We start from the raw sequence: 223561 nt of genomic DNA, 5'->3' as shown, positions 1-223561 counted from the left end.
ATTGGCGACAAGATGCGTTGCGATCCTGCAACACTGTCGTTGAATCAACTCGGCCACCTGAAGCTGCTGGGCATCAGGCCATCAGACCCTCCAGGGAAGGCAGGATCAGCGCGGGCGCAAGGTCGAGATATTCGTCCGGCTGGCCAGCCCGGTTGATCCACACCGTTCTGAACCCGAATTTGTGCGCGCCGGCAATGTCCCACCTGTTCGAAGACTGGAAGGAAACCGAGTCGGGATAGAGCCGCCAGGCCGTGACGACCATGTCGTAAACCTGCGGATCGGTCTTGAAGCGGCCAACGGTGTCGACCGAAAAAATCTCGTCGATGACGGCATCGAGCGCTGCGGAGCGTACGGCGGATTCGAGCATCGCGGGCGAACCGTTGGAGAGGATGGCGATGCGAGCGCCATTGGCCTTCAGCGCCTTGAGGACGCCGGGCACCTCCGGATAACAGTCGAGCTGCCAATACGCTTCCAACAGCTTGCCGCGCATGGCTGGGTCGGCAGAGGGCACCCGCGCGAGCGCAAAATCGAGAGCGTCCTCGGTCAGCTGCCAGAAGTCTCGATAGCTGCCCATCAGGGTCCGTACCCAGGAATATTCGAGCTGTTTGGCGCGCCAGATATCCGAAAGGAGTTGCCCCTCGGGCCCGATTTCGCGGGCATGACGGCGCACAGCGGCATGGACGTCGAACAACGTGCCGTAGGCATCGAATACATATGCGGAATGAGTCATGGGTGCAGAGGGCCTTTCACGATGACTTGACCCCAACCGTTGATTGCGGTCAAGCAACGCCGCACGGGCCGATGGGACGAACTGGCCCACCGATCGTCTCGGGCTGCCGATTGACGGGTTGGGCCAAAGCCGGTTCGATGGCGCACGAACGAGAAAGGGTTTCGATATGAGCTTGGCATCCCCGGCGCAGACCGCCACCTGGACGTTTGTCGACGGCGACTGGCACGAAGGCAATGTGGCGATCGTCGGGCCGCGGAGCCATGTGATGTGGCTTGGATCGAGCGTGTTCGACGGCGGCCGCTGGTTCGAGGATGTTGCGCCCGATCTCGACCTGCACTGTGCCCGCGTCAACGCATCGGCTATCGCGCTGGGTCTCAAGCCGACCATGGCGGTCGACGAGATGGTGGCTTTGGCCTGGGACGGCGTGAAGAAGTTCGACGGGAAGACCGCGATTTATATCCGTCCGATGTACTGGGCCGAGCACGGCGGTTACATGGGCGTGCCGGCCGATCCGGCCTCGACGCGCTTTTGCCTTTGTCTGTACGAGGCGCCAATGATGGCGCCGTCGGGGTTCTCGATATCCGTTTCGCCTTTCCGGCGGCCGACATTCGAGACGGCGCCGACGAACGCCAAGGCGGGGTGCCTGTATCCGAACAATGGGCGAGCGATCCTCGAGGCCAAGTCTCGTGGCTTCGACAACGCGCTCGTGCTCGACATGCTGGGCAATGTCGCGGAGACCGGCTCCTCGAACATTTTCATGGTCAAGGACGGCCACGTCTTCACGCCGGCTGCCAATGGAACCTTCCTTTCGGGGATCACGCGCGCTCGGACTGTCGGTCTCCTGGCGGAGGCGGGCTACAAGGTGACCGAAAAGGCACTGAGCGTACGCGACTTCCTCGAAGCCGACGAGATTTTCTCGACCGGCAACCATTCCAAGGTCGTGCCGGTCACGCGCATCGAGACGCGCGATCTGCAGCCAGGCCCGGTGGCGAAGAAGGCCCGAGAACTCTATTGGGAATGGGCCCACGCCGGAGCTGTGGACTAAGCGACTCAAATTTAGCGCTGCAAACCATGCGGCGCAGTGTTGCGCGCGCGTCATCGGCGCCTATGTAGGTTACTGAAACACCAAACCATTCATTTGAGCGAAGGAGATTTTCCATGGCCTTTGAACTGCCCGAACTGCCGTACGGCTACGAAGCGCTTCAGCCCTACATGTCCAAGGAGACGCTGGAGTATCACCACGACAAGCATCACAAGGCCTATGTCGACAACGGCAACAAGCTGGCCGCTGAAGCCGGCATGGACGGCCTGTCGCTCGAAGAGATCGTGAAGCAGTCCTATGGCAAGAACCAGGGCCTCTTCAACAATGCCGGCCAGCACTACAACCACATCCACTTCTGGAAGTGGATGAAGAAGGATGGCGGCGGCAAGAGCCTGCCGGGAGCATTGCAGAAGGCCGTCGAGAGCGACCTTGGCGGCTACGACAAGTTCCGCACCGATTTCATCAATGCCGGCACGACGCAGTTCGGTTCGGGCTGGGCATGGCTGGCTGTGAAGAACGGCAAGCTGGAGATCATGAAGACGCCGAACGGCGAAAACCCGCTGGTGCACGGCGCGTCGCCGATCCTGGGTGTCGATGTATGGGAACACTCCTACTATATCGACTATCGCAACGCGCGTCCGAAATACCTCGAGGCATTCGTCGACAGCCTGATCAACTGGGACTACGTGCTCGAGATGTACGAGGCAGCGGCCAAGTAGGCCACGCCGTCGACCAGTCAATGCAAAGCCCCGTTTCGACGGGGCTTTTTCTTGTGATGATGAAGTCCATCCTCACGCAAGCGTGACTCGTTTTGGGGGAGTTTTGACTTCCTCAGCCGCTGCAATCAGCCAAGATCGCACCTGTTCGCACTGCCAGCCATTGCCAGCCATGGAGTTCTTTGATGCGCTTTCTCGTTTGTGTCGCAACCGCAATTTCGCTTTCAGCGGTTGCAGCATCCGCCGATCCCATCGAGGATCGCCAAGCTCTCATGAAGGAACGCGGTGCGGTGATGCGCATCCTCGGGCCGATCGCGCAGGGCCGGGAGCCTTTCGAGGCAGACAAGGTGCTGGAGGCTCTCGAGGAACTCAACGCCAATGCGCAGGCGACGACGGACGTCGACGCCCTTTGGCCCGAAGGAAGCGACAGCGGCGGGGATAACGATTCTGCTCCTGCGGTCTGGGAAGATCGTGAAGGGTTCGTCGCTGCCACGAACAAGTATGCCGCGGACGCTGCCGCCGCCGCAGAGGCCGCGCCACAGGATCTCGAAGCGTTCCGCGCCGTCTTCGGACCGGTCGCAAGCAATTGCGGGTCATGCCACGAAGCCTACCGCCTCTAGCTGGAGCGGTGCCGGCGGAAAAATGACTTCCAGGTCCTCATACCTATTGCTCGCAGGCGCGGCGCTGGTTGCGGCGGCTGCGGGCGCATTGTGGTTTGCGAGTGCACCGCAAAGGCTGGACGCCGCGTTGGTCGAGGACATGCCGACAGGCGACGCGGCCCGGGGCGAGATGGTATTCTGGGCAGCCGGTTGCGCGTCCTGCCATGCGGAATCAGGCGCTACCGGTGATGATCGTCTGGTGCTTGCTGGTGGGACGCGGTTCGAGACGCCGTTCGGCACATTCGTCGCTCCCAATATCTCCCAGCATTCCGACGATGGAATAGGGGCATGGTCGGCCGAAGATCTCGCCAATGCCATGATGCGCGGCGTTTCCCCAGAGGGAAGACATTACTATCCGGCGTTTCCATACGCGTCTTATGCAAGGATGCAGGTGGAGGACGTGGCTGACCTGTACGCGTTCATGCAGTCCTTGCCCGCGGTCGAGGGGATTGCCGCGCCTGGTGATGTCGGATTTCCGTTCAATGTTCGCCGGGGCATCGGCCTTTGGAAACGGCTTTTCCTCGACGATCAGCCGGCGGTTGCTCTTGATGACGCCTCGCAACAGGTGCTGCGGGGCCAGTATCTCGTTGAGGCCATGGGCCATTGCGGCGAATGCCACACGCCGCGGAATGCGCTGGGTGCGCTCGATGCCTCACAATGGCTGGCAGGGGCCGCGCCGCTCGAGGTCGAGGGACGGCCGGTTCCAAACATCTCGCCCGGCGAAGACGGCATCGGCGGCTGGAGCGAGGATGAGATCGTCGCGCTGCTGGAAAGCGGCTTCACGCCAGAGTTCGATTCCGTTGGCGGAACCATGGCTGCGGTGGTCCGCAACCTCGCCGAACTTCCCGCTGACGATCGGGAGGCGATCGCCGCCTATCTGAAGGCGATCCCCGCCCATCCCAACGGTTACTAGGCCTTTCCGACGACCTTGAGAGCGAAGGCGTACCCGAAGGCGATTTCCTCCAGTCGCGAGAATCGCCCCGAAGCGCCCGCGTGACCCGCATCCATGTTGATCTTGAACAACACGGGATTGTCGCCGGTCTTGCGTTCCCGCAGCCGGGCAACCCATTTCGCCGGTTCCCAATAGGTAACGCGCGGGTCGGTGAGGCCGGCGACCGCAAGTATGGGAGGGTAGGCCAGCGCCTCGACATTGTCGTAGGGCGAGTATGCGGCAATGGCGCGGTAGTCGGTTTCCGACTCGATCGGGTTGCCCCATTCGGGCCATTCCGGCGGCGTGAGAGGCAGGCTTGCGTCGAGCATTGTGTTGAGAACGTCGACAAACGGCACTTCGGCGATGATGCCGGCGTAGTCGGCGGGCGCCATGTTGGCGATGGCGCCCATCAGCATGCCGCCTGCCGAGCCGCCCTGCGCGACGATCCGGTCGTGCGATGTGAAGCCCTGCGCGACCAGGTGGCGTCCTGCGGCGATGAAATCGGCAAAGGTGTTGCTCTTGCGATCACGCTTTCCGGCCTCGTACCACGCGTAGCCCTTGTCCTTGCCGCCGCGTACATGGGCGATTGCATACACGAAGCCGCGATCGACCAGCGACAGGCAGTTCGTGTTGAACGACGCGGGAATGCTGATCCCATAGGAGCCATAGCCGTAGAGCAGGCACGGCGCTGAGCCGTCGAGAGGCGTATCCTTGCGGTAAAGAACGGAGATCGGGACAAGTTCGCCGTCGGCCGCGGGCGCCATAAGGCGACGAGTAACGTAGTCGTCGGCCTGATGCCCGGACGGTACCTCCTGCGTCTTGAGAAGAACGCGCTCGCGGCTTCGCATGTCGTAGTCGAAGACCTGGGCAGGGGTCGTCATCGAGGAATAGGAAAACCGTATGATGTCGGTGTCGTATTCGTACGAGCCGGCGAGGCCGAGCGAATAGGCTTCCTCCTCGAAGCCAACCACATGTTCTTCCCCGCTGGCCCGGTCGCGGACCACGATGCGGGGCAAGCCGTCCTTCCGCTCGAGCCTGACGAGGTAGTCGCGGAAACCGATGATCGACAGGATGAGACGGCCCGGTTCATGAGGCACGAGTTCGCGCCAGTTCTCCTCGCGGGGATCCGAAACCGGGGCGGTCATGACCCGGAAATCCTTTGCGCCACCGGAATTGGTGAGGATGAAGAAGATATCGCCTCCTTCCTCGAGATCGTACTGGACGCCTGTTTCCCTCGCCTTGACCAGCACCGGTTCGCTCAGCGGCTGCCCGGCGGGGATGAGCCGGTATTCGGAGGTTTCGTGGTCGCTGATCGAGACCATCACCCAGTCGTTGAGGCGCGTGCCGCCCACACTCATGAAGAAGCCCGGATCAGCCTCTTCGTAGACCAGCCTGTCGGAGGCATCGCTGCCGGAGAGAGGGTGATAGAGGATCTGCGAGGGCCGGTGGTTCTCGTCGAGCCGCGTGTAGAAAAAGCCTGTGTTGTCCTGATCCCATTGACCGGAGCCGCCGGTATCGGTGATCGTGGTGCCCAGATCCTTGCCGTCGGCGGTGTTGCGCACCCGAAGCGTGTAGAATTCCGAGCCCTTGTCGTCATAGCCCCAGAGCAGGAGCCGGTGATCGGCCGAATGGTCGACGCCGCCGATGTGGAAGTAGGGCTTGCCCTCGGCTTCGCTGTCGCCGTCGATGAGGATCTGTTCCTCTCCACCATCCCGGGGCGTGCGGAAAAAGCGCGGATGCTGACCGCCGAGACGGTAGGAGGTGCCGTATGCGAAGGGGCCGTCCTTCATCGGTACGGATGAATCGTCTTCCTTGATGCGCCCCTTCATCTCCGCAAAAAGCGTCTTCTGAAATTCGCTCGTGTCCGTCATCAGGGCTGCCTGATAGGCGTTCTCTGCTTCGAGGTGGGACCGGATCGCGGGATCGAGCGTGTTCGGGTCCTTGAACACTTCCTGCCAGTTTCCGGCGCGCAGCCAGGCATAGTCGTCGCTTCGCTCGATGCCGTGGCGGATGTCCGAGTGGGCGCGGCGCTCGGCAACCGGCGCGGGCCGGGTGGGGAAGATAGACGTGCGTGACATGAAAGACAGTTCCTGCTCTTTGCGTGTAGTGGCCGGGCGTCACAATTGCGCGCCAGATCGGCGGGAGGTGCCCATCAGATAGACATATCGACGGGCGAATGCCACCGTGGACGAGCGGGTTGTACGCGCGCTCCGCGATGCTCTCATCAGTTGCCTGAAACGATTAGATTTTTTGCGTTTTGCAAGAACAAAGTTTGGCTATACTGGTTATTCACTTCGTTTTTCGTGAAATTGATGTTGTTGAATTGACTTATGTTGTTGACAGTTCCATGTATGCGGTGCGGCACGAATCGAAAGGCGCGGATCATAAGCGCCCAGCGTGTTGTTTCCTTGCGCTGATCGCGCCCGGAATCTGGCAATTTTCCAACTTACTGGGGCCGAATAATGGATATCACCGATACTCCGTCCAAAAATGACGATATGCTGATTGAACTGACCGCCGATGTTGTGGCGGCTTATGTGAGCAACAATCCGGTTCCGGTCGGGGAATTGCCAAATCTTATTGCTGACGTTCACGCCGCGCTGGGTCGCGTCGGTGGCGCGCCGGAACAAGCGCCGGTCGACAAGCAGAAGCCTGCCGTCAACCCGAAGAAGTCGGTTCACGACGACTACATTATCTGTCTCGAGGACGGCAAGAAATTCAAGTCGCTGAAGCGCCACCTGATGACGCACTACGGACTGACGCCAGACCAGTATCGCGAGAAATGGGGCCTCGATGCCGGCTATCCCATGGTCGCGCCGAACTATGCGGCCGCGCGCTCGCAGCTGGCGAAGAAGATGGGCCTGGGCCGCAAGCGTTCCGGCAAATAGGACGTCTTCAGTCTCGAATAAACGGAAGGCGGTGTTTCACGACACCGCCTTTTTGCTGTGCGCCGAGCACACTCCGTCTGAGCTCAGCCTGTCCAAGGCCTGCTTCAAGGCGATGTGCCGGTTGAGATCGTAGCTCCAATGCCGGCGGATGCCGCGCTGTCTTTCGCGCTCGATCAGCCGTCTCAAACGGGCGATCAGTCGATGCTGCCCGCTCGCTGATCCACTGGCCAGATCCGACAACTCGATGCCCGCCAGGATGAAGAGCGCTGCCCGTTGCCTCGCATCGGACAGGTCCGCTGCGCGTGAGCGACGAAATGCGCCAATCTCTTCGTGAAGTCCCATGCCTTTGTCCCGTTTTTGTGAGCGATGCCTGATCGTGCGCGGAATCCGGGGCAGGTGGACGAATTTTCAGATGTCGGAGCGAGCCAAGAAAAAGCGCTTACAAAACAGTCCAGTGTACGAATCCCGGGCGATTCAGTTCCTGATTTGTTCACGCCGTGATTGGATACGGGTATAAGAACTTATTCCTAGTCATTGGGGGTAAGGACTTGCGATCTTCACTGCTCCAACAAGAACCTGAAGCGCCTCACGCGGACACGCTTCCTGAAACGCCCCGGACCGATCTTTCAAAGCTACCGAGGGCCGACCGGATTGCGGCCGCCTGCGACGGCGTCATCGACATCGTGGCGGCCATGTTCAACGTGAGCAGCAAGGAGCTGCGCGAGCCCGGGCGATCGGTACTCAGTGTCAGCCGCGTGCGGCAGATCGCCATGTATGTCACGCATGTCGAGCTGGGGATCAGCATGCGCGACGTGGGCGAAGGCTTCCGTCGCGACCGGACGACGGTTCTCCATGCCTGTCACCAGATCGAGGATTTGCGCGACGACGACGAATTCGACGGCATCGTCGCGCGTGTCGAACGCATGGTGGGCGCTGCCTTAGGCGACGGAGGCCGCGAATGACGACGAGAGGCGGCGGCGACGCTCTTCGTGCGCAGAGGCGGTTGTTGAGATTGCTGGAAAAGGGCGCGGCACGATTGCAACCCGCAGCGGATGCGGACCAAGTGCTCGTGGACGCCGGGGAACGAGGCACGATCGGTCTGCCCAAGACGATTATGCGCGGGCTCGAAAGGCGCGGAGCGGTGGTGATAAGCGATGGTCGGGTCACACTCGGAAAAGCCGGAGACTTCGCGGACGAGCAAAATTGTCATGCCACCGATCCGTTCGAGCCGCCAAAGCCACAGATCGAAGAAGCGGTCATCGCTTCCGAGGCAGGTCTCGAATCCGTCTCGATCAACGTAGCGGAATCGCCCTTGGCACTGCTCTGGCGATTGAAGGCAAAGAGCGGCCAGCGGTTCATCTCGCCGGCCGAGTTTCGCGCCGGCGAGCGGCTGCGGACGGACTATTCTCGCGGCCAGATCATGCCCCGCATGGGCGTGAACTGGGTGGCGGCCGGTGGGTCAGGCCGCAAGCGAGGCGATGCCAACGGCATCGCGGACCTGACGGATGCAGCGCTTTCGGCACGGCGGCGGGTGGAACGTGCCGTGGACGCAGTCGGGCCGGAAATGGCCGGTGTTCTGGTTGACGTGTGCTGCTTTCTGAAAGGACTGGAACGCGTCGAGACAGAACGAGGCTGGCCTGCCCGGTCCGCCAAGGTTGTGCTGAAGTCGGCGCTGTCAGCGCTTGCGCGACACTACGAACCGCAGGCCAGGCAAGCCGAACGCCAAGTGCTGCATTGGGGAGCGGACGACTATCGACCGTCTTTGCGCTGACGTCAGGCGGAGGCGGGTGCGGAAAGCGCGGTCTCGGCTTCGCGCCGAATACGCTTGATCATGGACCGAAGGCCATTCGCACGCTGGGGCGACAGATGCTCGTCAAGGCCAAGGTCGCGCAGCGTCTGCTCGGCATCGATGCCAAGCACCTCGGACGCCTTGTGCCCGGAATAAAGCGCCAGCAGGATGGCGACGAGGCCGCGAACGATGTGTGCGTCCGAATCGCCCATGAAGGTCAGTTCCGGATCCTTGCCGTCGCCACGTGCCGTTTGCAGCCAGACCTGGCTGACGCAGCCGGGCACCTTGTGGGCGTCGTCCCGCTTGTCTTCCGGGTAGGGGGGCAGGCCGCCGCCCAGTTCAATGATGTAGCGGTAGCGTTCTTCCCAATCATCCAGGAAAGCGAAATCGTCGCGTATGGTCTCAATGGCCGTCGTCATCACTGCCCGCATATAGTGCGGCGAGGCGCAACAGTCACCACGAAATCGAGGCGCTGCGGTCAGATCTATCGCGCGGGAGGAACGGGATACTCGGTCAGGGATGCTGGAGCGGGCGCCGCGATGCCATCGGCCGCCGCAATCGATCCGGTGTGGATCGGCTGCGCGACCTGCTCTTCGCCGAAATGCTCGTCCAGCATTCCATAGGCTATCCGGGCGCCTTCCTTGGCGCGCACGCCAATCGTATGCAGTGCCGATTTGCCGATCTCGCAGGCATCCGGCCGGCGTTCGCAAAGGCCGGCCACGTCTCCAATGACCGCCTGCGCGGCGATGAACGTTTCGACCGCACCAATGCTGGCTTCATCATCGCTGCCTTCGCCGCCAAAAGGAATCAGCAGAAGCACCAGCGAAAGCCAGAATGCGGACTTGATCAGGAATCCCATGTCACACCCTCGATTGTCGCGAACCCTTGCCCCGGTTCGCCGTCCCAGAGCACAATGCGCGACATCCGCAAAAGACGCCTTGAGAGCTTCGATGGGATTCGCTTCAAATTCGATCTACCGGCTTTCGATTCAAATTTTACACGAACTTGATTAAATCGAGCGCGTCGCGGTATTTTTGCTAAATATCTGAAAGACAAAGGGAATATCGTAGATTCGTTGGGTTGGTCGACCCATAGGATCGCGCGATTCAAGCGTCGAATCGCCCTTACGGTCTGTTTACCATCCTGCGAATTGCCGGTGCCACGGAGGCGTATTTCACGTGGATTAGCTCTTCCGGAGGGGTTGGAAAGCGCCGCGTTTATTCATTCCTTAAACCGGTAATGCGAGGTTCGATTCAAAGAGTTCGATCCGCCCGGCGGACGTTTTGTGAGTGCGTTGAGTTGAGTTCAATTGCGACCAGAGCGGCAGACTGGTTGGCCGGTATGGCAGCAGGCTGCGACCGCCTGCTGCATCCCACGGCCAAAGGTCAAGAGCGTGCGCGCCAGCGCCGGCTCATTGGCGTGTGCCTGGCTGCTCCCTTCGTTGCGACCCCCGCCATCGTCCAGGCCGTGCTGCCGTCCTACGGCATCACCGGAGCCCTCGCGCTTCTCTGCGGCGTGTTTGCCTTAAGTTGGCTGATGGCGCTTCAGGTGGCCACGCGCGCTCGCTCAAAATACGTCGAGGCGACCGCCGTCGCCGGCACGGCGGTTCTTTCCGCTTGGCTCGTCTCACTGGCCGGCGGCATCGGCACGCCGATCGCCGCGCTGCTGATCGCCGTGCCGATCGAGGTATGGTGGGTCAGCCGCTCGAAAAGGGCCGCAGTCGCGGGAGGCGCGGCCGCGCTGTTGGCTGCCATGGTACCGGTCTTCGGGTCCGGCCCCTTACCGATTGCCGCACATTGGCTGTGGCTGTCGCCGGCGCTTTATGCAGCGACACTGATGCTGCGCAATCATCTGCCGACGATGAGCAAGCATCGCTCCACCGGCGAAGAAGACAATCTTCTTGATGGCAATGCATTCGATGCCGCGCTCGCGCAGGTCCAGGCGAATGGCGAGGTCGATTCGATCTCTGCTCCGGCGCGCGATCTGCTCGGCGTCGAGCCGGATCTGCTGCTTGGCAGCGGCCTTTTCGAGCGAATTCACGTGGCCGACCGTGTGGCATTCCTTTGCGCCGTAGCCGATGCGCGCGATGGAGGCCGTGCGCGCCGCTTGCCCGTACGCATGCGCATGCCGGTTCAGTCCTGCGGATCGGCAGGTGGCTACAAGACGTTCGAAGTCGAACTTCTGCGCGGCAGGGCAGGAGGCGAGACCGTGGTTGCGCTGATCCGCGACGGGAGCGAACTCGCTGCCCTTCGCGAGGAACTGACACAGGCGCAGGACGCAGCCGGAGCCATGGAAATCGCCAAGAGCCGCTTCCTGGCCGCCGTCAGCCACGAGCTGAGGACGCCGCTGAACGCGATCATCGGCTTTTCCGACATGCTTCTTCATCCTGAAATTTCCGGGAAGCTGGCCGCAAAGCAGGCCGATCACGTGACCGTCATCCGTGATGCGGGAAACCATCTCCTGTCGGTGGTGAATGCGATCCTCGACGTATCCAAGATCGAATCGGGCTCCTACCAGATAAGCGTCGAGCCGTTCGAGCTGGCGCCTGCGGTGGAACTGTGCCGTGCGATGCTGCAGCCTCAAGCAGCCGAGAAACACATCACCCTGACGGTGAATGTGCCGAGCGACATCGGCGAGGTTTCCGGCGACCAGCGCGCCGTCCAGCAGATTCTGCTGAACCTGCTTTCGAACGCAATCAAGTTTACCCCGGATGGCGGCAGCGTCAGCGTGACGGCCTCGCGCGTGGACGGAATGGTCAGGGTCTTCGTCAACGACACGGGGATCGGCATCGCGGCCGACGATCTGAACAAGTTGGGCAGGCCCTTCATGCAGATCCAAAACGACTATACGCGCCAGTATCAGGGAACCGGCCTGGGACTTTCGCTGGTCAAGGGACTCGTCGCACTGCACGGCGGCTCGATGAGCATCGAGAGCGCGCCGGGTATGGGGACGACGGTTGCCGTTGGCCTGCCGACGGTTCATATCGCGCTGAATGACGACACGGCCGACTCGGGAGCAGAGCCGGACGTGCAGATCGAGACAGGGGAAAGACATGGCATCGCGCTCCGCAAGATCGCCTAGGGCCGCCCGCCCGATCGAGGACCTCGACGAAGAGGGTGGCCTGGGCAGTTTCCTGGCCGAACACCGTTTCGCCGTCGGTGGCGTGACGGCGTTCGCGGTCGCGTTCTCCTACGTGGCGGCAAACGCGATCTGGTATCAGCCGCACGCCCATGGCAGCGCGTTCTTCGCGACGCGTCCCCTCGTTTCGGCAGAGGCTGCACAGCCAAGCCCGCCGGCTGCAACCGGCGCCGACGATGTCGAGACCGTGATACGGCTTGAAAGGGACAACACCGACAACAACATCGCCGCCGTGGATACGACGCCAACGCCGGCGGCGGCACCGGTCAAGCTTCCGGAGGTCGCACCGGCCTCGATTCCCGCGCCGCCTGCGCCCGCTGCAGCGGATGGTGATCCTATCGTCGCCGACGTGCAGCGCATACTTGCCGAACTGAACCTCTACGAAGGCGCGGTGGACGGCCTCACGGGCCCACAGACGCGAGCGGCGATCGAAGACTATCGCAAGACGGTGGGACTGAGCGTATCGGCGGAGATTGACGATCAGCTCCTGGCGCAGCTTGGCGCGACACCACGCTCGCAGAGCAGTGCGGCGCCACTGCCCGAGGGCTCCCCGGGTACCGACCTCATCGAGACGTCCTCCGCGGGAGCGCCGGAAAGCGATCCGATGGTTCTGCGTATTCAGGCAGGGCTCAAGGCATTCGGCAATGACGCCATTGAGGTGGATGGGGTGGTGGGACCACGGACGACTTCCGCCATCCTTGAGTTCCAGTCGCTGTTCGGACTGCCGGAGACCGGCGAACCCAACCAGGCGCTGCTGACGAAAATGCGTGACATCGGCCTGACGGACTGACCTGGATGCGGGTCACCACCGATTTCTGGGTGTCTTCAATCGTTCGGCGCGCCTTTTCGGAAGGCGGCTTCGCCGCGATCATGCGACGCGGAGCGAGCGAGGCAGGCGCCGTCATCCTGCTGGCGAGAGGGCGTACCGGGGAAAGCCGACTGTTCATGCCGGCACCTCAAAGCAATTACGAAGAATCCCGACCAGTCGACCGGGTGTTCGTCGAAGTGCTGCATTCCGCCGACGAGGAAGAAATTTCGAAGAAAATCGAACGCGAGCAGAAATTCGATCCCGATCTCTGGGTCGTGGAGCTCGAAGTCGGCGAAGCGACGTTCGAGAAGCTCGTGACGGTCATGACGCCCTGAGATTGTCGGGGCGACCCGCTTGGTTCGCAGAATGCGGCACACGCAACGGTTCGCGCCAGTTCGCCACGATCGTTTCGGCCTGTTCCTTCGAAACGGCCTGCCATGCATCGATAAACCCGCGAACCGAGCGTGCGTCGCCGGTGCGCGAAGGCCATACGCACTGGAAAACCAGGAAAGCCTGTTCCTCGGTCAGATCCAGCGCCCGCAGCGCAACGATGAGGACGGAGACGTCGCTGCCGTCTGCAATGGCGCGAGCGCGATCCATGGGGACGTCGAGACTGTCGGCAAGCGCTGTGTGAAAGAGCGCGGGCACACCGGCGAGCGCAGTCGAGCGGAGCTTGAGGTAGGCGTCGGGTGTTCCCTGCCAATGCAGTGTGACGCGGGGTTCCGCCTGCGGCTGGCGGAGTTCCTCGCCGGGAAGCATCATGGCGCGCAACCTGTCGCGCACCTGCTCGACCTTGACCGGTGCGGGTTCGTTTTCGAAGGCGCCGATCGAGGCGATCAGCCTGACGATGCGCGGATCGAGCTGCGCACGGGCGGCTATCGCGCGCGCGTGCGGCAGACCATGGCGGCCGATCAGGGCGAGAAGGTCGATGTTAGTGAGGACCGGCGAGCGCATCAGGATCGGCGCGCAGATGTCGATGGATTGGTCGCAGAGCCGCCGAATGAGTATGGGTGGTGCGAAGGGTGAATCCGACAGCGCGGCGGCGGTGAAGCGCAGCGTGTCGTCGCTCACACGCTCGAGCAACGGCACGGCAAGATCGTCGAGTTGCGACGTCTCTCGGCGGCTGGGGCGCGGAATGGAGCAGAATGTGGTGACAGCAGCGCGGAGAAGCCTCTCCGGCTTGCCTGCTGCACGATGGGAACTGAGCTTGAGGAGGCTCGAAGAAGACACGATGAAACGCCTGACACGCGACTGAAAATTTGAACTCCTGCAGTGCCGGGACGACACGGGCAGGGGAGATGATCAATCTAGAACGAATTTGTTAGCGTCGTGTTAACTCTAACCTGCGCGTAGTGATCACGGAGGCGTAGCGTCTTGCTCCATCACGTCCAAAAGTGAGCGAAGTCATGGCTACCACGATACTTCCTTTTGTCATTCGCCCGAAGGCGCGAGGGTCGTCGCGTCCCCGTGCAGACAGCGCAAAAATCATCATTTTTCCCGGCGTTCGCTATGAGACCGGTCGCGCTGACGAGGAGCTCGAAAAGCCCAAGCGCAAGGATGGACCGTCACGCGGGCGCAAGACCAAGGCGCGCTAGCCGCAACGCCTGGTTGCCACAGCATTCAGTGCAGCGTGCACGCGAGCCCGTCAAGGTAGCGCGCAACCGTCTCATCCCAGCTTTCGTCGGGTGCAAATGCACGAATGACGACGATTCCCTCGCCGATATCTGCCTCGATGAAGACCGAGCGATCAAATTCTGCCGGCAGCGCGTTGCGCAACTCAATCATCTGAACCGAGGTTGCCACAACGAAATCCAGCATACGGTCGGATGTAGAGTTGTCGTTGAAGCTGAAGACGTTCTGTCCTGCGCGATTGTAGACGGAGACCGACCAGTACGGCACTTCGCCGGAACCGTTGACCCGAACGATGCCGTCGCGCAGGTCGAAGCGGCAGGCGACGGCGTTGAAAAGTGGATCGATCGACGCGACGAGCGGTTCTGCGCCACTCGGATCCAGCCGTGTCATCCTGTAGTAGTTGCTTTGTTCCGACAGGACCGACCAGGCATCGCGTTGCGAATAGGTCGGCACGAGCAACAGCACCACGATGTGCACGAGGCCGGCGCCGAGAAGACCAAGCAGGATGGCATGCAGAAGTTTAGCCATCGCAGCCAACGCGGGTGACCTGCGGCAGCTCGATCTCGGCGATGCGGGCTGCCAGAGCCGTTCCGGTATCGTAGAGGGTCAGCACGAGATTGAACCGTCCGGTACCCGCGGTCGCCAGCCAGTTGCCCGGCGCAGGACGGCGCGACACCGTCGTGATCACCGTGTTGTCGTCCTGACGAAGCAACGCCAGGGAGTGGAGCGCAGGCGTGCGCGTGTCGTCGCCGACCACGATGCCGCCTTGCGCATCTCGTGCATACAGGGTCCAGAAACGGGCGGGCGGGACGCCGCCCTCGACGCGGTAATCGCATTCGATGCGCAGCGGCAGCCCCTCATGGTCGCGGCGGGCGACGAAGACGAGCCCTTCGCCGCCACCCAGGGCCAGGTCGGCCTCGCGTGAAAAGCGAGCCTTTGAATATGGGTCGGCCTCGGGAGTGCCGCGTGCAGGAAAGGCGGTCCAGCTTCCAACGGTCACGGTATCGAACTCGAAGTCGCGATCGAGTGCGAGCCATACGCTGCCTGCGCCACCGCCAATGGCGATGGCAAGCGTTATGGCTGTCAGGACGGCGGTTTTAAGCATCAGGCCGTCTTGAACCCTAGAGCGAGGACAGCGTTTCCGGCGTACCGGGTGCCTGAATGGCTGGGGCATCCTGGAATGCGCGGGACAGGTCGAGCAGCAGGCGCGTGGTGCGCGCCGACAAGACCGTGGGGAGCTCTTCAGCGCCGTCCGCGCCGTCCTCGGACTGCTCGGCGCTGGCGACGGCATCTTCCGAAGGGGCGTCCGGGAAGGGGTTTTCGATGCCGGGGATGGGCTTCAGCTCGACGTTGCTGTGGGCATTCGTCATCAGCCGCTGCCAGACCATGGCCGGCACGGAGCCGCCGGTCATGTTGCGGGTGGAGGTGTAGTCGTCATTGCCGAGCCAGACGGCCGCCGTGTAGTTGCCGGTGAAGCCGACAAACCACGCATCGCGATAGGCCTGCGTCGTGCCCGTCTTGCCGGCGGCGCGGATGCCTTCGAGAGCGGCACGTCGCGCGGTTCCGGTTTCCGGCACTTGGACCAATATGGAGTTCATCGACCGCATGGCCTGCTCGGAAACGGTCCGGCGGGGTTCCGGCGCGTCGCGCGTGAAATCATAGACGACGTTGCCGGAGTGGGTCAGCAACTGGGTGATACCGTGGCGCATGCCAACGAAACCGCCGCTCGACAGCGTAAGATATCCGGTCGCCTGATCCATTACGGTCATGCCCGAAGTGCCAAGCACCATCGTCTTGTGGCCGTTAAGCTCCGACTCGACGCCCATTGCCTTGGTTTCCTCGACGATCGCGGGGATGCCGAGGTGATCCTTTGCCAAACGAACCGGAACGGTGTTGAGCGACCGGATGAGCGCGCTGGACAGCGTCACCCGGCCGGCATAGCCGCGTCCGTAATTGCGCGGTGACCAGCCGCCCCAGTTGATGGGGGCATCGGATATGACGGATTCCGGTGTGAAACCGGCCTCCATGGCGGCGGTATAGACATAGGTCTTGAACGATGATCCGGTCTGGCGCTGCGCCTTCGTCGCGCGGTTGAACTGGCTCTTGCCGTAATCGCTGCCGCCGACGATGGCGCGGACCGCGCCATTGTTCTCGAGCAAAACGAGGGCCCCTTCGCTGACCCGATATGCCTGGCCATGCTGGCGCAGGTTGAACTCGAGCGCTTCCTCCGCCGCTTCCTGCAGGTTCAGGTCGATCGTTGTACGCGCGACGAGTGCGTGGGGACCGTCTCGGGGGGCGATCTTCTTGACCTCCTCGAAGGCCCAGTCGAGGAAATAGTCCGGGCTGTCGCGGCTGCCGCGATCCACTGACGTGGCAGGGTGGAGGCGCGCCGACAAGACCTGGCCTTCGGTCATGAAACCGGACTCGACCATGTTGGTGAGTACGACATTGGCGCGGCCGCGCGCGGCCGGCAGGTTGATGTGCGGCGCATAGTTGCCCGGCGCCTTGAACAGGCCGGCCAGCATGGCCGCCTCGGCCAGATTGACCTCCTTGACGCCCTTGTCGAAATAGAAATCGGCCGCGGCCGCGATCCCGAACGTTCCGCCGCCCATATAGGCCCGGTCCAGATAAAGTTGCAGGATCTCCTTCTTGGACAGGTTCCACTCAAGCCATAGCGCCAGATAGGCTTCCTTGATCTTGCGCTCCATCGAGCGCTCGTTGGTCAGGAACAGGTTCTTGGCGAGCTGCTGGGTGATGGTCGAGCCGCCTTGGACGACGGAGTTGGCGCGGACGTTCTCGCTCATGGCGCGGGCCAGGCCGATGAAGTCGATGCCGAAATGCTCGAAGAAGCGCCGGTCCTCGGTCGCCAGGACCGCCTTGATCACGTGGTCGGGCAACTCGTCGACGGGGACGGAGTCACGCTGGATGATACCGCGCTGGCCGATCTCGTTGCCGTAGCGGTCGAGGAAGGTGACGGCGTAGTCGCCCTGGCTTCGCCAATCCTTGGAGGTTTCCTCGAAGGCGGGCATGGCGAGCGCGACCATGATGATCGCGCCGACCGTCCCAAGGGTGAAACCCTCGCTTCCCAGTTCCACCAGCCCGCGCCGCCATCCCGAAACGCGGAAACGGCGAAAGAAGATGGTGATGCTTTCCCAGGTTTCGCGCGCCTTGAAGCCTGACTCATAGAGAGTGGAATCGATCCACGCGTCCACGGCCAGCCATCGCGTGGCCCGCGGAGCCTTGGGTTTCCTCTGCTCTTGCGGCTTGTCCATCCCACCACTACCCACGCCTTCCCCTCAAGCCTATCGTGATTGCGCGGCGGCGCAAACTCACGAAGGGCGGAGGAGGCAAAACAAGACGTTGTTCTTGCCGATTTTGGCCAAGCCCACAAGGACAGACAGGTGGAAACCTCAAGCGCCGGACATTCTTTGCCGCGCATGAGATATTTTCTCCACACCGTACGGTGCTCTGGTATTGTTTCCATACAGTCGGAGAATTGCGCTTGAGGCGGCGCGCTCCGCGGTTTCAACAAAAAGAGAATGCGATGAACAGCGACCGGACAATCGTGCGGCGGGAGGCCTTGCGCGCCCTCGCCGAAGGTGCACCGCCGACCTTTGACATCCTTGCCGACGCGACGGGCCGCTCGGTGGAAGCCATCGAACGGCTGGCGGAACGCGAGGGGTGGAAGTCCTGCTCCCGACATGCGGGCGACGACTTCCGTCAGCGGATCCGGCCCATCGTCGCAAAGCTGCTCGACAAGGTGGAGTCGATCAGCAGCAAGGCAACGGAAGAGGGCGGAACGATCGACCGTACCGAGATCGACGGCGTGCTGGCGATGATCCGCGCCATTGAAAAGATTGCGGATTTCGACGGGGGCGATGAAGGACCGGTGAGGAACCAGACGATAGCAGATGAAGACATGGCCACCGTGCTTACACGCCTCAATGGACGAATTGTCGACCTTGCAAGTGAGCTCGCAGCACGAATGGCTGCGGAACGGACTGGGATACCGGAACGCCCGGCTCGTATCTGAAACTTGGATACGCGACGCGCGGCTTGCGCAATATCCGTTGCTCGAGATCAGCGATACCTGGCTGGTCGTCGGTGGACGCGGCTCCGGAAAAACGCGGCTTGGCGCGGAGTGGGTCAACGCGCTGGTACGCGGTGCCGGTCCGTTTTGCGACGACCGCTACAAGCAACTGGCGCTGGTGGGCGAGACGCTGGGCGATGTGCGCGAAGTGATGATCGAGGGGCCGTCGGGCATCCTGTCGATCACGGCGCAGGACCGCCCTCGCTACGAGGCCACCCGACGGCGCCTGGTGTGGAGCAGCGGCGCCGTGGCGCAGGCATTCTCCTCGGAGGATCCGGATAGCTTACGCGGGCCGCAATTCGCAGCCGCGTGGTGCGACGAGGCCGCCAAATGGAAGAATGCCGAACACTGCTACGACATGCTGCAGTTCGGGCTTCGCCTGGGACCGCGGCCGAAACAGATCATCACGACGACGCCGCGCGCAAACCCGCTGATGAGGCGGCTGCTCGCTGACCCTAACCTGACGATTACACGCATGCGCACGGACGAGAACGCCGACAATCTGGCAAGCGGGTTCATCCAGGCGATGAACGAGCGCTATGGCGGTTCGAGGCTGGGAAGGCAGGAACTCGACGGCGAGCTGATCGACGATCGTCCGGACGCCCTGTGGACGCGCGCGATGCTCGAAAACGTCACCGCCGAGTACGGCGCGCTGTCGCGCATCGTCGTGGCAGTCGATCCGCCGGCGACTTCCCGACGCAGTTCGGACGCATGCGGGATCGTGGTGGCGGGCCTGGACGGCATGGAGCGCGCGGTGGTTCTTGCTGACGAAACGGTTTCGGCTGCCAAGCCCCGGGAATGGGCGGCGAAAGCGGTTGCGCTCTACGAACGCCATCAAGCCGATTGCATCGTCGCCGAGGTAAACCAGGGCGGGGACATGGTCGCTGCCGTCCTGCGAACCGTCGACCCCACTGTCCCGGTACGCGAGGTCCGGGCGACGCGGGGTAAATGGCTGCGCGCCGAGCCGGTCGCCGCCCTCTATGCCAATGGACGCGTGGCGCATGCCAAGCGCTTTCCGGCGCTCGAGGACGAGATGTGCGACTTCGGCGCCGATGGACTTTCCGGCGGGCGCTCGCCCGATCGGGTCGACGCGCTGGTCTGGGCGATCACCGAACTTCTGCTTGGCCGCAATAATCGGCCGCGCATCCGCAATCTAAGCTGATTGGAACCGATGATGGGATGGAACTGGCCATGGGCGCGCGCCCGGGGCGATGCCGCCGCGCGCGTGGAACATAAATCGGGCGTCGGCTACGGCTTCGTGGCGCTGCATTCGCACGGGGAAGCCCTGTGGACGCGTGGCGACTACGGGGCTCTGTCGCGCGAAGGCTTCATGCGCAACCCGGTCGTGCATCGCGCGGTAAGGATGATTGCCGAGGCTGCAGCGGCAGTGCCCTGGCTGCTTTATGACGACCGCACGGAACTGACCGAGCATCCGCTGCTCGATCTGTTGGCGTGTCCCAACCGCCGCAATTCCGGAGCAGGCTTCCTGGAGGCGCTCTATGGGCATCTTCTGATGTCCGGCAACGCCTATGTCGAACTGGTAGAGGCGGCGGATGCACGCGAGTTGCACGTGCTGCGGCCGGATCGGGTGACCATCGCGGCCGATGCATCCGGATGGCCGGTGGCGATCGAGCATCGCGAGGGATCTGCGAAGCGCCGGCTGCCGCTGGGGTCTGGCGGAGCCGCCCTGCATTTGCGGCTCTTTCATCCGCTCGACGACCATTACGGCTTTCCGCCCTTGCAGGCCGCACTGATGGCGCTCGACACCCACAACGCCGCCGGGCGCTGGAACAAGGCGCTGCTCGACAATTCAGCGCGACCCTCCGGTGCGCTGGTCTACGCGCCGAAAGAGGGCGGCAACCTTTCCGAAGAGCAGTACGAGCGGCTGAAGGGCGAACTGGAGGAAGGGTATACGGGCGCCTCGCGGGCTGGAAGGCCGATGCTGCTGGAGGGCGGTCTCGACTGGAAGGCGATGGGCCTGACGCCCAAGGACATGGATTTCATCGAAGCCAAGAACGCCGCCAGTCGCGATATCGCGCTGGCATTCGGCGTTCCGCCAATGATCCTCGGCATTCCCGGAGACAACACCTATTCGAACTATCAGGAGGCCAATCGGGCCTTCTATCGCGCCACGGTCCTTCCATTGGCAATGCGAACGGCTGGCGAGCTTTCCGGCTGGCTGGCGCCGCAGTTCGGATCGAGCCTGGCATTGGTTTGCGATGCGGACCGCGTCGACGGTCTGGCAATCGAGCGCGAGGCGCTTTGGGCACGAATTGGCGCAGCCGACTTCCTGACGGATGACGAAAAGCGGGAGGCGGTCGGCTATGGCCCGCGCAACTGAGACATGGAAGCGGCGGGAGGCGACGCTGATGAGCGATCCGCTCTGGTTGTGGACGGCAAAGGCGACCGGCGCGGTGGCAGGGTCGGCGATCTCGCTGGCCTACGTGTTGCCGGCGGAACGGCGCGAAGCCGGTATCCGCTTCGGCATCGGCGTTGCGAGCGGACTGGTTTTCGGCGGTACGGCCGGTACCAAGATCGCGGTGGAACTGGGCATCGAGAAGAGCCTGGGCGCCTCGGAACTGATGCTGATGGGATCGGCAGCCGCGAGCCTTTGCGCGTGGTGGGCATTGGGCCTGCTGATGCGGGCTTTCAGGTTGAACGGTCAAAGGCGGAGCAGCCGTGATGAAGAGTGATTTCGCAACCGACATCATCGAGCGAAAATTCGTCGACGCGACGATCGAAGCCGTCGCCACCGATGGAACGTTCTCGGGCTATGCCAGCCTGTTCGGGAAGGCCGATCTTGCCAGAGACATCGTGGAGCCAGGCGCTTTCGCGCGCGCCATAAGAACGCGCGGCGCCGCAGGCGTGCGCATGTTGTTCCAGCACGACCCGGCAGAGCCGATCGGAACCTGGCTCGACCTCCGCGAGGACGGAAAAGGGCTGCTGGTACGAGGTCGGCTGACACCCGGAGTGGCGCGGGCGCGTGAAGTGCTGGAACTGATGCGCGGCGGCGCGCTCGACGGTCTCTCCATCGGCTTCCGCACCGTGAAGGCGAGGAAGGAGGCGGGATCCGGCCTTCGGCGCATCATCGAGGCAGATCTTTGGGAAATCTCCGTCGTGACTTTCCCGATGATGCCCGGCGCGCGTGTTCACAGCGTCAAGAGCGGCCCGAGGGAACTGCCGACGACAAGAGAATTCGAACGCTGGCTGACGCGGGACGCGAAGCTGACGCGGGGGGAGGCGCGCACGGTGATCGCGCGCGGCTTCTCCACCCTGTTGCGCGAGCGGGACGCCGCGCCGGACACGCCACATGGCCTGGCGGATCGTATCCGACGGGCTGCTCGCATGATCGAACGTAGAGGATAATCATCCATGACGACTGCAACACCCGCACCCGAAACGAAATCCGACACGGGCGGCTACGCCGCTTTGTCAGACGCGTTCGACGAGTTCATGTCGACCTTCTCACAGTTTCGCGAGGACAATGACCGCAGGCTTGCCGACATCGAGACACGCAAGGGTGCCGACGTGATCACCACCGAGAAGGTGGATCGCATCTCCGACGCCCTGGATCGGCAGAAGAGGGTCATCGACGATCTCGCACTGCGCCGCGCGCGGCCGCCACTCGGCCGTGATCGCGAATTGTCCGCAGCAGCGTTGGAGCGCAAGCAGGCATTCGAGGCCTATATGCGCTCCGGCGACGAGCGCGTACTTCGCACGCTGGAGGCCAAGGACATGTCCTACGGCTCAGGTCCCGACGGCGGCTACCTGGTTCCGGAGGAAATCGAGGCTGAAATCGGACGCCGCCTCGCGGCGATCTCTCCGATCCGCTCGATCGCGACTGTGCGTCAGGTCTCGACCGCGACCCTGAAGAAGCCCTTCATGACGGATGGTCCGGTGGTCGGCTGGGTTGGCGAGACGGCTGCGCGCATCAAGACGGCGTCGCCTACGATCGACGCCCTGCAGTTCCCGACCGCAGAGCTCTATGCAATGCCCGCCGCCACGGCGGCTCTTTTGGAGGACTCGGTGGTCGATCTCGACCAGTGGATTGCCTCGGAAGTGGAAGCGGCATTCGCCGAGCAGGAGGGCACCGCCTTCGTCGTCGGCGACGGCAGCGACAAGCCGCGCGGTTTCCTCGACTACGACATCGAGCCTGAAGCCGACTGGGAATGGGGGACCCTGGGCTACGTGGCGACCGGCGAGGACGGCGCGTTTCCAGCCAGCCATCCCTCAGACACGCTCATCGACACCGTCTACGCGCTGAAGGCAGGATATCGCCAGAATGCCAACTGGGTGATGAACCGCAAGACGCAGGCCTCGATCCGCAAGATGAAGGATGCCGACGGCAACTATCTGTGGCAGCCGCCCGCCACACCGGGCGCGCGCGCGACGCTGATGGGTTTCCCTTTGGTGGAAGCGGAGGACATGCCGGACGTCGGCACCGACGCCACCGCCATTGCCTTCGGCGATTTCCGGCGCGGCTACCTGGTGGTCGACCGCGCAGGGGTCAGGGTCCTGCGCGATCCGTATTCCGCCAAGCCCTACGTGCTGTTCTACACCACCAAACGCGTCGGCGGTGGGGTCCAGGACTTCAACGCCATCAAGCTGCTCAAATTCGGCACGGCCTGAGCCGAGGCGGGCGTCCCTCCCGCCCATAGCCGTGCCGTGGCGGTCCCGGTCTCCCTCCCGGGACCGCCTCTTTGAAATGACCAGCGAGGCGCCAATGACCCTCTTCCGAACCGTGGACCCGGAATCCGAACCGGTTTCGCTCAGCGAAGCCAAGCAGAATCTGCGAATAGATCACGACAGTGAAGACGACTTGCTCAGCGCGTTGATCGTCGCGGCGCGTGAGGAGGTCGAGGTGTCGTGCGGGCTGGCGCTGCTCAGCCAGCATTGGCGTGTGACCCTGGATGCATTGCCGGCCTCGGGCAGAGTTCTGCTGCGCCGGTATCCGGTTCGCGAAGTCACGGCGGTGACGCTTTATGGCAGCAATGGCGAGGCGTCTATCGTCGACGACGCAGCCTATCGGCTTGATGTGCATGGACGACCCGCCAGGCTCCATTTCCGGAACGCTATCGAGCCGGGCGCAGACATCAACGGGATCGAGATCGACTTCGAGGCCGGCTACGGAGAAACCGCTGCTGCGGTCCCGGAACTGCTCAAGCGTGCAGTGCTGGTGCTGGTCGCCCACTGGTACGAATTTCGCGCGACCTATTCCGCGCAACAGCAACCAGTCTCCTATCCACCGGTGTATGACCGCCTGATCGCGCCATGGCGCACGCGGAGATTGTAGATGCGCGCCGAATTCATAGATCCCGGCGCGTTTCGCCACGAGGTAGCGCTGGAGGCCGTGGAACTTGCTCCGGACGGTGCCGGCGGCCACTTCGAGACATGGTCGGAAATCGCGACGCTGTTCGCGCGCATCGAGCCGATTTCCGCGACCAACCGGTTCGGTGCCGACCAGAGGCTGGAAGGCGTGACGCATCGAGTGACCATGCGATGGCGCGCCGATGTCGCAAGCGGCATGCGGCTTCGCCGGCTGACCAGGAGTCTCGCGGTGGTCAACGTTCACGACCCCGATGAGTCGGGCCGCTATATCGTTTGCCAAGCGCGGGAGATCGGCCGATGAAGGTTTCAATGAAGATCACGCGGGATGGCCTTCTGCGCGCACTGCGAACCAGGGCGCACCAGATCGCCGACGAAGTCGAAGCCGGATATCGTGGCGGAAGCGTCGTCGACAGCGAGCGACGGGAACGGGGCAGCACAGGAGCGCGCGATGACGTCAGCAGCCGTTGAACTGCAGAAGGCCGTCTACGCCACCCTGAGCGCCGATGCCGGATTGATCGCCTTGATCGGCGCGGATCGCATCCACGACCACGCGCCGGCGCATCTCGCCTTTCCGTACGTGACCTTCGGACGATCCACCGTCTCGGACTGGGCGACGAGCACGGAGGATGGCAGCGAACACATCTTCACCGTTCATGTCTGGTCGAATGCACGGGGAAAATCTCAGGCGCTGGAGATCATGGCGATCATAGGCGGGCTATTGCACGACGCGGAACTGTCGGTGGCGGAACACAACCTCATCAACCTGCGCCAGGAATTCGAAGAGCTTCGATACGACGCCGACAACGACGTCTACCACGGCACGTTGCGGTACCGCGCGGTGACCGAACCGGCGGCCTGACGCTTCAACTCGAAGCCGATTTCATCCTTAAGACATGACGGAAAAGGAGGCTCCTGTGGCAGCACAGAAGGGCAAGGATCTTCTGTTGAAGATCGACGGCGGCAGCGGCTTCGTGACCGTCGCCGGTCTGAGAACGAAGCGCCTGGCATTCAACAGCGCGACCGTCGACATCACCGATGCGGACTCGGCCGGGCGATGGCGTGAGCTGCTCGGCGGCAGCGGGGTGCAAAGGGCCTCATTGAGTGGCGCGGGCATTTTCAAGGATGCTCAGTCGGACGCGCTCATTCGCGCGGCATTCTTCTCCAGCCAGATCATCGACTGGCAGCTTGTCGTGCCAGATTTCGGCACCATCGAGGGCGCTTTCCAGGTCACCGCCCTCGAATATACCGGCAACCACGACGGCGAAGTGACGTTCGATATTGCGCTGGAATCGGCCGGCGCGATCAGCTTCGAGGCGGCATGATGGCGGCAAACAGCCGACGCGGCGAAATCAGCGCCAAGATCGACGGCCGAGAGCACATTTTGTGCCTGACGCTCGGGGCCCTTGCCGAACTCGAAAGCGCGTTTTCGGTGGACGATCTGTCGGCGCTTGCCGAACGCTTCTCAACCGGGCGCCTGTCGGCCCGCGACCTGATGCGCATCATCGGAGCAGGGCTGCGGGGCGGTGGAACCGTCGTCAGCGACGACGAGGTGGCCGCGCTGCGCTTCGATGGCGGCGCGGCCGGATGCGCGAGCCTTGCCGGCGCCTTGCTGGCGTTGACGTTCGGCTCGGCAGAGCAGGGCACAGAGGCGCCGTCGCGCCCTCGAACGCCGTAGCAGACAAGACGCGCCGGTTTCCATGGGACGAGACGATCGCCGTGGGGCTGGGCCTGCTGCGGCTGTCGCCGCGTGACTTCTGGGCGATGACGCCGCGCGAGCTCGGCCACGCGATGCGCATCCTGCTTCCCTCTGATGCGCCGAAGCGCCAGGCGCTGGAAACATTGATGGCGATGTTTCCCGACGCTCGGCGAGGAGAACAAAAATGACGGACGACCCAACGCGCCTTGAAGTGCGCATCGATGCCGACACGCGACCTTTCGCAGACGCCATGGCAGACTTGACGCGGTTGTCCGACAGTTTCGGGCGTCAGCTCAGCGGGGCGATGCGTGAGGCGGTGGTTGGCGGCAAGTCGCTGGAAGACGTGCTGCGGCGTGTCGGCATGAACCTGGCCGGCATGGCGCTCAGCCAAGGGCTCCAGCCGCTGACCGGCCTTTTCTCGCGCTTCAGTGCCGGCCTGTTCGGGGGGATCGGTAACGTTCTTCCTTTTGCCAAGGGAGGCGTCACCGGCCCTATCACTCCGTTCGCAAGCGGCGGTGTGATCGCCGCTCCGACCTATTTTCCGATGTCCGGTGGGGCGACGGGCCTGATGGGAGAGGCAGGCGCTGAAGCGATCCTGCCACTCAGGCGGGGATCTGACGGAAGGCTGGGGGTGGCAGGGGCGGGCGGTGGCAGCGGCGTCAACGTCGTCTTCAACGTCAGTACCCAGGACGCTGCTTCCTTCCGCAAGTCGGAGGCGCAGATCACCGGAATGCTGGCGCGCGCCGTCTCCCGCGGCTCTCGAACGATCTGAGGTTCGAAATGGACGCATTTCACGAAATACGGTTCCCCGTGGACGTTTCCTTCGGGGCGACCGGCGGCCCGGAGCGACGCAACGAGATCGTCTCGCTGACGTCCGGGCGCGAACACCGCAACCTGCGCTTCGCCCGCTCCCGTCGACATTTCGATGCTGGAACCGGTGTGCGATCCCTTTCCGATCTTTACGAGATCATCGCGTTCTTCGAGGCGCGCCGCGGCTCGTTTCATGGATTCCGCTTTCGCGATCCGTTCGACATGAAGTCGTGTCCTCCTGACCAGCAGGTGCAGGCGGCCGACCAGCACATCGGCACAGGCGATGGTGTGCGTGCGGAATTTCAACTGGTCAAACGGTACGGCGAAACGGAGGACGCGTATGACCGGGCGATCCGCAAGCCAGTCGCCGGCACCGTACGGATTGCCGTCGCCGGCACGGAACTGGACAGTCCGGCGGACTTCAGCGTCGACACCGCGACCGGCATCGTCACTTTCGAGCCGGGGTCGATCCCGGTTGCGGGACAGGAGATTACGGCCGGTTTCGAGTTCGACGTGCCCGCGCGCTTCGACGCCGAGCGGATCGCGATCAGCCTGAGCGCGTTCAACGCCGGGCAAATCCCGTCAATACCCATCGTCGAGATCGAGCCATGACGGAAATTAATCCTGACTTCCTGGCGCATCTGGAGCAGCGCTGCACCATGTTGTGCCATTGCTGGCGCGTCGTGCGACGTGACGGGCAGAGCTTCGGATTCACGGACCATGATCGCCCACTTGTCGTTGATGGCGTGGCTTACAACCCGCAGAGCGGCTTTTCGCAAAGCGAGGCACGCGCGTCGCTCGGCATGGCGATCGACACCGTCGATGTCGAAGGCGCGCTTTCGTCGGAGGTGCTCGACGAGGCCGAACTCGAGGCCGGGCTGTTCGATGGCGCGGTGGTGGAAACGCGGCTCGTCAACTGGAACGCGCCGAGCGAATTCGCACTGATCAGGCGTTCGTCGATCGGCAGGATCACGCGTTCGGACAGCCGCTTCATCGCTGAACTGGAGAGCATGGCCGCGAGCCTCGATCAGCCGAACGGGCGTTATCTTCGGAGGCTTTGCGACGCGCGCCTCGGCGACGCACGGTGTGGCGTGTCGCTCGCCGGCAGCGAATTCAACGGCAGCGGCGTGGTCACGTCCCAGACGGCGCCTGCAACGGTATCCGTGAGTGGCCTTGATGGTTTCACCGTCGGCTGGTTCTCGTTCGGGCATGTCACCTGGGCAAGCGGTGTGCTGGTGGGCAGGACGGCGACGCTGCTGGACCACAAGCGGACCCCTGAAGGCGTCCTGCTGGTCCTGCCTCCAACAGAGCAGGTGCCGCCGCCCGGCACGGCATTCTCGGTGGTGGCAGGGTGCGACAAGCGGTTTTCGACCTGCAAGACGAAGTTTGGCAATCCCTTGAATTTCAGAGGATTTCCGCATCTTCCCGGGAATGATGCAGCGTACGGCTACGTAACCGATGGCGGCATCTTCGATGGCGGACCGATCGTCGAATGACGCATCATCGCGACGAGGCATCCGCTGCTCTTGCCGAGGCGACGCGATGGCTGGGCACGCCCTACCGGCATCAGGGATCGACGCGAGGCGTCGGCTGCGACTGCCTGGGGCTGGTGCGCGGGATCTGGCGGGCGCTTTACGGCTGTGAACCGGCAACTCCCGGTCCGTATGCGCCTGACTGGGCCGAGGCCGGGGGCCGGGACCTGCTGTTCGATGCCGCCCGTACCCATTGCCGGCAAAAGCCGCAGGACGAGGCACGGCCTGGCGACGTGCTGCTGTTTCGCTGGCGACCGCACTATCCCGCCAAGCATCTCGGCATCCTGGCGTCCTCAGACAGCTTCATTCACGCCTATGAAGGGCACGCGGTGATGGTCTCAACGCTTGTCCCGCAATGGCGGCGGCGCATCGCCGGCGTCTTCGCCTTCCCACCCGTGACTTAGAATTGCTGAGAGGAGCCGCCGGACATGGCGACAATCGTGCTTCAGGCTGCCGGGTCGTTTCTCGGCGGGATGATCGGCCCTATCGGCAGCGCAATCGGCTCGGCCGCCGGCGCCATGGCCGGCTTCATGCTGGACCGGAGCCTCATCGAGAGCACACGGCGGCTCGAAGGTCCTCGCCTTGGCGGAATGCAGCCGTTTCTCGCGGAGGAAGGCGTTCCGATCGCGCGAGTTTACGGGACGATGCGGATCGGTGGAAACATCATCTGGGCGACGCGGTTCGAGGAGGAGCAAACCACCGAACGCCAAGGCGGTAAGGGGCGCGGCCCGAAGGTTACGACCTACAGCTATTTCTGCAATGCGGCGTTCGCGCTGTGCGAGGGGCCGATCGCCGGCGTGCGGCGCATCTGGGCGGACGGGCGTGAAGTCGATCTCGACCAGGTGACGATCCGCATTCATGACGGCAGCGAGACCCAGGCAGTCGACCCGCTGATTGCCGCGAAACAGGGCGACGGCAACGCACCGTCCTATCGCGGCCTGGCATATGCGGTGCTCGAGCGGTTTCCCCTGAACGACTACGGCAACCGTATCCCACAGTTGCAATTCGAGGTCATGCGCCCGCTCGGCGCGGTCAACGAACGTATCAAATCCGTTGTTCTGCTTCCCGGAGCGACGGAATATGGCCTGATGCCGCGACCGGTGGTGCGCACTCCTGTCCCGGGGGAGACGATCCAGGTCAACAGGCATGTTCTGCATGGCGCCGCCGACATCGTCGCATCGCTCGATGAACTCCAGATGCTGTGCCCAAACCTGGAAGAAGTGGCGGTTGTCGTCACCTGGTTCGGAGATGACCTGCGGGCTGGCGCCTGCAAGGTGCGCCCGGCGGTCATCGACAACAACGCCACGGACTACTCCGAGCCGTGGAAAGTCTGCGGCGTGGAGCGCGTCGATGCGGCGACCGTGAGCTTGGTCGACGGCGCAGCGGCTTATGGCGGGACGCCATCGGACCAGTCGGTCATCGAGTGCATCGCCGAAATCCGAAGCAGGGGCCTGCGGGTGGCGCTTTACCCTTTCATGATGATGGATGTGCCGGCCGATAACAGCCTGCCCAATCCGTATGGCGGCGACAGCCAGCCGCCGTTTCCATGGCGTGGGCGGATCACCTGCGATCCCGCGCCGCTGCAACTCGACAGTGCCGACAAGACGAATTCTGCGCGCAGCCAAGTCGCGACATTCTGCGGCGGCGTTTCGCCGGAAGATCTCGCCTTCGAGGACGGCGAAATCGTGTTTTCAGGCAATGAAGAGGACTGGGGCTATCGACGGCTGATCCTGCACTACGCTCGACTGGGCGCCGCCGCCGGTGGGGTCGACACGTTCCTGCTCGGCTCGGAAATGCGAGGGCTCTCGACGCTGCGCGACGAGGCAAATGCCTTTCCTTTCGTCGAAGTGCTGTGCGAACTCGCCGACGACGCACGATCGATATTGGGACCAGGCACGGCAATCACCTACGGGGCCGACTGGACCGAATATTTCGGATACCAGCCCGCCGACGGCTCGGGTGACGTCTTCTTCCACCTCGATGCGCTGTGGTCGCATTCCGCCATCACTGCGGTGGGGATCGACAACTACATGCCGCTGTCGGATTGGCGCGACGCCGATTATGCCGGGGGCAATCCGGATGGGTTCAACGAACCGTATGATCGGGACGGGCTGCGCAGTCAGGTGGGGCGCGGCGAGGGCTACAACTGGTACTATGCCGATATGGCGGCAAGGGTGACACGCAGCCGCACGCCGATCACCGACGGCGCTTATGGAAAGCCATGGGTCTACCGGTACAAGGACCTGCGTTCTTGGTGGGAAAACCAGCACTACGATCGCGTTGACGGCGTCGAGGCTGGATCGCCCACGGCCTGGGTGCCGCAATCCAAGCCGATCTGGTTCACGGAACTCGGGTGTCCGGCGGTCGACAAGGGACCGAACCAGCCGAACGTCTTTCCCGACGCGAAATCGTCGGAGAATGCGATGCCCTATTTCTCATCGGGCGGGCGTTCCGACGTGGCCCAGCAACGCTTCCTGTCGGCTCATTTCGAGTATTGGCGCCCCGACAGCATTGATTTCGAGCCGGGGTCCAATCCGATCTCCGATCTCTATGGAGGGAGAATGGTGGATGCGGACAGATTCTATCTGTGGGCATGGGATGCCCGGCCGTTTCCGGCCTTCCCGCTGCGCCGCGACGTGTGGAAAGACGACGAGAACTGGCATCGCGGCCATTGGCTGAACGGCCGGATTTCCAGCATCGCGACCAGCGACCTGATCACGGCCATCCTCAACGATCACGGATTGCCGCCTGCCGACGTGTCTCGCGTGGGCGGAAGCCTGATGGGTTACCTCGTGGCGAGCCCGGGCACGGCGCGCTCCGCGCTGGAGCCGCTCGCTGAACTTCACGGCATCGCCGTGCACAGTGACGACGGGACGCTGGTATTTCGCGACGAGGGCGCGACAGTCGGCGCCGCAACCCCGATCGGAGACATCGTCGTCCCCGAGACGGGCTCCACCATGGAGCGCATGCGTTCGGCGGACCATGAGCTGCCCGAGGAGGTCGAGCTCAACTTCGTCGAGCCTTTTCGGGAATATCAGACATCGGTGGCGCGCATTGCCTTGCCTGACGGCGGCGGTGGCGGAAGTCGTACTCTCAGCATTCAGGGAGGCCTGGAGGAAGGCGCGGCAGCGGCGCTCGTGGAAGACTGGATGTATCGCAAGCGGGTTGCGCGCAACGGCCTCGCCTTCGCCCTGCCGGCGTCGTCGGTGGCGCTCGTGCCGGGCACCCTCGTGAGTTTGGAAGGCGCGGACGGCATCTATCTCGTCTCGGACGTGGAAGCAGGGCTCAGCCGCAAGATTACGGCACGGCGGCTGGAGCGTGTGACACCAACGCCCTGGCGGCCGAGCCGCATCACACGTCTGGCGTCCTTGCCGGCTATCGCCGGGACGCCGCACGTGGTGATGATGGACCTGCCCGCCATGCCGGGCGGAGCGGCTACGCAGGACCAGTTGCGGATCGCTGCCTACGCCAAGCCGTGGCGCAGCCAGATCGTCTACGCTTCGCCGGAAGATACCGGATTTGCCCATAGCGCAAGCATCGTCAGTCCGGCGACGCTTGGCGCGCTTTCGGAGCCGCTGGGCGCGGGACCATGGTCCCGGCTGGATCGAAGCAATGCCATCACCGTGGCACTCTACAATGGCGAGGTGGCGAGCATCTCCATGCTGCAATTGCTGAACGGATCCAACATGGCAGCTGTCCTTTCGGCGGGCGGAGCCTGGGAGGTTGTGCAGTTCCGGACGGCGGAAGAGATCGGCCCCGCGCTATGGAGGTTGAGCGAGCTGCTGCGCGGGCAGTTCGGTACCGAGGACGCGATGCAGGCTGGCGCCGAGAGCGGCGCATCGTTCGTTCTGCTCGACAGTTCGGTGGTGAAGGCAGGAATTTCACCCGAACAGACCGGCATTCCGCTCAACTGGAGGGTCGGTCCGTCGGGCCACAGCTTCGGTGATCCGGTTTTTGCCGCGTTGACGCAGGCGGGCGGAAGCCGCGCAAGACTAGCGCTTTCGCCTGTCCACCTGCGCCTCGAAAGGCAGGCGGATGGAGATGCGCTCCTGCGTTGGACACGGCGCGGCAGGGTGGATGCGGATAGCTGGATCGGGGAGGACATACCGCTCGGAGAAGAATTCGAGCGATACCGTGTCGATGTCTCCACTGTGAGTGGAGCCCCAATCAGGACTGTCGAAACGACGGACTCGGAATGGACCTATCCAGTCGACCTCCTTGAAGAGGACTTCTCGTCGCTGCCTGCGACGATCCTGGTCACCGTCCGGCAACTCAGCGCCACCGCAGGGGCGGGGCTTCCTGCCAGCCGGAGCTTTGTTCTGAGTTGATGCAAGAGCGCTTAAAACATTCCAAAAAAAGGAGAAATCGATGGAAGCCGCCAAACCCTGGTATCTCTCACGCACGATCTGGGCGTCCATTATCGTTGTCGCCTCAGCCGGCGCCGGCATACTCGGCTTCCCGCTCGACGATGCCGAGACCGCGTCGCTGACGGATGCCGTGCTCCAGTCGGTGACGGCGATCGCCGGTGTTGTGGCCATTGCCGGACGTGTCGCCGCACGCAATCTGATCCGGTGACCGTAAGAAACAAATGACAGGAAAAATGCGGGCCCATTGTTCATTTCACGTTCAGCCCGTTTGGGTTAAAAGCGGGATATGACGATGATCCTGAACATTCTGCGCAAGACGCTCGCCACGGCCTCGATGGTCGGGTTGCTGGCGACGTCGGCAGTTTCGATGCCGCTCGCCATTCCGCAGGCGGCACCTTCGGTCGGAGCGGTTATCCCCGTCGCGGGCGACTGCCATGCCATCGGGATGCAGCAGGCCGCGCAAATGGGCGGTCAGCTCGCGCGCGCCACGCCGGAAGTTCGCGGCGGACAGCAGGTCTGCGTCATCGTGGTACTCATGCCAGCCCGCGACGGCCAGCGCCCGCGCCGAAGCGAAATTGTCGTGCCACTGGGTTGAGCGGACCATCATCGCGACGAACCAGCACCTTCCGGTCAACCTGACCCCCGTTAGACAGGAGCCCCAATGCGCATACTCGTGGTCGAGGACGACAAGGACCTGAACCGCCAGATAGCCGATGCGCTGTCTGACGGAGGCTATGTCGTCGACCGGGCCTATGACGGGGAAGAGGGGCACTTTCTTGGCGATACCGAGCCGTACGACGCGGTGATCCTCGATATCGGGCTGCCTCAAATGGATGGCATCAGTGTCGTCGAGCGGTGGCGCCGTGACGGACGCAAGATGCCGGTCCTGATGCTGACCGCCCGCGACCGCTGGAGCGACAAGGTGGCCGGTATCGACGCGGGCGCCGACGACTATGTCGCCAAGCCGTTTCATATCGAGGAAGTTCTGGCGCGACTGCGCGCGCTGATCCGGCGCGCGGCGGGACATGCTTCGTCTGAATTGACATGTGGACCGCTGCGCCTCGACACCAAGGCATCGAAGGCGGACGTGGACGGCGTCCCGCTCAAGCTGACGTCGCACGAATTCAGGCTGCTCGCCTACCTGATGCATCACATGAACGAGGTCGTGTCGCGGACCGAACTCGTGGAGCATCTCTACGATCAGGATTTCGACCGCGATTCCAACACGATCGAAGTCTTTGTCGGACGCCTGCGCAGAAAGATGGGCATCGACCTAATCGAGACCGTGCGCGGCATGGGTTATCGCATGCGGGCACCGCAGGCGTGAGGGGCGCTTGGCGATGCCGTCCCTGAGAGGTCGGCTCAATTCCCTGACGTTTCGCGTCGTCGCTTTCTCGACGCTCTGGGCAGTCGTGGCCCTACTGGTCATTGCCACGATCATATCGACGTTGTTCCGCCAGGCGAGCGAGCGTGGGTTCGAAAGCCTGCTGACCGCGCATCTGTTCAACCTCATCAGTTCTGTCGGTGTCGCCGACGATGGCACGCTGCAGGGTGCGCCAAATCTCGGCGACCTTCGCTTCACCGTGCCTGAATCCGGCTGGTACTGGACGGTCGAGCCGGTCTCCGATGTCGAGGGTCGGCTCGAATCGCTCTCCCTCACACGGCCGGTCGCCTCTCCCCCAACCGAGCAAGTTCCGTTCGACCGTGAGTTCCAGCGCAGCTACCGGGCGGAGGGATTGGCCGGCGAGGATATCGAGGTCATCGAAAGCGAGTTCGTTCTGGACGCAGACAACCGCATCGCGCGATTCCGCGTGATGGGCAATCGCACCGAGCTGGAGGCCGACATCGATGCATTCGAACGGCAAGTCTGGCTGTATCTCATCCTGTTCGGCGTTGGCATGATCGCCATCAACGCGCTCGCCATCCTGGTCGGTCTGCAGCCGCTGCGTCGGGTTCGTGGCGCGCTTGCGGATATCAGGGCAGGTGCGGCGCAGCGGCTCGACGGCAACTTCCCCGCCGAAATCGCGCCGCTGGCGGACGAGACGAACGAACTCATCGAGAGCAATCGACGCATCGTCGAACGCTCGCGCACACAGGTCGGCAATCTTGCTCACTCGCTCAAGACTCCGTTGGCCGTGCTTATCAATGAAGCTCATGCCATCGGGGGCAAGAAGGGCAGCCTGATCGCCGAACAGGCCGGAGCGATGCGGCAACAGGTCGACCATTATCTGCAGCGCGCACGCATGGCGGCCCAGCGCGACACGATCGTGTTCCGTACACCTGTCAGGGAAACGCTGAACCGCATGGGCAGGGTGATCGCCAAGCTCAACCCGCAGGCGCGGCTGATACTGGACATGCCCGACGAGGAGATCGTTTTTTCGGGCGAGCGCGAAGACTTCGAAGAGATCGTCGGCAATCTGCTCGAAAATGCAATGAAGTGGGGGCGGTCGACCGTTTCACTGAAGGTGGTTGCTGACCGGGGAGAGTCACCGCACCGGCTGTTCCGCCTGATCGTCGAAGATGATGGGCCGGGCATCCCCGAGGAGAAGACGCGCGATGCGCTCATGCGGGGCAGGCGGTTGGACGAAACAAAGCCCGGTACCGGACTGGGGCTCGCGATCGTGGCCGACCTCGTGAAGGAGTACGGTGGTACACTCCAACTTGAACGAGCCGACCTTGGTGGCCTCAAAGCCACAGTCGTGTTGCGAAGAGCGCAAGAGTCGTGAGGTATTTGCAACAGATGCCATTTCTGCGCCCAACTTTGCGCGCAGCACTTGAAGCAAGGTGCAATGCAACCAAATGTGTGAAGGCGCGGGCTAACGCGGTTCGAAAGGCGTTCGGAAAATGAACTTGAAGTTTGCGGCAGCCGGGTTTGCGGTAGTCTTGTCGGCGTGCTCGACCGTCGGCGGCGGATCCGGCACGGCCGTCCAAGCATTTGCCGGCAGCACGCAAAGTGCGCAAACGCCCGTCGCAGCGGCAATTGTCGAGGCAATGGCGGGCGGTCTGGTTGGCGGGACGGTCGGAAGCGAGCTGAACAGGAGAGACCGACGCAGTGCGCTCGAAGCCGAGTACCGGGCGCTTGAATATACGCCAGCCGGTCAATCGGTTTCATGGGGTGACACGGCAGACAGCGGCGGTGAAGTCGTCGCAGGGTCACCGTATCGTGTCGGGTCCCAGAACTGTCGCCAATACAGCCACACGGTCCATAATGGCGGACGAAGCCAGACCGCGCGCGGTTCGGCGTGTCGTAATCCCGATGGAAGCTGGACGCCCCTCGTTTAAAGGGGCTCATTTCGAGTTGCCTGCACAACCGAGATAGCCGCCAAAAGGCCGCATCCCGCCGCCATTGGCAGCCAGCGATGCACCGGCTATTGAGGTCCGCATGCTGTTCTGGATCATCGCCGCTGTTATGACACTAGGCGCCTGCCTGGCGATTTTGCTGCCTGCAATGCGCGAACGGGTCGGGCTGGCGGACGACAGCCGTTACGATCTCGAGGTCTACCAGGATCAATTGGCGGAACTTGACCGGGACCTTTCCCGTGGCGTGATCGATAAGTCGGATGCGGAGCAGGCGCGCGCTGAAATCGGCCGCAGGATACTCAGGCTTGACGACCAGCGCCGAGCGTCAGGACCGGATGCCGGCTCGAACGTTGGCAGGTCCATCGCGACGATCGCGGTGCTCGCGGTGCCTTTGGTCAGTTGGGGGCTCTACGCAGCGACGGGCTCTCCCGAACTGCCCGGACAACCGCTTGCCGCGCGCATCAATACGGCGCCGGAAGACAGCTCGATGGATGTGCTGGTCGTGCGTGCAGAGGCGCATCTATCGTCGAACCCCGAAGACGGCCGCGGCTGGGACGTTCTTGCACCGATTTATTATCGGATGGGCCGGTTCAACGACTCCTCGATCGCCTATCGCAACGCGATCCGGTTGCTCGGCGCGACAGCCGCGCGCGAGGCCGGGCTTGGCGAAGCGATTGCAGCCAACGCCGGCGGCATGATCACCGCCGAAGCACATCAGGCCCTGGAACGTGCGTTGGCAATCGAGCCGGCGCATCCGAAGGCACAATATCTCATTGCAACGGGACTGGCCCAGGAAGGCAAGACGGAGGCTGCCGCGCGCGCCTTGCGCGAAATGGAAGCGCAACTTCCGGATGAATCGCCCTGGCGACAGGTGGTCTCCAGGGCGCTGGCGGATATCGAGGGGCAGACTGACCTGCCGCAGCAGGCAGCCGACGATCAGGCCCGCATGATCGAGGAGATGGTCGCCGGGCTCGACACCCGATTGCGGAGCGATCCGGACGATCATGAGGGCTGGCAAAGACTGATCCAGTCATATGTGGTACTCGGCAGGCATGACGATGCCCGTGACGCGCTTTCGCGCGGTCTGCAGGCCCTGGGGCCCGGCAGCGTGGCCGGCGAAGAGCTTGCACTTTTCGCGCAGGAGCGCGGCGTACGGCCCGCGCAACAGGATGACATGAGACCATGACGCGAAAGCAGAAACGGCTCTCGGTGATTGGTGGGGCAATGGCATTTCTCGCCGTAGCCAGCGCGTTGACGTTTTATGCCTTGGGACAGAAGACATCCTATTTCTACATGCCCGCAGAATTGCAGGAGGCGAACACGCAGCCCGGTCAGCGGATCCGGCTCGGCGGATTGGTAGAGAAGGGGACACTCGTCCGCGGTGAAGGTACGGGAGTGGTCTTCGCGGTCACCGACAAGGTCCATTCGGTGACGGTCGCCTATAGCGGCATTCTGCCGGACCTTTTCCGCGAGGAGCAGGGCGTGATCACCGAGGGAGAGTTCGGCGCTGACGGGGTGTTTGTCGCTGACAGCGTGCTGGCGCGCCATGACGAAAACTACATGCCCAAGGAAGTCGCCGACGGGCTCAAGGCAACTGGTCTTTGGCAGGAAGACGACCAAGGTGAGTAGGAAAGCAGGATGATCGTCGAGACGGGACATTTCGCGCTGGTGCTGGCGTTCGTCCTGGCCCTGATCCAGTTCGCGGTGCCGCTCGCTGGAACGAGGCTGGCGGAGCCGCGCCTCGTCGCGGTCTCCGGTCCCGCCACGGTCGTCGGCTTCTTCCTGACCCTGCTGGCCTTCCTGGCGCTGACCGCTGCCTACGTGCAGTCGGACTTTTCGGTGGTCAATGTCTGGGAGAACTCTCACTCGATGAAGCCGATGCTGTACAAGGTCACCGGCGTGTGGGGAAACCACGAGGGGTCGATGCTTCTCTGGGTGCTGATCCTGACGTTTTTCGGCGCGCTGGTCGCCCTGTTCGGCAATAATCTTCCAGCGACATTGCGCGCCAACGTTCTGTCGGTGCAGGGGCTGATCGGCGCAGCCTTCCTCCTGTTTATCCTTGCCACCTCCAACCCATTCGCGCGGTTGTCGCCCGCGCCGTTCGAAGGGCGCGATCTCAACCCGATTCTCCAGGATGTCGGCCTCGCGATCCATCCACCGCTGCTCTATCTGGGCTATGTCGGCTTTTCGGTGTGCTTTTCCTTTGCTGTCGCTGCGCTGATCGAAGGGCGCATCGACGCGGCCTGGGCGCGCTGGGTGCGTCCATGGACCCTTGCCGCATGGATATTTCTCACCGGCGGCATCGCGATGGGGTCGTACTGGGCATATTACGAACTCGGCTGGGGTGGCTGGTGGTTCTGGGATCCGGTCGAGAACGCCTCGTTTCTGCCTTGGCTGGCCGGCACCGCGCTGCTCCACTCGGCGATCGTGATGGAGAAGCGCTCGGCGCTCAAGATATGGACGCTGCTGCTGGCGATCCTGACTTTCTCGCTGTCGCTGCTCGGTACGTTCCTTGTCCGCTCGGGCGTCCTGACGTCGGTCCACGCCTTTGCCACCGATCCGACCCGGGGACTGTTCATTCTGATCATCCTGATGGTGTTCATAGGCGGCTCACTGTCTCTGTTCGCCCTTCGTGCGTCCAGCCTTACCCAAGGTGGTCTGTTTCATCCGGTGTCGCGCGAGGGTGCGCTGGTGCTGAACAACCTGTTCCTGACGACGGCGACTGCGACGGTGCTGATCGGCACGCTCTATCCGCTTCTGGTCGAGGCGGTGGTCGGCGACAAGATCTCGGTCGGGGCGCCGTTCTTCAACATGACCTTCGTGCCGCTTGCACTGCCGCTCCTACTCGCCGTTCCATTCGGCCCGCTGCTGGCATGGAAACGGGGCGATCTCTACGCCGTGGCACAGCGCCTGTTCGCGGCATTCGGTGGTGCGCTTCTGGCGGTTATGCTTGCGCTTTTCCTCGTTGACGGAGTTGGTGTTCTCGCGGCGTTGGGCATCGGCGTCGGGGTCTGGCTGCTTCTGGGCGCGGCGACCGACCTCGCGCTCAAGGCCGGGGTCGGCAAAGTATCCCCAGCAATCGCCTTGCGACGGGCTCGTGGTCTGCCTCGGTCCGTTTTCGGGACTGCTCTTGCCCATGCGGGGCTTGGCATAACGACTTTGGGCATCGTCGCGGTGACCACGCTCGAGGTTGAACAGATCGCCGTGATGAAGCCGGGTGAGACCATGGAGATCGCGGGCGATACGCTGCGGTTCCAGGGGTTGACGCCGGTGCGGGGGCCGAATTTCACGGAAGATCAGGCACGGTTCGTCCACCTCGATCCATCGGGCCGCGAGCGCGGCGAAATCGTTTCGTCCAAGCGCCTCTATACGGCCCGCCAAATGCCTACCACGGAGGCCGGAATCGCGACGAACTGGTTCAGTCAGCTCTATGTTTCGCTGGGTGACCCGACGCCGGATGGCGGCATGGTGGTGCGCGTCTGGTGGAAGCCGCTGGTGCTGTTGATATGGATTGGCGGCATCGTCATGATGGCCGGCGGCATCGTATCGCTGCTCGATCGACGGTTGCGAGTTGGTGCGCCTGCGCCACGGCGGTCCCGTCCACTGCCTGCGGAGGTGGCGGCAGAGTGAGACGTCTTGCCCTCCTTCTTCTGATATTGCTCGCGGGCCTATCGCAGAGTTTCGCGCTGGAGCCGTCGGAAATGCTCGATGATCCTGCCTTGGAGGCACGGGCGCGCGACCTGTCCGCCGGTCTGCGATGCATGGTCTGCCAGAACCAGTCGATTGACGATTCCGACGCTGACCTTGCCCGCGACCTGCGTGTGTTGGTGCGCGAGCGCATCCTCGCGGGAGAGACCGATGAAGAAGTCATCGACTATGTCGTGTCGCGCTATGGAGAGTTCGTGCTGCTCCGGCCGCGGATGAATTTGCGCAACGCCTTCTTGTGGGGAACCCCTGTGCTGCTGCTGGTTGCGGGCGGTAGCTTCATCGCCGTTCACGCGTTGCGGCGCCGGCGCGCGAGCGTCCAGACGGCCCTGTCGGCGGAGGAAGAACGCAAGCTGAGCGAAATCCTCGACAAGACTGGCTGACCGCCACCGCGCCCAAGATTACAAAAGTTTCATGCGGCGGAAATGGCGCCGTAACCTGCACCCCACTATCTCTGGCACCGAAGGACGCGATCTTCGCGCGCCCAATTGGATTTCATGAAGGATTGCAGAGATATGCAGAACCAGAACGAATCGACCACCAAGTCCCGTAAGGGCCGCCTTCTCGCCGCCGCCGCATCCCTGGCGATCGCTGGCGCCATCGGCTTTGGCGCTGTCACCTCGGGCACGGTGCCTGTTCTTGCCGACGCGGTGCGTGTGGAAGGCGTTCAGGCGACCGGGTTCGCGGACGTTGTCGAGCGGGTCTCTCCCGCCGTTGTCAGCGTCCGGGTCCAAGCACGGATCGAGCCGGCTTCCGACCGCGAAGGCGGCAACTTCTCATTCGGCATGCCGGGCCTCGAAGATCTGCCGCGGGATCACCCGCTTCACCGCTTCTTCCGTGAGTTCCGCGGCGAGCGTGGCGATCGCGAGTTCCGCGGCGATCGTGGACGTCGCGGCGAGCGTGCACGCCCTGTCTCTCAGGGCTCCGGCTTCTTCATCTCCGAGGACGGCTATCTCGTTACCAACAATCACGTGGTCGAGGGTGGCGCGACATTCGTGGTCGTGATGGATGACGGCACCGAACTCGACGCCAGGCTCGTTGGTACCGATCCGCGGACCGACCTGGCGGTATTGAAGGTCGACGAAGAGCGCGAGTTTACCTACGTCGCCTTCGCAGACGATCAGGCGGTTCGCGTTGGCGATTGGGTGGTCGCGGTCGGCAATCCCTTCGGCCTCGGCGGCACCGTGACTGCCGGGATCGTGTCGGCACGCGGCCGTGACATCGGCGCCGGCCCCTATGACGACTTCATCCAGATCGATGCTGCGGTGAACCGCGGCAATTCCGGTGGCCCGGCGTTCAACCTCAATGGCGAGGTCGTGGGCATCAATACCGCGATCTTCTCGCCGTCCGGCGGCAATGTCGGCATCGCGTTCGCGATTCCTGCCTCGACGGCCAAGCAGGTCGTATCGAACCTTGTCGAGAACGGTGCCGTTCTGCGTGGGTGGCTCGGTGTCCAGATCCAGCCGGTGACGGACGAGATCGCGGAATCGATCGGCCTGGAAGCGCCGAAAGGCGCGCTGGTGACCGAGGCGCAGGCCGAGGGTCCGGCACGCGAAGCCGGTCTCAAGGCTGGTGACGTGATCACTGCGGTGAACGACCAGGAAATCGAATCGCCCCGCGAGCTGGCCCGGATGATCGGTGCCTACGCGCCCGACACCAAGGTCGACGTCACGCTGTGGCGGGGTGGTGCCGAAGAGCAGGTCAGCGTCGAACTCGGGGAACTTCCCGGCGACGAGGCGCGGGCAGACCTGCAGGTGCCGACCCCCGCGCAAGCCGATGCGTCGCTCGCTGATTTCGGTCTGACCGTAACGGGCGCCGACGATGGCAACGGGCTGGTTGTCACCGATGTGGAACCCGGCAGCGCGGCCGAGGAGCGTGGTATCCAGGCCGGCGACGTCATCGTCGCCGTAAACTCCACCGACGTGACCAGTGCGGAAGACGTGGAAGCGGCTGTTGCCGATGCCGCGGGCGCCGGGCGCAATGCGGTCCTCGTCCAGATCAACCGGGACGACAACAATCGCTTCGTCGCACTGCCGATCTCGCGCGGCTGAGCGAATTGACATCCTGATGGCGGCGGCCTCCATGGCCGTCGCCTTTTCTCGTTTTCGCGTATAGTCGAGCCATGAAGATTCTTGTCATTGAAGACGACCGCGAGGCGGCGGACTATCTCGAGAAGGCGCTGGCCGAAGCCGGACACAACGCGCACGTCGCCGGGGACGGTGAAATCGGCTTCGCGCTTGCCGGAGACGGCGACTACGACGTGCTCGTCGTCGATCGCATGTTGCCCAAGCGCGACGGACTTTCGGTCATCGCCGGCCTGCGGGCGCGCGGTGTCGAGACACCGGTGCTGATCCTCTCCGCCCTTGGCGAGGTCGATGACCGCGTGACCGGCCTGCGCGCGGGCGGCGACGACTACCTGACAAAACCCTATGCGTTCACCGAACTTCTCGCGCGCGTCGAAGTGCTGAGCCGCAGGTCCGGTGCCAAGGATGTCGAAACCATCTATCGCACCGGCGATCTCGAGCTCGACCGCCTGTCGCATACGGTCAAGAGGGCGGGCAAGGAGATCGTGCTTCAGCCCCGCGAGTTCCGGCTGCTCGAATATTTGATGCGGCACGCAGGGCAGGTCGTGACCCGCACGATGCTTCTGGAGAATGTTTGGGACTACCATTTCGACCCGCAGACAAACGTCATCGACGTGCATGTTTCGCGATTGCGCTCGAAGATCGAAAAGGGCTTCGAAAAGCCCGTGCTGCATACGATACGCGGCGCGGGGTATATGTTGAAAGCAGGGTGATGAGGCTGGCGGTGCCCGCCCTCATGAAGACAACGGCAGCGCGGCTTTCCGCGCTGTTTCTCATCCTGTTCGCGCTGTGCGCCACGGTGCTCGTCTTCTACATGTCGTCGCTGTCCGTCCGCATGCTCACGGCGCAGACGCAGGAGACGATCGCGGCCGAGGTGCAGGTGCTGGGCGGTGCCTACCAGCGCGGTGGGTTGCCATTGCTGGTACGCTTCGTCGAGACGCGTTCGCGCCAGCCCGGCGCCAATCTCTATCTCATCGCCGAGCCGACCGGACGCATTCTGTCCGGCAATGTCGAGGGCCTCGAACCCGGCGTCATGGCAGCCGAAGGCTGGACGCAACGTCCGTTCTCCTATCGCCGCTACGGAGAAGGCGCCGCCCGCGAGGAAGACGCCGAACCTTCGCATCAGGCCGTCGCGCTCGTCTTGCGGCTGCCCAACCAGATGATCCTGCTCGTCGGGCGCGACCTTGGCGAACCGGCGCTCATCCGCGACATCGTCAATCGCGCCCTGATCCTCGCGTTCGGCATGATGGGGGTCGGCGCGCTGCTGATCTGGTTCTTCGTCGGACGCAGCGCGCTCAAGCGCATCGACCAGGTTTCCGATGCAAGCAGGCGGATCATGGGCGGCGATCTGTCGGGACGCCTGCCGGTCAGCGGCTCGGGCGACGAGTTCGATCGGCTGTCGGAAAACCTTAACGTCATGCTGACGCGCATCGCCAGGCTCAATGAAGGGCTCAAACAGGTCTCCGACAACATCGCGCACGACCTCAAGACGCCTCTCACCCGGCTGCGAAATCGTGCCGAGTCGGCACTTGGGGGCAATCCGAAAGAATCCGGCTACCGTGCTGCCTTGGAGGCGACCATTTCTGAGTCGGACCAGTTGATCCGCACCTTCAATGCGATCCTGATGATTTCCCGGCTCGAGGCGGGCTATTCCGCCGAGCAGACCGGCCCCGTCGATTTGGCGGAGATTGTCGCGGATGTCGTCGACCTCTACGAGCCAGCGGCAGAAGACGTCGGCGTGGCGTTGAAGTCCGTCACTGCAGGAGAGACCACGTTGCAGGCCAATCGCGAGCTCGTCGCGCAGGCTCTGTCGAACATCGTCGACAACGCGATCAAATATTCCGCCGGCTCGGTCGACGCGCCGAAGGTCGTCGTCTCGCTCCGCCCAGAGGCAGGGGCTGTCGTGCTGGAAATCGCCGACAATGGGCCCGGCATCCCTGAAGAAGATCGCGACAGGGCGACGGAACGTTTCGTGCGGCTGGAGCAGAGCCGTTCGCAACCAGGCTCCGGCCTCGGATTGAGTCTTGCCAAGGCCGTGATGGAATTTCACGGCGGAAGACTTGAATTGTCCGGTCGAAACCCTGGACTATCGGTCAAAATGATATTTCCGGGGGATTCGCGCAAGGATGAGCAAGGCTGAAACAGGGGAACGCTGGTTTGGAATGCCGGCTGCCGTGCTGGCTCCGCTGGAACCCGAAAACGCTGCCGAGACCCTGCAAGACATTGCCGAGGCGGCGCGAGAAAAGTCGCTCTCGCATCTGGCGGCCCTCGTCGAAAGTGATGCGCCCCTTGCACGGTTCTTGGGGGCTGCTTTCGATCTATCCCCGTTCCTGCGTGACAGCGCCCGCCGCAGGCCGCAAATGCTGGAAGCGCTGTTCGATACGCCACTTGTCGACCGACTGACGTCTATCATCGACGCAATCCGTGCCTGCGGATGTGGCGCCGAACAGACCGAATCCGAACTCATGCGCGAGTTGCGCGAACGGAAGGGCGAGGTGCATTTCCTGATCGCGTTGGCTGATCTGGCCGGCGAGTCCGATGCGCAGACAACGGTAAGGCGGTTGAGCGCGCTGGCTGACGCCTGCGTTTCGGCCGCGATCGATTTCCTGCTGCGCGACGCGCATCGTGCCGGAAAGCTCGCTTTGCCGGAACCGGAAATACCGGGCCAACGATCCGGCTGGATCGTCCTCGGCATGGGCAAGCTCGGTGCCAACGAACTGAACTTTTCCTCCGACATCGATCTCATCGTGTTCTTCGATCCGGAGGCGGCGGCGGTGAGCGATCCGCTCGAGGCGACCGAACTCTTCGCCCGGCTGACGCGGCGACTGGTGCGGATCCTTCAGGACCGGACGGAGCATGGCTATGTCTTCCGCACCGACTTGCGCCTGCGTCCCGACCCGGGCTCGACACCGCTCGCGATCCCGGTCCTTGCCGCGCTGAATTATTACGAGAGCAGAGGCCAGAACTGGGAGCGCGCCGCTATGATAAAGGCGCGGCCCGTTGCCGGCGACATCGAGGCGGGCAGGGCCTTCCTGAAGGAACTCACGCCTTATGTCTGGCGCAAGTACATGGACTTCGCGGCCATCGCGGACGTCCATTCGATCAAGCGCCAGATCCATGCTCACAAGGGCCATGGCGAGGTCGCGGTCAAGGGCCACAACGTCAAGCTGGGCCGCGGCGGCATTCGTGAGATCGAGTTCTTCGTCCAGACCCAGCAGCTCATCGCCGGCGGGCGGTTTCCCGAGCTGCGCGGCCGCGAGACGACCGCGATGCTGGCCGAGCTGGCGGAGCGCGGCTGGATAACCCCGGAGGCGCGCAATGCGCTGACGAAACAATACTGGTTCCTGCGCGACGTCGAGCACGCAATCCAGATGGTCGCCGACGAACAGACCCACAATCTGCCGGAAGACGATGAGGGGCTGGAGCGCATTGCGCATATGCTCGGCTATGACGCCGCCGAGACATTTTCCTCGACCTTCCGCTCGTCGCTGCTTCTGGTCGAAAAGCACTATGCCGCACTCTTCGAGACGGCTCCGCAATTGTCGCGCGGGGTTGGAAATCTCGTCTTTACCGGCGATGTGGACGACCCGGGCACGCTTGAAACCCTGTCGGAACTGGGCTTTTCGCGGCCGAGCGACATCTGCCGGGTCATCAGAACCTGGCATTTCGGCCGCTATCGCGCCACCCAGTCTGCGGAGGCGCGGGAGCGCCTGACGGAACTGACGCCCGCTTTGCTCGAGACCTTCGGCCGTACCCGCCGCGCCGACGAGGCACTGATCCGTTTCGACGAATTTCTGTCGGGCCTGCCCGCCGGGATCCAGCTATTCTCGCTGCTGCAGTCCAACCCGGCGCTGCTTGAACTGCTGGCGACGATCATGGGCGCCGCACCGCGCCTTTCGGCCATAATCACGCGCAGGCCGCATGTTTTCGACGGGCTGCTCGATCCCGGCCTGATGTCCGAGCTCCCCAACAAGGCGTATCTCGCCGCGCGACTGGACGCGTTCCTGGAAGGCGCGCAGTTGCATGAAGAGAAGCTAGACCGGCTGCGCATCTTTGCGGCCGAACAGAAGTTCCTCATCGGTGTCCGTTTGCTGACCGGCGCGATCGATGCCGTGCGGGCAGGCAAGGCGTTTTCCGATCTGGCCGATCTGACGATCGGCTCGGCGCTCGATGCTGTAAAGGACGAGTTCGCCGTTCGTCACGGCCATGTCGCCGGGGGGCAAGTGGCGATCCTGGGCATGGGCAAGCTTGGCAGCCGCGAGCTCACCGCGGGGTCGGATGTCGATCTCATCCTGCTCTACGACCATGCGGAGGGCGCCGAAGAGTCCGATGGCGAGAAGCCGCTAGCCCCGTCTCACTACTATGCTCGCCTGACGCAGCGCCTCATCGCGGCGGTGTCCGCGCCCACGGCGGAGGGCGTGCTCTACGAACTGGACCTGCGCCTTCGGCCATCCGGCAACAAGGGGCCCGTCGCCACCAACATCGAGGCCTTCCGCAAGTACCAGCGAGAGGAGGCCTGGACATGGGAGCACATGGCGCTCACCCGGGCGCGTGCCGTGGCCGGCGACGAGACATTGTGCAAGACGGTCGAACTGGACGTCGCCGCCGTGCTCGAGAGCGTGCATGACGAAGCGAAGATCCTGCGCGACGCCGCCGACATGCGCAAGACGATCGCGGAGGAAAAGCCGCCGCGCGACATCTGGGATCTCAAGCTCATCCCCGGCGGCCAGATCGACCTTGAGTTTATCGCCCAGTGCGCGCGGCTCACGGGACATATCCAGCCCGACGAATGGCCGCCAACGTCAACCGGAGATGCGCTGGCGCGGCTCGCCCCCGACTTCTGCGATGCCCAGTCCCGTGAAGAACTCGTTGCCGCCTATGCGCTCTATTTGTCGTTGACGCAGATCATTCGCCTGTGCCTGACCGGCCCCCTCGAACCTGACGACGTGCCGCCGGGCCTTGCCGACCTGCTGCTGCGCAGCACTGATCTTCCCGGTCTCGCGATATTGGAGGCTCATCTGAAGGACACGGCCGGGACGGTCGCCGCGCATTTCGAACGGCTCGTCGCGAAGCGGCGAAGCTGACCCCTCAGGCCGCCTTCTTCGCCTGATTTCCCTTCAAAGGGATGCGCACCGAGACGATGGTCCCCACGCCTTCGGTGGAGCGGATTTTCAGGGCGCCGCCATGCAGTGCGGCGAGCGAGCGAGAGATGGCCAAGCCCAGCCCCGAACCACTGTGGTTCTTGGAGAACTGGTTCTGCACCTGCTCGAAGGGGCGCCCAAGCTTCTTGAGCGCGTCCCTCGGAATGCCGCAGCCGGTATCCTCGATCGACAGCATGATGGCGCCCGAAACCTTGCGCGCCCGCAGTGAGATGTGACCGCCATTGCCGGTGAATTTCACCGCATTGGACAGCAGGTTGATGACGATCTGCTTGATCGCACGGCGATCGGCGTAGAGCACCATGGAGTCGGAGATCTTGGTCTCGACCGTGATCGACTTTTCGGCTGCCTGCAGCGCGACGACGCGCACGGTCTCGCTGATGAGCGGCGCGAGATCGATGCCCTCGCGCTCGATGGAGAATTGACCCGCCTCGATCTTGGACATGTCGAGGATGTCGTTGATCACGCCGAGCAGGTAGGAACCGGCCCCGTGGATGTCCTTCACGTACTCGCCGTACTTCTCCGAGCCAAGCGGCCCGAAATAGGCCTGCTGCATCATTTCGGAGAAGCCGATGATGGCATTCAGTGGAGTGCGCAGTTCGTGGCTCATATTGGCCAGGAATTCCGATTTCGCGCGGCTCGCCGCCTCGGCCCTTTCTGTCTCCTTCATGTATTTGCGGTTGAGCTCGACGAGCTCCGCTGTGCGCTCTCCCTCGGCTTTTCGCGCCAGGCTGAGGTCGTGGATCGTCGCCATCAGCCGGCGTTCGCTGTCGACGAGCTTTTCCTGATGCTGCTTGAGCTGGGTGATGTCGGCGCCGACCGAAACCATGCCTCCGTCGCGCGTCTTCAACTCGTTGACCTGCAGCCAGCGCCCGTCGGCGAGCTGGCGTTCATAGGTCGCGCCGCCCGACGGGCCGTTGGCGTTGGCAAGGCGCCGCTCATGAGCCAGCGCCGTCATGCGCTGGTCGATCAGCTTGCGTGCCGTGCCCGGCACGATGTCCTGGTCAGAAAGGCCGTTGTCCTGCTGGTACTTGGTGTTGCACATGACCAGGCACTGGCTGGAGTCCCACAGGACGAACGATTCCGAGATGTTCTCGATCGCCGTGCGCAGCCGCAGATCCGCCGTCTCGGAGCGTTGCGCGAGATTGCGCTGCTCGGTGATGTCGATGGCGATGCCCACGAGATGGATTTCCGGCGCGTCGGGATCGTTGACCTGCGCCTTGGCGCGGATCCAGACCCAGTGCCCGTCGGCATGCCGCATACGGAACACCTGGTCGACCTGGTCGATCTCCCGCGAGACGATCCGGTTGGCGATCTCGAAGAGGTTGCCGTCCTCGTGATGGATGATCTCCGAAACGGCACCGAAGGACAGCATCGATTCTGTCGGTTCATAGCCCAGCATGTCGTACATCGAGCGGGACCAGTACATCCTGCCCCGCACCATGTCCCAGTCCCACAGGCCGCACCGGCCGCGCACCAGTGCGAGGTCGACACGCTCGTGGGCCTCCAGATAGAGCCTGTCGGCTGCCTGTGCCCGCGCTGCCTGCCCGAAATAGGCGTAGAGGATGACGATCAGCACGGCTGCGGTGGCGACGAAGAGCGTGACGTTCAGCGTCACCTCCTTGCGCCATTCGGCAAACACGCTGTCTCGCGGGATCATTGCGAGCGCCGCCGCCTTGCGTTCCTCCGCTGCGGCCATCGCCGCATACCAGATCGTGTCGCCCACTCGCACTTCCATGACGCCAGCGCGTTCACCGAAAAGGAACAGCGGCTGCCCCCCGGAGATGACGTCCTCCAGCGACCGTCCAAGCCACGTCGCGCCGAGCGGAGTGGCAGCCTTGACGGCCATTTCGCCGTCGACGATCAGCAGCGCATGGTGGCCGCCGAGCGGACCAGAGCGGGTAATATCTTCGATGAGCATGCGATAGACGGAATCGTCCGTCTCGCCACGCGTTTGGCGTGCGGTGAGGGCGTGGGCAATCTGGGTGGAAGCCAGCCCTAGCAGGGCCCTGGCGGAGCGGTCGACGTCCTCGCGATCCGCCATCAGGGACAGGCTGCGCGTGCCTGCGACCATGACGAGAAAGACGACGATGAGCACTGGGATCAGGCGCTTCAGCACGGGCTCGGCGGCCAGCAGGCGCCGATAGGCGGGCGCCGCGATCATCCGCGCGTGGCCGCTCAGGCCAGCGCCAGCTCTCTGTGCTGCGGCGCGCCGCGCATAGAAGCTCCCATCGGGCGCGTTCCACGCGTCCGCCTTAGCCATGGAATGGCTCCCCATCCTGTCCCTCGATTGACCCCGCAACGCCGCACGTCCGAATCATCCATAAGGAATCAGACGCGATTCTCCGTGTCCAGTGGGCGCGGCCCGAAAAGTTACGAAATCGTTAGGGGCCGGAACGCCCTGCGCACCTATGCGAGCGTGCGCTCCACGATGTCGCGCAGGTCGCTGGAAAGGTCCGCTGGCGCGGCGATTTCCAGAAGCGCCTCGCGTGCCGCTGCCTGACGTGTGGGCTCCAGTGAGCGCCAGGAACGCAAAGCGGTGGCAAGCCTCGCCGCAACCTGCGGATTTCGCTTCTCGATTTCCAGCACCGACCTCGCAAAGAAGCGATAGCCGGCACCGTCGGCCCGATGGAAGCCGGTCTGGTTCATCGTCGAGAAAGTGCCGATCAGCGCGCGCACGCGGTTCGGGTTGCGGATCGAGAAGCCCGGATGGCGGGTCAGCGTCTCCACCCGTTCTACGGCATCGGCGGTCGGCGCCGTCGCCTGGATCTGGAACCACTTGTCCAGCACCAGAGGGTCGGCGGCATATTGCCCTTCGAACTCTGCCAATGCGGCGACCGTGCGGTCATGACCGGGAAACCTGTGCGCCAGCACCGCTAGAGCGGCGGCCTTGTCGGTCATGTTCGTCGCAGTCTCGAACTGGCGCGCGGCACGGCCGGGCTCGTCGTCGCTGGCGGCGAGATAGTCGAGCAGCACGTTGCGCAATGCCCGCCTGCCGGCGCTGGCGGCATCGGGGTTGAACGCTTCCCCATTGTCCAGACTGTCATAGAGACGCGAGAAGACGTCCGTATTGTCGGTGGCTATCTTTCCGGCGAGCGACTCGCGCGCGACATGAATGGCGTCCGGATCGATCTGCGATCCGATCTCCCGTGCGATGTCCGCTTCGGCTGGCAGCGTGAGCGCCAGCGCGCGGAATGCCGCCTCCAGGCTGTCGTCGTCCGCGATCTCCGCGGTCGCACGGATCAGCCCTTCGCCGAACTGCGGCGGCTTTTGCCCGCGCACCGCGCGGAAGCCCTGGATCAACGATTCGGTGAAGACGGTATTGAGCGCCTGCCAGCGGGCGACAAGGTCGCTGTCCTTGCGCGCGAGGAAGAGCAGGTCGTCCGAGCGCTGCTCGATCGACAGCGTGATCGGCGCCGAAAAGCCACGGTTCAGCGACAGGGCAGGGCGCTTGGGGATGCCACGAAAACGTACGCTCTGCTTGCGCTTGCGGACATGAACGATGCCGTTCTCAACCGTTGCGCCGTCGATCTCCGTCGGCACGATGTCGTTGCCGTCTTCGTCGACCAACCCGAACGCAAGCGGAATGTGCATCAGGCGCTTGCGGCTCTCGGACGGTGTCGGCGGCACCGATTGCTCGATCTCCATGCGGAACTCGCCTGCTTCCGCGTCGTGTGCGGTGGTGATCGTCAGGTTGGGTGTGCCAGCCTGATGGTACCAGAGGGCGAACTGCGACAGATCCTGCCCGGACGCGTCCTCGAACGCCTTGAGGAAATCCTCGATCGTGGCGGCCTCGCCGTCATGCCGGGAAATGTAAAGGCCCATGCCTTTCCGGAAGTCGTCGGCGCCGAGAATCGTGCGTATCATGCGCACGACTTCCGACCCCTTCTCGTAGACGGTCGCGGTGTAGAAGTTGTTGATCTCCCGATAGCGGCGCGGGCGGACCGGGTGGGCCAGCGGCCCCTGGTCCTCGGGAAACTGGTGAGCGCGCAAGGTACGCACCTCGGCGATGCGCTTCACCGCGCGCGAGCGCTGGTCGGCCGAGAACTCATGATCGCGGAAGACGGTCAGCCCTTCCTTGAGGCAGAGCTGGAACCAGTCGCGGCAAGTGATTCTGTTGCCAGTCCAATTGTGGAAATACTCATGCGCGATGATTGCCTCGATATTGGCGAAGTCGGCATCGGTCGCCGTGCTCTCGTCTGCCAGCACGTATTTGTCGTTGAAGACGTTGAGGCCCTTGTTCTCCATCGCGCCCATGTTGAAGTCGGAAACCGCGACGATATTGAATACGTCGAGGTCATATTCCAGTCCGAAGACCTCCTCGTCCCATTTCATTGAGCGCTTGAGTGCGTCCATCGCATAGGCGGCGCGGTCGCGCTTTCCGTGCTCGACATAGATGCCGAGATCGACCTTGCGGCCCGATGCCGTGGTGAATTCGTCGGACAGAAGGGCGAGGTCGCCTGCCACCAGCGCGAACAGGTAGGACGGCTTGGGAAACGGATCGTGCCAGAGCGCATAGTGGCGTCCGCCCTCCAGATCGCCACTCTCGACAGGATTGCCGTTCGACAGCAGGATGGGCGCGGCACCCTTTTCCGCTTCGATACGCACCGTGTAGACCGACAGCATGTCCGGCCGGTCGATGAAATAGGTGATCCTGCGAAATCCTTCGGGCTCGCACTGGGTGCAGTAGACTCCGTTCGACAGATAGAGCCCCATCAGCGAACTGTTGTGGGCCGGATCGAGACGCGTCACGAGGGTCAGCCGGAACGTTTTCCCGCGCGGCGGCCTGGCGATCGTCAGACGCTGAGGCGTTGCTTCATAGGCCGACGCATCGGGCTCTTCGCCGTCGATCAGGATGCTGGCCAGCGACAACTCGTCTCCGTCGAGTACCAGCGGTGCATCGGCAGCGACGCCATCTCGGCGCTCTATATCGAGTTCGGCCGTGACCGTGGTCGCCTCGGCGGAAAGCTGGAAGCTCAATGCCGTGCGGGGGATGGCGTAGTCGCTCGCCCGATAGTCCTCGATGCGGAAAATCTGACCCGTGTCCTTGCGCATTCGCTGCTGTTCCCTCAGCGGCACGACGCCGCCCCTAATGATAATCGACTCGTGGTCTTTACATGATCACACTGCTCGACAAAACTGTCAGGCGATCTATCTCACCGCCATCAGCCACCTAGCCTCCAGGAAGCCACCATGAACGTCATTGCGCCGAAATTCGGTATGGGAGCGTCCGTCACGCGTCTGGAGGACGACGCGTTCACCACCGGCAACGGACGCTATACAGACGATATCTCGCCCGACGGCGTCCTGCACGCCTATGTGCTGCGGTCTCCCGTGGCCAAGGGCACGTTCACGATCGGGTCACTCGACGCGGCCCGCGCGGCACCGGGCGTGCATCTGGTTCTCACCGCTGCCGAGATCGACCATCTGGGCCAACTCCGGTCGGGAGCGATGCAGAAACAGCCGGATGGCAGCAAGGCGCAGACACGCGACATTCCCGTCCTGTGCCGCGACCGCGTCAATTATGTCGGCGATGCCGTGGCGTTCGTCGTCGCGGATACCCGCGCACTGGCCCAGGACGCCGCCGAGCTGATCGAAGTCGATTACGAAACCGAGGATGCGGTTTCCAGCACCGCGGAATCCACCGAAAAGGCATTCGAATATCACTTGGGCGACAAGGAGCTTGCCGACAAGGCGTTTGCCGCCGCCAAGCACGTGACGCGCATTCGCTTCCTGAACAACAGGCTGATCTGCAACTACATGGAGCCACGCGCCGCGATCGGCGAGTGGAATGCCGCGGATGAAAGCCTGACCCTGACCACCGGCTCCCAGGGTGTCCATTCGATGCGCCGCATCATCGCCGACCAGGTGTTTTCCATCCCGCACGACAAGCTGCGCGTCATCACGCCGGATGTCGGTGGAGGTTTTGGCCCCAAGGTGTTTGTCTACCGCGAATATCCGCTGGTGCTGGAGGCCGCGCGTCGTTTGGGCCGTCCGGTGAAGTGGACCGGCGACCGGACCGAACATTTCCTCACCGACGCGCAGGGCCGCGATAACGTCGTCGAGGCCGAGATGGCAATGGACGAGGAGGGGCGGTTCCTCGGCCTTCGCGTCCGCAACACCGCCAATATGGGTGCATACGCGCATCAGTTTGGGCCGACGATCCCGTTCATGGGCGCGACCATGTCGACGGGCGTCTACGACATCCCCGCGCTCGACGTCACCATCACCGGTGTCTACACCAACACCTGCCCGGTCGATGCCTATCGCGGCGCCGGCCGTCCCGAAGCGGCGTTCCTCGTCGAGAAGCTGGTCGACGCCTGCGCCCGTGACCTCAGCATGACGCCTGACGAGATCCGCAGCCGCAATTTCATCCAGCCGGCGCAGTTTCCATACCGGACGCCGACCGGCCGATGCTACGACGTCGGCGAGTTCGAAGGCCACATGCGGGCCGCGATGGAGCGTGCCGATTGGAAAGGCTTTGCCACGCGCCGCGACGCGGCCGAGGCGGAAGGCAAGCTGCGCGGCATCGGCATGGCGACCTATATCGAGGCCTGCGCCTTCGCCGGCTCCGAACCTGCCCATGCCGTCCTTAACGAGGATGGAACGGTCACATTGCTGATCGGAACCCAGTCGAACGGGCAGGGGCACGCGACCGCCTATGCCCAACTCGTCGCCGAAAAGCTCGAGCTCGACATCAACCGGATACGCCTGCATCAGGGCGACACGGCCCGCCTCGACAAGGGCGGCGGCACCGGGGGCTCGCGATCGATCCCGCTCGGTGGCGTCTCGGCCTCGCGGGCCGGGGAGGACCTGGCCAAGAAGATCAGGAAGATCGCCGCCGACGAACTCGAGGCGGCGCCGGACGACATCGAACTCGCGAATGGCGAGGCGCGCATCGTCGGCACCGACCGCAGCATCGACTTCGCCTCGGTCGCCAGGGCTGCGAAATCGCCGGACGATATCAAGGGCTTCGGTGACTTCGTTCAGGAAGAGGCGACCTATCCGAACGGCACACATATCTGCGAAGTCGAGATCGACCCCGACACCGGTACCACCGACATCGTCAACTATGTCATCGTCGATGATTTCGGCGCCACGCTGAACCCGCTTCTGCTTGCCGGTCAGGTTCATGGCGGCGTGGTTCAGGGCATCGGACAGGCGCTGACCGAAGACGCCGTCTACGGCGAAGACGGCCAGCTGCTCTCGGCAAGTTTCATGGACTACGCCATACCGCGAGCCGATAGCGTGCCATCATTCCACTTCGAGACCCGCAACGTGCCCTCGACCACCAATGCCATGGGCATGAAGGGGGCTGGCGAGGCCGGCACGATCGGCGCGGCGCCAGCCGTCATCAACGCCGTCACCGACGCGCTTCACAGGGCATACGGAATCGGTCATATCGAGATGCCCGCCACGCCGCAGCGCGTGTGGCAGGCGATCGAGCAGGCCCGTTCCCCGAAATGATGCGTCCGTGACACCATCTCCCGCCGCCGCCGGCAACCCGCTGCGCGGCATCACGCTCAAGATCGTCTCCGTGACCATCTTCGTGGCGATGTCGGCATTCATCAAAGCGGCGGGACAGTTGCCGGCGGGGCAGATCGTCTTCTTCCGCTCGTTCTTCGCCATCCTTCCGCTGATCGTGATGCTCGCATGGCGGCGCGAACTGCGCACGGCGCTCAGCACCAAGCACCCTTTGAGCCACATCGCGCGCGGCGTCGTCGGCGTCACCTCGATGGGCTTGGGATTTTTCGCACTCACGCGCCTGCCTCTGCCGGAGGCCATCACCCTCAACTATGCGCAGCCTCTGCTCGTCGTCGTCTTCAGCGCGCTGTTTCTTGGCGAGACGATCCGCATATTCCGCTGGACCGCGGTGGTGATCGGTCTCGTTGGCGTCGTCATCATCTCGTGGCCGCGGCTGACCCTGTTCAGCGAAGGTGCCGGCCTCGGCAACGACGAACTCGCCGGTGTTCTTGCAGCTTTTGTCGGCGCGGCGATCTCGGCGGTGGCGATGCTGCTGGTCCGCCGGCTGGTGCAGACGGAAAAGACGGCGTCTATCGTGTTGTGGTTCTCACTGACGGCCTCGGTGGCGGCGCTCCTGACGATTCCCTTCGGCTGGGACCCTCTCACAATGCGGGCCACACTATTCCTCGTCGCCGCGGGCATCTGCGGCGGCGTCGGGCAGATCCTCATGACGGAGAGCTATCGCCACGCCGAGGCTTCGACGGTCGCGCCTTTCGAATACAGCTCGATGATCCTCGGCATCGCGGTTGGGTATCTTGCATTCGGGGACCTGCCGACGGCGCACACCGTGGTCGGCGGCATCATCGTGGTCGCCGCCGGCATCTTCATCATCTGGCGCGAGCGCCAGCTCGGCCTCGAACGCGGCAAGGCACGAAAGGTCGCGCCGCCGCAGTAGTCGCGGCACTCCCGACGGATTTCCTGAGCATCCGGCTTCCCACGCATCGGCATAATCAGCCGCGAAGCGCGTCCAGCTTTGCCCTGATCTCCAGCAGATCCCGCCATGCAAGTTTCTTATGGGCGGGATTTCGCAGCAGATAGGCCGGGTGAAGCGTCGGCATGGCGGGGATATCCACTCCCGCTGGGGTACGGTGGACCTTCCAGTTGCCGCGCAGGCGCAGGACACCTTCGGTGGCGTTCAGCAGGACCTTCGATGCCGGTCCGCCCAGCGTCACCAGCACTTTCGGCCGTGCCAGCTCGATCTGGCGCTCGATGAACGGCCGGCAGATCTCGGTTTCGAGCGGCGTCGGCGTGCGGTTGCCCGGCGGGCGCCACGGGATGACGTTGGCGATATAGGCGCTCTTGCGATCGATCCCGATCGCCGCAAGCATCCGGTCGAGCAACCGTCCCGAGCGGCCGACGAACGGTAGTCCTTCGATATCCTCGTCGCGGCCCGGCGCTTCGCCGACCAGCATCAGGTCGGCCTGCGGGTCGCCGTCGGCGAACACCATCTGTTTGGCGGTGAATTTCAGGTTGCAGCCGTCGAAGCCGGCGAGGATTTCGCGCAGTTCATCGAGCGAGGCAGCCTCGCGTGCAAGTTCGCGCGCGCGGGCAGCTTGTGCCTCGTCCGGCACGCTGACGGCGGGAGCGGGGCGGGGCGGCGGGGCGGTCGGCTCCAGCCGTGGCCGCGCCGGCGGGTTTTCGTCGCCTGCCGGAGGGGTGCGGGCCACGGTTGGCGCGGCCTCCGCAAACCGGTCCACGGGAATGTCCATCAACGCTTCATCGACACCCGCGTCGGCATAGAAGCGCAACAGTTCGCGCAGGTCGAACGCCGGCTGGTTGGAATCTGCTGTCTGCATGGCTCCATTGTCGCGCGCCGGCTCGACGGGAGCAAGCGGACATTGTCAGGAGAAGGGCACGGTCGGGTCCTGCACCAGGAAGAATTGCCATCGCGGCGTGAAATCCGTGATCAGGAAATCGAAGCGCGCCGTCTCGCCGGGGTCGACGGTACCGTTTCGATAGAGAAGCCTGTCGAACGGCTCGTAGTCCCGGCTGAATTCCTCAAATCGGTCCGACGAGATGTTCACCGAGTCGGTGCGCCGCTGGTCAAAGGAAAGCCCGTCGCCGAATATGCTGGGCTCGCCGCGCACCTCCTGCAGTTCGAACTCGAACTCCAGCCATGGCAGGCCGCTATTGTTGATCGCCTCGGTGCGGATATAGATGATGCCGTTGGCGAAATCGCCTTCCATGTGCTGCGGGCGGATCGGCCGTTCAGCCCTGATGACCACGGTGACCGGACTGGCCGAGAAGAACTCCTGCGTGAGCACCACCGGGTCCTGCGCAGAACCGGTGCCGGAAATCGCGACGATCGCAAAGCCACCCATTTCGTCGGAGTAGGAGTAGGGACCGGCATGCCACCGCCCGAGATCGTCGGCCGCCTGCGACGCTTGTCCCGCGAGCGCGATCATCGAGATCAACAGGGCAGGCCACATCCTTGGCATACGTCCTCCCTCTTCCTCGAACCTACATGCTGGCCGGCAGGACGGGAAGTGACTTCAGGTGAGGGGACCTGCACACTTCGGTAATTTGACGTTTACGTAAGAGGTATCTATTGTTGTGGTGCTTCTGCGGTGCAAGGTCGCGGGCTGTTTCGTCCAACCGAATCATGCGTTATGAGCGGGAGTACACAGAGAACTTGAGTGCCGACGGGCTGACGCGGAGGATTGTTTGATGAGCGAGATTGAACGCGAGAGCATGGAATTCGACGTCGTGATCGTCGGTGCGGGGCCGGCGGGTCTGTCGGCGGCGATCCGTCTCAAGCAGGTCAATCCCGAACTCTCCGTCGTGGTACTGGAAAAGGGTGCCGAGGTCGGTGCCCACATCCTGTCTGGCGCCGTGGTGGACCCGATTGGCATCGACCGCTTGCTGCCCGACTGGCGCTCCGAGAGCGATCATCCCTTCAAGACGCCGGTGACGGCCGACCACTTCCTGATCCTCGGCCCCGGCGGTTCGGTGCGCCTGCCGAATTTTTTGATGCCGCCGCTGATGAACAATCACGGCAACTACATCGTCTCTCTCGGCAATGTCTGCCGTTGGCTGGCAGGTCACGCCGAGGCGCTCGGCGTTGAAATCTATCCGGGATTTGCCGCAGCCGAGGTGCTTTACGATGACGCCGGCGCCGTTATCGGCGTTGCGACGGGCGACATGGGCATCGAGCGCGACGGCTCCAGAGGTCCGAACTACGCGCCAGGCATGGCGCTGCTGGGCAAATACGTGCTGATAGGCGAGGGCGTGCGCGGCTCCCTCGCCAAGCAGCTCATTGCGAAATTCGACCTCGGCGAGGGCCGCGAACCACAAAAATACGGCATCGGGCTCAAGGAGCTGTGGCAGGTCGCGCCCGAGAAGCACCGGCCCGGCCTCGTGCAGCATTCGTTCGGCTGGCCGCTCGGCGGCGCCACCGGCGGCGGGTCCTTCCTCTATCATCTGGAAGACAATCAGGTCGCCGTCGGCTTCGTCGTCCACCTGAACTACAAGAACCCCTATCTCGCGCCATTCGAGGAGTTCCAGCGCTTCAAGACCCATCCCGCGATCCGCGACACCTTCGAGGGCGCCAAGCGGATATCCTATGGCGCGCGCGCGATCACCGAAGGCGGCTACCAGTCGGTGCCGAAACTGACGTTCCCGGGCGGGGCGCTGATCGGCTGTTCGGCCGGTTTCGTCAACCTGCCGCGCATCAAGGGCTCCCACAACGCGGTGCAGTCTGGAATGCTTGCCGCCGATCACGTCGCCGAGGCAATCGGTTCCGGCCGCGCCCATGACGAGATTGCGGGCTATGAAGCCGCGTGGCGCGCCAGCGACATCGGCAAGGACCTCAAGAAGGTTCGCAACGTCAAGCCGCTGTGGTCGAAGTTCGGCCTGTGGCTCGGCGTCGGCCTCGGTGGCCTCGACATGTGGCTCAACACGCTCATCGGCCTGTCGCCATTCGGTACGATGAAGCACGGTAAGACCGACGCGGCCGCACTCGAGCCGGCTGCCAAGCACACGAAGATCGACTATCCAAAGCCCGACGGCGTTCTCACCTTCGACCGTCTGTCGTCGTTGTTCCTGTCCAATACGAACCATGAGGAGGATCAGCCGATCCACCTGCAGGTCAAGGACATGGACCTGCAGAAGCGTTCGGAGCACGATGTCTATGCCGGGCCGTCGTCACGCTATTGCCCGGCGGGCGTCTACGAGTGGGTCGATGCGGACGGCAACGCCGCCGCTGATCGCATGGGCGTGGATGTCACCTTCGTCATCAACGCGCAGAACTGCGTCCACTGCAAGACTTGCGACATCAAGGACCCGAACCAGAACATCAACTGGGTCCCGCCGCAAGGCGGCGAAGGGCCAGTCTACCCGAACATGTGATGTCTTGACGATCGAAACGTCCTAGTGCCCCAACGATGCCTGCAGGACGCCACGCAGCTTTTCTTGCGGCAGCACGTTGAATTCGAGCAGCACCGGCCGGTGATCTGAAGCCCCTTCCGCCGTCGTGGTGACGGAAAGCGGCATCACGGCGCCCTTAACTAGGACGTTGTCGAGCGGCAATCCGATCGCGGGCCGCATCCACGCCGGCAGCCGGGCGTTCAGCCATGTCGGACCGATGCCACGCAAGAGTCGCGCGCCGCTCGCGGCCTCGACCCGCCGCGCGGTTCGGCTCCACGGCACCGAATTCAGATCTCCCGCCACGATCGCCGTATGGCCCAACTGCGCCAGCAGCGGCTCGACACGCGGCACCTGCCAAGGCTGTTCGAACGGCCACGGCCAACCGAGATGGAGCGCCACGACCTCGACGACGCGGCCGCCGAAGTCGATGGTTGCGTGCGCGAAGGAGCCCCGGTCACCGCAGGAAGGCTGCGTGCCATGGGCGAAGGGGCGCCGTGACAGGATCGCGACGCCGCCGATATGGCCGCGCCGCTCGCAGATCATTTGGAATGGATAGGCCGCCTCCAGCGTCGCCAGTCTCGCCCGCCACGGCGCCGAGACCTCGTTCAGCGTCAGCACGTCCGGCCGCACCCGGGCGATCAGCGAAAGCGTTTCTTCAGGCCGCCGGTTGTCGAAGCGAAGATTGGCATGGAGGAGGCGGTACAGCGCCTCGTGTCCGCCCGCCTCCGTAGTGGAGGCATTGACCGTCGAGAAGCGCGGCAGCGAAGGCAGCCCGATTGTCTGCACGATGGCGGTGGCCCCGAGCGCCACCGCGAACAGTGCTTCGGGCCACAAGCGCGCCAGTAGAAGTGGCAAGGTCGCGGCCAGCAGCAGCGTGGCGAGATGCACGCGAAAGTGCGAGAAGGAATCGAAGGCCGGATGAAGCCATCCCAGATAGCCGAACACGATTGCCGCCGCTATCGCCAGCAGTGTCCCAAGTCCCGCAAGCCTGAGCATCGTCGTCGTTTTTCGGTTCATGCCACCGCACTGGCCGCAGATTTGGGCAGCGTCAAGACTTTACAGGAACGCGGTCTCGGAGAAACTTCTCAGCTTGCGGGAGTGTAGCCGCTCCGGCGGCATCTCGGCCAGTTTCTCCAGCGCCCGGATGCCGATCGTCAGATGCTGGGATACCTGGCGCTTGTAGAACTCGGTCGCCATGCCCGGCAGTTTCAGTTCGCCATGTAGGGGCTTGTCCGATACGCACAGCAGCGTGCCGTAAGGAACGCGGAACCGGAAGCCGTTGGCGGCGATGGTGGCCGATTCCATGTCGAGCGCGATGGCGCGCGACTGCGACAGTCGCTGGACCGGGCCGCGCTGATCGCGCAGTTCCCAGTTGCGGTTGTCGATCGTCGCGACCGTACCGGTGCGCATGATGCGCTTGAGATCGTAGCCTTCAAGGCCTGTTACCTCCTCGACGGCCTCCTCGAGTGCCACCTGCACTTCCGCCAGCGCAGGTATCGGCACCCACACGGGCAGGTCGTCGTCCAGAACATGATCCTCGCGCACATAGGCATGGGCAAGCACGTAGTCGCCCAGCGCCTGGCTGTTGCGCAGACCGGCGCAGTGCCCAAGCATCAGCCAGGCATGCGGTCGCAGCACCGCGATGTGGTCCGTGATCGTCTTGGCGTTGGACGGCCCAACGCCGATATTGACCATGGTGATGCCCGCATGGCCCGGCTTGCACAGATGATAGGCCGGCATCTGCGGCATGCGTGGCGGCGTGGCCCCGTTGTGCGGCGAGGATTCACCAGCCAGCGTCTTGACGTTTCCCGGTTCGATGAACGCCTCGTACCCACCGCCGCCTTCGGCCATCAGGTTGCGCGCGAGAACGCAGAACTCGTCGATATAGAACTGGTAGTTGGTGAACAGCACGAAATTCTGGAAATGCGCCGGGCTGGTTGCCGTGTAATGCGACAAGCGGTGCAGCGAATAGTCGATGCGCTGCGCGGTGAAGGGGGCGAGCGGCGCCGGCTCGCCCAGCGGCGGCTCATAAGTGCCATTGGCGATATGGTCGTCGGTGCTGTTGAGATCGGGGACATCGAACAGGTCCCGCAGCGGACGATGAATCCGGTCCGCCACCGATGCGTCGACATGCGTGCCTTCGAGGAAGGCGAAATGCACCGGAATCGGCGTCTCGGACTCGCCGATCGTCACCGGTACGCCGTGATTTCGCATCAAAAGCCGCAATTGCTCGTGCAAGTAATTGGAGAACAGGTCAGGACGGGTGATCGTCGTGGTGTAGTGGCCAGGAGCCGGCATGTGGCCATAGGCAAGCCGGGTGTCGACCTGACTGTAGGAGGTGGTCGTCACGCCCACTTCGGGATAGTAGGCCCGGTAGCGGCGGTTCTGGTCTTCGCCTTCTGCAAGCGCATCGAAAGAATCACGCAGGAAAGCGGTGTTGCGCTCGTAGATCGCCTTCAGCGCGCCAACGGCCTCTGCCGCGTCGTTGAAGCTGCGGCGTGCGATCGGCTCGGGTGTGGAGATCGATTCGATGGGATTTGGGTAGATTCGCTTTTCCATGACCCATTATAGGGACTTGCATATGACGTTTCGAGGGGTCCAAAGGCGAATTCCGGCTTGAATCAGTTTCGCGCGAGGCGGCGCAATCGACGTTCAGCGGCAGGCCGACACGCCGCCGGAATCGCACATGCTGAACAGTGACTGGGTGGCATGGATCGGCGCGACCCGGCTCGTCTCGGCGACGAGCGTGGCAAGGCCCATGCCGAAGATGGCAACCAGCAGGCATACGATCGAAAAGCGGCGGGCAAGCATCGGTTATCTCCCTCGTTGATGGGGAGATAATCGCCCAACCTGACTGAACCGGCGCTGAGACGCCTGTTCATCCAGCGTTCAACCTCGTTAACGGAGGGTGCGCGGGCTGCCGTTCGCTCAGGCTATTGACGCTGCCAGTTCTGCGTGCGGCAGAACACCATCGCCACGCAGCCCTGCATCGCCAGCCGGTTGCCGTCCAGGGTCGCGTTTCCGGAATAGGATTTGTCCTCGGCCGGGTCGGTAATCGTGCCCTTGTACTTGCCGCTGCCGCTCGCCTGCATCTGGCCGATGCGCTTGCCATTGTGCTGCCCGCTGCGCAGCGTGATCGTAAAGCCGCCGCCCGACGCTGCGATCTGGGCGGTCGCGCCGCTGTCGGTCTTCCAGTTGCCGACGATCGGGTCCGCGAGCGCTGGGCCGGCGACTGCCAGCGTCATTGCCACCGCGAGTGTCCATTTGCCAAGCATGCTCTTCCTCCCTGTCCGGTCTGTGGATTGAGCGCGTGAGCCGGACACGTGTTTTACGCGAACGTAAGCGTAAGCCAGAATCGCGGCCGGCGAAAGATGTTCCGGGAGCCGCTTCGCACCTGCTTTTTCTCGCCGTTCGGCGATCGGTCCAAAAGACCCATCGTGCGCGTGGTTAGCAGAGGGTTGCCATGGGCATGGAGGATTTTCATCGATTTTTCGACAAAAGCCGGGGAATCCAAGGGCGCCGATGCTTAACAAAATCCAAGCTTTACTTCTTGTTTTAGTTTTGTTTTCCGCAAATTAAGCACGCCATTTAACGACGGATTCAAGGCTCCCGGGCATTCTTCAGGACAACGGAAGGCAACGACCGAGCGGGTCTGAAGCAGCCTTCGGGATCGAACACAGGGAACAGGAAAATGGCGCGTTTCGAAATGCTTGAAGCCGGCATCGGCTCCACTGCCCAGGCGGAAATCCTCTTCGAGCTGGGACTCATGTATGCATCTGGCCGCGACTGCGATGTCGATCTCGTCGCCGCCCACAAATGGTTCAATATCGCTGCGATCAAGGGCTCGGAACGTGCCGCGGAACTGCGCGCCGAACTCTCCGCCGCGATGACGAAGACCGATATCGCCAGGGCGTTGCGCGAAGCGCGGGAGTGGATGACCATCCACTGAGACTGACGGCTTTCAGGTTACACAGGGCGGCGACAGACAAGAAAAGGTGCGGGGCACGCACAAGGGACTGTCGGGCAGGAAGAGGTCGCGACCGGAGGCAACATCCGGCGCGGCCTTTTCATTTATGGATGGCGTGCCTGCAATCGGCGATCAGTCGCCCGAATCGACAAAGCGCGCCAGCACGGTGCCGTCCGTCACCTGCGCGCCTTCCTGCGCGATCTCCGCCACGACCCCGTCATGCGGCGCGGTGATCGTGTGTTCCATCTTCATCGCCTCCAGCACCAGCAGTGCCTGGCCCTTCACGACCGTGTCGCCGGCGGCGGCGCGCACCAGCTTGACCAGGCCCGGCATCGGCGCACGCAAGGCGTCGCCGCCACCCGTCACCGCTTCGGCCATCGCGAACGGATCGGCGACCGCGAAAGTATGGCTCGCCGCACCGGCGAAAACCGTGACATGCCCCGGCCATCGCGCCGCAGCGGTGCGCGGGGGCGTGACGAAGGGGCCGTCGCCGTTCAGTTGCACGCGTGCATTGCCGTTCGCCGCCACGGTGAGTCGCGCGGAAACGACATCCTCGCCATGCGACAGCGTCACCGACTTCACCAGCGGATTGAAATGCGCGTAGCCCGCCAGCGCGTCCCAGGGGTCGTCGGCGCCGGGGTCGACGGCGACGTGTCCTGCGCTCGCCGCTGCGGCCGCCACCTGGGCGGCTGACGGCAACGGCAAAGCAGTCAGAGCGGCCTGCTTTCGCGCAATCAGCCCCGTGTCGACATCTCCGGCGGCGAACTCATCGTCTGCAGCCAGCGCCGCCAGAAAGGCGGTGTTGACGACGGAGCCTGCGATTTCGGTCTTCGCGAGCGCTTGCGACAAGGCTTGCAGCGCGCCTTCGCGATCCTGCCCGTGCACCACCAGCTTGGCGATCATCGGGTCGTAGAAGGGCGAGATCGGGTCGCCTTCGCGCACGCCGGTCTCGATCCGCAGGGTTTCAGTCTCTGCCGGGAACCGAAGATGGTGCAGCGTGCCGATCGCCGGCAGGAAATCGCGGGTCGCGTCTTCCGCATAAAGCCGCGCCTCGAATGCGTGGCCGTCAAGCACGACGTCCTCCTGGCGCTTCGGCAACGTTTCGCCGGACGCGATCCGCAACTGCCATTCCACGAGATCGATGCCCGTGACCATCTCGGTGACCGGATGCTCGACCTGGAGCCGCGTGTTCATCTCCATGAACCAGAATCGGTCGGGTCGCAGCCCTTGCGACGCGTCCACGATGAACTCGATCGTGCCCGCGCCCCGGTAGGAGATCGCCTGCGCCGCCTTTACCGCCGCGTCGGTCATCGCCGCGCGCATTTCCGCAGTCATGCCGGGCGCGGGAGCCTCCTCGATAACCTTCTGATGCCGCCGTTGCGCCGAGCAGTCGCGCTCGAACAGATGGACGACATTGCCGTGGCTGTCGCCGAAGACCTGCACCTCGATATGGCGCGGCTTGTCGACATACTTTTCGACCAGCACACGGTCGTCACCGAAGGCCGCCTTTGCCTCGCGCTTTGCCGCCGCCAGCGCTTCGGGGAACGCGTCCGGGTTCTCGACCTTGCGCATCCCCTTGCCGCCGCCGCCGGCACGCGCCTTGATCAGCACCGGATAGCCGATCTCGTTGGCCTTGGTGGCGAGAATGACGATCTCCTGGCCTTCGCCGTGATAGCCGGGTACCACCGGAACGCCGGCCTTCTCCATCAGGCGCTTGGCCGCATCCTTCAGCCCCATGGCACGTATCGACGCCGCCGACGGGCCGATGAAGACGAGCCCTGCCTTTTCCACCTTGTCGACGAAGTCCGGATTCTCCGACAGGAACCCATAGCCGGGATGAATCGCCTGGGCGCCTGTCTGGAGTGCAGCTTCGATGATCCTGTCGGCGACGAGGTAGCTCTCCGATACGGGCGACGGGCCGATATGCACAGCCTGGTCGGCCATCTCGACATGCAGCGCCCTGGCGTCCGCGTCGGAATGGACCGCGACCGTGGCGACCCCGAGCCTGCGAGCGGTCCGGATGATGCGGCACGCAATTTCACCGCGATTGGCGATCAGGATCTTCTCGAACATGGACATGTCTCCTCGGCATGCCATGAGAAAGAGCATTTTTGGACGAACTTGCAAAGCCCGCCGTTCGGCGGGGTTCAGCAAGGCATGGCAGCAGGTCTATGTCTTTTGATAATGGTCTGAGATTATTGAACTTTTAACCATCTTGGCGAGGGAACCAAAGGCCCCGGATCGAATTATCGTGGCAGCGTAGCGTCTGAAGGGAGGCCCTCATGCTGATCCGCGTCGGGTACAAGATCGCCATCGAAGTCGAACAACCAACCCCGCTCTACACTCTCATGGAAGTTCATCCGGACCGCCGCGACGATGTCCTGTGGTCGCGGCCCGCGCTGGGCAAGACCCAGAAGGATGCCCGGCCATTCACGGACGTGTTCGGCAATTCCTGCCAGCGTCTCGTCGCCAAGCCAGGCGTGACCTTTCTTGGATACGATGCCGTCGTCGAGGATTCCGGCCTGCCCGACCCGACCTATCGTGACGCCGAGCAGATTTCTCCTGATCAGTTGCCTGACGAGTGCCTCACCTATCTGCTCGGCAGCCGCTACTGCGAGACAGACAAGCTGATGAGCCGGGCCTGGCAGCTTTTCGGGGATACCGAACCCGGGTGGGCACGTGTCCAGGCGATCTGCGACTTCGTCAATTCGCGGCTGAACTTTTCCTACGGCTTTGCGCGCTCTACGCGTACGGCGCTTGAGGCGTATGACGAGCGTGTGGGTGTCTGCCGCGACTTCGCCCACCTCGCCATCGCCTTCTGCCGCGCGATGAACATCCCCGCACGCTATGTGAATGGCTACATGGGCGACATCGGCATCGAGCCAGACCCCGCTCCGATGGATTTCAACGCCTGGTTCGAGGTTTATCTCGGCGACCGGTGGCATACCTTTGATGCACGTCACAACGAGCGCCGCATCGGGCGCATCGTCGTCGCGCGCGGTCGTGACGCCGCAGACGTCCCTCTGCTGCACACGTTCGGACCCCACCGCCTGCAGCGCTTCGAGGTCTGGACCGAGGAACATCAGGGTGCGTTGCCGATCGAGGTTCCCCATTTCCGCCGTCGCGAGGGCAGCAGCCGTTACGGCCCGCCCGGCCGTTCGCCGCGCGATCTCGGGCAGGGTGACAACGTCACCTACCTGCTATGACGCATCTGCGCTCTTGGCGAATTCCGCGAGGAGCGCATTGAACGCTTCGGGCTTCTGGAGAAACGGGGCGTGTCCTGCGCCCTTCACGCTGACCACGCCTTTCGGCCACAGAGCGGCGTAGTTCAACGTGTCGAAATAGCCGGGCTGGATGAACACGTCGCCCTCGCCATTCACGATCGCCAGCGGCACGGTGCTGGTGGCGACGATCGCGCGTTCGTCAAGCGCCCGCCCTTCCATCACCGACGAGAACATTGTCTCGCGCGCCCGCCCGTCCGTCCGTCTGCACATCGACAGCAGATGCGCGTTGACGGACCCGTCGACGGCCGAGGTATGGCTTGCATAGTTGACGACATCCTCTTCCGTGAAATCACGCTTCCCGGTCAGGTTCTCTGCCGCGGGATCAATGTTGAATCCCGCCATCAGGCTTTCCAGCTCGGGCGTCACCGGCGGCGTTCCGGAAATCATCACTCCGGCGGCATCGAAACCGCTGCCGATCATCTCCAGCGCGATATGGCCGCCGAGTGACCAGCCGAAGATGACTGGCTTGTTCAGGCCGAGTTTGGCGGCTGCCTCGGTGGCCATTTCGGCATAGCCGCCAAACGTATAGCTTCGGGCGGGGTCTTTCGCATCCTCGGACGCGCCGTGGCCGGGCAGGTCGATCGCTACGATCCGGTAGCCGGCCAGGCCAGGCGCTTCGAACTGCCGTTCGAAAACCTCCTTGCAGCTCGAGTTTCCATGCAGCAGCAGGATTGCGGGTCCGTCCGCGCGCGACTGCATGTAGGAAATCACGCCGTGGCGCGTCTCAATTGTGCCGGTATCCGCCATCATCTGCTCCCCTGATAGTGCGGGTGAACACTAGGAGAGCCTGCCTGCCACGTCCAGCAGTTGCGGCTGCCGCCGAACTGGTTGAACATGGGGCGCGCGAGGAGGCGTTTGCATGAGTGCGATGACACGAGCGGTCTCTGCCTTTGCCATGGGGTTGATATCCACGGCTGCGATGGCGGACTGGAAGCCGGTGGAGCAGGTCGAGCACTACAACGTCACCGGGCGCTCGGGCATCGACCTGTATCGCTCGATCGGCCAGAACGGCCCGCAGGTCGGCGTCGGCCGCGTCATCGCCTATACCGACTTCAAGCTCTTGTGGTCGCGCGACTACCAGAACCGGGCCGACGGATCGTGCATACTGGCCTCCGCCAGACCCAGCCTGACGATCACCTACCGGCTGCCACGCGCGACCGGTGACATGCCCGAGGCTACGCGCCGCCAGTGGCAGGTCTTCAGTGACGGTGTGGTCGCGCATGAAAAGGTCCATGGCGCCTTCATCATCGACCTCGTGAAGGCGATCGAGGAAACCTCGATTGGGCTGACCGCGCCGAACGATCCCGATTGCAACAAGGTGCGGGCCGAACTGCAAAGCAGGCTGGGTCCCCTGTCGCAGCAGCAGCGCGCCCGAAGCCGCGACTACGACGCCGTCGAGATGCGCGAAGGCGGCAACGTGCACCGTCTGGTGCTCCAACTGGTCAATGGCGGGTAGCGGATCGATGCTTCAGCGCTTTGGCGACGAAATCTGGATTGCCGACGGGCCCAACGTGATGTCGATGGGCTTTCGATACCCGAGCCGAATGACCATCATCAGGCTCGATGACGGAACGCTCTTTGTCTGGTCGCCGGTCGCGATGAACGCGACGCTTAAGGCCGAGGTTGAAGCATTGGGCACGGTGAAGCACGTGGTGGCGCCGAACTCGCTTCATCATGTGTTTCTTGGGGAGTGGGCAAGCGCATTTCCTGACGCCCATCTGTACGCAGCGCCACAGCTTCGATCAAAATGCCCGGAGATCAAGTTCGACCACGATCTGGGCGATGTCGCGCCGGATGCTTGGGTTCGCGAGATCGACCAGGTTGCCGTTCCCGGCAATGCCATCACCACCGAGGTCGTGTTCTTCCATAAGAAGAGCGCGACTGTACTCTTTACCGATCTGATCCAGCAATTTCCGGAAGACTGGTTTTCCGGTTGGCGCCGGTTCGTCGCAAAATGGGATTTGATGGTGTCTCGGGAAGCGACCGTCCCGCGCAAATTTCGCATTGCCTTCACGGACCGCAAGCTTGCGTGTGCGGCGCTGCGTCGAATCCTGGAGTGGCCTGCCGACAAGGTGCTGATGGCGCACGGCGCACCTGTGATGACGGACGGCAGGAACCAGATTGCGCGCGCGTTCGCCTGGCTCAAGCCCTGACCGTGTCAGCCCTGGCGCTCGGCGATCGCCGTGCCGGCTGCCCAGCCCGACGACCATGCCCACTGGAAGTTGTAGCCGCCAAGCCAGCCGGTGACGTCGACGACCTCGCCGATGAAGTACAGGCCGTCGACAGCCTTCGCCGCCATGCTGCGTGAGTTGAGGCCGTCTGTGTCGACGCCACCCAGCGTTACCTCCGCCGTGCGATAGCCTTCCGAGCCGATAGGCATGATCTCCCACGCATGGATGGCCGAGGCGATCTCGCCCAGCCGGCGGTCGCTCGTCTCGCCGATCGCGCCCGTCCAGCGATGCACTTGCGCGAGATAAGCCGCCAGCCGCTTGGGCAGGATGTCGGCGATGGCGGTCGCGACCTGTTGACGTGGATTGGCGCGCTTGGCGGCGATCAGCGCAGCCAGAATGTCATGATCCGGCAGGAAGCCGATGCGGATCGGCTGGGTTTCTCGCCAATAGGATGAAATCTGCAGGATGGCCGGTCCCGACAGGCCGCGATGGGTGAACAGAAGCGCCTCGTCGAACGAAACCTTGCCACACGACACGCGCGCATCGGCAGCCACGCCGGCGATCTCGCGAAAGTCGGCAAGCATGTCCTCGCCGAAGGTCAGCGGCACGAGGGCAGGGCGCGTTTCGGTGACGGCCAGGCCGAACTGGCCGGCGATCTGATAGCCGAGCCCGGTCGCCCCCATCTTCGGGATCGACTTGCCCCCGCACGCGACGACAAAATGCCGGCAGGTAATTCTCGCCGCGCCCTCTCCACCAAGTGTCAAGGCAAAGCCAGGTTCGGTCTTGCGCAGGTCCTCCAGTGTGGTGCGCAGCCGCAGCTCACAGCCCACGGCTGCCATCTCGTTCTTGAGCATGGCGATGATGTCGACAGCGGAACGGTCGCAGAAGAGTTGCCCCAGCGTCTTTTCGTGCCAGGCGATGCCGTGCCGTTCCACCAGCGCCAGGAAATCATGCTGCGTGTAGCGGCCGAGCGCCGACTTGGCGAAGTGCGGGTTGCCCGAGAGGAAATTGCGTGCGCTGGTGCCCAGATTGGTGAAGTTGCAGCGGCCGCCGCCGGAGATTCTGATCTTCTCTCCCGGCGCCTTTGCATGGTCGACCACCAGCACGCGCCTGCCGCGCGAGGCGGCATGGATCGCGCACATCATTCCAGCGGCGCCCGCGCCGAGAATCACCGTGTCGAAGGTTTCAGTGTGCACGATTCGGCAAGGTCCGGTGGCGATTCGGGGCGATGGCGGTCCGCTGCAGGATAGTCTGGCACTGCCAGGCACCGCTTATCAGCTCCGATCGCCGCGAAAAAGTGCGCAAACCGCCGCCCGGCGCAGAGCGAAGCGGTCGCCGTCGGCCGGTAACATTTGATTTCAACGCATATGGGCGAGATAACAAACTGATTTCAAATCTAAAATTGCAATCGCCAGCGTTCCCGAAGGCTTCTTGAAGGCCCCCTTTTGACCGTGGCGCAGCCAGATCGGTGAGGAGTGATTTAACCTTCTGTTAACCAATTTCTCGATACACCTGAGCAACAGAAAATTTACCAAGATGACCGCGATGTTAACTCAACCCCGGCCGATCCGCCTCAAGGGGCGCTCCTTTCTTGCGCTTGCGCTCACCCCCGAACTGCCACTCGAAGACTGGCTGGTTCGGCTGGACGATCTCGCCGCCCGTTCGGCGGGCTTCTTCCTGCGCAGGCCTGTCGTGCTCGATATCGACGGACTGGACATAGACCGCGCCCAGCTTCGGGGGCTCGTGGAACAGCTTGGCACACGCAATGTCCGGGTCATGGGCATCGAGGGCGCGCGGCCTTCGCTTCTCGCGGCCGATCTTCCGCCGGCCATGGCGGATGGCCGGCCCGCAGCCGACATCGAGGAGCCCGCGCCTGAAGAGGCCGTGCCAGGAAGCGTTCCCGAGGCGTATGACAGCGTCGTCGCGGCCGAATCCCATTCGATCAGGGCGGTGCCGTCGATGCTGGTGACCCAGCCTGTGCGCTCCGGCCAATCGATCTTCTTCCCCGATGGCGACGTGACGATCGTCGGCTCGGTCGCATCCGGCGCGGAGGTCATCGCCGGCGGTTCGATCCATGTCTACGGCACGCTGCGCGGACGCGCGCTGGCCGGCACGATGGGCAACGCCGCCGCACGAATCTTCTGCCGCAGGCTCGAGGCCGAGCTCATTGCCATCGACGGGTTCTACAAGACCGCGGAAGACATGGAGCAGGACCTCAATGGACAGGCAGTCCAGGTCTGGCTCGAAGGCGAAGCGATACGAACGGGTACACTTGGCTGAGCCGCAGGCGGCCCCAAAACAGGAGAATTCTATGGGCAAGGTTATTGTGGTCACATCCGGCAAGGGTGGCGTTGGAAAGACGACGTCGTCCGCCGCACTCGGTGCCGCTCTTGCGCACAACGGCGACAAGGTCGTCGTAGTCGATTTCGATGTCGGACTGCGCAATCTCGATCTCGTCATGGGCGCGGAACGGCGCGTGGTCTACGACCTCGTCAATGTCATCCAGGGCGAAGCGAAGCTCACCCAGGCGTTGATCCGCGACAAGCGTCTCGAATCGTTGTTCCTGCTGCCGGCATCGCAGACCCGCGACAAGGACAATCTCACCCCCGAGGGTGTAGAGAAGGTCATCGCCGCCCTGAAGAAAAGTTTCGATTGGGTGATCTGCGACAGCCCGGCCGGCATCGAACGCGGCGCAACCCTTGCCATGCGGCATGCCGACATCGCGATCGTCGTCACCAATCCCGAGGTCTCCTCGGTCCGCGATTCCGACCGCATCATCGGTCTGCTCGATTCCAAGACGCTGAGGGCGGAGAACGGCGAGCGCGTCGAAAAGCACCTTCTCCTGACCCGCTATGACCCGGCTCGCGCCGAGCGCGGCGACATGCTGAAGGTCGACGACGTGCTGGAAATCCTGTCGATCCCTCTGCTCGGCATCATCCCCGAGAGCATGGACGTGCTGCGCGCATCCAACGTCGGTGCGCCGGTCACCTTGGCCGATGGCCACAGCGCTCCGGCCCGGGCCTACTTCGATGCGGCGCGAAGGCTTCGCGGAGAAGAACTGGCGATCGCGATCCCGGGCGAAAGGCGCGGCTTCTTCGACAAGATATTCGGAAGGAAGGCGGCATGAACCTGTTCCGTTTTTTCTCCCGGGAGCAATCCGCACCGGCTGCGCGCGAGCGACTGCAGGTGTTGCTCGCCCACGAACGCGCGGCGGTGGGCGGTGACTCCGAACTCGTCTCGAAACTGCGCGACGAGATTCTCAAGGTGATCTCCAAGCACATGAAGATCGATGACGACAAGGTCAGCGTGAAGATGGAGCGGGGAGCTCAGATGTCGACGCTCGAGGTCGACATCGAGATACCTTTCAGCGGCGGCAAGAAGGCCGCCTGAACGAAAAACGACGACCTCCGATAGTCACAGAAAGGGATACCATGACCCGACTAGCACTCCTTGAGAGACTGAAGGAAGTCCAGCAGATGCCTCGCTACCAGGGGCGCGACATCATGACGATCAGCGCCGTGCTTTCGAACCAGGCCCTGCAGCGGCACGTCGAGCTTTGCGAGGAGGCGGCGAGCGCGCCCCCGCGCATTGCGAAGGTCGTGGAGCCGCACGCCCGGACGGCCTGACCAGACAGGAACGGCGGCCGCCGTGGCGCGCCGCCGTCGATCGTCATGCAAGGGTTGCCCGGGTGCGGCGTCGCTCGACCTTTGCCAGAAGCGCGAGGCTGGCGCACAGCAGCAGCGCACCGTTTGCGGGATGAAGTGACAGCGGCAGGCCGGCGCCGCCAGCCGCCAGCACCACCTGCACGCCGTATAGCGCCGTCACGATCGCTGCCAACCATGCCAGGCCGCGCAGGCGCATAAGCGCAAGCGAGCCGGCGAGCAGCCCGATCGTCGGCAAAGCGATGGAAACGCCGATCGCGCCATGCAGCCCAAGCAGCCCCGGATCAAGAAACAGCCCCAGCCCCGCCGTCAGGAATTGCGTGAGAATGCCTGCGGGCAGCAACCATGCGAAGCAGGAAAACCAGAGCGGCGTTGCGTCGTGGGACTCGATGACGGCGTCATGGGACTTTTCCATCGGGCGTGACTTTCGTTTGGATTGGTTGATCGTTCGGAGAGCATGCTGACGTTCACGACGTCGATTGCCGCAGCACGAGCTGCGAAGTGCCTTCGAGGCAGCCCATCTCCACGAGAGTTGCCCTGACCGCCTCGTCGAGGGCCGTGCGCGGCTCCTCACCCACCAGGTCCACCAGTCGCCTGTTGTCGAAACGCATCGGATGCCGCCAGTAGGGCGCGATCTCGGCTGCCTCGCGCGGAAAGCCGCCAAAGACGCCGAGCGCCCGCATCAGCCACCACGGGAAGCCGTAGACACGCAGGTTGCGACCGCACACGCGCCGTACCGCATCGATCATTTGCATGCCGTCGGCATCATGGACGCCTTCGAACTGCACCCGTTCGAACGGCTTCAGGTTGGCCGGGTCGTCCAGCAGGCGCGCGAATGTTTCGGCGAGGTCGGGCAGGTATGCCCAACTATGGCCGCCGCCGCGGGCCGGGTTGACGATCCGCCTCACCGGCTTGCCCGGTGACACCATGGCCTGCGCAAACCAGCTCGAGCGCGCGCCCGGGCCGAAGAAATCGCCGGCTCTCAGGATGAGGGAGGGCACCTGCGGGGCTGCCTCCTCGAGCCGCATTTCCATCGCCGCGCGGATCTTGCCCTTGCGGCTGTGCGGCCGCTGCGGGGTCTCGGCGTCGATGACCGGCGTGGTCGCCGGATCGAAATTGTAGATCGTGCCGGGAAGCACCACGCGTGCGCCGCCGGCGGCCCGCGCCGCGGCGATCGTGTTATCGATCATCGGCAGCACCAGCGTGTCCCAGTTGGCATAGTTTGGCGGATTGACCGCATGCACGATGACTGACGCACCCTCCGCAGCGCGGATAACGTCTTCCCGAACCATGGCATCGCCCTGCACCCATTCGAAGCGTGCCAGCCCGCCCTGCGCTGCATCTTGCGGGTTCCGCGCCATGCCGCGGACCTGCCAGCCATGGCGCGAGAGTGCCGCTGCGATGGCGCTGCCAATGCCGCCTGTCGCGCCCAGTACCAATGCCCGCTTTTCCTGTTCCATCGTTTTCTCCTCGATGCGAGTGTCTCGATGGCGTGAATATGAGCGCTGGGCAGGTGAAAATGAATTGCAAACAATCCGACAGCAGCTAGAAACAAATCTATGAGCACACCGATATCATGGGACGATCAGCGCATTTTCCTAGCCGTCCTTGACGAAGGCAGTCTTTCCGGCGCCGCGAGGAGGCTGGGCCTGTCGCACCCCACCGTGCGCAGCCGCATCGAGGCACTGGAGCGGGAACTGGGCGCGGTGCTGTTCACGCGCTCGGTCAACGGCCTGACGCCGACGCAAACCGCACGGGCGCTCGGCGCGCCCGCCCGCACCATGGCGATGGCGTCCGACCTGTTCGTCCGCCAGGCCTCGGCGCCCGACAGGGAAGTCGCCGGCACCGTGCGCATCAGCGTGCCAGAATTCATGGGCGTGGAAGTGGTGCCGTCGATGCTTGCGACGCTGCGCAAGCAACATCCCGCCATCCAGGTCGAGCTTTCGCTCAGCAACCTGCCCGCCGACCTCCTGTCGCAAGAGGTCGATCTTGCGGTCAGGACTGTCGCTCCGAAGCAGGAGGCGCTGATCGCGCGCAAGGTGGCCACGATTCCGCTGGGTCTCTTCGCTGCGCGCAGCTACCTGGAAGATCGCGGCACACCCTCGACCCTCGCTGACCTCGCGGGCCACGCCTTCATCGGCCCGGACCGCAGCCGCGCCGATCTCGCGCTGGTCGGGCGGCTGGGCGAAGGCGTGTCACGCGAGCAACTGGCGCTGCGTACCGACAGCCACCCGGCGCAATTGGCCGCCGTGCGGGCGGGGCTCGGCATTGGCGTCGCTCAAACCCCGGTCGGCGCGCGCGATCCCAATCTCGTACGGATCATGCCGGACTTCGAGGTAGCGCAGATCGACACCTGGATCGTCACCCACGAAAACCTGGCCCGCGTCGCGCGCGTGCGCGCCGTGTTCGATTCTCTGGTCGATTCGTTCCTGTCTATGGGACGCCCGGCCTAGCGCCAGCGACACAGATAAAAAAAGGCAGGACGCGCGTAGGGCGCGTCCTGCCGATGCTGGTTAACGATGGTAGCTCAGTAAAGCGAGCCGGAAGCCTCGAGTGCCTGACGGTACTCGTCATAGATGACGTCGGGGTCCTGACCGGCCGCCTTCACATCGGCCTTCCACTGGTCGAGGAGCGGCGCCGCCGCGTCCCGCCACAACTGAACTTCATCCTCTGTTGGCTCGTAAAGCGTGTGCTCACCGGAATCGATCATCTTCTGACGGCCGGAATATTCGTTGTCGGCCCAGCCCTCGGAAAACTTCATCGACCATTCCGGGGTGCAGTGATCGTCGATCACCTGCTTGTCTTCCGGTGCCAGCGCGTCGTACTTCGCCTTGTTGATCAGGATCATCTGCGACGAAATGTAGAACGGCATGTCGAGATGATACTTGACCGCAGGGTCGATGCCGAAAATGTAGATCGAGTTCCACGGGAAGGTGATGGCGTCCGCGACACCGCGGGTGATCGCCTCGCGGGCTTCGGGTGCGGGAACCTGGACGCTGGAACCGCCCAGCATCGAGACGAAACGTGCCATCGTCGCATGCGCAGGACGAATGTTCTTGCCGCGGAAGTCCTCGGGTACCTTGATTTCCGTGTTCGCGTGGATCGTGCCGGGATCATGCGGATTGATGAGGCAGAACTTCATCTCCGGCATCTCGATCTCGGCATATTTGGCGTACCACTCGTGCAGCGCGCCGGAGCCCTTCTTGACTTCCTTCACGTGGAAGGGAATCTCGGCCAGGCTGTAGATCGGAAATCGCCCGGCCTGGTAACCGGGATTGACGTAGCCGATGTCGGCGATGCCGTCGCGGGTCATGTCGTAGTGGTCAGGTGCGGCACCCAACTGCGACGCGGGAAAGATGTTGATCGCGATGCGCCCGTTCGATGCCTCGGCGATGGACTTGACCCACGGTTCGACCCCCAGCGTGTGTACGGGATGCGTCGGCGGCAGCCAATGCGCCAGATCGAACTCGACCTCGGCGGCATGAACGGGCAGTGCGGTTGCGGAAAGCAGCGCGGCGAGCGCTAGGCCTCCAAGACGTGTCATGAATTCCTCCCTGAGTGGCGCGATCGCCGTCCGTTTCCTCCCGACGCGATCGCTCGGTGAGAAAATGTTATAGGCTAGAACTAAAGTCAACTGACCGAGCAAAGCTGCTACATCCGGAAGACGCCAAACTTCGTCTCCTTGATCTCCGCGTTCAGCGCTGCAGAGATGCTCAGAGCCAATACGTCGCGGGTTTTTGCGGGATCAATGATGCCGTCGTCCCAGAGCCGCGCCGACGAATAGAGCGGGTGCCCCTCGTGGTCGTATTTCATCAGGATCGGCTTGCGGAACTTGGCCTCGTCTTCCTCGCTCCATTCCTCGCCCTTGCGCTCGTATCCCTCGCGCTTGACCATCGCCAGCACGGTCGCGGCCTGCTCGCCGCCCATCACGGAAATTCGCGCGTTAGGCCACATCCAGAGGAAGCGCGGTGAATACGCCCGTCCGCACATGCCGTAATTGCCGGCGCCGAACGAGCCGCCGATGATGACGGTGAACTTGGGCACCTGGGCCGTCGCCACTGCCGTCACCAGCTTGGCACCGTCCTTCGCGATGCCGCCTGCCTCGTATTTGCGGCCGACCATGAAGCCGGTGATGTTCTGCAGGAAGACGAGCGGGATCTTGCGCTGGCAGCAGAGTTCGATGAAGTGCGCGCCTTTGACAGCGCTCTCGGAGAACAGCACGCCATTGTTGCCGAGGATGCCCACTGGCATGCCGTGGATATGGGCGAAGCCGGTGACCAGGGTCGTGCCGTAATTGGCCTTGAACTCGTCGAACTCGGAGCCGTCGACCAGCCGCGCGATCACCTCGCGCACGTCATAGGGCTGGCGTGAGTCGGCGGGCACGACGCCGTAGAGTTCCTCCGCTGCGTAAAGCGGTTGAATCGGTTTCCGCAAGGTCAACTGCAAGCGCTTGCTGCGATTCAGGTTTTTCACGATCCGCCGCACGATGGCGAGCGCGTGTTCGTCGTCGACAGCGTAATGGTCGGCGACGCCGGATTCGCGCGTATGAAGGTCGGCGCCGCCAAGCTCCTCAGCGGTCACGTCCTCGCCGGTTGCCGCCTTCACCAGCGGCGGGCCGCCGAGAAAGATCGTCGCCTGCTTGCGCACCATGATGGATTCGTCGGCCATGGCGGGAACATAGGCGCCGCCGGCGGTGCACGATCCCATGACGCAGGCGATCTGCGGGATGCCGGCTGCCGACATGTTGGCCTGGTTGAAAAAGATGCGCCCGAAATGGTCGCGGTCGGGAAACACCTCGTCCTGGTTGGGCAGGTTGGCACCGCCGGAATCGACGAGATAGATGCAGGGCAGGTTATTCTGGGCTGCGATCTCCTGGGCGCGAAGATGCTTCTTCACCGTCAGCGGATAGTACGTGCCGCCTTTTACCGTCGCATCGTTGACGACGATCATGCATTCTGTGCCTTCGATGCGTCCGACACCGGCGATCATGCCGGCCGAGGCGATCTCGTCGCCATACATGCTCCAGGCGGCGAACTGTCCGATTTCGAGGAATGGCGATCCCGTGTCGAGAAGCTGTGCCAGCCTGTCCCTCGGCAACAGCTTGCCGCGTGAGATGTGGCGTTCGCGCGCCTCGTCAGGCCCGCCGCGCTCGACGGTCGAGGCTTTCTCGGCGATGTCGGCGACAAGCTCCCTCATGATCTCGGCATTGGCCTTGAAGGTCTCGGAGGCTGGGGAGATCTGCGATTGGATGGCGGGCATTGCACTCTCACATGTTGTCGGTCAGCGCGGCGCGTCGTGCTGCCGCTTGCGTTCGATGTTGGCGATCTCACGATCCAGGAACCAGCTGATTGCGGATCGTATGAGGACAAGCCCACCGAGGAAGATCAACCCCTCGAGGCGAAAGGAGATCGCCGTTCGGATCACGTCTGCGACGATCAGCAGTTCGAGCCCTGCCAGAATGTAGCGAGCGAGCTCCAATCGAGCCAGGTTCTGCCGCTCCAGGCGGAGATCGCCACTGCCGGAACTGATTTCGCCGCGCACGATCCAATAGAGGAAACGCGCGGCGCCGATGCTCAGGATCGCGATGACGACGAGGTCGATCATCCCTGTGAGCAGATGTATCCACGGTTCTACCGCCGGAAAGGGCAGGCCAAAGCTGGGGTCATCGGACAAAAGGCTTTCCATCGGATCGAACTCTTGTATCGCGTCAACTGTCACGGAGCATCGCCGCAATGAAGCAACGCGGCAAGCGGTCCGCTACACCGCCTCGCTCATCATCTCCCGGCCGATCAGCCAGCGCCGGATCTCGCTCGTTCCGGCACCGATTTCGTAAAGTTTGGCATCACGCAGCAGGCGGCCGGTCGGATAGTCGTTGATGTAGCCGTTGCCGCCAAGAAGCTGGATCGCGTCGAGCGCCACCTGCGTGGCCTTTTCCGCCGCGTAGAGGATGCAGCCGGCAGCATCCTTGCGCGTCGTCTCCTTGCGATCGCAGGCTGCAGCCACAGCATAGACGTAGGCGCGGCAGGCATTCATCGTCGTGTACATGTCGGCCAGCTTGCCCTGGACGAGCTGGAACGAGCCGATCGGCTGGCCGAACTGCTCGCGCTCATGAACATACGGCACCGCCGCGTCGAGCGCTGCGGCCATGATCCCGAGCGGGCCACCGGACAGCACGACGCGCTCGTAGTCGAGGCCTGACATCAGGACCTCGACGCCGCGGCCTTCCTCGTGCAGCACGTTTTCGAATGGCACCTCGACGTCCTCGAACACGAGTTCGCCGGTGTTGGAGCCGCGCATACCCAGCTTGTCGAGCTTCTGGGCGACCGAAAAGCCCTTCATGTCGCGCTCGATGATGAAGGCCGTGATGCCGCGCGAATTCCGCTCAGGATCGCTCTTGGCGTAAACGACAAGCGTGCCGGCCTCGGGGCCGTTGGTGATCCACATCTTCGAGCCGTTGAGCAAGAAGCGGTCGTTCTTCTTGTCGGCGCGCAGCCGCATGGAGACGACGTCCGAGCCCGAGCCCGGTTCCGACATCGCCAGCGCGCCGACGGTCTCGCCGGAGCACAGTGGCGGCAGGTAACGGGTCTTCTGTTCCGCCGTGCCCCACCGATTGATCTGATTGACGCAAAGGTTCGAATGCGCCCCGTAGGAGAGACCCACCGATGCGGACGCTCGCGAGATTTCCTCCATCGCCACGACATGGGCCAGATAGCCTAGGCCGGTGCCGCCATGGTCGGGGTCGGCGGTCATTCCGAGCAGGCCCAATGCCCCCATCTCGCCCCACAGCGCCGCGGGAAACTCGTTTGACCGGTCTATGTCGGCGGCGACTGGTGCAACGCGCTCCTGGGCAAAGCGGCGCACCATGTCGCGCAGCGCGTCGACGTCCTCGCCGAGGCCGAAATTCATCACGTGATCATACATGGGGCGTCTCCCTTATCTCGCGTGCGCCTGCGAGGCGCATCGTCATCTTGTGGTAGGTATCCGTCACCTCTTCGACGGAAAGACGTTCGTCGGGCCTGAACCAGACGATCACGCCGGTGATCATCTGGATGATCGCCATAGCCGTCAGGGTCACGTCTTCCAGCGCGAATTGGCCGCTGTCGCTTCCGTCTCGCAGAATCTGGCGCAGTTCCTTCTCATAGGAAGCGCGCAATCGCAGGATCGCGCTCAGTCTTTCATGGGACAGGCTGCGCAGTTCCATGTTGTTCACATGGGTGGAATGGCGTCGAGCCACATGGAAGCCGATATGATTGCGCACGAAAGCGGCGAGGCGATGGACGGGGTCTATCTCGGCGGGCCGGGCATGCGACCAACTCTCGATCAACGCCGTCATGTGCGCCACCATGAGGTCGAAGAGAAGGTCTTCCTTGGTGGCGAAATATCTGTAGAGGGCCGCGGGCTGAACGCCGACCTGCGAGGCGAGCTGTCGCATCGACACGGCTTCGTAGCCCTGCCGCGCAATGAGGTTGACGGCCGCCTCGCGGATCGCGGCTTGCGTCTTTTCGCCGTGTGAACCTGTCGTACGCGCCATCGGCTCCTCCCGGCGCAATTAATAAAACGAACGTTCAATTAATTCAAGTTGGAATGCGGTGCTCTCCTCAAGCCTCGTTCCGGCGCCAATTCTCAGCCCCGCGCGGCTGCCAGGGCCGCGGGCAATTCTGCCTCGAATACCGCGATCTCTTCGTCGGGTCCGACGCTGACGCGGATGCAGCGGTCGAGCACAGGCGCCATCGGCTTGCGCACGAAAACATCACGCGCGATCAGTTCCTGCATGACCTTGAGCGCAAACGCCCCGTCCTTGCCGCAGTCGATCGCGACGAAATTCGTGGCGGAGGGCAGGGCGGTCAGGCCGTTCTCCGACGCGATCGCGGCAATGCGCTTTCGGCTGGACGCGACCTGTGCCACGATTTGTGTCAGATAGTCCTGGTCTGAAAGGGCGGCCAATGCGGCGGTCAGCGTCAGGCGATTCATGCCGAAATGGTTGCGCACCTTGTCGAATGCGCCGATCACTCCAGCCTCACCGATCGCATAGCCGCACCGCATCCCCGCCAGCCCGTAGGCCTTGGAGAAGGTTCGCATCCTGATGACATTCGGTCGCGACACGTCGAGCAGCGGGACGGATGATGCCGGTGCCGTCTCGCTATAGGCTTCGTCCAGCACCAGCATTGTCGTCTCGGGCAGCGCATTGATCAACAGGTCGAGTTCGCTGGCCTCCCACCATGTGCCCATCGGATTGTCGGGGTTGGAAATATAGACCAGCGGTGCGTTTTCGCGGCGAACAGCGGCGACCAGCCCTTCCAGATCCTCGCGATCCTCGACATACGGCACCGTGACGAGCCGCCCGCCAAAACCTGCTACGTGATAGTTGAATGTCGGGTAGGCGCCCAGCGACGTGACCACCGGTTGGCCCTGTTCGACGAACAGCCGCACGAGCAGCCCCAGCAGGTTGTCGATCCCGCCATCGATCACGATGTTCCCAGGCGCCACGCCGAGATGTGCCGAAAGCGCGGTCTTCAGGTCATGATGTTCCGGGTCGGCATACTGCCATACATCACCGGCTGCATCCGCGATTGCCTGCTTCACCTTGGGCGACGGTCCGAAACCGCTCTCGTTTGCGCCGATGCGGGCGCGAAACGACTTGCCGCGTTGGCGCTCCTGGGCTTCGGGGCCGACGAACGGCACGGTTGCCGGCAATCCGGCGGCGAGGTTCGTGAGCGCGGGGCGGTCGGACATGGCAGGAACTCGACGTTATCAAACTGCGAATGCGATTACAGCGTTTCGTAGGCCTTGGCGATCTGCCCGAGCATGAGAATTTCAAGCGCCGTCGCGCTGTCGTCGCTCGGGTCGGGTCGCGAGGCGGTCTTGGCGATCACGACCTTGCTTACCGGGTCCGCCCACAGCCACTGTCCGTGAATACCCACGCCCGCGAAGCTGCCGCGCCCGTCTCCAACGTCGTACCAGCATGAACGATAGCGGCCGTTGTCGAACATGTCGGAGAAATTGCCCGCGACCCAGGCGTCGCGGTTGCCATTGGCATGCATGTCGGCGATCCAGTCAGCGGGGATCACCTGTCCACCGTCACGAGCCACCCCGCCGTCGAGCACGAGTTGTCCCAGCCGCGCAAGGTCACGCGTGGTTATGCAGATGCCGCCCGCCGCCCGCGCCGTGCCGACACGGTCGACCGTGAGGTAGGCCGCGCCGCGTGCGCCCATTGGCTTCCATAGCTTCTCTGCGAGATACTCATGATAGCGGACGCCTGTTGCGCGCTCGATGACCAGCCCGAGCAGGTCGGTGTCGGGAGAAGCGTAGTAGAACTCCTTGCCATGCCCGTGGCCCCGTGCGCCAAGCGTGGCAAGAAACGATTCCATCGTCTCCGGAACGGAATCGGTGCGCTCGGGATTCCACAGCATCGCGCGGCGATAGCGATCGAAGGCTCCGCCCGCATCAAGGTATTCCTCGTCAAAATCGAGGTCGACGGTCATGTCGAGAAGGTCGCGCACGCGCGCTGTCTCATAGGTCGATCCGCGCATTGACGGCAGATACTGGGCGACCGGCTTCTCCGGGTCGAGATGGCCGTCCTCCACGGCGATGCCCGCGAGCATGCCCGTAACCGACTTGGAGATCGAGAAGATCACGTGCGGCCGCGCGGCATCCGCATGTTCCGCCAGCCACTCGGCGACGACTGTCCCGTCGCGCATCACCACGAGATGATCCGTATACGACCTGCGCATATGTTCGAGCGGCTCGATGCTGCCGCCGTCGCTATCGATCAGCGCCATGGCGCCCAGCGCGGCAGGGCCTGGCGAGGGTGGCTCGGCTTCACCCGGCTGCACGATCTGCGCCACCGGCGCGAATTCCGACACGTGCTGAAAACTGTACGTGCTGAACGGGTGCTGCCGCCAGTTTTCCAGCGTGATGTCCGCGCGCTTGAAGGTTTCGGCCATGTTGTCCGTCCCGATGTCTGTAGGAAATTGCTCGATCGGCTTCGTGATGGCGAGTGCCAGCGCGGTGAGTCAACAAAAAAACCCCTGCGCGGCATCTCCTTGTATGTAAAATGTTAATGACGCACAGGTTGTGTCTGGGCTCTATCTTCTACCAGGCGCAGCGAATCAGGACGCGCCAAAGGCGCGACCGAATGCTCGAGGCAATGCACCCAATCCTGGCGACCTGTGTCGGCCAGGAAAGGCCCCCTACGATCCTTCAGTCATCCGTGGCACCGATTTCTCCTTCGTTTTCGAAGGGTGGGTGCCGGCGGCCAGTGCGGCGTTCCGGCGATGCATCTCGCCGGTTGTACGAAGCGCCCAGTTTCAATCGTGGTTTAACATTTCTCAATCAGACAGGGGCTGCCAGCGAAGGCTTGGCGTGCTCGATTCGCTTGAAGGATTACAAGGCAACATGACTGCAAATCTGGGATTCACACTTCGGCCGGACCAATGGCATTTGTTGAACGAGGGACAGACCGGCGGCACGCCAGGCGCTGACATCAACGTCATTCCGGCCTGGGCGGACTACACCGGCGAGGGGATAAAGGTCGTCGTTTTCGACAGCGGCGTCGACACCACGCATCCGGACCTGGCCGGCAACTACCTCTCCGAGTTCAGCTTCGACTTCCTCAACAACATTGCTGACGGCTCGTATCTCACCCAGAACGAGTATATCGCGCATGGCACGATCGTTGCCGGCTTCATTGCCGCCGATGGCACCCAATACGGGCTGCGCGGCGTCGCCTACGACGCGAAGTTTACGTCCTATGCCGAATTCAACGGAGAGTTTGCGTATACTGCCTTCGGCAAGGCCGCCGATGACGGCTTCGACGTGATGAACAATAGCTGGGGCACCGATCTCCCGTTCATCAACTCGTACAATGGCAACTACGCGAATATCGAGAATATCGAGTACGCCGTCGAAACCGGCCGCGGCGGGCTCGGCCTCAACATCGTTTTCGCGGCGGGCAATTCGTATGAACTGCCGCGGGCCTTGAAGGAACTCGGCTACGAGTGGTCGGGCGAATATTCGTATGCAGACGCGAACGCCGATAATCCGGCCGCATCGCGTTTCACGATCACGGTCGCAGCACTCGACGCTGACGGCACCTATGCCGCTGACTTCGCTGAACTCGGCTACACCACCCCGGGGGCCCCGATCCTCATCTCGGCGCCGGGATCGAAGGTCGTGTCCACTGACATTCAAGGCGAGCTCGGCGACAACCCGGGTGAGGCTTTTGCCGTCCAGTACGGAACGTCCTTTGCCGCACCGATCGTCTCTGGTGTCGTTGCCCTGATGTTGGAGGCAAACCCGAATCTCGGCTATCGCGACGTGCAGGAAATCCTGGCCTATTCGGCCCGGCTGACCGATCTGGAAGACGAGAGCTGGCAGGTGAACGGCGCCGTCAACGCAAATGGCGGCGGCCTGTCGACCAACGACAATTACGGCTTCGGCTTCGTCGATGCGACGGCGGCCGTGCGCCTTGCAGAGACCTGGCACAAGCAGAGCGTCTACGCCAACGAACAGCATTTGGCGCAGACCGCCGACATCACGGAAACGCAGATCCCGGATGGCGGCGACGTGTCATTCACCTTCGATCTCGCGCCGGGCGTCAGCGTCGAGAACATCGAGCTCGGCTTCGCGATCGAGCACGAGGAATTCGGTGATCTCGTCGTCACGCTGATTTCTCCTTCGGGCACGGAATCGACCCTGCTGTTCCGCGTCGGCGACGCACGCGCGACCGAGCTGACCAAGGCATTTCTGGTGAACGAGGGTGTGCCTGCGGAGCAACTCGACTTCACGCAGCTCGAACATGTTCTGTCGAGCAATGATTTCTGGGGTGAGGACAGCGGCGGCACGTGGACGCTGCTGATCGAGGATGCGGCCGACGGCAATGTCGGTTCGGTTCATGGCCTGGAGCTGCGCGCGCACGGCTCCGCGGTTCAGGACGACAAGACGTTCATCTACACCAACGACTATGCTTTGCTGGCTGGGCAGGATGCCGGGCGCAAGCTGCTCGACGCTGCGGGCGGCACGCACACGCTCAACATGGCTGCGGTCACCGATGGCATCGAGATCGACCTTTCGGCCGGCACCGGCATCATCGCCGGCCAGTCGATCACCATCTCCGACGAAACCGAGATCGGCACCGTGCTCGGCGGCGACGGAAACGATTTCGTCGCGCTGTCGCAGTCAGGCGGTATCGTTGCTGCCGGTCGCGGCAACGATACCATCGAAGCGTTTGGAACGGCGAGCATCGATGGCGGCGTGGGCTTCGACCGCGTGATGCTGTCGGGCGCCAAGGACGCCTACCAGGTCTCGCTGACTGCAACGGGTGTTTCGCTCGTTTCAGGCAATGAGTCGGTCGCTGCAACAGACGTGCAGTATTTCGACTTCGCCGGCACGGCCGATGATGTGCTGATCGTCGTGGACGATATCGGCGCGCAGCTTGCGCGGTTCTACGACCTGTTGCTTGGGCGCGTGGCTGATTTCGAGGGCCTCGCATACTGGAACGATGCCATGCAGGCGGGCCTTGAGGTGGCAGGCATCGCCTCGTCCTTCGCCGCCAGCAGCGAGTTTGCCGCACAGGGAGAAGAACTGTCGGCATCCGAGTTCGTCGCATTGCTCTACGACCAGATTCTCGGTCGCGGTGCAGATGAGGCTGGAGTCGGCTACTGGGTCTCCCAGATCGACGGCGGTCTCGCCACTGTCGGCGACGTCGCTGCCGGCTTCGCGCTGTCAGCGGAGGCCGCGGCCCTGACCTTCGACCATATCGTCGTCACGACCATGCCGGACATGCAGATCGCCTGATCCTGCGCCGCTTGGCCTTAAGCATCCCAGATGCGCCCTGTTGCAGTCGTGCAACAGGGCGCATCGTAATGTGGATAATTTTTGTCAGCTTTATTGCCAAGTCGTGGCAGCGCCTCTACCAACAGCACAGGCTTGAGGTTGCGTCACGCATTCGCACCCATACCCAACATCGTGAATTTCAACACTGTTTCATGATCTCCGGGGGTAACGGATGGCGTCCACTTTTCATCGCGCGCTTTTTGTCAGCACCGCGCTCGCGCTTCTCGCCAGTGCCTCTCACGGCTATGCGCAGGCGCTTGATGAAGATGACCAGGTGCTACCGGTTGTCGATGATGCGGGACTGCCCGCCGACGATGGCTCGACTCTCCTGCCGCAACTCGACGTCGGCGCGGGCGCCGAAAGTTCGGCCGGCACGAACCTCATCACCGTTACGCAGGACGATCTCGAGCGCAACCAGCCTACGGACCTGCAGGAGGTCTTTTCGGGCGAGCCCGCGATTGCCGTTGGCGGTGCCATCTCCGGCACGCAGAAGATTTACGTCAACGGCGTCGACGAGAACAACCTGGCCGTCACGGTCGACGGCTCGCGCCAGAACAACAAGGTGTTCCATCACAATGGCACCTATCTGCTCGATCCCGCGCTGCTCAAGGCGGTCACCGTCCAGCCTGGCGTCGCGCCGGCCGATGCCGGACCCGGTGCCCTGGCCGGCTCGATGGGGTTCGAGACCGTCGACGCCATTGACCTACTGGAGCCCGGCCGCGACTTCGGCGGCTTCGTCACCGGCACCTATGACACCGACAGCGAGACCTACAAGACCGGCCTCAGCCTCTATGGCATCAAGGATGGTTTCGAATATCTCGGCTATATCAACTACGCCAATGGCGGCAATTTCACCGCCGGCAACGGCGTCGAGATGGTCGGCACGGGCACCGATCTGATCAGCGGCCTCGGCAAGGTCGCCTACGAGACCGTCACCGGCCATCGTTTCGAACTGAGCCACGAGCAGGTCCGCGATGACGAGCTTCGCCCCTACCGCGCCAACTTCTATCTGAATGTCGGGGCCGAGCCTGTTCTGCGCCAATACGCGCTCGACCGACAGAATACGGTGTTCACCTATACGACCGTGGCGCCGGCAGGCCTGTGGGACCCGAAAATCGTGCTCGCCTACAGCCGCACGCAGGTGGAGACGCCGGTCTACAACCGGTCGACCGGCGATATCCTCGCCCCGGCGATCGGCGCCACGAGCAGCTTCAACGGCAAGATCGAAAACCGCTTCGCCATCGATCTCGGCACCATCACCGCCGGCGTCGACTTTTTCAATGACAGCGCGAAGCTCGACTACGCCGACGCCGCGTTCCCGGAATTCCCGCGCGAGCATTCGTCCAATGTCGGCGCCTATGCGCAGGCCCGCCTCGATCCGACAGACCGTGTCCGCCTGTCCTTCGGCGGCCGCGTAGACCATCACTGGTTCACGGGGGCCGATGACTCGGACTTCACCAATGCAGGCGTCAGCGCCAACGCGTCCGCCGAATATGATCTCGTCCCCGATTTCCTCACCGCCAAGGCCGGCGTGTCACGGGTCTGGGCCGGCGTGCCGCTTGCCGAGAACTTCATCCAGAATCCGGCCTGGGACTATGGTGATGGGCCACTTCCCGTGACCTCGGTCAACCTCACTGCCGGTCTGGAGATGCGCTACGAGGGTTGGACGGTCGAGGCTGGCGTGTTCCAATCGGACATCGAAAACGCGCGCTCGCCGGCCTATGGCCGCTCGCCATATGATCCCGCCACCACGGCCAATCGCACCTTCGACATGCGTTCATGGGGCTGGGAGCTCGGTGTCGGCTACGATTGGGACGCCGGTTTCGTGCGCGCGAAATACGCCGATGTCTCTGCCGACGTCGACGGCATGCCCGCCGATTCCGAGATCGGCCGCTACCTGACCACGCCGCTGGGCGGCATCATCATGGTGACCGCCGGATACCGGTTCCACGATCTGGGGCTCACAGTCGGTGCAGATGCCGAGTTCGGACTGGAGAATTCGCGCACGGCGATCGATACGGGCGATCCGGACGACGTCAGGCTGCCTCTGCCGTCCTACGAGGTGTTCAACGCCTTCGTCGAATACACCCCGCCGAAGATGGAGAACCTGACCCTGCGCGCCGAGGTTCGCAACATCTTCAACGAGGCCTACACCAGTCGTGCCAGCTACGGGCAGGAGTTCGACGGCGTCGTGCCGCATCTGGAGCCGGGCCGTACGTTCCGCTTCAATGCCCGCCTGAAGTTCTGATCCTTCTGGACCACGCAATGGGTGAACTGGCCCGGCCGGGCCGGTTCACCTGAACAGCAGCACCGGGACCTTGCACGAGCGGATCATTTCGCTCGTGGTCGAGCCGATGATCATCGCCCGGATGCGCGAGTGGCCGTAGGCTCCCATCACCAGCAGGTCGATGCCATCGCGCTCGACGACCTCGGATATGATCTTTTCCGGCTGGCCTTGCGTCAACTGAACGGAGACAGCGTGCCCGCCGCTTTTCAACGTTGCTTGCGCATCTTCGAGCCGGCGATGTGTTTCCCCATTGTCTGCTCCAACTGTGAGAACGGTCACTTCCAGTCCGGCGAATAGCGGCGCCCGTGCGACATGGTCGACCGCGCGCATGGCGCTGGGCCCGCCATCATAGGCGATCAACACCTTGTTGATCGGTTTGAACGCCCGCGATGCCACCAACACCGGTTTTCTGGACGAGCGCGCTATGCGTTCGAGGTTTGAACCGAGATGCAGCTTTGCGAAATCTGCTGCTTCACCCCGTTTGCCAATGACGATGCCTCTTGCATCAGTCTCGGCTTCCGCAACCGTCTCAAGCAGGTCGCCGTTACGCAGCCGGGCAGTGACCTGCTCGACGCCGGCAGAGTGCAAAGCCGCTTCGGCGTCTTCGAGGATCGCGCGCCCGCGTTTCTGTGCGAGTTTGGCGCGCTGTTCATCAAGTTCACTGAGTTCCTGCAGCAATGCCGATCGAGCGCCGAGCGCGATGGAGCCGGAGAAGTCCGAACTCGTCGTTTCGCGTCGCCCGAGAACGTGCAGCACTTCGACCGGCGCGCCGGTGCGTCCGGCGATCCACGCGGCATGGTTGCAAACGCTCTTCGAGTAAATAGAGCCGTCGACGAGGGCGATGAGCTTTTCGGTCATGAAATCCTCCCTTGCATCAATGCGCCGTCAGCCTGTCGAGGGCGCCCGGCTTGTCATGAACCGCCAGTCGGTCGACGATGGTTTCGCTTGCTTCGTTCATGCCGACGACGTCGACATCGGCGCCGTCTCGCCTGAACTTCAGCACCGCCATGTCGAGCGCCGCAACGCTGGAAATGTCCCAGATATGCGCGCGGCTCACGTCGATCGTGACGCGCTCCAGCAACTCCTTGAAGTCGAAAGCCGCCATGAAGTCCTCCGTGGAGGCGAAGAAGAGCTGGCCCTCGACAGCGTAGGTCCGGTGACGGCCGTCGTCACTCACGGTCGACGACACCCGGAAGAGCTGGGCGATCTTCCACGCGAAGAAGATGCCCGAAAGAAGCACGCCGATCAGCACGCCGATCGCCAGGTTGTGGGTGAAGATAACGCCGACGACGGTGGCGAGCATGACGATGGATGACGAGCGTGGGTGATCCTTCAGGTTCCGGATCGAAGACCACGAGAACGTGCCGATCGACACCATGATCATGATCGCGACGAGCGCCGGCATCGGGATTTGGCTCACCAGGTCGCCGAGCACCAGGATCATGAACAGCAGCAGGACGCCAGCGGCGAACGTCGACAACCGTCCGCGTCCGCCCGATTTCACGTTGATGATCGACTGACCGATCATCGCGCAGCCGGCCATGCCGCCGATGAAGCCGGTGGCGGAGTTGGCGATTCCCTGGCCGATGCATTCCTGATTGCGGTCGGAAGGCGTGTCGGTCAGGTCATCGACGATCTGCGCGGTCATCAGCGATTCCAGCAGACCGACGACCGCAACCGCCGCCGAATAGGGCAGGATGATCTGCAGCGTCTCCAGGGTGAGCGGAATGCCGGGAATCAGGAAGATGGGCAGCGTCGATGGCAGTTCGCCCATGTCGCCGACCGTGCGCACCTCCAGTCCGAAGAAGATCGCCGCAATCGTCAGCACGATGATGCAGACGAGCGGCGAGGGCACCGCCTTGGTGAGATACGGAAACAGATAGATGATCGCGAGCCCGGCCGCGACCATCACATAAGTGAGCCACGGCACGCCGATCAGTTCGGGCAGTTGCGCCATGAAAATCAGGATGGCAAGCGCGTTGACGAAACCGGTCATCACCGAGCGCGACACGAAGCGCATCACATAGCCGAGCTTGAGAAAACCGGCGACGATCTGCAACAGCCCCGCCAGAACCGTGGCCGCCAATAGATATTGCAGCCCATGGTCGCGTACCAGCGTGACCATGAGCACGGCGGTCGCCGCCGTGGCGGCGGAGATCATCCCGGGCCGCCCGCCGACGAAAGCGATCAGCACCGCGATCGAGAACGAGGCGTAGAGGCCGACCTTGGGGTCGACTCCGGCGATGATGGAGAAGGCTATGGCTTCGGGGATGAGCGCAAGCGCGACGACGAGACCTGCTAGCAGGTCGCCGCGCACATTGGAGAACCATTGCGCGCGATAGGCGGACAGGGATGGCATCGGGTTCCAGTCGGTGAGAAAAACGGATCAGCGGCGGGGAGGGGCCGCAAGACAGAAATGTCGTGATCTGTTGTCCGGCGGATCGGCGGCCGGAAGAGCCACCCGGAGTTTCACCGGGTCCTGATGGATGAACCCACTTACCGGCGCCGATGGTGCAATGCAACACGAAATCGCGCCTGTGCGGCGGCCGCGACGCCCGCGACCGCCCAGTCCGAGCCCGGTTCAGAAAACCAGGGAGCGATGCAGCATGGCGCCCGCCCACGCGCCGTCCGCAACGGCAAGTGTTACGGAATGCGGCACGCGTGCGGCGTCTCCGCAGGCGGAAACACCGGGAATGCTGGTCTCCTTACCGCCGTCGGTCTTGATCTGTGTGCCCATCGGCGTCTCTTCGATGGCGCAGCCAAGGCGTGCCGCGAGATCCGATGCCGGAGTCGTCCGCGTCGCTGTGAAAAGGCCTGCAAAGCCGAGCACGCGTCCATCGGCGAGCCGGAGCTCTGCCTCGCCTTCGAGCCTTTCGATCGGGGTTTCCTCGATGGTCACGCCACGCGCGACGAGGTCCGCCTGCGTCTCCGCATTCACGGTCAGCGCACCATTGAGCAGGAACGTGACTGTGCCCCATTCCGGTATGAGCTGTGCCTGGTGGACCGACATCGGCCCGGTGGCGATGACGCCGATATCGCCCTGGTCGAGCTCGTAGCCATGGCAGTAGGGACAGTGGAACACGCTCTTTCCCCAACGCTCCGCGAGCCCATCTACCTGCGGCAGCGCATCCTTCACGCCGGTCGCAAAGAGGAGCCGGCGGCCTTCATGCCGCGCGCCATCCGACATGGTCACGACTAATGCGTCCTTCGCCCCGTCTGCCCCGATCGCGGTTCCGTCGATCCAGGTCAGCGTCCGGTATTTTTCGAGCTGGCTCCGGGCCGTCGCCGCTATCGCGGCTGGATCCGCGCCGTCCTGCCCGAGGAAACCATGCGAATGGCTGGCGAAGCGGTTGCGCCGTTCACCGGCGTCGATGATGAGCACGGTCCGCCGTGCCCGCAAAAGCTGTAACGCAGCAGCCATGCCTGCATAGCTGCCCCCGATTATGATGACATCGAATGACATGATCTTTCCTTTATCGCGTGCCGCCACGAAGCTGCATACGGCATTCTTGTAACTTCATTTATTGCGTAAAAGCGAGGCTGGCAAGTGGGGTCCCGGCGATATCGGAAAAAACTTGACTAGGAACATCAGGATTAATACGCGTTCCCGCACTGATGAAGTTTGGGGAACGGGACCATGAAAACTCTTGTCGTCTGGAATACGCGTCTTCTGGGAGCGGGGATTGCTGCTCTGCTCGCCCTGGCCGGAACCGCTGCGGCGGAGACCGTCACCATCAGCGACTCACGTGGGCAGGAAGTCGAAATCGTGACCCCGGTCGAAAAGGTCGCGATCTTTCCCTTGCCTATCCCCGAGGCGATGATCGCCATAGATGGCGGCACCCAGCGACTTCTCGCAATCAACCCGCGGGCACAGGCTGCGTTGATGAACGGCGTCATCGGTCAGCTTTTCCCCGAGATCGCGGACATCCGCACCGATCTCGTCGCGCCGAATTTCATTCCCAATGTCGAGGAAATCCTCAGGGCGGAACCGGATGTGGTCCTGCAATGGCAGGCCAAGGGAGACGAGCGTGTCGCGCCGATGGAGAATGCCGGTATCAAGGTTGCCACCGTCAGCACGGAATCGCGGGAGACCCGTCGCGGCTACGTCGAGATGCTCGGAAAGATTCTCGGCAAGGAGGAGCGCGCTCAGGCCTTCCTTGACTGGGAGGACAAGACGGCATCCGATATCGCCGCCGTGCTCGATAAGGCTGGGCGCCCCGAGCCGCGCATCGTGTTCATCGACAGCATGAATGGCAATGAGTTCGTCGTATTCGGGCGCGACGAAGCCTATTTTGATGCGACGGGGCTGACGAATGTCGCCACGGAAGCCGGCTTCACCGAAGGCTCGGTCAAGGTCGGCGCGGAGTCGATCCTCGAATGGAACCCGGACATCGTTCTCGTCAACTATTACAACGACGCCATCAAACCTTCGGACATCGTCGATCACCCCGTTCTTGCGGGTCTTCAGGCCGTGAAGGACGGCCGCGTCTACAAGACCCCCGCCATCGACCCTGCGACGGCCGCCGGTGGCGAGATCGCCTATATGTGGTTCGCCGAGATCGGATATCCCGATCTGTTCGAGGCCGAGATGCGTTCCGTCGTCTCCGATGGCTTCAAGCTGCTCTACGACAAGGAACTGAGCGATGCACAGATCGATCAGCTCATGCAGATGGACTGGAACGGTCAGAGTGCCGGCTACGCCGAGTCCTTTGGCCAGGCTCGTTAGGCCGGGGGACAGCCGGGGATGAAAGGCATTGGTTTCGTGACGTCAGGAGATGGCGCGCAGCTCCAGTGCTATCTGGACTACAGCGCCTATCTCGACGATGAGCTCTATCTGCGCACGCTGGACAATGTCGACCTTGCGGCCTACCGGGCGCTCGTCATCCCTGATTTCTCCAACCAGGACCTGTTGCGTCGCCATTCGCGGCAGATCAGCGATTATCTCTTGGCGGGTGGTTTTCTGATCGTGTTCGAACCGAACCGGATGGACGAATGGCTCGATACCGTCGAGGTCCAGTGGTTTTCACGCGAGACGGAAGACTGGAAATGGTGGATGCGCCCGGGCGGGCGCATGGAGGCGTACCAGCCGGAACCGTATCACTCGATGGCGCGCGCCATTCCACTCGCCGACATGTGCTGGCATTTCTTCGGGGCGTTTCGCCTGCCGCTGGATGCAACGCCCATCCTGAACCTCGATGATGACGAGGGCTGCCTGATGTACGACCAGAAGGTCGGGTCGGGCCGGTTGATCGCATCCACGATCGATCCTCACACCCATCATGGGCGTCGTTTCATGCCTGCGACGACGCGGTTCCTCAATGGCTTCTATCCATGGCTCAGAGCGGAAGTGGGTGGCGATGGGCCAGGATAAAGCCGTATTCCGTGGCGGCGAACGTCCGCACCTGCTCTATCTGCGCTCGACGCGCAGCTACAACAGGGACCGTATGGGCGGGCTGGTCCCGCAGGGTTGGCGCTACAGTGCTGCCGACCTCTACGCTTTGGAGGAGATGGATCTCGCTGAGGTCGATGTGCTCTATTTGTCGGCCATGCACGACCAGATATTCCTGAAGTCGATCGAGCCGAAGCTGGTCGCCTACCTTGCCGCCGGGGGGCACTTCCTGATCAACGGCCACATAATCATCCCCTGGCTGCCCTGCCTGTCGTCGTTCAAGCCGGTCAGCGCGAAGCCGTTCACCAACTGGATGATCCGTCCGGCCGAACCCGGCGGTTATTTCGGCCGTATGGACTTTGAGGAATTCCACCGGCACGAGGGAATTCTCGGCCAGTATGCGCGTGGCTACAGCGACGCACCGGAAGGCGCCCAGCATCTGTGCCTCATTGGCGGTCCTGCTCCGGAAGGGTCTGTCGTGGAAGGCCCGGTCGATTGGGTGTGGCGCATGCCGGGTGGCGGCAAGGTCTTCGTCCATAATGGCGATCACATCGAAGCGTTCTGCTCCGATCCCCGGTACCAGCCCAACCTGCTGCACGATATCCTGCACGCGCTGGTCCATACGGACGAACCTCCCGCGCGTGCGCCGTCTCGGAGCGATCGATGACCACGAGCGTCGAAACGGGTCGCGACGCGGGCGTGCCGATATCCGGAAATGCACTGGCGATGAGCGGGCTCACGCTGTTGCTGCTCGCTGCCGCCATCGCGTCCCTGTCCATCGGACGATACGGCGTGGGATTGGGCGACCTTGCGACGATCGCGTTGGGTTGGGTCGGCATTGGGCCCGGTCGCGCTGCTGTGCCCGAATCTGCCTGGCGTGTTGTGGAACTGGTTCGTGTGCCACGCATGCTCATCGGCGCGTTTGTCGGTGGGGGACTCGCCCTGTCGGGCGCGGCTCTGCAAGGCGTTTTCCGCAATCCCCTTGTCGATCCCCACGTGATCGGCGTGTCGTCCGGCGCCGCCTTCGGCGGGGCGGCTGCCATCCTGCTCGGCCTGGGTGCCATAGCGCTATGGTCTATGGCGTTCGCCAGCGGGCTCGCCGCGCTGATGTTGGTCGTTTTGATGAGCCGCAAGAGCGGCCGCTCATCCGTTCTCATGCTCGTCCTATCGGGTGTCGTGGTCGCCGCATTGTTTTCGGCGCTCGTTTCCCTCGCCACCTATTTCGCCGATCCAAACGACACCTTGCCGGCGATCGTCTTCTGGCTCATGGGGTCGTTCGCAAGCGCCACCCCTGAACGCGCGCTCTACATGCTGCCGGTGATCGCGGTGTTCGCCTTGCCGCTGTTGTTGATCCGGTTCCGCATCAACGTGCTTTCGCTGGGGGACGAGGAGGCTGAGGCGCTCGGCCTCAAGGTAGAGCGCACCCGCTGGCTTGCGCTCTGCTGCGTGACCGGGATCACGGCCGCGAGTGTCGCCAATTCTGGCATAATCGGTTGGGTCGGCCTTGTTATTCCCCATTTGGCGCGCGCTCTCGTCGGACCCGACCATCGCGTCCTGCTGCCGGCATCCGCTCTGTTGGGGGCAAGCTACATGCTGCTGGTCGATCTGATGGCACGTTCGCTCATACCCGCCGAGATTCCGCTCGGTGTAATCACCGCGGTGGTGGGAGCGCCGGTCTTTCTCTTTCTTCTGCACCGGACGCAGACGGAAAGCTGGCAGCGATGATCGAAGCGCGCGCGATCGGGTTCCGCCATTCCGCCGATGCGCCCTGGCTGTTCTCCGACCTGTCCTTCGCCCTCGACAGGGGGCAGACGCTGGTGCTCCTCGGGCGCAATGGCCGTGGCAAGACCACGTTGATCAAATGCATGGCGGGACTGTTGACCCCAAGCACCGGGGCCATTGATCGTCTGGGCATCGCAGGCTACGTGCCGCAGAACTTTGCGCCGGCCTTCTCCTATTCCGTGTTCGACGTCGTCCTCATGGGCAGGGCGCGCCATATCGGGCTGTTTTCGAACCCCACCGCCGCAGATCGCGGCAAGGCGATGCACGCGCTGGACCAGCTCGGGCTGGCGGGCCTTGCCGGCCGCTCCGTGACAACCTTGTCGGGGGGCGAGAGGCAACTTGTGCTGATCGCCCGCGCGCTTGCATCGGAGGCCGACGTGCTGCTTCTGGACGAGCCGGCCTCTGCGCTTGATTTTCGCAATCAGGCCGTTGTGCTGCAGACTCTGCGCCGGCTTGCCGCCGAACGCGGCATCGCGGTGGTGATGACGACGCACGAGCCCACTCACGCGCTCCAGATTGCCGACCGTGCGGTGCTTCTGCATGGAGACGGCGTTGCCGAAGAGGGGCCGGTCTCCACGATATGCACGGAATCCTCCCTCAGCAGGCTCTATGGAATGCGCATGAAGCGGCTAGAGGATCAGGCGGGTGACCATCGCACCGAACATGTCGTCGCCGATTACGCGTCGATCGTCGATCCTGCGATGCCTTCGTAGCCGGCCTGGCCGGCGACCCAGTCGACAAAGGATCGCGCGGTATCGGAAAGCGGTCTAGACGCGCTGGTGAGCAGATGGAACTGGTTGCTTGCCGAAACCCGCGTGTCGGAGAGCACCTGCAGTTTGCCTTGGGCGATCAGGTCGCCGACCAGCGCCGTGTGGCCGATCATGAAGCCGCGCCCGTTCACCGTCGCCTCGACGCTCATCGAATACAGCGAGAATGTCTGCACGATGAGGCTTTCGGGGCGCCCATGACCGGCGTGCCGGAGCCAGACGTCGAAGTCGTTCGGCCAATAGGTATCGATCATCAACGGCACGCCGATCGGGAGCCCATGTCCGTCGAGCCGTGATGAATTGATGAGGGCAGGGGCCGCGACCGGGACCAGCTCATCGACAAGAAGCGGACGAGAGGCGCATCCGGGAAATGGCGGCCTGCCGTAGCGCAATGCCACGTCGAAACGCGACTCGCGCATGTCCACGATGGTCGGGTCTGCCCAGATTTCGACCGTCACGCCTTCGTTCAGCGAATGGAACTGCGCCATGCGCGGCCCCAGCCATAGCTGCGCCAGGGCGGGCAGGACCGTCACCCGCAGCGATCTTGCACTGTGTGGGCCCATCGTCTCCCGCGTTGCTGCCGCGAGCTGCTCGATCAGTGGGCGCACCCGTTGCGCGTAGCGCTGGCCGGCTTCGGTCAGCCGCACGCCTTGCGCATGGCGCTGGAAAAGGGCCACGCCCAAAGCCGCTTCGAGCGACTTGATCCGCTGGCTCACCGCACCGGGCGTCACGCCCAGCTCCACCGCCGCAAGCGCAAAGCTCTGCGTGGCGGCCGCGCTCGCAAACACCCGGAGCCAGTCGAGATTGGGCAATTCCCTCAGCATCAGGAGAATTCCGGCTCAGCCTCAGGATTACTCATTTGCGCCCTCCGCGCCTTCCGTGCCCAATGGTGCAACCAGAGGGAAATCATAAAGCCATGACGATGATCGACAAGCCCGAACCGCAGCGCAGCATCAGTTCTTCTGCGGGTCGCAATTTTACGGTGGACGACCTCTCGCGCAATCTCATCCGCTATGGCGGCAGCTTCCTGCCGTGCCTCATCGAGCGCGTGTCGGGCAGCTACGTCTTTGACGACCAGGGTCGCGCGCTGCTGGATTTCACTTCGGGGCAGATGAGCGCGGTGCTTGGCCACGCCAATCCCGAGATCGTCGAGACGATGCAGAGGGCGGCGAGCGAGCCGGTGCATCTGTTCTCCAGCTTCCTGTCGCGTCCGGTTGTCAGGCTTGCCGAGGTCCTGGCCGACTTGCTCGGCCCCGAACTGAGCAAGGCCATCCTCCTCAGCACCGGGGCCGAATCCAACGAAGCGGCGCTTCGCCTGGCCAAGCTCTATACGGGCGGCTACGAGGTGGTCGCGTTTGATCTGGCCTGGCATGGCATGACGGGGGCGGCATTTCCGACGACGTTTTCGGCAAACCGCCGCGGATATGGGCCACAGATTCCCGGCGTCATGGCGATCCCCACTCCTTATGTATACCGGCGCCCGGACTGGGCCGGCGACGGATACGAACTCGACATGCTCGACCACGCCTTCGAACTCGTCGATCGCCAAAGTCTCGGCGCGCTCGCGGCTGCGATCGTCGAGCCGATCCTGAGTTCGGGCGGCGTCATCGAGCCGCCTCCCGGATATCTCGCGAAGCTGCATGAAAAATGTCGCGAACGCGGCATGCTGCTGATCGTCGACGAGGCACAGACCGGATTGGGCCGCACGGGCGCGATGTTCGCCAGCGAGCAACATGGAATCACGCCCGACATAATGACATTGTCCAAGACGCTTGGCGCCGGGCTGCCGCTTGCCGCCACCATCACGTCGCCGGAGATCGAGCAGCGCTGCCACGAGCGCGGCTTCCTTTTCTATACGACGCACGTCTCCGACCCGTTTCCCGCGCATCTTGGCCTGAAGGTGATCGAGATCATCCTGCGCGACCAGCTTACCGGCCAGGCGGCCGCGAAGGGCACGCATCTGGACGCGGCACTGAGAAGCTTGCAGGAGCGCTACGAATGCATCGGCGACGTGCGCGGCAGGGGCCTGATGGCCGGCATCGAATTCGTGAAGGATCGTGTCACCAAGGCTCCGGCGGTCAGCTTTGGCGCCGCCGTATCACGGCGCTGCTTCGAGCTCGGCCTCAGCGTCAACATCGTGCAGCTTCCCGGCATGGGCGGCGTGATGCGCATGGCTCCGCCTTTGACGGTGTCGCCGGAGGAGATCGAGCAGGGCGTCGCGATCATCGGCGACGCCATCGGCGACTGCCTGGCGGCGGGCCTGCTTGCCGGAGACTGATCGCGGCGGGGCATGAAAGCTCTCCTTGTGTATCACGGTGGAACCGCCCTGAATGAGCCGCGTTGATGGCTGCGCTCCTGGAGACCGTCATGCACAAATTGTGGTTCGATATGGCAATGCTCGGCATGGAGGCGCAGCAAGTCTTCTGGTTGCGCACGATGAAGATCGCCAAGGGCGGCAAGCTCGGTGAGCGCGAGGCGCGCCTGATGGTCAGCGAAAAGGTGATGGCCGCCGGCGAGACAGCCCAGAGCCTCGCCCTCGGCGCCTCGCCGGGTTCGGTCGTCAAGGCCTACCGCAAGAAGGTGCGCGCCAACGCGCGACGCCTGTCGCGATAGGCGACTGCCCTGTCGGGAATCGCTCTGTCCCTTTTTTGATGCTGGCTCAAAGCACTTATTGATTGTCGAGCCGGTTTTCTTTATCCAGCGGTGCAACGGAGAGGTGGCCGAGTGGTCGAAGGCGCTCCCCTGCTAAGGGAGTAGGGCTCAAAAGGTCCTCGTGGGTTCGAATCCCATCCTCTCCGCCACGCCCATCAAATTCCCCACCGTTGATTCTTCCGCCCGATTCGCACCGAGAATCCCGCAAAACCCGTGTTCTTCGGCTGCTGAAGGCGGCTGGCCGGCGTCACGGCAGCTCGGTTGGTTAACGGTTCCTTACCGCGCCCCTGCAAATCGTGTCATTTGTGCAACACGGATTTCGGATAGCGAGCCAGGAACGGCGCGGGAGCCTTGAACTCGGTTGAACGCCCCACCGCGATGCGTATTGTCATGTTCGGAGAAGGGGCGTGAACACGCATCTTTTTCGAGAAATTGGGGATGGGGCAGGGAACGCTGTCCTTCAGCAAAAATACCCAGACCCGCATGCTAACTTTTGACTGGAGGTCAGAAATGAACATCAAGAGCCTGCTTCTCGGCTCCGCAGTGGCTGCTGTCGCTGCTACCGGCGCTCGCGCGGCTGATGCAATCGTCATCGCCGAGCCGGAGCCGATGGAATACGTTCGCATCTGCGACACCTATGGCGTTGGCTACTTCTACATCCCGGGCACCGAAACCTGCATGCGCATCGGCGGCTGGGTTCGTTACGAGATCGGCACCAGCGACGTGCTCGACGGTTGGTCGAAGCTCGCTCGTGGTCGTCTCGAGATCAACACCCGCAACGAGTCGGAGTGGGGCACGGTTGCTGGTTACTACCGTCTCGACAGCCGCATCATCAACGGCCAGGGCCGTCAGGGTGACCGCGACAACCGTTGGGATGCTCAGTACTCCCTCGGCATCGGCGGCCTCGAAATGGGTTTCCGTGACTCGACCTGGACCCGTTGGTTCGGCTACGGCGGCTTCACCGATTGGGGTGGCGACTACGGCTTCCGTGAAAACCACTACATCAGCTACACCTTTGCTGCTGACGGCTTCTCCGGCTTCGTCGCTCTCGACCACGACGACACCGGCGACTACATGCCCGACCTCTCCGCCGGTCTCGGCGGCACCTTCGGCATGTTCGAAGCCCTCGGCACGATCGGTTACGACGAATCCGCTGAAGAGTTCGCTCTCCGCGGTAAGTTGAACGCCGACTTCGGCGCCTTCCAGGCTCGCCTCGCCGGCTTCTACGCCAGCGGCCCGAACGTCTACTGGTCCTACGGCGCTTCCGATTGGTCGGTGCTGCTCGGCCTCCAGGCTTCGATCACCGAGAAGACCACTGCAGCAGTTGACCTGCAGTACTTCGACGAAGGCGACTGGGCTGTCCACGGCAACCTGGTTCACCAGATTGCTCCGGGCCTCTCCGCTCTGCTCGAGGTTCGTTACTACGACTACGATGCCGGCGGCGACTCGACGGCAGGCTTCCTGCGCTTCCAGCGCTCGTTCTAATCGGCTCACAAGCTGATCTGAGGAAAACCCGGCGGGCAACCGCCGGGTTTTCTGCTTTCGGACGGTGCGCGACGACAGTGTGATGCGTCTGCGACGACGAATCTGATCATCGCCGAACATCCACGCGCCGACGCTCGGAACCTCATGCCCTGCGCAGGCCGCATCGTAACCGACGGCGCGGTCGAGCTTCCTGGCGACTTTCGCAATTGTGTTCTGATTGGCTACGCCAGCAGTACCACGCGGGCGCGAAGCGCGCAGGGTATGCACGCCATGATGATGCCGCGTGGCGACGAAGTCGCGCGGGGTGGAATGTCCGGTCTCAGCGACGCCCGTGGATGAGGTCGTCCGTGATGTCGACACGCCCCGTAAGCCGCATCTTGTAGACCTGATAGTTCTCCATCACGCGCTGCACGTAGCTGCGGGTTTCGGTGAACGGAATACGCTCGATCCAGTCGACCACGGCGTCGATATTCTTGCCGCGCGGATCGCCGTAGCGTTCGATCCATTCCTGCGCGCGGCTCGGGCCGGCATTGTAGCCCGCGAATGTAAGAATGTAGGAGCCGGAGAAACGCGACAGTTGCTCGTCGAGATAGTGCGAGCCGAGCGTCGCGTTGTAAGCGGCGTCCGTCGTCAACCGGTTCGGTGAATAGCTGAGCCCTGCCTTGCGGGCCATGTCCTTGGCAGTGCCGGGCATGAGTTGCAGCAGGCCGAGTGCGCCCACGCCGGAACGGGCCGAGACGTTGAATTCGCTCTCCTGTCGGGCGATGGCGTAGGCCAGCGCCTTGCCGGCACCCGAGATATTTGCGTTCGCAGGAATCGCGCCGACCGGATGGGCCAGTGCATCGACGTTGAGGCCGCGGGCGGCGGCCCATTTGCCGACCCGCAATGCCAGGAAATGGTTGCGCTGCTGTTCGGCCATTACCGCCAGAAGCGCCAGTTCGCCGACGCTGGTCAGTTCCTGCGCGAGTGCCCGATAGAGGCTGTCTGCACGGCGACCGTGGCCCGCTTGGTCGAGCCTGCGTATTGCCTGGACCGCCTGCCTGCGTTCGAAAGTGTTGCGATCCGCGTCGCTCGCGGAAGGGAAGGCGGCCGGGATCGTGCTGCGTCCGAGCTTTGCGGCGGCGAGTTGGCCGTAGAACGCGGTACCGAAAGTGGCGGACTTCTCGTAATAGCTGCGGGCGTTTCCCGGACCTCCGGCCTCGGCCGCGCGGCCGAGCCAGTAATAGGCGCGCGACAGCGAGATCGGTCCGTCGGCGATTTCCGCGATGCGGGCAAAGTGCCTGGCTCCGGTAGCGGCGTCGCCGACCCCGCGCAAGGCGTACCAGCCTGCGTGGAATTCTGCGTCCACCGCCATTGCGGGGCTTTCTGCCGCGTGGGCTGCCGCTAGCCGATAGGCGGTCGCCGGATCACCGATGTCGAGCAGTTCGCGGGACAGCACCCGGCGCTCCACCCACCACTGATCTGGATCGACCAGCGAAGGTGCGTCCGTCGGTGCCTTGAGCATCACCGCCGCGGCTTCCTTGTACTTGCCGGTCCGTCGCAGGTGACGGGCCTGCGCGAAGACGAAGGCGGCTCCTCGCTGCGCCTGCGGCACGGCGTTCAGCAGGCTGGACGCGTTCTTCTCGTTGCGTGTGACGGCGGCGAACGCCTTTGTCAGCTCGCGGCCGCCGGCCAACCCCGCGACCCGTTCGGCCGAGGTGATGCGGTCATTATAAAGCATGAACTCCATGCGGGCGCGGTGGTCGGCGGCGGGTATGACGTTGCCGAATTCGCGCAGGATCGCCTGCTCTTCCTTTGCCTCGAGCTTTTCCGTGCGCCAGAACGGGCCAAGCACGGCGCGGGCCGCCTGGGTGTTGCCGACCGCGACGTGCGAGCGGGCAAGCAGGATGACGCCTTCGGTCGTCTGCGGCCTGGAATTGCCGAATGCGGCCAGCGCAACGCGCGGGCCGGGCTCTTCGCGGAACATGGCGCGTTCGGAATTGGCGCGCAGCGTCGCCATCCCTGGCCAACCGCCGAGAGCCCGTGCCGCTTCCGCGATATCCGAGCTTGGCACGCCGTCGGCGCCGGAGACCGCGATCGCCCACATCAGGATGTGGCGGTCGAGAGCGTTCTCCGGCAGGCTGTCGCGTACCTGTCGGGCGCGGGAAATATTGCCGTCGGACAGGGCGTCGAGCCCGTTCTTCAACTGGACGACGCTGCCCCCGGTGACCAGCTTGGCCGTCGTTGCGGGCGCTGCATAGGCGGCGACCGAATTGGTCATCACGGTATCGATTGCAGTCGACCCCGCGGCCGCGTATGGCCGAGCGAAGGGCAGAGGACCGTTCGTCGGCAGTACGACATCGCTCAATGCAAGGCCGGGCGCCATGAGGAGAGCCAGGCCGGCGAGCGACACGCGGGTGAGGTTCTTGCCTTCCATGAAAAGTCGATCCCTGTTCCATACAGAATACGCGGGTGGATGGGTGTTTTCAGATCCTATCCGCGTCCGGTGAAAAGTGCGTAAACGAAAGGTTAGCGCATCGATTTCAATTCGAAAGGGCTGCATCGGCTCATACTTGCCGGCTACTCATGTCAAGACTATGGTGCGCGGCCTTGCGTTCGGCTAGAAGCCAGCAGTCAAACGCCACTCACTATCGCCGCTACGGCATCCGGGAGCTCATACCATGTTCAGAGGGTCATTCACCGCGCTCGTCACGCCCTTCACGCGCGATGGTACCCTCGACAAAGACGCGTTCCGCAATTTCGTCGAATGGCAGATCGCCGAAGGCACCAACGGCCTCGTGCCGGTGGGTACGACGGGCGAATCCCCCACGCTCTCGCATGGGGAGCATCGTGAGATGGTCGAGCTCTGCGTCGAAGTCGCCGCCGGCCGGGTGCCGGTCATCGCCGGTGCTGGCTCCAACAACACCGCCGAGGCGGTGGGACTGGTCAAGCACGCCGAGAGCGTCGGCGCCGATGCCGTTCTGGTTGTGACGCCCTACTACAACAAGCCGACCCAGCGCGGCCTCTACGCCCACTTTGCCGCGATCGCCAAGGCGACATCGCTGCCGATCATCATCTACAACATTCCGCCGCGTTCGGTTATCGACATGACGCCGGAGACGATGGGGCAGCTCGCCGGTGACTTCAAGAACATCGTCGGCGTCAAGGATGCGACGGGCAAGGTCGAACGGGTTTCCGAGCAGCGGATCACCTGCGGCAGGGACTTCATCCAGCTTTCCGGCGAAGACGCCTCCGCGCTGGGTTTCAACGCGCATGGTGGTGTCGGTGCGATCTCGGTCACGTCCAACGTCGCGCCACGTCTGTGCGCGGAATTCCAGGCGGCAACGCTCGCGGGCGAACGCGACCGGGCAATCGAGCTGCAGGACCGCCTGATGCCGCTCCACAAGTCGCTGTTCATCGAGCCCGGCGTTTGCGGCACGAAATATGCGCTGTCGCGGCTCGGAAAGGTCGAGAATGTCGTGCGCGCGCCGCTGATGACGATCGAGGCTGCGACCCAGGCACGCATCGACGATGCCCTCGTCCACGCCGGCCTGTTGAACTGAGGGCCCCGGTCCCCATCTTACCGCCATGGCCAAGAAGCAGATCAACACCTCCACGAACGGCAAGACCGTCTCAGAAAACCGCAAGGCGCGTTTTGCCTATGAGGTGGAGGACACCTATGAGGCCGGCATCGTGCTGACCGGTACCGAGGTGAAGTCGCTGCGTCAGGGCCAGGCCAATATTCAGGAATCCTACGCTTCCGTGGAAGGCGGCGAAATCTGGCTGATCAACTCGTACCTGCCGGAGTATCTGCAGGGCAACCGCTTCAACCACGAGCCGCGCCGCCGCCGGAAACTGCTTCTGAAGAAGAAGGAAATGGCCAGGCTTGCCCAGGCCGTGGAACGCGAAGGCATGACGATGGTCCCGTTGAAGATCTACTTCAACGAAAAGGGCCGGGCCAAGCTGCTGCTGGCCGTCGCGCGCGGCAAGAAGCTGCACGACAAGCGCGAGACGGAAAAGCAGCGCGACTGGTCGCGTGAAAAAGCCCGCCTTCTCAAGGCACATGGGTGAAATGGGGCAGTTGGGCAACAGGCAGTAGGCAAGGGGGGAGAAAGCGGTCAGGATGATTGAGCTGGACCAGCGCTCGGGTTGCTCCCACTGCCCACTGCCCACTGCCCACTGCCTACCCCAGAAACTCCCTCACATCCCGGAAGACGCTGACGAACATTTCTTCGGTGAGCCGTCCCGTATTGGTGTTGTAGCGCGAGCAGTGATAGCTGGAAAAAAGTGTCACATCGCCCGCTTCGTGCCGCACACCGTGCCCGAACGGGAACTCCGCGACCCGGCGACCAAGTGCCCTTACCGTCGATTGGTGTGCGATCGTGCCAAGCGTCACGATGGCGCGCAGCTTCGGAAACCTGGCGATCGTCGGTACCAGGAACGTCCGGCAGGTGGAGATTTCGGCCCCGACGGGCTTGTTCTCCGGCGGCACGCAGCGCACCGCATTGGTCAGCGCGGCATTGATCAATGTCACGCCATCGTCCGGGCGCGCCTTGAACGTGCCGGTGGAAAATCCGAAGCGCGACAGCGTCGAGTAAAGAAGCTCGCCTGCGAAGTCTCCTGTAAAAGGCCTGCCGGTACGGTTCGCGCCACGTAGCCCGGGTGCTAGACCGACGATAAGCAGCTCCACGGTGTCATCGCCCGCTGCCGCGACGAATGTCGGCACCGGCGCGTTGAACCAAGTCGGCTCGCGTTCGCGCCATAAGGCGATGAAGTCGTGCAGGCGCGGGCACAAGGCGCAGTCGCGCGGCGGTTCCGCCTCCGCCAGCGGTGAGGGCGGCATCACAGATCGTCTTCGTCGTATTCCGGTTCAACGCGCCGAGCCGGCCGTTCCGACGGGTCGCGTCCAACCTCGGCCTTCATCGAATTGAGGTCGATGAAATGGTCGGCCTGGCGGCGCAGGTCGTCGGAGATCATCGGCGGTTGCGAGGCCATGGTCGAGACGATCGACACCTTGCGGCCCTTGCGCTGCAACGCGTCCACCAGGCTGCGAAAGTCGCCGTCACCGGAGAAGATGACGTAGTGGTCGACATGCGGCACCAGTTCGAGTGCGTCCACGGTGAGTTCGATGTCCATGTTGCCCTTGATCTTGCGGCGGCCGGTGGCGTCGGTGAACTCCTTGGCCGGCTTTGTCACGACCTTGTAACCGTTGTAGTCGAGCCAGTCGATCAGCGGCCGGATCGACGAGTATTCCTGGTCCTCGACGAGAGCGGTGTAGTAATAGGCACGAAGCAGGTATCCGTGCTTCTGGAAGCTGGCGAGCAGCTTGCGGTAGTCGATGTCGAAGCCGAGTGCCCTGGACGTCGCATAGAGATTGGCTCCATCGATGAAGAGCGCGATCTTTTCCCTTTGGTCGAACATGCTCAAATAGTCCTTGGTCATCAATATGACTGCGCCAAACGCGTCGTTTGCCAGGGAAATCAACAAACCTGACAGGTTGCAATGAAGTGAGATAACGCGGCCCTATGGCCATTCCAAGGGCAGCTACCGGCGGCAATGTGCGAATTATTCACGATTTTGCGACAGGCAGCAGAGCGGCGTCGCCCTGCGTGGCGTGCGACAACGCTTGTGTTTTGGGCCCGCGCGCGTTATGCACCGGCAAACCTTCCAACAATTCCACGAATGAAAGGGGCAATGAATGGCCCGCGTTACTGTTGAGGATTGCATCGACAAGGTCGACAACCGCTTCGAGCTGGTTCTCCTCGCTGGACATCGCGCCCGTCAGATCTCGCAGGGTGCGCCGATCACGATCGATCGCGACAACGACAAGAATCCTGTCGTGGCGCTGCGCGAGATTGCCGACGAGACGCTTTCGCCCGGCGATCTCAAGGAGGATCTGATCCACTCGCTGCAGAAGCATGTCGAGGTCGACGAGCCCGAGGCGCCCGAGGCGCCGGTGCTTCCTGATGCATCGGCTGGCACTGTCACCGCTGAGGCCGAGAGCGATGATGATGCCGTTGCGTTCGACCGCATGACGGAAGAAGATCTCCTCGCCGGCATCGAAGGACTCGTGCCACCGGAAAAAAGCGACGACTTCTGATCCCTGGACCAGCAAACGTCACTTTATCCCCGGCCGTTTGATGGTTATCTACAACATGCGCCCGCAATTCTGCGCGGCGCATGTTTTCGTTTGATGAGCAGGAACATCGCCCATGATGCGTCAGTATGAGCTTGTCGAGCGCGTCCAGCGCTACAAGCCTGACGTAAACGAAGCCCTGCTCAACAAGGCCTATGTCTATGCGATGCAGAAGCATGGCCACCAGAAGCGCGCTTCCGGCGACCCCTACTTCTCCCATCCGCTCGAAGTCGCCGCGATCCTGACCGACATGCGCATGGACGAGGCGACCATCGCGGTCGCGCTCCTGCATGATACGATCGAGGACACGTCTGCCACCCGTCAGGAGATCGACACGTTGTTCGGTCCCGACATGGGCAAGCTCGTCGAAGGATTGACCAAGCTCAAGAAGCTGGATCTCGTCTCCAAGAAGGCCGAGCAGGCAGAGAACCTGCGCAAGCTTCTGCTCGCCATCTCCGACGACGTGCGTGTGTTGCTGGTCAAGCTTGCCGACCGGCTCCACAACATGCGCACGCTGGAGCACATGCGCCACGACAAGCGCGTGCGCATCGCCGAAGAGACGATGGACATCTATGCGCCGCTGGCTGGCCGCATGGGCATGCAGGACATGCGCGAGGAACTCGAGGAACTCGCCTTTCGCACCATCAACCCGGAAGCCCACGCGGCCGTCACCGAACGCCTCGCCTCGTTTTTCGAGCGCAACAGGGGGCTGGTGGAGGAGATCGAGCACGCACTGTCGGAACTCTTCGTCGAGCATGCGCTCTATGCCGAGGTGAAGAGCCGTCGCAAGAAGCCGTGGTCGGTGTTCCGCAAGATGGAGACCAAGGCGATTTCCTTCGAGCAGCTCTCCGACCTGATCGGCTTTCGCGTCGTCCTGGCCAATGTCGAGGACTGCTATCGCGCGCTCGGCGCGATCCATATCGCGTGGTCGATGGTACCGGGCCGCTTCAAGGATTACATCTCGACGCCGAAGCAGAACGATTATCGTTCGATCCACACAACGATCGTCGGCCCCTCCCGCCAGCGCGTGGAACTGCAGATCCGGACACAGGCGATGGACACCATCGCCGAGTACGGCGTCGCCGCCCACTCGATCTACAAGGATCACGGCAGCACCAAGGAGATTCCCGGCCACTCGATCTCCAAGGATACCAACGCCTATGCGTGGTTGCGTCAGACAATCGAGGCGCTGGCCGAGGGCGACAACCCGGAAGAGTTTCTCGAAAATACCAAGCTCGAGCTTTTCCAGGACCAGGTCTTCGCCTTCACGCCGAAGGGGCGTCTCATCGCGCTGCCACGCGGCGCCACACCGATCGATTTCGCCTATGCGGTTCACACCGATGTCGGCGACACCTGCGTCGGCGCCAAGGTCAATGGCCGCATCATGCCGCTGATGACGGAACTCAAGAACGGCGACGAGGTCGAGATCATCCGCTCCAAGGCGCAGGTGCCGCCGGCGGCATGGGAGTCGATCGTCGTTACCGGCAAGGCGCGTTCCGCCATCCGCCGCGCCACCAAGAACGCGATCCGCAAGCAATATTCGGGACTTGGCATCCGCATCCTCGAACGCGCATTCGAGCGGGCGGGCAAGACGTTCTCCAAGGAGCAGATCAAGCCGGTTCTCCACCGCCTCGCGCGCAAGGACGTGGAAGACGTGCTTGCCGATGTAGGGCGCGGCGAATTGTCGTCGCCTGATGTGATGCGGGCGGTTTTCCCCGATCACAAGGAAGAGCGTGCAGCTCAGGCCCCGAAGGAGCGCGAGGAGGGCTGGTTCAACCTGCGCAACGCCGCCGGCATGCTGTTCCAGATTCCCGGTCGCGCCCCGCCGCGCAAGAACCGACAGTCTGAAACCGGGTCCGTGGGCCCGGTGCCGATCCGTGGCGTCCGGGGCGATCTCCCGGTCTCGTTTGCCCCCGAAGGTGCCGTTCCCGGCGACCGCATCGTCGGCATCGTCCAGCCCGGCAAGGGCATCACCATCTATCCGATCCAGTCGCCGTCGCTGACCGAATATGACGACCAGCCGGAGCGCTGGATCGACGTGCGCTGGGATATCGACGACGACAGGAAAGAGCGCTTTCCTGCCCGCATCTCCGTGACCGCCATCAACGAACCCGGATCGCTCGCCTCGATCGCGCAGACGATCGCCGAAAACGACGCCAACATCCACACGCTTTCCATGGTGCAGACCGCGCCGGACTTCACCGAGATGGTCTTCGACCTCGAAGTATGGGATCTGAAACACCTCAACCGGCTGATTTCTCAGCTCAAGGACAATGCAAGCGTCAGCGGCGCGGCGCGCGTCAACGGCTGACGGGAGACGACCGACATGAACACCACGGATGTGCTGGACACGTTCCGCGAGGCTGGCGCCATACTCGAGGGACATTTCATCCTGACGTCGGGCCTGCGCAGCCCGATCTTCCTGCAGAAGGCGCGTGTGTTCATGCACGCCGACAAGACCGAACGGCTTTGCAGGGCGCTGGCGGCGCGTATCCGAACCCAGGTGCCCGGCCGCATCGATTATGTCGTGGGCCCCGCGGTTGGCGGGCTCATTCCCGCCTACGAGACCTCGCGTCACCTTGGCGTGCCGGCTATATGGGTCGAGCGGGAGGCGGGCGAGTTCCGGCTGCGCCGGTTCGAGATCGAGCCCGGCGCCCGCGTCGTTATCGTCGAGGATATAGTCACCACCGGGCTGTCGATCCGCGAAACGGTGGCTTGCATGGAAAAGCTCGGTGCCGAGGTCGCGGCCGCCTGCTGCATCATTGATCGCTCCGCGGGAAAGGCCGATGTCGGCGTCCCGCTCGTCGCCCTTGCCGAATACGAGGTGCCGGCCTATCCCGCCGACGATCTTCCGCCGGAGCTCGCCGCAATCCCGCCCGTAAAGCCCGGTAGCCGAAGCCTATGATCATCGGCATCGGCAGCGATCTCATCGACATCAGGCGCGTCGAAAAGACGCTGGAGCGCCATCCCGAGCGCTTCGTCAATCGCGTATTCACGGAGATCGAACGCGCCAAGTCCGACCGGCGCAAGCTGCGCGCAGCGTCCTACGCTAAGCGTTTCGCCGCCAAGGAGGCGTGTGCCAAGGCATTGGGCACCGGCCTTGCGCGCGGCGTCTTCTGGCGCGACATGGGCGTCGTGAACCTGCCCGGCGGCAAGCCGACCATGCGGCTGACCGGTGGTGCCGCAAGGCGCCTTGCCGCGCTGATGCCGGAGGGGCATGTCCCTTTCATCCATCTCACCATCACCGACGATTTTCCATTGGCACAAGCGTTCGTGGTGATCGAAGCGAGGCCTTCGCCGTGACGTTCTTGGCGTTGCCGCGCGCAACGCAAGCCGCTAAGACGAACCCCATTCAAACCAGAGGACTGCACCCGCGTGGCTGACCAATCGCAGAAGAAATCCGGCGGACTCGGCGAGACCGTCAGCGTCATCGTCCAGGCCCTGCTCCTGGCCCTCGTGATCCGGACATTCCTGTTCCAGCCGTTCTCGATTCCGTCGGGTTCGATGCGGCCGACCCTGCTCGAAGGCGACTACCTCTTCGTCACCAAGTGGGCATACGGATTCTCGAAGCATTCGTTTCCGTTCTCGCCGAACCTTTTCGACGGTCGCATCTGGGGCGGGGCACCCGAGCGTGGCGACGTGGCCGTGTTCAAGTTTCCGCCAAATCCCTCGCTCGACTACATCAAGCGCGTGATCGGGCTGCCGGGCGACCGCATCCAGATGCGCGAGGGCCAGCTCTACATCAACGGCGAGGCGGTGCCGCGCGAACGCATCGGCGAGATCAACAACCCAGACATCACCGAGATGGACCGCCCGGTCGAAGTCTGGCGCGAAACGCTGCCCAACGGCGTGTCCTATGATACGCTGGACCTGACGCCGAACGGCATCGGCGACAACACGCGCGAATTCGTGGTGCCGGAAGGGCACTATTTCATGATGGGCGACAACCGCGACAACTCCACCGACAGCCGCTTCACCGTCGGCTACGTGCCGGAGGACCACCTCGTCGGCCGCGCCAACATCATCTTTTTCTCTATCGCCGGCGGCGCCAGCCCGCTCGAAATCTGGAGATGGCCTGGAGATTTGCGTCCGTCGCGCTTCCTCGACATGGTCAGGTAGGGAATGGCCGCTACGCTCAACAGATCGCACAAGCTCGATGACCAGGCGCTGGTCGCCGCCGTTGAGGCGATCACCGGCTTCGTCTTCACCGATCTCGACCTGCTGCGCCGTGCGCTGACCCATGCCAGTGCGCGGGGCGGTGCCGACGGCGCCGACTACCAGCGCCTCGAATTTCTCGGCGACCGCGTGCTCGGGCTGGTGGTGGCGCAACTCGTATTCGAAGCCAACCCCACCGCGCCTGAAGGTGAACTGTCCTTGCGGCATAACGCGTTGGTCAATGCCGAGGCGCTGGCCGAAGTGGCTGACGAAGTCGGCCTGTCGGAACTGATCCTCGCAGGCAGCGAATTGCGCACGCTTACCGGCCGAAAGCGCGTCAACCTGCGCGCCGACGTCATGGAGGCGCTGATCGCCGCCGTCTATCTCGAAGGCGGGCTCGAACAGGCACGTGGCTTCATCCTGCGTTATTGGGACAACCGTTCGAAAGCGCCGAGCGCCGCCCGGCGGGACGCCAAGACCGAACTGCAGGAATGGGCACACCAGCGCGTCAAGCACGCACCCGTCTACGTGGTGGTCAGCCGCGACGGCCCCGACCACGACCCAGTCTTCCAGGTTGAAGTGCGCATCGACGGCATCGAGCCTGCCGCCGGCGCCGGGCGCTCGAAGCGCGAAGCCGAGCAGGTCGCTGCAACCGCGGTTCTGGTGCGCGAGGGCGTGTGGCACAAGGAGATGGAAACACGATGAGCGACGAAACCACACCTGTGCCGACCCGTTCCGGCTTCGTCGCACTGATCGGCGCGCCGAATGCCGGCAAGTCGACGCTGGTCAACCAGCTCGTCGGCGCAAAGGTCTCTATCGTCACCCACAAGGTGCAGACGACCCGCGCCGTGGTTCGCGGCATCGCCACGCATGACAACGCGCAGATCGTGCTGGTCGACACGCCTGGCATCTTCAAGCCGCGTCGCAGGCTGGACGAGGCGATGGTGACGACGGCCTGGGGCGGGGCGAGGGACGCCGACATCATTCTCGTGCTTATCGACGCGGAGCGCGGCATCAGGGGCGACGCCGAGGCGATCCTTGAGCGGCTCGTGAAGGTGGAGCAGCCAAAGGTGCTGCTGCTCAACAAGGTCGACCGCGTCAAGCCGGAGGAGTTGCTGAAGCTGACTGCCGAGGCGAACGAAAAGGTTCAGTTCGAGCGCACCTTCATGGTTTCCGCGCTTACCGGGTCGGGCTGCAAGGACCTGCTGGCGTTTCTCGCCGCCCGCCTGCCCGAAGGACCATGGTATTACCCGGAAGATCAGATCTCGGACCTGCCGATGCGCCAGCTCGCGGCCGAGATCACCCGCGAGAAGCTCTATCTTCGGCTGCATCAGGAACTGCCCTATTCGTCCCATGTCGAGACCGAACGGTGGGAAGAAAAGAAGGACGGCTCGGTGCGCATCGAACAGGTCATCTATGTCGAGCGCGACAGCCAGAAAAAGATCGTGCTCGGCCACAAGGGCGAGACGATCCGCGCCATCGGCCAGTCGGCACGCAAGGAGATCGGCGAAATCCTCGAACAGCAGGTGCATCTGTTCCTGTTCGTGAAGGTGCGCGAGAACTGGGGCGACGACCCGGAGCGCTACCGCGAGATGGGGCTCGATTTCCCCGGCTGATCGCCTGTGTCGAGCGTCTTCTCGAACCAGAGATCGGCGTAGCTGTTGTCGTTGTAGCGCGGGATCGGCTCGTACCCTGCCTTGCGGTAGAGCGCCTGTGCCTCGGCCAGCGCGCGATTGGTATCGAGACGCACACGCGTCATGCCAAGCTCCAGGGCCTGCGCCTCCAGCGCATCCAGGAGCCGCCGCGACAGCCCGATTCCGCGCATGTCGGGCGCAATCCACATGCGCTTGATCTCGCCGGTCGCGTCATCCAGCGCCTTGAGCGCGCCGCAACCCACCGCCCGTCCGTGAAGGCGTGCGAGCAGGAAGCATTCCGCGCCGGTCTTTTCAGCGCTCGAGTACCCGCCGCTTCCAGGGTCGAAGCCGCCCTCGAAACGAAGGTCCAGCTCGGCGAAATAAGCGTCGACGCAGGCCCGCGCCGCTTCGCTGTCGGCTGGTTCGATGCCGATGGTCACGGCCGCCGCATTCATCAGTCTTTCCACCTCAGCCATCGCCGACACTAGCCTTTCCCTGTGGGCTTCACGCAACGGCTCGAGGATCGAGCACGCGAAATCGTCGGAAAGGCGATCATAGGCCGCGCGTTCTGCGCTTCCTTTCTCTGTCAGGCGCAGGATACGGCGACGCCTGTCCGATGGATCCTCGTCGACGGAGACGAGCCCATCTTCGGCAAGCGTACGCAGAAGGCGGCTCATATATCCTGAGTCGAGGCCGAGCCTGTCACGCAGGCCCTGAACGTCGCAGCCGTCAGGTCCTGTCTCGAACACCAGCCGTGCCTGCCCCAGCGGACGGCCGCGCCCAAGATAGCTGTCATTCAGCGCCCCGATGCGCTGGCTGACCAGGCGGTTGAAGCTGCGCACGCGCTCGATCGATGTCTTCTGCATTTGTCTGACTTTAGTCAGGCAAAATCGGATGGCAAGAGCCGTCTGCCTGCCAGCTTGAATTTGGCCTCACATTGTTGGAAGGCTCTGCGTATGGAATGGCGCGACGAGGGAATCGTTCTCGGCACGAGGAAGCATGGCGAGACCAGCGTCATCCTCGAAGTGATGACTCGCGCCCATGGCCGGCATCTCGGCATGGTTCGCGGCGGGCGTTCCAAGCGCCAGCAGCCCGTCCTGCAAGCTGGAAACCGCGTCGAACTGACCTGGCGCGCGCGCCTCGACGAGCATCTCGGCACCTTCCAGGTGGAGCCTCTCGAACTGCACGCCGCACGTCTATTTGACAGCGCCTGTGCCGTGTATGGGCTTCAAACCCTGGCTTCCCATTTGCGCCTGCTGCCTGAGCGCGACCCGCATGCGGGGCTCTACGAAACCTTCATGGTGGTGATCGAACATCTCGACGAACCGGCCTCGGCGGGCGAATTGGTCGTGCGTTTCGAACTGCTGATCCTCGAAGAACTCGGCTTTGGACTGGACCTTTCCCGTTGTGCCGCAACCGGAGTTCGCGAAGACCTCGTCTACGTTTCGCCGAAAACAGGACGCGCCGTCAGCCGTTCGGCAGGGTCGCCTTGGGCTGAACGGATGCTGGCGCTGCCGGCCTTCCTGCAGCGCGGCTCCGGCCTGCAGGCAGACGCGGCGACGATTGACGACGCTTTCCGGCTGACCGCGTTCTTCTTCGCCCGCCATGTCTATGAGCCGCGCGGCATCGAGCCGCCCGAGGCGCGCGCCGGATTTCTCGCCGCGCTGCGCCGGCATCTCACCCGCCAAGATGGAGAACATGCCGCATGAGCGAGCTTGAAGTATTTCCCGGCCACGTCGTGCGCATCGGGCTGGGATCGATTCCGCTGGAAGATGTGGTTGGACTCTCGGGGTTGGAGCAATTGCAACGGCTGATCGACGGAGTCTATCCGGCACCTTCGATCGTGGCGCGGATGAACTACGCGCTGGTCGAAGTCGGCGAGGGCAGGGCGGTGTTCAAGGGATTGCCGGGCGAACGTCATCTCAACCCTCTTGGCGGCGTGCATGGCGGCTGGGCCGCGACCGTGATGGATTCCGCACTCGGCTGCTGTGTGCACACGCTGCTCGATGCAGGCGAGGCCTATTCCACGGCAGAGATGAAGATCAACTACACCCGGCCGATCACTCCGAAGACGGGCATCGTCACATGCGAAGGCAAGGTCGTGCACAAGGGACGGACGCTGGCGGTCTCCGAAGCGCGTCTCGTTGACGAGAACGGCAAGCTGCTTGCCTTTGGCACGGAAACCTGTTCGATCTTCCCGCTGTCGCGCATCCAGCGCTGACACGCGAACCGGCTGGAGGGTGCAGGCGCAATGGAACTCATCGTCCTGTTCGCCCTCGTGGCGTGTGGACTGGTCTTGCGCAAGCAGCACCAGCGGATCAAGACGCTTGAACGGGACTTCAGCGCACTGAGAGCCAGTCTCCCGACCGCTTCGCTCCCGAGCGAAGTGCCGCAGACAGAGGCCGATGCCGAGCGAATTGTCGGACAGGCCGACCCGGCGGCGCATGTCTCCGATCCCGAGCCGGAGGACATCGACGAAGAGGTCGCTGCCAGCGGGCCATGGGCGCAGGCAGCGCGGGTTGGCGATGATGCGCCGGCGCAGCCGGAAGAGCCGGCAGGCGAAAGAACGGAACCGAGGCCTGCGCGCGACTTCGAGACCGCGATCGGCTCGCGCTGGGCGGTTTGGGTTGGCGGCCTGGCGCTGGCGTTGGGCGGCGTGTTCCTGGTTCGCTATTCCATCGAGGCCGGCATCTTTGGACCGCAGGTTCGCCTGGCCGGCGCGATCCTCTTTGGGCTGTTGCTCGCTGCCGCCGGCGAATTGGCGCGCCGAAGGGGTTTTCGTGCCCCCGTCGCCGGCGTGAGCGGCGCGTATGTCCCGGCGATTCTGACTGCCGCCTCTGCGTTCACGCTGTTCGCGGCCATCTATGCGGCGCACGCCATTTACGGGTTCGTCGGGCCCACGACAGGATTCATACTGCTGGCTGCGGTGGCATTGGCGACGATCGGTGCCGCGCTGATTCATGGACAGGCGCTGGCCGGGCTGGGGCTTCTCGGCTCCTATCTGACACCGGTGCTTGTCGCTTCCGAGGCGCCGAGCGCCTGGACGTTCTTCCTCTACCTCGCCATCGTTCAGGTCGCGGCCATGGCCATAGCCGCGCATCGGCGATGGCGGTTCCTGGCAGCCGCCGCCATCGTCGGGGCGGGATTGTGGAGCCTCGCTTACCTCGTCGATTCTTTCACCCTCGACCCGGCACCCGTAGCGGTGTCGCTTCTCGCCGGCCTGGCGGCGCTGGCGCTGCTTTGGCTGTCTCGACCAGGCACCGGTGAAAAATTCATCGACCCCGCATCAACCGCCGCCGGTGTTTTCGTGTTCCTGATCGCGCTGTTCCTCGCGCGCGGCGTCGCACTTTCCACGGTGAACGCCGGCCCTTGGGCCTCCGCGCTGATCATCGCCTCCCTCGTTGTGGTGGCTTGGCGCGATCGGGCATTGCCGCTGCTTCATGCGGCCGGTCTCGCGACGCTGGTCATTACCCTCTGGCCGTTGCTCGGCGGCAATGTCGATATCGACCTCCTCTATGGCGGCCTGGTGTTCGATGGAGTCTGGCTGCAACCTGGCCCGGACACCTTCCTCTCACATTCGCTGCTGCTAGCAGGCGTCTTCCTGGTCGCTGGTGTGGTGATGGCCTTGCGCAAGGCCGCAATGAGCCCGAGAACGGCTGCGCTCTGGGCCTTCTGGGCATCGCTGCTCCCGTTGCTCGTTCTCGCCACAGCCTGGCTGTCCATCGGCAATCTCGACGTGGACTGGCGCTTTGCCTGCGCGGCGTTCGTGCTCGCCGTGGTGCTGTCCGGTACGGCCGAACTGGTTGCGCGCTCCGAGCGCCCGCAGCAGGCCGGCGGCTGGGCGGTGACATTCTTCGCCGGAGGCGCAGCTCTTGCATTCTGCTTCGCCGTGATGACGGCTTTCGGTCCGCTCTTGACGACGATCCTGACGGGATTGTCGGCTGCGCTACCGGCAGCGACCACGCGGTTGCTCCGCTGGCCGGCGCTCGGCTGGATCGCGGCGGGCATCGCCGCGCTGACGCTGGCGCGCATCGCCGTCGATCCGACGGTCGTTGGCCAGGACTTCCTGACCGTGACCCCGATCCTCAATGCGCTGTCGCCGGCCTACCTGCTTCCCGCGCTAGCATGCGCCTATGCTGCCTGGCAGCTCCATCGCACCGCAGATGGTCGCGCGCGACTGGCGATGGAGGCATTCGCCGGACTGTTCGCCCTGCTTGGGGCGGCCATGCTGGTGCGCCATGCGATGAATGGCGGCGTCATCGACGCGGCGGAGCCGACACTTGCCGAGCAGGCGATCTACACGCTGATCATGATCGGCGGCGGCGCGATCCTGCTGGCGCTCGACAACCGGTCGCCGAGCCCGGTCTTCCGCTGGGGCTCCATCGGGCTCGGCGTCTTGTCGGTGCTGGCCATCGCCTCTGCGCATTTCATTGCGCTCAATCCGCTGTTCACCAACGAGTCTACCGGCACCATCCCGGTCATCAACCTGCTGCTCCTCGCCTACCTGATGCCGGCTGTCGCGATGGCCGCACTGGCCTGGCGGGCAAGGGGAAGACGGCCGCAATGGTATGTCGCCTTGCTTGCCGCGGGCGCGGCCGCGCTTGCCTTCGCCTATGTCAGCTTCTCGGTGCGGCGTGTGTTCCAGGGCGAGTTCATCGGTGCCTGGAAGGGGATGGAGGGGCTTGAAACCTACACCTACTCGGCAGTGTGGCTGGCGCTCGGCGTCGGCGTGCTCGCGGCGGGTCTGCGCTTCGATCTGCGTGTCTTGCGTCTCGGTTCCGCCGTGCTTGTCGTGGCGGCGGTGGCCAAGGTGTTCCTGTACGACATGCGCGAGCTCGAGGGCGTGCTGCGCGCCGTGTCCTTTATGGGGCTTGGCGCCGTGCTGATCGGCATCGGCATGTTCTACCAACGCATGCTGGCAGGCGCGCGCAAGGAAGCGTGATTATTCCGCCGGCTGCAGGGCGCCGCGATCGACCGGCGTCTCCTTGATCGGCCAATGCACGACAGCGGCGAACAGGCCGAGCAGCACACCCATCCACCAGACCGGATCGTAGCTGCCGAACAGGTCGTAGAGATAGCCGCCGAGCCAGACGCCGAGGAACGAGCCGATCTGGTGCGAGAAGAACACGACGCCGCCCAGCATGCCCAGATGCGCGGTGCCGAACATGATCGCGACCAGCGAGTTCGTCGGAGGCACCGTCGACAGCCACAGCAGCCCCATCAGGATCGAGAAGGTCACCACCGTTGCGGGCGTCTGCGGCACCAGCAGGAACACCGTGACCAGGACAGACCGGCCGAGATAGATCCAGACCAGGAACATCGGCTTCGAATAGCGCTGGCCGATATAGCCGGCGGCCAGCGAACCGATGATGTTGAAGAAGCCGATCAGGGCCAGCGCGATCACGGCATAGCGCGCTTCGATGCCGATATCGTCGATATAGGCTGGAAAATGCGCCGTAATGAACGCCACCTGGAACCCGCAGACGAAAAATCCCGAGATGAGCAGCGTGTAGCTGCGATGGCCGAGCGCCTCGCGCAGGGCCTCGCCGGCCGTCTGCCGGAACGTCGATTGCGGTTGGTTGCCCGAGGAGGAATTGCCGCGCAGCGGCGCTGCCAGCACCGGGATGATCAGCATCATTGCGCTCATCACCAGCAGCGTGTCGTACCAGCCATAAGTGGAAATGAGCCCTTGGCTCAGCGGGGCGAACAGGAACATGCCGGCGGAGCCGGCTGCCGTGCCGAGTCCGAAGACGAAGCTGCGGCGTTCTGCGGGAACGTTGCGGGCGAAGGCTGCGAGTACGATGCCAAAGGAGCCGGACGCCACGCCCAGGCCGACCAGCACTCCGCCGCCGACATGCAGCATCGTCGCCGACTCCGCCGTCGCCATCATGACGAGCCCGCCGGAATACATGATGCCGGACAGCGCCAGCACTCGCCAGGTGCCATACTTGTCTGCAAGCGCGCCGAAGATCGGCGTTCCCAGTCCCCAGGCGAGATTCTGGATCGCCATCGCCAGCCCGAATGTCGTTCGATCCCAGCCCTTCTCGGCCAGCATCGGGAGCTGGAAGAAGCCCATGGCCGAGCGCGGGCCGAAGGTGAGCGCGGCAATCAGGCAGCCGCAGATGATGATCAGCCAGGGAAGCGGCGATGGCGCGGTGCGGGCGGGCGCTGAATGTGACATGGCGGGCTCTCGAAGGATCGAGCACCTTACGTAGCGCAGCGCCGCGCTTCAGGGAAATGAATAGAAGCGATGTACCGTTCAATTTCGTTGAAGCTTTCGAGCCTCAGGGAAACGGCGAGGAATGGCCCGGCGGCAGCGGTATCTGGCCCGGCTTGTCGCCAAAGCCGCGCAGGATGTGTTGCTGCGGCACGGGCCGTGGCGGCGGCGCCAGGATAACCGTGGAGCCCGACGGAACGCTCGGGCTTGGCACCCGGGAGGGCATGACCTGAATCGAGGGACGGCCTATTCGTTCAAGCGGCGTCGGGAGTGCGGGCCGCGGGACGCGCACGGTCGTGCCCGGCTGCATCGCATCAGGGATCAGGCCAGGATTGTGCCCGCGCAGCGCCGGCACGTTCACCCCGCACGCCCGCGCGATGGAACTGAGCGTGTCGCCGCGTTGAATGATGATCCGGTCGGGGCAGGCGGCGTGAGCCGCCCCCGAAAATGCAACGAGTGCCGTGACGCACGACAAGAGGAGCAGATGGGTAAACATCCATCCATCCTAGCATGGTCGGACCGACCGGTGTCGACGATTGGCCGAAAAGCAATAAACGATGCGTGAAGGCCGATCGTGGCGTCGCCGGATCGGCGGAGTGATCTTCAGGCCTCGACGCCCGTATCCCCGGCCGTCGGCGCGCCGACATAACGCACTTCGCGTTGGGGGAACGGGATGCTGATGCCATTCTCCTCGAACGCGGTCTTTACCGCGCGCGTGAAATCGAACTGCGTCTGCCAGAAATCTCCGGCGCTGGTCCAATAGCGCATGTTGACGTTGACCGAGCTATCCGCCAGAGCGGCCACGAAGGCCATCGGCTCCGGCGCCTTCAGCACGCGGCTGTCGTTCGCCATCATGTCCCGCATGATCGAAAGCGCCTTGCCGATGTCGTCATTGTAACCGATGCCAACCAGGATATCGGACCGTCGCGTCGGGTTGCGCGAATAGTTGGTAACCGGCGTGTTCCAGAGCTCGCTGTTGGGCGCCAGCACATACACACCGTCGAAGGTCTTGAGTTCGGTGGCGAACAAGCCGATTTCCTCGATCGTCCCGGCCACGGATCCCGCATCGATATATTCGCCCACCCGGAACGGTCGCAGCGCCAGTAGCATGATGCCGGCCGCGATGTTCTGCAGCGTTCCCTGCAGAGCGAGGCCGATCGCCAGTCCGATCGCGCCGAGTGCGGCGATGATGCTGGCTGTCTGGACTCCGAACTGCGCCAGGACAGTGACGCCGACGAGGATCAGCAATGCGTATCGCGCCGTCTTCGAGAAGAATTTCCGCAGCGTCTCGTCAAAACCGCGAAACTGCCCAAGTCCCGCATAGACCGAGCGCTCGAGAATACCGGCAATCACGTAACCGACGATGAGCAGGATGAATGCGCCAAGGATCGAAAACGAGTAGGCGACGGCGAGCTGGCTGAGCTGCACGAGGGCTGCTTGACCGGCATCCAGCATGTCGGCGGTTCTGAGCTGTATTTCGTCCATAAATCCCCAGGCTGGTTTCAGGCAAAAGTTTGGGTGGAATGCGTGTACGGGCACAAGGTTGCCAGAAAAATCGGCTTTTCACCAATCGCGCCCGCGCGCTTCCTCTATGGCATTGAACCGCAAAACGAATTCCGCCTGGATGACACTCGCCGGCTTGGGTTCGAGCGGCAAGGCGTCGACGTTGAGTCCCCTGGGCCGGCCGAAGAATCGTTTCGCCTCTGCCTCGGAAAACCCCGCAAGCTGGGTTGCCTCGAACCATGCCGCGACCTGGTCTGCCTTCTTGATCGCCTTGTGCAGCCGCGCGGGTAGATCGGGCGGCAGCGAAAATCGAAGGTGAATGGCGCGCTGAAGCCGCTTCTCGACGTCCTTGTAGCCGCCGCCGACGACCGACTTGAAGGGCGATATCATGTCGCCAATGACATATTCCGGCGCATCATGCAGCAGGGCGGCAAGGCGCTCATCGGGCGTGCAGTCCGGCGCGGCGGCAATGAACGCTGCTTCGACCACGAGCGAATGCTGTGCCACCGAAAAGGCGTGCTCGCCGCGTGTCTGGCCGTTCCAGCGCGCCACGCGGGCAAGGCCATGGGCGATGTCGGAAATCTCCACGTCAAGCGGCGAGGGGTCCAGAAGGTCCAGCCGGCGGCCGGACAGCATGCGTTGCCAGGCCCGTGGCGCGGGAGACGCAACATCCGCCATCACGCGTCGTCCGCGCCAGCGTCCGTCTGCGGCAGCGTGTATCGCGCCCAGGAGGGGATGGAGAGCGTCACCGGTACGCCGCCGATGGTGATCGCATGCCCGCCATCGATCGCATCGCGAACCTTGTCGATGCGCATGATCGCGAGCCCGTCGGCTCCGTTGGCACTGCCGAGCGCGCCGATCGTCTTTTCGTTTGCGCGCACCTCGCTGGTACCACGCGGCAGGTCCTGCTCGCTCGTCACGATCATCACTCGCCGCCGCGCCGTGCCGCGATGCTGCATGCGCGACACCACCTCCTGTCCGACATAGCATCCCTTTCGGAATCCCACGCCATCGCTCTGGTCGAGCAGGACGTCGTGCGGAAAGGCATCGCCGGCTTCGTAGTCGCTGCCGCTTTCAGCGACGCCGTGCTGGATTTTCAGCCTGCTCCAGGCGTCCTGATCGGCATCGGTGGCGACGCCGTCGCCATAAAGCCGCGTGACGCCGAGCGACGCCGGGAAGCGCGTGTCACGGTAGCGCAGGGATCCGCTGGATGAATCATTTTGCGAGCCACCGGAATCGATGTCCCAGAAGGCATGCACAAGCAACTGATCCTGCTTGGAAATATCCGCCTTGGCTCGAAGCCGGTACAGCATCAGCCTGCGCAGGAAGTCGTCCGCCAGCTCTCGACGGCAGTCGAGCAGAAAGGCGTTGTCGCCGTCGCGCGCAATCAGGAAGTCGAACAGTATCTTGCCTTGCGGCGAAAGCAGCGCGCCCGGTTTCGCCTCGCCGGTCCCGAGCGCGTCGAGATCGGTGGTGAGTATGTTCTGAAGGAAATGCTCGGCATCCGGACCCTCGATCCTGAGGAGCGTCCGGTCGGAAAGCTGGACTGTTGGCATGGAATCGCGCCTGAACTTGCTTTTGACGTGGCCATTACGTAAGCCCCGGCAACGGCGCGGGCAAGCCCCCGGGCAAAGTCGGAGATAGCATCATGACACGCAGTTTCGACCTCATTCTCAAAGGTGGCACGGTGGTCAACCATGATGGCGCGGGCGTACGCGACGTCGGTGTCGCCGGCGGCAGGATTGCCATGCTGGGCGATCTTTCCCGGTTCGACGCCGGTGAAACGGTCGACTGCGGCGGCCTCCACATCCTGCCGGGCGTCATCGACAGCCAGGTTCATTTTCGCGAACCGGGGCTGGAGCACAAGGAAGATCTGGAAAGCGGCTCGCGCTCGGCGGTGCTGGGGGGCGTTACCGCCGTCTTCGAGATGCCGAACACCAATCCGCTGACCACCAGCGAGGCAGCACTCGCCGACAAGGTTTCTCGCGCGACTGGGCGCATGCACTGCGACTTCGCATTCTGGGTCGGCGGCACGCGTGAGAATGCCCAGCATGTCGGTGCGCTCGAGCGTCTGCCAGGCGCGGCCGGTATCAAGGTGTTCATGGGTTCCTCGACCGGCGATCTGCTGGTCGAAGACGACGAGGGCGTCTACGAAATTCTCCGCCGCACGCGCCGCCGCGCCGCGTTCCATTCCGAAGACGAGTTCCGCCTGCGCGACCGCCTCGGCGAGCGCATCGAGAACGATCCTTCGTCACATCCGGTCTGGCGCGACGAAATCGCCGCCATGCAGTGCACCGAGCGGCTGGTTCGGATCGCGCGCATGGCGCGTGCGCGCATCCACGTGCTGCATATCTCCACGGCGGAAGAGATCGACTTCCTGCAGCAGCACAAGGACGTGGCGTCCTGCGAGGCGACGCCACACCACCTGACGCTTACCGCCGAAGACTATGCCAGCCTCGGCACGCTCATCCAGATGAACCCGCCTGTGCGTGCACCACACCATCGCGACGGCATCTGGCGCGGCATCTCGCAGGGCATCGTCGACGTGCTCGGGTCCGACCACGCGCCGCATACGCTGGAGGAAAAGCAGAAGCCCTATCCCGCGTCGCCGTCCGGCATGACCGGCGTGCAGACGCTCGTGCCCATCATGCTGGATCATGTTAACGCCGGCCGGCTGTCGCTCGAGCGCTTCGTGGACTTGTCGAGCCATGGCCCCGGCCGTCTTTTCGGCATCGCGCGAAAGGGCCGCATCGCCGCTGGATACGACGCCGATTTCACCGTCGTGGACATGAAGCGCCGCGAAACCATCTCCAACGCCAAGGTCGGCTCGAAGGCCGGTTGGACACCTTATGACGGACGCGAAGTGACGGGCTGGCCGGTCGGCACGATCATTCGCGGCCAGCGTGTCATGTGGGAAGGTGACATCGCGACACCGTCGCAGGGGCAGCCGGTGCTGTTTTCAGAGGCGTTGCCGGGATAGCGAAGTTCAGGCAATCGGGAATGGGCAGTAGGCATCGGGAGTAGTTTAGGGAATGTTTCCCACTGCCCACTGCCCACTGCCCACTGCCCACTGCCCACTGCCCACTGCCCACTGCCCACTGCCCACTGCCCACTGCCCACTGCCCACTGCCCACTGCCCACTGCCCTCAATCACCAGCTACGAAGAACAACCACTCACCCTCCGGCGAGATGCCGACGCGGTAGAAAATGTAGGCCCCGAAGGCCTTCATGTCCTCGTAGTCGCCGGCGGTGACCAGCTTGAAGAGCTCGAAGCGCTGCGTGTTGCCGAGTGTTTCCAGCGGCACGGCGAAGAAATACGGCCAGACATACATTTCCCCCGGCGCGCCTTGGTCGAGATGCACGAAGCCAGCCGCCATGACCTCGTAGAGGATGGCGAGAATTTCCTGCCCTTCATCGTCGCCCGACAGCCCCCGCAGGAATTCGATAGGGTCGTCGCCGATGTTTGCGAATGAGAGCTGGGTTGCATTGTCTCCGCTTCCGACCAGTGGTCGAAGCTGCTCGATATCGCCGGTCATGCAAGCTTCCATGATCAGCGTCCGCATCCTGCGCACCGGTTCTGGCAGCGTCTCGACGTCATAGATCACCTCGGGGACCGGGATGTCGTCGTCCTGCATCGAATCGACCGGAGCGCCTTCTTCTTTTGCAGGCGTCTTCGGGATGACGACCGGATCGGGAAAGGGGACATTCATGTCCGGCTTCTCGTCCGCCGGGCCGGATTGGCTTTCCTCCGGCTGCGGTCGCATCTCGGGTGGCGGCAGGTCCTCGCGCTCGATCTCGTCGCCGAGAGTGTCTTCTTGCGGCGGTAGGGGGACCTCTTCGCGCTGGATTTCACTCAGCGCCAAAGCTGGCGATGCCGAAAGCAGACCCGTGGCGAGAACCAGGATGGCGCACAGAATGCCCAATCGGGCGGATAGGTCTTGGGGGTGCCGGTGTGTCACGTCTTGCTCCGCAGACTCAGGCGGCAGTATGGGCCAGAAATCCGAAGAGACCAAAGACGCTGGAAATGCGCCGTCCGGCGCGTCCGGTCAATGGAGCTGCAGTTCAGGGTCGAACTCGCCGGAGATGAGGCGATCGCGCATCCGTTCCACCAGCCCCAGCGCTCCGGCCTCGCCGTTGGAACGAAGCAGTTCACCCAGGACGGTCGCCAGGGCGGCCTCCGCCATGATCTCGGGCTCGATACCGGCGGCGCGGCCTTCTGCCCATGCTTCCTCATAACTTTCCACCGCCGTAAGGCGCTTTTCTTCACGCAGCAACTGATCGATGTCGCCGAGACCCTGATTCATATATTCCACCCGTGCCAATCACCAGCGGATGCCGGCTCGTTGGTTCCCTTAATGTCCCATTAAGGCTTTTAGCACGGGAAATGCGGCATGCATCGCCTCAATTGAGTGGAAGTTAACACAATCTTATGGACAACCCCGAAGCGTTAATTTCCGAAGCGCGAGGCGGTATCTCGGGTCAGCGCCTCACCCTCGCGCATGTAGCGCCGGATCGCCTCGAGCGCGGAAGGGGTACAGGAGACGTAGGTCGCTTCGAAACCGCGATAGCCGTTGTTGAAGCTCGCCACAAGGCGTTGCCGGCGGTCCTCATCCGGGTTCTCCGCCTCCAGCAGGGCCTCCATGCGCAGCCGCCAGTCCTGGCCTTCCTCGCCGCAGAGATTGCGCAGGAAGTGCAATGAGCCGAGAATTTCGGCCAACCGCAGCAACTGACCCTCGAACGGCGATTCAGCAGCGCGCGCCGGCATGCAGGCAAGTATGCCGGCTGCTAGTAGTATGGGGACGACGAGACGCTTCAGGGTACGCATGGATAGCCTTTTCGCGGAAGATCGCGTCACCCGCAAGGCGTTTCCTGAAGGCCCCCGTCGGCGATTCGGCGTGCGATTTCCAGCACCGATCCGGCCAGCGGCAGCTCTTCCATCTCGGCGACGGAAAGCCAGGCAACCGCGTCAGCATCGTCGCCCGCGACGATCTCTCCACCGTCGAATCGCGCCAGGTGGACGCTGAGGACAAATTCGATCATGCCGTCGCCCTGTTCCGACTGGAGTTCGAGGTCGACGAGATGCGAAACCGTCGAAAGCACGGCCCCGGTCTCCTCGCTCACCTCGCGGCGGACGGCCTCTTCGAGCGTTTCACCGGGCTCGACCCTGCCTCCCGGAAAGGCATAGAGGCCGAGCGCCGGCGCGCGGCCGCGCCGCACGAGCAGGAAGCGGTCGTCATGGAAGATTGCGGCGGACACCGCGCGGATTGGAGCCAATTTCGAACTGCCTGTATTTTCGGCCTTCATCGCCATGGACTTGCATCACCTTCGCGAGCCGGTCTAATCGGAACTGTCACCGACGCGATATCGGATATGGCAAGGGAGCAAGGGGCAGCCATCATGTCAAACCATCTTTCCCTCCTGCGCGCGCTCGCTTCGGCGTGCATGGGCCTCGTCATGCTCACCTCCTGCGCCACGCTGAACCAGGAAGAGTGCCTCAACGCAAACTGGTTCGAGCTCGGTCAGCAGGATGGCGCGGCCGGCCGTGCTCAGACGCATGTCAACGAACATCGCAGCGCCTGCGGTGAACACGGTCTGCCGGTGGACGAGCCGCAATGGCGGACGGGCTGGGAGCAGGGTATCCGGCTCTACTGCACTCCGGAGAACGGGCTGCAGCAGGGCCGCCAGGGCAGCTACTACGCCAATTCCTGCCCGATCGAGTTGGCGACCGGCTTCGAAGCGGCCTATTCCGTCGCCAAGGCGCTTCATGATGCGCGCATGTCGCGCGAGACGCTGCAGCGCGAACTCGATTCGCTCGAGACCTCGCTGCGCGATGCCCAGAAGCCCGAGGACCGCCAGCGCATCGAGCGTGACATCAGCGACAAGCGCGCATATCTGCGCACCGCCGAACGGCGGGTATGGGATGCCGAGGGCGATTACGATATCTATGTCTCCTCGCAAGGCTTGATGTCGAGGCGCTGAACATCGTGTGTGGCCGGTTTGCTCTGCTTCCCAATGCGGCGGTGATAGAGGACATCTTCGGCGTTCCGGTGGAAGCGTTTCCGCCGCGCTACAATATCGCCCCGACCCAGCCGATCCTCGTCATAGCGGGCGGGATGCCGCGCGAGCCCGGCTCGAACCAGCCCGATCGCATGTCGATGCTGGTGCGCTGGGGGTTCATTCCGGGCTGGGTCAAGGATGTGTCGCAGTTCCCGCTGCTGATCAACGCGCGTTCGGAGACCGCTGCGACCAAGGCATCGTTTCGCGCCGCCATGCGTCACCGCCGCGTACTCATTCCGGCGTCCGGCTTCTATGAGTGGAAGCGCACGGGACGCAAGAACGCCCAGCCTTACTGGGTGCGGCCAACGGGGGAAGGCGTGGTTGCCTTCGGTGGCCTGATGGAGACCTATGCAGAGCCGGGCGGTTCGGAGATCGACACCGCCGCTATCCTGACGACAGGTGCCAACAGCCAGATCGCGCATATCCATGACCGCATGCCCGTCGTCATCCGGCCTGAGCACTACGCGCGCTGGCTGGACTGCGTCGGCAACGAACCGCGCGACGTCGCCGATATCATGGAGCCGGTCGAACCCGGCTTCTTCGAGACGATCCCCGTCTCCGACAAGGTCAACAAGGTCGCCAACGCCGGGCCCGACATCCAGGAGCCCGTGGAAGTGCTTCAGGAAGAGCCTCAGCCGGACGACGCCCAAAAGCCGGACGACCAGCTCACGCTGTTCTGATCAGGCCATGTCATTCGCCGTGCTGGCCCATTGCCAGCCGGTCTGGACCCATGCATGGCAGCGACATGGTGATGTCGCATGCTCCAGCATTCTTGTCCGGCTTCTTTCTCGGCCTGTCGCTGATCGTGGCGATCGGCGCGCAGAACGCGTTCATCCTGCGTCAGGGCCTGCTGCGCCAGCACGTATTCGTGTTGTGTTTCATCTGCGCCTTGTCGGATGCGGTGCTCATCGCCGCCGGCGTCGCCGGCCTCGGCACCCTGATCGCGACCTCACCCAGGCTGATCGCCATCGTCACGATCGGCGGGGCCGCGTTTCTCTTTACCTATGCGGTGATCGCGTTTCGCCGCGCACTCAACCCGCAGGCGATGGTTGCGGCCAACACGGGTGAAGGGTCGCTGCGCGCAGCGATCGCAGCCTGCCTCGCCTTCACCTTCCTCAACCCGCATGTCTATCTTGACACGGTCGTGTTGCTCGGCTCGTTGTCCGCCCAGTTCGAGGGTGCAGGACGCCTGGCCTACGGTGTTGGCGCCTGCATCGGATCCTTCGTCTGGTTCTTTGCCCTTGGCTACGGGGCGAGGCTGCTGCAGCCGGTCTTCGCCAGGCCATCGGCGTGGCGCGTACTCGACGTGCTCATCGGCCTCGTCATGGCCGCGATCGGCGTCAGCCTGCTAGGCAGCCTTTGACGGCCTCGCATCTTCTTCCGTGTCACGCTTCTGCTGTGCGCAAACCAATGCGGCAAGCAGCGCCGCCGAGCCGATTTCGCCGTAATGCGCGGTCAGCGCTGCATATTGTTCGCGGCGCGCTCGCTCGTATTCGGCCTGAAGGGCGGGATGGGCTGTGCGTTGCATTGTCTTCCCCATGTGCGTCCGGACCGAACCATGCGGACCGGATCGCGTGTTGAACATGCCCTCAGAGATGGTGGCCGAATTTGCCGAAAAGGTGTCGCATGCGGGGCTTTTCAGTGAGTTCGCCGGCTTCTTTCCGTTACATGTTTAATAGAATCTTATTTGTCCGCCCGCTGTTGCCTTTCGGTCACGAAGGCCCGGCGGCAACAGACGCGCATCGGCCTTGACGCGGTCCTCTGCGGGCGCGATAAAGCGGCGATGAAAACGCCTTTCGCCATTACCGGCATCTGCATTATCGGCTAGCGCATTCGCTGGTCCGGCCGTTTTCGCTCATCAGACAGATACGAGAAAACGCCCCGGCCAGCAGGCCAGGGAGAGTTCATGTCTGAGACGGTGGATCAGCTTCGGTTCTACAACACGCTGACGCGGACGAAGGAGGCTTTTACGCCCATCGATCCGCACAACGTGCGCATGTATGTCTGTGGCCCGACCGTCTACGACTTCGCCCATATCGGCAATGCGCGCCCGGTCATCGTCTTCGACGTGCTCTATCGGCTGCTGCGCCATGTCTACGGCGAGAAGCACGTCACCTATGCGCGCAACATCACCGACGTCGACGACAAGATCAACGCGCGGGCCCTGCGCGATTACGGCGCCGGTATTTCGGCGGGAACGCTGTCCCTCAACGAGGCGATCCGCAAGGTCACGGAAAAGACTGCCAGCCAGTTCCATGCCGACGTGAAGGCGCTCGGTTGCCTTGAACCCACCTTCGAGCCGCGCGCGACCGAGCATATCGGCGGCATGGTCGCGATGGCACAGTCACTGATCGACAGGGGCAACGCCTATGTCGCCACCGGCGCTGAAGGTCGCGAGGTGCTGTTCGATACGTCGTCGATGCCCGACTACGGCAAGCTCTCGAACCGCAGGCTGGACGAGCAGCAGGCCGGCGCGCGTATCGAGGTCAAGGAATACAAGAAGAACCCGGGCGATTTCGTGCTGTGGAAGGAAAGCGCCTCCGACCAGCCCGGTTGGGCGGCGCATTTTCATTTCGAAGGGCAGGGGGTCGACATCTTCGGCCGGCCCGGCTGGCACATCGAATGCTCGGTCATGAGCCGCCACCATCTGGGCGAGGTGTTCGACATTCACGGTGGCGGGCTCGACCTGATCTTCCCGCACCACGAAAACGAACTCGCCCAGTCCTGCTGCGCCCACGGCACGGACGTGATGGCCAATGTCTGGATGCACAACGGCTTCCTGCAGGTCGAAGGCCGCAAGATGTCGAAGTCGGAAGGCAACTTCGTCACCATCAACGAATTGCTGTCGACGGAAAAGTTCGGCGGCCGCAAATGGCCCGGCGAGGTGCTGCGCCTCGCGATGCTGATGACGCATTATCGCGAGCCGATCGATTTTTCGGTGCGGAAGCTGGAGGAAGCGTCAGGCAAGCTCCAGAAGTGGAAGCAGTTCGCAGCGGACCGGACGACGTCCCCCAAATCCATTGAAGTCTCCGAGCGCTTCTTTCAGCTGCTCGGCGATGACCTCAATACCGTTGAGGCGTTCTCCTATCTCGATTCCTTGGTTAACAATAAGAAGCCTAGGGAGAGTGATCATTTTGCGGTAGCAGAAATTATTGAAAAGATAGGTTTCTCAGCGCCGCGTAGTAGTTTTTCTGATGCTTCAGAATCTGTGAAAAATGTAATTGATGTATTAAGTGGAAAAACTGTCGGAAATATTGAGAATATTGTAAATTCGGCTGTATTGAGACCTTTGTTGAAGAGCGGTCAATTGCGTCCGCACGCAAGGACACTAGCAGCCATAATCGCCCTTCAAGATTGGGCCAACAGATTTGTCCCAGAGAACCTTGGTCGAGCTCCTGAATTTGATCGTGAAGTACAAAGAGTGAAATCTTTGATCGCGCCCGTAAGCGATGCGGAGGAAGACCATCTGCGCGCCCGGATCGACGCGCGCCTCGCCTTCATCCGCGACAAGAACTGGGCCGAGGCCGACCGCATCCGCGACGAGCTCCTGGCGCAGGGGGTGCAACTGAAGGACGGCAAGGACCCGCAGACCGGGGACCGCGTGACGACGTGGGAGGTGGTGCGGTGAGGACGTTTTCTTCACCGATGTTGGCGGGACAGCGCCCCCCTCTGTCCTGCCGGACATCTCCCCCACGAGGGGGGAGATCAGCCTTCAGGTCTGTTGTCGCTTATCGTGTAAGGCTGGCGATTGATGCCATCATCGACACATCCAATCTCCGCCCTCGGGGCGAAGTGGCGAGGGTATTTTCATTACCAGAGCTGGCGGGACAGCGCCCCCCTCTGTCCTGCCGGACATCTCCCCCACGAGGGGGGAGATCAGCCTTCAGGTCTGTTGCCGCTTACCCTGCAATGCTGGTGATTGATGCCGTCATCGACACAGCCAATTTCCCCCCTCGTGGGGGAGATGGCCGGCAGGCCAGAGGGGGGCAACGTAGAGAACCGTCCTCCGATCACTCCTTTCTCAAAGCTGGAGAGTGACCGTGCCGCACACGCCCCTCCCTCCAAAGAACAGATCACGCGCGAAGTCCATGCGTCGAGCGATGACCGATGCTGAACTCAAACTTTGGAATGAGATTCGCGCGCATCGGCTGATGGGGCTGGGGTTCAGGCGGCAGTTCCCCATCGGGGGCTTCATCGTCGACTTTGCATGTCCGGACAAACGGCTGATTGTCGAACTCGATGGCAGCCAGCATGCCGAGGACGCAGGAGCGAGATATGATGCCCAGCGTTCGGAAACCTTTCGACGCGGCGGCTGGACCGTCCTGCGCTTCTGGAACGACGACGTGCTGCGCGAGATCGACGATGTCTGCCAGCACATCGTCATCACCGCCGGCTTGACGACCGACCATCACGCCCGCACAGCCACCACCCGACAGGAGCCCCGTCCATGATCGACCACACCGGCATACCCGTTTCCAACTGGGACCGCTCCAAGGCGTTCTATGATGCGGCGCTCGAACCGCTGGGCATCAGCATGATCAACGTGGTTCCGGAGCATCTCACCGGCGGCATTAAGGTTGGCGGCTATGGGCGCACGACGCCGCATTTCTGGTTGAATGAGAGCGGCGAGACCGGGCCGGGCCGCCACTACGCCTTCAGGGCGACGACGCGGGCGGAGGTCGACGCATTCCATGCGGCCGGACTGGCGGCAGGTGGTCGCGACAATGGCGCGCCGGGACTGCGCCCGCACTATCACGAGAATTACTACGGCGCCTTCGTGCTCGACCCCGACGGGAACAATGTCGAGGCGGTCTGCCACGCGCCGGAATGAGTTGGAAAACGCCATGAGCCTCGACAACAAGCCGATCTACACCGGCGGATGCCAGTGCGGCGCGGTGCGTTTCCGCATCGAAGGTGCGTTGACCAACGCTTCGGTGTGTCACTGCCGCATGTGCCAGAAGGCGTTCGGCAATTTCTACGCCCCGCTCGCGACCGCGCCGCAAGGTGCGCTGCAATGGACGCGCGGCGAGCCGAAACGGTGGCATTCGTCCAGCCACGTGAAGCGCGGCTTCTGCGCTGAATGCGGCACACCCCTGACTTTCGAGGCGCCCGACGGCGTCGCGTTGGCGATCGGTGCGTTCGACCATCCCGAGGAGGTGGCGCCCGAGATTCAATGGGGCATCGAGGCGAAGCTGCCCTATGCCGATGCAATCCCGTCGCTGCCGGGCGAAGCGACGGATGCCGATACCGAGGCGGCACCCTATCTCGCCGAGCTGGAAAGCTTCCAGCATCCAGACCACGATACCGAGACATGGCCAGTGGAGAGACGATCATGAGCGAAAGCCCCAGGACCGGCGGATGCCAATGCGGCGCGGTGCGGTTCCGCATCCATGGCCAGCTCGGGCGACCGTCGATCTGCCACTGCCGCATGTGCCAGAAACAGTTCGGATCGTTCTTCTCCGCTCTCGTCACGGCGCCGGAAGGCGGTGTCGAGTGGACGCGCGACGAGCCGACCTACTTCCAGTCGTCGGTGAACATCGACCGCGGCTTCTGCCCGCGGTGCGGCACGCCGCTGACCTACCGCCACCCCGGCGGTCTGGAGCTTGCCATCGGCGCGTTCGACGATCGCTCGGACCTGGCACCGCAGATCCAGGTCAACCACGCGTCGCGCCTGCCATGGGTCGAGACGATCTTCGAGGCGCGTGTCTATGACGACCCTGCCTTCTATTCGCGGCAGGAAGCCGTCATTTCGTTTCAGCATCCCGACCACGAGACGCAAGCCTGGCCGGCGCACGGGCTGCAGCTATGAGCGGTTTGCGAACACTCTACACCGAGATCGAACCGTTCGAGACCGGCTTTCTCGACGTCGGCGACGGCCATACGATCTATTGGGAGCGGGTCGGCACAAAGGGCGCCAAGCCGGCAGTCTTCCTCCACGGTGGCCCGGGCGGCGGCATCTCGCCGGCCTATCGTCGATTCTTCGACCCGGCGCGCTACGACGTCATCCTGTTCGATCAGCGCGGTTGCGGAAAGTCGACGCCGCATGCCGGGCTGGAAGCCAACACCACATGGCATCTCGTCGCCGATATCGAGCGGCTGCGCGAGATGGTCGGCGTCGACAGATGGCTGGTGTTCGGCGGCTCGTGGGGCTCCACGCTGGCGCTCGCCTACAGTCAGACGCATCCCGACCGTGTCAGCGAGCTGGTCGTGCGCGGCATCTACACGCTGACCAAGGCTGAGCTTGCCTGGTACTACCAGTTCGGGGTCTCGGAGATGTTTCCCGACAAGTGGGAGCGTTTCGTCGCGCCGATCCCCGAGGCAGAACGGGGCGACATGATGGCCGCCTATCGCAAGATTCTGACCGGCGACGACAAGGCCGCGCAGATCGAGGCGGCGATCGCGTGGAGCATGTGGGAAGGCCAGACGATCACGCTTCTGCCCGAGCCCGACACCGCCGACAGGTTCGGCGAGGGCCATTTCGCTCTCGCCTTCGCGCGCATCGAGAACCACTTCTTCGTGCATGGCGGCTGGCTTGAGGAAGGTCAGCTTGTACGCGATGCCACCAAGCTCGCGGGCATTCCGGGGCTGATCGTCCACGGGCGCTACGACATGCCATGCCCGGCGCGCTATGCGTGGGAACTGTCGAAGGCATGGCCCGATGCCGAATTCCACCTGATCGAGGGGGCAGGACACGCCTATTCCGAACCCGGTATCCTCGACCGGCTGATCTACGCGACCGACAAGTTTGCAGGCAAGCCATGACGCGCGAACGCATCTATCTGTTCGATACCACGCTGCGTGACGGTCAGCAGACGCCCGGCGTCGATTTCTCGGTCGAGGACAAGATCGTCATCGCCAACCTGCTCGACGCGTTCGGCTTCGACTATGTCGAGGGCGGCTACCCAGGCGCCAATCCGACGGACACGGCCTTCTTTTCGGAAAAGCGCACTAATAAAGCAAAATTCGTCGCCTTCGGCATGGCCAAGCGCGCTGGCGTCTCGGTGTCCAACGACCCGGGCGTGGTCGGCTTGATCCAGTCAAAGGCGGACGCGGTGTGCTACGTCGCCAAGAGCTGGGACTATCATGTCCGCGTCGCACTCGGCTGCACCAACGAGGAGAACGTTGAATCCATCTCGACTTCGGTCGAGGCCGCGCGCAATGCCGGCAAGGAGGCGATGGTCGACTGCGAACACTTCTTCGACGGGTTCAAGGCGAACCCGGACTACGCGCTTGCCTGCGCCAGGGCAGCCTACGATGCGGGCGCGCGCTGGGTCGTGTTGTGCGACACCAACGGCGGCACGCAGCCATCCGAGGTGCGCGACATCGTCGGCAAAGTCATCGCGTCGGGGATTCCCGGTGCAAGTCTCGGCATTCATGCCCATGACGATACGGGTCAGGCGGTTGCCAATTCTCTCGCTGCGGTCGATGCCGGGGTGCGCCAGGTGCAAGGCACGTTGAACGGCATCGGCGAACGGTGTGGCAACGCCAACCTCGTCACCATCCTGCCGACGCTGATGCTCAAGCCGGCATTCGCCGATCGTTTCGAAACCGGCTTGTCGCAGGAGGCTCTTTCCGGGATATCGCGGCTGTCGCATGCGTTCGACGAACTGCTCAACCGCGCGCCCAACAGCCAGGCACCCTATGTCGGCGCATCGGCCTTCGCCACCAAGGCGGGCATCCACGCCTCCGCGCTGCTGAAGGAACCGCAGACCTACGAGCACGTGCCGCCGGAAACCGTCGGCAACACGCGCCGCGTGATGGTTTCGGACCAGGGCGGAAAGTCCAACTTCATCGCCGAACTCAAACGGCGCGGCGTTGCCGTTGCCAAGGACGACCCACGTCTCGATACGCTCATCGCCCTCGTCAAGGATCGCGAGGCCCAGGGCTATGCCTATGAGGGGGCTGATGCGAGCTTCGAGCTTCTGGCCCGACGAACGCTTGGCGCGGTGCCGAACTTCTTCCAGGTCGAATCCTTCCGCTGCATGGTCGAGCGCCGCTACGACGCCAACGGCAACATCAAGACCGTCTCCGAGGCCATCGTGAAGCTTATCGTCGATGGCGAGGAGAAGATGTCGGTGGCCGAGGGCGACGGGCCGGTCAACGCACTCGACATTGCCTTGCGCAAGGATCTGGGCAAGTTCCAGCACGAGATCGAGGACTTGACGCTGACCGACTTCAAGGTGCGCATTCTCAATGGCGGCACCGAGGCCATAACCCGCGTGCTGGTCGAATCCCACGACGCGACGGGCGCGCGCTGGTGGACGGTCGGGGTCTCGGAAAACATCATCGACGCCTCGTTCCAGGCGCTGATGGACTCGATCATCTACAAGCTGGTGAAGAACCGCGAGGGCGTGGCGGTCGCGGCGCAATAGCCGCGACGTTCAACCCGAATCGATCGATGCATAAGAAATATGCACTGGTCCGGTGGCGGATCACGCGCTACGAGGCCGTTGCAACAACCGACAGGCCGAGACCATGCAGGAGACCAACGTCCAGACCGGCGCCGCGCCAACGGCGCAGTCTCAGGCCACGCGCGGTTTCGTTTTCGCCTTCTCCGCCTATTTCCTGTGGGGCTTCCTGCCACTCTACATGAAGGCGGTCGACTACATCCCCGCCGCCGAGGTGGTTGCTCACCGCATCGTCTGGTCCGTGCCGATCGCCGGTGTCGTGCTTCTCGTGCTCGGTCGCACGGGCGACATCAAGGCCGCGTTCCGCCAGCCGCGCACCCTGCTGATGGCGGCCCTGACAGCGGCGATCATCTCGCTGAACTGGGGTGTCTATGTCTGGGCCATCGCGGTGGACCGCACGGTCGAGACGGCGCTTGGCTACTACATAAACCCGCTGATGACGGTTCTGCTGGGAGCAATTCTTCTTGGAGAAAGGCTCAACCGCTACCAGATCATCGCAGTCGGGCTCGCGACAGCCGCCGTCCTCGTGCTCACGATCGAAGCCGGCGGCCTGCCGTGGGTGTCGCTGTTCCTGGCGATCACCTTCGCCGCCTATGGCTATTTGCGAAAGACCCTGCCGGTCGGCCCGAGCCAGGGCTTCTTCCTGGAGGTGCTCATCCTTTCGGTGCCGGGCCTCGCCTACATCGTTTGGCTGGAGACGACAGGGCAGGGGCATCTCTTCGCCGATGGGGGCGGCAATATCGGCCTTCTGATGCTGTCGGGGCCGGTGACGGCCATTCCGCTGATCCTCTACGCCTTCGGCGCCAAGCTGTTGCGCATCTCGACCATCGGCATCATGCAGTACATCGCGCCGACGATGATCGCGCTCATCGCCGTGTTCGTCTTTGGCGAGCCGTTCGGCACCGACCGCATCATTGCGTTTTCGCTGATCTGGATCGCCCTCGCGCTCTATACCTGGTCGATGTTCTCCAACCGGAACACCGACGCGCCTAAAGACGGTCGATAAGCCGCGGGTCGCCTTCCGACGGCAGGCCGGAGGCAGCCGCGTCGGCAAGGACGGCTGGCACGATGGCATCGGCGTTGTCGACCACGATCGGCTGCACGAGGTGTCCGGTATGGACGAAACCTTCCTCGCGCATGTGGTCGAGCAACTTCAGCATCGTGTCCCAGAAGCCGTTGATGTTGGCGAACACGATCGGCTTGCGATGCTGGCCAAGCTGCGCCCAGGTCATGATCTCGACGATTTCCTCCAGCGTGCCGATACCGCCCGGCAGCGCCACGAAGGCATCCGACCGGTCAAACATCGTGTGCTTGCGCGCATGCATGTCGTCGGTGACGATGAGCTCGTCGAGCTTGCCGAGCGCGGACTCTGTGGCTTCCTTGTTCATCAGGAAGCGCGGGATGATGCCCGTCACCTTGCCGCCGCCTTCGATCGTACCGCGCGCCACGGCACCCATGATGCCCTTGGTGCCGCCGCCATAGACGAGCCGCACGCCCGCCTTCGCCATGGATCGGCCCAGAGTGTATCCGGCCTCGCCATAGACGCTGCTCCGGCCGGAAGATGAGCCGCAGTAAACACAGATGGATCGAATCATGTTCATGCTATGATTGGTGGCCACGTTAACCAGGCTGGTCAAGGCGATTGGGGCTTTTTGTTGTAGCTGCGTGTAAAACACGCTAGAGGCAGTCAAACGCGGCAAGGGAACGGGAATCATGGTGGGTTGGCTAAAGGCTCTTCTGTTTGTTGCCGGCGGTGCAACGGCGGCGGCGGGCACGGCCTATTTGACCGGTCTGTTCGAGCCCTCTGCCGATCGTGACCCGCCTGCGATTGCCGCTTTGCCGGATCCCGTCAGCCCGCAGCCGCAGCCCGCACCTTCCGACCAGCCGCAGGATGCGCCCTCCGTCTCCGAGGAGCCGGCCGAAGAACCTGGCGACGCCGCGACGATGGACAAGCAGGATCGCCTCGTGCGTCCGTCCTTCGACATCTTGCGCGTCGAACCTGACGGATCGCTTCTGATCGCCGGCAAGGCAGCCGCAGATGCGATGGTCGACGTGCTTGACGGCGATCTGGTGCTGGGCACTGCCACGGCTGGCCCGGAGGGCGATTTCGTCATCGTCCTGGACGATCCGCTCGCACCTGGCGACTATCAGCTTTCGCTTCGCTCGATCTCTGGCGACATCGTGATCATGTCGGAAGAGACCGCCGTGGTCTCGGTCCCGGAGACGCCGGATGGTGAGGTGCTTGCCCTCGTTGACACGCCCGGCGCCCCCGCCGAGCTGATTACCGTTCCAGAGTCCGCGGAAGATGCTGTCGCCGAAGGTGAAGCTGACGCAACGGCGGACAGCGCCGAGGGCGACGACCAGCAAGTGGCGGCGGCACCCGTAGAGCAGCGTTCCACGCAAGCGCCTCCCGCTTCGGAGCCCGACAATGAAGCTGCGGGCGAAGAGGAAGAGATGGCCACCGCGCCCTCGACCGATGCGGCCGAGGGCCAGCCGGACGTAGTCGGTGACGAGCCTGCGCCGGCGGAAGAGGAGAATGCCGTCGGCGCACCTGATCAGCAGGCGGCAGCCGACGACGACGCCTCAACTGATCAGCAGGCGTCACGCGAAGATGACGCCTCGACTGATCAGCAGGCGGCAGCCGACGAGGGCGCTTCCACGGACCAGCAGGCGTCACGCGACGAGGACGCCTCTAGAGATCAACAGGCGGCACCCGAGCAGCAGGCCTCCCCTGACGAGCCGGAGACACCGGCCGGCACCACGGCTCCGGCGGATCAGCCGGCCGTTGTCGAGCAGCCCGCAGACGCAGCCCCGCGGCAGGATGCCGGGTCCGATGACGGGGCCGTTGAAGACGGTGAACGTGAAATCGCGGCCCTGCCCGAAGAAGAGCAGGAATCCACGGCCGACAGCCAGCAGGACGAGGCGATCAGCTATCGCGTTGTGGTCGAAGCCGTCGAGATCGAGGGCGGTGTCATCTATGTCGCCGGCCAGGCAATTCCAGGCCGCGTGGTGCGGGTCTATGCCGACGAGACTCTGCTTGGCGAATCCGCGGTGTCGGAGGCCGGCCGCTTCCTCGTGGAAGCGCGCCGCGAACTTCCGGTCGGCAGCTACATGATCCGCGCCGACCTGCTGGAAGCCGATGGGTCGGTCGTCGCGCGCGCCGCCGTGCCGTTTGAACGCGAGCCTGGCGAGGCGATCGCCGCCGTTGCGCCTCGGGTCACGCCGCAGGCGCAAGACGCGCCGGCTCCGAGCGCCGCTACGCCCGAACAGCAGCCGTCCGAGCAGGCCGCAACGGAGACCGAAACCGCCGCTGCGCCGGCGCTGCAGAGCGTCGATCGGGGCGTCATCATCCGCCGCGGCGATTCCCTCTGGCGCATCTCGCGCCGCGTCTACGGCAGGGGCGTGCGCTATTCGACGATCTATCTCGCCAACCAGGACCAGATCCGCAATCCTGACATGATCTGGCCCGGGCAGGTGTTCAGCGTGCCGGAGACGACGCCGGAAGGCGAACTTGCCGACATGGATGCGATTGCCGACCAGGTGGCCGACCCAGACGCCGAGACCGTCGAGCAGTAGGCCAACGCGAATATCGTCCACCGGCGGCGTGCGGTTGCCGGTGCACCTCCGATTCCGCAACCTGCCCATTTCAGCACAACAGTTCCGCGTTCGCCTTGATAACGGAACAACTTCATCGTATATCGCCGATTGACGATGAATTGTGACCCTCGCCCCTTCGACACCCACCCAGGGTGTGATCGCGCAGAAATCGCGGCAAAGCTTGCCGCGCTTTCGCACCCGGCGCGTATCGAAATCCTTCAGCATCTCGCCGGTGTCGATGCCTGCTGCTGCAAGGAGGTTGTGCAGCGCTTCGATCTCGCCCAATCGACCGTCTCGCAGCATCTCAAGGTGCTCGTCGACGCGGGGCTGGTCCGCCTGACGCCTGAACGCCGGCGTTCACGCTACGAGGTCGACCGCGCTGCGCTGGAGGCATTGTCGCGCTCGGTCAGCGGGCTGCTCGTATCATGCTGTGCCGCTCCCGCCGGGACGCCGGCCGAATAACATTTTCTAGGACCTTCACCTTGGCTTCCAAGACCGTTTCCGCCGAATCCGGCTCCGTATTCGCAACGCTGTTCAACCTGTGGCCCTATATGTGGCCGGCCGACCGTGCCGACCTCAAATTGCGCGTTGTCTGGGCGACGGTTTTCCTCGTGGTCGCCAAGCTGATTCTCGTGCTGGTGCCCTACTTCTTCAAATGGGCGACCGATGCCCTGACGGGCGAGCTGCAGCCGGCCGACTATATTCCCGCCCTCCTTGTCGGCCCGGTGATGCTGGTGCTCGCGTATAATGTGGTGCGCATCGTGCAACTCGGCTTCAACCAGTTGCGCGATGCCCTGTTTGCCAGCGTCGGCCAGCATGCGGTGCGCCAGCTCGGCTACCGGACCTTCGTGCACATGCACAACCTGTCGCTGCGCTTCCACCTGGAACGCCGCACGGGTGGCCTCTCGCGTATCATCGAACGCGGTGTGAAGGGCATCGAGACGATCGTCCGCTTCACAATCCTCAACACCGCGCCCACCATCCTGGAGTTCCTGCTGACGGCGATCATTTTCTGGGTCGTCTATGGCTGGATCTACGTCGTCGTCATCGCCGTGACCGTCTGGCTCTACACCTGGTTCACCGTGCGGGCCAGCGACTGGCGCATCGCCATTCGTCGCGAAATGAATGATTCGGACACCGACGCCAACACCAAGGCGATCGACTCGCTTCTCAACTACGAGACGGTCAAGTATTTCAACAACGAGACGATGGAAGCCAGCCGCTTCGATGCATCGATGGCGCGCTACGAGGACGCTGCCACCAAGACGTGGACGTCGCTCGGCTGGCTCAACTTCGGCCAGGGCGTGATTTTTGGTATCGGCATGGCGACGGTGATGGCACTTTCGGCGTGGGAAGTGTCGCGCGGCACCCACACGATCGGCGACTTCGTCTTCGTCAATGCCATGCTGATGCAGCTCTCCGTGCCGCTCAATTTCATCGGCTTTATCTATCGCGAGATCAGGCAGGCGATGACCGACATCGAGCAGATGTTCGACCTGCTCGACGTCAAGGAGGAGGTGCAGGACAAGCCGGATGCAAAGCAGCTTTCCGTCACCGAGGGCACCGTGACCTTCGAAGACGTGCGGTTCTCGTATGATGCCAATCGCCCGATCCTCAAAGGCATATCCTTCGAGGTTCCGGCCGGAAAGACGGTCGCGATTGTCGGTCCTTCCGGCGCCGGCAAGTCGACGATCTCTCGCCTGCTCTTCCGTTTCTATGACATCCAGGGTGGTTCCGTGCGTATCGACGGCCAGGACATACGCGACGTCACCCAGGACAGCCTGCGTGCTGCCATCGGCATGGTTCCGCAGGACACCGTCCTGTTCAACGACACCATCAGCTACAACATCCGATACGGGCGGACCGACGCCTCCGAAGAGGATGTCAGGCGCGCTGCAAGCCTCGCCCAGATCGACGATTTCATCGAGCGGCTGCCGGAAGGCTATGCCACGATGGTTGGAGAGCGCGGCCTGAAACTCTCGGGCGGAGAGAAGCAGCGCGTGGCGATTGCCCGCACCATCCTCAAGGCGCCGCCGATCCTGATGCTGGACGAGGCGACATCCGCGCTCGACACGCAGACCGAGCAGGAAATCCAGGCCGCGCTCGATCTCGTCAGCCGTGGGCGCACGACGCTGGTCATCGCCCATCGCCTCTCGACAGTGATTTCCGCCGACGAGATCATCGTGTTGCAGAATGGACAGATCGCCGAGCGCGGCAACCACGCGGAGCTGCTTGCCGCCGGCGGGTTGTACGCCTCGATGTGGGACCGGCAGCGCGAGGCAACGGAAGCCGAAGAGACCCTGCGGCGCGCCCGGGAAACCGACGAAATGGGCGTTATCGTGCGCAGGAGAACGGCGGAGGTCGATGCCGGCGAATAGCGCCGCGCGACATTCGCGCGTTGCTACCTGATGCCCGATCAGGTACGTACCGGCCTTGTTTTCAAGGAGCGGATGCTCGCATGAGCCTCGTTGACACCATCAGGAACGCGTTCGTACCGATCAACCGGGAAGGGTGGCCTTTTATCGCCGGCTTCGCCGGCGTCAGCGTCGTCCTCGGCGTCTTCTCGACCAGCCTGTTCTGGATCGGCGTGATCCTGACGGCGTGGTGTGCCTACTTCTTCCGCGACCCCGAGCGGGTTACGCCGGTGGATGACCGGCTGGTCGTCAGCCCTGCCGACGGCATCGTTTCGGCGGTGGGTCCAGCAGTGCCGCCGCGCGAGCTGGGCCTTGGCGAAACGGAAATGACGCGTATATCCGTGTTCATGAATGTTTTCTCCTGCCATGTGAACCGCTCGCCTGTACGTGGCCGCATCGTCGCCATCGAGCATCGGCCGGGCAAGTTCCTCAATGCCGAACTTGACAAGGCGAGCGCCGAAAACGAGCGCAACGGCCTGGTCATCGACAGCCCGCATGGCCGCGTGGCCGCGGTGCAGATTGCGGGGCTTGTCGCCCGCCGCATCGTCTGCTGGACCGAAGCGGGCAACGACATTGCGGTGGGTGATCGCTTCGGCCTCATCCGGTTCGGTTCGCGTGTCGACGTCTACCTGCCGCAGAGCGCGGTTGCCAAGGTAGCGATCGGCCAGACGGCGGTTGCTGGCGAAACCATCATCGCCGAGTTCGGTGCGCAGGCGGTGTCGCCGCTCGTGCGCGTGTCCTGACGACCGATGGCACCCTTTCCCCCCTTCGAGCCCCATGGCCCGCGTCGCGGCTCACGCCTGCGCGAGATTCCGCTGCGGCTGATCATACCGAACCTCGTCACCGTGATGGCCGTCTGTGCCGGCCTCTCCGGGGTCCGCCTTGCGTTCGAACAGCGCTTTGAACTTGCCGTGGGCATGGTGCTGCTCGCCGCCCTTCTGGACGCGGTCGATGGCCGCGTAGCCCGCATGCTCAAGGCCGCTTCGAATTTTGGCGCCCAGATGGATTCGCTGGCTGATATCGTCAATTTCGGCGTGGCGCCTGCATTGGTGCTCTACGCGTATCTTCTCGACCGGGCAGGTGCATTCGGCTGGATTGCCGCATTGCTGTTCGCGATTGCCTGCTGCCTGCGGCTCGCACGCTTCAACGTGATGCTGGAGGATCCGGACAGGCCAGCCTGGATGGCCGACTATTTCGTTGGTGTGCCCGCGCCGGCGGGTGCCTTGCTGGTCATGCTGCCGGTCTATCTCGGATTCCTCGGCGTGCCGCTCAACACCACCTTCGCATTTGTAGGCAGCGGATTTGCAGTCGCGATTGCGCTGCTGATGGTCAGCCGTCTTCCGGTCTATTCCGCCAAGACCCGCGGCACCCGCATCCGGCGCGATATCGTCATGCCAATGATCCTTGGCATCGTCCTGTACGTTGCCTTGTTGTTCAGCTTTACCTGGCACACCATGGCGGCGACCGCGATCGCCTATCTGATCTTCCTGCCGTTCAGTGCGCAGGCCTATGGCAAGCGCGCGCGGCGCGAGGAACAGGCTGGCGACACTCCTGTCGAGTGACGCTTACGCGGCTTTTGCCTCGTCTTCACGCGTCTCGACCACGCGCCGGTACAGCGCACCGGACCGCGTCTCGGCCTCGCTGCTGCGCGCCACCAGTTCCTCAATCGTTGCCGGCTTCAGGGCGCGAATGCTGAGCTTCCCGGACCATCCCGAGCCGGTTCCCGCCACGTGGATCGGCATCACCCGCGCCTCCGCCCGGAGCGCGATGCGCGCCACGGCGCGATATAGACGGAAGGCGCGTGTATCAGGTTCCGCGTCGGGAGGCATGTAAACGCAGAGCCGGCCCCCGCCGCGTAGAACGCGCACCAGCCGCCGGCTGACGAAAACGTGCTCCGCCTTGAACGGGATCGTGCGCGCGAGGCTGCGCCATGGCTCCAGCCAGCCGGCGTTGGCCGAATAGTCGTCCAGTATGTGAAGGGTTTCGTCCGGAAGCAGCGAAAGCATCAGTGCCGCGTCCAGCCGGGACTGATGTGCGACGACGTAAATGATCCGCTTTTCGTTTGCCGCGCCGCGCAGGACCTTGGCATCCACCCCACGGATCAGCGCAAGTGGCGAAAGCAGCAGCGCCTGCTGGAAGCTCACATGTTGTTTCGCGGAAATCCACCAGACATAGATCAGCAGGGCGGCGACCAGTCCACCGACTACGAGTGCGATCAGGATCATGCTCGTCCCTCACTGCATGTCTGTGGACAAGGGTAGCGCATGTTTGAGCTAGGTCAATCGCCCAGCGTTGCGTTACCTGACAAGGCAAAAAATCGAATTGGGATCAGGGGAAGGCGAGGCCCGGCCTCAGGGCTTCCAGCCGCGCTCCCACGGCGGCGGATTACCACCATAGGTATTGTCGTAGGCCGGCAGTTTGTCCTGGCCCTGCGATGCACTGAAGGAGAAGTTGCCGACGCGGCACTCCGTCACCTTCTCGCTCAGGCCCATGCTACGCCCGGAGAAGGAGGGGGCCAGAGTCTCCACGCAATTGCCGCCCAGCGCGCTGCCAGCGGAAAAGGTCGTACCCGCGTCGAGATTGACACCAGGCAGGGCCTGCAGCGTCGTCGTCTCGCCGGAAAAGCCCTGCGAGCTGAACACGTCCGCATGCGCCTGCGCAGCAAGCACAAGAAGCGCGCTCGTGGCAAGGACCGAAAGGGACCGTATTCTCATGGCTTCTTTCCTGCGGCGGGAGCAATGACTGACGGGTGCTTTGTAGCACGAACCACGGTTGGCGTCGAGAGAAGCGGCGTCTCCGGGTGGCGTGCAACCGCTATTCCGGCATCCGATATTGCGTGAACCTGTTCTTCGGGACGTCGAAGATGAGGCCCGTCTCGGTCAGCGAGGGACTTACCAGCGGCACGATCCTGGCCGCCACATCGGACGGATGCGGCAGGGTCTGCGGGTCCTCGCCGGGCATCGCCTGTGCGCGCATGGCGGTGCGCGTGGCGCCTGGATTGACGCTGTTGACACGCATCGAGAGGCTTTTGGTCTCATCGGCCCATGAACGCGCCATCGCCTCGACGGCAGCCTTGGACGCCGCATACGGCCCCCAGAATGCACGCGCCGAATGGGCTGCGCCAGAGGACATGATCACGGCGCGGCCGGCGTCGGAGAGGCGCAGCAGCGGATCGAGCGAGCGGATCAGCCGCCACGTCGACGTGACGTTGATCGCCATGACCTTCTCGAACACCTTGGCCTCGACATGCCCGATCGGGGCGATCACGCCCAGGATGCCGGCATTCGCGACCATGATGTCGAGTTTGCCCCAGCGCTCGTGGATCGCGCCGCCGAGCCGGTCGATGCCGGCACTGTCGGTAATGTCGAGCGGGACGAGTGTCGCTTCTCCCTTGCCCGAGAGCGACTTTTCCGCCTTGATCTCGTCGTCGAGTTCCTCGAGGCCGCCAACCGTCCGCGCGACCGCCACGACGTGCGCGCCAGCCGCCGCAAGTTCCTTGGCGATGAAATAGCCGATGCCGCGCGAGGCGCCGGTCACGACCGCAACGCGGCCCGAAAGGTTGAGGGGTGAGGTCATTGTGGTGCTCCGTTGCCGCTCGAATCGTCACGCCCTGCCGCCGGCGAGAAGAGATCCGATGCCCGCCAGATAGACCGAATCCGGCGGAAACGGAACCCGCTACTGTCCGCCGCTCGCCAGCAGCGACAGCGTGCGCACATTGTCCGTGCCCTCGAGGTCGAGCAGGCGCGTCGGATATTGCCCGGTGAAGCAAGCGTCGCAGAATTGCGGCTGGTCGGCGTTGCGGGTCGGCTCGCCAACAGCGCGATAGAGGCCCTCGATCGACAAGAACCCGAGCGAATCGACGCGGATGAAGTCGGCCATTTCCTCGATCGACATGCGCGAAGCGAGCAGCTTCGATTTTTCCGGCGTGTCGACGCCGTAAAAGCACGAGGCTCGGGTCGGCGGCGATGCGATGCGCATATGGACCTCGCGGGCGCCGGCGTCGCGCACCATCTGCACGATCTTCTGGCTCGTCGTGCCGCGTACGATCGAATCATCGACGAGCACGACACGCTTGCCTTCGATCATCTTGCGGTTGGCGTTGTGCTTGAGCCGGACACCCATGTGGCGGATCGAATCGCCCGGCGAGATGAAGGTGCGCCCGACATAGTGATTGCGGATGATGCCCAGTTCGAAGGGGATGCCGGCGGCTTGCGAGAAGCCGATCGCCGCCGGCGTTCCGGAATCCGGCACCGGCACCACGATGTCTGCCTCGACCGGGCTTTCAAGCGCAAGTTCGGCGCCGATCTGCTTTCGAACCCCATAGACGTTGCGGCCTTCGACGGACGAGTCGGGCCGTGCGAAATAGACATATTCAAAGACACAGAAGCGGGACTTCTGCGGCTCGAACGGGAAGAAGCTCTCGATGCCCTTGGTGGTGACGACGACCATCTCGCCCGGCTTCAGATCGCGCACGAAGCGCGCGCCGATGATGTCGAGCGCGCAGGTCTCGGATGCCAGGATCCACGCGCCGTCCAGGTCGCCAAGCACCAGCGGACGGATACCGAGAGGATCGCGGCAGCCGATCATCTTCTTCGCCGTCAGCGCCACCAGCGAGAAGGCACCCTCGAGCTGGCGGACGGCTTCGATGAAGCGCGAATTGATGTCCTTCTCGCGGCTCGTCGCCACGAGATGGATGACGGTTTCGGTGTCGGAGGTCGACGAGAAGATGGCGCCCTGCTTCTGCAAGGTGCGTTGCACGGTCATCGCATTGGTGAGGTTGCCATTGTGCGCGACGGCGATTCCACCATCCGCGAGCTCGGCGAAAAGCGGCTGCACGTTGCGAAGGCCCGCGCCCCCTGTGGTGGCATAGCGCGTGTGGCCGATGGCCCGCGTGCCGCTCAGCCGGTCGATCACCGCCTGCTTGGTGAAAGTGTCGCCGATGAGCCCGACATGGCGCTCTACATGGAACTGCGACCCGTCATACGAGACGATGCCGGCTGCCTCCTGGCCGCGATGCTGCAGGGCATGCAGGCCGAGCGTGACGATCGCCGCCGCGTCCTGCCTGCCGAAAATGCCGAAGACGCCGCATTCGTCATGAAAGCGGTCGTCGTCCGATGAAAACGGGGTATCGTCTGCGTCGGCCATCTGGCTACGCCTTTCGCCTGGTTTTCGGTTGCCTGTCCGCCCTCAGGGGGCGGTGCGTCAGTTTGCTGGCTGTTCCGTTGTGCCCGGCGCTTCATCGTCGGGCGAAATGCGATTGAGCAGCGAGTTCTCCGGGTCGTCCGGCAGGATACTCTCCAGCCAGTCGCCAATTCCCTCGAGCAGCGGCAGCGACTTGGCCTCCGCGATCCATGGTGGCGGCGTCTGGCCGACCAGCCACGAGAAGAACAGCAGGCCGACCGCGACCACCAGTATGCCGCGCGCAGCGCCGTAGAGGAAGCCGAGCGTGCGGTCGAGCGCGCCGATGCGGCTATCAATGATGAAATCGGCGATCTTCATCGTGATCACCGTCACCACGATCAGCGCAAGAAAGAACACGATCGCCGCGGCCACCGCTATCTGCAACTGCGCGTTATCTACATAGGACTGAATATAGGGAACTACAGCGGGGTAGAAAAAATATGCCGCCACCGCCGCCGCCGCCCAGGAACCGATCGACAGGATTTCACGGGAGAAACCGCGCACCATGGCCAGCATCGCGGAGACGAGGGTGAAGCCGACGAGAATTCCGTCAAGCAGGGTGATGGGCATTCTGGCTTCACTCCGGTAGCGCGTCGCGCCTATTTCGGTCCCTCAGTCATCCGCGTCTCGCGCCCGCGCCCCCGCGATGCGCACGACCAGATCGGAAAGCGTAGCCGGCTGAAAGGTCTGTCGACCACCACCGGCATTTTGCTCGTCGCCCGCCGCGGGCATTACAGCCTGCGAAAACCCCAATTTTTCCGCCTCTTTGAGGCGCTGCTGGGCATGTGCGACGGGCCTTATTGCTCCCGAAAGACTGACTTCGCCGAAATAGACGCAATCAGCGGGAAGGGCAAGACCGGTGAGCGACGAAACCAGTGCCGCGGCGACCGCGAGATCGGCAGCCGGCTCGGTGATGCGATAGCCGCCCGCGACGTTGAGATAGACGTCATGCTGGGCGAAGCGCACGCCGCAATGCGCCTCCAGCACGGCAAGCACCATCGACAGGCGCGCCGAGTCCCAGCCGATCACCGCGCGCCGTGGCGTGCCAAGCGGCGAGGGGGCCACCAGCGCCTGGATTTCGGCGAGAACCGGCCGCGTGCCCTCCATGCCGGCAAATACCGCGGCGCCCGGCGATTTTGTGCTTCGCTCGCCCAGGAACAGCTCGGAAGGATTGGCGACTTCGCGCAGCCCCTTGTCCGACATCTCGAAGACGCCGATCTCGTCGGTCGGGCCGAAGCGGTTCTTGACCGTGCGCAGGATCCGATAGTGATGGCCGCCTTCGCCCTCGAAATACAGCACCCCGTCGACCATGTGCTCGACGACGCGGGGCCCCGCGATCTGGCCTTCCTTGGTGACGTGGCCGACCAGAACCACCGCCGCGCCTGTGGATTTCGCGTAGCGGATCATCGCCTGCGCGGATGCACGCACCTGGGTCACCGTGCCAGGCGCCGAATCAGCCATGTCGGTCCACAGCGTCTGGATGGAATCCAGGATCACCAGGTCTGGCCGCTTGCCTTCGGAGATCGTGGCCAGGATGTCTTCGACATTGGTCTCGGCGGCAAGTTCAACCGCCGTATGCGCTACTCCCAGGCGCTGGGCGCGAAGCCGGATCTGGGCCACCGCCTCCTCGCCCGAGACATAGACGATGCGATGCCCCTTGCTCGCGAGCGCGGCTGCCGCCTGCGTCAGCAGTGTCGACTTGCCGATGCCCGGATCACCGCCGATGAGAAGCGCCGATCCGCGCACGAAGCCGCCGCCGGTTGCACGGTCGAGCTCGCCGATACCGGAGACGATGCGCGGCGCTTCCTCGATCTCCCCCGACAGGCTGGTCAGCGTTACGGCCCGTCCCTTGCGGCTGCTGCGCAGACCGGCCGGGCCGCTGGCGATGCCGCCATTGGTGCCGTCTTCGACCAGCGTGTTCCATTCGCCGCACGAATCGCACTTGCCGGCCCACCGCGTGTGCGATGCGCCGCAATTCTGGCAGATGAAGACGGAGCGCGGTTTAGCCATGGATTCTCGTCCCGGGAAGTCGCGTTCCTTCGCGCCCCCCTCTGTCCTGCCGGATATCTCCCCCACACGGGGGGAGATATGCCTTCATTGCAATCGTTGGCAAACTTCTGCGATTGGCGAAATCGAAGCGGCTGGCTGATCTCCCTCCTTGTGGGGGAGATGTCCGGCAGGACAGAGGGGGGCGACGTAGTGCGGAGGGGTTGACCATCATTCCGTCGAACTCTCCCCGCCCACATACCGCCGATGATAGCGCTGTCCGAGCGACGTCAGCAGTTCGTAGGCGATCGTGCCGGCAGCCGTCGCGGCTTCGTCGATCGGGACGTTGGGTCCGAAGACTTCGATCCAGTCTCCCTGCGCGAGGACACCGGGCGCCAGGTCAGTCACATCGAACAGCGTCAGGTCCATCGTCACGCGTCCCAGCACCGGCACGCGCTGCCCATGAAGAAACCCGAACCCGCCATTGGCGACCGCCTCGCGAAGCGGCACGCCGGCGCCCGAGCCGGATCGATGGTAGCCGTCGGCATAGCCGACAGACGCGACCGCGATCGTGGTGTCACGTGTCAGCCGCTGGCTGCCGCCGTAGCTGACCGTGTCCCCCGTCTGAGCGCGCCTGATCTGGACGACCCGTGCTTCGGCCGTGGCGACCGGCTTCACGACACCCGCGCTATGCGGACCGGCGCCGCCGCCATAAAGCGCGATGCCGGGCCGCACCAGATCGAAGGCGAAATCCGGCCCCAGGAACGTTCCAGCGGAATTTGAAAGGCTTGATTCGATCTCGGGAAAAATCTGCCTAACCGCCTGGAATGATTCCAGTTGCTGCCGGTTCATCGGATGATCCGGCGCATCGCCGCAGGCGAGATGGCTGATCAGCAGCAGGGGCGTGATCGCGCCGGTCAGGGCGTTTTCCGCGGCGAAGGAGCGCGCCTCGTCAAGCGACAGACCGAGCCTGTTCATCCCGGTATCGACGTGGATGGCGCACGGCCGGGGTACGTCGCTATCCCACCCATAGGCTTCCCAACAGGAGATGTCGCCTTGCGAGCCAAGCATAGGAATCAGGCGATGAGCGCCATAGGCAGGCACGGCTTCCGGTCCGAACAAACCGTTGAGCACGAAGATTTGAGCATCGGGCAGGGCGGCACGCAATGCGATGCCTTCCGCCGGCAGGGCGACGAAAAAGGTCCGGCATCCGGCCCGCCAAAGCGCGCCTGCAACCTTCGCCGCTCCGAGGCCATAACCGTCGCCCTTGACCACGCCTGCAACGCGCGCCGACGGAGACCTGCCGGCGAGCGCGCGATAATTGTGCACGAGCGCATCGAGGTCGACCGTCAGCCGGCCGCCGGCTAAGCGTGGATCGGAGCCCGAATGGCTTGCGTCCGGCTCGAAGGCAATCCAGCCCGTCAAATCACTCGAACCGCTCAGGCAGGTGGCTGTCTTCGGCCAGGTCGGAGAAGCGCGTGAATTCGCCCTGGAAGGCGAGCCCGACAGTCCCGGTGGGGCCATGGCGCTGCTTGGCGATGATCACTTCGGCCTTGCCGCGCGCCTCGGTCATGTCGCCCTCCCACTTGATGTAGTCGTCGGTGCCGGGCTTCGGCTCCTTGTTCTTGAGGTAGTATTCCTCTCGGTAGACGAACAGCACCACGTCGGCGTCCTGCTCGATCGAGCCGGATTCGCGAAGGTCGGAGAGTTGCGGCCGCTTGTCGTCACGGCTTTCCACCTGGCGTGAAAGCTGCGACAGCGCCACGATCGGCACGGACAGTTCCTTGGCAAGCGCCTTCAGCCCGGTGGTGATCTCGGTGATCTCCTGCACGCGGTTCTGCGAGGCCTTGGCGCTGGAGCCCTGCATGAGCTGCACATAGTCGATCACCAGCACGTCGAGCCCGCGCTGGCGCTTGAGCCGGCGCGCACGGGCCGCGAGCTGCGCGATCGAGATGCCGCCCGTCTGGTCGATATAGAGCGGCAGCTTCTGCATCATCTGCGAGCATGCGACGAGCTTCTCGAAATCGGACTCGGTGATTTCGCCGCGCCTGATTTTCGACGACGGAATCTCGGTCTGCTCGGAGATGATGCGGGTCGCGAGCTGTTCGGACGACATCTCCAGCGAGAAGAAGCCTATGACGCCGCCGTTCTTCGCCTTGAATGAGCCGTCTGCCTGCTGCTCCGGCTCATAGGAGTTGGCGATGTTGAAGGCGATGTTGGTGGCAAGCGAGGTCTTGCCCATGCCTGGGCGCCCGGCGAGGATGATCAGGTCCGACGATTGCAGGCCGCCCATGCGGCGATCGAGGTCGCGCAGGCCCGTTGCGATGCCCGACAGGTGTCCGTCGCGCATGTAGGCAGCGTTGGCCATGTCGACGGCGGTCTTCACCGCATCGTTGAAGCTCTCGAAGCCGCCGTCGTAGCGTCCCGTTTCCGCCAGCTCGAACAGCCGGCGCTCTGCATCCTCGATCTGCTCGGAAGGCGACATGTCGACCGGCGCGTCATAGGCGATGTTGACCATGTCTTCGCCCACGGTGATCAGCGCCCGGCGCGTCGCCAGATCGTAGATCGCCCGGCCATAGTCGGACGCGTTGATGACCGTGACCGCTTCGGCCGCCAACCGCGCAAGATATTGCGCGACCGTCATCTCGCCGACCTTTTCCTCCGCTGGCAGGAAGGTCTTGATCGTCACCGGGTTCGCCATCTTGCCCATGCGGATCAGTTCCGCCAGCACATCGTAGATGCGACGGTGCAGGGGTTCGTAGAAGTGCGCGGCCTTGAGGAAGTCCGAGACCCGGTAGAAAGCGTCGTTGTTGACGAGGATGGCGCCCAGCAGCGCCTGTTCCGCCTCGATGTTGTTGGGCGCTTCGCGATAAAGCGGTGTTTCCGCCGCCGCAAGTTTGCGGACTGCCTCAGCCATGCCGGTTCCAGATCGTCAGAGTTGGGCCGGAAATGGAAACACGGTCCGGCATCGATTGTGTCTCCTCTCCTAGACTTTGCCCGTCTGGCTTCATAGCCGCAACCTGCGCAAGCATCATGATTCACAGAGATTCACAGGCTGCGCGCACCAACGCGCGATTGAACCTTGACGCGAATCAGACGGCGAGCATAGCCGCCGGAACATGAGAACAAAACAGGAAAATACAGTTGGTGACGTCGGTTTAGGCGGCGCGGGGCGCAAGAAGTATGATCCCGGCGCCAACGAGGCAGATGACTGCACCGATGAGATCAAAGCGGTCGGGGCGCACGCCTTCGGCCATCCACAGCCAGCCAAGGGAAGCGCAGATATAGATGCCGCCATAGGCGGCATAGGCGCGTCCGGCTGCATCGGCTCCGGCGAGGCTGAGCAACCAGGCGAAAAGAGCGAGGCTCGCCATCCCCGGTAGCAGCCACCAGACGGACTTTTCGAGCCGCCACCACGCCCAGAAAGTGAAGCACCCGGCGATCTCGGCCACGGCGGCAGCGATGAAGATGGGAAGCGTCATGCGGATCCTGCTGAATGGATACGCATCCTGCGTCGGGTAGCAATTTGGGGCAAGCGCCCGCGATGCCTATTCCTGGTCGGCCACCTTGCGCGCGCTTTTCCTGGCCCGCGAAGCCTTTGGCGGCTGGCGCCCGGAGTCTCGCATGGCCAGCGCCTTTTCGCACTTGCCCATATAGCCACGGGTCACCGGGGTGGTATCGTTCTTCAGCGTGAGCTGAATCTGGAAGACCATCAGGTCCTGCCAGCGGAAAGCCGCTTCCGAACCCGCCAGGTAGAACTCCCACATACGCGCGAAGCGCTCGTCGTAGATTTCCACGACGCGATCGCGATTCGCCATGAAGCGCTCGCGCCAGTGCTTGAGCGTGTCGGCATAGTGAAGGCGCAGAATTTCCACATCGGTGACCATCAAGCCGGCCTTCTCGATATGCGGCAGCACTTCCGACAGCGCCGGTATGTAGCCGCCGGGGAAGATGTGCTTGCGGATGAAGGCGTTGGTCGCCGCCGGCGGCCCCGCCCGGCCGATCGAATGCAGAACCACGACCCCGTCCGGCTTCAGAAGCGCGGAGACGCGATCGAAGAAGGCGCGGTAGTGATTGACGCCGACATGTTCGAACATGCCCACCGATACGATCCGGTCGAAGCGTTCCTGAAGGTCGCGATAGTCGCGTATCTCGAAATGCGCCCGGCTCTGCAGCCCCTCGTCATGGGCTCTATCCGTCGCGACGACATGCTGTTCGCTCGACAGCGTCACGCCGAGCACGTCGACGTCGAACGTGCTGGCCAGATAGAGTGCCAGCCCGCCCCAGCCGGAGCCGATGTCCAGAACCTGCTGGCCGGGCTTCAGGCACAGCTTCGCCGCGATGTGGCGCTTCTTTGCAAGCTGCGCTTCCTCGAGCGACATGTCGGGGCGTTCGAAATAGGCGCACGAGTACTGCATGTCCTCGTCGAGGAAGAGCTGGTAGAATTCGCGCGACAGATTGTAGTGGTGCTCGACATTGCGTTTTGCGCGCGCGGCGGTGTTCACCTGCTGGAGACGGCGGAAGGCAATGCGGAGGCCTTCTACCGCCTTGGTCCAGGCTGCTTCGACCCCTGCAGGCCCCATGTTCTCGTAGACGAGATGCAACAGCTCGAGCACGTCTCCCTCTACGACGTCGATTTCGCCATTCATGAACGCTTCCGGAACGGCCAGCATCGGGTCGAAGGCGATGGCGCGCTGCGCGTGCTGTGTCTTGATGACGACGTGGACACGCGGCCCGCTGCCGTCGCCGAAATGATCGACCGTTCCGTCGGGATCGGTCACGGTGAGACTTCCGGTGCGTACCAGCCGCCCGACGATGCGTTGCAGAACCCTGTTCATATCGTTCGCCCCAGAGCATCGCATCGAATTCCCGTCCGAAAACCGGACGTTCGATGCCAACCAAAGAGACAGATCGTCTGATGGCGTCGCGTAGACGCCCGGCGATCTCCGCCACTCAACCTTCCTCAACTTTCCCATGACGAGAAAGTTTCATCGGTCCAAAAAAATACCCGGCGGTTGCCCGCCGGGTATTCATCCAACTTGAGGTGGAAATGTGGTCCAGATCAGGCTTCTTCGTCTTCCTCGAAGCCGTCCTCGTTCGGATCGAAGAACGCATCCGGGCGGGCGTTCTCGTTGATGTCGTCGCCATAGATCGCCTCGGCGGAATCGAGCTTCTCGCCCGCAGCCTGGCGCTCGGCCTCGTCCGCGGTACGGGCGATGTTGAGCGTGATCGTCACCTCGACTTCCGGGTGCAGCGCGATCGCGACGTTGGTGAGACCGATGGTCTTGATCGGCTGGTTGAGCTCGATCTGGTTTCGCCCAACGTTGAAGCCTTCGGCAGTCAGGATGTCGGCGATGTCGCGGGTCGAAACCGAGCCGTAGAGCTGGCCGGTCTCGCCTGCCGAGCGCACGGCGACGAATGACTTGCCGTCGAGCGTCTCGGCGACCTTCTCGGCTTCCGACTTGCGCTCGAGGTTACGGGTCTCAAGCTGGGCGCGCTGGCCTTCGAACTTCTTCTTGTTGCCTTCGTTGGCGCGCAGCGCCTTGCCCTTCGGCAGCAGGAAGTTGCGGGCGAAGCCGTCCTTGACCTTGACGGTGTCACCCATCTGGCCGAGGCGGGAAATGCGTTCGAGGAGAATGACTTCCATGATCGTGTCCTTTCAGAACCGCAAGCGGTTGAATCAGTACTGAAAGGCAGGGAGCAGGCGGCATGTCGCCGGGGTCGCTGTCCTGCCTCGTGGCAGTTAGGGCATGAGGCCCAACTCGGATTTCCAGTCTCGCATCCGGTGCCGATCACCGGAGCGGGAAGCCGGGGCGGCGAGCCGCCCCGGAAAAGGTCCTACTTCACCACGTAGGGCAGCAGGCCGAGGAAACGGGCGCGCTTGATCGCCTTGGCGAGTTCACGCTGCTTCTTCTGGCTGACCGCGGTGATGCGCGACGGCACGATCTTGCCGCGCTCGGAAATGTAGCGCTGAAGCAGACGCACGTCCTTGTAGTCGATCCGCGGCGCGTTGGCGCCCGAGAACGGGCAGGTCTTGCGACGGCGGTGGAACGGACGGCGGGTCGGGATCTGGTTGATGTCGACCATTTATTCTGCTCCTTCCGAAACCTGTTCGCGCGGGCGGCGCGGGCCGCGATCGCCGCGGTCTCCACGATCGCCCCGGTCACCGCGATCGCCACGATCACGGTCGCCAAAGCGCGGACGGTCGCCGAAGCGGCCTTCGCGCTCGCGGTCGTCGCGCTTCTGCATCATAGCCGAGGGGCCTTCCTCGTGGGCTTCCACGCGGATGGTCATGAAACGCAGGAAGTCTTCGGAGAGACCCATCTGGCGTTCCATCTCGTGGACGGCTGCCGCCGGGGCAGTGATGTCCATGAGCGTGTAGTGCGCCTTGCGGTTCTTCTTGACGCGGTAGGTGAGGGACTTCAGTCCCCAATGCTCGACCCGCCCGATGGATCCGCCACCCGCTTCGATCACACCCCTGTACTGTTCGACGAGGGCTTCGACCTGCTGCGAGGATAGGTCCTGGCGGGCAAGGAACACATGTTCGTATAGAGCCATATTGTCTTGCCTTTCTTCGGTTCACACTGTCGGCCCCGGCGGCAAAAGCCTCTGCAACTTCTCTGTCCCGCGAGCGGGCGAAGAAAGGAGCATGTCGAGACGGTCGAGAGCGGAGACACGGGAGGCGGAAGAACTTGCCTTCACACGCATGTTTTCCTGTGGGAAAAAACACGGCCCTCCGTTCAGCCCCCAGCTGGGACCGGCAGATTGGGCGGCTCTATACGGGCAATCGCGCGCAAACGCAAGCGCGGCGCGCCGATCGGGACCATGTCGGAGAATTGTCGGTATTCCCTCAACGGAATCTTTATCGGTCCCGTTTACCGTCCCGGCGAATTCCTTGGGGGTCTCCTGAATGGTAGTTCGCAATTTTCGCCGCTCCGAAGCCGGCAATTTTTCGATGATGTTCGCCATGATCCTGCCGGTGCTGCTCGGCGGGGTCGGGCTTGCCGTGGACGTTGCCTCGCTGACGCAGGCGCACGCGCAGCTTCAGAACGCGACTGACGCCGCGGTTCTTGCCGCCTCGCGCATCAACGACAAGACGCTGTCGCGCGACGACGTTTTTCAGGATTATCTCAGCGCCAACCTGCTGGGCGCGGGCGAGATGACCAATGTCGATGGCGACATCGAAATCGAGACCGGCATCAACTACATCAGCACGACCGGCACCGTTTCCGCCGATGTGACCCTGCACCTTGCCTTCATGTTCGGTTCGTCGCGCCGCATCACCGTGACCTCCAGCGCGTATGAATCGCGCAACCATCTGGAGATTGTCATGGCGCTCGACAATACCGGCTCCATGGGGTCCGCCCGCATGGCCGAGCTGCGCAAGGCGGCAAAGTCGCTCGTTGATATTCTGGAGACCGTCCACTCGCCCGACAGCGAGCCCAAGCGCGTCGTCAAGGCGGCGCTGGTGCCGTTCGTGACGGCCGTGAACATCAAGGGCGAGGGCTACAAGGAGAGCTGGATAGATTCAAAATGGCACAAGAAGTCTGAAAGCTGGAGGGCGCGTGGCTCAGACTTCTCGGATTACAATGGGATCTATTTTACGCCGAGAACCAATCATCTTGAGCTCTTTGACGCTCTAGGTGTAGAGTGGAAGGGGTGCGTGGAGGCGAGGCCTGCACCTTACAATCTCACGGATGACGCACCGAAGAACAAGAATCCGAACACGTTGTTCGTGCCATACTTCGCGCCAGACAATCCTGGTAGCAACGCGACATCCCCGAATCGTAGTGACATTTGGAACAATTCATATATTAACGACAGCTTCGGTAAATATGACGAAGCAAAAGTGAAGCAAGCGTCGCGCTATTACAATTTAGCGTCGGGCAACAAGACCATAAGCGAATCGTCTTCGCGTTCAACGGGTCCGAACTACGCTTGCCCGACACCGATCATGCCGCTCACTTCCGATTTCACCAAGCTGAAGTCGGAGATCGACAAAATGATCTACTGGGAGGGCTCGGGCACGAACGTGTCGGAGGGCATGGCGTGGGCCTACCGCGTGCTTTCACCGGGTGAACCCTATGATCAGGGCGTGCCGTTCAAGTCGGAATATACGTCGAAATATGCAGTCGTGTTCACCGACGGAGAGAACACGGTTTTCGGTGCCGGCAATGAGTATTTCAATAAATCCGACTACGGTTCATACCACTTCCTCGATCAGGGGCGGGTCGATACCAACCGCAACAATGCGCTGACCAAGGTCAACGATATGACGCTTACCGCCTGCGACGCGCTGAAGGATGACGACGTGGAGGTCTTCACCGTTCTGCTTGGCGCCGACACCCAGGCCAACCGCAATCTCTATACCAAGTGCGCGACGACCCCCGACCACTACTATCCGACAAGTGACGTCAACGACCTCGACGCGGTCTTCAAGAAGATCGCCTCGCGCATCGCCAAGCTCTACGTCACCAACTGACCGGGGAGCATCGCGCGGTTTCCCCGCCTCTTGACCTGTCGGCCTGCTTGCGTCACACGCTGCCGACAACGAGAAGCAGGGAGAAACGCCATGTCGATCGCCTTCACCTTTCCGGGGCAGGGCAGTCAGGCCGTCGGAATGGGCAAGGACCTCGCCGACGCCTATCCGCAGGCGCGCGCCGTGTTCGAAGAGGTCGACGAGGCGCTGGGTCAGGCGCTGTCGCGCATCATGTGGGAAGGCCCGGACGACGAACTCACGCTGACGGCCAATGCCCAGCCGGCTCTCATGGCAGTCTCGCTCGCCGCCCTCCGCGTCCTCGAATCTCGCGGCGTTTCCCTGAAGGACAAGGTGGCCTACGTCGCAGGGCATTCGCTCGGCGAATATTCCGCGCTTGCCGCGGCTGGCGCGCTTTCGGTTGCCGACACGGCGCGGCTGCTGCGCATCAGAGGCAATGCCATGCAGGCCGCCGTTCCCGTCGGAGAAGGTGCGATGGCCGCAATCATCGGGCTCGAGCAGGCCGACGTCGAATCTGCGTGCGCGGAAGCGGGGACGGGCTCGGTCTGCCAGATCGCCAACGACAATGGCGGCGGGCAACTCGTCATTTCCGGCGCCAGGCCCGCGGTCGAGCACGCGGCCCGCCTGTGCACCGACAAGGGGGCGAAGCGTGCCTTGATGCTGCCGGTTTCCGCGCCATTCCATTCCGCGCTGATGCAGCCTGCGGCGGAAGCCATGCGCGAAGCGCTCGCCGGTGTGCAGATGCATGCTCCCGCCGTTCCGCTGGTTGCCAACGTGCTGGTCCAGCCGATCACCGATCCGCAGGAGATCGGCGCCCGTCTCGTCGAGCAGGTGACGGGGCGCGTCCGCTGGCGCGAGACGATCGAATGGTTCGGCGCCAACGGCGTTACCACGCTCTATGAAATCGGCTCCGGCAAGGTATTGTCCGGTCTGGCGCGCCGCATCGACCGCAACATCGCCACCGCCAATGTCGGTGCCGCCGCCGACGTCGATGCCGCGGTCGCAGCGCTGGCTTGAACAAGGGGGAATGCAATGTTTGATCTGACAGGCCGCAAGGCGCTCGTCACCGGGGCAACCGGCGGCATCGGCGAGGCCGTGGCCCGCGCGCTGCACGCGGCGGGCGCGACCGTTGGCCTGCACGGCACCCGCGTCGAGAAGCTCGATGCGCTCGCCGCCGAACTCGGCGACCGGGTCAAGGTGTTCGCGGCCAACCTTTCGGACCGCGACGAGGTCAAGGCGCTCGGCCAGAAGGCAGAGGCGGAGCTCGAGGGCGTCGACATCCTCGTCAACAATGCCGGCATAACCCGCGATGGCTTGTTCGTCCGCATGTCGGACGAGGACTGGGATGCGGTGCTGGAGGTCAATCTTACTGCCGCCTTCCGCCTGACGCGCGAACTTGCCCACCCCATGATGCGCCGGCGCTTCGGCCGCATCGTCAACATCACCTCCGTCGTCGGCGTGATGGGCAACCCCGGCCAGGCCAATTACTGCGCCTCCAAGGCAGGCATGATCGGCTTTTCCAAATCGCTGGCTCAGGAGATCGCGACGCGCAACGTCACCGTCAATTGCGTCGCACCCGGTTTTATCGAATCGGCCATGACCGAAAAGCTCAACGACAAGCAGAAGGAGGCGATCATGGGCGTCATCCCGATGAAAAAGATGGGGACCGGCACCGACATCGCGGCTTCGGTTCTCTTCCTGGCCTCCAACGAGGCGGGCTACGTCACGGGTCACACGCTGCACGTCAATGGCGGCATGGCGATGATCTGAGGATACGTCCCATCGCGGCGCTTTTCGTCTTGGAGCAGGACGGTTTTTCGTGTAGTTCCGCCGCTCCGTGGCAAGGAAACGCCGCTTCCGGGAGCATCGGACCAAAACGGATCAGGGTAGGAACTTACCGGACAGAACCGGGTTGATACCCACCTTATGCTCCTATCTTTCAGCTTGATTACCGGCAATCGTGCCGCTAACGAAGTCCCACCAACTTTCTGAAGTCGAGGGTTTGCAAATGAGCGATACCGCAGAACGCGTCAAGAAAATCGTTGTCGAGCATCTGGGCGTCGATGCCGACAAGGTCACCGAGGGCGCAAGCTTCATCGACGACCTCGGCGCGGACAGCCTCGACACCGTCGAGCTGGTCATGGCATTCGAAGAAGAATTCGGCGTCGAGATTCCCGATGACGCGGCCGAGACCATCCTCACCGTCGGCGACGCCGTGAAGTACATCGATAAGGCGTCGGCCTGACGCCTTGCCGCGCGGCCTGAACAGTTACGCCGGACCGGAGTACGGGCGATGAGACGCGTCGTCGTTACCGGCATGGGATTGCTTTCGCCCTTCGGCGTCGGCGTCGACCATGCTTGGAAGGAAATTCTGGCCGGCAAGAGCGCTGCGCGGCGCGTCGACACGTTCGAGGTGGACGATCTTCCTGCGAAGATCGCCCACGTCATACCCCGCGAAGGCGGGGAGGCGGCCTTCGATCCTGACCGCTTCATGGAGCCGAAGGAACAGCGCAAGGTCAGCGACTACATCATCTACGGCATGGCCGCTGCCGACATGGCGCTCGAAGATGCCGGCTGGCATCCCTCGACGTCCGACGACCAGAACGCCACCGGCGTGATGATCGGATCCGGCATCGGCGGCATCGACGGCATTGCCGAAAATGCCATGATTCTAAAGGAGAAGGGGCCGCGCCGCATCAGCCCGTTCTTCATTCCCGGCAACATCATCAACCTCGTTTCCGGACAGGTGTCCATCCGCCATGGGCTCAAGGGCCCCAATCATGCGGTGGTGACCGCCTGCTCCACCGGCGCGCACGCCATTGGCGATGCCGCCCGGCTGATCATATTTGGCGACGCGGACGTGATGGTCGCAGGCGGCGCGGAATCGCCGGTCACGCGGCTGTCCCTGGCCGGCTTTGCCGCCTGCCGGGCGCTGTCGACCGCGCACAATGACGAGCCGACCAAGGCGTCGAGGCCGTATGATCGCGACCGCGACGGCTTCGTCATGGGCGAGGGCGCCGGTGTCGTCGTGCTCGAGGAACTCGAGCACGCCAAGGCGCGCGGCGCAAAGATCTACGCGGAAGTGGTCGGCTACGGCCTTTCCGGCGACGCCTACCACATCACCGCCCCGTCGGAGGATGGCGACGGTGCATTCCGCTGCATGAGCGCCGCGCTGAAGCGCGCCGGCATCGGGGCGGCGGACCTCGACTACATCAACGCCCACGGCACGTCGACGATGGCCGATACCATCGAACTGGGCGCGGTCGAGCGGCTCGTCGGCGACGCGGCCTCGAAGATTTCCATGTCCTCGACCAAATCGTCGATCGGGCATCTGCTCGGCGCGGCCGGCGCCGCGGAAGCGATCTTCTCGATCCTCGCCATCCGCGACAACATCGCGCCGCCGACGATCAATCTCGACAATCCCGAAAGGGAGACAGCCATCGACCTGGTTCCCCACCGGGCGCGGGAGCGGCCGATTGACATTGCACTGTCCAACTCTTTCGGCTTCGGCGGGACGAATGCCTCGCTGGTGTTCCGCAGATATCAGGGCTGAACGTCTTGGCGCTCCTCGGCGCCGCCAATTTTGCCATATTCCGGCTTAGGTTCGGGGTCGCTGAATCGAACCAATCCGGCCTAAGGGAGCGTCCGTACACGCAATGACGAGCAACCCCGTGGATCAAGGGCCAGCCGGCCCATCTCCCACGCAGAAGCCGATCGTCCCCAAGACGGCGAGCGAAGCCCTGCGCCCGCAGGCCGGGACGCCGCCTCCCAGGCGGTCCAAGCGCTCGCGCAGCCAGTTCGTGGTCTTCATGAACTTCGTGATGTCTGCGATCGTTCTCGTGGCAATCGCCGCTTTCGCGACCGTTTGGTTCGGCAAGCATATGTTCGAGGACAGCGGCCCTCTGGCGGCTCCCGACACGTTCCTCATCCGGCCCAATACCGGTGTGCAGGAGATCGCGGAGCAGCTCGAACGCCGTGGGATGATCGACGATGCGCGTGTGTTCCGTCTCGGCTTGCGCGCCTATTCCAAGGATGGCCAGTTGAAGGCCGGCGAATACGCCATACCTGCCGCAGCCTCCATGCACGACATCATGGAAATTTTCGTCGACGGAGAATCCATCCTTCATTCCGTCACCATCCCTGAGGGCCTGACGGTCGCGCAGGCCTTCCGGCGCATTGCCGCCGCCGAGGAACTGACAGGGGACATGCCGGCCGAACTGCCGCCGGAAGGTGCGCTGGCGGCCGACACCATCCGTTTCACCCGCGGCATGCAGCGTCAGGACGTCGTCAACAAGCTGATGGCGGATCAAAAGGCGCTCGTGGAAAGTGTCTGGGAACGCCGTTCGCCGGACCTGCCGGTCGAAGACATCAACCAGTTCGTGACATTGGCCTCGATCGTCGAGAAGGAAACCGCGCGGGGCGACGAACGCTCGCGTGTGGCAGCCGTGTTCATCAACCGCTTGAGAAACGGCATGCGTCTGCAGTCGGATCCGACGATCATCTATGGAATATTCGGCGGCGAGGGGAAGCCGTCTGATAGGCCGATCTACCGATCCGACATCGACACGCCCACCGACTACAACACCTACACGATCGACGGTCTGCCGCCGGGCCCGATCGCCATCCCGGGGCGCGCCTCGCTGGAGGCGGTGGCCAACCCGTCTGAAACCGAAGACCTGTATTTCGTCGCCGATGGAACAGGCGGCCACGCCTTCGCGAGCACGCTCGAAGAGCACAATGAGAACGTGGCGCGTTGGCGCCGGATCGAACGCGAGCGCGGCGAAGCAGCCGCCGTCGAAGAGGGCGCCGCATCGCAGGACTGACGGCACGGACGAGGGGCACGGGGGGTGCGATGAGTTTGCAGAGCATGACGGGCTTCGGACGCGCCGTCTCCAACAACGCAGGCACGTCGATTGCCTGGGAGTTGAAATCGGTAAACGGCAAAAGTCTTGAGGCCCGCTTGCGTTTGCCTCCGGGTTTCGAGCGTCTCGAACAGTCGGTCCGTCAGACGATCCAGAAGAAGTTTTCGCGTGGCAACGTCCAGGCGAGCCTTTCCGTCGCGCGCGCCCACGCCCAGACGCAGCCGGCGGTGAACGAGGCGTTCCTGCAGGATGTGGCGGGCCTCGCCAAGCGTCTCGAAGAGCAGTTCGGTACTGCCCCTGCCACCTCGGACGGCCTGCTTTCCCTGCGCGGTGTGCTCGAAATTCCCGACGCCGTCGAGGATGAGGAAGCGCGGGCCGAGCTCGACGCGGCGATCCTTGCCGCGCTTGCCGGCGCGCTTGACAATCTTCTCGCCTCGCGTCGCGCCGAAGGCGATGCGCTGGGCGAATTGTTGCGCGGCCACCTCGATGCGATCGCCACGCTTGGCGACCGCGCCGAAAGCGACCCCGCCCGCGAGCCGGCGGCGATCCGCGCCCGGCTCCAGGAGCAGGTGCGCATGCTGATGAATACAGGCGCGCCGCTCGACGAACAGCGCCTGCACATGGAAGCGGCATTCCTTGCCACGAAAGCCGATATTCGCGAAGAGCTGGACAGGCTGCGTACGCATGTCGCGTCCGGATACGACCTGCTTGCTTCTGGTGGCCCCGTCGGACGCAAGCTGGATTTTCTGTCACAGGAATTCAATCGCGAGTCCAACACGCTGTGTTCCAAGTCGAACGCGGCGTCGATCACCGCAATTGGCCTCGAGCTCAAGGCCGTCGTCGACCAGTTTCGCGAGCAGGTCCAGAATCTGGAGTAGACCATGGCGGAGACACCCCTCACAGCTTCCATCCGCCGTCGTGGGCTGATGCTGGTGCTCTCGTCACCTTCCGGCGCGGGCAAGTCGACGATCGCGCGCAATCTGCTCGAAAGCGATCCCAGCTTCGAGCTGTCGATCAGCGTCACGACGAGGGCGCGCCGCGGCAGCGAAATCGACGGCCGCCACTATCATTTCCGATCGCCGCGCGAGTTTGGCAGCATGCGCGACAATGACGAGTTGCTGGAGTGGGCGGAGGTGCACGGCAACTTTTACGCCACGCCGCGCGAGCCCGCCGAGCGCGCGCTCGCGGAGGGCCGCGACATGCTCTTCGACATCGACTGGCAGGGTGCGGCGCAGTTGCGCGACAAGATGCGCGCCGACATCGTGTCCATCTTCATCCTGCCGCCGTCGATGCGGGAATTGAAGGGACGCCTGCGCCGCCGCGCCGAAGATGCCGATGCAGTCATCGAGGCACGGCTGGACAATGCGCGCACCGAGATCGAGCATTGGCGCGATTACGACTACATCGTCATCAACGACGATCTCGATGCAGCCTTCATAAAGGTCCAGGCGATTGTAACCGCCGAGCGGCTTCGCCGCGACCGTCGCCCCGGACTTTTCGATTTCGTCACCGGCCTGCTCGACGAAAAGCTGGACTGACCGCTTACGGGTTTTTGTCGCTCTGGCTGTCGACCGAGCCGATTTGGGCCCACAGCTCCGGCCATTCCGCGATGAACGCGTCGCGCGCCCGCAATCCACCTGAGCGCTGGTGGCGCTGTTCGTCCTGGTCGAGACGGGCGAAGACCAGCGTACGATCCTCCTGCGACGCCCAGCCGACATACCATCCCCATCCGCGTGCGCGGTTGAAGGATCCGTCGCGGTTGCGCGGATAGGCCGATCCGGTCTTGCCGTGCACCGTCCAGCCGTCCGTGGTCGTCCTGCTCTCGACGACGTCCATTGCCAGGTCCATGGCCTGCCTGCTGACGGGAAGCTGACGATTGACCAGCCTGGCCATGAAGGTGACCTGCTCGATCGGCGAGACGAGCAGCGACGAGGTCAGCCAGGCGCGCTGCAGCCCGTTGTCACGGCCGGCATCGCCGGAAAAATCGGCATTGCCGTAGTCGAAATCCGACAGGTATCGTTCAAGTGCCTGGCGGCCCAGCGCCTCGGTGATGCGCTGCGAATACCAGACGACCGAATTGGCCATCCACATGCGTGGTGTCGTCGGCTGCTTCCAGGCCTCTATCCAGTCGGGATAGCCGGGCTTGAAGGGCAGTTCGGGTATTTCACTAGTCTTGAGGAACCCCGCGTCATAGCCGATGACGGCCAGCGGAACCTTGAACGTCGATGCGGGCGTCACACGGCTGCGGCAATCGCCATCTTCATGCAGGATCGCGCCGCTTTGGGCGTCGGCGACGAGCACGCAGATCTGCCTTGCCTGCGCCTGCGTGGCCAGTGTCCCCAGCGAGAGCAACGAGACGATGGCGGCGAACGCCCTGTCTCCGATCATGTCTTCTCCAATGCCCTTGCAAGCGATACGAATTCTTCCACGCTGAGGGTCTCGGCGCGGCGAGTGCCGTCGATGCCCGTCTCCGCCAGAAGCCGCTCCCCGCCGATGCCCTTGAGGCTCTGGCGCAACATCTTGCGGCGCTGGCCAAAGGCGGACTCGGTCACCCGCGCCAGAACCTTGCCGTCCACCGGCAAAGGTACGGCGTTGGGCACGATGTGCACCACGGCCGATGTCACTTTCGGCGGTGGGGTGAATGCTTGCGGCGGCAGATCGAACATGATGCGCGACTGCGTGCGCCAGCCGGCCAGCACGCCAAGCCGGCCATAGGCATCGCTGCCCGGGGCCGCGACGATGCGCTGGGCAACCTCCCTTTGGAACATCAGCGTCAGCGACGTCCAGAATGGCGGCCAGTCCGTCACGGTGAGCCAGCGCAAGAGCAGCTCCGTACCGATATTGTAGGGCAGGTTGGCAACGATCCGCACATCCTCGGCACCCGCCGCCAGTGCCGCGAAATCGGACTTCAGGGCGTCGCCGGCGATGACATCGAGTCGTCCGGGATAGTGCTGCGCGATTTCGGCCAGCGCATCGAGACAGCGTTCGTCGCGTTCGATCGCGATCACGCGTTGCGCGCCATGCGCGAGCAGCGCGCGCGTCAGTCCGCCGGGGCCGGGACCGACCTCGATGACGGTGGAGCGCGTCAGGTCGCCGGCTGCCCGTGCTACCTTCGACGTGATGTTGAGGTCGAGCAGGAAGTTCTGGCCGAGAGACTTCTTCGCCCGCAGTTCATGCTTCTCGATCACCTCGCGCAGCGGCGGCAGCCCGTCGAGGCTCATGTGGCGCTCGCCATTGCATCAGCCATTCGCCGTGCAAGTCTGAGCGCTGCCAGCAGGCTGTCGGGCCGTGCGACGCCCTTGCCTGCAATGTCGAAGGCGGTGCCGTGATCCGGCGAGGTGCGGATGAAGGGCAGTCCCAGCGTGACATTCACCGTCTCGTCGAAAGCAAGCGCCTTGGCCGGGATCAGGCCCTGGTCGTGATACATGCAGATCGCTGCGTCATACGTCGCGCGCGCCTGGGCGTGGAACATCGTGTCGGCGGGCAGGGGACCGCGCGCGTCGATGCCGCGCCTGACGAGCTCCTCGACCGCCGGGCGGACGATCGCCTCGTCCTCCGTGCCCATCGCGCCGCCTTCGCCGGCATGCGGGTTCAGCCCAGCCACCGCCAGACGCGGCCGCGCGATGCCGAACCTCGCCCGCAGGTCTGCGGCGGTGATCGCCGCGGTCTCGACGATCAGGTCGACCGTTAGGCTTTGCGGGACTTGCGACAGCGCGATGTGGATTGTCACCGGCACGGCCCGCAGTTCCGGCCCCGCCAGCATCATCACCGGACGAACCGGCCGCCCGGCATCCAGTTCCGCGAGGTGGCCGAGAAATTCCGTATGGCCGGGATAGCGGAAGCCGGCATCGTACAGTGGCTTCTTGGCGATGGGGTTCGTCACCAGCGCATCGGCATGGCCGGCGCGCACGTCGGCCACGGCCCGTTCGATCGCCTCCACCGTGCCTGCCGCGTTGGCGGCATCGGGATGGCCCGGCGTGTCGATAAAGGCATTTTCGAGCGCCACCACCGGGAGCGCGGTCGCGAATGCGCCCAACGCCTCGCCTGGCGAAATCACCGCGATGTCGAGCGCATGTCCGAGCGTGCTGGCGCGCGCCTTCACCAGAAGCGGGTCTGCAAGCAGGTAGAAGGCAGGCACGTCTTCGCGACCGCGCCGCTGCCAGGCGGCGATGGCGATTTCGGGGCCGATACCGGAGGGATCGCCTATCGTGAGCGCGAGGGGACGTGGTGGCATGGTGAAACGACCTGTTTGCGCTCGCGGAACGCGCCTGGCGCGTTCCGGTACGCCCGCCTTTCGGCGGGCTTTAGCGCTGGATGATCTGCGCCTTGTCGCGCAGTTCCTTGGTCAGCTTCTCGGAGGCCTCGTCGCCTCCCGCGCCTTCCTCGGACTGCATGACCATCTGGGCGACGCGGTCGTCGGAAACCTCGCGGGCACTGCATATCCCGATGAACTCGACGCCCCGCTCGGTCTCCTGGACGGTCGTGGCTGCGCCGGCATTCGTCGCCTTGATCCGCTCCGCCCAATCCGGCGGCAATTCCGGCTCAAGCACGCGGCCGAGGTCTCGAACCGTCACGTCTATCAGGCCGCGGGCAAACTCGCGGGTCGATTCGCAGCTCTGGAAGCGCTGCCGCATCGCCTCGGCTTCGCGTTTGCGCGTACCCAGCTTCGCGCCCCGCTCGGCGGCCGGCACCACGAAGATGACCTGCTGCAGCATGTATTCCGTCGCGGATGGCTTTTCGCCGCCCTGCTGCAGCATCCGCTGCACGACCTCCTGCTCGCTCATCTTGCCGCCCGCAGAGCCGCGATTGCGCGCGTTCAGCACCTGCGACCAGCCCATCTGAGAACGGATGAACTCGCGGAAATGCGCCTTTGTCACGCCGGACTGGTTCAGAACCTGATCCATCTGCGACGTCGACATGTTGTTGGAACGCGCGAACCGTTCATAGGCGTCGCCGACCTGGTCGTCGGAGATGCGGATGTTCATCCGCGTCATCTCGGCTGCACGCAGGGTCTGGTCGATCAACTGGTCCGCGGCGACCTGCTGCACGTTGCCGCGCGTGTTCTGCAACCGCAGCAGCGCCACGCGCCGCTGGATGTCGTAGCTGGTCACCGGCACATTGTTGACGATGTACTTGATCTCGCTGGCCTGGGCTGCCGACGGGACGAGGCCCATCGGCGCCGAGGTGCCGAGCAACATGAGGGCCAGCGCACAGGGGCGCAGGATGCTTCCGGCCATTCTCATCTATGTTGTCTCCCTAAATGCGTTGGGCGGCGGCGTCTTTACCGTCCCGTGCCCCATCTCTGGGGCGAAACCGTGGCGCATGGTCTCAAGCGAGTTGTGGCGGTGGCAACAACCCGCTCTAGCCGCCGGACGACGACCCGAAATCACCGATGGTGCGCAAGGAGATGCCGAAGCTGAAGCCACGGCTCTTTTGCGACGGGTTTGTCGGGTCGACATATTCCGTGGCCGCCATCGTATACGAGAAACACTCGTCGTCATAGGCAAAGCCGATAGACTTGGCGACGAACACCTCTTCGGTCATGTTGTAGGTGCCGCTGCCGAAGGCGCGCCAGTTTTCGTCGAACCGGACCGAAGCGCTGCCGCGGATCTCGTGCCTGTCTTCCTCGAAGCCGTAATCGGGCTGTTCTTCGATGAACGAGTAGGTGGCTGCCAGCGTCACCGGCGTCGTTGCCACGCCCGCCGTCAGGTCGGCGCGGCGAAGATCGAAATTCGCCTCGTCGAAACGGCCGCCCGCGCCCAGCGCCAGGCCGCCGGGGCTGACGACGTTGGCTGCGGCAACATAGTCGGATCGATCCGTCTCCAGCCCGGAATAGGCGCCGGTATGGACGAGGTCCGCCGACGCGTAGGAATTGAGGCCGGCGATATGGAAGGACTGGCCGACGAGCGCGGTGCTCGACCAGCCATTGGAGAACGTGCCCGAATACCGGATGCCGAGATTGGCGCGCACGCCGCCTTCCATGCGGTCATAGCCGGAGAACTTGTCGCGCTCGAACAGGTTCGAGGCATCGAAAACCAGGCTCTGCGCGTCTTCGTTGGGAATGCCAAGACGGTTTGCATAAGCCGCATCGGGGCGCGCGAAGATCTGGCCCATCGGTTCCAGCACGTGCAGCGAACTTGTGGTCGAGAACAGCACCGGCCAGCGCGCCTCCAGACCGGCCGTGGCCATGGCACGGTAGAAGGACGAGCGCATCTCGGTCTCGAACCCGTTGCGGGCGCCGACCAGGGAGATGGCGTTCTGCGACCCACCGCTATAGTCGACCCCGATCGCGTCGCCACGCGCATGCAGGATCGGCGTCAGCATCAGCCCGCCGGGCGCGATGAACGAGCGCTTCCATTCCGCTTCCGCCGTCACGCGGCCCGATGTTCCCTCAATGCCCTGCACCATCGACTGGGGCCGGCCGTCGATGGTGAAATTCGTCGCATCGAGCTGGTCGCGCCGGATGCCCTGCACATTGACGTCGATGTTCAACTCGCCGCCTGCGATGCTGTTGTCGGGCGTGAAGGCGTAGTCGAAGGAGGGCAGTACCCAGGGTTGCTGCCCGTTGCGTCCCCAATAGGGCTCGCCCGTCACCGGGTTCGTGTCGCGAACCGCTTCCTGCACGGTGAAGCGGTACGCGCTGAGGTTGAAATAATTCCGATCGTTCAGGCCGGTGAGATAGACACTGTCGGTGCGGTCGAGCTGGTCGTAACCCTCGATCGCGTAGCGATGCGAGAAGTTCTTGTCGCTCTGGGCCATCACGTCCCAGCCGAAGGTCCAGCGCGGGTTGATCCTGAACGCGCCCTTCGAGCCGACCATGCCGCGATAGTCTTCGTTGTCGCTCGCCCACAAGGAACTCGCGGCGTCCGAATAGAATTCCTCGGGGCTGCGCTGCTTGATGCCGGCGATGGTGATCGAATAGCTGCCATTGTCGAATTGCTGGCGCCATTCGGCTTCGGCGAGGAAACCCTGCTTGGAATAGACGGTCGGCTTGAACGTCACGTCGGCCGTGGGCGACACGGCCCAGTAATACGGCACCAGCAGTCCGTGGCCCAGTTCGCTTCCCGAGCGGTAGCTCGGCAGCAGGAAGCCCGATTTCTGCTCCACCGTGGGATCGGCGATCTCGAAGGCCGGCAGGAAGGCGAGGGGGAGGCCGAAAAACTCGAAGCGCGCGCGCTCGAATCGCACCGTTTCCGTTTCGCCGTTCCAGATGATCTTCTGCGCCTTCACGCGCCAGATCGGCGGCTTGCCCGGTCGGTCCTCGCAGGGCGCGCAGGCCGTGTATACGCCACGGTTGAACGTGGTCAGCGCGCCGTCGGCCCGTTCCGCGCTCTCGGCGGCGAAATAGGTCTGGTCGGCCGTCTCGACCCTCAGCGTGCGCACGAACGCGTCGCGAAAATCGTCGGTGACGTCGATCTGATCGGAGCTGAAACGGGTACCCTGCGGGTCGACGATCTCGACATTGCCGCTCGCGATCAGGCGCGAGGTGGCACGGTCATAGGTGACGCGCTGGGCGACGAGACGGTTGCCGTCATAGTCGATGCGGACGCCGCCAACGGCGGTGATCGTGTTGCGGTCGTTGTCGTAGACGATCGTGTCGGCTTCGAGCAGCATTTCCGCATCGCTCGAAAGTCCGGCGTCTTCAAATCCGAGATCCTGCGCAAGCACCGGCGCCGGCACGGCGAAAGCGGCCGCGCCAAGAGCGAGCGCGGATGCGCCCAGAAGGTGCAACATCCTGGCGGACCTGCGTTTTTTCGCGATCTCGCCGTTCACCTAGCCGTCCTCTTTGTACAACAGAAACGTCACTCCGATAAAAGACGCAACCAGCACCGGAAACCAGGCCGCCGCGACGGGCGGCACGAATCCGGCGCTGCCGAACGCCTGGACCAGAACGGTTACGACATAAAGCAGAAAGCCGGCGAGTATGCCACCCAGAATAATCGACACCGATTGTCCCATTCGTGCAAATCGCATCGACACCGTGGCGGCGATCAGGGTCATTGCGATCAGCAGCGCCGGCAAGGCGATCAGCGAATGAAACTGCATCGCAAACGCGTTGGCATTGAGACCGAATGAGCGTGCGGCGGCGATCTTGCGCGGCAAGTCATAGATCGAGATCGTCTCGGGATTGGCCAGCCGTTCCATGACGAATTCCGGCGTCAGGTTGGTGTCGATCCGCACGGATTCGATCGCTTCGGGGGCCTCGCCGGCGAGAATGCGGTTGGCGCCGACCAGCTCCCAGTGACCCTGCCGCAGATAGGCGGACCGCGCGTCGATGCGCTCTACCAGCGTGCCGTCCGTGTCGATTCGCAGGAAGCTCGCATCAACGAGTTCCATGCCCTGGTCCAGCACCGCGCGCGAGCCGATGATCGTCTCGCCTTCGGCCGTGCGCTGCTTGATCCATGGCGAGCTCTGCTCGTTGCCGGACCCGGCGCTGCCGGCGCGCGCGGACGCCTCCAGCGCCTCGCCCTGCTCAAGCCCGCCTGCGGCGATCGGGTTCAGGATCAGGATGGCGGCGAGCCCGAATACAAGCGATCCCGCGCATAGCGGAAGCAGGAACTGCCAGGCAGAGATGCCGGCCGCCCGCGTCACCACCAGCTCGTAGCGGCGATTGAGCGCCACCAGCGTCGCGATGGCGGAGACGAGGCCGATGAAAGGCACCGACTGCTGCATCAGGATCGGTGTCTGCATCGCCGCGATCGCCAGTGTCGCCGTCACGGAATAATCGGTCACGCCGCCAAGCCGGTCGGCCAGTTCGGTGAAGACGACGATGAAGATCAACGCGCTCAACCCGATGAACATCCACATCGTGATCGACAGGTAGCGCATGAAGAAGTAGCGGCCGAGGGTGAAGCCGATCATGCCGCGCCTCCCTGGGTCCGCCCAGCCTGGCCGAAGAGCCGCATCCTGAGCGTGATCATGCGCTGCTGGGCCCGCTCGACGACGGCGGCGCCGCGTTCGACCATCCACATCGGCAGTTCCATCACCCGGTTGGTCGCGAGGAAGAAGATGGCCACGGCGCAACTGCCGATCGGAATGACATAGACCAGCGGCCACAAGCTCGGATCGTTGGTGATCCTGTCGGTCATGAAGAAGCCGGCCCAGCGCACCACCACGGCGATCGTCATCGTCGTCAAAAGCGGATGAATGCGCGCCTCACGGAACGACCGCGAGTCGCCGGCCACCGCAAGCCCGATCAGCGCGAACACCATTGGATAGAGCCAGTCCGAGAACCGCTTGTGCAGTTCGGCGCGGAATCGATGCGGATCAGCCTTGTACACCGGATCGTTCGGGTCCGGATTCATCAGATAGGCGAGGGTTCGGTCCTTCGGCAGCATGGTCGGCGCTCCCGAACTCGCCATGAACTGCGAAAGGTCCAGCCCGTATGACGAGTAGCGAACGATCGACACGCCCTCTGCCGTCTTCCGATAGACGGCGCCGTCCTGCATCACCAGCAGTTGTTCTCCTTCGGTCTCGAGCGTCGCGCCATTCTTGGCGTAATAGATCAGCTCGACGCCTTCTTCGCGCGCGTCGGCGACGAAGATGCCGCCAAACCGGCCGTCGGGCAGGCGTTCGCCGATCTGCATGTTCAGGCCCGGCTCGACCTCCTGGAAAACGCCTTCTTGAATCACCGTGGTGATCAGTTCGGCGCGCGCCTCCGAAATCAGGATGCGCAGTCGCTCGCGTGAATACGGCTCGACAAAATTGTTGATCGCGAAGGAGATCGCGCAGGCGGTGGCCGCCAGCAGGATGATCGGCCGCATCACCGTCAGCCGCGGACTGCCGGCGGCGCTGATGACGATCAGCTCGGAATCGCTGTTCATGGTCGTCAGCGTCACTGCGATCGCGATGCCGATGGCGAACGGAATGATGATCGGGATGACGGCGGGCAGCACCAGCCAGGCGACCTCGAAGAAGGTCGCGGCCGACTGGCCATTTCCGGTCACCAGATCGATCCGTGACAGGATTTGCGTGGTCCAGACGATCAGCAGAACCCAGGACAGCGTCGCGGTGAAGATTCCGAGGGCGCGGCGCAATATGTAGTATTCGACGACTTTCATATGTCGCGAGGTTCCGGTTCTTTTTGGCGTGGGTGCGGCGAGCGCCCGAAATTCCTGCGCGGCATAATGGCAGCCGCGCCTGACGTGAAGCTGTCCCGTTCGTAACCCGCCCGAGCGCGACTGTGCGCGACCTTGGCGAATAAAATGCCAACAAACAAGGTTAATGCCTTGTGCTATCAGGCGGTTGTGATGGGATTCCGGCCGCGGGCTTGTCAAATTCGTTGAATTGGCCACTATCGCGCTCGACCAGACCGCCTCTTTCGACGGCGAACAACCGACCAGCAGGAAAATTCATGTCCATTCGACCGACCATCGCCTTCGCCAAGATCGCAACGCCGAAAAAGGGCAGCGTCGTGCTGCTCGCCGCCGACGGTGCGGCATTGGCCGAATCCGCTGCCGCGCTTGACGCGGAAGGCACGTTGAAGAAGGCAATCGGCGTCACCGAATATTCGGGCAAGCTCGCATCTTCCGTCGAAATACTTGCGCCTCACGGCAGCGAGCTCGACCGCATCTCCATCGTCGGCGCCGGCAAGACCGAAGCTCTGGACGAGCGGGCCTGGAACAGGATCGGCGGCGCTGCCTTTGCTGCGGCGAAGAAGGCGCAGGAAATCGCGATTGTCGCCGACGTGGCCGGTGCCGAGCCCTCGGCCGACGACGTTGCCGCGCTGGGCATGGGCGTCATCCTGGCCTCCTATGCGTTCGATCGCTACAAGACCAAGAAGGACAACGGCAAGGCAGCGCCTGCGAAGCCGGCGAAAATCACAATCATGTGCGCAAATCCGACCGCCGCGAAGAAGGCTTTCGCGACGGCGGAGGCGATTGCCGATGGGGTCGTGCTTGCCCGTGATCTCGTCAACGAGCCGGCCAACATTCTCGGCACGCTCGAATTCGCCGCAAAGGCCAAGGAACTCGAGCAGCTCGGCGTCAAGGTCGAGATTCTCACCGAAAAGGAGATGAAGAAGCTCGGCATGAATGCTCTGCTTGGCGTCGCGCAGGGTTCCGTGCGCCCGCCGCGCCTCGCGATCATGCAGTGGAGTGGCGGCAAGGCCAAGGACCAGCCCGTCGCCTTCATCGGCAAGGGCGTCGTGTTCGATTCCGGCGGCGTGTCGATCAAGCCGGCCGGCGGCATGGAGGACATGAAGGGAGACATGGGCGGTGCGGCCGCCGTCACCGGCCTCATGCACGCGCTGGCCGCCCGCAAGGCAAAAGCCAACGTCATCGGCGTCATCGGCCTGGTCGAGAACATGGTCGACGCCAATGCACAACGTCCGGGCGACATCGTCACCTCGATGTCCGGGCAGACGATCGAGGTGCTGAACACCGACGCCGAAGGCCGCCTCGTGCTGGCAGACGCGCTCTGGTACACCAACGATCGCTTCAAGCCGCGCTTCATGATCAATCTCGCCACGCTCACCGGCGCGATCATCGTTGCGCTGGGCAACGAGCATGCGGGACTGTTCTCCAACGACGACGAGCTGGCCGACCGGCTGCTCAAGGCGGGTCTCGATACTGGCGAGAAGGTCTGGCGCATGCCCCTGGCGCCTGAATACGACAAGATCATCGACGCCAAGAATGCCGACGTGAAGAACACCGGCGGCCGCAGTGCCGGCGCCATCACGGCGGCACAGTTCCTGCAGCGCTTCGTCAAGGAAACGCCGTGGGCGCATCTCGACATTGCGGGGACGGCAATGGGCTCGCCGTCGAGCGAGATCAACCAGTCCTGGGCGTCCGGCTACGGCGTGCGTCTCCTCGACCGGCTGGTGCGCGACCATTACGAGGGGTGATCCGGGGCACTCCAATGACCGAAGTGCTGTTCTATCATCTGACCGAGTCGACGCTCGAGGAGTCGTTGCCGGGGCTGCTTGAAAAGAGCGTCGATCGTGGCTGGCGCGCCGTTGTCCAGACCGGCAGCGAGGAACGCCGTGACGCGCTCGATGCGCATCTGTGGACGTGGCGCGACGATTCGTTCCTCGCCCACGGCACAGAGCACGACCAGCATGCCGCGCTCCAGCCGGTGCTGTTGACCAACAGCGACAGCAACGCCAACGGTGCCCAGATCCGGTTCCTGGTCGACGGCGCATCGCCGCCTCCATTGGGTGGCTACGAGCGCGCCGTGTTCATGTTCGACGGCCACGACGCCACCCAGCTCGCGCAGGCGCGAGAGCATTGGAAGGCGATGAAGGCCGATGGCCATGCCGTCACCTACTGGCAACAGACACCGGAGCGGCGCTGGGAGCGCAAGGCGTGAGGTGGCTGGTCCGCCTCCTGCTTCTTCCTGTCCTGGTTGTCGGCGTGCTTCTCGGCTTCGTCTATCCTTTCGCCACGTTCGACGGCGCGGACCGCGAGCTGGGCACGTGGCGCCTCTATGCACCAGAAACCGGCTTCGAGAATCTCGTCGACGTCCCGTTATCCGCGTCCGACGCGCCGGTGCGGGTGACCGTCGACATGCAGGCAGACGGGTTCATCCCGCGCGAAGATATATCGGCCATCAGTCTCGTCGTCTGGGGCGACGGAGACCTAGTCATGGCCGCGCCGCTCTATTTCACGGCAGCGCAGCCGCAAGGCGCGACTGCATTTCGGGAGGTGGCCGGCACGATCGACGCGGTTGATGCCGAACGCTACCGCTTCGCAGTACTATCAGGCGAGGTGCCGGGGCTTGATATCGCCTCGGTGGATGTCGTCCTGCATGCCGGCGCCGAGGTCTACGACGAAAGCGTGGCGCCGATCGGCTACGTGCTGACGGTGATCGGACTGGTCGGTCTCGGGCTGTCGTTTCGCCGACGCAGCCCGCAAGCGCCGGATTCGCCACGATGGGGCAGGGGATAGAGAACCCGCCTCATCGAGACAATCGTCATCCCGCCATCGCGTACGACCGCGATGCTTATTCGGCGATGCCTTGCTCATATTCCTGCGACAGCGCCAGCCACCGGTCTTCATGGCGGTCGAGTGCGTTGGAAAGGTCGGAGCGCTCCTTGGCAAGGCTGGTCGCCTTGGCCGGCTGCTTGTCATAGATGGCGGGATCGGCGAGTTGCTGTTCGATCGCCTCTATGCGCTTGCGGGTGCGATCCATCAGGCCTTCCGTCGCCTTGATCTCCTTTGCGACCGGCTCCATCGACTTCCGGCGCGCGGCCGCCTCGCGCCGCTTGTCGGCCTTCGAGGCCTTGTCCGCTTCGCGCCGTTCGCGGCGGTCGGATGCGCCGCCCGTGATCAACTGGCGGTAGTCCGACATGTCGCCTTCGTAGGGCGCCACGGTTCCGTCCTTCACCAGCCATAGCCGGTCGGCGGTCGCCTCGATGAGATAGGGATCGTGGCTGATCAGGATGACGGCGCCTGGAAACTCGTTCAGCGCCATCATCAGCGCTTCGCGGCTGTCGATGTCGAGGTGGTTCGTCGGCTCGTCGAGGATGAAGAGGTTCGGGCCCTCGAACGTGGCGAGGCCCATCAGCAGGCGCGCCTTCTCGCCGCCAGAAAGGTCCTTTGCCTTGGTGTTCATCTTTTCCGTCGTCAGCCCCATCTGGGCGACGCGCGCGCGCACCTTTGCCTCGGCTGCATCCGGCATGAGGCGGCGCACGTGGTCGACCGCAGTCTCCTCGGGCCGCAAATCGTCCATCTGATGCTGTGCGAACATCGACACCTTGAGGCCGGGCGCGACGGTCATGCCGCCGGTCTCCAGCTTCAGCCGGCCTGCGATCAGTTTCGCGAAGGTCGACTTGCCGTTGCCGTTGGCGCCCAGCAGCGCGATGCGGTCGTCCTCGTCGATGCGCAGCGTCAAGCCCTTGAGGATGGGCTTGCCGGGCTGGTAGCCGACGGTCCCACCCTGCACACTGATGATCGGTGAAGCCACGGTCTTGACCGGCTCGGGGAAGGAGAACGGCCTTACACTGTCCTCGATCGCGGCCGAGATCGGCTTGAGCTTCTCCAGCGCCTTGAGACGCGACTGCGCCTGGCGTGCCTTGGATGCCTTGGCGCGGAAGCGCTCGACGAAGCTCTCCATGTGCTTGCGCTGGGCTTCCTGCTTGGTACGCGCCTTTTCCTGATGCTCGAGCTGCTCGGTGCGCTGGCGCTCGAACTGGTCATAGCCGCCGCGCCAGAACGTCAGTTTCATCTGGTCGAGATGCACGATCGAATTGACCGACCGGTTCAAGAGGTCGCGATCGTGGCTGATCAGAAGCACGGTGTGAGGATATTTCGCAACATAGCTCTCCAGCCACATCGTGCCTTCGAGATCCAGGTAGTTCGTGGGTTCGTCGAGCAGCAGCAGGTCGGGTTCGGAAAACAGCACCGAAGCCAGCGCGACGCGCATGCGCCAGCCGCCTGAGAACGACGAAGCGGGGCGCTTCTGCGCCTCGGCATCGAACCCCAGCCCCGCCAGGATGGTGGCCGCGCGTGACTCGGCGGAATGTGCGTCGATGTCGGCCAGCCGCATCTGGATTTCCGCGATCCGGTGCGCGTCGGTGGCCGTTTCCGATTCGGTCAGCAGCGCCAGCCGCTCGGCATCTGCCTTGAGCACGATGTCGATCAGCGGCTCCTCCGTTCCCGGAGCCTCCTGGGCGACCTGGCCGATGCGCGTATTCTTGGGAAAGGAGATCGAGCCCGTTTCGGTCGGCATCTCGCCGGTAATGGCCTTGAAAAGGGTGGTCTTTCCGGTGCCGTTACGTCCCACGAGGCCAGCCTTCGACCCCGCCGGAAGGGTGAGGGAAGCATGGTCGAGAAGGAGGCGGCCCGCGATCCGCAGGGAGACGTCGTCGATAATGAGCATAATGCCGCTCTATTGGCCGAGCGGCGGCATGAACGCAAGGGGAGCGGAGCGATCCGCACGCAGATCGCTCCGCCGAAGTCCAAATTTAGCGGGATGCCTGGTTCGCCATCCGGCACAGTTCGACAAGATCCGCGCCATACATGGCCGGGTTCATCCGGATGTCGGCGCAGCGCCGCCGCATGCCCGTCAGGTCCGTCTCACCCGTCCCGGCAATGCCTGAACCGCCGGTGCCGTCCTCGTCGCCACCGCCTGGCCCGGCAACGTCGCTGGGACCGTCATCGCCACCACCCCCACCTGAGCCGCTGCCGCCACCGGAGCCGCCGATTCCGATACCGACGCCGGCATCGATCCCGTCACCCACATTCGCGCCCGCGCCCGCATCGACGCCGCCTTCACCTCCGATTGAGGCGCTGACGCCGGCATCGATGCCATCTCCGCCGCCGACACTGACGCCGGCACCGGCGTTGACGCCATCGCTGCCGCCAACTGACGCTCCGACACCCGCATCGACACCGTCGGCACCGCCGACACTGGCGCCGACCCCGGCGTTGGCGCCGCTTTCACCGCCCACGGACGCGCCTGCGCCGGCATCGACGCCACCGTCGCCGACACCCACTCCAACACCGGCGCTGACGCCGCCCGCATCCACGCCGACGCCAAGGCCTTGTGCTTGAACAGGACTGCTCAACACGAATGCAACCACGCCGCCGGCAAGCGTATTACGAACTATTGATGTGATCTTCAGTCTCATGACGCTCTCCTCAAGGTTTGCTATGCTTTGACTTCACGAAATGCCCTTCCTGTGGGCTACGCCGTACGAAGACAAAGGTTTCGAGCGAGACGATTCGAGCGTTACTGCAGGATTTCTGAAGTGAAGAGAATTTTAACGATGTTGCGCTGCAGCAAATACTGCGCCCGCGGCGTTGCTTAGCTCAGCGTGCGAAGATCATCACGCAGGCGCTCTGGATCGGCATGCGACAGGCCTGCTTCGACGGCGGCTTCCGTCGCCGTCCAGATCGGCATTGCGCGTGCAACCAACGCACGGCCGTCGGCAAGCAGAGTGAGGCGCCGCCCACGCTTGTCCTTCTCGTCCGCCGTCACTTCCAGGAGTCCCCGGCGGGCCAGCGGCTTGAGCATGGCGGTGAGCGTCGTGCGGTCCATGGCCAGCAGGCTTGCCACGTCGCGCATCAAAGGCGGTTCCGGCCTGTTGAGCGACATCAGCAGCGAGAATTGGCCGTTGGTCAGGCCCACCGGGCGCAGCGCCTCGTCGAAACGCCGCGCCACGGCGCGTGCCGCGCGCTGCAGGTGGAGACACATGCAGGTGTCGCGTACATGAAGAGTAACGGAAAATGGAAGCGGGCTGGAGTCGCCGGATGATTCGTTGCCTTTTGACATGGTCTTATTATGTTGATATCAACTTTTTTGTCCAGCAGAACGGCCCGGCGGGCGATTTGGTCGCACCACGACGCTTAGGAATGGCCATGGAGGAATAGGATGGCGGAGGAAATTCTTGTCCTGATCGGAACCAAGAAGGGCGTGTTCATCGCGCGAAGCGACGAGCAGCGCCGCAGTTGGAATCTCGAGGGACCTTTTTGCGAGACATGGCCGATGCAGCATGTCATCGGCGATCCCGCCAGCGGCGTCATCTATGGCGCCGGCGGCAATGAATGGTTCGGGCCGGCGGTGTGGAAATCGTCCGATCTCGGCAAGACCTGGACACATTCGAGCGCCGGCCTTGCTTATGACGCAGGGCAGGAGCCCATCAAGGCGGTGTGGAGCCTCGCTCCCCGCAACGGGCGCCTCTACGCGGGCGTGCAGCCGGCCGGCCTTTTCGTCAGCGACGACGGCGGCGATACGTGGTCGCACATCGAGGGCCTCCAGGAGCACCCGACCCGGCCCGAGTGGCAGGCAGGCGGCGCGGGACTGATCCTGCATTCGCTGGTACCCGATGCCGCCGACGAAGACCGCATCTGGATCGGCATATCCTCGGCCGGCGTCTTCTACACCGGTGACGGCGGCAAGACGTGGGAGCCGCGCAACAAGGGCACGAGGGCCGACTACATGCCCGAAGGCCAGAACTATCCGGAATTCGGCCAGTGCGTGCATTGCCTGGTCCAGGCGCCGGGCGAGCCCGATCTTCTCTACCAGCAAAATCACTGCGGCATGTATCGCAGCGAGGACGCCGGCAAGTCCTGGAAGAGCATCGAGAACGGGCTGCCGTCGACATTCGGTTTCCCGGCGGCCGTTCATCCCCGCGATCCGTCCACCCTCTACCTGCTGCCGTTGAACGGCGACATCCAGGGCCGTTTCGTGCCCGACGCCAAGGCCGCCGTGTGGCGCACGCGCGACAGGGGCGAAAGCTGGCAGGACCTTCGCCAGGGACTGCCGCAGGAGAATGCCTTCTTCGGTGTGCTGCGGCAGGCGATGGCCACCGACATGATGGAGCCCGCGGGCGTCTACTTCGGCACCTCCGGAGGCGCGCTCTTCGCGTCGAGCGACGAGGGCGACTCGTGGGCCTGCATCGCCGAGCATCTGCCGACGATCTCCTCCGTGGAGACGATGGTCGTCTCACGCTGAGCGCCGGTGATGATCGTCGTCAAACTTTCGCCGCTGCTCGTCGACCTGTTTCCCGGTTCGTCGCGCCGTGTCGAGGTCGAGGCCGCCACCGTCTCGGAAGCGGTGGACGAACTCGACCGGCGCTGGCCGGGCATGCGTGACCGGATCTGCGATTCCCGCCCCGCGGTACGCAAGCACATGAACGTGTTCGTCGAAGGCGAACGAGCCAGGCTCGACACAAGGCTTCAACCGGGCACGGAAATCTTCATTCTCACCGCCATCAGCGGCGGCTGACTTCCCCTGCTCATCTGAAAAGGATGCTGCCATGCAGATCAATCCCTACCTGAGTTTCGACGGCCGCTGCCGCGAGGCGTTCGAATTCTATGCGCGTGTCTTGCAGGGCGAGATCGTCATGATCTCCACGTTCGGCGAGATGCCCGACGAAATGCAGGTCGGCGACGAATGGAAGGACAGGATCGTGCATGTGACCCTCGTTGCGAACGGCCAGACGCTGATGGGTTCCGACGCGCCGTCGCCGCACTTCACCAAGCCCCAGGGCTTCAGCGTGACCCTGACAACCGACACCTCCAGCGAGGCCGAACGCCTCTACGGCGCCCTGATCGAGGGCGGCACGGTATTCATGGAGATGCAGGAGACCGTGTGGGCAGAACGTTTCGCCATGTTTGCCGATCGTTTCGGCACGCCCTGGATGATCAGTTGCAACAAGCCGTTATAGAACGGATCGCGTCTAACGCCGCGGATTTATCGGTCGTGGAAGTACATCACCTACGCCTAATGGTCATATTGACCAGTACATCGAGCCACTCCAATCTCCTCGAAAGTTGGGGGCTGGTCGATGACAGATTTTCTTTTTCTCACAAAAGACGCGTTGGGTCCTCGATGGTCTCTAGACCGCGTTGACGGTCTGACCGGGATGAAACTGGCGTACTCGCCAACGTATTTTGAGCCGCCCTCCGCGGTGAGCGGGGGACTGGATGTATTTGCGAACCTGGACGCACTCTCACCTTTCTGGCTCCGTATGTCCGCAGCCGAAGTGCCGCTGGCGCTGAGCACGGGCGTTGCAGACGCGATCCTCGTTGCGCTGCCCGTCGGATCGAGCAATTCACTGACGACGCTGGACGCACAGATCACGACTGGCTTCTATGTCTATACAGTCGAGGCAGATGGCACATCGGCACTGTTCGACGTAGGCAATGGAGGCAACTATTTGCCCCCCGGCCCGGTGGAACCTCCCCCGACCGTCGATCCCGGGATAAATGGATATGCCTTCGACCTGCTGGTTCACCTCGACCTTGGGGTCGACGCGCTGAGCGAACTCGACGCCATTTCGATTGCTGTTGTTGCCGGCTCAAGTGCAGGGCAGGAGATTGCAGGCTTCTTCCGCGACAAGCTCCTAGACTACCAACCGCTTGTCTATCAAACGGCGGATGAAGCGCGGAATGCTTATGAAGCCGGGATCGCTGATGCCTGGGGCGTCGTCTCAAGAGGCGGAAATCGTTTCGGACGGTTGCTCGATGAGCCTGCCGACCACCTGATCCTTCAGGCCGATGGATTTGCATCAGGCCCACCTTTCGCGCCGTCATATATCGTCAACATCGCATTGGTTTATGAGGCGGGCCTCGGGCGCGAGGCGGACAGCGGCGGACTCAACTACTGGATCGAGCAGGCGCTTGCGGGTCTCGCACTCGACACCATGGCGGGACTGTTTCTCGATAGCGCGGAGTTCACCGCACAATTCGGGGATGACGACGCGATGACCAATGCTCAGTTCGTCGACGTGATTTATCGAAACGTTCTCGGTCGACCGGGCGAGCCCGCTGGCCAGGACTACTGGGTCGGGGCGATGAATGGAGGAACCAGCCGCGAGGGCGTTCTGGTTGGCTTTGCCGCGAGTGCAGAAAATTCGGAAGACAGTCGCGCGTCGAGCCTGCAACAGACGTCCCCGGGACACTGGGACTTCTGGTAGCCACGGATCTGTTTTAAGAAATGGCAAGCGATGCGCGGGGCCTTTATTTCGGGCCGGTCGCAAACGGAGCAGTAGCCACAACACTCGGTCGGAGACGTTGCATGATTGAAAGATCTCTTATGGCCCTGGCCAGCGCGTTGATCATATCCTCGCTTGGCTTATCCGCCCTGGCACAGCCACTGGACGTCCCATTCGTTGTTACGCCGGATGGGCAGATGGCGGGATGTGCAAGCAGCGTGGTGGCCGGGCTTGACCCAAATGGCGACGGATTTCTTGCCGTGCGGTCAGGACCCGGGACGCAATATCAAAAGATAGGGGAGGTCTATAACGGAGATATCGTGGGTACGTGCGATGCCCGGGGCCCCTGGATTGCGATCACGCACGGTCAGGCCAGACGAAAAGGTTGGGTCCATGGCAGATGGCTCAGGGATCACGCCGGCTGAGCCGCCAACGCGCCTTTGAGTATGCGACCCCGGCTTCTCGCGAGCGTGTCGACTCAGGCGAAGGCGCGGCCTTCCTCTGTGCGCTGGAAATAGATCAGATCGAGCGAGAGCGACGGTCTGCCCAGTGCTGTAAGGATGGTGTGCGCCTGGCCGCGATGATGGGTCTGGTGGTTGAAGAAGTGCGCCAGCGCCGGTGCGAGACGCTGGGAGACGGTGCGCATGTCGGTGACCGTGGTGTAGGTGAAGCGGCCCGCGAGCGCCTTGGAGCTCAACGAATCGATCCACTCGACGATCCGCGTGTCCTCCGCTTCACGCGCATGCCGCAGTGATGGCAGATCGGAATATAAGATCGAATCCAGCTTGGCCGGCGCCGCGCCTTCACCGGTGAAGCGCTTCAGCCAGATGCGGTCGGCCACCAGAACGTGGTTGAGCGTGCCGATCAGGGATCCAAAGAACGCCCCGGTGCTCCGGTTGAGATCGTCCTCGTCAAGAGCGGCCGCGGCATCATAGACCACGTTGTTTGCCCACCGGTTGTAGGTGGCGAACATACGAAAATGCTGGTGCATGGCTTTTCTTTTGATCCGTCCCGGACAATTCTGCCCTGACACCTACACCGCATGAAAGCACGCGCCAATGACCATTTTGCTCTACGATCTCGTCGGCAGCGATCCGGCCCGCCCGTTCAGCCCGCACTGCTGGAAGATTGCCTTTGCGCTGGCCCACAAGGGGCTCAGCTATGAAAGCGTGCCGACACCGTTCACAGCGGTGAAAGGCGTGGAGGGTGGCATCTGCGGCACGGTGCCGGTGATCCGCAACGGGCAGGACGTGGTCGGCGAAAGCTTCGACATCGCCGTCTATCTCGAAGAAGCCTATCCGGATCGCCCGACGCTTTTCGGCGGTGACGGCGGCAAGGCCGCGGCCCGCTTCATCGAAAAATGGTCCCAGTTGACGGTTCACCCCTATCTCGGCGCCGCCGCGTTGATGGACATTCACGACCGCCTCGCCCCCGAGGATCAGGCGCATTTCCGTACGACGAGGGAGGCCCGATTCGGCAAGAAGATCGAGGATGTCCCGGCCAAGCGTGACGAGCAGCTCGATTCTTTCCGGGCGCGCCTGGAGCCGCTGCGGGCCATGCTGTCCGTGCAGCCGTTCATCGGCGGCGCGTCTGCACTGTTTGCCGACTATATCGTCGCCGGCGCCTTTCAGTGGGTTCGGGTGATTTCGCCGTTCCCGTTCCTTGCCGAGGGCGACCCGGTTGCCGCGTGGTTCGAGCGCTGCCTCGACCTTCATGATGGTCTGGGACGCCGCGTGCCGGCAGCCGCCTGAACGGTTTTCCGCCTCTTCACATCGCGGGAGCGGGCCTGTATAGACCCGCCACTTCCGAATTTTTCCCTGATATGAGGACTGACCATGGCGATTGAACGCACCTTTTCGATGATCAAGCCCGACGCGACCCGCCGCAACCTGACCGGCGCCATCACCATGATGCTGGAAGATGCCGGCCTGCGCGTCGTCGCGTCCCGCCGCGTGTGGATGAGCCGCCGCGAGGCCGAAGGCTTCTACGCCGTGCACAAGGAGCGTCCGTTCTTCGGGGAGCTGGTCGAATCCATGTCTTCCGGCCCGACGATCGTCCAGGTGCTGGAAGGCGAGAATGCCATCGCGAAGAACCGCGAAGTGATGGGCGCGACCAACCCGGCCAACGCCGACGAGGGCACCATCCGCAAGGTTCATGCGCTGTCGATCGGCGAAAACTCCGTCCACGGTTCCGATGCGCCCGAGACGGCCGCCGAGGAAATCCGCTACTGGTTCTCGGAGACGGAAATCGTCGGCTGAAACTGATTTCAGCAGCGACGACCGATCAGGGCCGCGGCATCCGCCGCGGCCTTTTTCATGCCCGGCGGCGTTCCTCGATCAGATCGAGCAGCGCGTCGCCCATCTGCCGGCGCTCGACGAACTCCGTGAACTCGCCGCCGGGAACCGCACGGCTGTAGAGATAGCCCTGGAAGAAGTCGCAGCCGAAGGCGCGCAGGAAGGCTTCCTGGCGCACGTTCTCGACATGCTCCGCCACCGCCGTGAGCTTCAGCGTCCGCGCCGTCCCAAGGATCGACTTGATCAGCGCCCGGTCGCTTTCCCCGTTTTCGATATCGGCGATGAAGCCGCCATCGATCTTGAGTTCGTCGAAGGGCAGGCTCTTGAGGTGTGCGAGGGACGAATAGCCGGAGCCGAAATCGTCCAGTGACAGCCTGACGCCGAGGCTTTTCAGCTCGTTCATGCGCTTGGCGATGATCGACAGGTCCTTCGCCATCACGCTTTCCGTCAGTTCCAGCGTCAGCAATCGGGCGTCGACGCCGTGATTACCGATCAGGGAGGCGAGGTTGGTGACGAAGTCCTCGCAGGCAAACGACAGCACGTTGACATTGATCGCCATGCGCATGCCCGCCGTCGACGGGTTCGTGCGCCAGCGCGCCAGCTCCGCCACGCCTTGGGCCAGCACTGCGTTGCCGAACTCGCGCACCAGCCCGAACTGTTCGGTCAGCGGCACGAAACGATCGGGCATGAGCATGCCGAGCTCCGGATGCTTCCAGCGGCAAAGCGCTTCCGCCCCGACGATCCGGCCGCTGTCGTCGAGCTGCGGCTGGTAATGCAGTTCGAGCGCGTCGGTGGAGAGTGCAGCCTTCAGGTCGTTCAGGAGCCTGTACCGATCGGATTCCGAGCTCATCGACAGATGATCGTAGAGCGCCATCCCGTTCCTGCCGGCGGCCTTGGCCTGGTACATCGCGATGTCGGCCTGCTTGAGGATTTCCTCGGGCTTTGCCTCGGTGCCTCCGAATACCACCACGCCGAGGCTTGCCGACGCGCGATGCTTGAACTGGTCGATCTCGAAGTCGCGGCGCATGGCGTCGAGCACCTTGTTGGCCGTCATGATCGCACCGCGTGCGCCGCTGCCATGTTCCTTGCCGACATTCTCCAGGATGACGACGAACTCGTCGCCGCCGATCCGCGCCACCGTGTCTTCGGATCGCACGCACCGGCTCAGTCGCTCCGCCACCTGCACCAGATAGGCATCGCCGACGTCATGACCGCGCGTGTCGTTGAGTGTCTTGAAGTTGTCGAGGTCGATGAAGATGACCGCGCCATATGCGCCACGTTTCTTGCTTGCGGCGACGGCGCTGTTCATCCGGTCCATGAACATGCGGCGATTGGGCAGACCCGTCAGCGCGTCGTAGAAGGCCAGCTTCTCGATCTCGGTCTCGTTCGTCTTGCGGCTCGAGACGTCGTTGAGATAGCCGTGCCAGGTGATGCCGTCCTCAGTTGCCTCCGGAACGGCATTGACGCGCAACCACGTTTCCACGCTGCCGCCGGTGTCGGTCCGGAATTCGAGGTCCCAGGGCTGCATCTTGATGCCCGATTCGCGCAGGGCATCGAGGAACGACGCCCTGTCTTCGGGATGGACCAGCCGCGCAAAGAGGAACGCGTCGAACAGCCCTGCTTCGCCCTGGAAACCGGTGAGTTTGCGGAAGCCGCTGGAGATGTGGGAAATGTGGAACTCGCCGCCCGGCCTGCGGGTGAACTGGAACAGGCCACCCGGCACCTGGTTCGACAGCTTCCGCAGCAGTTCTTCCGCCTGCAGCTTCTTCACCGTTTCCGTGATCTCGCGTACCGAACCTTCGTAGAAGAGCGGCTTTCCGCTCTTGTCATGGACGATGCGGGCGGATTCGGTAATCCAGATGCGCTCTCGTGTCTTGTGTCGGTAGATTTCCGAAACGAAGTCGGTGACGTAGCCCTCGCGCTTCAGGATGGCGCGGAACTGGTCGCGGCGTCCGGGCTCCACGTACCAGTCCTTGCCGATGTCCTCGATGGCTTCGAGCATCTCGGCTTCACTTCCGTAGCCGTTGAGCTTCACCAGCGCCTTGTTTGCGCTGAGCTGCCTGCCATTGGGCGCCGAGCGGTAGATGCCTTCTGAGAGATTGTCGATCAGGTCGCGCTGGTTGCCCTGCTCCTCGCGGCTGTTCAGATACAGCCTCCGATAGCGCATCATCCACAGTCCCAGCAGCACCGACAGGATGAAGTTGGCCGTAACGAGCCACTCGGTGTCTGTCCCGAATTCGAGAAGCAGATCATAGTAATACATGCGCCAACCCCGGTCCCCTGACTTTGCGAAAGCTAAGGCGGTGCTGTTGCAAAACTGCTAATCAAGCAAACACTTTGCCGGCGTGTTTAACGCAAGGTAAAGCTCAGACCTGGGGCGGCAGCCACCGGTCCTGCGCCACGTCGTCCTCCACCTTTGCGTCGACCCATTCCCCCTGCCTGCCATCGGCGAGATGTTCGCGCTTCCAGAACGGCGCGCGGGTCTTCAGGAAATCCATGAGGAAGGAGGCGGCTTCGAAAGCGGCATGGCGATGCGCGGACGCCGTGATCACGAGGACGATGTTTTCGCCCGGCGCGATCCTGCCATGCCTGTGGATGACGGTAAGGCCGCTGAGCGGCCAGCGTTCGATGGCGGTGGCGGCGATGCGTCCGATCTCCGCCTCCGCCATTCCCGGATAATGCTCCAGTTCGAGTGCCGCGAGGGTCCCGCCTTCATCGCGGCAAAGCCCCGAAAAGGTGACGACGGCTCCCATGTCGGTGCGCCCAGCGGCCAGTCTGGATACCTCGGCGGAAAGGTCGAAATCCTCTGCCTGGATGCGGATATCCGGAGTGAAACCGCCCGTCATGGGGTGATCATCCGCCGGTCATGGGAGGAAACAGCGCGATCTCCCTGGCGCCGGCGATCGGCTCCTTATGGTCGGCATGCTCCTGGTTGATCGCGACGCGGATCGCTTCGGGATGTTGCAGCGCCTGGGCATAACCCTCCTCGCGGGCGCGCAACCAGACCAGCAGGTCGCGTACCGAGACGACGTTGTCAGGCAGCTCGACGTCTTCCTCGGCCTTGCCGATGCGTTCGCGGACCCAGGCGAAATATTTCAGCTTCACGGTGTCCACCTATTCGTCGATCACGTGCTTGAGCCCGGCGCGGAAATAATCGTAGCCGGTATAGAGCGTCACGATCGCCGATGCCCACAGCAGCGCCAGCCCGATTTCGGTCGTATAGGGCAGGATCTGGTCGCCCGCAGGGCCGGCCAGCAGGAAACCGATGGCGACGAGCTGCATCGTCGTCTTCCATTTCGCCAGTTGCGTCACCGGAACCGAAACCTTGAGCGCGGCGAGATATTCCCGCAGGCCCGAGACGAGGATTTCGCGGCACAGGATGATGATCGCCGCCCAAAGCGACCATTTGTCGATGGTTCGGTCATAGGCCAGCAGCAGCAGGATGGCCGACACCAGCAGCTTGTCGGCGATCGGATCGAGCATCTTCCCGATGTTGGAGGTCTGCTCCCAGATGCGCGCGATATACCCGTCGAGATAGTCGGTGATGCTGGCGAGGATGAAAATCCACACCGCAGCCCACCGCCACCATTCGGTCGGCCGCAGCCGGCCTTCCATGTAGAAGCACAGCACGATCAGCGGAACCGCGAGGATGCGCGCGTAGGTCAACATGTTGGGCAGATTGAAGGCGCGTCTGGACATGACTTCCCGCTGTGGTTTGCACCGCTAGTAATAAGATCGGTCGAGCGCGGGTCAACCGCCTGCTGTCGCGAATGCCGTCATGATTTCATCTGGATTAGCCGTTTTCGTGGAAATGGCCATAAATCAGTCGCGCCACGCGTTCGGAGATGCCGTCCACCTGCATCAGGTCCTCGACCCCGGCACGGCTCACTGCCTTTGCGGTTCCGAAATGGTGCAGAAGTGCCCGCTTGCGGCCGGGACCGATGCCGGCGATTTCATCGAGCGGGTTCCTGACCAGCTCCTTCTTGCGCCTTGCCCGGTGCGAACCGATGGCGAAGCGGTGGGCTTCGTCGCGAAGCCGCTGGACGAAATACAGCACCGGATCGCGCACCGGCAGCGTGAACGATTCGCGCCCCGAGACGAAGAACCGCTCGCGCCCCGCGTCGCGGTCGACACCCTTGGCCACGCCGATGGCCGTGACCCGGTCGGCGATGCCGAGCTCGTCCAGGATCTTTCGTACGGCCGACATCTGTCCCTGTCCGCCGTCGATCAGGATCAGGTCGGGCCAGGCGGGGAAGGCATCGTCGTCCTCGTCCACCGGCCCCGCATCTGCTGCATCCGGCATCGCATGCTCCTTGAGCAACCGCGAGAAGCGCCGTTCCATCACCTCGCGCATCATGCCGAAATCGTCGCCTGGCGTGATGTCGGTCGAACGGATGTTGAACTTTCGGTACTGGTTCTTCACGAAGCCCTCGGGACCGGCAACGATCATCGCGCCGACGGCATTCGTGCCCATGATGTGGGAGTTGTCGTAGACCTCGATGCGGCGCGGCGTCCTTGCCAGCGAAAAGGTTTCCGCCAGGCCTGCCAGCAGGCGTGCCTGCGAGGAGGTCTCCGCCAACCTGCGGCCCAGCGCCTGCCTGGCGTTCTGCAGCGCATTGTCGGTCAGGGACTTCTTTTCCCCGCGCTGCGGCACCGAAATCGTGATGCGATGGCCGGCGCGCGTGGCAAGCGCCTCGGCCAGCAGCGCCTGGTCCTCGACCGGGTGCGACAACAGCAGCAGGCGAGGGCAGGGCTTGTCGTCATAGAACTGAGCCAGGAATGCCCCGAGCACCTCCGCCGGCTCGAGCGCCGGGTCCGCCTTGGGGAAGTAGGCGCGGTTGCCCCAGTTCTGCCCGGTGCGGAAGAAGAACACCTCGATGCAGTTCTGCCCGCCTTCGTGGTGGATGGCGAAGACGTCGGCCTCTTCAACCGATTGCGGATTGATGCCCTGGTGGCTCTGCACGTGCGACAGCGCGGTCAGGCGGTCGCGATAGATGGCGGCGCGCTCGAAATCGAGCGATTCGGATGCCTCCTGCATGGCAGTCGAGATTTCGGCCTTCACCCGGCCCGACCGGCCCGACAGGAAGTCCTTCGCCTCGGAGACGAGTTCCCCATAGCCTTCATCGTCGATCTCGCCCGTGCAGGGACCGGAACATCGCTTGATCTGGAACAGCAGGCAGGGACGGCTGCGATTTTCGAAGAACGAATCGGTGCACGAGCGCAGCAGGAACGCGCGCTGCAGGGCGTTGATCGTCCGGTCCACCGCGCCTGCGGACGCGAACGGGCCGAAATACTCGCCCTTGCGCGAGCGCGCACCGCGATGCTTGTAGATCCCCGGCGCGCGGTGGTCTCCATTAATCAGGATGTAGGGAAACGACTTGTCGTCGCGCAGCAGCACGTTGAAGCGCGGCCGCAAGCGCTTGATGAGATTCGCTTCCAGGAGCAGTGCTTCGGTTTCGGTGCGCGTGACGACGAATTCCATCGCCGCCGTTTCCCGCACCATGCGGCCGATCCGGTTGGTATGGCCGCGCCCTTGCGCATAGTTGGTGACGCGCTTCTTCAGGCTGCGCGCCTTGCCGACATAAAGCACGTCGCCGGCAGCGTTCATCATGCGATAGACGCCCGGCGCGTTCGGCAGCCGCTTCACCAGCGTCTGGATCACCTCGATCCCGGCCTTGCCGTCCGCGTCGCCGCCAAGCGAGTCCCAGTCGATCCCGAGGTCCTTCGCCGCCATCGGCTCCGCCGTCTCGGAGACCTCGTCGTCGTCCATCGGCTCGTTTTCGATCTGCGTCTCGGGCAGGTCGTCGGCGGCGTGGGCGTCGCCTGGCCTGCCGTGTGGTATGGGCGGTCTCATTCCTCGACCCCGTAGACGTCGGGTGTCTTCCAGGCAAGATGCTGGCCACCGTCGAGCGCGATCATCTGGCCGGTGACCGAGCGCGCACTCCAGAGATAGCGGATGGTGGCGCCGAATTCTGCAAGGTCAGGTCCGCGCTTCAGAAGCAGCGCGTCGACCTGGCGCTCGAAATCGGCCGTATTCTGGCGCTGGTTCTGCAGGCTCGGTCCGGGGCCGATGGCATTGACGCGCACGCGTGGCGCGAAGGATTGCGCCATGGTGCGGGTGGCGGTCCACAGCGCCGATTTCGACAGCGTATAAGAGAAGAATCGCGGGTTGGGCCTCCAGACGCGTTGGTCGATGATGTTGACGACCATGCCGTCCTTGCCCTGGGGAAGGGCGGCGGCCATTGTCTGCGTCAGCACAACCGGGGCCTTGAGATGCAGGTCGAAATGCCTGTCCCAGGTCGGCCAATCGAAATCGCTCGCGGTGTCCTCGTCGAAAAGGGACGCGTTGTTGACCACCATTTGCACGCTGCCGAGTGCGGCCTCCGCCTTGGCTACGATGGTCGCCGCCACATTGACGTCGGACAGGTCGCCCTGAACAACCGCGACACGGCCGCCATCGGCGGCGATCTCTTCCGCCAGACGGTCTGCGTCGTCGCGCGAGGCGTTGCAATGGATCGCGACCGCAAAGCCATTATTGGAAAGATCGCGGACGATTGCCGCGCCGACACGTTTCGCCGCGCCGGTGACGAGAACGACCGTCTGCTCGTCATGTGCCATGAAGGTTCTTCCTTGGTGAAGGTGCCGCTTCATCAGGGATTCGCGGCGCCTAAAGCCCTGATATAGGCCAGCTTCCGGCTGCAACCAAGCGCGTCGGGCATCGCTTCGACGATCCACCTGACACCGGTGTTGCGGAATCGCAACGTCACGCTTCTGCCTCATTGCAGCCAGCGAAAGACCCATTTTCAGGTCTGGTTCAGCCTCAATCCGCGCCCAAATACGGAACCACGGACGCCATTGGCCGTTACACCTCCCGTCATGGTCGGGGGCGTCTGACAAAAAGGGGGAAGCGCGTAGCTGCTTCCTGCGGCAAAGGAGTTTTAGAAATGAAGACCAACAGCAAGTTTGCCCTTTCGGCAGCAATGGGCCTCGGCCTCGCAGCAATGGCAGTTCCCGCGATGGCGGCAGACGTCGTCTACCAGGAGCCGCCGGCACCGCAGCCGATCATGGAAAGCGCGCCAATCAGCAGCTGGGCCGGCCCTTACGGCGGTGTGCAGCTCGGCTACGGCTTTTCGGGCAGCGCTGACGACGGCGTGAACGACATCGAGACCGACGGTTTCATGGGCGGCGCATTCGGCGGCTTCAACATGCAGAACGGCCAGTTCGTCTACGGTGTTGAGGGTGACGTCAACTACAGCGGCCTCGAGGGCGACAATGCCGGCTTCGAAGCACGTTCGCGCGTCGATGGCTCGGTCCGCGGCCGCGCCGGTGTGGCAGTGACCAACGACATTCTCGTCTACGGTACCGCTGGTGTCGCAGCCGAGAGCCTGCGTATCACGGACCAGGTTAGCGGTGCTCGCGACAGCAACACCATGCTCGGCTACACCGTTGGTGCCGGTACCGACGTGAAGCTCACGGAAGACGTGTTCGCTCGCGCCGAGTATCGCTACACCGACTACGGTTCAGAGACCTTCGACCTGCCGGGCGTCGGCACGGCTGAAGTGGACTCCAGCAACCACCGCGTCATGATGGGCGTCGGCGTCAAGTTCTGATACCCGCATCATCGCATGAGAAAGGCCCGGTTCATCCGGGCCTTTTTTTGTGACGGCCGGCGATCAAGCGCGCGGCAGGAGCGCTGCCAGTTCCGGAAAGCGCTCGTCGAAGCGCTTGGCCCAGCGCACCAGCTTGGCGCGGCCACGTTCCCATTTTCCGTCGAATCGCAACGACAGGTAGCCGAGCGTCGTGCGCAGCGCGATCTGCCCGCCATTCGCCTTCTTCGTCAGTTTTGGCGGGGTGGTCGCAAGTTCATCGAGCGCCCGCGTCACTTTCGACCACTGCTTGTCCAGCCATGGCTGATGGATCTTCTCTTCCGGCCGGAAGCGCCGCTCGTAGACATGCGCGAGCAGGCAGTCGCAGATCCCGTCGGCCAGAGCCTCCAACCGCTCCGCTTCCATCTTCTTTTGCGCGTTCCGTGGATATAGCGCGCCGCCCGATTGCCGGTTGAGATACTGGGTGATGGCCCGGCTGTCATAGATGCTGTCGCCCTCATCGGTCAGCAGCACCGGTATCTTGCCGAGCGGGTTGGCCCTCAGCAGTTCTTCCGGTTCCGCATTGGTGTCGACGATCTTGCTTTCGATCGGGATGTTGCACCATGTCGCGGCCATGCGCACCTTGGCGCTGTAGGGCGAGGCGGGCGAATAGTAGACGACTGGCATGAGCGGGCTCCGTGGGCGAGAATCAGGATCGCCACGCTATGACCAGATGCCAGCGCCTTCAATCTCCAGCCACTGGTCCAGCCTCATCGGTTCATCGCCGGCATGGTTGCATCCGGGATCGAGCATGAACGTGCGTCAACTTCCGCGCAGGAGCGGAAGTCGAGGTCCTTCGTCATGCAGATGCGCACTTCGCTGAGAAACCGGTCGCGGCAACTCACGGCTATCCCGTCTGCCGGCAGCCCGGGATTGGCGTCAAGGAACGCTGCCTCCGCGTCGTCCGGGTCGATGGTCAGGCGATCGGGCAGGGTCTGGAAGCGCGCCGGTATGGCGATCGTCTCGCGGGCCTCGCGCACCACCGAAAAATAGTCCGCCTGGGTGAAGCCTGTACACGAACCGTGCTTGCGCCATTGGTGTCCGATGAGCCCGGCGGAGGGCATCAGGCCAAGCATGGTTCCGACGAGATCGTTCGGCACGCGCTCCGGTTCGCTGCTGTCGCAGAATTCCGGCCAGCCCTGTTCGAACTGGGGCCAGAGTCCGTGGACGACGAAACCGTGCGGCTGGCGTGCATCGCACTGCTGGCGGTTGGCGTCCTCGCCTTCAGCTTCGCAATAGGTCGGCGACCACGAAAGCGATAGCACGTAGAAGTCGAAACCAGATGCCTCCGCCGCGTCCGAACTTCCCGCCGGGCCGGGCTGGCACGCGGCAAGCAGCAGGCCGGCGGCAATGGTTGCGATGGAGCGGGGGATCACGTGCCCTGCTGCGCGCTCAGCGAAGCGAGCGGCAGCGTCCGCCATAGACGTGCCAGCTATCGAAGCCCGAAACGCAGAATTCGACGTTTCCGCCAATGCCTGCAAATCCCATCGGCCATTCGATCAGGTAGTAGATGTCGCGGCTTCGGCCGTCCGAAAGCGCGGCCTTTGCCTGGCAATAGAGCCGGTCGATCGGCCAGTCGGGACGTCGCGGCAGGTGCCGCACCTCGTGGATGCGGTGGAAGCCGTCGATCGCCACCTGGGGAAGGTGCGGCACGTTGCGCACCTGGTAATCGAAGCGCTTGGTGATGCGGTTCAGCACCTTGTCGCTGGCACATACGCCGGTATCGCCCAGCCGCACCGCCACCGGATCGGCCGCAAGCGCGTTCGAAGCGCCGCTGGCGAAGGTGAGCATGGAGGCCAGAAGCAGGCAAACGAAGCGGATCATCAAAACCTCCAGAAAACGGCCGCGCGGCGATTCTCGACAAAAAACCAATCTGTTCAATGCACGCATGCCGGTCAAGGTGTGCCATTGCCACGATCTTCGCGCATGGTAACCTTTAGCATAAGGGCAAAGCGGCGAGGGGAAAATAGCATGGACGCGAAGGACGACGTCGTCGCGCTGGCTCTGCGCGTGTTCAGGGCGATTGAGGCGCGGGACGTGGACGCGGCGGTCGCCATCATGGCGCCCGACGTGGACATCTTCGATCCGCATTATCCCGTCCCTCGCATGAGCGGGCAAGAAGAGTTCCGCGCCGGCATGGAGTGGGGTCTGTCGGTGATGGAGCGCTTCGGTTTCACGGTAATGCAGACCTTCCTGTCGCAGGACGGTTTTTCGGCCGCCTTTGAGGTCGCCTCGCACCACAAGCTCAAGGCTGGAAAGGAACTTTCCTTTTCCCAGGTGTTCGTCGTCGAGGCACGAGACGGCCTCATCCGCCGGCTCCATGCCTATGAGCCCTATGGGCCGAATGGGATCGGCGGCTTCTTCCTCGGCCTCGAGCGGTTGAAGCGCCGCCTTACCGGGAGGCGCTGAGCCAGGTCACCGCAGGGCGAGGCGTATTTGCCTCGGCCAGGATCCGATGCAGCTCCGGCAGCATTATCGCCAGTTCCTCGGCAAGCACATAAGGCGGGTTTACAACGATCATGCCGGTCCCGTCGAGGCGTGGCTCCGGCGAAGGCGCGCGAACCATGAACGAGATGTCCATCACCTTGGCGATCCCCGCCGCCCTCAGGCGCTCGCGAAACATGTTCACGGCTCCGCGATCCTTGATCGGATACCAAAGCGCATAGACACCGCCCGGCCAGCGCTTGTGAGCTTTGATCAACCCATCTGCCAGCCTTTCGAATTCGCCTTCCTGCTCAAAGGGCGGGTCGACCAGCACGAGCCCGCGTTTTTCTTTCGGCGGCAGATGGGCGCCGAGCGCCAGCCATCCGTCGAGTTCGATGACCCGCACCTGCCAGTCGCCCTCGAAGCGTGCCTTGAGAATGGCGCTGTCGGCGGGATGCAGTTCGATGGCGGTGAGCCTGTCCTGATGCCGCAGCAATCGCCGCGCCAGTGTCGGCGAACCGGGATACTGCTGAAGACGGTCCCCCTCGTTGAACCCCGTCACCGCATCGAGGTAGGGCGCAAACAGGGCGGCGGATCTGGCCGGCAATTCCGCCGCCAGCAGCTTGCCGATACCGTCCCGCCATTCGCCGGTTTTCTGCGCTTCGACGGACGAAAGGTCGTAAAGCCCGGTTCCGGCATGGGTGTCGATCACGCGGAACGCCGCCTCCTTCTGTTTCAGGTAGGTGATGATCCGGGCCAGCACCGCATGCTTGACCACGTCGGCGAAATTTCCGGCATGATAGACGTGGCGGTAGTTCATTCCTGCTCCCTGCAGCGTCCGTTTTGTGACGCTGGCTCTACTCTCTGGCCGCATCTTCGGCTAGGTCTTGCACATGAACCAGCACGCCGACATCCGCATCGCCCATTCCGCCTGCCCGCACGACTGTCCGTCGACCTGCGCGCTCGACGTCGAGGTGATCGACGGTCGCACCATCGGCCGGGTCCACGGCGCCAAGGGCAATGCCTACACCGCCGGCGTCATCTGCGCCAAGGTCGCCCGCTATTCGGAGCGGATCCACCATCCCGAGCGCCTGAAGAAGCCGCTGGTCCGCGCCGGCGCCAAGGGCGAGGGCAAGTGGAAGGAAGCGAGTTGGGAGGCGGCACTCGACCTCGTCGCCGAGAAGCTGATCGCGGCTGAAGAAAAGCATGGGTCGGAGACCGTCTGGCCGTATTTCTATGCCGGCACGATGGGGCTCGTCCAGCGAGACTCGATCGAGCGTCTGCGTCATGCGAAGCGCTATTCCGGCTTCTTCAGCACCATCTGCACCAATCTCGCCTGGACAGGCTACGTCATGGGCACCGGCCGGCTCGCCGGTCCCGACCCGCGCGAGATGGCCAAGTCGGATTGCGTGGTGATCTGGGGCACGAACGCGGTGGCGACCCAGGTCAATGTGATGACGCATGCGGTCAAGGCGCGAAAGGAGCGCGGCGCGAAGATCGTCGTCGTCGACATTTATGACAATGCCACGATGAAGCAGGCCGACATCGGTCTGATCCTGAAGCCTGGCACCGATGGCGCGCTCGCATGCGCCGTCATGCACGTGCTTTTCCGCGACGGGCTGGCCGACCGCGACTATCTGGCCAGGTACACCGACGATCCGCATGGCCTCGAAGCCCACCTCCAGACCCGCACGCCCGAATGGGCGGCCGCCATCACCGGTCTTTCGGTGGAAGAGATCGAGGCGTTCGCGCATCTGGTCGGCACAACGAAGAGAACCTTTTTCCGCCTGGGCTACGGCTTTGCGCGCCAGCGCAACGGCTCTGTCAACATGCACGCCGCAGCCTCCATTGCCGCCGTCACGGGTTGCTGGCAGTACGAAGGCGGTGGTGCGTTTCACAACAACGGCGCGATCTACCGCCTCGACAAGGGATTGCTCGAAGGCGCCGGCATGTCGGATCCCAACATCCGCCATCTGGACCAGTCGCAGATCGGCCCGGTGCTCACCGGCGATCCCGTGGCTTTGCGAAATGGTCCGCCGGTCACCGCGCTGCTCATCCAGAACACCAATCCCGCCAACGTCGCGCCTGAGCAGAGGCTGGTGAAGCAGGGGTTCCTGCGCGACGACCTGTTCGCCTGCGTGCACGAGCAGTTCATGACCGACACGGCCGAGCTTGCCGATGTCGTCCTGCCGGCCACCATGTTCATGGAGCATGACGACATCTACAAGGGCGGCGGGCATCAGTATCTGATGCTCGGCCCCAAGCTGGTCGACCCGCCGGAAGGGCCGCGCACCAATCTCTTCGTGATCGAGGAACTGGCCCGGCGCCTCGGCGTCGCCGACCGGCCGGGATTTGGGCTCAGCGAGCGCGAGCATATCGACCACATGCTTGCGCGCGAGGGCTACGGTACCTTCGAGACGCTCAGGAACGACCGCTGGCTTGACGTTCAGCCGGACTTCGAGACCGCCCACTACATTCGCGGCTTCGGCCATCCGGACGGCAAATTCCGCTTCCGCCCGCAATGGGACGGCGGGTTTGCGCCCAACAAGCCGCCGAAATCGGTTGGCACGCTTGGTCCATACGAACAATTGCCGGAATTTCCTGACCATGTCGACCTGATCGAGGTCGCCGACGACGCCCACCCCTTCCGGCTGGCGACGTCACCAGCGCGCAGCTTCCTCAATTCCACCTTCACCGAGACGCCGGGCTCGAAAAAGCGCGAAGGGCGTCCCGAGCTGCTGATCCATCCGGACGATGCCGCCCGCCTTGGCGTGGCCGATGGCGGCCGCATCGAGGTCGGCAACAGGCGGGGTGAGGTCGTTCTGCACGCAAAACTGTTCGACGGCGTCAAGCGCGGGGTGGTGATCGCCGAGGGCATCTGGCCCAACTCCGCCCATGAGCGCGGCGAGGGTATCAACGTACTGACCGGCGCGGACGCAGCAGCGCCTTACGGCGGCGCTGCATTCCACGACAACCGCGTGTGGTTGCGGGCGGTGTTTTAAAGGTCCCGGGGCTTCACGAAGTCCTCCAGCCGGGCATGTTGCAGTTCGCGCCACCCGCCTTCGAAGCGGAACCGCGCCATGGCGGCAGCCGGAAACTTGGCGACGAGGCGGGACAGAGCCCGATCGTCGCTGTCATCGGACGCAAGCTGGCGCGAAAGGTCTTCAAGTCCGGGATTGTGTCCAACCACAAGCAGCGTCGCGACGGCCTCGTCCGTCTTTCGGATCGTATCCAGGATCCGTTCAGCCGGCGCCTCGTAAAGCGTTTCGTCGAATGTGGCAGGAACGGGCATGGGCAGCGCATCGGCCACGAGCTGCCACGTCTGGCGCGTCCTTACCGAGGATGAAATCACCGCCATGTCTGGCAGCCAGCCACGACGCTTCATCTCGCGCGCCATAATCGGTGCCGCCTTGCGGCCGCGATCTGCCAGCGGTCGATGGAAATCTTCCAGAGCCGGATCGTCCCAACTCGACTTGGCGTGACGAAGGAAAAGCAGGGTCTTGCCGCTCACGGCTCGACCTTTTTCCGGCTGTGATAAGTGAGCGCGAGCGAAATGCAGTGCTTCAGTTCGGCTGAGAACATGTCTGCATGGACGGACACATGGATGGCGCGGTTTCCGTCAAAGGCGAAGCGATCCGGGTAGAGGCTGCGGAAGGTCGACACCAGGTTGGTCTGGCAGTGGAAGAAGATCGCGACGGTTTCGTCGCCATCCTTCGGCGTTCCGAGCCGGATTGTACTGCCGCTCTTGGACTTGGAAGTCAGGTAGCTCGGCTGGCCCCATTTCAACGCTTCCTCGATCGGCCCGACGCCTTTCGTTTCGGCAGCCGTCTCGTAGATGAGACGTCGCAGTCCCAACAAGGCACGTCGCGTGGCTTCCGGATAGCCGTCGAAGACGGTGGTGATTGCCCCGTCCGGCACTAAGGGTGTTTCTGGCAATTCAGTCGACATCCATGCCTCCTGGCGAACGCCTCGCGGGAGCATAGCAGCGACCTCCTGACAGAGCTTGTCAGTTGCCTCAGGGCGTCATCCGCGCCAGGCTCTCGATGTCGACCTCGTCGCTGGCCGCGCCCGGTGACAGCAGCACGCCCTCCGCACCGACGCCCGACAGCACGACACGCGAGCCTTCCATGCGCGCCTTGCCAAGTGCAACCAGCGTCACGGCAAGGGGATACAACCGGTGTTCGGCCCTCAACACGCGTGCTTCCAGCGTGTCGGCATTATCGTCCGGCATAACCGGAACCGCCGCCTGCGCGACGATCGGCCCTTCGTCCATGCCCTCGGTGACGAAGTGCACGCTGCATCCATGAATGCGCATCCCGGCCTCGAGCGCCTTGTTATGCGTGTCGAGCCCCCGGAACAGAGGCAGCAGCGAAGGATGGATATTGATGATCCTGCCCGCCCACTTCTGGGTCAGCGCAGGTGTCAGCAATCGCATGTAGCCTGCCAAGCAGACGATGTCGGCGCGCATCCGCGTCAGTTCCGCATCGAGGGCCTCGTCGAGCGCAGTCTTGGACGGGTAATCGTCACGGGTGATCGCCTTGGTCTCCAAGCCCAGCGACGAGGCTGCCGCAAGGCCCTTCGCGTCGGCCTTGTTCGAGATCACGCCGACGATCACGAATGGACATGCCGGATCGCCGGCGGCTTCGATCAGCGCCCCCATATTGGAGCCACGACCGGAAATCAGGATGACGACGCGCTTCTTCATGACAATCACAGTCCAATATTGCCGCGATAGACCACGCCTGCCTCTCGGCGCGGCATGATGCGCCCGATCGTCGTGACCTCCTCGCCGGCCTGGTTCAGCACAGCGGCAACCTGGGCTGCCTGCCCGGCGGCAACCACCAGCACCATCCCGATGCCGCAATTGAAGGTGCGCATCATCTCGTTGGCCTCCACGCCGCCCGTCTTTGCAAGCCACGAGAATACCGCCGGCACGTCGATGGCGTCGAGGTCGAGCTCCGCCGAAAAATCCTTCGGCAGGACACGCGGTATGTTTTCGGGGAAGCCGCCGCCGGTGATGTGCGCCAGCGCCTTGATGCCATGGGTGGAGCGTATGGCTGCCAGCACCGGCTTCACGTAGATGCGCGTTGGCGTCAGCAGTGCCTCGCCGAGCGACCGGTATTTGTCGAAGGGGCAGGGCGCATCCCAGCCGAGGCCCGACATCTCCACGATGCGGCGCACCAGTGAAAAACCGTTAGAATGGACGCCCGAGGACCCAAGTCCGAGAATCACGTCGCCTTCGACGATGTCGTCGGTCGGCAGAAGCTGCCCGCGTTCGGCAGCCCCCACCGCGAACCCGGCGAGGTCGTAGTCACCTTGCGCGTACATGCCGGGCATTTCCGCGGTCTCGCCGCCGATGAGCGCGCAGCCCGCTTGGCGGCAGCCTTCCGCGATGCCGGAAACGATGGCCGCGCCCTGGTCGGGATCAAGCTTGCCTGTGGCGAAATAGTCGAGGAAGAACAGCGGTTCGGCGCCCTGCACGACGAGGTCGTTGACGCACATCGCCACGAGGTCGATGCCGACGGTCTCGTGACGGTCGGCATCGATCGCCACCTTCAGCTTGGTGCCGACGCCGTCATTGGCCGCGACCAGCACGGGATCGGAAAATCCGGCGGCCTTGAGGTCGAAGAGCCCGCCAAATCCACCGATCTCTCCATCGGCACCGGGCCGGCGCGTCGAGCGCACCATCGGCTTGATCTTTTCCACCAGCGCGTTGCCCGCGTCGATGTCGACGCCGGCCTGCGCATAGGTGAGGCCATTCTTCTGTTCGCTCATCCGTGCCTTTGCCCCGGTTGGATGTTGGAGCATGTCGCCATGCGGGCTCTTCGCATGAAGTGCTCGCGCTCGCAAGCGCGCGGGCCGCTGATGTGATCGCGCACTTGATCGTTGTGACTTTGCCGGCCATTTATCAACAGGGCGCTTGCGCGTCCGGGAGACATTACCGGTGACAGTACCGAATTTCATCACGATCTTCCGGTTCCTTCTGGTCCCGGTCGTCATTCTCGCGCTCCTCAGCGACGACAAGGAATGGGCGCTCGTCTGCTTCGTGGTCGCAGGCGTGTCCGACGGCGTGGACGGGTTCATCGCCCGGCATTTCAACCAGCGCTCGACGCTCGGCGCCTATCTCGATCCGATGGCCGACAAGCTGTTGCTCGTCAGCGTCTTCGTCGTGCTCGGTTTCATGGGCGAACTGCCGCTGTGGCTGGTTGTCATGGCCGTGTCGCGCGATGCCTTGATCGTATGCGCAGTTCTTCTGTCGACGATCATGGGAAACCCCGTCACCGTGAAGCCGCTTTTCGTGTCGAAGGCCAACACCGCCGCCCAGATCGTGCTCGCGATCGTCGTCCTGGCAGAACTCGCCTTCGCAGAATCATTCGGTCCGACGCGATTCCTGCTTGTCTGGCTGTGCGCGGTCTTGACCGTGGGTTCCGCGGCGGCCTATCTCGTGCAATGGCTGAGGCATATGGGCCGCGATGAACAAGCAGGACACTGAGATTCAGGAGCGGATGGCCGAGGCCGTCGTGGCGGGCGCGTTCCGCCGCCAGATCATGTTCTGGTTCGCCGCCGCCGTCGTCTTCATCGTATTTCTCTACGTGTTTTCGTCCGTCCTGCTGCCCTTTTTCGCAGGCATGATCCTCGCCTATTTCCTCGACCCGGTCGCCGACCGCTTCGAGCGCTGGGGCCTCTCGCGCATGGCCGCGACGGTCCTCATCCTGGTTCTGTTCATCGTCGTTCTCGCTCTCGGCATGATGCTGGTCATCCCGATCCTGGCGAGCCAGGCTGCCGAGTTCCTTGGACGCCTGCCCGATTATTTCACTCGCCTGCAATCGCTTGTGACCAGTTTCGACCCCGAATGGCTCGGCCGGACCGTCGGCGTCGATCCCGAATCGCTGCGCGAAGGGCTGACCTCGCTGCTGCAGGAGGGCACCGGCTTCATCACCGGGTTGTTCTCGTCGCTCGTCAGCTCGGGCAGAACGCTCATCGACATTGCCGGGCTCTTCGTGATCACGCCTGTCGTCGCCTTCTACATGCTGCTCGACTGGGACAGGATGGTCGCGCGTGTCGACAGTTGGGTGCCGCGCGACCATCTCGGCACGGTGCGCAAGATCGCCAACGACATCGACCTTGCCGTTGCCGGCTTCGTCCGGGGCCAGGGTACGGTCTGCCTGATCCTGGGGATATTCTATGCCGTCGGCCTGACGATCGTCGGGCTGAACTTCGGCCTGCTGATCGGGCTCTTCACCGGCCTGATCGGTTTCATCCCCTATGTCGGCTCCATGATCGGCCTGATCCTGTCGCTGGGTGTCGCGTTGGTCCAGTTCTGGCCCGAATGGCACTGGGTCGTCGTCGTCGCCGTGATCTTCTTCGCGGGCCAGTTCGTCGAGGGCAACATTCTTCAGCCGAACCTCGTCGGAAAGAGTGTCGGTCTCCATCCCGTCTGGCTGATGTTCGCGCTCTTCGCGTTCGGTGCTCTGTTCGGCTTTGTTGGCCTGTTGGTCGCGGTGCCTGCCGCCGCAGCGGTCGGCGTTCTCGTCCGATTTGCCCTGTCGCGCTACCTTCAGTCGCCCTTCTATCGTGGCCACGCGCCGGATGCCGACCTGTCCGAGCCGGACCGGTAAAGCGCCCATGTCTTCCGGGCCTGCGAACACACCGCGGCAATTGCCGCTCGATCTCGTCCATCCCGTTGCACGCAGTCGTGACGACCTGGTCGTTGCCCCCGCCAATGCGGAGGCGCTGGCGCTGATCGAGCGTTGGCCCGACTGGCCAACGCCTGTCATGGTGCTTGCCGGGCCGGCTGGTTCGGGAAAGTCGCACCTGGCGGCGATCTGGTGTTCCGAAAGCAGCGCGTCCCGATTCTCCGCCGGGCCGCTCGGGTCCGCGGCGATCGAGGCTGCCGCGCATGGTCCCGTGCTGATCGATGACATCGATGCTCGACCCGTCGACGAGATCGGGCTGTTCCATCTGATCAACGCCGTGCGACAGGCGGGCACCTCGCTGCTGCTGACCTCCCGGCGGTTTCCCTCGGCCTGGTCCGTCCGGCTCCCCGACCTCGCATCGCGTCTCAAGGCCGCGGCGATCGTCGAGATACAGGAGCCAGACGATGTCCTGCTGGCTGCGGTGCTGACCAAGCTGTTTGCCGATCGCCAGGTGGAGGTCGAACCGCACGTCGTCCACTATCTCGTGCGCCGCATGGAACGCTCCCTGTCGACAGCCATCGATGTCGTGGCGCGACTTGACCGCGCTGCCCTCGAGCAGAAGACGCGTATCACCCGCGCGCTCGCTGCCCAGGTGCTGACTGCAATGGATGCGGGCCAGCAGCGGCTGGACTTCTAACCCCGCCGAACTCCAATTTTTCTTTCGGCTTTCTTCTTTTCGCGCCGACGCTTGACCCCGTGGTTCGCTGACATTGTTCTTCGGCATGCTTCGAAGTCAAATCATGGTGCGAAAGAATATTAGAAAATACTTCAATGAAGCTATGTTTCTGATGCTGATAAAGAAATTTACATGAAATATAATATATCGTTAAAATCTTAAATAATCAAATATCAATGAAGTAACCAGTGAATCTTATTGCTTAATGGAAGATTGAACGTTTGTACCGCCCTCCATGTTTGAGAGTCGTCGAATGAAAACGGCTAGTAAGGAGGAAGTACTATGCCCCTGAGCAATTTACTCGACGATCTCGGAAATCTGGTCGATGAAGCTGGCAACAGCGTCGAAGACCTTGTCGATCCGTTGCTTCCCGGCGTTGGCGGCACCGCCGACGACGTGGTTGACGCGGTTGCGGATCTGCTGCGTGGAGATGTTCTCGATATCGGTGGCGATGGCGGCGGAGCAGGTGAGGAACTGCCGCTATTGAGCAACCTTTTCAGCAACGGCCTGCTCGGCGAAGACCCGACGCAGTCGATACTTGGGCTCAATCTTCTCGATGACGAAGGCGTCGTCGTCCTGGATGTTCTCGGCACCGAGGTTGCCGTGCTGCCCGATAATGGCGGAATCGTCACCATCGACGACCAGGGCGTGCTCGGCGAAAGCGACGTGCTTGATCTCGGCGGCTTGCTTGGCGATGGGGGACTGCTCGACCTGAGCGGCTTGCTCGGGTCCGACAGCCTTCTCGATCTGTCGGGCCTTCTCGGCGGCGTTCTGGGCTTGCTGTCGCCCGACGGCTCCCTTGATCCCGACGACTATCTCGACGAGGACGGCAATGTCGACACCTCGAAGTTCGAGACGGTGCTGATCGGCACGGACGGGCGCGACACCTTCTCGATCACCGAGGACAGCTCGACCTATGTCGACGGTCGCGGCGGGCTGGACGTGGTGAATCTCGGCCGCTCGGTCGAGGGCCTGTCCTTCGCCAGTGGCTCTAACGCGGTGGTCTTTGCCGACGGTGACACGCCGTACTACTTCGAGAATGTCGAGCGCGTCACCTTCTTCGAAGGCGCTCTGTACCTGGATACCGGCGCCGGAGAGAACGCCGGAATCGGATACCGGCTCTACCAGGCCGCCTTCAACCGCGCGCCTGACAATGATGGTGTGAAGTTCTGGGTTGAAGAACTCGACGAGGGGCTGTCCGCGCAGGACGCCGCAGCCGGCTTCATCTTCTCCAACGAGTTCGCCGCCACCTATGGCAGCCTCTCAGACGAGGAATTCGTCGCCGAGATCTACGAGAACGTGCTTGGCCGCTCCGCCGAGGGCGCGGGCACCGACTATTGGCTGGGTGAACTGGACAGTGGTCGCCAGGACCGCGCCGACGTTCTGCTCGGCTTCTCGGAAAGTGCCGAGAACGTCGAACTCGTCGGCCAGGTCATCGACGACGGCTACACGGTCGCCTGACACACCCCGGAAGAGCTCCAACTCGCCCCGCTGCCGTAAGGTGGCGGGGCTCATTTGTTACAGAACGGGGGTGGGTGGCGATCCCGGCAGGACTCGAACCTGCGACCATCGGCTTAGAAGGCCGGTGCTCTATCCATCTGAGCTACGGGACCGAGGCCGTGATCGACGCCGGTTCAATGCGTCCAGGGGATCTTTCGATCATAGCGGAAATTTTCCGCATAAGACATTTGCCTGCGGCGTGGTTCCTTCGGCTGCTGCACACGGAAGGTGATGCCGCTTTTTTCGGCATAGGCGACTGCTTCTTCCAGCGTGTGGAAGGTGAGCCGGATCTGGCTCTTCATGTCGCCGGACGTGGTGTAGCCCATCAGCGGATCGATCTTGCGCGGCTGCTCGGGATCGAATTCGAGGACCCAGTAGCCGGTCTTGGACTTGCCCGACTGCATTGCCGTCTTCGCGGGGCTGTAGATGCGCGCTGACATGTGAGCCTGGTCCTCTTGTCGTCGTCTGTCCCGAGATGGTCGGAGCGGCAGGATTCGAACCTGCGACCCTCTGGTCCCAAACCAGATGCGCTACCAGGCTGCGCTACGCTCCGTGGCCAGTCAAGACCTTGCGCCTAATAGGGTTACGGCACCGGAAGCGCAAGCCCGCCAGACGAGAAATATGTCTCGCGGCTGCTTGCGGCCCGTGCCGCTGGGGCAGGATCAGTAGTGCTTCGATCCTCTTCCGTAATAGGCGTCCGCGTCGCGGCCGGGGACAGGCGCGTTCAAAGTGTCGTTTTGCTGGTCCTGCGCACGGATCTTGGTCGCATACCAGGAGTTGTCCGTCTCACTGACGCAGGCCGTGCTCAGGGTCGCGACGGCAAGTACTGCGAATATGGTCTTCATTGCTGCTCCGAATATTTTTCTGCCCGACGGCCTGCTGGCATATGGGGCTGACGGAATGGGTCGTCCAGTGGGCGCGGTCAACGCGCGCCGGCTGCCGCGGCAAGGCCACGCGCGATGTCGGCTTTGATGTCCTCGACGTTCTCGAGGCCGATCTGCAGCCGCAGCACCGGACCCTCATAGTCCGCTTTTGCAACCGTCCTGTCGCCGAGCCAGACAAGCACAGCTAGGCTCTCATAGCCGCCCCAGGAATAGCCGAGGCCGAAAATTTCCAGCGCGTCGAGGAAGGCATGGCCCTGCTTTTCGCCGCCGCCGTCGAGCACGACCGAGAAGATGCCGCTCGATCCCGAAAAATCCCGCTTCCAGATCTCGTGTCCGGGATGGCTCGCGAGGCCCGGGTGCAGCACGCGCGCGACGCCGGGCTGTCCCTCCAGCCAGCGCGCGATCTCCAATGCGCTTTGCTGGTGGCGTTCGAGCCGCACGCCCATGGTGCGCAGTCCGCGCAGGACCTGGTACACGTCGTCCGGCGCAGCACAACATCCCATCGTATAGTGGGTCTCGATGAGCTTCGGCCAGCACGCTTCGTTGGCAGAAACCGTGCCCAGCAGGACGTCCGAATGTCCTGCCGGATATTTCGTCGCGGCATGGATCGAGATGTCGACGCCGTGTTCGAGCGGCCGGAAATAGACCGGCGTCGCCCAGGTGTTGTCCATCATCACAACCGCCCCGCCGGCTTTAGCGGCGTGCGCGACGGCGGGGATGTCCTGCATCTCGAAGGTGTTGGAGCCGGGCGATTCGGTGAACACCACCTTGGTGTTGGGTTTCATCAGCGCCGCGATCTCCGCGCCCACGAGCGGGTCGTAGTAGTCGACCTCCACGCCGAGGCGCTTGAGCATGGTGTCTGCGAAATTGCGGGTCGGGTGGTAGACCGAATCGACGATGAGGACGTGATCGCCTGCCGACAGGAATGCCAGCAGCGGAAGCGTCACCGCGGCCAGGCCCGACGGCACGAGGATGGTCCCGGCAGACCCTTCAAGCGCATCGATCGCGCCGGCCAGGGCATCCGTGGTCGGCGTACCGCGCGTGCCGTAGGTATATTTCTGGTTGCGCGCGGCCATCGTGGCGGCGTCGGGAAACAGCACGGTCGATGCGTGCACCACCGGCGGGTTCACGAAGCCGTAAAAGTCGCGTGGATCGTTGCCCGAATGGGCAAGCCGCGTGTGAATGCCCGTGCTGCTGTAGTCGCGTTTTGTCATGGGGTCCGCCTGTCTTGTGCGATTGCAAGGCATATCCAGTGGCATGCTGGCATGCAACCCGCGCGATGCGAGGACGCCTCGCGCGGCAGTGAATCCAAGAATTCCGAGCCCCGCATTCGTGACAATGACTGTATCGCGACGGTCTCGACTTGAACGATTTCAGGTAGTTCGCGCACAAGTTTTGCGCAGCACTGCCTAACGGCTCATCATTTGCCCACTCGTCGTCATTCGCACTTGACCGGCATCCAATAATCGCCTTCGATGGCCTCCGTGAGTGGGAGGTGGAGCACGCGCGTCGATGACGATGCCGCGTTCCGGCCGAGGCCGGAATGGACCTGCTTCCGAAAAAAACGATCCGGACGAACGTCCGACAACAGAAAAGGGTATGTGGGCATGAAAAAGTTGGTAACCGGAATTCTTGGCTCGGCCGCGCTTGCGCTGTCGGCCACCGCTGGCTCGGCAGCGACGCTCGATGACGTCAAGGAAAAGGGCTACGTCCAGTGCGGCGTCTCGACCGGCCTTGCCGGCTTCTCCGCACCGAACGATCAGGGTGAATGGGAAGGCTTCGACGTCGAGCTTTGCCGCGCGGTCGCCGCTGCGGTGTTCGGCGATGCCGAGGCCGCGCGCTTCACCCCGACCAACGCCACCGAGCGCTTTACGGCCCTGCAGTCCGGCGAAATCGACGTCCTGACCCGCAACACGACCTGGACCACGAGCCGCGACACGTCGCTCGGCTTCAACTTCGCTGGCGTCAACTACTATGACGGCCAGGGCTTCATGATCAACGCAGCAAACCTGCCGGGCATCAATTCCGCGCTTCAGCTTTCCGGCGCAGCCGTCTGTGTCCAGACCGGCACGACCACGGAACTCAACTTGGCCGACTATTTCCGCGCCAACAACATGGAGTACAACCCGGTCGTCTTCCAGGCACTGGAAGAGGTCAACGCCGCCTACGATTCGGGCCGTTGCGACGTCTACACCACCGACCAGTCCGGCCTCTATGCGATCCGTCTGACGCTTACGGCGCCGGATGACCACGTCGTGTTGCCCGAGATCATTTCCAAGGAGCCGCTTGGCCCGGCCGTGCGCCACGGCGACGACCAGTGGCTCGACGTTGTCAAATGGACCCTCTACGCAATGATCCAGGCCGAGGAACTGGGCATCACCCAGGCCAACGTCGACGAGATGGTCGGCTCGGACAATCCCGAGATCAAGCGCGTTCTCGGCGAAGAGGAAGGCTCCAAGCTTGGTGCCGATCTCGGCCTTGAGGAGAAGTGGGTCTACAACATCGTCAAGGAAGTCGGAAACTACGGCGAGGTCTTCGAGCGCACCATCGGCCAGGAGAGCCCGCTCAAGATCGCGCGCGGTCTGAACCAGCTTTGGACCAAGGGCGGCATCCAGTACGCGATGCCGATCCGCTGATCTGAAGACTGAACGGATGACGGGGGGCGCGATGTACGCCTCCCGCTCCACCTAAAGGGGAACAGGTATGGCGTCGCAGGATGAAATCCGCGCGGCGGGCCCGGCACAGGCGTCTTGGATCAACGACCCCAAGATGCGGGGATTGATCTACCAGATCATCGTCGTGGTGCTGCTGTCCGCTTTCGTCTACTGGATTGTGGGCAATACGCTTGAGAACCTGCGCCGCGCCAATATCGGCTCCGGCTTCGGCTTTCTGGACCGGCGTGCCGGTTTCGACATCGCCCAGACGCTTCTGCAATACACAGCGGACTCGACCTTTGGCCGCGCTTTGGTCATTGGCTTCGTCAACACCGCCCTGGTCGCTGTCTGCGGCATCCTGACGGCAACGCTGATCGGCTTCATCGTCGGTGTCGGGCGGCTTTCGGGCAACTGGCTGATCGCCAAGATCTGCACGGTCTATGTCGAGGTCTTCCGCAACATCCCGCCATTGCTGGTCATCTTTTTCTGGTATTTCGGCGTGCTGTCGGTCTTGCCGCTTCCCCGCGACAGCATCGAGATGCCGCTGAATACCTATCTCAACAGTCGCGGCTTCTTCGTTCCGTCGGCAAGCTTCGGGCCGGACATCTGGCTCGTCGTCGCCGCCTTTGTCGTGGCGATCGCACTGTCGTGGTTCGTCAAGCGAAAGGCGTACCAGCGCCAGATGGCCACCGGCGAGCAGTTTCCGGTCCTGTGGACGAGTCTTGGCCTCATCATCGGCCTTCCGCTGCTCGCGTTCTTCCTTGCCGGCATGCCGGTGACGTTTGAATTTCCTGTGCTGGGCGCTTTCAATCTGAACGGCGGTGTCAGCATCAAGCCGGAGTTCCTGTCGCTCTATCTTGCACTGTCGTTCTATACCGCGTCGTTCATCGCTGAAATCGTGCGTGCCGGCATCCTCGGCGTCAGCAGGGGTCAGTCGGAAGCGGCCCACGCGCTGGGTGTTCGCGCCGGCCCCACATTGCGTCTTGTCATCATCCCGCAGGCGATGCGCATCGTCATTCCACCCCTCACCAGCCAGTATCTCAACCTGACCAAAAACTCGTCGCTTGCCGTGGCGGTGGGTTATCCCGACCTCGTCGCGATCGGCCAGACCACCATGAACCAGACGGGGCAGGCGATCGAAGTGGTCGCGATCTGGATGGTCGTCTACCTCGGGCTGAGCCTGTCGACTTCGACGTTCATGAACTGGTTCAACGCCAAGATGGCGCTGGTGGAGCGGTAAGATGCAGGAACACGACATCTCCTTCGTCCGCGCCCAGATGGTCATCGCGCAGGAAGCGCCGCTGCGCGAGCGGGGTCTTGTCCGTTGGCTCCGGGTGAACCTGTTCGCCTCCACGACGGATACGATCCTCACCGTTATCGGGTTACTGTTCGTCGTCTGGCTGCTGCCGCCGTTCATCCAATGGGCATTCATTAACGCGACGTGGGTTGGGCCGGACCGCTCCGTCTGCGCCACCATTGCGCAGGGTGGCACCCAGCCAGATGGCTGGTCCGGTGCATGCTGGGCCTTCGTGAATGCCAAGTTCGAGCAGTTCATGTATGGGCGCTACACGATCAGCGAGCGCTGGCGCGTCAACGTCACGGCGATCATGTTCGTGGTTCTTCTCGTACCGCTCCTGATCCCGCGTGTGCCCTACAAGGTGCTCAACGCCATCCTGTTCTTCGGCGTGTTTCCGATCCTCGCCTATTTCCTGCTGGTGGGCGGCGTCCTTACGCTTCCCTACGTTCCGACGACGTTGTGGGGGGGGCTCCTGGTGACCATGGTGCTTTCCTTCGTCGGCATCTCCGTCTCCTTGCCGCTCGGCGTCGCGCTCGCGCTCGGCCGTCGATCCCAGATGCCGGTCGTCAAGCTTCTATGCGTCATCTTCATCGAGGTCGTGCGTGGCGTGCCGCTGGTGACGGTGCTTTTCATGGCCAGCGTCATGCTGCCTCTCTTCATGCCGGCAGGGTTTACCTTCGATCGGCTCGTGCGGGCGCTCGTCGGCGTGGCGCTGTTTGCGTCCGCCTACATGGCCGAGGTGGTGCGTGGCGGGCTGCAGGCCATTCCGAAGGGGCAATATGAAGGCGCCGACTCGCTCGGCCTGAGCTACTGGCAGAAGATGGGTCTCATCGTGTTGCCGCAGGCCCTCAAGCTCGTCATACCGGGCATCGTCAACACCTTCATCGGTCTCTTCAAGGACACCAGCCTGGTCTACATTATCGGGATGTTCGACCTGCTGGGCATCGTTCGCCAGAACTTTTCCGACCCGAACTGGGCATCGCCGCAGACGCCGATGTCGGGACTTCTGTTCGCCGGCTTCGTGTTCTGGCTGTTCTGCTTCGGCATGTCACGCTATTCGATCTATATGGAACGTCGCCTGGACACCGGCCACCGATCATGATCCGCCGGCACGGAAAAGCACCAGCAAGAATAGGCCGAAGCGCCAAAGGGGAATCTCATGGCCACTGAAAACGCCGCACGCAGCGAAGAAATCGCGGTGGATCGCTCCAAGATGCACATTTCCGAGACCGATGTCGCCATCGAGATCAAGGACATGCACAAATGGTATGGCGACTTCCACGTCCTCAAGGACATCAATCTGAAGGTCATGCGCGGAGAGCGCATCGTCGTCTGCGGTCCTTCCGGTTCGGGCAAGTCGACGATGATCCGGTGCATCAACCGACTGGAGGAACACCAGAAGGGCAAGATCGTCGTCGACGGCATCGAACTCACCAACGATCTCAAGCGTATCGACGAGGTACGGCGCGAAGTCGGAATGGTCTTCCAGCACTTCAACCTCTTCCCGCACCTGACGATCCTGGAGAACTGCACGCTGGCGCCGATCTGGGTGCGCAAGACGCCGAAGCGGGAAGCGGAACAGACCGCAATGCATTTCCTCGAACGCGTCAAGATCCCGGAGCAGGCCAACAAATATCCCGGCCAGCTCTCGGGCGGCCAGCAGCAGCGCGTGGCGATTGCCCGTTCGTTGTGCATGAACCCGCGCATCATGCTGTTCGACGAGCCGACGTCGGCACTCGATCCGGAAATGATCAAGGAAGTGCTGGAAACGATGGTCGGCCTTGCCGAGGAAGGCATGACGATGATCGTCGTCACCCACGAGATGGGTTTCGCGCGTCAGGTCGCCAATCGCGTCATCTTCATGGACCAGGGGCAGATCGTCGAGCAGAACGAGCCGGAAAAGTTCTTCGACAACCCGCAGCACGAGCGCACCAAGCTCTTCCTGAGCCAGATCCTGCATTAGGTTCGGGGGAGCAGGCAGCCGTCGATGGAGGCTTTGCTTCTACTGGCTTGCGGCCTCGTCGAATCCGTAGAGCCAGTCCATGTCGGAGGCGAGCGAGCCGGCTGGGCGCGAGGCAAGCACCATATCGCGCCCGAACGCCACGGGTCCCCGCGCGTGCCAGACAAAGCGGTTGAAGCTGCCGCGCTTTGCCACCCGTGCCACACGCCGCTGGCGCGCCTGTTCATAGCGCTCCAGCGCGTGGCGCTTGTCTCCGGGCTGTTTTGCCACGAGCCGTGCCAGCGTTGCCGCGTCTTCAATGGCCATGGCTGCGCCTTGCGCGGCGAAAGGCGTCATCGCATGGGCGGCGTCGCCGACAAGCGCCAGGCCGCTGCCATCCGTCCACGGCCCGTTGGGGTCGACGTCGTGCAACGGCCAGGTCGTCCACGAACCCGCCATCGCCGCCAGCGACTGGAGTTCGTCGGCTGCTCCCCTCATGGCGTCGAGCAGCAGCCCCGTATCCGCGGCGCCGGACCAACCGCGCACGGGCTCAGGTCCACGGGTCACAGCGACGAAATTCACCGCGCGCCCGCCACGCAGCGGGTAGGCGACGAGATGGAAACGTGGATGCATGAATGAGGTGACGCTGTCATGCGCTGGCAACCACCGCGATTGGCCGCCCGTGGCCGCGACGGTCGCCCGCCATGCGACATAGCCGCTGTAGCGGCTGTCGCGCGCGCCGGGCACGCTGTCGCGCAGGCGGGACCACACGCCGTCAGCGCCGACGACGAGATCGAATGCGCCCTCGTTACTATCGTCTGAAAGCACGAGCGACGCGCGTCCATCGCTTTCCCGCCTCAGCGAGTCGACCGCGCGGCCGGTCCGCAGGTCCACGGCGGGTGAAGCCGCGACCATGTCGACGAGTGCCTGCTGGAGGTCGGCGCGATGGATTGTCAGGTAGGGTGCGCCCCAGCGCTGCAGGGCTGCCTCGCCGAGCGGAACCGTCGCAACCTCGCGCAGCGAATCCGCGCGCCGCAGGACGACGCCTTCCGGTTGGACCGCCTTGTCCAGCAATCGCTCGATGACGCCGAGCCGCGCAAGAATCCGTGTCGCGTTCGGAGACAGTTGCAGCCCGGCGCCTATTTCTTCAAGCGTCGGTGATCGCTCGAAGACGACGACCTCGAAGCCGTGTCGTGCGAAGGCAAGGGCCGCAGTCAGGCCAGCGATGCCGGCGCCCACGACGGCGACCCGGCCTGCCGCGGTCATCGCCCGGTCCTTGTCACGGAAATCGTCCGCTCAGGCTGCCTGATGGTGGTAGACCGCGCCCTCAGGCTTGGTCTCGGTCGCCTTGAGCGCGGGATTGTAGCGAAACAGCGTCGAGCAATAGGGACAGACCTTTTCCGAATCGTCGCCCATGTCGAGGAAGACGTGGGGATGATCCTGAGGCGGGTTGGCGCCGACGCACATGAACTCCTTCACGCCGATCTCAATCGCGGCGTGGCCTGCGTCGTTCTGGAAATGCGGTATCGCGTGACCGGCCATGGAAAGCTCCGAGATGCTGTCGATGCGGATCGTGTGCGTTTGCAGCATAAACCGGCGCTTTGCAAGACGGTGATATCAAACTGTCGCAAAACCCTGTCAGGAGACCACTTGACGGAATCCGCGCCTGCTGATGCAGTCGGCGCAACGCATCGGGTGGAACAAGATGAACGAGTTGAGACCGGCGACAAGCGAATTCACCGGAGAGATGAAGGCTCTGGCGGCTTCACCGGAAGGCAATCCCGACCGTTTCGTCAACCGTGAGTTCTCATGGCTGCAGTTCAATCGACGGGTGCTCGATGAATCGCAGAACCCATGCCATCCGCTGCTCGAGCGCGTGCGCTTCCTGTCGATTTCGGCGGCCAATCTCGACGAATTCTTCATGGTGCGCGTCGCCGGGCTAGCCGGCCAGGTCCGCCAGGGCATCGCCATCAAGAGCCCCGATGGTCGCACACCGGAACAGCAGCTCGAATTGCTGTTGCTCGAAGTCGCCAGTCTGCAGGAGGACCAGCAGCAGAGCTATTCCTCTCTGACGGGACTGATGCGCCAGCAGGGCATCGAGATCGTGCGCGGCGATGCGCTCAACCGCGACGAGTTGCGCTGGCTCGAAGACCACTTCATGGAATCGGTCTTCCCGGTGCTGACCCCGCTGTCGATCGACCCCGCCCATCCGTTTCCGTTCATCCCCAATCTCGGCTTTTCGATGGGCCTGCAGTTGCGCAACCTGCGCGACGGCGAGGAGATGACCGCGCTGCTACGCCTGCCTGTTGCCTTGCGGCGCTTCGTCCGCCTGCCGGATCGCAAGACGACCGTGCGCTTCATGGCGCTGGAAGATGCGGTGGCATTGTTCATCGGCAAGCTCTTTCCCGGCTATGAGGTCAAAGGGTCCGGAACGTTCCGGATCATCCGGGACAGCGACATCGAGGTCGAGGAAGAAGCCGAAGACCTGGTGCGCCTGTTCGAGAGCGCGCTGAAGCGGCGCCGCCGGGGCCAGGTGATCCGTATCGAGTTTGACGACGAGATGCCCGAGGCGCTGCGCGATTTCGTCGCCACCGAACTGGGCGTGGCGGGCGGGCGTGTCTCCATCCTGAAGAAGCCGCTTGCGATCAACCAGATTTCCGAGATCGTTTCGCTGCCGCGCGACGACCTCAAGTTCACCCCCTACAATCCGCGCTTTCCCGAGCGCATCCGCGACCATGGCGGAGACTGCTTCGCCGGCATCCGCGAAAAGGACATCGTCGTCCACCATCCCTACGAGAGCTTCGACGTGGTGGTGCAGTTCCTGCGCCAGGCAGCGGCCGACCCGGAAGTCGTCGCCATCAAGCAGACCCTGTATCGCACCTCCAACGACAGCCCGATCGTGCGCGCGCTCATCGATGCCGCCGAGGCCGGCAAGTCGGTGACCGCGCTCGTCGAGCTGAAAGCCCGTTTCGACGAGGAAGCCAACATCCGCTGGGCGCGCGACCTGGAGCGTGCGGGCGTTCAGGTCGTCTTCGGCTTCATCGAGCTGAAGACCCATTCGAAGATGTCGCTCGTCGTGCGTCGCGAGGACAACAGGCTGCGAAACTACGTCCATCTGGGCACCGGCAACTACCACCCGATCACCGCCCGCATCTATACCGACCTGTCCTATTTCACCACCGATCCCGAGATCGCGCGCGACGTGGCGCAGATTTTCAACTTCATCACCGGCTATGCCGAGCCCGCGCATGAAATGCGGCTCGCCATCTCGCCGTTCACGCTGCGCAATCGGATCCTGGAGCACATCGCCGCCGAAAAGGCATTTGCCGATCTGGGAAAGCCGGCGCAAATCTGGATGAAGATGAATTCGCTCGTCGATCCGATCGTCATCGACGCGCTTTACGATGCCAGCCGGGCAGGGGTGGAGATCGACCTCGTCGTGCGCGGCATCTGCTGCCTGCGCCCGCAGGTGCCCGGCCTGTCGGAAAACATCCGCGTCAAGTCGATCATCGGCCGCTTCCTCGAGCACAGCCGAATCTTCTGCTTCGGCAACGGTCACGGCCTGCCATCCGACGAAGCCGTGGTCTACATCAGCTCGGCCGACATGATGCCGCGTAACCTCGACCGCCGCGTCGAAACCATGGTTCCCATCACCAATCCGACTGTGCATGAACAGGTGCTCGGCCAGATCATGCTGGGAAACATCATGGACAACCAGCAGAGTTTCGAAGTATTGGCGGACGGTACCTCGCGGCGCATGCAGCCGGAGGAAGGCGAGGAACCGTTCAACGCGCAGGAATATTTCATGACCAATCCCAGCCTGTCCGGTCGGGGCGACGCCCTGAAATCCAATGCGCCGAAACGCATAACCCAGCACAAGCGCCGCAAGAAGGCGAACTCGACAACGCAGGGCGAATGATTCAAACATCTCAGGGCCGGCTGCCTGATCGCTGGCCACTGTCGATCATCGACATCGGATCCAACTCGATCCGACTAGTCGTCTATGAGGGCATTGCCCGTTCACCAACGGTCCTCTTCAACGAGAAGATGCTGGCCGGGCTTGGGCGTGGAATCGTCTCCACTGGGCGGCTCGATGAAGAGGCGGTTCGCCGCGCCGTCGAGGAGTTCCGCCGCTTTCGTGCGCTCTCCGACCAGGCAGGTGCCGAGGATTTCCACGTGATCGCCACCGCGGCGGCGCGCGAGGCCGAAAACGGCATGGACTTCATCCATCGCGCCGAAGAGATTCTCGGTGCCCCGGTGCGCGTGTTGTCGGGACGCGAAGAGGCCTACTATTCGGCGCTCGGAATCATCTCCGGCTTTCACCGTGCCGACGGCATTGCCGGTGACCTCGGCGGCGGCAGCCTCGAACTGGTCGATGTTTCCGGAGAGACCATCGGCGACGGCATCACCTTGCCGCTCGGTGGCCTGCGGCTTCAGGACATGGCGAAGGGGTCGCCTGCCGAAGCCTACAAGATTGCCCAGCGCGAGCTGAAACGGGCCGGCCTGTTGGCTGCGGGCGAGGGGCGCACCTTCTACTGCGTCGGCGGCACCTGGCGCAACCTCGCACGCCTGCACATGAACGCCACCGACTATCCGCTGAATGTGATGCACCACTATGAGCTGGGGGTCGACGATTCGGCGGATTTCCTGCAGCAGGTCGCCGGTGGCGAACTGACCAAGATGAAGGGCATCGCGCGCATTTCGAAGTCGCGCCGCGCCCTGCTGCCCTATGGCGCCGCCGTGCTTCAGGCCATCGTGCAGTCGATGAAGCCGTCGAGGATCGTCGTCTCCGCGCTCGGCGTGCGTGAGGGCTATCTCTATTCGCTGCTCGACCAGGAACAGCGCGCTGCTGATCCCCTGATCTCGGCTGCCGAGGAATTGGCGGTGCTGCGCGCGCGCTCGGTGAAGCATGCGAGGGAGCTTGCCGCGTGGACCGGTGAGGCATTCGAGGCATTCGGCCTGCAGGAAACCGAAGAGGATGCGCGCTACCGTCAGGCGGCATGCCTGCTTGCGGACATCGGCTGGCGCGCCCACCCCGAATATCGCGGCACCCAGTCGCTCAACATCGTCGCGCATGCCTCGTTCATCGGGGTTGATCACCCCGGCCGGGCCTTCATCGGGCTCGCCATCCTGTTCCGCCACGAAGGCATCTACGAGGATGCAGTCTCCCCCGTGATGCGGGCGCTGGCTGGCCCGCACCACCTCGAACGCGCGCGCGTTCTTGGCGCTTTGCTGCGCGTGGTCTACCTGTTCTCCGCCTCGATGCCAGGTCTGATGCCGCGTCTTATATGGAGGCAGGAGGGCGATACCCTTCAGCTCGTCGTGCCGCGCAGCCATGCCGGACTTCTGGGCGAGCGTCCTGACGGACGCATGGCGCAGCTTGCCAAGGTGCTCGGCCGACCGATGCAGATCGTCGCGGGCGACTGAGTTTGAGCCTTCCGCCTCAGCGGGTCACGAACGCTTCGAGGTTGCGCAATGTCGAATCCAGGCCATCATGGTGATCGGCCTGGAGGATGCCGGATGGCACGTTCTCGCAGGTGATCGTCACATGCGTACCGCCGGCAACCGGCGTCAGGTTCCAAATCATTCTCATTTCGCCAGCGAAGGCCGGATCGTCGGACGCAAACGTCACCGATTGAACGACGCGCCTGCCGGGCATGAAATCCACGAACGTTCCATCGACGATATCCGACGTATCCGTCGACTTGCCCGTGCCGGTATCGTCGTCGCGGTATAGGAGCTCCATGCGGTAGCTGCCGCCCGGCCGAGGGTCGAACGCATGCATCAGCCCGCTCATGCCGGCGGGGGGTAGCCATTCGAGCCAGGCATCGGCGGATAGGAAGGCGTCGTAGATCCTGTCGGCTGGTGCGCCGATCGTGCGAGACCGGGAGTCGATGCGACCTTTCTCCGTCACCGCGTGCCTCCGTGCCGCTCAAACCGTGTCGAAAACGGTTATCCTGCGCTTGTCGAATTTCAGCGCGATTTCGCCGCGCACCAGCGACAGCGCCCGCTCGCCGAACACCTCCCTGCGCCAGCCCTGCATGGCCGGCACGTCGGCGTCTTCGCCCCTTGCGGCGATCTTCTCGATGTCGTCGCCCGATGCGAGCACCTTTGTCGCCACGCCGCGTTCCTCCGCAACGAGTTTCAGCAGCACCTTGAGCAGTTCAGCGGCCGCGCCCGTGCCTTCCGGTTGCTGCGCGTGACGGGGGAGCTTGGGCAATTCGTCCTTCGGGATGTCGAGCGCCCCGTTGACGACCTTGAGCAGAGCCGTCGCCGTCGAAGACCGCTCCCAGCCTTTCGGGGTGGTGCGCAGCCTCCCGAGCGCCTCCGTGGTGCGCGGGGCCTGCTGGGCGATCTCGAAGATCGCATCGTCCTTGAGCACGCGGCCGCGCGGCACGTTGCGCTCGCGCGCCTCACGCTCGCGCCACGCCGCCACGGTTTGCACCACGGCCAGTTCGACCGGCTTCTTGACCCTGAGTTTCAGGCGCTTCCAGGCATCCTCGGGATGAGGATCATAGGTTTCGCGCGCCGTCAGCACTTCCATCTCCTCGTTGAGCCAGTGGGCGCGGTCCTCGCGCTCGAGCTGCTCGCTCAGATGGAGATAGACGTCGATCAGGTAGGTGACGTCGGCAAGCGCGTATTCAAGCTGCTTTTCCGAAAGCGGGCGATGCCGCCAGTCGGTGAAGCGGGACGACTTGTCGAGGCGCGTGCCCGTCACCTTCTGCACGAGCTGGTCGTAGGACACGCTGTCGCCGAAACCACACACCATTGCCGCCACCTGTGTGTCGAACACGGGGTGGGGAATGAGGTTGCCGCGATTGAAAATGATTTCGATGTCTTGCCGGGCGGCGTGAAACACCTTGATGGTGGTTTCGTCGGCCATCAGCTTGAAGAACGGCGCAAGGTCGATGCCGGGCGCGAGCGGGTCGATCAGCGCGGTGATCTCGGGGCTGGCGAGCTGTATCAGGCACAGTTCCGGCCAGAAGGTCGTCTCGCGGATGAATTCGGTATCGATGGTCACGAAGTCGGAACGGCCGAGTGTGTCGATGGCGGCTTCGAGTTCGTCCTGTTGCGTTATCAGATGCATCTAGTTCGATTTTTCCGGGCAATGAACCTCAATTCCAGTCGAAAGCTCCCGCGTCAAGCTTTTGACCGCACAGATCACTGTTGCCCACTCCTTTTGTCCTTGCGTCCGATGCCGGCGGGACGCTGCGCCAGCCGCGCGAAGATCGTCGATGTGCGCAACAGGGCGGTGAACCGGCCGCGCTCGTCGCTGGGGGCCGGAGCTCGCGCCAGCATGCGATAGAGGATCAATGCGATGAAGATGATGTAGATGAGTGCGCTGAAGAAGAACAGCGCATGCGGGCCGAACCACTCCATCACGGTCGCGGCCGCAAACGGTCCTCCGATCGCGCCGAACGAATAGAACAGCATCAGCGCCGCGTTGATCATGACATATTCGTTCTTGGCCGCGCGGTCGTTGGCATGCGCGGCCGAAAGCGAGAACAGCGGCATGGCGAAGGCGCCGAACACGAAGACGAGCGCGAAATTGACCAGCCGGTCGCTGCTGCCCATGAAGCCGAGCGCCACGGCCGCCGCCAACGCCAGGCTCGTCGTCACGAGCAGGACCGTCCGCCTGTCGCTGCGATCGGAAATGTAGCCGAGCGGGTACTGGATCAGCGCGCCGCCGATGATCGACACGCTGACGAATGTCGCCACGTCGCCGACCGACATGCCGATGTCCTGCGCATAGACCGGCGAAAGCGTGCGGAACGCGCTGTTGGTGACGCCGATGGCTATGCAGCCGATGGCGGCGATCGGCGAAATCTCCCAGGCGCGCCTGAGGTTGAGCTTGACGTCGTCGGGGGCTGCGGGGTTCGAGCGGTCGCCAAGCGACACAGGCACCAGCGAAAGCGTGATCATCATCGCCATCACCGCGAAGATCGGAAACCCTTCGGGACCGATGAGCGGGATCAGGAACTGCGACCCGGTCACCGCGCCGAGGTCGATGATACGGTAGAGCGCCAGCACCCGGGCGCGGTCGGCGTTGGCAACGCCCGAATTGAGCCAGCTCTCCATGATCGTGAACAGGCCGGCAAAGCAGATGCCCGACGCGAAGCGGGCCAGCGTCCATATCGACACGTCGATCACGGTCGCCATCACCAGCGTCGCGCATGCGGCGATCGCGGCCAGTGCGGAGAACGCTCTGATATGGCCGACGGCGCGCATCATGCGCACGATGATGAGGCAGCCGATGAGGAAGCCGGCGAAATAGGCCGTGCCCATGAAGCCGATGCTCGCGGGCGAAAATCCCTCCTGCGCGCCGCGCAGCGCGATCAGCGTGCCTTGCAGCCCGTTGCCGCCGAGCAGGATGCCGGCCGCCGTGAGAATGGGGATGAGGGGTCGCAGGCTGTGCATAAGACCGAAGCGGACGGAACGTGGACGTCCTGTATAGGCTGGCCCTCACGCCATTGTCACGGACAGATGCCCGGCAATGATGGTCCAATCGGCCCCCAAATTAGGCGAATGACCCCTTCCGTGTTACTCTCGAAATGTAAACGACTGAAACCGAACGAGAGCAAAAAGAGGAGTGTCAGCCCATGGCTCAGGACAGAAAATTTGCGGATCGCTGGTCGGAATTCAAGCCGTCCAAGACGATGTGGTTCTGGACGACGGCGGGAGCGGTTGTTGTGACGATGATCGTAGGCTTCACAGCGGGCGGCTGGGTCACCGGCGGATCGGCGCGCAGCATGGCCGAGGATGCCGCACGCGACGGCCGCGCCGAACTCGCTTCCAGCCTGTGCGTGGAAAAGTTCACCGCCTCGGCGACCGCCGCGAACCTGGCGGAGCTGAAGGAGACGTCCAGCTACCAGCAGGACAATTTTATCGAGGATGGCGGATGGACCACCTTGGCCGGCCTTGAAGATGCCGTGCCCGGTGCGGCGGATCTTTGCGCCGACGAACTGGTGGCGCTCGAAAGCCTGCCGCCGCGGACAGCCGTTGACACGGTGCCGCTCACGGATGGTTGAGGACACACGGACATGGGTCATCCGCACCTGAAGAGCGCAATGTTCGCAGTCACGGTCGGTGCCGCCTTGACGGTATCCGCCATGACATTCGCGCAGACCGACCTGCGCATGTGGGTAAAGGTCGGCGAGGGGCTGCGCAGAACCTGCCCTTCACTTGATTGCGGCATCGTCGGGACCTTCTTTCCCGGCGAGTCCGTGGTCATCCATGAGTCGCTCAACGGCTGGATGCGCGTGTCCGACTACTATTCTGCCGGCTGCTACGAAGGCCGCTCGTCATATGTCGAAAGCGGACCAAACGGATGCACCGCCGAGAACGGCATCCAGGATGGCGAGTTCGCAGAATGGATGCGCGCCGAGACGTTATCCCCTCAGGAAGCCGACGCCCGCGGCTAGCTTTCACACCACAAACCGCGCGCCACCTTGCGTTGCGCGCGGCCATCGATGAAAAACACGGGACGCTGCGGCACGTTTCGAACCCAAGACTTGTCCGTTGCTGATCGATGCACGCTGGCGACATCGGAATCTTCTGGTCATTCCGGTGATGATCTCGCGGTTAATTTGGCGTTAACCAGCGTTGCCTACAATCTACGCGAGCAATATCGCTGATACTGGCACAGTCACGGGGACCGGCAGTCCTCCAGGGATGCGGGCATCCAGAGATGATGAGCGTGACGACCGTCTTCCAGGGCAGACTTTCGCAGGACACGTCCGTGCGTCTCGTACAGAACGCATGGCAATATTCCCCTCAGGGCAGGTGGGGCGGCAGCGCCACGCTGGATCTCGGCGGAAGACATTCCTCAGCGGATGCCGTGTCCGCCATCATGCAGATCATCCTCGACGCCAAAGGCAATGCCAGCGTCTCGATCGACGCGCCGCAGGCAACGGCGAGTGTCGGAACTGGCGACGGCGACGATGTCATCGACATCAATGCGCGGGAGGTGCGCGTTCACTCCGGAAACGGGAACGATACAATCGCTGTCGACGCGCATCTGGTGAGGATGAACGCGGGTGATGGCAACGATAACATCGATGTCACCATCGGTAGGCACGCCGGAACCGGGGTCAGCTACATTCTTGCTGGGGATGGTGATGATGTGGTCAACGCCGACGTGGGGGGAGGCGGCCCCCTATTTATCGAGGGTGGCGCCGGCGACGACACCGTGTCCCTCGTTGCGCATTCAGCAGCCAGCATCAGGGGAGGACGCGGCGATGATACGATTGACGTCGTTTCCGAGGGCGCTGCCTTGTTTATCAGTGGCGGTGATGGCGACGATAAGATCAGCATCGATGCAGAGCGAATTTACCACGTCACAGGTGGACGGGGCGACGACACAATTGCTTTGAACAACAGGAGTGGCGGTCTGTCGACCATCATGCTGGCGGAAGGGGACGGCAACGACGTCGTGGAAACCAACGGTCCGCTGGCAATCTTCCGCAGCAGCGCCGACGGCACGCACGGGCTGAACGACGCGACAATCACCAAGTTGGAAGATGGCGTCTTCGAAATTGTATTCGCGGACAGCAACGACACGCTGATCGTGAAACTGACCGGCGACATGGCCAAAGCAGATGATATCTTGCTCGATCAGGACCCGGTCGACGGAATGATGACTATCCGATCTGCCAGCCTCGCGATCACGCAAGTTGCCACCGTAACCCGCTCGGATTTCCAGACCTCGACCAATCGGGAGTAGCGCGTCCCGACTATTCCGGATGATGGCTTGATTACCGGAGCCGTCCTTGACAAATCGTGCCTCTCATGCGCTTTTCCGCCCGAATTTCGCGCCGGAAGCAAGCATACTGGCACGTCCATCACACCCGGAATATTTCATGACCATGCATCGTTATCGCAGCCACACCTGCGCTCAGTTGAGAAAGGCCGATGTCGGCCAGTCGGTCCGCCTGTCGGGCTGGGTCCATCGCGTGCGCGACCATGGCGGCCTGCTCTTCATCGACCTTCGTGACCATTACGGCCTGACGCAGATCGTCGCCGACCCCGATTCCCCCTGCTTCAAGACGGCCGAGACCGTGCGTGGGGAATGGGTCATCCGTGTCGACGGCGAGGTCAAGGCGCGCACCGCCGAGACGACCAACGCGAACCTGCCGACCGGCGAGATCGAGATCTTCGCGCGCGAGATGGAAGTGCTTTCCTCGGCAAAGGAACTGCCGCTGCCGGTCTTCGGCGAGCCCGACTATCCCGAGGACATCCGCCTCAAATACCGCTTCCTCGACCTGCGCCGCGAGTCGCTCCACAAGAATATCGTCCAGCGCACGAAGATCATCGCAGACATGCGCGCGCGCATGGCCGAGTCGGGCTTCACCGAGTACTCGACGCCGATCCTGACGGCGTCGTCGCCGGAAGGCGCGCGCGACTTCCTGGTGCCGTCGCGCCTGCATGCGGGCAAGTTCTACGCGCTGCCGCAGGCGCCGCAGCAGTACAAGCAGCTCATCATGATGTCGGGCTTCGACCGCTATTTCCAGATTGCGCCGTGCTTCCGCGACGAAGATCCGCGCGCCGACCGCCTGCCCGGTGAATTCTACCAGCTCGACCTCGAAATGAGCTTCGTCGAACAGGAAGACGTACTGGCGACGATGGAGCCGGTGATGCGCGGCGTGTTCGAGGCATTCGCCGCCGGCAAGCCGGTTACCCAGAAATTTCCCCGCATCGCCTATGACGAGGCAATGCGCAAATACGGCTCCGACAAGCCGGACCTGCGCAACCCGATCGTCATGGAAGAGGTCTCCGACCACTTCCGCGGTTCGGGCTTCAAGGTATTCGCCAACATCCTCGCCAATGACGATAAGGCGCAGGTCTGGGCGATTCCGGCCAGGACCGGCGGCAGCCGCGCCTTTTGCGACCGCATGAATTCGTGGGCGCAGGGCGAGGGCCAGCCCGGTCTGGGTTACATCTTCTGGCGCAAGGAAGGCGACAGGCTCGAAGGCGCCGGCCCGCTCGCCAAGAACATCGGCGAGGAGCGCACCGAGGCGATCCGCACCCAGCTCGGCCTCGAAGACGGTGACGCCTGCTTCTTCGTCGCCGGCGACCCGAAGAAGTTCGTCTCCTTCGCCGGTGCCGCGCGCACCCGCGCCGGCGAGGAACTCGATCTCGTCGATCGCGACCGCTTCGAGCTGTGCTGGATCGTCGACTTCCCCTTCTACGAATGGGACGAGGACGAGAAGAAGGTCGAGTTCGGCCATAACCCGTTCTCCATGCCGCAGGGCGGCAAGGAGGCGCTGGACAACGACGATCCGCTGACCATCAGGGCGTTCCAGTACGACATGGTCTGCAACGGCTTCGAGATCGCGTCGGGGGGCATCCGCAACCATCTGCCTGAGACCATGGTCAGGGCGTTCGAGATCGTCGGGCTCGACCGCCAGACCGTCGAGGACCGTTTCGGTGGTCTCTATCGCGCCTTCCAGTATGGCGCGCCGCCGCATGGCGGCATGGCTGCCGGTATCGACCGTGTCGTCATGCTGCTGGTCGGTGCCAAGAACCTGCGCGAGATCACCATGTTCCCGATGAACCAGCAGGCACAGGACCTGCTGATGGGATCGCCTTCGGAAGCGACGCCGGCACAGTTGCGCGAATTGCATCTGCGCACCGTCGTTACCAAGAAGGACGATTGACGCGATGGGCGCTCCGGCCTCGACTTCGCCGGCGCGCCCGCCTCGCATCCTCGTCACCGGCTTTTCCGTCTTTCCCGGCGCGCCCGTCAACCCGACGGAAGCACTCGTCGGCATTCTTAACGACGAGTTCGCGGAAGGGGAGCGCATAGGCGCCTTCCGCGCTGAAGTGCTTGCCGTGGAATACGAGACGATTGCCGGACGGCTCTCGGCGATCGGCCGCGACTTCCTGCCCGACATCGCGATCCATTTCGGCCTTGCGCGCGAATGCCGTGGTTTCCGGCTGGAACGTGTCGCCCGCAACAGTCATGCCAACGCGCGGCCCGACCAGGCCGGTGTGATGCCTGCCGCGACGCAGGTGTGCGCCGGCCCCGAAACGCTGGATTCGACGCTGCCGCTGGACCTGATCGCCAGCCGCCTCGAAGCGGCGGGCTTACCCGTGCAATGGTCCGACGATGCCGGCGGCTATCTGTGCAACACCGTCTTCACACTGTCGGTGGCCCATGCCTGCGACGGCCTGCGTCCGGTGATGGCCGGTTTCATCCACGTCCCGCCATTGAGGGAAGCTGAACCCGGCACGCCGGATGCGATGGGCATCGATGATCTCGCCTCAGGTGCGGGGATCATCATCAATGCCTGCGTGGATGCCTGGATGAATCGAGAGCCCGGACAGGCCGGACTCCCTGGAATCGAGGCTGATCCCGACTCTAGTCGTTGGCGCTGACGCTGACGCCGAGCGTCTTCGTCAGTTCGGCTGGCGCCGACATTGCGCCGGCCATGATGAGTGCGAAGGCCACCGGACCGGGAGGCGCGGCCTTGATGCGCAGCACCTGCGGATCGTCGAGATAGGCGGTGACGGCCTGTGTTGCCTGCATCGTCAGTTCCGGATTGCCGAGCTGGCCGAGCATGAAGGGCAGCACGGCCTTTGCCTGGTTGGCGACGTCCGATGCCGACATTCCCTGTGAACTGGCAACGAACTCCAGCACCTTGCTGGTCAGCGAATCGTCGGTGAAGCTGATCTCCGCGCTGTGGAAGCTGAGCTGCTGCATCAGTCCGAGTACGGCGAGCCCCTGTGCAGAGCTGTCGCCGTCAGGATTGGCCGCCATCTGCATCTGCAGGTCGCGCAGCGAGGTGATGAAGGACGGCGTATAGCCGCCGATGTCCAGCATGATCCCCAGCGTGCCGGCATCCTCGACGCTCATGTTGTATTCAGTCAGCGCAAAACGTCCGTCGGTCGGCTGCCAGTAGCCGGCAAAGTCGAACGCGCCAAACAGCTCCTCATATTCGAGCGCCTGCAACACGGCCTTCTGGTTGGGGTCCTCGATCATCGACAGGTCGATGTAGAACTGCTCGGCCCCGCCCGAATAATCCATCGGTTCGCCGTCTTCTGGAGCGGTCATCTCGGTCCAGAAATTCGTCAGCGAGGCGATCTCCGTGTCCTCGACGGTCACGGAGACATTGCTGACGGAGGCGCTCTCGTAAAAGACGCTGCCGCCGAAATCGTCGATATTGCCTTCGTCCGGCAAGAGCAGGCCGCTGACGACGGTATCCTCGACCTGCACCGAGCCGGTCTCGTCTCCGATGCTGAATGGCTCGGTCACCATCTCTTCGACCCGGAAGCCGTTCTCGACCCTCGATATGCCGTTGAGGGTGATGTCGCCGAACGGCATCCGCTCGTCGGCGCTGCCGATCGCCGTGTTCACCAGCACGGCGCTGTCGCCGCTGACGTCCACGCGGTCCCACACGATCACGGCGCCCTGTTCCTCGACGATCTGTTTCAGCCGATCCACGGCTGCCTGGGCATCCTGCGCATGTGCCAGCGATGACGAGATCGAGGCAAGCAGAGCCGAAGTGGCGAGCACCTGGAGGTGCCGGTAAGTATTCCTCATTTGACGGTTCCTCTGGTGTCGGAAAGGTTTCCCGCCGCGTTTCTCGGTCGGGTCGCTGGGTATTTGGTTCGGGTGGAAGATTGGCGTGTTTCTGCCCAAAGGGCAACCGCTTGGCGGGGTATGACCCGTTGCTGGCGCGTTTTGCGCACTTGCTCCGAATCACTGGCTCCGCTAACCGAAAACCATGGGAAAAGACCTTATTCCGCCCGGCTCCGGCGGGGGCGATCACATCGAGCCGGTGGATCTGCGCAAGGCGCTCGAGGAACGCTACCTCGCCTATGCGCTGTCGACCATCATGCATCGCGCATTGCCGGATGTGCGTGACGGCCTCAAGCCTGTCCATCGCCGCATCATGCACGCCATGCGGCTCTTGCGGCTAAACCCCGACCAGGGCTTCGCCAAATGCGCCCGCATCGTCGGCGAGGTGATGGGCAAGTTCCATCCGCATGGCGACCAGTCGATCTACGACGCGCTGGTGCGCCTGGCCCAGTCATTCTCGGTCCGCTATCCGTTGGTCGACGGGCAGGGCAATTTCGGCAATATCGACGGCGATAACGCAGCCGCCATGCGCTACACCGAAGCGCGCATGACGGAGGTCGCCACCGCGCTGCTGGAAGGCATCACCGAGGATGCCGTGGACTTCCGACCGACCTACAACGAGGAAGACGAAGAACCGGTCGTCCTTCCCGGTGCGTTCCCCAACCTGCTGGCCAACGGCTCTTCAGGCATCGCCGTGGGCATGGCGACCTCGGTGCCGCCGCACAACCTCGCCGAGATCTGCAAGGCGGCGCTGCACCTGATCGATCATCCTGACGCATCGGTCGAAGACCTGATGACGCAGGAGCCTGCAGAAGATGCCGACGAGAACATGGTGCGCGGGCCCGACTTCCCCACCGGTGGCATCATCGTCGATTCCTTTGCCTCGATCCTCGAGGCCTACAAGTCCGGCCGCGGATCGTTCCGCGTTCGCGCGGTATGGAACACCGAGGACCAGGGGCGCGGCACCTGGCAGATCGTCGTCACGGAAATCCCTTATGGGGTCCAGAAGTCCCGCCTGATCGAGAAGATGGCCGAGCTGCTTCTGGCGCGCAAGCTGCCGTTGCTCGACGACGTCCGCGACGAAAGCGCCGAAGACGTCCGTCTCGTTCTCGTGCCGAAGAGCCGCACCGTCGATCCCGCCATCCTGATGGAATCGCTGTTCAAGCTCACCGAGCTCGAAAGCCGCTTTCCGCTCAACATGAACGTCCTGTCTCGGGGCAAGGTGCCCGGCGTCCTGTCGCTCAAGCAGGTGCTGCAGGAATGGCTCGAGCACCGCAAGGAAGTGCTGGTGCGCCGCTCCCGCCATCGTCTGGGGGAGATCAATCGCCGGCTGGAGGTTCTCGGCGGCTACCTCGTGGCGTACCTCAACATCGACGAGGTCATCCGCAT

General features: G+C 63.4%; 224 protein-coding genes, 3 tRNA genes and 1 other annotated feature (1 of these 228 only partly in view). Of the genes, 129 read left to right on the top strand and 98 right to left on the bottom strand.

What is annotated here, in order from left to right; genetic code table 11:
• Positions 1–73: 73 nt before the first annotated feature.
• Positions 74–730, bottom strand: coding sequence for a haloacid dehalogenase type II (locus AAFN84_RS16405; protein ID WP_347515728.1), 657 nt, complete (start codon positions 728–730; stop codon positions 74–76).
• Positions 731–896: 166 nt separating this feature from the next.
• On the opposite strand from AAFN84_RS16405, the gene AAFN84_RS16400 reads away from it, so the two are divergent.
• From AAFN84_RS16400 to AAFN84_RS16385, 4 genes are all read left to right on the top strand, one after another.
• Positions 897–1775: a branched-chain amino acid aminotransferase gene (locus AAFN84_RS16400; protein WP_347515677.1), complete on the top strand. Its 879-nt coding sequence runs from the start codon at positions 897–899 to the stop codon at positions 1773–1775.
• A 113-nt stretch (positions 1776–1888) separates the two neighbouring features.
• Positions 1889–2491: a superoxide dismutase gene (locus AAFN84_RS16395; protein ID WP_347515676.1), complete on the top strand. Its 603-nt coding sequence runs from the start codon at positions 1889–1891 to the stop codon at positions 2489–2491.
• Positions 2492–2673: 182 nt separating this feature from the next.
• Positions 2674–3108, top strand: coding sequence for a cytochrome c (locus AAFN84_RS16390; RefSeq protein WP_347515675.1), 435 nt, complete (start codon positions 2674–2676; stop codon positions 3106–3108).
• A 22-nt stretch (positions 3109–3130) separates the two neighbouring features.
• The gene (locus tag AAFN84_RS16385) at positions 3131–4060 is read left to right on the top strand and encodes a cytochrome c (protein WP_347515674.1); all 930 of its coding nucleotides are present in this window, start codon (positions 3131–3133) and stop codon (positions 4058–4060) included.
• Here the strand turns inward: AAFN84_RS16385 and AAFN84_RS16380 are convergent.
• On the bottom strand, positions 4057–6156 hold the full coding sequence (locus AAFN84_RS16380) for a S9 family peptidase (RefSeq protein ID WP_347515673.1): 2100 nt from the start codon (positions 6154–6156) through the stop codon (positions 4057–4059). The two genes, AAFN84_RS16385 and AAFN84_RS16380, sit on opposite strands and share 4 nt — an antisense overlap.
• Before the next feature lie 384 nt (positions 6157–6540).
• On the opposite strand from AAFN84_RS16380, the gene AAFN84_RS16375 reads away from it, so the two are divergent.
• Positions 6541–6966: a MucR family transcriptional regulator gene (locus tag AAFN84_RS16375; protein ID WP_347515672.1), complete on the top strand. Its 426-nt coding sequence runs from the start codon at positions 6541–6543 to the stop codon at positions 6964–6966.
• A gap of 36 nt (positions 6967–7002) precedes the next feature.
• Here the strand turns inward: AAFN84_RS16375 and AAFN84_RS16370 are convergent, their stop codons facing one another.
• On the bottom strand, positions 7003–7308 hold the full coding sequence (locus tag AAFN84_RS16370) for a cytoplasmic protein (protein WP_347515671.1): 306 nt from the start codon (positions 7306–7308) through the stop codon (positions 7003–7005).
• Between the two features lie 308 nt (positions 7309–7616).
• Here AAFN84_RS16370 and AAFN84_RS16365 point away from each other — a divergent pair, with 308 nt between their 5' ends.
• Both AAFN84_RS16365 and AAFN84_RS16360 read left to right on the top strand, forming a co-directional pair.
• A complete protein-coding gene (locus AAFN84_RS16365) occupies positions 7617–7928 on the top strand; it encodes a helix-turn-helix domain-containing protein (protein WP_347515726.1) in 312 nt (103 codons plus the stop codon).
• Positions 7925–8737 (top strand): DUF6456 domain-containing protein, encoded by an 813-nt coding sequence (locus tag AAFN84_RS16360; RefSeq protein WP_347515670.1) that lies wholly within the window; start codon positions 7925–7927, stop codon positions 8735–8737. Before AAFN84_RS16365 ends, AAFN84_RS16360 begins: the two co-directional genes overlap by 4 nt.
• Positions 8738–8739: 2 nt before the next feature.
• On the opposite strand, the gene AAFN84_RS16355 is transcribed toward AAFN84_RS16360, so the two are convergent.
• Positions 8740–9174 carry a SufE family protein gene (locus AAFN84_RS16355; protein ID WP_347515669.1) on the bottom strand — a complete coding sequence of 145 codons (435 nt, stop codon included), beginning with the start codon at positions 9172–9174 and terminating at the stop codon, positions 8740–8742.
• Between the two features lie 65 nt (positions 9175–9239).
• Complete coding sequence (locus AAFN84_RS16350) at positions 9240–9614, bottom strand: DUF5330 domain-containing protein (RefSeq protein WP_347515668.1); 375 nt, start codon at positions 9612–9614, stop codon at positions 9240–9242.
• Positions 9615–10096: 482 nt separating this feature from the next.
• Between AAFN84_RS16350 and AAFN84_RS16345 the strand changes: the two genes are divergently transcribed.
• Genes AAFN84_RS16345 through AAFN84_RS16335 form a run of 3 tightly spaced genes read left to right on the top strand, consistent with a single transcriptional unit; the run spans position 10097 to position 13036 of the window.
• Positions 10097–11836 (top strand): PAS domain-containing sensor histidine kinase, encoded by a 1740-nt coding sequence (locus tag AAFN84_RS16345; protein ID WP_347515667.1) that lies wholly within the window; start codon positions 10097–10099, stop codon positions 11834–11836.
• On the top strand, positions 11808–12683 hold the full coding sequence (locus AAFN84_RS16340; protein WP_347515666.1) for a peptidoglycan-binding domain-containing protein: 876 nt from the start codon (positions 11808–11810) through the stop codon (positions 12681–12683). The genes AAFN84_RS16345 and AAFN84_RS16340 overlap by 29 nt, the downstream gene beginning before the upstream one ends.
• A 5-nt stretch (positions 12684–12688) precedes the next feature.
• Positions 12689–13036 (top strand): DUF1491 family protein, encoded by a 348-nt coding sequence (locus tag AAFN84_RS16335; RefSeq protein ID WP_347515665.1) that lies wholly within the window; start codon positions 12689–12691, stop codon positions 13034–13036.
• On the opposite strand, the gene AAFN84_RS16330 is transcribed toward AAFN84_RS16335, so the two are convergent.
• The 4 genes from AAFN84_RS16330 to AAFN84_RS16315 form a co-directional block, all read right to left on the bottom strand.
• Positions 13023–13931 (bottom strand): hypothetical protein, encoded by a 909-nt coding sequence (locus AAFN84_RS16330; RefSeq protein WP_347515664.1) that lies wholly within the window; start codon positions 13929–13931, stop codon positions 13023–13025. The genes AAFN84_RS16335 and AAFN84_RS16330 overlap by 14 nt on opposite strands.
• 390 nt (positions 13932–14321) lie before the next feature.
• Complete coding sequence (locus AAFN84_RS16325; protein WP_347515663.1) at positions 14322–14861, bottom strand: DUF1254 domain-containing protein; 540 nt, start codon at positions 14859–14861, stop codon at positions 14322–14324.
• On the bottom strand, positions 14854–15438 hold the full coding sequence (locus tag AAFN84_RS16320) for a DUF1214 domain-containing protein (protein ID WP_347515662.1): 585 nt from the start codon (positions 15436–15438) through the stop codon (positions 14854–14856). The genes AAFN84_RS16325 and AAFN84_RS16320 overlap by 8 nt, the downstream gene beginning before the upstream one ends.
• A gap of 16 nt (positions 15439–15454) precedes the next feature.
• Positions 15455–17605, bottom strand: a complete 2151-nt coding sequence (locus AAFN84_RS16315) for a PBP1A family penicillin-binding protein (RefSeq protein WP_347515661.1) — start codon at positions 17603–17605, stop codon at positions 15455–15457.
• Between the two features lie 272 nt (positions 17606–17877).
• Here AAFN84_RS16315 and AAFN84_RS16310 point away from each other — a divergent pair, with 272 nt between their 5' ends.
• From AAFN84_RS16310 to AAFN84_RS16165, 30 genes are all read left to right on the top strand, one after another.
• On the top strand, positions 17878–18366 hold the full coding sequence (locus AAFN84_RS16310) for a hypothetical protein (protein ID WP_347515660.1): 489 nt from the start codon (positions 17878–17880) through the stop codon (positions 18364–18366).
• Positions 18367–18403: 37 nt separating this feature from the next.
• On the top strand, positions 18404–19585 hold the full coding sequence (locus tag AAFN84_RS16305) for a terminase family protein (protein WP_347515659.1): 1182 nt from the start codon (positions 18404–18406) through the stop codon (positions 19583–19585).
• Between the two features lie 12 nt (positions 19586–19597).
• The gene (locus AAFN84_RS16300; protein WP_347515658.1) at positions 19598–20764 is read left to right on the top strand and encodes a phage portal protein; all 1167 of its coding nucleotides are present in this window, start codon (positions 19598–19600) and stop codon (positions 20762–20764) included.
• Positions 20748–21116, top strand: a complete 369-nt coding sequence (locus AAFN84_RS16295) for a DUF6107 family protein (protein WP_347515657.1) — start codon at positions 20748–20750, stop codon at positions 21114–21116. Before AAFN84_RS16300 ends, AAFN84_RS16295 begins: the two co-directional genes overlap by 17 nt.
• Complete coding sequence (locus tag AAFN84_RS16290) at positions 21106–21789, top strand: HK97 family phage prohead protease (RefSeq protein ID WP_347515656.1); 684 nt, start codon at positions 21106–21108, stop codon at positions 21787–21789. Before AAFN84_RS16295 ends, AAFN84_RS16290 begins: the two co-directional genes overlap by 11 nt.
• 6 nt (positions 21790–21795) lie before the next feature.
• Positions 21796–23052 carry a phage major capsid protein gene (locus AAFN84_RS16285; protein ID WP_347515655.1) on the top strand — a complete coding sequence of 419 codons (1257 nt, stop codon included), beginning with the start codon at positions 21796–21798 and terminating at the stop codon, positions 23050–23052.
• Between the two features lie 94 nt (positions 23053–23146).
• Positions 23147–23716, top strand: a complete 570-nt coding sequence (locus AAFN84_RS16280) for a head-tail connector protein (protein ID WP_347515654.1) — start codon at positions 23147–23149, stop codon at positions 23714–23716.
• Entirely contained in the window at positions 23717–24052 is a 336-nt protein-coding gene (locus AAFN84_RS16275; RefSeq protein ID WP_347515653.1) for a phage head closure protein, read from the top strand.
• Positions 24049–24219 (top strand): hypothetical protein, encoded by a 171-nt coding sequence (locus AAFN84_RS16270; protein WP_347515652.1) that lies wholly within the window; start codon positions 24049–24051, stop codon positions 24217–24219. Before AAFN84_RS16275 ends, AAFN84_RS16270 begins: the two co-directional genes overlap by 4 nt.
• Positions 24200–24610 carry a DUF3168 domain-containing protein gene (locus tag AAFN84_RS16265; RefSeq protein WP_347515651.1) on the top strand — a complete coding sequence of 137 codons (411 nt, stop codon included), beginning with the start codon at positions 24200–24202 and terminating at the stop codon, positions 24608–24610. Before AAFN84_RS16270 ends, AAFN84_RS16265 begins: the two co-directional genes overlap by 20 nt.
• 55 nt (positions 24611–24665) lie before the next feature.
• Entirely contained in the window at positions 24666–25073 is a 408-nt protein-coding gene (locus AAFN84_RS16260; protein ID WP_347515650.1) for a phage major tail protein, TP901-1 family, read from the top strand.
• On the top strand, positions 25070–25426 hold the full coding sequence (locus tag AAFN84_RS16255) for a gene transfer agent family protein (RefSeq protein ID WP_347515649.1): 357 nt from the start codon (positions 25070–25072) through the stop codon (positions 25424–25426). Before AAFN84_RS16260 ends, AAFN84_RS16255 begins: the two co-directional genes overlap by 4 nt.
• Complete coding sequence (locus AAFN84_RS16250) at positions 25336–25635, top strand: phage tail assembly chaperone (protein ID WP_347515648.1); 300 nt, start codon at positions 25336–25338, stop codon at positions 25633–25635. Before AAFN84_RS16255 ends, AAFN84_RS16250 begins: the two co-directional genes overlap by 91 nt.
• Entirely contained in the window at positions 25632–26219 is a 588-nt protein-coding gene (locus AAFN84_RS16245; RefSeq protein ID WP_347515647.1) for a phage tail tape measure protein, read from the top strand. The genes AAFN84_RS16250 and AAFN84_RS16245 overlap by 4 nt, the downstream gene beginning before the upstream one ends.
• Before the next feature lie 8 nt (positions 26220–26227).
• Positions 26228–26869, top strand: coding sequence for a DUF2460 domain-containing protein (locus AAFN84_RS16240; RefSeq protein WP_347515645.1), 642 nt, complete (start codon positions 26228–26230; stop codon positions 26867–26869).
• Positions 26866–27753 (top strand): DUF2163 domain-containing protein, encoded by an 888-nt coding sequence (locus AAFN84_RS16235; protein ID WP_347515644.1) that lies wholly within the window; start codon positions 26866–26868, stop codon positions 27751–27753. Before AAFN84_RS16240 ends, AAFN84_RS16235 begins: the two co-directional genes overlap by 4 nt.
• Complete coding sequence (locus tag AAFN84_RS16230; RefSeq protein ID WP_347515643.1) at positions 27750–28193, top strand: NlpC/P60 family protein; 444 nt, start codon at positions 27750–27752, stop codon at positions 28191–28193. Before AAFN84_RS16235 ends, AAFN84_RS16230 begins: the two co-directional genes overlap by 4 nt.
• A gap of 24 nt (positions 28194–28217) precedes the next feature.
• The gene (locus AAFN84_RS16225) at positions 28218–32117 is read left to right on the top strand and encodes a glycoside hydrolase/phage tail family protein (protein ID WP_347515642.1); all 3900 of its coding nucleotides are present in this window, start codon (positions 28218–28220) and stop codon (positions 32115–32117) included.
• 40 nt (positions 32118–32157) lie between these two features.
• Complete coding sequence (locus tag AAFN84_RS16220) at positions 32158–32364, top strand: hypothetical protein (RefSeq protein WP_347515641.1); 207 nt, start codon at positions 32158–32160, stop codon at positions 32362–32364.
• Positions 32365–32448: 84 nt separating this feature from the next.
• Positions 32449–32751, top strand: a complete 303-nt coding sequence (locus AAFN84_RS16215; RefSeq protein ID WP_347515640.1) for a hypothetical protein — start codon at positions 32449–32451, stop codon at positions 32749–32751.
• A 66-nt stretch (positions 32752–32817) separates the two neighbouring features.
• Positions 32818–33483, top strand: coding sequence for a response regulator transcription factor (locus AAFN84_RS16210; RefSeq protein WP_347515639.1), 666 nt, complete (start codon positions 32818–32820; stop codon positions 33481–33483).
• Positions 33484–33496: 13 nt separating this feature from the next.
• Positions 33497–34882 carry an ATP-binding protein gene (locus AAFN84_RS16205; RefSeq protein WP_347515638.1) on the top strand — a complete coding sequence of 462 codons (1386 nt, stop codon included), beginning with the start codon at positions 33497–33499 and terminating at the stop codon, positions 34880–34882.
• A 656-nt stretch (positions 34883–35538) separates the two neighbouring features.
• Complete coding sequence (gene ccmI / locus AAFN84_RS16200) at positions 35539–36642, top strand: c-type cytochrome biogenesis protein CcmI (RefSeq protein WP_347515637.1); 1104 nt, start codon at positions 35539–35541, stop codon at positions 36640–36642.
• Positions 36639–37085, top strand: a complete 447-nt coding sequence (gene ccmE, locus AAFN84_RS16195) for a cytochrome c maturation protein CcmE (RefSeq protein WP_347515636.1) — start codon at positions 36639–36641, stop codon at positions 37083–37085. The genes ccmI and ccmE overlap by 4 nt, the downstream gene beginning before the upstream one ends.
• A gap of 12 nt (positions 37086–37097) precedes the next feature.
• Positions 37098–39086 carry a heme lyase CcmF/NrfE family subunit gene (locus tag AAFN84_RS16190; protein ID WP_347515725.1) on the top strand — a complete coding sequence of 663 codons (1989 nt, stop codon included), beginning with the start codon at positions 37098–37100 and terminating at the stop codon, positions 39084–39086.
• Positions 39083–39544, top strand: coding sequence for a cytochrome c-type biogenesis protein (locus tag AAFN84_RS16185; protein WP_347515635.1), 462 nt, complete (start codon positions 39083–39085; stop codon positions 39542–39544). The genes AAFN84_RS16190 and AAFN84_RS16185 overlap by 4 nt, the downstream gene beginning before the upstream one ends.
• 132 nt (positions 39545–39676) lie before the next feature.
• Positions 39677–41212, top strand: a complete 1536-nt coding sequence (locus AAFN84_RS16180) for a Do family serine endopeptidase (RefSeq protein WP_347515634.1) — start codon at positions 39677–39679, stop codon at positions 41210–41212.
• A 71-nt stretch (positions 41213–41283) separates the two neighbouring features.
• A complete protein-coding gene (locus AAFN84_RS16175) occupies positions 41284–41958 on the top strand; it encodes a response regulator transcription factor (protein ID WP_347515633.1) in 675 nt (224 codons plus the stop codon).
• Positions 41958–43385, top strand: a complete 1428-nt coding sequence (locus AAFN84_RS16170) for a HAMP domain-containing sensor histidine kinase (RefSeq protein WP_347515632.1) — start codon at positions 41958–41960, stop codon at positions 43383–43385. The genes AAFN84_RS16175 and AAFN84_RS16170 overlap by 1 nt, the downstream gene beginning before the upstream one ends.
• Positions 43372–46329, top strand: a complete 2958-nt coding sequence (locus AAFN84_RS16165) for a bifunctional [glutamine synthetase] adenylyltransferase/[glutamine synthetase]-adenylyl-L-tyrosine phosphorylase (RefSeq protein WP_347515630.1) — start codon at positions 43372–43374, stop codon at positions 46327–46329. Before AAFN84_RS16170 ends, AAFN84_RS16165 begins: the two co-directional genes overlap by 14 nt.
• A 4-nt stretch (positions 46330–46333) precedes the next feature.
• On the opposite strand, the gene AAFN84_RS16160 is transcribed toward AAFN84_RS16165, so the two are convergent.
• Positions 46334–48667 (bottom strand): ATP-binding protein, encoded by a 2334-nt coding sequence (locus AAFN84_RS16160; RefSeq protein WP_347515629.1) that lies wholly within the window; start codon positions 48665–48667, stop codon positions 46334–46336.
• Positions 48668–48813: 146 nt separating this feature from the next.
• On the bottom strand, positions 48814–51459 hold the full coding sequence (pepN, locus tag AAFN84_RS16155) for an aminopeptidase N (RefSeq protein WP_347515628.1): 2646 nt from the start codon (positions 51457–51459) through the stop codon (positions 48814–48816).
• 138 nt (positions 51460–51597) lie between these two features.
• On the opposite strand from pepN, the gene AAFN84_RS16150 reads away from it, so the two are divergent.
• Positions 51598–53871 (top strand): xanthine dehydrogenase family protein molybdopterin-binding subunit, encoded by a 2274-nt coding sequence (locus tag AAFN84_RS16150; RefSeq protein WP_347515627.1) that lies wholly within the window; start codon positions 51598–51600, stop codon positions 53869–53871.
• A gap of 7 nt (positions 53872–53878) precedes the next feature.
• On the top strand, positions 53879–54823 hold the full coding sequence (locus tag AAFN84_RS16145) for a DMT family transporter (RefSeq protein ID WP_347515626.1): 945 nt from the start codon (positions 53879–53881) through the stop codon (positions 54821–54823).
• A gap of 55 nt (positions 54824–54878) precedes the next feature.
• Here the strand turns inward: AAFN84_RS16145 and AAFN84_RS16140 are convergent, their stop codons facing one another.
• Positions 54879–55724: a uracil-DNA glycosylase gene (locus AAFN84_RS16140; RefSeq protein ID WP_347515625.1), complete on the bottom strand. Its 846-nt coding sequence runs from the start codon at positions 55722–55724 to the stop codon at positions 54879–54881.
• 45 nt (positions 55725–55769) lie between these two features.
• Entirely contained in the window at positions 55770–56366 is a 597-nt protein-coding gene (locus AAFN84_RS16135; RefSeq protein ID WP_347515624.1) for a hypothetical protein, read from the bottom strand.
• 229 nt (positions 56367–56595) lie between these two features.
• Between AAFN84_RS16135 and AAFN84_RS16130 the strand changes: the two genes are divergently transcribed.
• Complete coding sequence (locus tag AAFN84_RS16130) at positions 56596–58275, top strand: electron transfer flavoprotein-ubiquinone oxidoreductase (protein WP_347515623.1); 1680 nt, start codon at positions 56596–56598, stop codon at positions 58273–58275.
• Between the two features lie 21 nt (positions 58276–58296).
• Here the strand turns inward: AAFN84_RS16130 and AAFN84_RS16125 are convergent, their stop codons facing one another.
• The 4 genes from AAFN84_RS16125 to AAFN84_RS16110 all read right to left on the bottom strand — a co-directional run bounded on the left by AAFN84_RS16125 (position 58297) and on the right by AAFN84_RS16110 (position 61568).
• Positions 58297–59310, bottom strand: a complete 1014-nt coding sequence (locus AAFN84_RS16125) for an endonuclease/exonuclease/phosphatase family protein (protein ID WP_347515622.1) — start codon at positions 59308–59310, stop codon at positions 58297–58299.
• 39 nt (positions 59311–59349) lie between these two features.
• A complete protein-coding gene (locus AAFN84_RS16120) occupies positions 59350–60852 on the bottom strand; it encodes an AMP nucleosidase (RefSeq protein ID WP_347515621.1) in 1503 nt (500 codons plus the stop codon).
• A 93-nt stretch (positions 60853–60945) separates the two neighbouring features.
• A complete protein-coding gene (locus tag AAFN84_RS16115) occupies positions 60946–61104 on the bottom strand; it encodes a hypothetical protein (RefSeq protein WP_347515620.1) in 159 nt (52 codons plus the stop codon).
• A gap of 122 nt (positions 61105–61226) precedes the next feature.
• A complete protein-coding gene (locus AAFN84_RS16110) occupies positions 61227–61568 on the bottom strand; it encodes a DUF2147 domain-containing protein (protein WP_347515619.1) in 342 nt (113 codons plus the stop codon).
• A 416-nt stretch (positions 61569–61984) separates the two neighbouring features.
• On the opposite strand from AAFN84_RS16110, the gene AAFN84_RS16105 reads away from it, so the two are divergent.
• Entirely contained in the window at positions 61985–62242 is a 258-nt protein-coding gene (locus AAFN84_RS16105; RefSeq protein WP_347515618.1) for a sel1 repeat family protein, read from the top strand.
• A gap of 150 nt (positions 62243–62392) precedes the next feature.
• Here AAFN84_RS16105 and AAFN84_RS16100 read toward each other — a convergent pair whose 3' ends face one another.
• Positions 62393–64333, bottom strand: a complete 1941-nt coding sequence (locus AAFN84_RS16100; RefSeq protein ID WP_347515617.1) for an acetyl/propionyl/methylcrotonyl-CoA carboxylase subunit alpha — start codon at positions 64331–64333, stop codon at positions 62393–62395.
• Between the two features lie 209 nt (positions 64334–64542).
• Here AAFN84_RS16100 and AAFN84_RS16095 point away from each other — a divergent pair, with 209 nt between their 5' ends.
• Positions 64543–65466 (top strand): transglutaminase family protein, encoded by a 924-nt coding sequence (locus AAFN84_RS16095; protein WP_347515616.1) that lies wholly within the window; start codon positions 64543–64545, stop codon positions 65464–65466.
• On the opposite strand, the gene AAFN84_RS16090 is transcribed toward AAFN84_RS16095, so the two are convergent.
• The gene (locus AAFN84_RS16090) at positions 65461–66291 is read right to left on the bottom strand and encodes an alpha/beta hydrolase (protein WP_347515615.1); all 831 of its coding nucleotides are present in this window, start codon (positions 66289–66291) and stop codon (positions 65461–65463) included. The two genes, AAFN84_RS16095 and AAFN84_RS16090, sit on opposite strands and share 6 nt — an antisense overlap.
• A 112-nt stretch (positions 66292–66403) precedes the next feature.
• Here AAFN84_RS16090 and AAFN84_RS16085 point away from each other — a divergent pair, with 112 nt between their 5' ends.
• Both AAFN84_RS16085 and AAFN84_RS16080 read left to right on the top strand, forming a co-directional pair.
• Positions 66404–67000 carry a DUF922 domain-containing protein gene (locus AAFN84_RS16085; protein WP_347515614.1) on the top strand — a complete coding sequence of 199 codons (597 nt, stop codon included), beginning with the start codon at positions 66404–66406 and terminating at the stop codon, positions 66998–67000.
• Entirely contained in the window at positions 66990–67697 is a 708-nt protein-coding gene (locus AAFN84_RS16080; RefSeq protein ID WP_347515613.1) for a DUF4336 domain-containing protein, read from the top strand. Before AAFN84_RS16085 ends, AAFN84_RS16080 begins: the two co-directional genes overlap by 11 nt.
• A gap of 5 nt (positions 67698–67702) precedes the next feature.
• Here the strand turns inward: AAFN84_RS16080 and AAFN84_RS16075 are convergent, their stop codons facing one another.
• Positions 67703–68911, bottom strand: coding sequence for an NAD(P)/FAD-dependent oxidoreductase (locus AAFN84_RS16075; protein WP_347515612.1), 1209 nt, complete (start codon positions 68909–68911; stop codon positions 67703–67705).
• A gap of 340 nt (positions 68912–69251) precedes the next feature.
• Between AAFN84_RS16075 and minC the strand changes: the two genes are divergently transcribed.
• Genes minC through AAFN84_RS16055 form a run of 4 tightly spaced genes read left to right on the top strand, consistent with a single transcriptional unit; the run spans position 69252 to position 71341 of the window.
• Complete coding sequence (gene minC / locus AAFN84_RS16070) at positions 69252–69995, top strand: septum site-determining protein MinC (protein WP_347515611.1); 744 nt, start codon at positions 69252–69254, stop codon at positions 69993–69995.
• A 31-nt stretch (positions 69996–70026) separates the two neighbouring features.
• Entirely contained in the window at positions 70027–70842 is an 816-nt protein-coding gene (gene minD, locus AAFN84_RS16065; RefSeq protein ID WP_347515610.1) for a septum site-determining protein MinD, read from the top strand.
• Positions 70839–71105 (top strand): cell division topological specificity factor MinE, encoded by a 267-nt coding sequence (gene minE, locus AAFN84_RS16060; protein WP_347515609.1) that lies wholly within the window; start codon positions 70839–70841, stop codon positions 71103–71105. The genes minD and minE overlap by 4 nt, the downstream gene beginning before the upstream one ends.
• A gap of 41 nt (positions 71106–71146) precedes the next feature.
• On the top strand, positions 71147–71341 hold the full coding sequence (locus AAFN84_RS16055; protein ID WP_347515608.1) for a hypothetical protein: 195 nt from the start codon (positions 71147–71149) through the stop codon (positions 71339–71341).
• A gap of 43 nt (positions 71342–71384) precedes the next feature.
• Here AAFN84_RS16055 and AAFN84_RS16050 read toward each other — a convergent pair whose 3' ends face one another.
• Positions 71385–71792 (bottom strand): DUF6220 domain-containing protein, encoded by a 408-nt coding sequence (locus AAFN84_RS16050; RefSeq protein WP_347515607.1) that lies wholly within the window; start codon positions 71790–71792, stop codon positions 71385–71387.
• Positions 71793–71844: 52 nt separating this feature from the next.
• Positions 71845–72837: an NAD(P)H-binding protein gene (locus AAFN84_RS16045; protein ID WP_347515606.1), complete on the bottom strand. Its 993-nt coding sequence runs from the start codon at positions 72835–72837 to the stop codon at positions 71845–71847.
• Positions 72838–72936: 99 nt separating this feature from the next.
• Between AAFN84_RS16045 and AAFN84_RS16040 the strand changes: the two genes are divergently transcribed.
• Positions 72937–73830 (top strand): LysR family transcriptional regulator, encoded by an 894-nt coding sequence (locus AAFN84_RS16040; protein WP_347515605.1) that lies wholly within the window; start codon positions 72937–72939, stop codon positions 73828–73830.
• A 74-nt stretch (positions 73831–73904) separates the two neighbouring features.
• On the opposite strand, the gene AAFN84_RS16035 is transcribed toward AAFN84_RS16040, so the two are convergent.
• The 7 genes from AAFN84_RS16035 to AAFN84_RS16005 form a co-directional block, all read right to left on the bottom strand.
• Positions 73905–74921 carry a TRAP transporter substrate-binding protein gene (locus AAFN84_RS16035; protein ID WP_347515604.1) on the bottom strand — a complete coding sequence of 339 codons (1017 nt, stop codon included), beginning with the start codon at positions 74919–74921 and terminating at the stop codon, positions 73905–73907.
• Between the two features lie 107 nt (positions 74922–75028).
• Positions 75029–76636, bottom strand: a complete 1608-nt coding sequence (locus tag AAFN84_RS16030) for a carboxyl transferase domain-containing protein (protein ID WP_347515603.1) — start codon at positions 76634–76636, stop codon at positions 75029–75031.
• Positions 76637–76657: 21 nt separating this feature from the next.
• Positions 76658–77095: a DUF1622 domain-containing protein gene (locus tag AAFN84_RS16025; RefSeq protein ID WP_347515602.1), complete on the bottom strand. Its 438-nt coding sequence runs from the start codon at positions 77093–77095 to the stop codon at positions 76658–76660.
• A gap of 39 nt (positions 77096–77134) precedes the next feature.
• Positions 77135–78298 (bottom strand): isovaleryl-CoA dehydrogenase, encoded by a 1164-nt coding sequence (locus AAFN84_RS16020; protein ID WP_347515601.1) that lies wholly within the window; start codon positions 78296–78298, stop codon positions 77135–77137.
• Positions 78291–78908, bottom strand: coding sequence for a TetR/AcrR family transcriptional regulator (locus AAFN84_RS16015; RefSeq protein ID WP_347515600.1), 618 nt, complete (start codon positions 78906–78908; stop codon positions 78291–78293). Before AAFN84_RS16015 ends, AAFN84_RS16020 begins: the two co-directional genes overlap by 8 nt.
• Before the next feature lie 92 nt (positions 78909–79000).
• Positions 79001–80110, bottom strand: a complete 1110-nt coding sequence (locus tag AAFN84_RS16010; RefSeq protein WP_347515599.1) for a pyridoxal phosphate-dependent aminotransferase — start codon at positions 80108–80110, stop codon at positions 79001–79003.
• A 35-nt stretch (positions 80111–80145) separates the two neighbouring features.
• Entirely contained in the window at positions 80146–81321 is a 1176-nt protein-coding gene (locus AAFN84_RS16005) for a serine hydrolase (protein WP_347515598.1), read from the bottom strand.
• Positions 81322–81772: 451 nt separating this feature from the next.
• On the opposite strand from AAFN84_RS16005, the gene AAFN84_RS16000 reads away from it, so the two are divergent.
• Positions 81773–84172: a S8 family serine peptidase gene (locus tag AAFN84_RS16000; RefSeq protein ID WP_347515597.1), complete on the top strand. Its 2400-nt coding sequence runs from the start codon at positions 81773–81775 to the stop codon at positions 84170–84172.
• Between the two features lie 211 nt (positions 84173–84383).
• Positions 84384–86459: a TonB-dependent receptor gene (locus AAFN84_RS15995; protein WP_347515596.1), complete on the top strand. Its 2076-nt coding sequence runs from the start codon at positions 84384–84386 to the stop codon at positions 86457–86459.
• Positions 86460–86504: 45 nt separating this feature from the next.
• On the opposite strand, the gene AAFN84_RS15990 is transcribed toward AAFN84_RS15995, so the two are convergent.
• The 3 genes from AAFN84_RS15990 to AAFN84_RS15980 form a co-directional block, all read right to left on the bottom strand.
• Entirely contained in the window at positions 86505–87356 is an 852-nt protein-coding gene (locus tag AAFN84_RS15990; protein ID WP_347515595.1) for a universal stress protein, read from the bottom strand.
• Between the two features lie 16 nt (positions 87357–87372).
• Positions 87373–88857 (bottom strand): SulP family inorganic anion transporter, encoded by a 1485-nt coding sequence (locus tag AAFN84_RS15985; protein WP_347515594.1) that lies wholly within the window; start codon positions 88855–88857, stop codon positions 87373–87375.
• Between the two features lie 68 nt (positions 88858–88925).
• Positions 88926–88981, bottom strand: a sequence feature (sul1 is cis-regulatory element that is thought to sense ions involved in sulfur or methionine metabolism; They are found in Alphaproteobacteria).
• Between the two features lie 98 nt (positions 88982–89079).
• A complete protein-coding gene (locus AAFN84_RS15980; protein ID WP_347515593.1) occupies positions 89080–89961 on the bottom strand; it encodes an NAD(P)/FAD-dependent oxidoreductase in 882 nt (293 codons plus the stop codon).
• A gap of 174 nt (positions 89962–90135) precedes the next feature.
• On the opposite strand from AAFN84_RS15980, the gene AAFN84_RS15975 reads away from it, so the two are divergent.
• The 5 genes from AAFN84_RS15975 to AAFN84_RS15955 are packed head-to-tail and all read left to right on the top strand — an operon-like array spanning position 90136 to position 94382.
• Entirely contained in the window at positions 90136–91224 is a 1089-nt protein-coding gene (locus AAFN84_RS15975; RefSeq protein ID WP_347515592.1) for an ABC transporter substrate-binding protein, read from the top strand.
• Between the two features lie 18 nt (positions 91225–91242).
• A complete protein-coding gene (locus AAFN84_RS15970; RefSeq protein ID WP_347515591.1) occupies positions 91243–91869 on the top strand; it encodes a hypothetical protein in 627 nt (208 codons plus the stop codon).
• Positions 91856–92554: a hypothetical protein gene (locus AAFN84_RS15965; protein WP_347515590.1), complete on the top strand. Its 699-nt coding sequence runs from the start codon at positions 91856–91858 to the stop codon at positions 92552–92554. The genes AAFN84_RS15970 and AAFN84_RS15965 overlap by 14 nt, the downstream gene beginning before the upstream one ends.
• The gene (locus AAFN84_RS15960; protein WP_347515589.1) at positions 92551–93612 is read left to right on the top strand and encodes an iron ABC transporter permease; all 1062 of its coding nucleotides are present in this window, start codon (positions 92551–92553) and stop codon (positions 93610–93612) included. Before AAFN84_RS15965 ends, AAFN84_RS15960 begins: the two co-directional genes overlap by 4 nt.
• A complete protein-coding gene (locus AAFN84_RS15955) occupies positions 93609–94382 on the top strand; it encodes an ABC transporter ATP-binding protein (protein WP_347515588.1) in 774 nt (257 codons plus the stop codon). Before AAFN84_RS15960 ends, AAFN84_RS15955 begins: the two co-directional genes overlap by 4 nt.
• Here the strand turns inward: AAFN84_RS15955 and AAFN84_RS15950 are convergent.
• Positions 94346–95260 (bottom strand): LysR substrate-binding domain-containing protein, encoded by a 915-nt coding sequence (locus AAFN84_RS15950; RefSeq protein WP_347515587.1) that lies wholly within the window; start codon positions 95258–95260, stop codon positions 94346–94348. The two genes, AAFN84_RS15955 and AAFN84_RS15950, sit on opposite strands and share 37 nt — an antisense overlap.
• A gap of 92 nt (positions 95261–95352) precedes the next feature.
• Between AAFN84_RS15950 and AAFN84_RS15945 the strand changes: the two genes are divergently transcribed.
• The 3 genes from AAFN84_RS15945 (at position 95353) to AAFN84_RS15935 (ending at position 97237) form a co-directional block, all read left to right on the top strand.
• On the top strand, positions 95353–96714 hold the full coding sequence (locus tag AAFN84_RS15945; RefSeq protein WP_347515586.1) for an aspartate aminotransferase family protein: 1362 nt from the start codon (positions 95353–95355) through the stop codon (positions 96712–96714).
• Between the two features lie 65 nt (positions 96715–96779).
• The gene (locus tag AAFN84_RS15940) at positions 96780–97049 is read left to right on the top strand and encodes a hypothetical protein (RefSeq protein WP_347515585.1); all 270 of its coding nucleotides are present in this window, start codon (positions 96780–96782) and stop codon (positions 97047–97049) included.
• Positions 97050–97146: 97 nt separating this feature from the next.
• Positions 97147–97237, top strand: a tRNA-Ser gene (locus tag AAFN84_RS15935).
• A 150-nt stretch (positions 97238–97387) separates the two neighbouring features.
• Here AAFN84_RS15935 and AAFN84_RS15930 read toward each other — a convergent pair.
• A complete protein-coding gene (locus tag AAFN84_RS15930; protein ID WP_347515584.1) occupies positions 97388–97606 on the bottom strand; it encodes a hypothetical protein in 219 nt (72 codons plus the stop codon).
• Here AAFN84_RS15930 and AAFN84_RS15925 point away from each other — a divergent pair.
• The gene (locus tag AAFN84_RS15925) at positions 97599–98573 is read left to right on the top strand and encodes a porin (protein ID WP_347515583.1); all 975 of its coding nucleotides are present in this window, start codon (positions 97599–97601) and stop codon (positions 98571–98573) included. The genes AAFN84_RS15930 and AAFN84_RS15925 overlap by 8 nt on opposite strands.
• 319 nt (positions 98574–98892) lie before the next feature.
• Here the strand turns inward: AAFN84_RS15925 and AAFN84_RS15920 are convergent, their stop codons facing one another.
• Positions 98893–100989: a lytic transglycosylase domain-containing protein gene (locus AAFN84_RS15920; protein WP_347515582.1), complete on the bottom strand. Its 2097-nt coding sequence runs from the start codon at positions 100987–100989 to the stop codon at positions 98893–98895.
• Positions 100990–101233: 244 nt separating this feature from the next.
• Between AAFN84_RS15920 and dapA the strand changes: the two genes are divergently transcribed.
• Both dapA and smpB read left to right on the top strand, forming a co-directional pair.
• Positions 101234–102115: a 4-hydroxy-tetrahydrodipicolinate synthase gene (dapA, locus tag AAFN84_RS15915; RefSeq protein ID WP_347515581.1), complete on the top strand. Its 882-nt coding sequence runs from the start codon at positions 101234–101236 to the stop codon at positions 102113–102115.
• 25 nt (positions 102116–102140) lie between these two features.
• Positions 102141–102623: an SsrA-binding protein SmpB gene (gene smpB / locus AAFN84_RS15910; RefSeq protein ID WP_347515580.1), complete on the top strand. Its 483-nt coding sequence runs from the start codon at positions 102141–102143 to the stop codon at positions 102621–102623.
• A 112-nt stretch (positions 102624–102735) separates the two neighbouring features.
• Here smpB and AAFN84_RS15905 read toward each other — a convergent pair whose 3' ends face one another.
• A complete protein-coding gene (locus AAFN84_RS15905) occupies positions 102736–103395 on the bottom strand; it encodes a uracil-DNA glycosylase (protein ID WP_347515579.1) in 660 nt (219 codons plus the stop codon).
• Positions 103395–103973 (bottom strand): NYN domain-containing protein, encoded by a 579-nt coding sequence (locus AAFN84_RS15900; protein ID WP_347515578.1) that lies wholly within the window; start codon positions 103971–103973, stop codon positions 103395–103397. Before AAFN84_RS15900 ends, AAFN84_RS15905 begins: the two co-directional genes overlap by 1 nt.
• Before the next feature lie 277 nt (positions 103974–104250).
• Between AAFN84_RS15900 and rpoZ the strand changes: the two genes are divergently transcribed.
• The 7 genes from rpoZ (at position 104251) to era (ending at position 110459) form a co-directional block, all read left to right on the top strand.
• A complete protein-coding gene (gene rpoZ / locus AAFN84_RS15895; protein ID WP_347515577.1) occupies positions 104251–104652 on the top strand; it encodes a DNA-directed RNA polymerase subunit omega in 402 nt (133 codons plus the stop codon).
• A 112-nt stretch (positions 104653–104764) separates the two neighbouring features.
• The gene (locus AAFN84_RS15890) at positions 104765–106999 is read left to right on the top strand and encodes a bifunctional (p)ppGpp synthetase/guanosine-3',5'-bis(diphosphate) 3'-pyrophosphohydrolase (RefSeq protein WP_347515576.1); all 2235 of its coding nucleotides are present in this window, start codon (positions 104765–104767) and stop codon (positions 106997–106999) included.
• A 15-nt stretch (positions 107000–107014) separates the two neighbouring features.
• Entirely contained in the window at positions 107015–107593 is a 579-nt protein-coding gene (gene pyrE / locus AAFN84_RS15885; RefSeq protein WP_347515574.1) for an orotate phosphoribosyltransferase, read from the top strand.
• Complete coding sequence (gene acpS, locus AAFN84_RS15880) at positions 107590–107991, top strand: holo-ACP synthase (protein WP_347515573.1); 402 nt, start codon at positions 107590–107592, stop codon at positions 107989–107991. Before pyrE ends, acpS begins: the two co-directional genes overlap by 4 nt.
• 72 nt (positions 107992–108063) lie before the next feature.
• Positions 108064–108807: a signal peptidase I gene (lepB, locus tag AAFN84_RS15875; protein WP_347515572.1), complete on the top strand. Its 744-nt coding sequence runs from the start codon at positions 108064–108066 to the stop codon at positions 108805–108807.
• A 3-nt stretch (positions 108808–108810) separates the two neighbouring features.
• Positions 108811–109548, top strand: coding sequence for a ribonuclease III (gene rnc / locus AAFN84_RS15870; protein ID WP_347515571.1), 738 nt, complete (start codon positions 108811–108813; stop codon positions 109546–109548).
• Complete coding sequence (gene era / locus AAFN84_RS15865) at positions 109545–110459, top strand: GTPase Era (protein ID WP_347515570.1); 915 nt, start codon at positions 109545–109547, stop codon at positions 110457–110459. Before rnc ends, era begins: the two co-directional genes overlap by 4 nt.
• Here era and AAFN84_RS15860 read toward each other — a convergent pair.
• Positions 110426–111343: a helix-turn-helix domain-containing GNAT family N-acetyltransferase gene (locus AAFN84_RS15860; RefSeq protein WP_347515569.1), complete on the bottom strand. Its 918-nt coding sequence runs from the start codon at positions 111341–111343 to the stop codon at positions 110426–110428. The two genes, era and AAFN84_RS15860, sit on opposite strands and share 34 nt — an antisense overlap.
• Before the next feature lie 90 nt (positions 111344–111433).
• Here AAFN84_RS15860 and recO point away from each other — a divergent pair, with 90 nt between their 5' ends.
• From recO to AAFN84_RS15845, 3 genes are read left to right on the top strand one after another with little or no spacing between them, the layout of a single operon-like run.
• The gene (gene recO / locus AAFN84_RS15855) at positions 111434–112186 is read left to right on the top strand and encodes a DNA repair protein RecO (protein ID WP_347515568.1); all 753 of its coding nucleotides are present in this window, start codon (positions 111434–111436) and stop codon (positions 112184–112186) included.
• A complete protein-coding gene (locus AAFN84_RS15850; RefSeq protein WP_347515567.1) occupies positions 112183–112698 on the top strand; it encodes a PaaI family thioesterase in 516 nt (171 codons plus the stop codon). The genes recO and AAFN84_RS15850 overlap by 4 nt, the downstream gene beginning before the upstream one ends.
• Positions 112699–112728: 30 nt before the next feature.
• Positions 112729–115419 carry a DUF2339 domain-containing protein gene (locus AAFN84_RS15845; protein ID WP_347515566.1) on the top strand — a complete coding sequence of 897 codons (2691 nt, stop codon included), beginning with the start codon at positions 112729–112731 and terminating at the stop codon, positions 115417–115419.
• Here AAFN84_RS15845 and AAFN84_RS15840 read toward each other — a convergent pair whose 3' ends face one another.
• The 5 genes from AAFN84_RS15840 to AAFN84_RS15820 form a co-directional block, all read right to left on the bottom strand.
• Positions 115420–116658, bottom strand: coding sequence for an MFS transporter (locus AAFN84_RS15840; RefSeq protein ID WP_347515565.1), 1239 nt, complete (start codon positions 116656–116658; stop codon positions 115420–115422).
• A 103-nt stretch (positions 116659–116761) separates the two neighbouring features.
• Positions 116762–117190 (bottom strand): LysM domain-containing protein, encoded by a 429-nt coding sequence (locus tag AAFN84_RS15835; protein ID WP_347515564.1) that lies wholly within the window; start codon positions 117188–117190, stop codon positions 116762–116764.
• 107 nt (positions 117191–117297) lie between these two features.
• Positions 117298–118179, bottom strand: coding sequence for a mechanosensitive ion channel domain-containing protein (locus AAFN84_RS15830; RefSeq protein ID WP_347515563.1), 882 nt, complete (start codon positions 118177–118179; stop codon positions 117298–117300).
• A gap of 78 nt (positions 118180–118257) precedes the next feature.
• Complete coding sequence (locus AAFN84_RS15825; protein WP_347515562.1) at positions 118258–118875, bottom strand: HD family hydrolase; 618 nt, start codon at positions 118873–118875, stop codon at positions 118258–118260.
• Positions 118875–119753, bottom strand: coding sequence for a folate-binding protein (locus tag AAFN84_RS15820; RefSeq protein WP_347515561.1), 879 nt, complete (start codon positions 119751–119753; stop codon positions 118875–118877). Before AAFN84_RS15820 ends, AAFN84_RS15825 begins: the two co-directional genes overlap by 1 nt.
• 92 nt (positions 119754–119845) lie before the next feature.
• On the opposite strand from AAFN84_RS15820, the gene AAFN84_RS15815 reads away from it, so the two are divergent.
• Positions 119846–121177, top strand: a complete 1332-nt coding sequence (locus AAFN84_RS15815; RefSeq protein ID WP_347515560.1) for a dihydroorotase — start codon at positions 119846–119848, stop codon at positions 121175–121177.
• A 166-nt stretch (positions 121178–121343) separates the two neighbouring features.
• Here AAFN84_RS15815 and AAFN84_RS15810 read toward each other — a convergent pair whose 3' ends face one another.
• From AAFN84_RS15810 to AAFN84_RS15795, 4 genes are all read right to left on the bottom strand, one after another.
• Positions 121344–122156: a hypothetical protein gene (locus tag AAFN84_RS15810; protein WP_347515559.1), complete on the bottom strand. Its 813-nt coding sequence runs from the start codon at positions 122154–122156 to the stop codon at positions 121344–121346.
• An 87-nt stretch (positions 122157–122243) separates the two neighbouring features.
• A complete protein-coding gene (locus AAFN84_RS15805; protein ID WP_347515558.1) occupies positions 122244–122501 on the bottom strand; it encodes a hypothetical protein in 258 nt (85 codons plus the stop codon).
• A 143-nt stretch (positions 122502–122644) separates the two neighbouring features.
• Positions 122645–123022 carry a TIGR02301 family protein gene (locus AAFN84_RS15800; protein WP_347515557.1) on the bottom strand — a complete coding sequence of 126 codons (378 nt, stop codon included), beginning with the start codon at positions 123020–123022 and terminating at the stop codon, positions 122645–122647.
• 26 nt (positions 123023–123048) lie between these two features.
• A complete protein-coding gene (locus AAFN84_RS15795) occupies positions 123049–123471 on the bottom strand; it encodes an NUDIX hydrolase (protein ID WP_347515555.1) in 423 nt (140 codons plus the stop codon).
• 123 nt (positions 123472–123594) lie between these two features.
• Here AAFN84_RS15795 and AAFN84_RS15790 point away from each other — a divergent pair, with 123 nt between their 5' ends.
• The 3 genes from AAFN84_RS15790 (at position 123595) to AAFN84_RS15780 (ending at position 125617) form a co-directional block, all read left to right on the top strand.
• Positions 123595–124176, top strand: a complete 582-nt coding sequence (locus tag AAFN84_RS15790) for a DUF2799 domain-containing protein (RefSeq protein WP_347515554.1) — start codon at positions 123595–123597, stop codon at positions 124174–124176.
• A gap of 5 nt (positions 124177–124181) precedes the next feature.
• Entirely contained in the window at positions 124182–124934 is a 753-nt protein-coding gene (locus AAFN84_RS15785; RefSeq protein WP_347515553.1) for an SOS response-associated peptidase, read from the top strand.
• Between the two features lie 65 nt (positions 124935–124999).
• Positions 125000–125617, top strand: a complete 618-nt coding sequence (locus AAFN84_RS15780) for a LysE/ArgO family amino acid transporter (RefSeq protein WP_347515724.1) — start codon at positions 125000–125002, stop codon at positions 125615–125617.
• Here AAFN84_RS15780 and AAFN84_RS15775 read toward each other — a convergent pair.
• On the bottom strand, positions 125603–125782 hold the full coding sequence (locus tag AAFN84_RS15775; protein WP_347515552.1) for a transcriptional regulator: 180 nt from the start codon (positions 125780–125782) through the stop codon (positions 125603–125605). The two genes, AAFN84_RS15780 and AAFN84_RS15775, sit on opposite strands and share 15 nt — an antisense overlap.
• A gap of 378 nt (positions 125783–126160) precedes the next feature.
• Between AAFN84_RS15775 and cysS the strand changes: the two genes are divergently transcribed.
• The 8 genes from cysS (at position 126161) to rarD (ending at position 133668) form a co-directional block, all read left to right on the top strand.
• On the top strand, positions 126161–127882 hold the full coding sequence (cysS, locus tag AAFN84_RS15770; protein WP_347515551.1) for a cysteine--tRNA ligase: 1722 nt from the start codon (positions 126161–126163) through the stop codon (positions 127880–127882).
• Between the two features lie 412 nt (positions 127883–128294).
• Positions 128295–128705 carry an endonuclease domain-containing protein gene (locus AAFN84_RS15765; protein WP_347515550.1) on the top strand — a complete coding sequence of 137 codons (411 nt, stop codon included), beginning with the start codon at positions 128295–128297 and terminating at the stop codon, positions 128703–128705.
• Positions 128702–129085, top strand: a complete 384-nt coding sequence (locus tag AAFN84_RS15760) for a VOC family protein (RefSeq protein WP_347515549.1) — start codon at positions 128702–128704, stop codon at positions 129083–129085. The genes AAFN84_RS15765 and AAFN84_RS15760 overlap by 4 nt, the downstream gene beginning before the upstream one ends.
• A 13-nt stretch (positions 129086–129098) precedes the next feature.
• Positions 129099–129590: a GFA family protein gene (locus AAFN84_RS15755; protein ID WP_347515548.1), complete on the top strand. Its 492-nt coding sequence runs from the start codon at positions 129099–129101 to the stop codon at positions 129588–129590.
• Positions 129587–130063 (top strand): GFA family protein, encoded by a 477-nt coding sequence (locus AAFN84_RS15750; protein ID WP_347515547.1) that lies wholly within the window; start codon positions 129587–129589, stop codon positions 130061–130063. Before AAFN84_RS15755 ends, AAFN84_RS15750 begins: the two co-directional genes overlap by 4 nt.
• Positions 130060–131016, top strand: a complete 957-nt coding sequence (gene pip / locus AAFN84_RS15745) for a prolyl aminopeptidase (RefSeq protein ID WP_347515546.1) — start codon at positions 130060–130062, stop codon at positions 131014–131016. Before AAFN84_RS15750 ends, pip begins: the two co-directional genes overlap by 4 nt.
• A complete protein-coding gene (cimA, locus tag AAFN84_RS15740; protein ID WP_347515545.1) occupies positions 131013–132626 on the top strand; it encodes a citramalate synthase in 1614 nt (537 codons plus the stop codon). The genes pip and cimA overlap by 4 nt, the downstream gene beginning before the upstream one ends.
• 103 nt (positions 132627–132729) lie before the next feature.
• Positions 132730–133668, top strand: coding sequence for an EamA family transporter RarD (rarD, locus tag AAFN84_RS15735; protein ID WP_347515544.1), 939 nt, complete (start codon positions 132730–132732; stop codon positions 133666–133668).
• Here rarD and AAFN84_RS15730 read toward each other — a convergent pair.
• Positions 133652–134263, bottom strand: a complete 612-nt coding sequence (locus tag AAFN84_RS15730; RefSeq protein WP_347515543.1) for a TIGR00730 family Rossman fold protein — start codon at positions 134261–134263, stop codon at positions 133652–133654. The two genes, rarD and AAFN84_RS15730, sit on opposite strands and share 17 nt — an antisense overlap.
• Before the next feature lie 112 nt (positions 134264–134375).
• On the opposite strand from AAFN84_RS15730, the gene AAFN84_RS15725 reads away from it, so the two are divergent.
• The 5 genes from AAFN84_RS15725 (at position 134376) to AAFN84_RS15705 (ending at position 140235) form a co-directional block, all read left to right on the top strand.
• Entirely contained in the window at positions 134376–136238 is a 1863-nt protein-coding gene (locus AAFN84_RS15725; protein WP_347515542.1) for a LysM peptidoglycan-binding domain-containing protein, read from the top strand.
• A 135-nt stretch (positions 136239–136373) separates the two neighbouring features.
• Positions 136374–136721, top strand: coding sequence for a metalloregulator ArsR/SmtB family transcription factor (locus AAFN84_RS15720; RefSeq protein ID WP_347515541.1), 348 nt, complete (start codon positions 136374–136376; stop codon positions 136719–136721).
• 20 nt (positions 136722–136741) lie between these two features.
• Positions 136742–138637, top strand: a complete 1896-nt coding sequence (locus tag AAFN84_RS15715; protein WP_347515540.1) for an ABC transporter ATP-binding protein/permease — start codon at positions 136742–136744, stop codon at positions 138635–138637.
• Positions 138638–138717: 80 nt separating this feature from the next.
• On the top strand, positions 138718–139416 hold the full coding sequence (locus tag AAFN84_RS15710) for a phosphatidylserine decarboxylase (protein WP_347515539.1): 699 nt from the start codon (positions 138718–138720) through the stop codon (positions 139414–139416).
• A 6-nt stretch (positions 139417–139422) separates the two neighbouring features.
• Complete coding sequence (locus AAFN84_RS15705) at positions 139423–140235, top strand: phosphatidylcholine/phosphatidylserine synthase (protein WP_347515538.1); 813 nt, start codon at positions 139423–139425, stop codon at positions 140233–140235.
• Between the two features lie 3 nt (positions 140236–140238).
• Here AAFN84_RS15705 and AAFN84_RS15700 read toward each other — a convergent pair whose 3' ends face one another.
• The 13 genes from AAFN84_RS15700 to rpsF form a co-directional block, all read right to left on the bottom strand.
• Positions 140239–140898, bottom strand: coding sequence for a 1-acyl-sn-glycerol-3-phosphate acyltransferase (locus AAFN84_RS15700; protein ID WP_347515537.1), 660 nt, complete (start codon positions 140896–140898; stop codon positions 140239–140241).
• A 126-nt stretch (positions 140899–141024) separates the two neighbouring features.
• The gene (locus AAFN84_RS15695) at positions 141025–141387 is read right to left on the bottom strand and encodes a hypothetical protein (RefSeq protein ID WP_347515536.1); all 363 of its coding nucleotides are present in this window, start codon (positions 141385–141387) and stop codon (positions 141025–141027) included.
• Between the two features lie 100 nt (positions 141388–141487).
• On the bottom strand, positions 141488–142249 hold the full coding sequence (locus AAFN84_RS15690) for an SDR family NAD(P)-dependent oxidoreductase (protein ID WP_347515535.1): 762 nt from the start codon (positions 142247–142249) through the stop codon (positions 141488–141490).
• A gap of 99 nt (positions 142250–142348) precedes the next feature.
• Entirely contained in the window at positions 142349–143818 is a 1470-nt protein-coding gene (gene purF / locus AAFN84_RS15685) for an amidophosphoribosyltransferase (protein WP_347515534.1), read from the bottom strand.
• 57 nt (positions 143819–143875) lie between these two features.
• Positions 143876–144424 carry a CvpA family protein gene (locus AAFN84_RS15680; RefSeq protein WP_347515533.1) on the bottom strand — a complete coding sequence of 183 codons (549 nt, stop codon included), beginning with the start codon at positions 144422–144424 and terminating at the stop codon, positions 143876–143878.
• Between the two features lie 42 nt (positions 144425–144466).
• Positions 144467–145864: a DNA repair protein RadA gene (radA, locus tag AAFN84_RS15675; RefSeq protein ID WP_347515532.1), complete on the bottom strand. Its 1398-nt coding sequence runs from the start codon at positions 145862–145864 to the stop codon at positions 144467–144469.
• 207 nt (positions 145865–146071) lie between these two features.
• Positions 146072–147253 (bottom strand): alanine racemase, encoded by a 1182-nt coding sequence (alr, locus tag AAFN84_RS15670; RefSeq protein WP_347515723.1) that lies wholly within the window; start codon positions 147251–147253, stop codon positions 146072–146074.
• A gap of 13 nt (positions 147254–147266) precedes the next feature.
• Positions 147267–148757 (bottom strand): replicative DNA helicase, encoded by a 1491-nt coding sequence (locus AAFN84_RS15665; RefSeq protein ID WP_347515531.1) that lies wholly within the window; start codon positions 148755–148757, stop codon positions 147267–147269.
• A gap of 241 nt (positions 148758–148998) precedes the next feature.
• A complete protein-coding gene (locus AAFN84_RS15660) occupies positions 148999–149322 on the bottom strand; it encodes a YnfA family protein (RefSeq protein ID WP_347515530.1) in 324 nt (107 codons plus the stop codon).
• A 66-nt stretch (positions 149323–149388) separates the two neighbouring features.
• Positions 149389–150678 carry a cyclopropane-fatty-acyl-phospholipid synthase family protein gene (locus tag AAFN84_RS15655; RefSeq protein ID WP_347515529.1) on the bottom strand — a complete coding sequence of 430 codons (1290 nt, stop codon included), beginning with the start codon at positions 150676–150678 and terminating at the stop codon, positions 149389–149391.
• Between the two features lie 224 nt (positions 150679–150902).
• A complete protein-coding gene (rplI, locus tag AAFN84_RS15650; RefSeq protein ID WP_347515528.1) occupies positions 150903–151487 on the bottom strand; it encodes a 50S ribosomal protein L9 in 585 nt (194 codons plus the stop codon).
• Positions 151488–151678: 191 nt separating this feature from the next.
• Entirely contained in the window at positions 151679–151927 is a 249-nt protein-coding gene (gene rpsR / locus AAFN84_RS15645) for a 30S ribosomal protein S18 (protein ID WP_173190471.1), read from the bottom strand.
• The gene (gene rpsF, locus AAFN84_RS15640) at positions 151928–152398 is read right to left on the bottom strand and encodes a 30S ribosomal protein S6 (protein WP_347515527.1); all 471 of its coding nucleotides are present in this window, start codon (positions 152396–152398) and stop codon (positions 151928–151930) included.
• Positions 152399–152750: 352 nt separating this feature from the next.
• On the opposite strand from rpsF, the gene AAFN84_RS15635 reads away from it, so the two are divergent.
• The 8 genes from AAFN84_RS15635 (at position 152751) to gmk (ending at position 160737) form a co-directional block, all read left to right on the top strand.
• A complete protein-coding gene (locus AAFN84_RS15635) occupies positions 152751–154322 on the top strand; it encodes a pilus assembly protein (RefSeq protein WP_347515526.1) in 1572 nt (523 codons plus the stop codon).
• Between the two features lie 90 nt (positions 154323–154412).
• Entirely contained in the window at positions 154413–155354 is a 942-nt protein-coding gene (gene fabD / locus AAFN84_RS15630) for an ACP S-malonyltransferase (protein WP_347515525.1), read from the top strand.
• A 15-nt stretch (positions 155355–155369) separates the two neighbouring features.
• Positions 155370–156107 (top strand): 3-oxoacyl-[acyl-carrier-protein] reductase, encoded by a 738-nt coding sequence (gene fabG, locus AAFN84_RS15625; RefSeq protein WP_347515524.1) that lies wholly within the window; start codon positions 155370–155372, stop codon positions 156105–156107.
• A gap of 238 nt (positions 156108–156345) precedes the next feature.
• Positions 156346–156582, top strand: coding sequence for an acyl carrier protein (locus tag AAFN84_RS15620; RefSeq protein ID WP_047143752.1), 237 nt, complete (start codon positions 156346–156348; stop codon positions 156580–156582).
• A gap of 48 nt (positions 156583–156630) precedes the next feature.
• The gene (gene fabF / locus AAFN84_RS15615) at positions 156631–157890 is read left to right on the top strand and encodes a beta-ketoacyl-ACP synthase II (RefSeq protein ID WP_347515523.1); all 1260 of its coding nucleotides are present in this window, start codon (positions 156631–156633) and stop codon (positions 157888–157890) included.
• A gap of 103 nt (positions 157891–157993) precedes the next feature.
• Positions 157994–159160 carry an endolytic transglycosylase MltG gene (mltG, locus tag AAFN84_RS15610; RefSeq protein ID WP_347515522.1) on the top strand — a complete coding sequence of 389 codons (1167 nt, stop codon included), beginning with the start codon at positions 157994–157996 and terminating at the stop codon, positions 159158–159160.
• Positions 159161–159189: 29 nt separating this feature from the next.
• A complete protein-coding gene (locus AAFN84_RS15605) occupies positions 159190–160077 on the top strand; it encodes a YicC/YloC family endoribonuclease (protein ID WP_347515521.1) in 888 nt (295 codons plus the stop codon).
• A 3-nt stretch (positions 160078–160080) separates the two neighbouring features.
• Positions 160081–160737: a guanylate kinase gene (gmk, locus tag AAFN84_RS15600; RefSeq protein WP_347515520.1), complete on the top strand. Its 657-nt coding sequence runs from the start codon at positions 160081–160083 to the stop codon at positions 160735–160737.
• A 4-nt stretch (positions 160738–160741) separates the two neighbouring features.
• Here gmk and blaOXA read toward each other — a convergent pair whose 3' ends face one another.
• The 7 genes from blaOXA to lptF all read right to left on the bottom strand — a co-directional run bounded on the left by blaOXA (position 160742) and on the right by lptF (position 169260).
• Entirely contained in the window at positions 160742–161587 is an 846-nt protein-coding gene (gene blaOXA / locus AAFN84_RS15595) for a class D beta-lactamase (protein ID WP_347515519.1), read from the bottom strand.
• Positions 161584–162420, bottom strand: coding sequence for a 16S rRNA (adenine(1518)-N(6)/adenine(1519)-N(6))-dimethyltransferase RsmA (rsmA, locus tag AAFN84_RS15590; protein ID WP_347515518.1), 837 nt, complete (start codon positions 162418–162420; stop codon positions 161584–161586). Before rsmA ends, blaOXA begins: the two co-directional genes overlap by 4 nt.
• Positions 162417–163433: a 4-hydroxythreonine-4-phosphate dehydrogenase PdxA gene (gene pdxA, locus AAFN84_RS15585; protein ID WP_347515516.1), complete on the bottom strand. Its 1017-nt coding sequence runs from the start codon at positions 163431–163433 to the stop codon at positions 162417–162419. Before pdxA ends, rsmA begins: the two co-directional genes overlap by 4 nt.
• Before the next feature lie 70 nt (positions 163434–163503).
• Positions 163504–164397, bottom strand: coding sequence for a SurA N-terminal domain-containing protein (locus AAFN84_RS15580; RefSeq protein WP_347515722.1), 894 nt, complete (start codon positions 164395–164397; stop codon positions 163504–163506).
• Between the two features lie 163 nt (positions 164398–164560).
• Entirely contained in the window at positions 164561–166972 is a 2412-nt protein-coding gene (locus AAFN84_RS15575; RefSeq protein ID WP_347515515.1) for an LPS-assembly protein LptD, read from the bottom strand.
• Entirely contained in the window at positions 166973–168061 is a 1089-nt protein-coding gene (gene lptG / locus AAFN84_RS15570) for an LPS export ABC transporter permease LptG (RefSeq protein WP_347515514.1), read from the bottom strand.
• The gene (gene lptF, locus AAFN84_RS15565) at positions 168058–169260 is read right to left on the bottom strand and encodes an LPS export ABC transporter permease LptF (protein WP_347515513.1); all 1203 of its coding nucleotides are present in this window, start codon (positions 169258–169260) and stop codon (positions 168058–168060) included. Before lptF ends, lptG begins: the two co-directional genes overlap by 4 nt.
• A 293-nt stretch (positions 169261–169553) precedes the next feature.
• On the opposite strand from lptF, the gene AAFN84_RS15560 reads away from it, so the two are divergent.
• Genes AAFN84_RS15560 through AAFN84_RS15550 form a run of 3 tightly spaced genes read left to right on the top strand, consistent with a single transcriptional unit; the run spans position 169554 to position 172086 of the window.
• Positions 169554–171044: a leucyl aminopeptidase gene (locus tag AAFN84_RS15560; RefSeq protein ID WP_347515512.1), complete on the top strand. Its 1491-nt coding sequence runs from the start codon at positions 169554–169556 to the stop codon at positions 171042–171044.
• A gap of 14 nt (positions 171045–171058) precedes the next feature.
• Positions 171059–171508, top strand: a complete 450-nt coding sequence (locus tag AAFN84_RS15555) for a DNA polymerase III subunit chi (protein WP_347515511.1) — start codon at positions 171059–171061, stop codon at positions 171506–171508.
• Positions 171505–172086: a hypothetical protein gene (locus tag AAFN84_RS15550; protein ID WP_347515510.1), complete on the top strand. Its 582-nt coding sequence runs from the start codon at positions 171505–171507 to the stop codon at positions 172084–172086. The genes AAFN84_RS15555 and AAFN84_RS15550 overlap by 4 nt, the downstream gene beginning before the upstream one ends.
• Positions 172087–172141: 55 nt before the next feature.
• On the opposite strand, the gene AAFN84_RS15545 is transcribed toward AAFN84_RS15550, so the two are convergent.
• The 3 genes from AAFN84_RS15545 to AAFN84_RS15535 all read right to left on the bottom strand — a co-directional run bounded on the left by AAFN84_RS15545 (position 172142) and on the right by AAFN84_RS15535 (position 175414).
• Positions 172142–174019, bottom strand: a complete 1878-nt coding sequence (locus AAFN84_RS15545) for an ABC-F family ATP-binding cassette domain-containing protein (protein WP_347515509.1) — start codon at positions 174017–174019, stop codon at positions 172142–172144.
• Between the two features lie 85 nt (positions 174020–174104).
• A complete protein-coding gene (locus AAFN84_RS15540) occupies positions 174105–174770 on the bottom strand; it encodes a hypothetical protein (protein ID WP_347515508.1) in 666 nt (221 codons plus the stop codon).
• A 176-nt stretch (positions 174771–174946) separates the two neighbouring features.
• The gene (locus tag AAFN84_RS15535; protein WP_347515507.1) at positions 174947–175414 is read right to left on the bottom strand and encodes a MarR family winged helix-turn-helix transcriptional regulator; all 468 of its coding nucleotides are present in this window, start codon (positions 175412–175414) and stop codon (positions 174947–174949) included.
• 99 nt (positions 175415–175513) lie between these two features.
• Here AAFN84_RS15535 and AAFN84_RS15530 point away from each other — a divergent pair, with 99 nt between their 5' ends.
• The 5 genes from AAFN84_RS15530 (at position 175514) to AAFN84_RS15510 (ending at position 179005) form a co-directional block, all read left to right on the top strand.
• Entirely contained in the window at positions 175514–176596 is a 1083-nt protein-coding gene (locus AAFN84_RS15530; RefSeq protein ID WP_347515506.1) for an exo-alpha-sialidase, read from the top strand.
• A gap of 9 nt (positions 176597–176605) precedes the next feature.
• Positions 176606–176869: a MoaD/ThiS family protein gene (locus AAFN84_RS15525; protein ID WP_347515505.1), complete on the top strand. Its 264-nt coding sequence runs from the start codon at positions 176606–176608 to the stop codon at positions 176867–176869.
• Between the two features lie 31 nt (positions 176870–176900).
• Complete coding sequence (locus tag AAFN84_RS15520; RefSeq protein ID WP_347515504.1) at positions 176901–177311, top strand: VOC family protein; 411 nt, start codon at positions 176901–176903, stop codon at positions 177309–177311.
• A 120-nt stretch (positions 177312–177431) separates the two neighbouring features.
• The gene (locus tag AAFN84_RS15515) at positions 177432–178562 is read left to right on the top strand and encodes a DUF4214 domain-containing protein (RefSeq protein WP_347515503.1); all 1131 of its coding nucleotides are present in this window, start codon (positions 177432–177434) and stop codon (positions 178560–178562) included.
• Between the two features lie 20 nt (positions 178563–178582).
• The gene (locus AAFN84_RS15510) at positions 178583–179005 is read left to right on the top strand and encodes an SH3 domain-containing protein (protein WP_347515502.1); all 423 of its coding nucleotides are present in this window, start codon (positions 178583–178585) and stop codon (positions 179003–179005) included.
• A gap of 53 nt (positions 179006–179058) precedes the next feature.
• On the opposite strand, the gene AAFN84_RS15505 is transcribed toward AAFN84_RS15510, so the two are convergent.
• Positions 179059–179571, bottom strand: coding sequence for a DinB family protein (locus AAFN84_RS15505; protein WP_347515501.1), 513 nt, complete (start codon positions 179569–179571; stop codon positions 179059–179061).
• A gap of 67 nt (positions 179572–179638) precedes the next feature.
• On the opposite strand from AAFN84_RS15505, the gene AAFN84_RS15500 reads away from it, so the two are divergent.
• Both AAFN84_RS15500 and ndk read left to right on the top strand, forming a co-directional pair.
• Entirely contained in the window at positions 179639–180331 is a 693-nt protein-coding gene (locus AAFN84_RS15500; protein ID WP_347515500.1) for a glutathione S-transferase family protein, read from the top strand.
• Positions 180332–180415: 84 nt separating this feature from the next.
• Positions 180416–180838, top strand: a complete 423-nt coding sequence (gene ndk, locus AAFN84_RS15495) for a nucleoside-diphosphate kinase (protein WP_347515499.1) — start codon at positions 180416–180418, stop codon at positions 180836–180838.
• Between the two features lie 55 nt (positions 180839–180893).
• Here the strand turns inward: ndk and AAFN84_RS15490 are convergent, their stop codons facing one another.
• The 6 genes from AAFN84_RS15490 to AAFN84_RS15465 all read right to left on the bottom strand — a co-directional run bounded on the left by AAFN84_RS15490 (position 180894) and on the right by AAFN84_RS15465 (position 187492).
• Positions 180894–183137, bottom strand: coding sequence for an EAL domain-containing protein (locus AAFN84_RS15490; protein WP_347515498.1), 2244 nt, complete (start codon positions 183135–183137; stop codon positions 180894–180896).
• A 103-nt stretch (positions 183138–183240) separates the two neighbouring features.
• Positions 183241–183720 carry a molybdenum cofactor biosynthesis protein MoaE gene (locus tag AAFN84_RS15485; protein WP_347515497.1) on the bottom strand — a complete coding sequence of 160 codons (480 nt, stop codon included), beginning with the start codon at positions 183718–183720 and terminating at the stop codon, positions 183241–183243.
• A gap of 7 nt (positions 183721–183727) precedes the next feature.
• Entirely contained in the window at positions 183728–183979 is a 252-nt protein-coding gene (moaD, locus tag AAFN84_RS15480) for a molybdopterin converting factor subunit 1 (RefSeq protein ID WP_347515721.1), read from the bottom strand.
• A gap of 9 nt (positions 183980–183988) precedes the next feature.
• On the bottom strand, positions 183989–184573 hold the full coding sequence (gene pgsA, locus AAFN84_RS15475) for a CDP-diacylglycerol--glycerol-3-phosphate 3-phosphatidyltransferase (RefSeq protein ID WP_347515496.1): 585 nt from the start codon (positions 184571–184573) through the stop codon (positions 183989–183991).
• Positions 184574–184667: 94 nt separating this feature from the next.
• Positions 184668–186644, bottom strand: coding sequence for an excinuclease ABC subunit UvrC (gene uvrC, locus AAFN84_RS15470; RefSeq protein ID WP_347515720.1), 1977 nt, complete (start codon positions 186642–186644; stop codon positions 184668–184670).
• Between the two features lie 80 nt (positions 186645–186724).
• On the bottom strand, positions 186725–187492 hold the full coding sequence (locus AAFN84_RS15465; protein WP_347515495.1) for an SDR family oxidoreductase: 768 nt from the start codon (positions 187490–187492) through the stop codon (positions 186725–186727).
• 326 nt (positions 187493–187818) lie between these two features.
• Here AAFN84_RS15465 and AAFN84_RS15460 point away from each other — a divergent pair, with 326 nt between their 5' ends.
• Positions 187819–188484 (top strand): outer membrane protein, encoded by a 666-nt coding sequence (locus AAFN84_RS15460; protein WP_347515494.1) that lies wholly within the window; start codon positions 187819–187821, stop codon positions 188482–188484.
• Between the two features lie 63 nt (positions 188485–188547).
• Here the strand turns inward: AAFN84_RS15460 and AAFN84_RS15455 are convergent, their stop codons facing one another.
• From AAFN84_RS15455 to AAFN84_RS15445, 3 genes are all read right to left on the bottom strand, one after another.
• Positions 188548–189147 carry a glutathione S-transferase family protein gene (locus AAFN84_RS15455; protein WP_347515493.1) on the bottom strand — a complete coding sequence of 200 codons (600 nt, stop codon included), beginning with the start codon at positions 189145–189147 and terminating at the stop codon, positions 188548–188550.
• 83 nt (positions 189148–189230) lie between these two features.
• The gene (locus AAFN84_RS15450) at positions 189231–189896 is read right to left on the bottom strand and encodes a ribonuclease (protein ID WP_347515492.1); all 666 of its coding nucleotides are present in this window, start codon (positions 189894–189896) and stop codon (positions 189231–189233) included.
• Positions 189897–189912: 16 nt separating this feature from the next.
• Positions 189913–190344, bottom strand: coding sequence for a hypothetical protein (locus AAFN84_RS15445; RefSeq protein WP_347515491.1), 432 nt, complete (start codon positions 190342–190344; stop codon positions 189913–189915).
• Between the two features lie 147 nt (positions 190345–190491).
• On the opposite strand from AAFN84_RS15445, the gene AAFN84_RS15440 reads away from it, so the two are divergent.
• The gene (locus AAFN84_RS15440; protein WP_347515490.1) at positions 190492–190929 is read left to right on the top strand and encodes a nuclear transport factor 2 family protein; all 438 of its coding nucleotides are present in this window, start codon (positions 190492–190494) and stop codon (positions 190927–190929) included.
• Here AAFN84_RS15440 and rlmJ read toward each other — a convergent pair.
• Positions 190913–191764: a 23S rRNA (adenine(2030)-N(6))-methyltransferase RlmJ gene (gene rlmJ, locus AAFN84_RS15435; protein WP_347515489.1), complete on the bottom strand. Its 852-nt coding sequence runs from the start codon at positions 191762–191764 to the stop codon at positions 190913–190915. The two genes, AAFN84_RS15440 and rlmJ, sit on opposite strands and share 17 nt — an antisense overlap.
• A gap of 73 nt (positions 191765–191837) precedes the next feature.
• On the opposite strand from rlmJ, the gene AAFN84_RS15430 reads away from it, so the two are divergent.
• Complete coding sequence (locus tag AAFN84_RS15430; protein ID WP_347515488.1) at positions 191838–193946, top strand: molybdopterin oxidoreductase family protein; 2109 nt, start codon at positions 191838–191840, stop codon at positions 193944–193946.
• Here AAFN84_RS15430 and AAFN84_RS15425 read toward each other — a convergent pair.
• The 4 genes from AAFN84_RS15425 to purM form a co-directional block, all read right to left on the bottom strand.
• Positions 193943–194455, bottom strand: a complete 513-nt coding sequence (locus tag AAFN84_RS15425) for a histidine phosphatase family protein (RefSeq protein WP_347515487.1) — start codon at positions 194453–194455, stop codon at positions 193943–193945. The genes AAFN84_RS15430 and AAFN84_RS15425 overlap by 4 nt on opposite strands.
• Entirely contained in the window at positions 194452–194892 is a 441-nt protein-coding gene (locus AAFN84_RS15420; protein ID WP_347515486.1) for a DUF1801 domain-containing protein, read from the bottom strand. The genes AAFN84_RS15425 and AAFN84_RS15420 overlap by 4 nt, the downstream gene beginning before the upstream one ends.
• Before the next feature lie 67 nt (positions 194893–194959).
• Entirely contained in the window at positions 194960–195649 is a 690-nt protein-coding gene (gene purN, locus AAFN84_RS15415; RefSeq protein ID WP_347515485.1) for a phosphoribosylglycinamide formyltransferase, read from the bottom strand.
• 5 nt (positions 195650–195654) lie between these two features.
• The gene (purM, locus tag AAFN84_RS15410; protein ID WP_347515484.1) at positions 195655–196719 is read right to left on the bottom strand and encodes a phosphoribosylformylglycinamidine cyclo-ligase; all 1065 of its coding nucleotides are present in this window, start codon (positions 196717–196719) and stop codon (positions 195655–195657) included.
• A 169-nt stretch (positions 196720–196888) separates the two neighbouring features.
• Here purM and AAFN84_RS15405 point away from each other — a divergent pair, with 169 nt between their 5' ends.
• From AAFN84_RS15405 to AAFN84_RS15390, 4 genes are all read left to right on the top strand, one after another.
• Complete coding sequence (locus AAFN84_RS15405) at positions 196889–197437, top strand: CDP-alcohol phosphatidyltransferase family protein (protein WP_347515483.1); 549 nt, start codon at positions 196889–196891, stop codon at positions 197435–197437.
• Positions 197418–198563 (top strand): AI-2E family transporter, encoded by a 1146-nt coding sequence (locus AAFN84_RS15400; RefSeq protein ID WP_347515482.1) that lies wholly within the window; start codon positions 197418–197420, stop codon positions 198561–198563. Before AAFN84_RS15405 ends, AAFN84_RS15400 begins: the two co-directional genes overlap by 20 nt.
• 7 nt (positions 198564–198570) lie before the next feature.
• Positions 198571–199278 carry a DnaA regulatory inactivator HdaA gene (gene hdaA, locus AAFN84_RS15395; protein ID WP_347515481.1) on the top strand — a complete coding sequence of 236 codons (708 nt, stop codon included), beginning with the start codon at positions 198571–198573 and terminating at the stop codon, positions 199276–199278.
• Positions 199279–199599: 321 nt separating this feature from the next.
• Positions 199600–200778 (top strand): DUF4214 domain-containing protein, encoded by a 1179-nt coding sequence (locus tag AAFN84_RS15390; protein WP_347515480.1) that lies wholly within the window; start codon positions 199600–199602, stop codon positions 200776–200778.
• 75 nt (positions 200779–200853) lie between these two features.
• On the opposite strand, the gene AAFN84_RS15385 is transcribed toward AAFN84_RS15390, so the two are convergent.
• From AAFN84_RS15385 to AAFN84_RS15365, 5 genes are all read right to left on the bottom strand, one after another.
• Positions 200854–200930 (bottom strand) — tRNA-Arg (locus tag AAFN84_RS15385).
• A 21-nt stretch (positions 200931–200951) separates the two neighbouring features.
• Entirely contained in the window at positions 200952–201257 is a 306-nt protein-coding gene (locus tag AAFN84_RS15380) for an ETC complex I subunit (RefSeq protein WP_347515479.1), read from the bottom strand.
• Between the two features lie 36 nt (positions 201258–201293).
• Positions 201294–201370, bottom strand: a tRNA-Pro gene (locus AAFN84_RS15375).
• A gap of 109 nt (positions 201371–201479) precedes the next feature.
• Complete coding sequence (locus AAFN84_RS15370) at positions 201480–201662, bottom strand: hypothetical protein (protein WP_347515478.1); 183 nt, start codon at positions 201660–201662, stop codon at positions 201480–201482.
• A gap of 77 nt (positions 201663–201739) precedes the next feature.
• Positions 201740–202948, bottom strand: coding sequence for a cystathionine beta-lyase (locus tag AAFN84_RS15365; RefSeq protein WP_347515719.1), 1209 nt, complete (start codon positions 202946–202948; stop codon positions 201740–201742).
• A gap of 360 nt (positions 202949–203308) precedes the next feature.
• On the opposite strand from AAFN84_RS15365, the gene AAFN84_RS15360 reads away from it, so the two are divergent.
• From AAFN84_RS15360 to AAFN84_RS15345, 4 genes are all read left to right on the top strand, one after another.
• Positions 203309–204337 carry an amino acid ABC transporter substrate-binding protein gene (locus AAFN84_RS15360; RefSeq protein WP_347515477.1) on the top strand — a complete coding sequence of 343 codons (1029 nt, stop codon included), beginning with the start codon at positions 203309–203311 and terminating at the stop codon, positions 204335–204337.
• 67 nt (positions 204338–204404) lie between these two features.
• On the top strand, positions 204405–205595 hold the full coding sequence (locus AAFN84_RS15355) for an amino acid ABC transporter permease (protein WP_347515476.1): 1191 nt from the start codon (positions 204405–204407) through the stop codon (positions 205593–205595).
• A 1-nt stretch (position 205596) separates the two neighbouring features.
• A complete protein-coding gene (locus tag AAFN84_RS15350) occupies positions 205597–206754 on the top strand; it encodes an amino acid ABC transporter permease (RefSeq protein ID WP_347515475.1) in 1158 nt (385 codons plus the stop codon).
• 57 nt (positions 206755–206811) lie between these two features.
• The gene (locus tag AAFN84_RS15345) at positions 206812–207615 is read left to right on the top strand and encodes an amino acid ABC transporter ATP-binding protein (protein ID WP_347515474.1); all 804 of its coding nucleotides are present in this window, start codon (positions 206812–206814) and stop codon (positions 207613–207615) included.
• A gap of 39 nt (positions 207616–207654) precedes the next feature.
• Here the strand turns inward: AAFN84_RS15345 and AAFN84_RS15340 are convergent, their stop codons facing one another.
• Entirely contained in the window at positions 207655–208857 is a 1203-nt protein-coding gene (locus tag AAFN84_RS15340; protein ID WP_347515473.1) for an FAD-dependent oxidoreductase, read from the bottom strand.
• Positions 208858–208887: 30 nt separating this feature from the next.
• A complete protein-coding gene (locus tag AAFN84_RS15335) occupies positions 208888–209133 on the bottom strand; it encodes a zinc-finger domain-containing protein (RefSeq protein ID WP_347515472.1) in 246 nt (81 codons plus the stop codon).
• Between the two features lie 163 nt (positions 209134–209296).
• On the opposite strand from AAFN84_RS15335, the gene AAFN84_RS15330 reads away from it, so the two are divergent.
• Together AAFN84_RS15330 and ppx are read left to right on the top strand one after the other, a co-directional pair.
• Complete coding sequence (locus AAFN84_RS15330) at positions 209297–211510, top strand: RNA degradosome polyphosphate kinase (RefSeq protein WP_347515471.1); 2214 nt, start codon at positions 209297–209299, stop codon at positions 211508–211510.
• Complete coding sequence (gene ppx / locus AAFN84_RS15325) at positions 211507–213018, top strand: exopolyphosphatase (RefSeq protein ID WP_347515470.1); 1512 nt, start codon at positions 211507–211509, stop codon at positions 213016–213018. Before AAFN84_RS15330 ends, ppx begins: the two co-directional genes overlap by 4 nt.
• A 16-nt stretch (positions 213019–213034) precedes the next feature.
• Here the strand turns inward: ppx and AAFN84_RS15320 are convergent, their stop codons facing one another.
• From AAFN84_RS15320 to AAFN84_RS15310, 3 genes are all read right to left on the bottom strand, one after another.
• The gene (locus AAFN84_RS15320) at positions 213035–213505 is read right to left on the bottom strand and encodes an SRPBCC domain-containing protein (RefSeq protein WP_347515469.1); all 471 of its coding nucleotides are present in this window, start codon (positions 213503–213505) and stop codon (positions 213035–213037) included.
• Between the two features lie 18 nt (positions 213506–213523).
• Positions 213524–214678 carry a ribonuclease D gene (rnd, locus tag AAFN84_RS15315; RefSeq protein WP_347515468.1) on the bottom strand — a complete coding sequence of 385 codons (1155 nt, stop codon included), beginning with the start codon at positions 214676–214678 and terminating at the stop codon, positions 213524–213526.
• A gap of 74 nt (positions 214679–214752) precedes the next feature.
• Positions 214753–216009, bottom strand: coding sequence for an MFS transporter (locus AAFN84_RS15310; RefSeq protein ID WP_347515467.1), 1257 nt, complete (start codon positions 216007–216009; stop codon positions 214753–214755).
• A gap of 182 nt (positions 216010–216191) precedes the next feature.
• Between AAFN84_RS15310 and AAFN84_RS15305 the strand changes: the two genes are divergently transcribed.
• From AAFN84_RS15305 to AAFN84_RS15285, 5 genes are all read left to right on the top strand, one after another.
• Positions 216192–216620, top strand: coding sequence for a hypothetical protein (locus tag AAFN84_RS15305; RefSeq protein ID WP_347515466.1), 429 nt, complete (start codon positions 216192–216194; stop codon positions 216618–216620).
• Positions 216621–216659: 39 nt separating this feature from the next.
• The gene (locus tag AAFN84_RS15300) at positions 216660–217013 is read left to right on the top strand and encodes a hypothetical protein (protein WP_347515465.1); all 354 of its coding nucleotides are present in this window, start codon (positions 216660–216662) and stop codon (positions 217011–217013) included.
• 266 nt (positions 217014–217279) lie between these two features.
• Positions 217280–218314, top strand: a complete 1035-nt coding sequence (locus AAFN84_RS15295) for a hypothetical protein (protein WP_347515464.1) — start codon at positions 217280–217282, stop codon at positions 218312–218314.
• A 142-nt stretch (positions 218315–218456) separates the two neighbouring features.
• Positions 218457–220247 (top strand): aspartate--tRNA ligase, encoded by a 1791-nt coding sequence (aspS, locus tag AAFN84_RS15290; RefSeq protein WP_347515718.1) that lies wholly within the window; start codon positions 218457–218459, stop codon positions 220245–220247.
• Positions 220248–220251: 4 nt separating this feature from the next.
• Complete coding sequence (locus AAFN84_RS15285) at positions 220252–220968, top strand: hypothetical protein (RefSeq protein WP_347515463.1); 717 nt, start codon at positions 220252–220254, stop codon at positions 220966–220968.
• On the opposite strand, the gene AAFN84_RS15280 is transcribed toward AAFN84_RS15285, so the two are convergent.
• Positions 220952–222133 carry a hypothetical protein gene (locus AAFN84_RS15280; protein WP_347515462.1) on the bottom strand — a complete coding sequence of 394 codons (1182 nt, stop codon included), beginning with the start codon at positions 222131–222133 and terminating at the stop codon, positions 220952–220954. The two genes, AAFN84_RS15285 and AAFN84_RS15280, sit on opposite strands and share 17 nt — an antisense overlap.
• Positions 222134–222317: 184 nt before the next feature.
• On the opposite strand from AAFN84_RS15280, the gene parC reads away from it, so the two are divergent.
• Positions 222318–223561: the 5' portion of a DNA topoisomerase IV subunit A gene (parC, locus tag AAFN84_RS15275; RefSeq protein ID WP_347515461.1), read on the top strand. Its footprint extends 1039 nt past the window's final position; the window shows 1244 of its 2283 coding nt (coding positions 1–1244); it begins with the start codon at positions 222318–222320; its stop codon lies off the right edge, out of view.

It is taken from the genome of Mesorhizobium sp. CAU 1741 (genome assembly GCF_039839275.1).
In the GTDB taxonomy this organism is placed as follows: domain Bacteria; phylum Pseudomonadota; class Alphaproteobacteria; order Rhizobiales; family Rhizobiaceae; genus Aerobium.
The sequence above is the reverse complement of the archived record's forward strand: the minus strand, read 5'-3'. Positions and strand labels throughout refer to the sequence as shown.

Bases quoted from the DNA above. Each gene is read 5' to 3' on its own strand.
- AAFN84_RS16405 (WP_347515728.1), bottom strand. From the start codon at position 730: ATGACTCATTCCGCATATGTATTCGATGCCTACGGCACGTTGTTCGAC.
- AAFN84_RS16400 (WP_347515677.1), top strand. From the start codon at position 897: ATGAGCTTGGCATCCCCGGCGCAGACCGCCACCTGGACGTTTGTCGAC.
- AAFN84_RS16395 (WP_347515676.1), top strand. From the start codon at position 1,889: ATGGCCTTTGAACTGCCCGAACTGCCGTACGGCTACGAAGCGCTTCAG.
- AAFN84_RS16390 (WP_347515675.1), top strand. From the start codon at position 2,674: ATGCGCTTTCTCGTTTGTGTCGCAACCGCAATTTCGCTTTCAGCGGTT.
- AAFN84_RS16385 (WP_347515674.1), top strand. From the start codon at position 3,131: ATGACTTCCAGGTCCTCATACCTATTGCTCGCAGGCGCGGCGCTGGTT.
- AAFN84_RS16380 (WP_347515673.1), bottom strand. From the start codon at position 6,156: ATGTCACGCACGTCTATCTTCCCCACCCGGCCCGCGCCGGTTGCCGAG.
- AAFN84_RS16375 (WP_347515672.1), top strand. From the start codon at position 6,541: ATGGATATCACCGATACTCCGTCCAAAAATGACGATATGCTGATTGAA.
- AAFN84_RS16370 (WP_347515671.1), bottom strand. From the start codon at position 7,308: ATGGGACTTCACGAAGAGATTGGCGCATTTCGTCGCTCACGCGCAGCG.
- AAFN84_RS16360 (WP_347515670.1), top strand. From the start codon at position 7,925: ATGACGACGAGAGGCGGCGGCGACGCTCTTCGTGCGCAGAGGCGGTTG.
- AAFN84_RS16355 (WP_347515669.1), bottom strand. From the start codon at position 9,174: ATGACGACGGCCATTGAGACCATACGCGACGATTTCGCTTTCCTGGAT.
- AAFN84_RS16350 (WP_347515668.1), bottom strand. From the start codon at position 9,614: ATGGGATTCCTGATCAAGTCCGCATTCTGGCTTTCGCTGGTGCTTCTG.
- AAFN84_RS16345 (WP_347515667.1), top strand. From the start codon at position 10,097: ATGGCAGCAGGCTGCGACCGCCTGCTGCATCCCACGGCCAAAGGTCAA.
- AAFN84_RS16340 (WP_347515666.1), top strand. From the start codon at position 11,808: ATGGCATCGCGCTCCGCAAGATCGCCTAGGGCCGCCCGCCCGATCGAG.
- AAFN84_RS16335 (WP_347515665.1), top strand. From the start codon at position 12,689: ATGCGGGTCACCACCGATTTCTGGGTGTCTTCAATCGTTCGGCGCGCC.
- AAFN84_RS16325 (WP_347515663.1), bottom strand. From the start codon at position 14,861: ATGGCTAAACTTCTGCATGCCATCCTGCTTGGTCTTCTCGGCGCCGGC.
- AAFN84_RS16320 (WP_347515662.1), bottom strand. From the start codon at position 15,438: ATGCTTAAAACCGCCGTCCTGACAGCCATAACGCTTGCCATCGCCATT.
- AAFN84_RS16315 (WP_347515661.1), bottom strand. From the start codon at position 17,605: ATGGACAAGCCGCAAGAGCAGAGGAAACCCAAGGCTCCGCGGGCCACG.
- AAFN84_RS16310 (WP_347515660.1), top strand. From the start codon at position 17,878: ATGAACAGCGACCGGACAATCGTGCGGCGGGAGGCCTTGCGCGCCCTC.
- AAFN84_RS16300 (WP_347515658.1), top strand. From the start codon at position 19,598: ATGGGATGGAACTGGCCATGGGCGCGCGCCCGGGGCGATGCCGCCGCG.
- AAFN84_RS16295 (WP_347515657.1), top strand. From the start codon at position 20,748: ATGGCCCGCGCAACTGAGACATGGAAGCGGCGGGAGGCGACGCTGATG.
- AAFN84_RS16290 (WP_347515656.1), top strand. From the start codon at position 21,106: ATGAAGAGTGATTTCGCAACCGACATCATCGAGCGAAAATTCGTCGAC.
- AAFN84_RS16285 (WP_347515655.1), top strand. From the start codon at position 21,796: ATGACGACTGCAACACCCGCACCCGAAACGAAATCCGACACGGGCGGC.
- AAFN84_RS16280 (WP_347515654.1), top strand. From the start codon at position 23,147: ATGACCCTCTTCCGAACCGTGGACCCGGAATCCGAACCGGTTTCGCTC.
- AAFN84_RS16275 (WP_347515653.1), top strand. From the start codon at position 23,717: ATGCGCGCCGAATTCATAGATCCCGGCGCGTTTCGCCACGAGGTAGCG.
- AAFN84_RS16270 (WP_347515652.1), top strand. From the start codon at position 24,049: ATGAAGGTTTCAATGAAGATCACGCGGGATGGCCTTCTGCGCGCACTG.
- AAFN84_RS16265 (WP_347515651.1), top strand. From the start codon at position 24,200: ATGACGTCAGCAGCCGTTGAACTGCAGAAGGCCGTCTACGCCACCCTG.
- AAFN84_RS16255 (WP_347515649.1), top strand. From the start codon at position 25,070: ATGATGGCGGCAAACAGCCGACGCGGCGAAATCAGCGCCAAGATCGAC.
- AAFN84_RS16250 (WP_347515648.1), top strand. From the start codon at position 25,336: ATGCGCGAGCCTTGCCGGCGCCTTGCTGGCGTTGACGTTCGGCTCGGC.
- AAFN84_RS16245 (WP_347515647.1), top strand. From the start codon at position 25,632: ATGACGGACGACCCAACGCGCCTTGAAGTGCGCATCGATGCCGACACG.
- AAFN84_RS16240 (WP_347515645.1), top strand. From the start codon at position 26,228: ATGGACGCATTTCACGAAATACGGTTCCCCGTGGACGTTTCCTTCGGG.
- AAFN84_RS16235 (WP_347515644.1), top strand. From the start codon at position 26,866: ATGACGGAAATTAATCCTGACTTCCTGGCGCATCTGGAGCAGCGCTGC.
- AAFN84_RS16230 (WP_347515643.1), top strand. From the start codon at position 27,750: ATGACGCATCATCGCGACGAGGCATCCGCTGCTCTTGCCGAGGCGACG.
- AAFN84_RS16225 (WP_347515642.1), top strand. From the start codon at position 28,218: ATGGCGACAATCGTGCTTCAGGCTGCCGGGTCGTTTCTCGGCGGGATG.
- AAFN84_RS16220 (WP_347515641.1), top strand. From the start codon at position 32,158: ATGGAAGCCGCCAAACCCTGGTATCTCTCACGCACGATCTGGGCGTCC.
- AAFN84_RS16215 (WP_347515640.1), top strand. From the start codon at position 32,449: ATGATCCTGAACATTCTGCGCAAGACGCTCGCCACGGCCTCGATGGTC.
- AAFN84_RS16210 (WP_347515639.1), top strand. From the start codon at position 32,818: ATGCGCATACTCGTGGTCGAGGACGACAAGGACCTGAACCGCCAGATA.
- AAFN84_RS16205 (WP_347515638.1), top strand. From the start codon at position 33,497: ATGCCGTCCCTGAGAGGTCGGCTCAATTCCCTGACGTTTCGCGTCGTC.
- ccmI (WP_347515637.1), top strand. From the start codon at position 35,539: ATGCTGTTCTGGATCATCGCCGCTGTTATGACACTAGGCGCCTGCCTG.
- ccmE (WP_347515636.1), top strand. From the start codon at position 36,639: ATGACGCGAAAGCAGAAACGGCTCTCGGTGATTGGTGGGGCAATGGCA.
- AAFN84_RS16180 (WP_347515634.1), top strand. From the start codon at position 39,677: ATGCAGAACCAGAACGAATCGACCACCAAGTCCCGTAAGGGCCGCCTT.
- AAFN84_RS16175 (WP_347515633.1), top strand. From the start codon at position 41,284: ATGAAGATTCTTGTCATTGAAGACGACCGCGAGGCGGCGGACTATCTC.
- AAFN84_RS16170 (WP_347515632.1), top strand. From the start codon at position 41,958: ATGAGGCTGGCGGTGCCCGCCCTCATGAAGACAACGGCAGCGCGGCTT.
- AAFN84_RS16165 (WP_347515630.1), top strand. From the start codon at position 43,372: ATGAGCAAGGCTGAAACAGGGGAACGCTGGTTTGGAATGCCGGCTGCC.
- AAFN84_RS16160 (WP_347515629.1), bottom strand. From the start codon at position 48,667: ATGGCTAAGGCGGACGCGTGGAACGCGCCCGATGGGAGCTTCTATGCG.
- pepN (WP_347515628.1), bottom strand. From the start codon at position 51,459: ATGCGCAAGGACACGGGTCAGATTTTCCGCATCGAGGACTATCGGGCG.
- AAFN84_RS16150 (WP_347515627.1), top strand. From the start codon at position 51,598: ATGAACGTCATTGCGCCGAAATTCGGTATGGGAGCGTCCGTCACGCGT.
- AAFN84_RS16140 (WP_347515625.1), bottom strand. From the start codon at position 55,724: ATGCAGACAGCAGATTCCAACCAGCCGGCGTTCGACCTGCGCGAACTG.
- AAFN84_RS16135 (WP_347515624.1), bottom strand. From the start codon at position 56,366: ATGCCAAGGATGTGGCCTGCCCTGTTGATCTCGATGATCGCGCTCGCG.
- AAFN84_RS16130 (WP_347515623.1), top strand. From the start codon at position 56,596: ATGAGCGAGATTGAACGCGAGAGCATGGAATTCGACGTCGTGATCGTC.
- AAFN84_RS16125 (WP_347515622.1), bottom strand. From the start codon at position 59,310: ATGAACCGAAAAACGACGACGATGCTCAGGCTTGCGGGACTTGGGACA.
- AAFN84_RS16120 (WP_347515621.1), bottom strand. From the start codon at position 60,852: ATGGAAAAGCGAATCTACCCAAATCCCATCGAATCGATCTCCACACCC.
- AAFN84_RS16115 (WP_347515620.1), bottom strand. From the start codon at position 61,104: ATGCTTGCCCGCCGCTTTTCGATCGTATGCCTGCTGGTTGCCATCTTC.
- AAFN84_RS16110 (WP_347515619.1), bottom strand. From the start codon at position 61,568: ATGCTTGGCAAATGGACACTCGCGGTGGCAATGACGCTGGCAGTCGCC.
- AAFN84_RS16105 (WP_347515618.1), top strand. From the start codon at position 61,985: ATGGCGCGTTTCGAAATGCTTGAAGCCGGCATCGGCTCCACTGCCCAG.
- AAFN84_RS16100 (WP_347515617.1), bottom strand. From the start codon at position 64,333: ATGTTCGAGAAGATCCTGATCGCCAATCGCGGTGAAATTGCGTGCCGC.
- AAFN84_RS16095 (WP_347515616.1), top strand. From the start codon at position 64,543: ATGCTGATCCGCGTCGGGTACAAGATCGCCATCGAAGTCGAACAACCA.
- AAFN84_RS16090 (WP_347515615.1), bottom strand. From the start codon at position 66,291: ATGGCGGATACCGGCACAATTGAGACGCGCCACGGCGTGATTTCCTAC.
- AAFN84_RS16085 (WP_347515614.1), top strand. From the start codon at position 66,404: ATGAGTGCGATGACACGAGCGGTCTCTGCCTTTGCCATGGGGTTGATA.
- AAFN84_RS16080 (WP_347515613.1), top strand. From the start codon at position 66,990: ATGGCGGGTAGCGGATCGATGCTTCAGCGCTTTGGCGACGAAATCTGG.
- minC (WP_347515611.1), top strand. From the start codon at position 69,252: ATGACCGCGATGTTAACTCAACCCCGGCCGATCCGCCTCAAGGGGCGC.
- minD (WP_347515610.1), top strand. From the start codon at position 70,027: ATGGGCAAGGTTATTGTGGTCACATCCGGCAAGGGTGGCGTTGGAAAG.
- minE (WP_347515609.1), top strand. From the start codon at position 70,839: ATGAACCTGTTCCGTTTTTTCTCCCGGGAGCAATCCGCACCGGCTGCG.
- AAFN84_RS16055 (WP_347515608.1), top strand. From the start codon at position 71,147: ATGACCCGACTAGCACTCCTTGAGAGACTGAAGGAAGTCCAGCAGATG.
- AAFN84_RS16050 (WP_347515607.1), bottom strand. From the start codon at position 71,792: ATGGAAAAGTCCCATGACGCCGTCATCGAGTCCCACGACGCAACGCCG.
- AAFN84_RS16045 (WP_347515606.1), bottom strand. From the start codon at position 72,837: ATGGAACAGGAAAAGCGGGCATTGGTACTGGGCGCGACAGGCGGCATT.
- AAFN84_RS16040 (WP_347515605.1), top strand. From the start codon at position 72,937: ATGAGCACACCGATATCATGGGACGATCAGCGCATTTTCCTAGCCGTC.
- AAFN84_RS16035 (WP_347515604.1), bottom strand. From the start codon at position 74,921: ATGACACGTCTTGGAGGCCTAGCGCTCGCCGCGCTGCTTTCCGCAACC.
- AAFN84_RS16030 (WP_347515603.1), bottom strand. From the start codon at position 76,636: ATGCCCGCCATCCAATCGCAGATCTCCCCAGCCTCCGAGACCTTCAAG.
- AAFN84_RS16020 (WP_347515601.1), bottom strand. From the start codon at position 78,298: ATGTATGATCACGTGATGAATTTCGGCCTCGGCGAGGACGTCGACGCG.
- AAFN84_RS16015 (WP_347515600.1), bottom strand. From the start codon at position 78,908: ATGGCGCGTACGACAGGTTCACACGGCGAAAAGACGCAAGCCGCGATC.
- AAFN84_RS16010 (WP_347515599.1), bottom strand. From the start codon at position 80,110: ATGTCCGACCGCCCCGCGCTCACGAACCTCGCCGCCGGATTGCCGGCA.
- AAFN84_RS16005 (WP_347515598.1), bottom strand. From the start codon at position 81,321: ATGGCCGAAACCTTCAAGCGCGCGGACATCACGCTGGAAAACTGGCGG.
- AAFN84_RS16000 (WP_347515597.1), top strand. From the start codon at position 81,773: ATGACTGCAAATCTGGGATTCACACTTCGGCCGGACCAATGGCATTTG.
- AAFN84_RS15995 (WP_347515596.1), top strand. From the start codon at position 84,384: ATGGCGTCCACTTTTCATCGCGCGCTTTTTGTCAGCACCGCGCTCGCG.
- AAFN84_RS15990 (WP_347515595.1), bottom strand. From the start codon at position 87,356: ATGACCGAAAAGCTCATCGCCCTCGTCGACGGCTCTATTTACTCGAAG.
- AAFN84_RS15985 (WP_347515594.1), bottom strand. From the start codon at position 88,857: ATGCCATCCCTGTCCGCCTATCGCGCGCAATGGTTCTCCAATGTGCGC.
- AAFN84_RS15980 (WP_347515593.1), bottom strand. From the start codon at position 89,961: ATGTCATTCGATGTCATCATAATCGGGGGCAGCTATGCAGGCATGGCT.
- AAFN84_RS15975 (WP_347515592.1), top strand. From the start codon at position 90,136: ATGAAAACTCTTGTCGTCTGGAATACGCGTCTTCTGGGAGCGGGGATT.
- AAFN84_RS15970 (WP_347515591.1), top strand. From the start codon at position 91,243: ATGAAAGGCATTGGTTTCGTGACGTCAGGAGATGGCGCGCAGCTCCAG.
- AAFN84_RS15965 (WP_347515590.1), top strand. From the start codon at position 91,856: ATGGGCCAGGATAAAGCCGTATTCCGTGGCGGCGAACGTCCGCACCTG.
- AAFN84_RS15960 (WP_347515589.1), top strand. From the start codon at position 92,551: ATGACCACGAGCGTCGAAACGGGTCGCGACGCGGGCGTGCCGATATCC.
- AAFN84_RS15955 (WP_347515588.1), top strand. From the start codon at position 93,609: ATGATCGAAGCGCGCGCGATCGGGTTCCGCCATTCCGCCGATGCGCCC.
- AAFN84_RS15950 (WP_347515587.1), bottom strand. From the start codon at position 95,260: ATGCTGAGGGAATTGCCCAATCTCGACTGGCTCCGGGTGTTTGCGAGC.
- AAFN84_RS15945 (WP_347515586.1), top strand. From the start codon at position 95,353: ATGACGATGATCGACAAGCCCGAACCGCAGCGCAGCATCAGTTCTTCT.
- AAFN84_RS15940 (WP_347515585.1), top strand. From the start codon at position 96,780: ATGGCTGCGCTCCTGGAGACCGTCATGCACAAATTGTGGTTCGATATG.
- AAFN84_RS15925 (WP_347515583.1), top strand. From the start codon at position 97,599: ATGAACATCAAGAGCCTGCTTCTCGGCTCCGCAGTGGCTGCTGTCGCT.
- AAFN84_RS15930 (WP_347515584.1), bottom strand. From the start codon at position 97,606: ATGTTCATTTCTGACCTCCAGTCAAAAGTTAGCATGCGGGTCTGGGTA.
- AAFN84_RS15920 (WP_347515582.1), bottom strand. From the start codon at position 100,989: ATGGAAGGCAAGAACCTCACCCGCGTGTCGCTCGCCGGCCTGGCTCTC.
- dapA (WP_347515581.1), top strand. From the start codon at position 101,234: ATGTTCAGAGGGTCATTCACCGCGCTCGTCACGCCCTTCACGCGCGAT.
- smpB (WP_347515580.1), top strand. From the start codon at position 102,141: ATGGCCAAGAAGCAGATCAACACCTCCACGAACGGCAAGACCGTCTCA.
- AAFN84_RS15905 (WP_347515579.1), bottom strand. From the start codon at position 103,395: ATGCCGCCCTCACCGCTGGCGGAGGCGGAACCGCCGCGCGACTGCGCC.
- AAFN84_RS15900 (WP_347515578.1), bottom strand. From the start codon at position 103,973: ATGTTCGACCAAAGGGAAAAGATCGCGCTCTTCATCGATGGAGCCAAT.
- rpoZ (WP_347515577.1), top strand. From the start codon at position 104,251: ATGGCCCGCGTTACTGTTGAGGATTGCATCGACAAGGTCGACAACCGC.
- AAFN84_RS15890 (WP_347515576.1), top strand. From the start codon at position 104,765: ATGATGCGTCAGTATGAGCTTGTCGAGCGCGTCCAGCGCTACAAGCCT.
- pyrE (WP_347515574.1), top strand. From the start codon at position 107,015: ATGAACACCACGGATGTGCTGGACACGTTCCGCGAGGCTGGCGCCATA.
- acpS (WP_347515573.1), top strand. From the start codon at position 107,590: ATGATCATCGGCATCGGCAGCGATCTCATCGACATCAGGCGCGTCGAA.
- rnc (WP_347515571.1), top strand. From the start codon at position 108,811: ATGGCCGCTACGCTCAACAGATCGCACAAGCTCGATGACCAGGCGCTG.
- era (WP_347515570.1), top strand. From the start codon at position 109,545: ATGAGCGACGAAACCACACCTGTGCCGACCCGTTCCGGCTTCGTCGCA.
- AAFN84_RS15860 (WP_347515569.1), bottom strand. From the start codon at position 111,343: ATGCAGAAGACATCGATCGAGCGCGTGCGCAGCTTCAACCGCCTGGTC.
- recO (WP_347515568.1), top strand. From the start codon at position 111,434: ATGGAATGGCGCGACGAGGGAATCGTTCTCGGCACGAGGAAGCATGGC.
- AAFN84_RS15850 (WP_347515567.1), top strand. From the start codon at position 112,183: ATGAGCGAGCTTGAAGTATTTCCCGGCCACGTCGTGCGCATCGGGCTG.
- AAFN84_RS15845 (WP_347515566.1), top strand. From the start codon at position 112,729: ATGGAACTCATCGTCCTGTTCGCCCTCGTGGCGTGTGGACTGGTCTTG.
- AAFN84_RS15840 (WP_347515565.1), bottom strand. From the start codon at position 116,658: ATGTCACATTCAGCGCCCGCCCGCACCGCGCCATCGCCGCTTCCCTGG.
- AAFN84_RS15835 (WP_347515564.1), bottom strand. From the start codon at position 117,190: ATGTTTACCCATCTGCTCCTCTTGTCGTGCGTCACGGCACTCGTTGCA.
- AAFN84_RS15830 (WP_347515563.1), bottom strand. From the start codon at position 118,179: ATGGACGAAATACAGCTCAGAACCGCCGACATGCTGGATGCCGGTCAA.
- AAFN84_RS15825 (WP_347515562.1), bottom strand. From the start codon at position 118,875: ATGGCGGATGTTGCGTCTCCCGCGCCACGGGCCTGGCAACGCATGCTG.
- AAFN84_RS15820 (WP_347515561.1), bottom strand. From the start codon at position 119,753: ATGCCAACAGTCCAGCTTTCCGACCGGACGCTCCTCAGGATCGAGGGT.
- AAFN84_RS15815 (WP_347515560.1), top strand. From the start codon at position 119,846: ATGACACGCAGTTTCGACCTCATTCTCAAAGGTGGCACGGTGGTCAAC.
- AAFN84_RS15805 (WP_347515558.1), bottom strand. From the start codon at position 122,501: ATGAATCAGGGTCTCGGCGACATCGATCAGTTGCTGCGTGAAGAAAAG.
- AAFN84_RS15800 (WP_347515557.1), bottom strand. From the start codon at position 123,022: ATGCGTACCCTGAAGCGTCTCGTCGTCCCCATACTACTAGCAGCCGGC.
- AAFN84_RS15790 (WP_347515554.1), top strand. From the start codon at position 123,595: ATGTCAAACCATCTTTCCCTCCTGCGCGCGCTCGCTTCGGCGTGCATG.
- AAFN84_RS15780 (WP_347515724.1), top strand. From the start codon at position 125,000: ATGGTGATGTCGCATGCTCCAGCATTCTTGTCCGGCTTCTTTCTCGGC.
- AAFN84_RS15775 (WP_347515552.1), bottom strand. From the start codon at position 125,782: ATGCAACGCACAGCCCATCCCGCCCTTCAGGCCGAATACGAGCGAGCG.
- cysS (WP_347515551.1), top strand. From the start codon at position 126,161: ATGTCTGAGACGGTGGATCAGCTTCGGTTCTACAACACGCTGACGCGG.
- AAFN84_RS15760 (WP_347515549.1), top strand. From the start codon at position 128,702: ATGATCGACCACACCGGCATACCCGTTTCCAACTGGGACCGCTCCAAG.
- AAFN84_RS15755 (WP_347515548.1), top strand. From the start codon at position 129,099: ATGAGCCTCGACAACAAGCCGATCTACACCGGCGGATGCCAGTGCGGC.
- AAFN84_RS15750 (WP_347515547.1), top strand. From the start codon at position 129,587: ATGAGCGAAAGCCCCAGGACCGGCGGATGCCAATGCGGCGCGGTGCGG.
- pip (WP_347515546.1), top strand. From the start codon at position 130,060: ATGAGCGGTTTGCGAACACTCTACACCGAGATCGAACCGTTCGAGACC.
- cimA (WP_347515545.1), top strand. From the start codon at position 131,013: ATGACGCGCGAACGCATCTATCTGTTCGATACCACGCTGCGTGACGGT.
- rarD (WP_347515544.1), top strand. From the start codon at position 132,730: ATGCAGGAGACCAACGTCCAGACCGGCGCCGCGCCAACGGCGCAGTCT.
- AAFN84_RS15730 (WP_347515543.1), bottom strand. From the start codon at position 134,263: ATGAACATGATTCGATCCATCTGTGTTTACTGCGGCTCATCTTCCGGC.
- AAFN84_RS15725 (WP_347515542.1), top strand. From the start codon at position 134,376: ATGGTGGGTTGGCTAAAGGCTCTTCTGTTTGTTGCCGGCGGTGCAACG.
- AAFN84_RS15720 (WP_347515541.1), top strand. From the start codon at position 136,374: ATGAATTGTGACCCTCGCCCCTTCGACACCCACCCAGGGTGTGATCGC.
- AAFN84_RS15710 (WP_347515539.1), top strand. From the start codon at position 138,718: ATGAGCCTCGTTGACACCATCAGGAACGCGTTCGTACCGATCAACCGG.
- AAFN84_RS15705 (WP_347515538.1), top strand. From the start codon at position 139,423: ATGGCACCCTTTCCCCCCTTCGAGCCCCATGGCCCGCGTCGCGGCTCA.
- AAFN84_RS15700 (WP_347515537.1), bottom strand. From the start codon at position 140,898: ATGATCCTGATCGCACTCGTAGTCGGTGGACTGGTCGCCGCCCTGCTG.
- AAFN84_RS15695 (WP_347515536.1), bottom strand. From the start codon at position 141,387: ATGAGAATACGGTCCCTTTCGGTCCTTGCCACGAGCGCGCTTCTTGTG.
- AAFN84_RS15690 (WP_347515535.1), bottom strand. From the start codon at position 142,249: ATGACCTCACCCCTCAACCTTTCGGGCCGCGTTGCGGTCGTGACCGGC.
- purF (WP_347515534.1), bottom strand. From the start codon at position 143,818: ATGGCCGACGCAGACGATACCCCGTTTTCATCGGACGACGACCGCTTT.
- AAFN84_RS15680 (WP_347515533.1), bottom strand. From the start codon at position 144,424: ATGCCCATCACCCTGCTTGACGGAATTCTCGTCGGCTTCACCCTCGTC.
- radA (WP_347515532.1), bottom strand. From the start codon at position 145,864: ATGGCTAAACCGCGCTCCGTCTTCATCTGCCAGAATTGCGGCGCATCG.
- AAFN84_RS15665 (WP_347515531.1), bottom strand. From the start codon at position 148,757: ATGGCTGAGGCAGTCCGCAAACTTGCGGCGGCGGAAACACCGCTTTAT.
- AAFN84_RS15660 (WP_347515530.1), bottom strand. From the start codon at position 149,322: ATGACGCTTCCCATCTTCATCGCTGCCGCCGTGGCCGAGATCGCCGGG.
- AAFN84_RS15655 (WP_347515529.1), bottom strand. From the start codon at position 150,678: ATGAACAGGGTTCTGCAACGCATCGTCGGGCGGCTGGTACGCACCGGA.
- rplI (WP_347515528.1), bottom strand. From the start codon at position 151,487: ATGGAAGTCATTCTCCTCGAACGCATTTCCCGCCTCGGCCAGATGGGT.
- rpsR (WP_173190471.1), bottom strand. From the start codon at position 151,927: ATGGTCGACATCAACCAGATCCCGACCCGCCGTCCGTTCCACCGCCGT.
- rpsF (WP_347515527.1), bottom strand. From the start codon at position 152,398: ATGGCTCTATACGAACATGTGTTCCTTGCCCGCCAGGACCTATCCTCG.
- AAFN84_RS15635 (WP_347515526.1), top strand. From the start codon at position 152,751: ATGGTAGTTCGCAATTTTCGCCGCTCCGAAGCCGGCAATTTTTCGATG.
- fabD (WP_347515525.1), top strand. From the start codon at position 154,413: ATGTCGATCGCCTTCACCTTTCCGGGGCAGGGCAGTCAGGCCGTCGGA.
- fabG (WP_347515524.1), top strand. From the start codon at position 155,370: ATGTTTGATCTGACAGGCCGCAAGGCGCTCGTCACCGGGGCAACCGGC.
- AAFN84_RS15620 (WP_047143752.1), top strand. From the start codon at position 156,346: ATGAGCGATACCGCAGAACGCGTCAAGAAAATCGTTGTCGAGCATCTG.
- fabF (WP_347515523.1), top strand. From the start codon at position 156,631: ATGAGACGCGTCGTCGTTACCGGCATGGGATTGCTTTCGCCCTTCGGC.
- mltG (WP_347515522.1), top strand. From the start codon at position 157,994: ATGACGAGCAACCCCGTGGATCAAGGGCCAGCCGGCCCATCTCCCACG.
- AAFN84_RS15605 (WP_347515521.1), top strand. From the start codon at position 159,190: ATGAGTTTGCAGAGCATGACGGGCTTCGGACGCGCCGTCTCCAACAAC.
- gmk (WP_347515520.1), top strand. From the start codon at position 160,081: ATGGCGGAGACACCCCTCACAGCTTCCATCCGCCGTCGTGGGCTGATG.
- blaOXA (WP_347515519.1), bottom strand. From the start codon at position 161,587: ATGATCGGAGACAGGGCGTTCGCCGCCATCGTCTCGTTGCTCTCGCTG.
- rsmA (WP_347515518.1), bottom strand. From the start codon at position 162,420: ATGAGCCTCGACGGGCTGCCGCCGCTGCGCGAGGTGATCGAGAAGCAT.
- pdxA (WP_347515516.1), bottom strand. From the start codon at position 163,433: ATGCCACCACGTCCCCTCGCGCTCACGATAGGCGATCCCTCCGGTATC.
- AAFN84_RS15580 (WP_347515722.1), bottom strand. From the start codon at position 164,397: ATGTTGCTCGGCACCTCGGCGCCGATGGGCCTCGTCCCGTCGGCAGCC.
- lptG (WP_347515514.1), bottom strand. From the start codon at position 168,061: ATGATCGGCTTCACCCTCGGCCGCTACTTCTTCATGCGCTACCTGTCG.
- lptF (WP_347515513.1), bottom strand. From the start codon at position 169,260: ATGAAAGTCGTCGAATACTACATATTGCGCCGCGCCCTCGGAATCTTC.
- AAFN84_RS15560 (WP_347515512.1), top strand. From the start codon at position 169,554: ATGTCCATTCGACCGACCATCGCCTTCGCCAAGATCGCAACGCCGAAA.
- AAFN84_RS15555 (WP_347515511.1), top strand. From the start codon at position 171,059: ATGACCGAAGTGCTGTTCTATCATCTGACCGAGTCGACGCTCGAGGAG.
- AAFN84_RS15545 (WP_347515509.1), bottom strand. From the start codon at position 174,019: ATGCTCATTATCGACGACGTCTCCCTGCGGATCGCGGGCCGCCTCCTT.
- AAFN84_RS15540 (WP_347515508.1), bottom strand. From the start codon at position 174,770: ATGAGACTGAAGATCACATCAATAGTTCGTAATACGCTTGCCGGCGGC.
- AAFN84_RS15535 (WP_347515507.1), bottom strand. From the start codon at position 175,414: ATGTCAAAAGGCAACGAATCATCCGGCGACTCCAGCCCGCTTCCATTT.
- AAFN84_RS15530 (WP_347515506.1), top strand. From the start codon at position 175,514: ATGGCGGAGGAAATTCTTGTCCTGATCGGAACCAAGAAGGGCGTGTTC.
- AAFN84_RS15525 (WP_347515505.1), top strand. From the start codon at position 176,606: ATGATCGTCGTCAAACTTTCGCCGCTGCTCGTCGACCTGTTTCCCGGT.
- AAFN84_RS15520 (WP_347515504.1), top strand. From the start codon at position 176,901: ATGCAGATCAATCCCTACCTGAGTTTCGACGGCCGCTGCCGCGAGGCG.
- AAFN84_RS15515 (WP_347515503.1), top strand. From the start codon at position 177,432: ATGACAGATTTTCTTTTTCTCACAAAAGACGCGTTGGGTCCTCGATGG.
- AAFN84_RS15510 (WP_347515502.1), top strand. From the start codon at position 178,583: ATGGCAAGCGATGCGCGGGGCCTTTATTTCGGGCCGGTCGCAAACGGA.
- AAFN84_RS15505 (WP_347515501.1), bottom strand. From the start codon at position 179,571: ATGCACCAGCATTTTCGTATGTTCGCCACCTACAACCGGTGGGCAAAC.
- AAFN84_RS15500 (WP_347515500.1), top strand. From the start codon at position 179,639: ATGACCATTTTGCTCTACGATCTCGTCGGCAGCGATCCGGCCCGCCCG.
- ndk (WP_347515499.1), top strand. From the start codon at position 180,416: ATGGCGATTGAACGCACCTTTTCGATGATCAAGCCCGACGCGACCCGC.
- AAFN84_RS15490 (WP_347515498.1), bottom strand. From the start codon at position 183,137: ATGTATTACTATGATCTGCTTCTCGAATTCGGGACAGACACCGAGTGG.
- AAFN84_RS15485 (WP_347515497.1), bottom strand. From the start codon at position 183,720: ATGACGGGCGGTTTCACTCCGGATATCCGCATCCAGGCAGAGGATTTC.
- pgsA (WP_347515496.1), bottom strand. From the start codon at position 184,573: ATGTCCAGACGCGCCTTCAATCTGCCCAACATGTTGACCTACGCGCGC.
- uvrC (WP_347515720.1), bottom strand. From the start codon at position 186,644: ATGGACGACGACGAGGTCTCCGAGACGGCGGAGCCGATGGCGGCGAAG.
- AAFN84_RS15465 (WP_347515495.1), bottom strand. From the start codon at position 187,492: ATGGCACATGACGAGCAGACGGTCGTTCTCGTCACCGGCGCGGCGAAA.
- AAFN84_RS15460 (WP_347515494.1), top strand. From the start codon at position 187,819: ATGAAGACCAACAGCAAGTTTGCCCTTTCGGCAGCAATGGGCCTCGGC.
- AAFN84_RS15455 (WP_347515493.1), bottom strand. From the start codon at position 189,147: ATGCCAGTCGTCTACTATTCGCCCGCCTCGCCCTACAGCGCCAAGGTG.
- AAFN84_RS15445 (WP_347515491.1), bottom strand. From the start codon at position 190,344: ATGATCCGCTTCGTTTGCCTGCTTCTGGCCTCCATGCTCACCTTCGCC.
- AAFN84_RS15440 (WP_347515490.1), top strand. From the start codon at position 190,492: ATGGACGCGAAGGACGACGTCGTCGCGCTGGCTCTGCGCGTGTTCAGG.
- rlmJ (WP_347515489.1), bottom strand. From the start codon at position 191,764: ATGAACTACCGCCACGTCTATCATGCCGGAAATTTCGCCGACGTGGTC.
- AAFN84_RS15430 (WP_347515488.1), top strand. From the start codon at position 191,838: ATGAACCAGCACGCCGACATCCGCATCGCCCATTCCGCCTGCCCGCAC.
- AAFN84_RS15420 (WP_347515486.1), bottom strand. From the start codon at position 194,892: ATGTCGACTGAATTGCCAGAAACACCCTTAGTGCCGGACGGGGCAATC.
- purN (WP_347515485.1), bottom strand. From the start codon at position 195,649: ATGAAGAAGCGCGTCGTCATCCTGATTTCCGGTCGTGGCTCCAATATG.
- purM (WP_347515484.1), bottom strand. From the start codon at position 196,719: ATGAGCGAACAGAAGAATGGCCTCACCTATGCGCAGGCCGGCGTCGAC.
- AAFN84_RS15400 (WP_347515482.1), top strand. From the start codon at position 197,418: ATGAACAAGCAGGACACTGAGATTCAGGAGCGGATGGCCGAGGCCGTC.
- hdaA (WP_347515481.1), top strand. From the start codon at position 198,571: ATGTCTTCCGGGCCTGCGAACACACCGCGGCAATTGCCGCTCGATCTC.
- AAFN84_RS15390 (WP_347515480.1), top strand. From the start codon at position 199,600: ATGCCCCTGAGCAATTTACTCGACGATCTCGGAAATCTGGTCGATGAA.
- AAFN84_RS15380 (WP_347515479.1), bottom strand. From the start codon at position 201,257: ATGTCAGCGCGCATCTACAGCCCCGCGAAGACGGCAATGCAGTCGGGC.
- AAFN84_RS15370 (WP_347515478.1), bottom strand. From the start codon at position 201,662: ATGAAGACCATATTCGCAGTACTTGCCGTCGCGACCCTGAGCACGGCC.
- AAFN84_RS15365 (WP_347515719.1), bottom strand. From the start codon at position 202,948: ATGCCTTGCAATCGCACAAGACAGGCGGACCCCATGACAAAACGCGAC.
- AAFN84_RS15360 (WP_347515477.1), top strand. From the start codon at position 203,309: ATGAAAAAGTTGGTAACCGGAATTCTTGGCTCGGCCGCGCTTGCGCTG.
- AAFN84_RS15355 (WP_347515476.1), top strand. From the start codon at position 204,405: ATGGCGTCGCAGGATGAAATCCGCGCGGCGGGCCCGGCACAGGCGTCT.
- AAFN84_RS15350 (WP_347515475.1), top strand. From the start codon at position 205,597: ATGCAGGAACACGACATCTCCTTCGTCCGCGCCCAGATGGTCATCGCG.
- AAFN84_RS15345 (WP_347515474.1), top strand. From the start codon at position 206,812: ATGGCCACTGAAAACGCCGCACGCAGCGAAGAAATCGCGGTGGATCGC.
- AAFN84_RS15340 (WP_347515473.1), bottom strand. From the start codon at position 208,857: ATGACCGCGGCAGGCCGGGTCGCCGTCGTGGGCGCCGGCATCGCTGGC.
- AAFN84_RS15335 (WP_347515472.1), bottom strand. From the start codon at position 209,133: ATGGCCGGTCACGCGATACCGCATTTCCAGAACGACGCAGGCCACGCC.
- AAFN84_RS15330 (WP_347515471.1), top strand. From the start codon at position 209,297: ATGAACGAGTTGAGACCGGCGACAAGCGAATTCACCGGAGAGATGAAG.
- ppx (WP_347515470.1), top strand. From the start codon at position 211,507: ATGATTCAAACATCTCAGGGCCGGCTGCCTGATCGCTGGCCACTGTCG.
- rnd (WP_347515468.1), bottom strand. From the start codon at position 214,678: ATGCATCTGATAACGCAACAGGACGAACTCGAAGCCGCCATCGACACA.
- AAFN84_RS15310 (WP_347515467.1), bottom strand. From the start codon at position 216,009: ATGCACAGCCTGCGACCCCTCATCCCCATTCTCACGGCGGCCGGCATC.
- AAFN84_RS15305 (WP_347515466.1), top strand. From the start codon at position 216,192: ATGGCTCAGGACAGAAAATTTGCGGATCGCTGGTCGGAATTCAAGCCG.
- AAFN84_RS15300 (WP_347515465.1), top strand. From the start codon at position 216,660: ATGTTCGCAGTCACGGTCGGTGCCGCCTTGACGGTATCCGCCATGACA.
- AAFN84_RS15295 (WP_347515464.1), top strand. From the start codon at position 217,280: ATGATGAGCGTGACGACCGTCTTCCAGGGCAGACTTTCGCAGGACACG.
- aspS (WP_347515718.1), top strand. From the start codon at position 218,457: ATGCATCGTTATCGCAGCCACACCTGCGCTCAGTTGAGAAAGGCCGAT.
- AAFN84_RS15285 (WP_347515463.1), top strand. From the start codon at position 220,252: ATGGGCGCTCCGGCCTCGACTTCGCCGGCGCGCCCGCCTCGCATCCTC.
- AAFN84_RS15280 (WP_347515462.1), bottom strand. From the start codon at position 222,133: ATGAGGAATACTTACCGGCACCTCCAGGTGCTCGCCACTTCGGCTCTG.